This is a genomic window from Rhodocyclus tenuis (genome assembly GCF_014197755.1).
GTDB classification, from domain to species: Bacteria; Pseudomonadota; Gammaproteobacteria; order Burkholderiales; family Rhodocyclaceae; genus Rhodocyclus; species Rhodocyclus tenuis.
In genome coordinates, this window is record NZ_JACIGE010000001.1 from 1 (window position 1) to 230686 (window position 230686).

At 64.3% G+C, this 230686-nt stretch carries 211 protein-coding genes, 2 tRNA genes and 1 other RNA gene (1 of these 214 cut by a window edge); 88 read left to right on the top strand and 126 right to left on the bottom strand.

Going from position 1 to position 230686, the window contains the following annotated elements:
• Positions 1 to 569: 569 nt before the first annotated feature.
• Positions 570 to 1757, top strand: a complete 1188-nt coding sequence (locus GGD90_RS00005) for a hypothetical protein (protein ID WP_153117173.1) — start codon at positions 570 to 572, stop codon at positions 1755 to 1757.
• Between the two features lie 325 nt (positions 1758 to 2082).
• Here GGD90_RS00005 and GGD90_RS00010 read toward each other — a convergent pair whose 3' ends face one another.
• Positions 2083 to 2910: a restriction endonuclease gene (locus GGD90_RS00010; RefSeq protein ID WP_153117172.1), complete on the bottom strand. Its 828-nt coding sequence runs from the start codon at positions 2908 to 2910 to the stop codon at positions 2083 to 2085.
• Positions 2911 to 3381: 471 nt separating this feature from the next.
• Between GGD90_RS00010 and GGD90_RS00015 the strand changes: the two genes are divergently transcribed.
• From GGD90_RS00015 to GGD90_RS00030, 4 genes are read left to right on the top strand one after another with little or no spacing between them, the layout of a single operon-like run.
• Positions 3382 to 4983, top strand: a complete 1602-nt coding sequence (locus GGD90_RS00015; protein ID WP_228273760.1) for an SAVED domain-containing protein — start codon at positions 3382 to 3384, stop codon at positions 4981 to 4983.
• A 10-nt stretch (positions 4984 to 4993) separates the two neighbouring features.
• Positions 4994 to 6286, top strand: coding sequence for a nucleotidyltransferase domain-containing protein (locus tag GGD90_RS00020; RefSeq protein WP_153117171.1), 1293 nt, complete (start codon positions 4994 to 4996; stop codon positions 6284 to 6286).
• Between the two features lie 12 nt (positions 6287 to 6298).
• A complete protein-coding gene (locus GGD90_RS00025) occupies positions 6299 to 7975 on the top strand; it encodes a HesA/MoeB/ThiF family protein (RefSeq protein ID WP_228273759.1) in 1677 nt (558 codons plus the stop codon).
• Entirely contained in the window at positions 7972 to 8487 is a 516-nt protein-coding gene (locus tag GGD90_RS00030) for a Mov34/MPN/PAD-1 family protein (RefSeq protein ID WP_228273758.1), read from the top strand. Before GGD90_RS00025 ends, GGD90_RS00030 begins: the two co-directional genes overlap by 4 nt.
• A gap of 42 nt (positions 8488 to 8529) precedes the next feature.
• Here GGD90_RS00030 and GGD90_RS00035 read toward each other — a convergent pair whose 3' ends face one another.
• A complete protein-coding gene (locus GGD90_RS00035; protein WP_153117170.1) occupies positions 8530 to 8769 on the bottom strand; it encodes a helix-turn-helix domain-containing protein in 240 nt (79 codons plus the stop codon).
• 158 nt (positions 8770 to 8927) lie between these two features.
• Between GGD90_RS00035 and GGD90_RS00040 the strand changes: the two genes are divergently transcribed.
• Entirely contained in the window at positions 8928 to 10034 is a 1107-nt protein-coding gene (locus tag GGD90_RS00040) for a hypothetical protein (protein WP_153117169.1), read from the top strand.
• A gap of 1 nt (position 10035) precedes the next feature.
• A complete protein-coding gene (locus GGD90_RS00045) occupies positions 10036 to 10965 on the top strand; it encodes a hypothetical protein (protein WP_153117168.1) in 930 nt (309 codons plus the stop codon).
• A gap of 253 nt (positions 10966 to 11218) precedes the next feature.
• Here GGD90_RS00045 and GGD90_RS00050 read toward each other — a convergent pair whose 3' ends face one another.
• The gene (locus GGD90_RS00050; protein WP_153117167.1) at positions 11219 to 12019 is read right to left on the bottom strand and encodes a hypothetical protein; all 801 of its coding nucleotides are present in this window, start codon (positions 12017 to 12019) and stop codon (positions 11219 to 11221) included.
• Between the two features lie 319 nt (positions 12020 to 12338).
• Here GGD90_RS00050 and GGD90_RS00055 point away from each other — a divergent pair, with 319 nt between their 5' ends.
• The gene (locus tag GGD90_RS00055; protein ID WP_153117166.1) at positions 12339 to 13394 is read left to right on the top strand and encodes a hypothetical protein; all 1056 of its coding nucleotides are present in this window, start codon (positions 12339 to 12341) and stop codon (positions 13392 to 13394) included.
• 170 nt (positions 13395 to 13564) lie between these two features.
• Entirely contained in the window at positions 13565 to 16084 is a 2520-nt protein-coding gene (locus tag GGD90_RS00060; RefSeq protein WP_153117165.1) for a UvrD-helicase domain-containing protein, read from the top strand.
• On the opposite strand, the gene GGD90_RS00065 is transcribed toward GGD90_RS00060, so the two are convergent.
• The gene (locus GGD90_RS00065) at positions 16052 to 16357 is read right to left on the bottom strand and encodes a hypothetical protein (RefSeq protein WP_153117164.1); all 306 of its coding nucleotides are present in this window, start codon (positions 16355 to 16357) and stop codon (positions 16052 to 16054) included. The genes GGD90_RS00060 and GGD90_RS00065 overlap by 33 nt on opposite strands.
• A 1397-nt stretch (positions 16358 to 17754) precedes the next feature.
• Here GGD90_RS00065 and GGD90_RS00070 point away from each other — a divergent pair.
• Entirely contained in the window at positions 17755 to 18495 is a 741-nt protein-coding gene (locus GGD90_RS00070; protein WP_153117163.1) for a hypothetical protein, read from the top strand.
• A gap of 147 nt (positions 18496 to 18642) precedes the next feature.
• On the opposite strand, the gene GGD90_RS00075 is transcribed toward GGD90_RS00070, so the two are convergent.
• Positions 18643 to 19830, bottom strand: a complete 1188-nt coding sequence (locus tag GGD90_RS00075) for an MFS transporter (protein WP_153117162.1) — start codon at positions 19828 to 19830, stop codon at positions 18643 to 18645.
• 228 nt (positions 19831 to 20058) lie between these two features.
• Between GGD90_RS00075 and uvrA the strand changes: the two genes are divergently transcribed.
• The gene (uvrA, locus tag GGD90_RS00080) at positions 20059 to 22914 is read left to right on the top strand and encodes an excinuclease ABC subunit UvrA (RefSeq protein WP_153117161.1); all 2856 of its coding nucleotides are present in this window, start codon (positions 20059 to 20061) and stop codon (positions 22912 to 22914) included.
• Here uvrA and GGD90_RS00085 read toward each other — a convergent pair.
• Complete coding sequence (locus GGD90_RS00085) at positions 22897 to 25191, bottom strand: two-component system response regulator (RefSeq protein WP_153117160.1); 2295 nt, start codon at positions 25189 to 25191, stop codon at positions 22897 to 22899. The two genes, uvrA and GGD90_RS00085, sit on opposite strands and share 18 nt — an antisense overlap.
• 222 nt (positions 25192 to 25413) lie before the next feature.
• Here GGD90_RS00085 and GGD90_RS00090 point away from each other — a divergent pair, with 222 nt between their 5' ends.
• On the top strand, positions 25414 to 25692 hold the full coding sequence (locus GGD90_RS00090; RefSeq protein WP_153117159.1) for an HU family DNA-binding protein: 279 nt from the start codon (positions 25414 to 25416) through the stop codon (positions 25690 to 25692).
• Between the two features lie 188 nt (positions 25693 to 25880).
• Here the strand turns inward: GGD90_RS00090 and GGD90_RS00095 are convergent, their stop codons facing one another.
• The 8 genes from GGD90_RS00095 to pedF all read right to left on the bottom strand — a co-directional run bounded on the left by GGD90_RS00095 (position 25881) and on the right by pedF (position 32569).
• Positions 25881 to 26549: a response regulator transcription factor gene (locus tag GGD90_RS00095; protein ID WP_153117158.1), complete on the bottom strand. Its 669-nt coding sequence runs from the start codon at positions 26547 to 26549 to the stop codon at positions 25881 to 25883.
• Positions 26546 to 28555, bottom strand: coding sequence for a sensor histidine kinase (locus tag GGD90_RS00100; RefSeq protein WP_184414869.1), 2010 nt, complete (start codon positions 28553 to 28555; stop codon positions 26546 to 26548). The genes GGD90_RS00095 and GGD90_RS00100 overlap by 4 nt, the downstream gene beginning before the upstream one ends.
• A 142-nt stretch (positions 28556 to 28697) precedes the next feature.
• Entirely contained in the window at positions 28698 to 30377 is a 1680-nt protein-coding gene (locus GGD90_RS00105) for an ABC-F family ATP-binding cassette domain-containing protein (RefSeq protein WP_153117156.1), read from the bottom strand.
• A gap of 65 nt (positions 30378 to 30442) precedes the next feature.
• Positions 30443 to 30643 carry a hypothetical protein gene (locus tag GGD90_RS00110; RefSeq protein ID WP_153117155.1) on the bottom strand — a complete coding sequence of 67 codons (201 nt, stop codon included), beginning with the start codon at positions 30641 to 30643 and terminating at the stop codon, positions 30443 to 30445.
• A 238-nt stretch (positions 30644 to 30881) separates the two neighbouring features.
• Complete coding sequence (locus GGD90_RS00115) at positions 30882 to 31181, bottom strand: YkgJ family cysteine cluster protein (RefSeq protein ID WP_228273757.1); 300 nt, start codon at positions 31179 to 31181, stop codon at positions 30882 to 30884.
• Positions 31182 to 31458: 277 nt separating this feature from the next.
• A complete protein-coding gene (locus GGD90_RS00120) occupies positions 31459 to 31989 on the bottom strand; it encodes a cytochrome b (protein ID WP_184414870.1) in 531 nt (176 codons plus the stop codon).
• A complete protein-coding gene (locus GGD90_RS18275) occupies positions 31986 to 32144 on the bottom strand; it encodes a hypothetical protein (RefSeq protein ID WP_184414871.1) in 159 nt (52 codons plus the stop codon). Before GGD90_RS18275 ends, GGD90_RS00120 begins: the two co-directional genes overlap by 4 nt.
• Positions 32141 to 32569, bottom strand: a complete 429-nt coding sequence (gene pedF, locus GGD90_RS00130; protein WP_228273756.1) for a cytochrome c-550 PedF — start codon at positions 32567 to 32569, stop codon at positions 32141 to 32143. Before pedF ends, GGD90_RS18275 begins: the two co-directional genes overlap by 4 nt.
• 231 nt (positions 32570 to 32800) lie before the next feature.
• Between pedF and GGD90_RS00135 the strand changes: the two genes are divergently transcribed.
• Positions 32801 to 34783: a sigma-54-dependent Fis family transcriptional regulator gene (locus GGD90_RS00135; RefSeq protein ID WP_153117152.1), complete on the top strand. Its 1983-nt coding sequence runs from the start codon at positions 32801 to 32803 to the stop codon at positions 34781 to 34783.
• A gap of 15 nt (positions 34784 to 34798) precedes the next feature.
• Here the strand turns inward: GGD90_RS00135 and GGD90_RS00140 are convergent, their stop codons facing one another.
• From GGD90_RS00140 to GGD90_RS00170, 7 genes are all read right to left on the bottom strand, one after another.
• On the bottom strand, positions 34799 to 35302 hold the full coding sequence (locus tag GGD90_RS00140; protein ID WP_153117151.1) for a DUF302 domain-containing protein: 504 nt from the start codon (positions 35300 to 35302) through the stop codon (positions 34799 to 34801).
• On the bottom strand, positions 35292 to 37454 hold the full coding sequence (locus tag GGD90_RS00145) for a TonB-dependent receptor family protein (protein WP_153117150.1): 2163 nt from the start codon (positions 37452 to 37454) through the stop codon (positions 35292 to 35294). Before GGD90_RS00145 ends, GGD90_RS00140 begins: the two co-directional genes overlap by 11 nt.
• Before the next feature lie 109 nt (positions 37455 to 37563).
• Positions 37564 to 38514, bottom strand: a complete 951-nt coding sequence (locus GGD90_RS00150; protein ID WP_228273755.1) for a quinoprotein relay system zinc metallohydrolase 1 — start codon at positions 38512 to 38514, stop codon at positions 37564 to 37566.
• Positions 38511 to 39287, bottom strand: a complete 777-nt coding sequence (locus GGD90_RS00155; RefSeq protein WP_228273754.1) for a quinoprotein dehydrogenase-associated SoxYZ-like carrier — start codon at positions 39285 to 39287, stop codon at positions 38511 to 38513. Before GGD90_RS00155 ends, GGD90_RS00150 begins: the two co-directional genes overlap by 4 nt.
• 94 nt (positions 39288 to 39381) lie before the next feature.
• The gene (locus GGD90_RS00160; protein WP_153117149.1) at positions 39382 to 39843 is read right to left on the bottom strand and encodes a c-type cytochrome; all 462 of its coding nucleotides are present in this window, start codon (positions 39841 to 39843) and stop codon (positions 39382 to 39384) included.
• A gap of 5 nt (positions 39844 to 39848) precedes the next feature.
• The gene (locus GGD90_RS00165; RefSeq protein WP_153117148.1) at positions 39849 to 40412 is read right to left on the bottom strand and encodes a pentapeptide repeat-containing protein; all 564 of its coding nucleotides are present in this window, start codon (positions 40410 to 40412) and stop codon (positions 39849 to 39851) included.
• Between the two features lie 84 nt (positions 40413 to 40496).
• The gene (locus GGD90_RS00170) at positions 40497 to 42365 is read right to left on the bottom strand and encodes a methanol/ethanol family PQQ-dependent dehydrogenase (protein ID WP_153117147.1); all 1869 of its coding nucleotides are present in this window, start codon (positions 42363 to 42365) and stop codon (positions 40497 to 40499) included.
• 201 nt (positions 42366 to 42566) lie between these two features.
• Here GGD90_RS00170 and GGD90_RS00175 point away from each other — a divergent pair, with 201 nt between their 5' ends.
• From GGD90_RS00175 to GGD90_RS00210, 8 genes are all read left to right on the top strand, one after another.
• A complete protein-coding gene (locus GGD90_RS00175; protein ID WP_221227607.1) occupies positions 42567 to 43661 on the top strand; it encodes a sensor histidine kinase in 1095 nt (364 codons plus the stop codon).
• Positions 43658 to 44305, top strand: coding sequence for a response regulator (locus tag GGD90_RS00180; protein ID WP_153117145.1), 648 nt, complete (start codon positions 43658 to 43660; stop codon positions 44303 to 44305). Before GGD90_RS00175 ends, GGD90_RS00180 begins: the two co-directional genes overlap by 4 nt.
• Before the next feature lie 33 nt (positions 44306 to 44338).
• The gene (locus GGD90_RS00185) at positions 44339 to 45190 is read left to right on the top strand and encodes a cache domain-containing protein (RefSeq protein ID WP_153117144.1); all 852 of its coding nucleotides are present in this window, start codon (positions 44339 to 44341) and stop codon (positions 45188 to 45190) included.
• Positions 45191 to 45458: 268 nt separating this feature from the next.
• Positions 45459 to 46979: an acetaldehyde dehydrogenase ExaC gene (exaC, locus tag GGD90_RS00190; RefSeq protein WP_153117143.1), complete on the top strand. Its 1521-nt coding sequence runs from the start codon at positions 45459 to 45461 to the stop codon at positions 46977 to 46979.
• A 68-nt stretch (positions 46980 to 47047) separates the two neighbouring features.
• A complete protein-coding gene (locus GGD90_RS00195) occupies positions 47048 to 47428 on the top strand; it encodes a DUF779 domain-containing protein (RefSeq protein WP_153117142.1) in 381 nt (126 codons plus the stop codon).
• Positions 47429 to 47512: 84 nt separating this feature from the next.
• Positions 47513 to 47926 (top strand): hypothetical protein, encoded by a 414-nt coding sequence (locus GGD90_RS00200; RefSeq protein ID WP_153117141.1) that lies wholly within the window; start codon positions 47513 to 47515, stop codon positions 47924 to 47926.
• Positions 47927 to 47948: 22 nt separating this feature from the next.
• Positions 47949 to 48164, top strand: a complete 216-nt coding sequence (locus GGD90_RS00205; RefSeq protein ID WP_153117140.1) for a hypothetical protein — start codon at positions 47949 to 47951, stop codon at positions 48162 to 48164.
• 261 nt (positions 48165 to 48425) lie between these two features.
• Positions 48426 to 49007, top strand: coding sequence for a DJ-1/PfpI family protein (locus tag GGD90_RS00210; protein ID WP_153117139.1), 582 nt, complete (start codon positions 48426 to 48428; stop codon positions 49005 to 49007).
• Positions 49008 to 49188: 181 nt separating this feature from the next.
• Here GGD90_RS00210 and GGD90_RS00215 read toward each other — a convergent pair whose 3' ends face one another.
• The 6 genes from GGD90_RS00215 to GGD90_RS00240 form a co-directional block, all read right to left on the bottom strand.
• Positions 49189 to 49659: a Spy/CpxP family protein refolding chaperone gene (locus GGD90_RS00215; protein ID WP_153117138.1), complete on the bottom strand. Its 471-nt coding sequence runs from the start codon at positions 49657 to 49659 to the stop codon at positions 49189 to 49191.
• 126 nt (positions 49660 to 49785) lie between these two features.
• Positions 49786 to 50400, bottom strand: a complete 615-nt coding sequence (locus GGD90_RS00220; protein ID WP_184414872.1) for a DUF2076 domain-containing protein — start codon at positions 50398 to 50400, stop codon at positions 49786 to 49788.
• A gap of 169 nt (positions 50401 to 50569) precedes the next feature.
• Positions 50570 to 53086, bottom strand: a complete 2517-nt coding sequence (locus GGD90_RS00225) for a glycogen/starch/alpha-glucan phosphorylase (RefSeq protein ID WP_153117136.1) — start codon at positions 53084 to 53086, stop codon at positions 50570 to 50572.
• 221 nt (positions 53087 to 53307) lie between these two features.
• A complete protein-coding gene (locus tag GGD90_RS00230; protein WP_153117135.1) occupies positions 53308 to 53460 on the bottom strand; it encodes a hypothetical protein in 153 nt (50 codons plus the stop codon).
• Between the two features lie 166 nt (positions 53461 to 53626).
• Entirely contained in the window at positions 53627 to 53809 is a 183-nt protein-coding gene (locus GGD90_RS00235; RefSeq protein WP_153117134.1) for a 4Fe-4S dicluster domain-containing protein, read from the bottom strand.
• Positions 53810 to 54090: 281 nt separating this feature from the next.
• Positions 54091 to 55644, bottom strand: coding sequence for a sigma 54-interacting transcriptional regulator (locus tag GGD90_RS00240; RefSeq protein WP_221227608.1), 1554 nt, complete (start codon positions 55642 to 55644; stop codon positions 54091 to 54093).
• A gap of 586 nt (positions 55645 to 56230) precedes the next feature.
• On the opposite strand from GGD90_RS00240, the gene GGD90_RS00245 reads away from it, so the two are divergent.
• The 9 genes from GGD90_RS00245 to GGD90_RS00285 all read left to right on the top strand — a co-directional run bounded on the left by GGD90_RS00245 (position 56231) and on the right by GGD90_RS00285 (position 63910).
• Positions 56231 to 56659 carry a TOBE domain-containing protein gene (locus tag GGD90_RS00245; protein ID WP_153117132.1) on the top strand — a complete coding sequence of 143 codons (429 nt, stop codon included), beginning with the start codon at positions 56231 to 56233 and terminating at the stop codon, positions 56657 to 56659.
• 604 nt (positions 56660 to 57263) lie between these two features.
• Positions 57264 to 58091: a nitrogenase iron protein gene (nifH, locus tag GGD90_RS00250; RefSeq protein WP_153117131.1), complete on the top strand. Its 828-nt coding sequence runs from the start codon at positions 57264 to 57266 to the stop codon at positions 58089 to 58091.
• Positions 58092 to 58186: 95 nt separating this feature from the next.
• Complete coding sequence (anfD, locus tag GGD90_RS00255; protein ID WP_153117130.1) at positions 58187 to 59779, top strand: nitrogenase iron-iron protein, alpha chain; 1593 nt, start codon at positions 58187 to 58189, stop codon at positions 59777 to 59779.
• Positions 59780 to 59790: 11 nt separating this feature from the next.
• Positions 59791 to 60219 (top strand): Fe-only nitrogenase subunit delta, encoded by a 429-nt coding sequence (gene anfG, locus GGD90_RS00260; RefSeq protein ID WP_153117129.1) that lies wholly within the window; start codon positions 59791 to 59793, stop codon positions 60217 to 60219.
• Positions 60220 to 60229: 10 nt separating this feature from the next.
• Positions 60230 to 61618, top strand: a complete 1389-nt coding sequence (gene anfK, locus GGD90_RS00265; RefSeq protein ID WP_153117128.1) for a Fe-only nitrogenase subunit beta — start codon at positions 60230 to 60232, stop codon at positions 61616 to 61618.
• A gap of 92 nt (positions 61619 to 61710) precedes the next feature.
• Complete coding sequence (gene anfO, locus GGD90_RS00270; protein ID WP_153117127.1) at positions 61711 to 62469, top strand: Fe-only nitrogenase accessory protein AnfO; 759 nt, start codon at positions 61711 to 61713, stop codon at positions 62467 to 62469.
• Positions 62470 to 62494: 25 nt separating this feature from the next.
• Positions 62495 to 63043 carry a gamma-glutamylcyclotransferase gene (locus GGD90_RS00275; RefSeq protein ID WP_184414873.1) on the top strand — a complete coding sequence of 183 codons (549 nt, stop codon included), beginning with the start codon at positions 62495 to 62497 and terminating at the stop codon, positions 63041 to 63043.
• A 31-nt stretch (positions 63044 to 63074) separates the two neighbouring features.
• Entirely contained in the window at positions 63075 to 63566 is a 492-nt protein-coding gene (locus GGD90_RS00280) for a pyridoxamine 5'-phosphate oxidase family protein (protein WP_221227609.1), read from the top strand.
• 74 nt (positions 63567 to 63640) lie between these two features.
• Entirely contained in the window at positions 63641 to 63910 is a 270-nt protein-coding gene (locus tag GGD90_RS00285; RefSeq protein WP_153117125.1) for a NifU family protein, read from the top strand.
• Between the two features lie 88 nt (positions 63911 to 63998).
• On the opposite strand, the gene GGD90_RS00290 is transcribed toward GGD90_RS00285, so the two are convergent.
• Entirely contained in the window at positions 63999 to 64844 is an 846-nt protein-coding gene (locus GGD90_RS00290) for an NAD(+)--dinitrogen-reductase ADP-D-ribosyltransferase (protein WP_153117124.1), read from the bottom strand.
• Between GGD90_RS00290 and GGD90_RS00295 the strand changes: the two genes are divergently transcribed.
• The gene (locus tag GGD90_RS00295; protein WP_153117123.1) at positions 64836 to 64985 is read left to right on the top strand and encodes a hypothetical protein; all 150 of its coding nucleotides are present in this window, start codon (positions 64836 to 64838) and stop codon (positions 64983 to 64985) included. The two genes, GGD90_RS00290 and GGD90_RS00295, sit on opposite strands and share 9 nt — an antisense overlap.
• A 77-nt stretch (positions 64986 to 65062) precedes the next feature.
• Here GGD90_RS00295 and GGD90_RS00300 read toward each other — a convergent pair.
• The 6 genes from GGD90_RS00300 to GGD90_RS00325 all read right to left on the bottom strand — a co-directional run bounded on the left by GGD90_RS00300 (position 65063) and on the right by GGD90_RS00325 (position 70298).
• Positions 65063 to 65138, bottom strand: a tRNA-Ala gene (locus GGD90_RS00300).
• Between the two features lie 79 nt (positions 65139 to 65217).
• On the bottom strand, positions 65218 to 66267 hold the full coding sequence (locus tag GGD90_RS00305) for an L-threonylcarbamoyladenylate synthase (RefSeq protein ID WP_153117122.1): 1050 nt from the start codon (positions 66265 to 66267) through the stop codon (positions 65218 to 65220).
• Positions 66268 to 66272: 5 nt separating this feature from the next.
• The gene (gene purE / locus GGD90_RS00310) at positions 66273 to 66770 is read right to left on the bottom strand and encodes a 5-(carboxyamino)imidazole ribonucleotide mutase (protein WP_153117121.1); all 498 of its coding nucleotides are present in this window, start codon (positions 66768 to 66770) and stop codon (positions 66273 to 66275) included.
• A gap of 15 nt (positions 66771 to 66785) precedes the next feature.
• Complete coding sequence (gene folD / locus GGD90_RS00315) at positions 66786 to 67664, bottom strand: bifunctional methylenetetrahydrofolate dehydrogenase/methenyltetrahydrofolate cyclohydrolase FolD (protein ID WP_153117120.1); 879 nt, start codon at positions 67662 to 67664, stop codon at positions 66786 to 66788.
• Between the two features lie 106 nt (positions 67665 to 67770).
• Positions 67771 to 68400, bottom strand: a complete 630-nt coding sequence (locus GGD90_RS00320; protein WP_153117119.1) for an indolepyruvate oxidoreductase subunit beta — start codon at positions 68398 to 68400, stop codon at positions 67771 to 67773.
• Positions 68401 to 68474: 74 nt separating this feature from the next.
• Positions 68475 to 70298: a thiamine pyrophosphate-dependent enzyme gene (locus tag GGD90_RS00325; protein ID WP_228273753.1), complete on the bottom strand. Its 1824-nt coding sequence runs from the start codon at positions 70296 to 70298 to the stop codon at positions 68475 to 68477.
• Between the two features lie 354 nt (positions 70299 to 70652).
• Between GGD90_RS00325 and aceE the strand changes: the two genes are divergently transcribed.
• The 4 genes from aceE to GGD90_RS00345 all read left to right on the top strand — a co-directional run bounded on the left by aceE (position 70653) and on the right by GGD90_RS00345 (position 77317).
• The gene (aceE, locus tag GGD90_RS00330) at positions 70653 to 73358 is read left to right on the top strand and encodes a pyruvate dehydrogenase (acetyl-transferring), homodimeric type (protein WP_153117118.1); all 2706 of its coding nucleotides are present in this window, start codon (positions 70653 to 70655) and stop codon (positions 73356 to 73358) included.
• A 10-nt stretch (positions 73359 to 73368) separates the two neighbouring features.
• Positions 73369 to 74772, top strand: coding sequence for a 2-oxo acid dehydrogenase subunit E2 (locus GGD90_RS00335; protein WP_153117117.1), 1404 nt, complete (start codon positions 73369 to 73371; stop codon positions 74770 to 74772).
• Between the two features lie 22 nt (positions 74773 to 74794).
• Positions 74795 to 76666, top strand: coding sequence for a dihydrolipoyl dehydrogenase (gene lpdA / locus GGD90_RS00340; RefSeq protein WP_228273752.1), 1872 nt, complete (start codon positions 74795 to 74797; stop codon positions 76664 to 76666).
• A 72-nt stretch (positions 76667 to 76738) separates the two neighbouring features.
• Positions 76739 to 77317 (top strand): NnrU family protein, encoded by a 579-nt coding sequence (locus GGD90_RS00345; protein ID WP_153117116.1) that lies wholly within the window; start codon positions 76739 to 76741, stop codon positions 77315 to 77317.
• Between the two features lie 35 nt (positions 77318 to 77352).
• Here GGD90_RS00345 and GGD90_RS17920 read toward each other — a convergent pair whose 3' ends face one another.
• Genes GGD90_RS17920 through GGD90_RS00365 form a run of 4 tightly spaced genes read right to left on the bottom strand, consistent with a single transcriptional unit; the run spans position 77353 to position 81079 of the window.
• The gene (locus GGD90_RS17920; RefSeq protein WP_228273751.1) at positions 77353 to 78627 is read right to left on the bottom strand and encodes a glycosyltransferase family 4 protein; all 1275 of its coding nucleotides are present in this window, start codon (positions 78625 to 78627) and stop codon (positions 77353 to 77355) included.
• Positions 78628 to 78639: 12 nt separating this feature from the next.
• On the bottom strand, positions 78640 to 79011 hold the full coding sequence (locus tag GGD90_RS00355) for a diacylglycerol kinase (RefSeq protein ID WP_153117115.1): 372 nt from the start codon (positions 79009 to 79011) through the stop codon (positions 78640 to 78642).
• On the bottom strand, positions 79008 to 80225 hold the full coding sequence (locus GGD90_RS00360) for a glycosyltransferase (RefSeq protein ID WP_153117114.1): 1218 nt from the start codon (positions 80223 to 80225) through the stop codon (positions 79008 to 79010). The genes GGD90_RS00355 and GGD90_RS00360 overlap by 4 nt, the downstream gene beginning before the upstream one ends.
• Entirely contained in the window at positions 80213 to 81079 is an 867-nt protein-coding gene (locus tag GGD90_RS00365; RefSeq protein ID WP_153117113.1) for a UDP-2,3-diacylglucosamine diphosphatase, read from the bottom strand. The genes GGD90_RS00360 and GGD90_RS00365 overlap by 13 nt, the downstream gene beginning before the upstream one ends.
• Positions 81080 to 81317: 238 nt before the next feature.
• Here GGD90_RS00365 and rpiA point away from each other — a divergent pair, with 238 nt between their 5' ends.
• Together rpiA and phoU are read left to right on the top strand one after the other, a co-directional pair.
• A complete protein-coding gene (rpiA, locus tag GGD90_RS00370) occupies positions 81318 to 81977 on the top strand; it encodes a ribose-5-phosphate isomerase RpiA (RefSeq protein WP_153117112.1) in 660 nt (219 codons plus the stop codon).
• Between the two features lie 69 nt (positions 81978 to 82046).
• Entirely contained in the window at positions 82047 to 82751 is a 705-nt protein-coding gene (gene phoU / locus GGD90_RS00375; RefSeq protein ID WP_153117111.1) for a phosphate signaling complex protein PhoU, read from the top strand.
• A gap of 82 nt (positions 82752 to 82833) precedes the next feature.
• Here phoU and GGD90_RS00380 read toward each other — a convergent pair whose 3' ends face one another.
• The 4 genes from GGD90_RS00380 to GGD90_RS00395 all read right to left on the bottom strand — a co-directional run bounded on the left by GGD90_RS00380 (position 82834) and on the right by GGD90_RS00395 (position 86854).
• The gene (locus GGD90_RS00380; protein WP_153117110.1) at positions 82834 to 83106 is read right to left on the bottom strand and encodes an oxidative damage protection protein; all 273 of its coding nucleotides are present in this window, start codon (positions 83104 to 83106) and stop codon (positions 82834 to 82836) included.
• A 68-nt stretch (positions 83107 to 83174) separates the two neighbouring features.
• Complete coding sequence (argA, locus tag GGD90_RS00385) at positions 83175 to 84494, bottom strand: amino-acid N-acetyltransferase (protein ID WP_153117109.1); 1320 nt, start codon at positions 84492 to 84494, stop codon at positions 83175 to 83177.
• A gap of 7 nt (positions 84495 to 84501) precedes the next feature.
• Entirely contained in the window at positions 84502 to 86100 is a 1599-nt protein-coding gene (gene pap, locus GGD90_RS00390) for a polyphosphate:AMP phosphotransferase (RefSeq protein WP_153117108.1), read from the bottom strand.
• Positions 86093 to 86854: a 16S rRNA (uracil(1498)-N(3))-methyltransferase gene (locus GGD90_RS00395; protein ID WP_153117107.1), complete on the bottom strand. Its 762-nt coding sequence runs from the start codon at positions 86852 to 86854 to the stop codon at positions 86093 to 86095. Before GGD90_RS00395 ends, pap begins: the two co-directional genes overlap by 8 nt.
• Before the next feature lie 167 nt (positions 86855 to 87021).
• Between GGD90_RS00395 and GGD90_RS00400 the strand changes: the two genes are divergently transcribed.
• From GGD90_RS00400 to GGD90_RS00485, 18 genes are all read left to right on the top strand, one after another.
• Positions 87022 to 87573, top strand: coding sequence for a thioredoxin family protein (locus GGD90_RS00400; protein WP_153117106.1), 552 nt, complete (start codon positions 87022 to 87024; stop codon positions 87571 to 87573).
• A gap of 69 nt (positions 87574 to 87642) precedes the next feature.
• Positions 87643 to 91491 carry an EAL domain-containing protein gene (locus tag GGD90_RS00405; protein WP_184414875.1) on the top strand — a complete coding sequence of 1283 codons (3849 nt, stop codon included), beginning with the start codon at positions 87643 to 87645 and terminating at the stop codon, positions 91489 to 91491.
• Between the two features lie 84 nt (positions 91492 to 91575).
• Positions 91576 to 92577, top strand: coding sequence for a class 1 fructose-bisphosphatase (locus GGD90_RS00410; RefSeq protein WP_153117105.1), 1002 nt, complete (start codon positions 91576 to 91578; stop codon positions 92575 to 92577).
• 130 nt (positions 92578 to 92707) lie between these two features.
• Positions 92708 to 94693: a transketolase gene (gene tkt / locus GGD90_RS00415; protein WP_153117104.1), complete on the top strand. Its 1986-nt coding sequence runs from the start codon at positions 92708 to 92710 to the stop codon at positions 94691 to 94693.
• 50 nt (positions 94694 to 94743) lie between these two features.
• A complete protein-coding gene (gap, locus tag GGD90_RS00420; RefSeq protein ID WP_153117103.1) occupies positions 94744 to 95739 on the top strand; it encodes a type I glyceraldehyde-3-phosphate dehydrogenase in 996 nt (331 codons plus the stop codon).
• A 93-nt stretch (positions 95740 to 95832) separates the two neighbouring features.
• A complete protein-coding gene (locus GGD90_RS00425; protein ID WP_153117102.1) occupies positions 95833 to 97017 on the top strand; it encodes a phosphoglycerate kinase in 1185 nt (394 codons plus the stop codon).
• Between the two features lie 116 nt (positions 97018 to 97133).
• Positions 97134 to 97298 carry a hypothetical protein gene (locus tag GGD90_RS00430; RefSeq protein WP_153117101.1) on the top strand — a complete coding sequence of 55 codons (165 nt, stop codon included), beginning with the start codon at positions 97134 to 97136 and terminating at the stop codon, positions 97296 to 97298.
• 15 nt (positions 97299 to 97313) lie between these two features.
• A complete protein-coding gene (gene pyk, locus GGD90_RS00435) occupies positions 97314 to 98756 on the top strand; it encodes a pyruvate kinase (RefSeq protein ID WP_153117100.1) in 1443 nt (480 codons plus the stop codon).
• 142 nt (positions 98757 to 98898) lie between these two features.
• A complete protein-coding gene (gene fba / locus GGD90_RS00440) occupies positions 98899 to 99963 on the top strand; it encodes a class II fructose-bisphosphate aldolase (RefSeq protein WP_153117099.1) in 1065 nt (354 codons plus the stop codon).
• A gap of 62 nt (positions 99964 to 100025) precedes the next feature.
• Positions 100026 to 101333 carry a DUF3422 family protein gene (locus tag GGD90_RS00445; protein ID WP_153117098.1) on the top strand — a complete coding sequence of 436 codons (1308 nt, stop codon included), beginning with the start codon at positions 100026 to 100028 and terminating at the stop codon, positions 101331 to 101333.
• 158 nt (positions 101334 to 101491) lie between these two features.
• Complete coding sequence (locus GGD90_RS00450; protein ID WP_153117097.1) at positions 101492 to 102430, top strand: phosphoribosylaminoimidazolesuccinocarboxamide synthase; 939 nt, start codon at positions 101492 to 101494, stop codon at positions 102428 to 102430.
• Positions 102431 to 102573: 143 nt separating this feature from the next.
• Positions 102574 to 104670, top strand: a complete 2097-nt coding sequence (locus GGD90_RS00455) for a M3 family metallopeptidase (RefSeq protein ID WP_153117096.1) — start codon at positions 102574 to 102576, stop codon at positions 104668 to 104670.
• Positions 104671 to 104689: 19 nt separating this feature from the next.
• Entirely contained in the window at positions 104690 to 105238 is a 549-nt protein-coding gene (locus GGD90_RS00460) for a glutaredoxin family protein (protein ID WP_184414876.1), read from the top strand.
• A gap of 406 nt (positions 105239 to 105644) precedes the next feature.
• Positions 105645 to 105854, top strand: coding sequence for a hypothetical protein (locus GGD90_RS00465; protein ID WP_153117094.1), 210 nt, complete (start codon positions 105645 to 105647; stop codon positions 105852 to 105854).
• A 138-nt stretch (positions 105855 to 105992) separates the two neighbouring features.
• Positions 105993 to 106826: an exodeoxyribonuclease III gene (xth, locus tag GGD90_RS00470; RefSeq protein ID WP_153117093.1), complete on the top strand. Its 834-nt coding sequence runs from the start codon at positions 105993 to 105995 to the stop codon at positions 106824 to 106826.
• Positions 106823 to 107503, top strand: a complete 681-nt coding sequence (locus tag GGD90_RS00475; RefSeq protein ID WP_153117092.1) for a Crp/Fnr family transcriptional regulator — start codon at positions 106823 to 106825, stop codon at positions 107501 to 107503. The genes xth and GGD90_RS00475 overlap by 4 nt, the downstream gene beginning before the upstream one ends.
• A 125-nt stretch (positions 107504 to 107628) precedes the next feature.
• The gene (locus tag GGD90_RS00480; protein ID WP_153117091.1) at positions 107629 to 107817 is read left to right on the top strand and encodes a YgaP family membrane protein; all 189 of its coding nucleotides are present in this window, start codon (positions 107629 to 107631) and stop codon (positions 107815 to 107817) included.
• Between the two features lie 51 nt (positions 107818 to 107868).
• Positions 107869 to 108897: an RNA methyltransferase gene (locus tag GGD90_RS00485; protein ID WP_153117090.1), complete on the top strand. Its 1029-nt coding sequence runs from the start codon at positions 107869 to 107871 to the stop codon at positions 108895 to 108897.
• Positions 108898 to 108949: 52 nt separating this feature from the next.
• On the opposite strand, the gene GGD90_RS00490 is transcribed toward GGD90_RS00485, so the two are convergent.
• The 4 genes from GGD90_RS00490 to GGD90_RS00505 form a co-directional block, all read right to left on the bottom strand.
• Positions 108950 to 109318: a hypothetical protein gene (locus GGD90_RS00490; protein WP_153117089.1), complete on the bottom strand. Its 369-nt coding sequence runs from the start codon at positions 109316 to 109318 to the stop codon at positions 108950 to 108952.
• 191 nt (positions 109319 to 109509) lie between these two features.
• Positions 109510 to 110430 carry a diguanylate cyclase gene (locus GGD90_RS00495; protein WP_153117088.1) on the bottom strand — a complete coding sequence of 307 codons (921 nt, stop codon included), beginning with the start codon at positions 110428 to 110430 and terminating at the stop codon, positions 109510 to 109512.
• A 2-nt stretch (positions 110431 to 110432) separates the two neighbouring features.
• Positions 110433 to 111944, bottom strand: coding sequence for an ATPase domain-containing protein (locus GGD90_RS00500; RefSeq protein ID WP_153117087.1), 1512 nt, complete (start codon positions 111942 to 111944; stop codon positions 110433 to 110435).
• The gene (locus GGD90_RS00505; RefSeq protein ID WP_153117086.1) at positions 111941 to 112363 is read right to left on the bottom strand and encodes a hypothetical protein; all 423 of its coding nucleotides are present in this window, start codon (positions 112361 to 112363) and stop codon (positions 111941 to 111943) included. Before GGD90_RS00505 ends, GGD90_RS00500 begins: the two co-directional genes overlap by 4 nt.
• 268 nt (positions 112364 to 112631) lie before the next feature.
• On the opposite strand from GGD90_RS00505, the gene GGD90_RS00510 reads away from it, so the two are divergent.
• Positions 112632 to 114161 (top strand): HD domain-containing phosphohydrolase, encoded by a 1530-nt coding sequence (locus GGD90_RS00510; RefSeq protein WP_153117085.1) that lies wholly within the window; start codon positions 112632 to 112634, stop codon positions 114159 to 114161.
• 95 nt (positions 114162 to 114256) lie between these two features.
• Here the strand turns inward: GGD90_RS00510 and GGD90_RS00515 are convergent, their stop codons facing one another.
• The 4 genes from GGD90_RS00515 to mnmH all read right to left on the bottom strand — a co-directional run bounded on the left by GGD90_RS00515 (position 114257) and on the right by mnmH (position 116710).
• Positions 114257 to 114676 (bottom strand): PaaI family thioesterase, encoded by a 420-nt coding sequence (locus tag GGD90_RS00515; RefSeq protein ID WP_153117084.1) that lies wholly within the window; start codon positions 114674 to 114676, stop codon positions 114257 to 114259.
• Positions 114677 to 114737: 61 nt separating this feature from the next.
• Complete coding sequence (locus GGD90_RS18280; RefSeq protein WP_228273750.1) at positions 114738 to 114956, bottom strand: RNA-binding S4 domain-containing protein; 219 nt, start codon at positions 114954 to 114956, stop codon at positions 114738 to 114740.
• An 82-nt stretch (positions 114957 to 115038) separates the two neighbouring features.
• A complete protein-coding gene (locus GGD90_RS00525; protein ID WP_153117082.1) occupies positions 115039 to 115554 on the bottom strand; it encodes a hypothetical protein in 516 nt (171 codons plus the stop codon).
• A gap of 97 nt (positions 115555 to 115651) precedes the next feature.
• Positions 115652 to 116710, bottom strand: a complete 1059-nt coding sequence (mnmH, locus tag GGD90_RS00530) for a tRNA 2-selenouridine(34) synthase MnmH (protein ID WP_228273749.1) — start codon at positions 116708 to 116710, stop codon at positions 115652 to 115654.
• Positions 116711 to 116780: 70 nt separating this feature from the next.
• On the opposite strand from mnmH, the gene selD reads away from it, so the two are divergent.
• Positions 116781 to 117917, top strand: coding sequence for a selenide, water dikinase SelD (selD, locus tag GGD90_RS00535; RefSeq protein WP_153117080.1), 1137 nt, complete (start codon positions 116781 to 116783; stop codon positions 117915 to 117917).
• Between the two features lie 43 nt (positions 117918 to 117960).
• On the opposite strand, the gene GGD90_RS00540 is transcribed toward selD, so the two are convergent.
• Genes GGD90_RS00540 through pagP form a run of 8 tightly spaced genes read right to left on the bottom strand, consistent with a single transcriptional unit; the run spans position 117961 to position 130155 of the window.
• On the bottom strand, positions 117961 to 119196 hold the full coding sequence (locus GGD90_RS00540) for an exo-beta-N-acetylmuramidase NamZ family protein (protein WP_153117079.1): 1236 nt from the start codon (positions 119194 to 119196) through the stop codon (positions 117961 to 117963).
• A gap of 39 nt (positions 119197 to 119235) precedes the next feature.
• Positions 119236 to 119904, bottom strand: coding sequence for a DOMON domain-containing protein (locus GGD90_RS00545; RefSeq protein ID WP_153117078.1), 669 nt, complete (start codon positions 119902 to 119904; stop codon positions 119236 to 119238).
• Between the two features lie 14 nt (positions 119905 to 119918).
• Positions 119919 to 120983 (bottom strand): 2-oxoacid:ferredoxin oxidoreductase subunit beta, encoded by a 1065-nt coding sequence (locus GGD90_RS00550; RefSeq protein ID WP_153117077.1) that lies wholly within the window; start codon positions 120981 to 120983, stop codon positions 119919 to 119921.
• Positions 120976 to 122868, bottom strand: a complete 1893-nt coding sequence (locus tag GGD90_RS00555) for a 2-oxoacid:acceptor oxidoreductase subunit alpha (protein WP_153117076.1) — start codon at positions 122866 to 122868, stop codon at positions 120976 to 120978. The genes GGD90_RS00550 and GGD90_RS00555 overlap by 8 nt, the downstream gene beginning before the upstream one ends.
• A 39-nt stretch (positions 122869 to 122907) precedes the next feature.
• Positions 122908 to 123723 (bottom strand): 16S rRNA (adenine(1518)-N(6)/adenine(1519)-N(6))-dimethyltransferase RsmA, encoded by an 816-nt coding sequence (gene rsmA, locus GGD90_RS00560; protein ID WP_153117075.1) that lies wholly within the window; start codon positions 123721 to 123723, stop codon positions 122908 to 122910.
• The gene (gene pdxA, locus GGD90_RS00565; protein WP_184414877.1) at positions 123720 to 124832 is read right to left on the bottom strand and encodes a 4-hydroxythreonine-4-phosphate dehydrogenase PdxA; all 1113 of its coding nucleotides are present in this window, start codon (positions 124830 to 124832) and stop codon (positions 123720 to 123722) included. Before pdxA ends, rsmA begins: the two co-directional genes overlap by 4 nt.
• 3 nt (positions 124833 to 124835) lie before the next feature.
• A complete protein-coding gene (locus GGD90_RS00570) occupies positions 124836 to 126167 on the bottom strand; it encodes a peptidylprolyl isomerase (protein WP_153117074.1) in 1332 nt (443 codons plus the stop codon).
• Positions 126168 to 126177: 10 nt separating this feature from the next.
• Positions 126178 to 130155: a lipid IV(A) palmitoyltransferase PagP gene (pagP, locus tag GGD90_RS00575; protein ID WP_184414878.1), complete on the bottom strand. Its 3978-nt coding sequence runs from the start codon at positions 130153 to 130155 to the stop codon at positions 126178 to 126180.
• 238 nt (positions 130156 to 130393) lie between these two features.
• Here pagP and GGD90_RS00580 point away from each other — a divergent pair, with 238 nt between their 5' ends.
• The 9 genes from GGD90_RS00580 (at position 130394) to hemF (ending at position 140354) form a co-directional block, all read left to right on the top strand.
• Positions 130394 to 131461 (top strand): aminoglycoside phosphotransferase family protein, encoded by a 1068-nt coding sequence (locus GGD90_RS00580; RefSeq protein ID WP_407690638.1) that lies wholly within the window; start codon positions 130394 to 130396, stop codon positions 131459 to 131461.
• Positions 131461 to 132234 carry an N-acetylmuramate alpha-1-phosphate uridylyltransferase MurU gene (murU, locus tag GGD90_RS00585; protein ID WP_153117072.1) on the top strand — a complete coding sequence of 258 codons (774 nt, stop codon included), beginning with the start codon at positions 131461 to 131463 and terminating at the stop codon, positions 132232 to 132234. Before GGD90_RS00580 ends, murU begins: the two co-directional genes overlap by 1 nt.
• Before the next feature lie 53 nt (positions 132235 to 132287).
• Positions 132288 to 133622 (top strand): aminopeptidase P N-terminal domain-containing protein, encoded by a 1335-nt coding sequence (locus GGD90_RS00590; RefSeq protein WP_153117071.1) that lies wholly within the window; start codon positions 132288 to 132290, stop codon positions 133620 to 133622.
• Positions 133615 to 134970, top strand: a complete 1356-nt coding sequence (locus GGD90_RS00595; protein WP_228273748.1) for an FAD-dependent monooxygenase — start codon at positions 133615 to 133617, stop codon at positions 134968 to 134970. Before GGD90_RS00590 ends, GGD90_RS00595 begins: the two co-directional genes overlap by 8 nt.
• Before the next feature lie 145 nt (positions 134971 to 135115).
• On the top strand, positions 135116 to 136180 hold the full coding sequence (gene dusB, locus GGD90_RS00600; RefSeq protein ID WP_153117070.1) for a tRNA dihydrouridine synthase DusB: 1065 nt from the start codon (positions 135116 to 135118) through the stop codon (positions 136178 to 136180).
• Complete coding sequence (locus GGD90_RS00605) at positions 136177 to 136416, top strand: helix-turn-helix domain-containing protein (protein ID WP_153117069.1); 240 nt, start codon at positions 136177 to 136179, stop codon at positions 136414 to 136416. Before dusB ends, GGD90_RS00605 begins: the two co-directional genes overlap by 4 nt.
• 63 nt (positions 136417 to 136479) lie before the next feature.
• Positions 136480 to 138045 carry a bifunctional phosphoribosylaminoimidazolecarboxamide formyltransferase/IMP cyclohydrolase gene (gene purH / locus GGD90_RS00610; RefSeq protein ID WP_153117068.1) on the top strand — a complete coding sequence of 522 codons (1566 nt, stop codon included), beginning with the start codon at positions 136480 to 136482 and terminating at the stop codon, positions 138043 to 138045.
• 36 nt (positions 138046 to 138081) lie between these two features.
• A complete protein-coding gene (gene purD / locus GGD90_RS00615) occupies positions 138082 to 139359 on the top strand; it encodes a phosphoribosylamine--glycine ligase (protein WP_153117067.1) in 1278 nt (425 codons plus the stop codon).
• A 14-nt stretch (positions 139360 to 139373) separates the two neighbouring features.
• On the top strand, positions 139374 to 140354 hold the full coding sequence (gene hemF, locus GGD90_RS00620; RefSeq protein WP_153117184.1) for an oxygen-dependent coproporphyrinogen oxidase: 981 nt from the start codon (positions 139374 to 139376) through the stop codon (positions 140352 to 140354).
• Between the two features lie 198 nt (positions 140355 to 140552).
• On the opposite strand, the gene GGD90_RS18365 is transcribed toward hemF, so the two are convergent.
• The 9 genes from GGD90_RS18365 to hemC form a co-directional block, all read right to left on the bottom strand.
• Entirely contained in the window at positions 140553 to 140936 is a 384-nt protein-coding gene (locus GGD90_RS18365) for an AbiU2 domain-containing protein (protein WP_407690637.1), read from the bottom strand.
• Between the two features lie 49 nt (positions 140937 to 140985).
• A complete protein-coding gene (locus GGD90_RS18370; RefSeq protein ID WP_184414880.1) occupies positions 140986 to 141243 on the bottom strand; it encodes an AbiU2 domain-containing protein in 258 nt (85 codons plus the stop codon).
• 140 nt (positions 141244 to 141383) lie between these two features.
• Positions 141384 to 141641, bottom strand: a complete 258-nt coding sequence (locus tag GGD90_RS00635) for a hypothetical protein (protein WP_153117066.1) — start codon at positions 141639 to 141641, stop codon at positions 141384 to 141386.
• 32 nt (positions 141642 to 141673) lie between these two features.
• An RNA gene (locus GGD90_RS00640) (hammerhead ribozyme type II) lies at positions 141674 to 141735 on the bottom strand.
• 154 nt (positions 141736 to 141889) lie between these two features.
• Positions 141890 to 143092 carry a DUF1615 domain-containing protein gene (locus GGD90_RS00645; RefSeq protein ID WP_221227610.1) on the bottom strand — a complete coding sequence of 401 codons (1203 nt, stop codon included), beginning with the start codon at positions 143090 to 143092 and terminating at the stop codon, positions 141890 to 141892.
• Between the two features lie 80 nt (positions 143093 to 143172).
• The gene (locus GGD90_RS00650; RefSeq protein WP_153117065.1) at positions 143173 to 144396 is read right to left on the bottom strand and encodes a heme biosynthesis HemY N-terminal domain-containing protein; all 1224 of its coding nucleotides are present in this window, start codon (positions 144394 to 144396) and stop codon (positions 143173 to 143175) included.
• A gap of 60 nt (positions 144397 to 144456) precedes the next feature.
• Entirely contained in the window at positions 144457 to 145692 is a 1236-nt protein-coding gene (locus tag GGD90_RS00655) for a uroporphyrinogen-III C-methyltransferase (RefSeq protein WP_153117064.1), read from the bottom strand.
• Positions 145689 to 146537 (bottom strand): uroporphyrinogen-III synthase, encoded by an 849-nt coding sequence (locus GGD90_RS00660; protein WP_228273747.1) that lies wholly within the window; start codon positions 146535 to 146537, stop codon positions 145689 to 145691. The genes GGD90_RS00655 and GGD90_RS00660 overlap by 4 nt, the downstream gene beginning before the upstream one ends.
• Positions 146534 to 147661 carry a hydroxymethylbilane synthase gene (gene hemC, locus GGD90_RS00665; RefSeq protein ID WP_221227611.1) on the bottom strand — a complete coding sequence of 376 codons (1128 nt, stop codon included), beginning with the start codon at positions 147659 to 147661 and terminating at the stop codon, positions 146534 to 146536. Before hemC ends, GGD90_RS00660 begins: the two co-directional genes overlap by 4 nt.
• Between hemC and GGD90_RS00670 the strand changes: the two genes are divergently transcribed.
• Entirely contained in the window at positions 147645 to 148277 is a 633-nt protein-coding gene (locus tag GGD90_RS00670; protein WP_153117063.1) for a methyltransferase domain-containing protein, read from the top strand. The genes hemC and GGD90_RS00670 overlap by 17 nt on opposite strands.
• Positions 148278 to 148320: 43 nt before the next feature.
• Here the strand turns inward: GGD90_RS00670 and GGD90_RS00675 are convergent, their stop codons facing one another.
• The 3 genes from GGD90_RS00675 to GGD90_RS00685 are packed head-to-tail and all read right to left on the bottom strand — an operon-like array spanning position 148321 to position 151733.
• Positions 148321 to 149844 carry a mechanosensitive ion channel family protein gene (locus GGD90_RS00675; protein WP_184414881.1) on the bottom strand — a complete coding sequence of 508 codons (1524 nt, stop codon included), beginning with the start codon at positions 149842 to 149844 and terminating at the stop codon, positions 148321 to 148323.
• A 2-nt stretch (positions 149845 to 149846) separates the two neighbouring features.
• Positions 149847 to 150671: a LytR/AlgR family response regulator transcription factor gene (locus tag GGD90_RS00680; protein WP_153117061.1), complete on the bottom strand. Its 825-nt coding sequence runs from the start codon at positions 150669 to 150671 to the stop codon at positions 149847 to 149849.
• A gap of 24 nt (positions 150672 to 150695) precedes the next feature.
• A complete protein-coding gene (locus tag GGD90_RS00685; RefSeq protein ID WP_228273746.1) occupies positions 150696 to 151733 on the bottom strand; it encodes a sensor histidine kinase in 1038 nt (345 codons plus the stop codon).
• 63 nt (positions 151734 to 151796) lie between these two features.
• Here GGD90_RS00685 and argH point away from each other — a divergent pair, with 63 nt between their 5' ends.
• The 5 genes from argH (at position 151797) to GGD90_RS00710 (ending at position 158231) form a co-directional block, all read left to right on the top strand.
• On the top strand, positions 151797 to 153239 hold the full coding sequence (gene argH / locus GGD90_RS00690; protein WP_153117060.1) for an argininosuccinate lyase: 1443 nt from the start codon (positions 151797 to 151799) through the stop codon (positions 153237 to 153239).
• A 37-nt stretch (positions 153240 to 153276) separates the two neighbouring features.
• Positions 153277 to 154563 (top strand): protein kinase domain-containing protein, encoded by a 1287-nt coding sequence (locus GGD90_RS00695; protein WP_153117059.1) that lies wholly within the window; start codon positions 153277 to 153279, stop codon positions 154561 to 154563.
• Positions 154564 to 154662: 99 nt separating this feature from the next.
• Complete coding sequence (locus GGD90_RS00700) at positions 154663 to 156669, top strand: methyl-accepting chemotaxis protein (RefSeq protein WP_153117058.1); 2007 nt, start codon at positions 154663 to 154665, stop codon at positions 156667 to 156669.
• Positions 156670 to 156841: 172 nt separating this feature from the next.
• A complete protein-coding gene (locus GGD90_RS00705; RefSeq protein ID WP_184414882.1) occupies positions 156842 to 157207 on the top strand; it encodes a carboxymuconolactone decarboxylase family protein in 366 nt (121 codons plus the stop codon).
• Between the two features lie 43 nt (positions 157208 to 157250).
• Positions 157251 to 158231, top strand: coding sequence for an alpha/beta hydrolase (locus GGD90_RS00710; RefSeq protein WP_153117056.1), 981 nt, complete (start codon positions 157251 to 157253; stop codon positions 158229 to 158231).
• Here GGD90_RS00710 and grxD read toward each other — a convergent pair.
• The 10 genes from grxD to GGD90_RS00760 form a co-directional block, all read right to left on the bottom strand.
• Positions 158222 to 158542, bottom strand: a complete 321-nt coding sequence (gene grxD / locus GGD90_RS00715) for a Grx4 family monothiol glutaredoxin (RefSeq protein ID WP_153117055.1) — start codon at positions 158540 to 158542, stop codon at positions 158222 to 158224. The genes GGD90_RS00710 and grxD overlap by 10 nt on opposite strands.
• Positions 158543 to 158750: 208 nt before the next feature.
• Complete coding sequence (gene prmC / locus GGD90_RS00720) at positions 158751 to 159614, bottom strand: peptide chain release factor N(5)-glutamine methyltransferase (RefSeq protein ID WP_153117054.1); 864 nt, start codon at positions 159612 to 159614, stop codon at positions 158751 to 158753.
• Positions 159615 to 159629: 15 nt separating this feature from the next.
• Positions 159630 to 160715, bottom strand: coding sequence for a peptide chain release factor 1 (gene prfA / locus GGD90_RS00725; protein WP_153117053.1), 1086 nt, complete (start codon positions 160713 to 160715; stop codon positions 159630 to 159632).
• Positions 160716 to 160831: 116 nt separating this feature from the next.
• On the bottom strand, positions 160832 to 162088 hold the full coding sequence (hemA, locus tag GGD90_RS00730; protein ID WP_153117052.1) for a glutamyl-tRNA reductase: 1257 nt from the start codon (positions 162086 to 162088) through the stop codon (positions 160832 to 160834).
• A gap of 167 nt (positions 162089 to 162255) precedes the next feature.
• Positions 162256 to 163332 (bottom strand): sulfate/molybdate ABC transporter ATP-binding protein, encoded by a 1077-nt coding sequence (locus tag GGD90_RS00735; protein WP_153117051.1) that lies wholly within the window; start codon positions 163330 to 163332, stop codon positions 162256 to 162258.
• Positions 163333 to 163362: 30 nt separating this feature from the next.
• Entirely contained in the window at positions 163363 to 164259 is an 897-nt protein-coding gene (gene cysW, locus GGD90_RS00740; RefSeq protein WP_153117050.1) for a sulfate ABC transporter permease subunit CysW, read from the bottom strand.
• On the bottom strand, positions 164256 to 165101 hold the full coding sequence (gene cysT / locus GGD90_RS00745) for a sulfate ABC transporter permease subunit CysT (RefSeq protein ID WP_153117049.1): 846 nt from the start codon (positions 165099 to 165101) through the stop codon (positions 164256 to 164258). Before cysT ends, cysW begins: the two co-directional genes overlap by 4 nt.
• 12 nt (positions 165102 to 165113) lie before the next feature.
• Complete coding sequence (locus GGD90_RS00750) at positions 165114 to 166124, bottom strand: sulfate ABC transporter substrate-binding protein (RefSeq protein ID WP_153117048.1); 1011 nt, start codon at positions 166122 to 166124, stop codon at positions 165114 to 165116.
• 195 nt (positions 166125 to 166319) lie between these two features.
• A complete protein-coding gene (locus GGD90_RS00755; RefSeq protein ID WP_153117047.1) occupies positions 166320 to 166688 on the bottom strand; it encodes an RNA-binding S4 domain-containing protein in 369 nt (122 codons plus the stop codon).
• Positions 166689 to 166789: 101 nt separating this feature from the next.
• A complete protein-coding gene (locus GGD90_RS00760; RefSeq protein ID WP_153117046.1) occupies positions 166790 to 168028 on the bottom strand; it encodes a right-handed parallel beta-helix repeat-containing protein in 1239 nt (412 codons plus the stop codon).
• Between the two features lie 285 nt (positions 168029 to 168313).
• Between GGD90_RS00760 and GGD90_RS00765 the strand changes: the two genes are divergently transcribed.
• Positions 168314 to 169309 carry an MBL fold metallo-hydrolase gene (locus GGD90_RS00765; RefSeq protein WP_228273745.1) on the top strand — a complete coding sequence of 332 codons (996 nt, stop codon included), beginning with the start codon at positions 168314 to 168316 and terminating at the stop codon, positions 169307 to 169309.
• Here the strand turns inward: GGD90_RS00765 and GGD90_RS00770 are convergent.
• The gene (locus GGD90_RS00770) at positions 169270 to 169815 is read right to left on the bottom strand and encodes an alpha/beta hydrolase (protein WP_153117045.1); all 546 of its coding nucleotides are present in this window, start codon (positions 169813 to 169815) and stop codon (positions 169270 to 169272) included. The two genes, GGD90_RS00765 and GGD90_RS00770, sit on opposite strands and share 40 nt — an antisense overlap.
• A gap of 203 nt (positions 169816 to 170018) precedes the next feature.
• On the opposite strand from GGD90_RS00770, the gene GGD90_RS17930 reads away from it, so the two are divergent.
• Both GGD90_RS17930 and GGD90_RS00780 read left to right on the top strand, forming a co-directional pair.
• On the top strand, positions 170019 to 170675 hold the full coding sequence (locus GGD90_RS17930; RefSeq protein WP_228273744.1) for a hypothetical protein: 657 nt from the start codon (positions 170019 to 170021) through the stop codon (positions 170673 to 170675).
• A gap of 190 nt (positions 170676 to 170865) precedes the next feature.
• The gene (locus tag GGD90_RS00780; RefSeq protein WP_153117044.1) at positions 170866 to 171900 is read left to right on the top strand and encodes a chorismate transformation enzyme, FkbO/Hyg5 family; all 1035 of its coding nucleotides are present in this window, start codon (positions 170866 to 170868) and stop codon (positions 171898 to 171900) included.
• Positions 171901 to 171934: 34 nt separating this feature from the next.
• Here the strand turns inward: GGD90_RS00780 and GGD90_RS00785 are convergent, their stop codons facing one another.
• From GGD90_RS00785 to GGD90_RS00795, 3 genes are read right to left on the bottom strand one after another with little or no spacing between them, the layout of a single operon-like run.
• Positions 171935 to 172432 carry a hotdog family protein gene (locus GGD90_RS00785; RefSeq protein WP_153117043.1) on the bottom strand — a complete coding sequence of 166 codons (498 nt, stop codon included), beginning with the start codon at positions 172430 to 172432 and terminating at the stop codon, positions 171935 to 171937.
• Positions 172429 to 173688 (bottom strand): beta-ketoacyl-[acyl-carrier-protein] synthase family protein, encoded by a 1260-nt coding sequence (locus GGD90_RS00790; protein ID WP_153117042.1) that lies wholly within the window; start codon positions 173686 to 173688, stop codon positions 172429 to 172431. The genes GGD90_RS00785 and GGD90_RS00790 overlap by 4 nt, the downstream gene beginning before the upstream one ends.
• Before the next feature lies 1 nt (position 173689).
• Positions 173690 to 174004: an acyl carrier protein gene (locus GGD90_RS00795; protein ID WP_228273761.1), complete on the bottom strand. Its 315-nt coding sequence runs from the start codon at positions 174002 to 174004 to the stop codon at positions 173690 to 173692.
• Positions 174005 to 174240: 236 nt separating this feature from the next.
• On the opposite strand from GGD90_RS00795, the gene GGD90_RS00800 reads away from it, so the two are divergent.
• Genes GGD90_RS00800 through GGD90_RS00815 form a run of 4 tightly spaced genes read left to right on the top strand, consistent with a single transcriptional unit; the run spans position 174241 to position 177502 of the window.
• Complete coding sequence (locus GGD90_RS00800) at positions 174241 to 175005, top strand: lysophospholipid acyltransferase family protein (protein WP_153117041.1); 765 nt, start codon at positions 174241 to 174243, stop codon at positions 175003 to 175005.
• Between the two features lie 4 nt (positions 175006 to 175009).
• Positions 175010 to 175786, top strand: coding sequence for a glycosyltransferase family 2 protein (locus GGD90_RS00805; RefSeq protein WP_153117040.1), 777 nt, complete (start codon positions 175010 to 175012; stop codon positions 175784 to 175786).
• On the top strand, positions 175783 to 176607 hold the full coding sequence (locus tag GGD90_RS00810; RefSeq protein ID WP_153117039.1) for a class I SAM-dependent methyltransferase: 825 nt from the start codon (positions 175783 to 175785) through the stop codon (positions 176605 to 176607). Before GGD90_RS00805 ends, GGD90_RS00810 begins: the two co-directional genes overlap by 4 nt.
• A 16-nt stretch (positions 176608 to 176623) precedes the next feature.
• Positions 176624 to 177502 (top strand): class I SAM-dependent methyltransferase, encoded by an 879-nt coding sequence (locus GGD90_RS00815; protein WP_153117038.1) that lies wholly within the window; start codon positions 176624 to 176626, stop codon positions 177500 to 177502.
• Positions 177503 to 177516: 14 nt separating this feature from the next.
• Here the strand turns inward: GGD90_RS00815 and fabG are convergent, their stop codons facing one another.
• The 13 genes from fabG to GGD90_RS00880 are packed head-to-tail and all read right to left on the bottom strand — an operon-like array spanning position 177517 to position 189305.
• On the bottom strand, positions 177517 to 178236 hold the full coding sequence (fabG, locus tag GGD90_RS00820) for a 3-oxoacyl-ACP reductase FabG (protein ID WP_153117037.1): 720 nt from the start codon (positions 178234 to 178236) through the stop codon (positions 177517 to 177519).
• A complete protein-coding gene (locus GGD90_RS00825) occupies positions 178233 to 178667 on the bottom strand; it encodes a 3-hydroxylacyl-ACP dehydratase (RefSeq protein ID WP_153117036.1) in 435 nt (144 codons plus the stop codon). The genes fabG and GGD90_RS00825 overlap by 4 nt, the downstream gene beginning before the upstream one ends.
• Positions 178664 to 179458: a beta-ketoacyl synthase chain length factor gene (locus GGD90_RS00830; RefSeq protein ID WP_153117035.1), complete on the bottom strand. Its 795-nt coding sequence runs from the start codon at positions 179456 to 179458 to the stop codon at positions 178664 to 178666. Before GGD90_RS00830 ends, GGD90_RS00825 begins: the two co-directional genes overlap by 4 nt.
• The gene (locus GGD90_RS00835; RefSeq protein WP_153117034.1) at positions 179455 to 180648 is read right to left on the bottom strand and encodes a beta-ketoacyl-[acyl-carrier-protein] synthase family protein; all 1194 of its coding nucleotides are present in this window, start codon (positions 180646 to 180648) and stop codon (positions 179455 to 179457) included. The genes GGD90_RS00830 and GGD90_RS00835 overlap by 4 nt, the downstream gene beginning before the upstream one ends.
• Positions 180645 to 181367 carry a methyltransferase domain-containing protein gene (locus GGD90_RS00840; protein WP_153117033.1) on the bottom strand — a complete coding sequence of 241 codons (723 nt, stop codon included), beginning with the start codon at positions 181365 to 181367 and terminating at the stop codon, positions 180645 to 180647. Before GGD90_RS00840 ends, GGD90_RS00835 begins: the two co-directional genes overlap by 4 nt.
• Complete coding sequence (locus GGD90_RS00845; RefSeq protein WP_153117032.1) at positions 181352 to 182155, bottom strand: polysaccharide deacetylase family protein; 804 nt, start codon at positions 182153 to 182155, stop codon at positions 181352 to 181354. Before GGD90_RS00845 ends, GGD90_RS00840 begins: the two co-directional genes overlap by 16 nt.
• Positions 182152 to 182859 carry an alpha/beta fold hydrolase gene (locus GGD90_RS00850; RefSeq protein WP_221227613.1) on the bottom strand — a complete coding sequence of 236 codons (708 nt, stop codon included), beginning with the start codon at positions 182857 to 182859 and terminating at the stop codon, positions 182152 to 182154. The genes GGD90_RS00845 and GGD90_RS00850 overlap by 4 nt, the downstream gene beginning before the upstream one ends.
• Positions 182837 to 185185, bottom strand: a complete 2349-nt coding sequence (locus GGD90_RS00855) for an MMPL family transporter (protein WP_153117031.1) — start codon at positions 185183 to 185185, stop codon at positions 182837 to 182839. Before GGD90_RS00855 ends, GGD90_RS00850 begins: the two co-directional genes overlap by 23 nt.
• Positions 185182 to 185766, bottom strand: a complete 585-nt coding sequence (locus tag GGD90_RS00860; RefSeq protein WP_153117030.1) for an outer membrane lipoprotein carrier protein LolA — start codon at positions 185764 to 185766, stop codon at positions 185182 to 185184. The genes GGD90_RS00855 and GGD90_RS00860 overlap by 4 nt, the downstream gene beginning before the upstream one ends.
• A complete protein-coding gene (locus GGD90_RS00865) occupies positions 185759 to 186688 on the bottom strand; it encodes an LpxL/LpxP family acyltransferase (protein ID WP_228273743.1) in 930 nt (309 codons plus the stop codon). Before GGD90_RS00865 ends, GGD90_RS00860 begins: the two co-directional genes overlap by 8 nt.
• The gene (locus tag GGD90_RS00870) at positions 186685 to 188346 is read right to left on the bottom strand and encodes an AMP-binding protein (RefSeq protein WP_153117029.1); all 1662 of its coding nucleotides are present in this window, start codon (positions 188344 to 188346) and stop codon (positions 186685 to 186687) included. The genes GGD90_RS00865 and GGD90_RS00870 overlap by 4 nt, the downstream gene beginning before the upstream one ends.
• A 30-nt stretch (positions 188347 to 188376) precedes the next feature.
• Positions 188377 to 189018 carry a COG4648 family protein gene (locus tag GGD90_RS00875; RefSeq protein ID WP_153117028.1) on the bottom strand — a complete coding sequence of 214 codons (642 nt, stop codon included), beginning with the start codon at positions 189016 to 189018 and terminating at the stop codon, positions 188377 to 188379.
• A complete protein-coding gene (locus tag GGD90_RS00880) occupies positions 189015 to 189305 on the bottom strand; it encodes a phosphopantetheine-binding protein (protein WP_153117176.1) in 291 nt (96 codons plus the stop codon). The genes GGD90_RS00875 and GGD90_RS00880 overlap by 4 nt, the downstream gene beginning before the upstream one ends.
• A 341-nt stretch (positions 189306 to 189646) precedes the next feature.
• Between GGD90_RS00880 and GGD90_RS00885 the strand changes: the two genes are divergently transcribed.
• Positions 189647 to 190225, top strand: a complete 579-nt coding sequence (locus tag GGD90_RS00885) for a phosphatase PAP2 family protein (RefSeq protein WP_221227614.1) — start codon at positions 189647 to 189649, stop codon at positions 190223 to 190225.
• A gap of 102 nt (positions 190226 to 190327) precedes the next feature.
• Here the strand turns inward: GGD90_RS00885 and yghU are convergent, their stop codons facing one another.
• From yghU to GGD90_RS00965, 17 genes are all read right to left on the bottom strand, one after another.
• Positions 190328 to 191206 (bottom strand): glutathione-dependent disulfide-bond oxidoreductase, encoded by an 879-nt coding sequence (gene yghU / locus GGD90_RS00890; RefSeq protein WP_184414883.1) that lies wholly within the window; start codon positions 191204 to 191206, stop codon positions 190328 to 190330.
• A gap of 187 nt (positions 191207 to 191393) precedes the next feature.
• Complete coding sequence (locus tag GGD90_RS00895) at positions 191394 to 192065, bottom strand: PEP-CTERM sorting domain-containing protein (RefSeq protein ID WP_228273741.1); 672 nt, start codon at positions 192063 to 192065, stop codon at positions 191394 to 191396.
• A 394-nt stretch (positions 192066 to 192459) separates the two neighbouring features.
• A tRNA-Phe gene (locus GGD90_RS00900) sits at positions 192460 to 192535 on the bottom strand.
• Positions 192536 to 192643: 108 nt separating this feature from the next.
• Positions 192644 to 194137 carry a sensor histidine kinase gene (locus GGD90_RS00905; protein ID WP_228273740.1) on the bottom strand — a complete coding sequence of 498 codons (1494 nt, stop codon included), beginning with the start codon at positions 194135 to 194137 and terminating at the stop codon, positions 192644 to 192646.
• The gene (locus GGD90_RS00910; protein WP_153117025.1) at positions 194106 to 194786 is read right to left on the bottom strand and encodes a response regulator transcription factor; all 681 of its coding nucleotides are present in this window, start codon (positions 194784 to 194786) and stop codon (positions 194106 to 194108) included. Before GGD90_RS00910 ends, GGD90_RS00905 begins: the two co-directional genes overlap by 32 nt.
• A gap of 233 nt (positions 194787 to 195019) precedes the next feature.
• Entirely contained in the window at positions 195020 to 196672 is a 1653-nt protein-coding gene (gene groL, locus GGD90_RS00915) for a chaperonin GroEL (protein ID WP_153117024.1), read from the bottom strand.
• Positions 196673 to 196710: 38 nt separating this feature from the next.
• A complete protein-coding gene (gene groES, locus GGD90_RS00920; RefSeq protein WP_153117023.1) occupies positions 196711 to 197001 on the bottom strand; it encodes a co-chaperone GroES in 291 nt (96 codons plus the stop codon).
• A gap of 430 nt (positions 197002 to 197431) precedes the next feature.
• On the bottom strand, positions 197432 to 197638 hold the full coding sequence (locus GGD90_RS17935) for a M48 metallopeptidase family protein (protein ID WP_233448458.1): 207 nt from the start codon (positions 197636 to 197638) through the stop codon (positions 197432 to 197434).
• A 22-nt stretch (positions 197639 to 197660) separates the two neighbouring features.
• Entirely contained in the window at positions 197661 to 198164 is a 504-nt protein-coding gene (locus GGD90_RS17940; RefSeq protein WP_265589158.1) for a M48 family metallopeptidase, read from the bottom strand.
• Complete coding sequence (locus tag GGD90_RS00930) at positions 198161 to 201271, bottom strand: type I restriction endonuclease subunit R (protein WP_153117022.1); 3111 nt, start codon at positions 201269 to 201271, stop codon at positions 198161 to 198163. Before GGD90_RS00930 ends, GGD90_RS17940 begins: the two co-directional genes overlap by 4 nt.
• Positions 201272 to 201278: 7 nt before the next feature.
• A complete protein-coding gene (locus tag GGD90_RS00935) occupies positions 201279 to 202502 on the bottom strand; it encodes a restriction endonuclease subunit S (RefSeq protein ID WP_153117021.1) in 1224 nt (407 codons plus the stop codon).
• A complete protein-coding gene (locus GGD90_RS00940) occupies positions 202493 to 204913 on the bottom strand; it encodes a type I restriction-modification system subunit M (RefSeq protein WP_153117020.1) in 2421 nt (806 codons plus the stop codon). Before GGD90_RS00940 ends, GGD90_RS00935 begins: the two co-directional genes overlap by 10 nt.
• A gap of 218 nt (positions 204914 to 205131) precedes the next feature.
• Entirely contained in the window at positions 205132 to 206079 is a 948-nt protein-coding gene (locus tag GGD90_RS00945; RefSeq protein ID WP_153117019.1) for a reverse transcriptase family protein, read from the bottom strand.
• A complete protein-coding gene (locus tag GGD90_RS00950; RefSeq protein ID WP_153117018.1) occupies positions 206045 to 206350 on the bottom strand; it encodes a helix-turn-helix domain-containing protein in 306 nt (101 codons plus the stop codon). Before GGD90_RS00950 ends, GGD90_RS00945 begins: the two co-directional genes overlap by 35 nt.
• Positions 206351 to 206405: 55 nt before the next feature.
• Positions 206406 to 206642 (bottom strand): hypothetical protein, encoded by a 237-nt coding sequence (locus GGD90_RS00955; protein WP_153117017.1) that lies wholly within the window; start codon positions 206640 to 206642, stop codon positions 206406 to 206408.
• 557 nt (positions 206643 to 207199) lie between these two features.
• Complete coding sequence (locus tag GGD90_RS00960; RefSeq protein ID WP_153117016.1) at positions 207200 to 208000, bottom strand: hypothetical protein; 801 nt, start codon at positions 207998 to 208000, stop codon at positions 207200 to 207202.
• On the bottom strand, positions 207997 to 208446 hold the full coding sequence (locus GGD90_RS00965) for a helix-turn-helix domain-containing protein (RefSeq protein ID WP_153117015.1): 450 nt from the start codon (positions 208444 to 208446) through the stop codon (positions 207997 to 207999). The genes GGD90_RS00960 and GGD90_RS00965 overlap by 4 nt, the downstream gene beginning before the upstream one ends.
• A gap of 50 nt (positions 208447 to 208496) precedes the next feature.
• Between GGD90_RS00965 and GGD90_RS00970 the strand changes: the two genes are divergently transcribed.
• From GGD90_RS00970 to GGD90_RS01000, 7 genes are all read left to right on the top strand, one after another.
• Entirely contained in the window at positions 208497 to 208769 is a 273-nt protein-coding gene (locus tag GGD90_RS00970) for a DNA-binding protein (RefSeq protein ID WP_153117014.1), read from the top strand.
• A gap of 150 nt (positions 208770 to 208919) precedes the next feature.
• Positions 208920 to 209606, top strand: a complete 687-nt coding sequence (locus tag GGD90_RS00975; RefSeq protein ID WP_153117013.1) for a hypothetical protein — start codon at positions 208920 to 208922, stop codon at positions 209604 to 209606.
• A complete protein-coding gene (locus GGD90_RS00980) occupies positions 209551 to 211512 on the top strand; it encodes a Mu transposase C-terminal domain-containing protein (protein ID WP_184414884.1) in 1962 nt (653 codons plus the stop codon). The genes GGD90_RS00975 and GGD90_RS00980 overlap by 56 nt, the downstream gene beginning before the upstream one ends.
• Positions 211505 to 212455, top strand: a complete 951-nt coding sequence (locus tag GGD90_RS00985; protein ID WP_153117011.1) for an AAA family ATPase — start codon at positions 211505 to 211507, stop codon at positions 212453 to 212455. Before GGD90_RS00980 ends, GGD90_RS00985 begins: the two co-directional genes overlap by 8 nt.
• The gene (locus tag GGD90_RS00990; RefSeq protein ID WP_184414885.1) at positions 212445 to 213401 is read left to right on the top strand and encodes a TniQ family protein; all 957 of its coding nucleotides are present in this window, start codon (positions 212445 to 212447) and stop codon (positions 213399 to 213401) included. The genes GGD90_RS00985 and GGD90_RS00990 overlap by 11 nt, the downstream gene beginning before the upstream one ends.
• 12 nt (positions 213402 to 213413) lie before the next feature.
• The gene (locus tag GGD90_RS00995) at positions 213414 to 214280 is read left to right on the top strand and encodes a TniQ family protein (RefSeq protein ID WP_153117009.1); all 867 of its coding nucleotides are present in this window, start codon (positions 213414 to 213416) and stop codon (positions 214278 to 214280) included.
• A gap of 392 nt (positions 214281 to 214672) precedes the next feature.
• Positions 214673 to 215814, top strand: a protein-coding gene (locus GGD90_RS01000) for an IS3 family transposase (protein ID WP_184414886.1) whose coding sequence is annotated in 2 segments (ribosomal slippage) — positions 214673 to 214931 and positions 214931 to 215814 — 1143 coding nt in all. Because the reading frame shifts where the segments join, the coding sequence is not laid out codon by codon here.
• 511 nt (positions 215815 to 216325) lie between these two features.
• Here the strand turns inward: GGD90_RS01000 and GGD90_RS01005 are convergent.
• From GGD90_RS01005 to GGD90_RS01035, 7 genes are all read right to left on the bottom strand, one after another.
• Entirely contained in the window at positions 216326 to 216844 is a 519-nt protein-coding gene (locus GGD90_RS01005; RefSeq protein ID WP_153115142.1) for a hypothetical protein, read from the bottom strand.
• A 5-nt stretch (positions 216845 to 216849) separates the two neighbouring features.
• Entirely contained in the window at positions 216850 to 217416 is a 567-nt protein-coding gene (locus tag GGD90_RS01010) for a hypothetical protein (RefSeq protein ID WP_153115141.1), read from the bottom strand.
• 369 nt (positions 217417 to 217785) lie between these two features.
• Positions 217786 to 218628: a DUF4238 domain-containing protein gene (locus GGD90_RS01015; protein ID WP_153115140.1), complete on the bottom strand. Its 843-nt coding sequence runs from the start codon at positions 218626 to 218628 to the stop codon at positions 217786 to 217788.
• An 868-nt stretch (positions 218629 to 219496) separates the two neighbouring features.
• On the bottom strand, positions 219497 to 221185 hold the full coding sequence (locus GGD90_RS01020; protein WP_153115139.1) for a cation acetate symporter: 1689 nt from the start codon (positions 221183 to 221185) through the stop codon (positions 219497 to 219499).
• Entirely contained in the window at positions 221182 to 221496 is a 315-nt protein-coding gene (locus GGD90_RS01025) for a DUF485 domain-containing protein (protein ID WP_153115138.1), read from the bottom strand. Before GGD90_RS01025 ends, GGD90_RS01020 begins: the two co-directional genes overlap by 4 nt.
• 262 nt (positions 221497 to 221758) lie before the next feature.
• On the bottom strand, positions 221759 to 223399 hold the full coding sequence (locus tag GGD90_RS01030) for a methyl-accepting chemotaxis protein (RefSeq protein WP_153115137.1): 1641 nt from the start codon (positions 223397 to 223399) through the stop codon (positions 221759 to 221761).
• A 22-nt stretch (positions 223400 to 223421) separates the two neighbouring features.
• On the bottom strand, positions 223422 to 224009 hold the full coding sequence (locus tag GGD90_RS01035) for a PilZ domain-containing protein (RefSeq protein ID WP_153115136.1): 588 nt from the start codon (positions 224007 to 224009) through the stop codon (positions 223422 to 223424).
• A 187-nt stretch (positions 224010 to 224196) separates the two neighbouring features.
• Between GGD90_RS01035 and dacB the strand changes: the two genes are divergently transcribed.
• Positions 224197 to 225552, top strand: a complete 1356-nt coding sequence (dacB, locus tag GGD90_RS01040; RefSeq protein WP_228273619.1) for a D-alanyl-D-alanine carboxypeptidase/D-alanyl-D-alanine endopeptidase — start codon at positions 224197 to 224199, stop codon at positions 225550 to 225552.
• A gap of 12 nt (positions 225553 to 225564) precedes the next feature.
• Here dacB and GGD90_RS01045 read toward each other — a convergent pair whose 3' ends face one another.
• The 5 genes from GGD90_RS01045 to recG all read right to left on the bottom strand — a co-directional run.
• Positions 225565 to 225975, bottom strand: a complete 411-nt coding sequence (locus GGD90_RS01045) for a DUF4870 family protein (protein ID WP_153115135.1) — start codon at positions 225973 to 225975, stop codon at positions 225565 to 225567.
• Positions 225976 to 226033: 58 nt separating this feature from the next.
• Positions 226034 to 227509: a 4-hydroxy-3-polyprenylbenzoate decarboxylase gene (gene ubiD / locus GGD90_RS01050; protein ID WP_153115134.1), complete on the bottom strand. Its 1476-nt coding sequence runs from the start codon at positions 227507 to 227509 to the stop codon at positions 226034 to 226036.
• A 55-nt stretch (positions 227510 to 227564) separates the two neighbouring features.
• Positions 227565 to 228500: a 4-hydroxybenzoate octaprenyltransferase gene (gene ubiA, locus GGD90_RS01055; RefSeq protein WP_407690624.1), complete on the bottom strand. Its 936-nt coding sequence runs from the start codon at positions 228498 to 228500 to the stop codon at positions 227565 to 227567.
• A 320-nt stretch (positions 228501 to 228820) separates the two neighbouring features.
• Positions 228821 to 230128 (bottom strand): MFS transporter, encoded by a 1308-nt coding sequence (locus tag GGD90_RS01060; RefSeq protein ID WP_153115133.1) that lies wholly within the window; start codon positions 230126 to 230128, stop codon positions 228821 to 228823.
• Positions 230129 to 230146: 18 nt separating this feature from the next.
• Positions 230147 to 230686, bottom strand: partial view of an ATP-dependent DNA helicase RecG gene (gene recG, locus GGD90_RS01065; protein ID WP_228273618.1) — the 3' end only. It continues 1611 nt past the right edge of the window; only the last 540 of its 2151 coding nucleotides appear in the window; the start codon falls outside the window, past its right edge; its stop codon occupies positions 230147 to 230149.

Sequence of the window (230686 nt, forward strand, 5' to 3'; positions counted from 1 at the left end):
GCGCTTCGCTGAATCGACTCTTCCTCATGACTTCCTCTCTTCAAGGAAGCCATCCTCTCAAGTTTCGGATGGTCCGAAAATCCCCGGGCAGGTCAGAGTCTCTCCACAGAATGCATGGGCAAGTCTGTGGATAAGCTCTGGATAAGGCCGTCATCTACCTGCCGGCATTGGCTTTTTCTGAATTGCCCAATTTTCAGGCGAGTCGCGGACCGGCGACGCTAATATCCCGGTCTCCCCCAACCATCAGCCGTCTTCTCCGCCTCTTTCTCCACTACCGATCATGCTCCTGCGCATTCGGCCTCCGCTGTTCCTGGTCGTTTGTCTCTGGTGCCCGCGCCATGAGCCTCGGCTTGTGGACTGACTCCGACCTGATGCAGCCCTGGGAATTCAGAAAGCCTGCCTGCAGTCGCTCAGGCAGCTATCGGTTGCTCCGGGATGAAGCGATGCGGCCTCGATGCAAGGCTGAGAGCTCGCTTGAGTAGCAGATTCGCATAGACACTTACCCACCAGCGCGGCGGGTCAGATATGCTATTCGTGTTTCTTCGCTAACGATTTCCCGGAGACGCATCATGACGATTCATCTGCCCGCGCACCTTCTTGGGCGACTGGCCCCGGCACTCCTCGTACTGTGTCTTCTTCTGCCATTTGAGTCTTACGGCTTCCAGATTGCTCCGCTTGGCAGCAATTTTGAGGCGAAGCTGACCAACGAACCGGAGTCGACCTTATCTAGGGTTGCAGGAAAGCTCGGCAAGCTGGTGAAACGACCGGTCCATGAGGAAATCACGCAACTGGCGTTCTACTGCCCTGCAGACATACCTGCGCTGGCCAACGACGAACTGTGCGCAGAGCGAGACGTCCCCTTCGCCTCGGCATTCGTCATCTACGGAGTGCGCTGGAACGACCTCCCTCCGTTTCAGTTGAAGGAAAACGAGGGCCGCAAGTGCAAGAAATTCCTGACCCGAGGGCCTGCATGCAACACCTCGCAGACGATCCGCTTCTCGACACAGCCCGAGTGCTGGTACTGCATTTTCTCGGCCGCGGAAGACTTCACCGGTAAGGGGGGCACGATTGGCGGCTGCCCGGCGGATAAGAGCAAGGGAAGGCATGTCGCGCTGGGTAATCTGCTGACGCGCTCGCACTACGGTGATCTGCAGTTTTTGCACTCTATGGCCACTCGTAACGAGATGCCCGCTGCGGAAACACGCGACCAGATACTCGGCTGGATAGAGTTCGCGTGGCGAGTGTCGACTGGCGACATCAAGGCAAATCAGCGGCTCGCCGAACTGAACATCCCCCTGATGAAAGATCGCTTCTCGTGCTCGGAATGGACGGTTGCTGACCTCTACATCTTGGGTCGTCAAGACAAGCTGCTCCCGCGCCTCCGTGATATTGCCTTCGGTTCGGTACTGCATACGGTGCAGGATTCCTTCTCAAGCAGCCATTCGCAACGCTCGACGTCAGCAGAAGGATTCTGTGCGAGTGATGAACAGTATCCGCGCCCGGGACGCATCATCGAGTTCCACAGCTATGGTTCCCAGGACGGTCATCTGCACGACGCAGAAGATGAGCGTAAGGCGATGGTCACGCATGCAGTGGAGCAGCGCGCCGAGGCAATCGCAGCATCCAGGATGCTGGCCGATCTCGGGGGGAAACCGTGGGGAGAGGTCAGGCCGTATGTCGAATGCCTGTTTGAACTTGATGACGCTGCGCGCGAGTCGTCGCCGGGCGAAGCGTATCACCGTGGAAACAAGAACTGATCTTGGTTGGGCTGCAAGCCACGCGCCGCAAGTCGTGGGCGATCTGTGCAAGCGAGAAGCAGCTTGTGCTTAGCTGCCTTCCCCTAGCAAAACGGTGATGTTCCTTTGGCCTGCGCAGCAACACCGCCCCGACTGCTTGGTAATGGGTGTCGCTCTCGCTCCCCAATCCGGACCTGGATGCTCATGTCGAGGATGTGACGCCAATTTACGTCCGCAGGCGCGAGTTCGCCCAACGTCACCTTGGATGCGAGCTCGCTGACGTGCCGGACCAATTCATCTTTGGTTGTCATGGTTTCCGCACCGAAGAAGAGTCGTCATTGAACGATCAACTGCGTATGCCATGACACGCCGGGAATCGGGTGCAGCCCCAAAAACTGCTGCCAGCTCGGCTTCCTTGTTTGGCCACGCGTTGCACCATCGGGCTGCCGCACTTCGGGCAGGAAGGAACGGCAGGAGAGGGCGATGTGCGCCCCTCATTCCTCCGGATCATGTTCAACAGCGAATGCGCCGGGACGAGAGTGATCGAACGCCCTTCGGCAAATGCTATCGCTTCGTCAGTAAAGCGTCCGGAGGCAACGACAAAGCCACCCACAGCTTGCTCCGCGGTCATGACGCCATACAGTTCTCGGACGGTGGCGACGCCAACCTTCTGAGCCTTCCATTGCTTGCACTGAACGAGGTACGTGTCCTTGCCCATGTGCAGCTCAATATCGACACCGCCATCGGGGCCGTCTCCTCCCCGCTCACGAACTCGGTAGCCCTGCTGCCTGAAGGTCTCGGCAGCAAGGCTCTCGAATTCACGCCACGTCATTCCATCCAGCGCGTCCTGCGATGGATTACGGGCAACCGAACCATGAAGTTCCTGCTGACGACGCGTCCTGAAGAATGAAAGCGCAGATCCGAACAATAGAGCCAAGGGCACGGCGTACTGCAACACTGAGGCGAACGTAACAATCAACTGTCGTCCGATGCCGGCTCCGAGAGACTCGCCATAACTCTTCATGTCCGCGGTCGCTACCGGCAACAAAGGCAGGGAGGCGGCGTAGTGAAATCCGAAATATGCGATCAGTGCGAGAACGACACCGATCTTCCACGGTAGGCGGGCAGCGATATCAATCAGGTCTTCAATTGTGGATTGCTTGGCCCTGCCCATGACATGCCATATGCGTTTCTGGAGATGGTTCGATTGTGACCAGAACAAATCGCCGGGTCAATGCGTATGTCAATTCTGGCTCCACCGAAGGACCTGGATTCTTGAAACTTTGACGCAATCTGGAATCGGTCAACACATGGTTGACGAAACTGATTGCCGACTCACTGCTTGATACTCAAGGCAAGAAGTGGCCTTGCGGAAAGGGGTAGAAGCACCGTCATACCTAAATGTGGCGCGCCACATAATGAACAACGGGTCAAGCAAACACCGGGCGCTCCACACCATCAGGATAGGCATCAATGGGGCCCGAAGCGCCAAATTGACGCGTCTAACGTCGAGCCCCGCTCAGAAAATTGACACCGCATTGAACAGCGCATGACTTCAACATTAAAATCATGTATCCCACCCTCAGATACATAGCCCACACCAATCGGCAGTCATTCTTGATCGCCACCAGAACCAAGAATTAGCATGCGTCGAAACAGCCCTTGCGCAACGCCACAAATTCCCGATACCGCGCCCAACACCAAGAACCTGGACGACAAGGCCCTGGCCGACTGGCTAAACGACTGCATTAAGCGCAAGCGGACGGTCGGATATCTCCATGCCGGTTTCGTATGCAAAGTCGTCGACTGCAGCGATCCGTCGCTCATCCTGTTTCCGGCTGATCCGGAAAGCAAATCGAAGACGGCCCTGAAGAAACTTGCCCGCGGCAATCGCTTGCAGCGTCTGGAGTTGCCGCGAACCGCGCTGACGCCGGCAGGCGTCGCCGATCCGTCCTGGACGTTTACTCCGGTGGTATCCGAGGACGAGATTGCAAACATCATTGACGCGCGCCAGGAAATGCTGGGCCGCGTCAGCGGTCGAGGCCAGGCGATCACGGCCAGGACTGCGCAAAAGGTCTGGGCAGATGCGGGCGGCCGCTGCATGTTTACAGGATGCGCGGAGGACCTTTCGAACATCCCGCTGTATAGCCAGCCGGCTCGGGTCGGCTACCTTGCCCATATCGTTGCTTCGGACCCGCAGGGGCCTCGAGGCTGCCAACAGAGGTCGCATCTGCTTTCCGACACCCCGGACAACATCATGCTGATGTGCGATGCGCATCATCGGCTCATCGACTCTTTCGCTCCCGATGTCTACGACGAGCCGGCACTGGTTGAAATGCGCCAGACCCATCGGGATATGGTCAGGGGCTATATGGAATCGATGCGGTTTCCGCGTGCAAAGGCGTTGACCCTTCACGCCAACCTGGCAAACGTCCCCACGTGTTTCCACGAAACTGAATTCATCGAGGCCATCTTGGCAATGGACCGGGCCATGCTGCCCGGTGTCGCGCACTATGTCCGGCGCACTTCCCAGCGCGACGACCGTAATACGCCCGGATTCTGGCCAAACTATCTGCGGGAGCATGAGAACCAAATCCGGGAGCTGGTCACTCGGTTCAACAGCCCCAGCGAGGCCGATACGGACGAGCTGGCGGTATTCCCGCTCCATCACAACGCCACGATGGTATTGGCCGGCCGCCTCATGGGAGAAGCGCGAGCCATCCAGGTTTTCCAATACCAGCGAGATCGCCGTATCTGGGCCTGGGGCAAGAGCGCCATCCCCAAGCCGACCGGCACCTTCACTGTGGAGGGACTTCGCAACGACCGGACTGATGAGGTCCTAATAACGCTCGAACTCACGGCCAGTCTGGATGAGCAGGCGATGCCGACGGAACTGGCGCCCAAGGTCGCCGACGGGCAAATGCCATGGATCCGCATCAGCACCCCCAGTCCGAGCTTCGACTGCATAGTGCACCCGAAAGACCTCGATCAGTTCACCCAAGCGGCCAGACGGGTAATCAACCACGTCCAGGACGTGATGCGGGTGTGCAAGGTCCATTTGATCGCGATCAGTCCGGCCAGTACCGTTTTCCGGTTCGGCCAGATGCTGCAGGCCGGTCACCATCCCCTGTACACGATTTACGACCGTGCCAGTCGCGAGGACAAATTCGTGCCGGCATTTTCCATCAGTGGCCACGAGGTAAGCGCCTCGGACGGATCCCAGTCCTATTGCATCGCCATCCGCTAAGGAACTTGTCATGCCTACCTCGAAAAATGCCAATCTCGTCTTGAACGCCGAACGGAGCCGTCGTGTGCGGCTGGTGGAAGCCGTGGCTTCTCTCAGTAAAGGTATCGCTCTAGACAGCTATCACGACCAGTTACTGGCACTGGGGCCATGGGCTCGGGAACTGAACTACGTCAACCAGCACATTACGGTGCCGCAGGAGCAAATTGACGACGCCGCAAAGGCTTACCACTCGGTAGCGCGTCGCCTGGTAAGTGAGCTGAAATGGCCGAACGATGCGATCAAGGTTCTGCCGCAAGGCTCCGCAAGCACCCAGACCCTGATCCGATCGCCCGACTGCTCAAAATTCGACGTCGATGCAGTCTGTCAGGTCGATTTGAACCGCATCGCAGCCCGCGATCCCGTTGCATTCTTCGACGAGGTTGGCAAAGCGTTGGAGCCCCTTGAGCCAACTCGCAAGAACCGCTGCTGGAACGTCGACTTCATCGGCGAACCGTTCTACCTTGAGTTCACTCCTTCCGTTCCCCTAGATACGGTGCCCACGGTAGTACGCGAAGCTGTGGCCCGCCGATACATTCCTGTTAAGCAATATCGAAGCACGGCCTTGGCAGTAGTCGACAATAAGACCCGTCAATGGAAGACGTCCAACCCGGAGGGAATGACGAAGTGGGTGAACGACATCGCCCAGCTTCAGCTAATTCGCTTCGTTGCTCTCGATTCGGCCACTGCCCTCAATAAGTCCCTCAGCATCAAGCCCGTTCCGGACCAGGACGTCGAAATCACCGATACGCTCAAGGTCGCGATCCGGCTGTTCAAACGGCACCGAGACATGTGTGTTTATCGCCAGCAGATCGGCAAGGATTTCAAGCCGATTTCCATCATCATCGTTACGCTGCTGACGGCTTGCTATGCCGGCCTTGCGGATCTTGGGCGGACGTACAGCCACCCCGTTGAGCTGTTGGCCGACCTCGCCGACCTGTTGCCGGGCATGGTCCTAAAACTCAACGGCCAATACCGCGTCGACAACCCCACGGTGGAGGGTGAAAACTTTGCCGAGCGCTGGAATCAAGATGATGGAGAACGATACGAGGCGTTTGATACCTGGTGCGATATTCTTGCCGCCGACATGCGCACCATCCTTGCGGCCACTGATCCACAGGAAATTCGCGAGCGGGTACGCTCCGTATTTGGATGCGGTGGCAATACCTCGGGGTCTGGCGGCTCAAATGGATCAGGTGGAACCGGCAATCAACAGCCGACGCGCCGTCCTCCACCGCCACCGCCCAAAACAACGGGCCTCGCGTGACACATCTACCTGATGAGTTTGGACGTAACCAGCCTTCGGAACGATTGTCCCGATCTGCTTCCTGAACCGCTCAGTCGAGCCCGTGGGGCAACGGCCTATCGGCTGAAGCCGCCGTCATTTCCGTGGGGCCGCGATTTTGCGTGGGCGGAACTGGTCTTGCCCCACGGTTTTCCTGATCATGCAGTAGCGAAGATCATGTTGTCGCCCGATGCCGTGCTTCGAATTCCCCACGTGGAGGACTCAGGGGCCCTGTGCATCGAAGGCGATCCGGGACCGGGGTTTGGCTACTCAGCCAATGATCGTGCCCTGCTATTATTGCTTGCCTACCAAGAGAAGTTTCTGGGGCCTTGGTTGGCCGGTGCCCTGGACGGCGACTTTTCTACGGAACCGCTGAATTACTGGTACATCAAGGTCGCGCAAGCTCGGTCTCACGCTGATCCGGTTCGTGCGGTATGGGCCATCGACGAATGCCCGACTCGCCCGCAAGTCCGGGAGGGCTTGCTGGTGCTTCCCAGCCGGATAGTCATTGCCGGGGATCGGGATATGCCGATCACTGGGCGAGTCATCAACTCGCTCGGCGCAGCCAGGGCATCCCAGCAAATCCGGGTGCTGATTGCCGACATTCCTCTCTCTCATCCCCTTACGCCAGCGACGTGGCCGCGAACGGCCGCCGATTTGGATCAACTGTTGAATGGGCGTCTTCGACCCGCACAGCGAGCTTCGTTTCGCCACCCTCTACGCCGACGAGGTGGCAGCGTTCATCGGATCGTCTTGCTGCGCCATAGCACTTGCGCGTTTGCTTATCTGCTTCCAGGCGGGCCAGCGACCGTAATTGAGCTGGAACGAGGCAAGAAGACTTATCCGCCTCTTTCCGCGCCGCTCCCATTGCGTGTCCACCGCCTGGACCCCGCATGGACGGTAGGGCGCGACCAGCATCCGGAGGTGGCTCATCGTCAAACTCAACATGTCCTGGTGCTGGGCGCCGGCGCATTGGGTAGCCCGGTCGTTGAGTACTTGGCCAAAGCCGGCGTTGGCTACATCACTTTGGTTGACGGAGACAATCTTGCCCCGGCCAATATTGGCCGTCATTTGCTCGGTGCTGACACTATCGGGCAAGACAAGGCCGAGGCTGTTGCCCGACAAGTCAATGCTGCTCAGCCGGCAAGTCACGTCACCCCAATGGTGATGAGTGCGGGCAAGTGGCTCGATAACAATACACTGGCGGGCGTTGATCTGGTACTAGACTTGACCGGGGAGCCCGACGTTCGCTGGCAGGTGGAACAGGCTCGGCGGCTTCACCCCTGTCCGTTGTTGATTGGTTGGATGGAGCCCTATGTTGCCGCCGCCCACGTATGCAGCCTGCCGTTCGATACGTTATGGCTACAAGGTAATGAAGATTTGATGGGCAAACTCGGCGCAGTGGATTGGCCCGACGACGTAATCAGGCAGGAACCGGGCTGTAGCAGCCGTTTCCAGAGCTACACTGCAGCTGCCGCCGCTTACGCGGTAGCCTTAGTGGCGGAAAACGCTTTGAAAATGGTGGATGGAGCTCTCCCTGAACCTCGCCTCATCAGTTGGGTGCGTGGTCAACATTATCTGAACGCCCAGCGATCTGACTTGACCCTGCGGGATTGGGCCATTCCTGCGGCACCGCATGATGGATTAATGATTGAGCGCTCATTCCCGTGAACAATCGACTGTTCTTTTTCCCCGGCCATGGCCGATACGTTCTCTTCACTGCCGCTGCACTCGAGCATATGTACCGACACGCTCAGCGACGAATATGGCACAAGGAAGCCGGCGGGGAAATCTATGCAATCGATCCAGACGCCAATGGTCTTTTCGTTACTGCAGCCGTGGGGCCGAACAAAGGTGACCGTCGCACCCGGTGTTCCTTCAACCCGGACATCGAAGCAGCAAAGCGTGATCGGGAACGACAGTTCGCCGTGGGCTTGCACGCTGTCGGATTGTGGCACACCCATCCGGAAGCTCACCCTTGTCCATCTGGCCGAGATCGACAAACGACTGAGGAGTATCTGTCTGCCTTTCAGGGTGATCGGGCTCACTACCTAATGGCAATCGTCGGCAATTGCGATTCCCCCCCACGCATCAAGGTATGGGCTACCAGCCAGGGCATTCGCACAACTTGGGTTGAGCTGATTGAGGAGTCGCCAGGCTCGGTGCCCAAAATGGGGCTATGACCGCCATTAGGCTATTGGCGGAGAACGACCATCACTTGATACCTACGCTTCTATGCGCGCCAAGAGATCAAGTACGTCTACGTTCAGGGCTTTGGCCAATCGTTCCAGCCCATCCAGCGAAATGTTCGTGACGCAACGCTCCAACTGCGACACGTAAGTCCGGTGAAATTCTGCTAATTCGGCCATGGCCTCTTGGCTTAGGCCGCGTTCTTTGCGTAAGCGTCGCAGATTTTCCGCAACGCGACGACGTGCTTCTCCTGCGGGTTGATCAGTTTTGTCCATAGTGGGCCGAAGAGTGGCCGTCTACGGGGTACGTATCTACAGTGCATCGATCTACTGTTTTTATATCTCATTCGGTAGAATTGCCTTGTCATTTACTTAACCCCTTTCGCTCCCCCATTCCCTACCGGGAAAGGTTGGAGCGAGCTTCAGGAACGACCATGAATCTGCTTCGCCTTCTGGCGGCATTGGCTATTGCCGTCACCGGTTTTCCGGTCCAGGCCCAGAACATCTTGAGCGAGCTTAGCGGCTCCACCTATCGGGAAAAGACGGTGTACGCCGTCTATGACCTGCCGGGCAAGGACCTCAAGATCGATGTCATCGAAACCGCCGTACTCGATGCCATTCATCTCTACGCTCGCGATGCCCAGGTACGTCAGGGCATCCCACCGTCGATCTTTCCCGACTATCCTGGTCAGATGACCTTAGGCCGACGGTTGAGCGGCGGCCCCAAGCCTGACTGCGCCGGTGAGATGTTCTCCATCGAAGGCATTGACTCTTCAATGGCGAAGTACGGCGAGAAGACCTATCACCGGGTCTGCCTCTTCCCCCACGCCGCGGGATACCGTATCAACTACTTCGCTATCTACGGTCAGCAGTCTGGAGCCGGCAATTCCAATCCTAATGTGCTGGCAGCAATGCTTGGTCGGGCGATGGGCAGCGCCGTCGGCCTCGGTGACAGCAGCAGCGCCATCAACAAGCTACTGGTCCGCCTGGAAGGCAATCTGCAGGGGGCCGGCGTGGCCTTCAAACTGGTGCAGCTACACCCGAAGGATCTGGCCGGCAGAGTGGTCGTAGAGGATGACCTGCCTCGACCGAATGCCCAGACCGGAGTGGTAGCCCAGGCTCCCGCTGCACCGACGCCAATTCAGCCAACGACTGTGCAGCCTGCCCCGTCAGTGCCGGGACATCAGATCGACCCGAGAACCCTTCCCCCGGAGTTGGCTCAACTGCGGACGGCGCTGATGCAGCAGCGCGAAACTCGTCAGCAGTTGGCGGCGCAGCAAGCTGCTGCAGGTTCTAGCAGCAAGAAACTCACCACCGCAGACGCACGCAAGGAGCTGACGGCCACGGGACTGCAATACTTCAACCAGGAGCAGTTCGTGGCGGCGATCCGCCGCGGCGATGCGCTTGCGGTAGAGCTCTTCATCATCGGTGCCGGCGTCGACCTGAATAGCGGGTCTCCGGGATCGACACCTTTGGCCGTTGCTGAGAGCAGCGGGCGGCAAGATATCGTCGCTTTGCTGAAAAACAACGGGGCTCACTGATATGCGATACCTGGCCCAGTGGATCTTGTTCTGCGGGCTGGTGACCGGCTTACCAGCCTTGGCTCAGCAGGCAGCGCCGGTCTCAGGTTACCGTCCTGGTTCATCACTGAGAGCAGTTCCCGTCTATCTGCACAACGACGACGGGCGGTGGTCAGCCAGCTTGACAGGCGATCTCAAAGACGCGGCCACGGAGCTGGTTGAAATTGCATTGCCAAGTGGTTCCGTTCGAGCGCTGACCAAGCCACCACCTAGTGGTCGACGCCAATGCCTGACCAAAATGAAAGACCGGAGCGAGTTCGGTTACCTGGAATGTAATTCCGCTTTCTACTCGGTCAACAAAGGTTCGGCAGCGGCGTCCACCCTGATCCGGGGTGTCTTGACCCTTGGCATTTTGACTGCGGCGGATGCGGCGTCGGGCAATACGTCGTTCACCGTTTCCATTGATCAGCCCACGCTGGATAGCGCTGTCGCCGAATCCCGAGCAGTTGCCTTGGCAAAAGAATCGGCACCACTGCTCGAATATCGAAATCTGTACGCCAATGCCAGTACCCCGCTGCATCTACGCGCCTTCATCGCGACGTTCGAGGGGAGTTATGATCCAGAGTCGTTGGTAGCGCAGGCCAAGGAGAAACTGCCCGCCGCCATAGCCAGGGAAGAGACGCAGGTCCGACAGCAGGCGATGGAAGCGGCGACGCGAGCCGAAGTTCAGCGCCAGCAGGAAATCCGGCGCCAGGCAGAGGAGGATGCCTTGATAGCCTTTCGAGGCCGCCTACGGCCCGGTGATCGGGTTGCCGCCATGTGGCGAGATGGCCGCAACTTGCTCGTCGGAATGGTCGTCGAAATGAAGCCGCCCCTAGCCTATGTTCAGTGGGAAAACGCTACTCCAGCCATACAATGGATTCGTTTGGATAATCTACTGCCACCCAGGTAGTAAGGAAGCATGGATGAACATTGTCACCGAGATAAAACGATATTTCCGACCGCTGACCATTCATCCATGGAGCGCCGCCTGGCGGCTTCGGGACCACGGCTTTCGGGTCGCGCTCTCTGCTTGGATTATCGACATCATTGAGATAGGCCACCACGGACGAGGGGGGGGGACGGGCTAAATTTCGTCGACGTCCGACACACCACCGTACTTCCCAAAGAGGTGCCATCGCCGATGGACTGGCAATGACCGAAACTCAATCGTTGCCGTAAGGATCCGCAATGATGAAGCGGAAGCCGATATTGTCGTTTGGCCAGAGGTCCAACATCCGCTTGGCTAGCGAAACTCCCTTCTCCGTTTCGTGCTCAGCCAGATAAGCCAACACCAGGCCATGTGCCAGGCGATGAAATGGTCGATTTGAAAGATGCGCGTAGGGCATCAGCAACGCCTTGGTCTTGTGCTCGGCAGCACACTTGGCAATCATGTCAAAGATCAGCGCGACAAGCGGTTCTGCGAGACTGATGGCCTTTTTGTTCTGAGCGGTATGAACATAGGCACCAACTTGGAAGGCATATCCGTCGACGAAAGCCGGTTCCTGCTTAGTCAATTTCGCGGCAAGACGTAGAAGCTTGTTGATCGATTGCGGTGAGTAGTCGTCAAAGTCCCCCGTGAGCCCGCCTTCCATTTCGCAGGCCTCGTCAAATTCCTCGGCCACCTTGTACAGCGTGTCTTCCTCGGAGTATTCGGGAACAGGGAGGAGCAATTCGCCATAGGCCATCCTCTTGGGCTTCTTCGGGTTTCCATTCTGGTCGTACATCGTCCAGGACTCGACACCCTGATACGAAACTTGCAATGCCCCCAGACCAATGGGGTCCTGGTGTACCTGATCAGCCCCCTTGTGAGCTTCCGACATTGCGTGAAAACTGGGATAGCCGTGGGTTCTGGCTACCAACTCCTGAAAATCAGCGAGCTTGCCCCCATCGGGGTGCTCTGCAATGAAGGCAGGGAGAAGACGGCGAAGGTTCTTCGCCTGCTTTTTTGCTTGTTCAATCGACATGATCCATTCCATAAACTATGGCGGTGACAAGGTAGTAAGCCCGCTTTCTACGCCACGTATAACGCCAAGGTTATGAACATGGAGAGAGGGAAATCATCGTTCCGGAACCCATCAGGTTTCGCCGTTGCGGGCGGCGGGCAGTCCGTATTGCCTTCATCCATTATGCGTACCCGGACTTGAGTGTCAAGTCAGGCGTGCTGGAGTCGTCGCATGAGATGTATCCGTTAAACACCGAGCTATAGCTGCCTCATTGATCCGTAGTAACTACGGGCAATATTCCTGCTATACTCACCGTCGTTACTACACGGCGAGAATACCTATGAGCACTCCGCAAAGCAGCACTCCCTATTCTCTGCGCTTGCCAACCAAGTTGTCACAGCTCATTGACCAGTTCGCCAAAAAGATCGGCAAACCTGCTCCTGATGCCGTTCGTGCCGGCATTGAGGCGGCATTTTCTAACGAGTATCGGATACTGGCACTCGATGCTGCTAACGCTGACCGAGCCGGCACACTACGTGCCCTGCGTGGTGCTGTAGCGGAGGCCAACCAACAGATCATGCTGCCGCTGCCAGTCTATTCTGGCCTCATGTACTTCCTGCATTGGGCGTATCTACGCGCAGGTGTCGGCGGCTACGCAAATCCGCGCTACGCCATTGCAATGCTGGACATCATTCGCGATCTGGTTGCGCTGGGAAAGAATTTTCGTTTCACGGACGGCCATCACCACACCTACAGCTGCTTAGGCATTAAAGAGGATGAAGGAATTGATGCCGGCATTCGACGTATCAAGAAAGAGATTAAGCATGGTCTCGGCATGGGGTATGCAGAGATGCTGACGCGCCCCCTTGAGGCCATGGCTGATGATCTTCAATATCTTAATTCAGCCATGGTTGCTAGGGTATTTGCACCACATCTCAAAACCCTGCTCCCTGTTGCTGTACAGGGGGCAAATTTGGGAGTCGACGAGGATATCGTTCGGCGCGATATGGAAGGGCTCTTTCCAGAAACGGAGCAATTCAAGATCAACGATATGAATTGGAGGCTATACGGCAAAGAAATGGCACTGGTTGTGAGCGAAGGGCACCACACATACGCTTTCGGATCTGATGCACTTCTGAGTATCTATATGGCGATTGAGTGTGAAGCGCTCAATGACGTGCTGGCAATCAATGACGAAGCTCATTTCTTTTCCCGCAGCAAGTTTGAGTTGGCCAGGATGGGCGATCACGTAGTTATGCACACTAACGGAGGCTACCGGCTCGGTCTCTCTGTACAGGAAGTACGCGATCTGGTGGGCAACCTCGCAACCGCCTTCAAGAAACCCGCCTGGCGAACATTGGTTACACGCCACCGAGAGTTGAAAGGCGACATCTGAGCCTGCATTGATGAATGACGGCCATTTCGACAGCAATTCGACTTTCCATATGGGCGGCAACTAGGCCTCCGCAGCGGCAGAAACGCTGATTCCGAATATTGACGACGACCGATCCCGTCTCAGGCAATACGGCCTTCACAATCTCTCTTTGATTGGATTCCACTAAATAAATGACATCACCCACCCACTTTTCAGAGAAAAATCCGTCATCTCTACGAGACCCGAAAAAGGCGAAATTTTTTCCCAGAATATTAGCGGCCCAGCTTGGACGGGTGCTAGGTAAGTTACGACTACTTCATCCCGAATCTTGGGAACAAGGCTATCGTTCGGGGGAGACACAGGGCGATGCGGCTGGATATATGCGGGGCCACCAAGAGGGGCACTCCAGCGGCTACAAAGAAGGGTTTGATGCAGGGCAGGTAGTCTTGGAAATCCGTGATCATCGGGCGGTCGATCGACCGGTGCCCGGCCTGGATGATGATCTGTTCGAGGACTGGCGATTGCCCATCACGCCGCACCTTGAGGCCCGGATGCGGGCGGATGTGCTGAAAATCCTTCCTGCCCACAAACAGCCAACGCCCAGTCAGTGGGAAATGATTCTGAGTAAAACGCCTACCACTGTCGTCGTTGCGGGTGCTGGGTCGGGTAAGTCTACAACGCTGATTTTGCGAATCCTACTCTTGCATCATTACCTCGGGTTCGAACTGGATTCGCTAACAGTCGTAACCTTCACCAACATGTCTCGCTGGGATTTCATCGGGAAATTTCGGGACACGTTCCTCTTGTGGGGGCTCACCATTACGTCAGAGGAGGCGCGGACGCTAGTGCGCACCTTCCACTCCATGATCCTGAATTTTGCCCGTGCGGTGACCGGGAGTCAGGACATGAAGGCATTCGAATTTCTCGATGGCAAGCAACTGTCGGCGGAACCAGATGACGTCGATATCAATCCGTTTGATTTCAGGATTGGCATGACCCAGAGAAGCCTGCTAAATAAATGCTACGACGACCTTTGCTCCAACAATCCACGGTTCCGTGATCTGATGTTGGACTTACTAACCTCGACGCTCGAATTGAAGCACCTATCGGCAGATGACGACAAGGCAAAACGTCGGCATGCGATGATTGAGAACATTTCCGCGCGTGACGCCGAATGTACGGACATCACTGAAAAGGCATGGCTAACTGCTGGGCTATTGCCGCAGGCAGGTCTGATACTCAAACAGGAGACAATTCAAATAGAAGGACACCCATTCAGAATCAATGGGCGAATTCCGGAAAAGAAAGCTGTGCTCGTACTTGGAGCACAGCAATATCCAGGGAGCGATTTCCGGCGAGCGGGATCCAAATTTCAACTGGCGCGGGAACTAAAAGCCAAGCAGAAACTATTTCAAACTTATTGCTACGAGCGCGTCTTCTGGATCGAAAACGAAGATGAGCTGAAGAAGCTAATTGCATGCATCCGCCCAACCCCCGGTGCATCCCCGGGTTTTGATTACCAGATCGATGGCGAACTCTCGGCGGAGCCCATTCTTGATTGTTTCGTCGGAGCAGCCGGATTCATCGAGAACTTGGCACTAGATGTCTCGAGGGCGGTCAATGCCATGAAATTTCCAAAAGGTAGCCGAGATGCTCTGTTCTTTGAAGCACTGGGGTTGTTTTGGCCGCAATTCATGAGCCACCTCGAACAACAGCGGCCAAGGGTCATGATGTTCAACCGCATGTTTGCCCTTTTCAACGAGTGCAATACCTCCACTTTCGAGCGGCTGCCTGCTTCCTTGTTAAGACCAATGTCGCACTTGATGATCGATGAATTCCAGGATATCTCTCCCCAGATCGTATCCTGGGTCCGCGGGGCCCAACGCGAGATTAGACGCAGAGGGCGCGACTTACATGCAGGACGGGTAGCACAGTGGAGTTCGATGATCTGCGTCGGGGACGATTGGCAGTCCATCTATGGCTGGCGGGGGAGCGCCCCTAAATACTTTCTTGAATTTAAATCCGAGTTCAAGTCGCCAGCCACTTCAAATCTGATGCTTAGGGAAAACTACCGTAGTCATCAATACATCATTGATGCCGCCGAGCAAATCGTCAAAGGTATCCCAACAGCACCAAACAAAGCCGCGACGTCTGCAGGGCCTGCCGCTAAAAACCCCATTCCGGTCAGTATTAGCTACCGTAATGATAAGTATCTAGCCGAGCGCGCCGAGGAGCATTATCGGGCAGGAGAATCAATCATGATTCTCTTCCGGCGAGGCGCCGAACGGGCGGTGGTCGAAAAGCTATTGAGGAATCTTCTCGCGGAGGATGAGAAGCAACCGAAAAAGCAGAGGCGAATTCAGCTTATGACGTTCCATAAATCTAAAGGACTAGAGGCCGATACGGTGTTTTTGCTGGGCGACTGCCTTTTTTTGACCAGCTCACCGTACAAAAATCAGGCCTACCGCGTGGCACAACTGGGCGCATCCGGCGACCCGCAGCCTTACGATACGTCCCAACGCGAAGAGATTCGGCGTCTAGCCTATGTGGCTATTACCCGTGCGGCTAAGCATTGTTATTGGTTTATCGATGAGCCCCCGCCAGAAAGCGGACCATCGAAACCCAAAGCATCCGACGGTATCCCTTCGAATGTTCCATTCTTTCACGATGCCCGTCGCTCAATGGAGAGGAGCCAAAGAAAAGCGAGATAGAGTTTCCCTTGCCACCTCGGAGGCTTCGAGGAAGTTATCGAAAACACCAAGACAAAGATAGGCAGTACCGTAGCCGTAACCGACAACCCATTGGGTTGATGTTACGCCATCAATATAGAGATCGTTGTCTTGTTGATCGACGTCTAGGCACAAGATAGAAGTGCCGTTATGGCTAATTTCCCCTAGCCAAGAGACGTCAGTCTCTACTGGTATTTTGGCTGAATTTTTTGCGGGATCGACCTTGTAATCGTCGGCGAAACCGGTCAGTTTCATATACCTATCTCCGAAAAGTAGTTTTGGAACAAAAGAAAAGGGGTGTTGGCCAGATTGACCAACGCCCCTTCAGCGCTGCCCTAATTGAAAAATCAACAGGAATACCGGAAATTTGAATTTTTGGTAGTCAATGCCTCCCAGATTGACATCAACTTATCGTCATTGCGACCAATTCCCCTGCAACCAGGTGCCATCGGAACCTGTTGGGGAGTTAGAGGCCAACATGCCTGCTCGCCACTTGAATAGGATGAGAAGAGTTTTCTCGATATCCGCTTTCACAGGCATTGAGAGAAGTCCAGTCGGAGACTGGCTAGCCCCCTGAACATACAACAGAGCCAGTCATAACCACCTGACTAGATGAGTTTTATGCATCAGATACATAATTGCGGCTAACGCCACCGAGCTTCAGGATATCTTGAACCTGACTGCGGGCTGGTCTGGCCAGTTGTGGCCCAATGGTCATGGGCAGCGGTACTGTGTGAAAGCGTTGTCGGACCTCTCCGCATATGGGAGGACCGTCGATCAGCAGGCCTTCGTCCGCCAACTCACGAACACCGTCAAGAACAGGGGGGCCGCCTCAGTGCCTTGTTGGCACTGACGGCGAGGTCATTGCTTATCGAAGGTACTGATCAAGTCACGAATCTTATCTGGGGCGTCTATCCGTCCTCGAGCAGCGCGAACGACGATATCGATGTGCTGTGTGACTTTACCCATAGGCTACGAACGACCGTCTCTCGCGTGGCGTATGCGAAATGCAACGCTCCTCTATTTATCTGACACACGCCATCTACCAAGCGATCACGTGCTGGTGGCTCTGTCGACCGCACCGATCCGAGCGGGCAGATCGTCAGCCTTCACTTGAATCCCGAGTATAGGAACAACATTTCGGGAAGGCATGTCATCGCGGTAGATGACTGCGCTACGTACAGCGTGTCGTTCGGAGTGGCAGCAGCCTCTTTTAACGACGCCGGTGCCGCCTCGGTCAAGGGTGTCGCTCTTGGTAAGTTCGGAAATGCGCTGCGATACTACGACATCAACATCCTCACGCCCCCTTTGCGCCGGTTGCTGAAAATGGTTTCGAGGTCGCGACTAATGCTGTGAGGCAGGAGCAGACGAACTCCGTGAGCCAGGCGGCACTCAGCTCGTTGCTTCCGTAATATCTGGTTTGAGCCAACTGCCTTCGTTTTGGTTGTACGGCTAACCATTGGAGTAGCAATTCGATAGAGCCGGGCGACGCCTTTGTTCCCTGATATGTCCAATCTCCGCCGTGGATCGCCACATGTGATTTGTCGCTAGACGGGGATAACAGCGGTCAATCCTTATCGGATCCCGACGGAACGGGAAAGAAGCGCGCATTACCGTGAGATCGACCCGCACTCGGACAAAACTGCTACTGGATGGAGCTCGAACTCGCGCTCCAAGAAGAAGAGGAGGCTCCAGCCCCTGTTGACGAGATTGAGAAGGCGCGTCGACGCGCTACTCGTAAAGTGACGCGCCTGGTGACAAAACTCACCATACCCGTCGCTGAAACCGACGTGTCAGGCGGTTCGCAAATCACATCCGAGATTGACCGAATCCGGAAATATCCCGATCCACGCCAGCGGCGACGAGCCCTTCGGCAGTACGTGCGTGGACTCGGTGCCACCGCAACCAGTCTTGAAGCGCTGGTCAGCTGCTTCGAGGAGCTAAAGGATCTCGATGAATTGGGGCAAACCTTCAAAGTTTCTGGGCAGGGAGTATTCACGTTCCGCCAGGCTTTTCGACATACCAAGCTAGGCCCTACCTCGGGTTTTGCCGTCTATTACGGCGGAGCGAAACCTCTAACCAAACGATACGGGAATGGCTTCGTGCTGAAGTTCATCGACCCATGGAAGGAAAAGCCGATCACGATCTATGTCTCACCGGATAGCCTCCGGGAGTATCCTCCAGGCGCGCGAATGATCAAGATGATCGACGAAATCGAAGCGACCCCGGAGCCAAAGCCATATGTACGCGCCTATTGGATCGGAGGCCTTACGAGCGGCGAGGAGGGATGGAACGCCACCTTCACGACGTTAGCGCATGTCGTACTTCGGGTTGTCCCGCCCAAGGCAAGAGCTCCAAGCAGCAAGGCCGCGCAGAGCCAGCGGACAAAATAAATTACCCCCTGGCAATTACGAACAAAAAAAATTAGCCTTTACACCCAAAATCCGGACATTTTTAATTGTCTCTGGCCATGATATGTATGGTTTTTACGAAAATGGTGAAGCGAACCGGCTGCCGCGTCCTGCCGACGCCGCCCTGGTTCAAGCCGCAACGGCTTCGGGCCTGGCGCGCAGCGGCGGCGCAATCATCGACGCGGTGAGCAGCAACCAGCCGAGACAGACGACGGCGCCGCCCCAGAACACCGCATCGGCGCCAAAGTGCCGCGCCAGCCAGCCACCGGCAGCGCCGCCGAGGAAGAGGCCGATCGCTTGCGCCGTATTGTAGACGCCCAGCGCGATGCCGCGCGATTCCGGACCCGCAAAACGCGTAACCAGCGACGGCAGCAGCGCTTCGAGCACGTTGAACGCGGCGAAGAAGACGAACACCAGCGCGGCCATGGCGACAAAACTGCCACGACCGAAGGCGAAACCGATTTCGGTAAGCAGCAGCAGGGCGACCGACGCGGCGAAAACGGCGCGGAACTTGCCGTACTTTTCGGCGACGATGATCGCCGGAATCATCACCGCGAACGAGGCGACCACCGCCGGCAGGTAGACCTTCCAGTGCTCGGCCAGCGGCAGGTCGCCGGCCGACACCAGCGCCGCCGGGATGACCATGAACATGCCGACCTGCAGCACGTGCAACGCAAAGATGCCGAAGTTGAGCCGTGCCAGCTGCGGATGAAAGATCACGTCGGCCAGCCGTGCCTGATGTTTCACCGCGAAACCCGTCGGCGCCGGCGGCACGCCGACGAAGAGCAACACGATCGCCGCCAGCGAGAGCACGCCGGTAAGCATGAACAGCGCGTAAAGGCCGCCGGCGTCGTAGAGCGGCGGTGCGATCACCAGCGACAGCGCGAACACCAGCCCGATCGACGAGCCGATCATCGCCATGATCTTGGTGCGGTGCTCCTCGCGCGTCAGGTCGGCGGCGAGCGCGGTCACCGCCGGCGAAATGGCGCCGGCGCCCTGCAGCACGCGGCCGACGATGATCCAGTAGATGTTGTCAGCAAAAGCGGCGACGAAACTGCCCAGCGCAAAGAGCAGCAGGCCGAAGACGATCACCGGCTTGCGGCCGAAACGGTCGGCCGCAAAGCCGAAGGGGATGTGGAACAGCGCCTGCGTGATGCCGTAGGCGCCGAGCGCGAAGCCGACCAGCGCGACGTTGTCGCCACCGGGCAGGCCATTCGCCGCGACGGCAAACACCGGCAGGATCAAAAACAGCCCGAGGATGCGCAGGGCAAAGATGGTCGAGAGACTGACGCCGGAGCGGATTTCGACGGAATTCATCCGGCTGGCGTTAGGTGCGGTCATCAGGGAGTCAACAGTAGCGAAGAGGGCAGATGCGGGCAGATGCGGCGGCAGACGACGACGCATGGCACCGCCAGGAGGGAAACGGTTCGCTGCATCCGACCCGCGCCCGGCCGCTTTGGTTCGCGGAGTTGTTCGCGGAGTTGGTTCGAATTCGGGGAGTGCGTATATTAGCAGGTTTACTTTAGCCCCCAAGCCGACCCCTCGATGGACGAAATCCGAATCCGCGGCGCGCGGACACACAATCTGAAGAACATCAATCTCGACCTGCCGCGCAACCGGCTGATCGTGATTACCGGCCTTTCCGGCTCGGGCAAATCTTCACTCGCCTTCGATACGCTGTACGCCGAAGGGCAGCGCCGCTACGTCGAATCGCTGTCAGCCTACGCACGGCAGTTCCTGCAGCTGATGGAAAAACCCGACGTCGACCTGATCGAAGGGCTGTCGCCGGCGATCTCGATCGAGCAGAAAGCGACCAGCCACAATCCGCGCTCGACGGTCGGCACGGTCACCGAAATCCACGACTACCTGCGCCTGCTCTTCGCCCGCGCCGGTACGCCCTTCTGCCCCGAACACCAGCTGCCGCTGGCGGCACAGACGGTGTCGCAGATGGTCGATCACGTGCTGGCGCTGCCGGCCGAAACCAAGCTGATGATCCTCGCGCCGGTGGTTGCCAACCGCAAGGGCGAGCAGCAGGATCTTTTCGCCGAGCTGCGCGCGCAGGGCTTCGCGCGACTGCGCGTCGATGGCGAAATCCACGAGATCGACGCGCTGCCCAAGCTCGCCAAGTCGCAGAAACACGACATCGACGTCGTCGTCGACCGGCTGAAGGTGCGCGACGACATGCGCCAGCGCCTCGCCGAGTCCTTCGAGACGGCGCTGCGCCACGCCGACGGCCGCGCCATCGCGCTGGAAATGGATTCCGGCAAGGAACACCTGTTCTCGGCCAAGTTCGCCTGCCCGACCTGCTCGTACTCGCTGGCCGAACTCGAACCGCGCATCTTCTCGTTCAACAACCCGATGGGCGCCTGTCCGAAGTGCGATGGCCTTGGCGTCATCCAGTTCTTCGATCCGAAGCGCATCGTCGCGCACCCCGACCTGTCGCTCGCCGCCGGCGCCATCCGCGGCTGGGACCGGCGCAACCAGTTCTACTTCCAGATGCTGCAGTCGCTGGCCAAACACTACGAGTTCGACATCGACACCGCCTGGAACGCACTGCCGGAGCACGTGCAACAGGTGGTGCTGTTCGGCTCCGGCCGCGTCGCGCTGCCTTTCCACTACCTCAACGAGCGCGGCAAGGTGACGGTGCGCGAGCACAGCTTTGAGGGTGTCGTGCACAGCCTCGAACGGCGCTACAAGGAAACCGATTCGGTCGCCGTGCGCGAGGAACTGTCGAAGCTGATCAGCAACAAGACCTGCCCGAGCTGCAACGGCACGCGCCTGCGCGAAGAAGCGCGCAATGTGCGCATCGGCTCGAATGCCGGCGACAAGGCGCTGTCCGACGCGCTGACGCTGCACGAGATCAGCCACCTGCCGCTGGCCGCGGCGCGCGACTTCTTCCTGTCGCTTGAGCTCGTCGGCCAGAAGGCGCAGGTCGCCGAGAAGATTCTCAAGGAAATCGTCAGCCGCCTGCAGTTCCTGATCAACGTCGGCCTCGATTACCTGTCGCTGGACCGTTCGGCGGAAACGCTCTCCGGCGGCGAGGCGCAGCGCATCCGCCTGGCCAGCCAGATCGGCTCCGGGCTGACCGGCGTCATGTACGTGCTCGACGAGCCGTCGATCGGCCTGCACCAGCGCGACAACGACCGCCTGCTGCAGACGCTCAGGCAGCTGCGCGACATCGGCAACACGGTGATCGTCGTCGAGCACGACGAGGACGCGATCCGCAGCGCCGATTACGTCGTCGACGTCGGCCCCGGTGCCGGCGTGCATGGCGGCGCCGTCGTCGCCGAGGGAACGCCGGCCGAAGTCACTGCCAATGCGGCTTCGCTGACCGGCGATTACCTCTCGGGAAGACGCCGGATCGAAGTCCCCGGCCAGCCGCGCCAGCCCGACCCGGCGCGCCAGCTGCGTGTCATCGGTGCACGCGGCAACAACCTCAAGGACGTGACGCTGGAGATTCCGGTCGGCCTGTTCACCTGCATCACCGGCGTTTCCGGCTCGGGCAAGAGCACGCTGATCAACGACACGCTCTACGCCGCCGCCGCCCGGCACCTTTATGGCTCGACCGCCGAACCCGCCGCGCACGAGGCGATCATCGGCCTCGACGAGTTCGACAAGGTGATCAACGTCGACCAGAGCCCGATCGGGCGCACGCCACGCTCCAACCCGGCGACCTACACCGGCCTGCTGACGCCGATCCGCGAGCTGTTCGCCGGCGTTCCGGAATCGCGCACGCGCGGCTACGGCCCCGGTCGCTTTTCGTTCAACGTCAAGGGCGGCCGCTGCGAAGCCTGCCAGGGCGACGGCGTGCTCAAGGTCGAGATGCACTTCCTGCCCGACGTCTACGTGCCTTGCGACGTCTGCCACGGCAAGCGCTACAACCGCGAGACGCTGGAAATCCTCTACAAGGGCAAGAACATCCACGACGTCCTGCAGATGACGGTCGAACAGGCGCGCGAGTTTTTCGATGCCGTGCCGGTCGTCGCCAGGAAGCTGCAGACGCTGGTCGATGTCGGCCTGTCGTACATCACGCTCGGCCAGTCGGCGACGACGCTCTCGGGCGGCGAGGCACAGCGCGTCAAGCTGTCGCTCGAACTGTCCAAGCGCGACACCGGCCGCACGCTCTACATCCTCGACGAGCCGACCACCGGCCTGCACTTCCAGGACATCGAACTCCTGCTGCGCGTGCTGCACCGGCTGTCAGAGAACGGCAACACCGTCGTCGTCATCGAGCACAACCTCGACGTGATCAAGACCGCTGACTGGATCGTCGATCTCGGTCCGGAAGGCGGCGGCGGCGGCGGCCGCATCCTGGCGACGGGAACACCACAGCAGATCGCCGCGCGCGCCGCCGACAGCCACACCGGACGCTTCCTGGCGCCGCTACTGGCGCGCCGCTGAGGCTGCTGCCGCTGGCAGGCTGCGCGCTGCCAGCCAGCGCTCGAACTCGGCCGCTGGTAGCGGCCGCGCGTAGAGATAGCCCTGCGCCTCGGCGCACTGCATCGTGATCAGCTGCGCTTCCTGCTCGGCGGTTTCGACGCCTTCGGCGATGACCACCAGTCCAAGCGCGCGGCCGAGGTCGACGATCATGCGCGCGATCGGCTGACCACTGGTCGGCTGCGACAAGGCGGTCACGAAGGCGCGGTCGATCTTCAGCCGGTCGACCGGCAACTGCTGCAGATAGGCCAGCGACGAAAAGCCGGCGCCGAAGTCGTCAATGGCGATCGACAGGCCGAGCGCTTTCAGACGACCGAGCGTCTCGATCAGGCTGTCGGCACCGAGCATCGCCATCGACTCGGTGATTTCCAGTTCGACGCAACCGGCGGGCAAGGCCAGGCGACGGATGCGTTCCTCGACCAGCGGCAGGAAGCTGGCCGAGCGAAACTGTGCCAGCGAGACGTTGATCGACATGCGCAGGCCGCTGATGCCGCGCGCCTCCCACTCGTAAATCTGTGCCAGCGCCGCATCGAGAACCCACGCGCCAAGATCGACGATCAAACCCGAGCGCTCGGCCAGCGGGATGAAGTGATCGGGGCGGACAAAGTCGCCGCCATGGCGACGCCAGCGCAACAGCGCTTCGACGCCGATGACCCGCCCCGAACAGAGCTCGATCTGCGGCTGGTAGAACAACTGCAGGTCATGCTCGCCGCGAATCGCCGCGCGCAGATCGTTGAGCAGTGCCAGGCTCTCTTCGCGTTCGGCGGCCATGGCGCGACTGTAATCCGCAAAGCCGCCACGGTTGCGCCGCTTGGCGATGTTCAGCGCGATCGTCGCCGCGCGCAGGGCGCCGCGCCCGCCGTCGTCGGTGAGCCGCAGGTCCGCGCAACCGAGTGTAGCGCGCAGACTCAGCGCAAAGCCTTCGATGACGAAAGGCACGGCCAGTACCGCCAGCAGCGTGTCGGGCGCCAGCGCCGCGGCGTCGCCAAGCAGACCGAACACATCTGGGCCGACGCGCGCCAGCAAGGCCGTCGGCGCTGCGCTACCGAGACGACGCGCCACTTCGCCAAGCAACAGATCGCCAAGGCGATGCCCCAGCGCATCGTTGATCTCGGAAAAACGGTCGAGATCGAACAGCGCTACGTGCTGTCCGGTCAGCGGCGCCCGCGCGGCAAGCTCCTGATCGATGGCCGCAATGAAACAGGCACGGTTGGGCAGGCGCGTCAGCGGATCGGCAAACGCCTGCCGGTCGAGAGCTTCGACCAGCCTGGCGTTTTCCACGCTGGCGGCGGCATTGATGGCGAAAACATCGAGCAGGCGGCGTTCGATCTCGCTCAACGAGCGCGAGGTCTGCAGATGAACGACTCCCGTGACTCCGCCAGGGCCACCGAGACAGAGTTGGGTCGAGCAATCGCCATGGATGTTGCGCGCCTGCGCCAGGCAGGCGTGCAGGCGCGCGAGCAGCGTGGGCGAAAGCTGTGCATCGACGTCAAAATCACCCAGCGCCGCGAGCACACGCAGTCCGCTCGCCGTCGGCGCGGGCTCGGCGCCGTCGGGCGCCCTCATCGCACGCGCGGAGGAATCCTGATCAACGCGGCAGGCGTCGGCGAGAACGAGCAGACCCGAGACGCTGCCACCCAGCAAAGCCGCCGCCTGTTGCAGAACGGTACGGCCAAGACCACGCAGGTCGCGCTGCCCGAACAACTCGGCAAAGGAGAGCGCCATCGTCTCCAGCCCGCGCCGTCCGGCGGCAAGGTCGTGCAACTGCCGGTAAGAGCGGATCGCCGTCGCCAGCGTCGTCGTCAGCCGCGTCAGCGTCAGCTCGGACTTGGTCTTGTAATCGTTGATGTCGTAGTCGCGGATGACCTGCAACTCGGGCGCATACCCGGGCTGCCCGGTACGCAGCACGATGCGCACATCGCTGCGCGCCAGCTCGTCACGCACGCGGCGGACCAGTTCCAGCCCGCTGTCCTCGCGCTCCATGACCACATCGAGCATGATCACCGCGATGTCGTCCTCCTGGCGCAGGATCGCCAGCGCTTCGGCCGCCGAAGCGGCGTGCAGGAACTCCAGCCGGCGCCCCTCGATCACCGTTTTGCCGAGCGAAAACACCGTTGCCTCGTGCACCTCATGATCGTCGTCGACGATGAGCACGCGCCAGCGGGCCTGTTCCGGCGCAGAGCTGTCACCTGCCGGATCATCGTCGATCGAGATGAAATCGTCTGCGGCAAGTTCCGGCATGCACTCTCCTCGCGCGTCGGAAGCGCCGCAGCTGTGAACGGCGGCACTTGCATTTGACCATCATCAAACAGTACACCAAAAACGCGGGCGCGCGGAGAGGCAAAATAAGCGAATGACAAGGCCAAAGCCCAAGCCGGCAGTCATTACCCCCTTCCCTCCTTGCCGATGAAATGCAAGAATTGCGGCGGAGCTGCTCTCCCACCACCAATCTCAGGAGATAACATGAACAAGTCCGAACTCATCGACGCGATTGCCGCCCGTACCGATCTTTCCAAAGCTGCCGCCGGCAAGGCACTTGACGCTGTCGTCGATACCATCGTCGAATCCGTCGCCAAAGGCGAAACCGTGAGCCTGGTCGGCTTCGGCGCCTTCAAGGCGACTGCCCGCGCCGCCCGCGAAGGCAAGAACCCGAAGACCGGCGAAAAGATCAAGATCGCCGCGACCACCGTGCCGAAGTTCGCCGCCGGCGCCACCTTCAAGGCCACGGTTGCTGCGAAGTAGGCGTTCTGCGCGTCAGCACCGAGCACCGCACCGGGGTGTGAGACCCTGAGGACTCGAGAGGTTGATGGGAAAAGGGCTTGCCATTGGGCGAGCCCTTTTTTTATTCACCGCCCGGCTTCTCCGGTGTCTTCAGCCCGGCTGCGCCGCCCGCTGGCTCAGTCGGCAAGGCAGCGGCGATCCTCTGCCGGTCATTGCGCGTCGCCGGCATCCGTGCGGCGCTGCTGCTGAATGGCGTAGCGGCGCAAATCCTTCATCCCCGCCAGACTCAGTTTTTCGATGGCCCGTGCGCAATAGGACTCGACCGTGCGCACGCTGAGTGCAAGCTGCTCGGCAATTTCCTGGTTGCCGCAGCCCTGGCCGAGCAACTCGATGATCTGCCCTTCGCGCTCACTGAGCGCCCCGTCTGCGGGCGGTGTCCGCACAGCAGTGGCGGCGGCGGGGCTGCCGCCAGCCATTTTTTCCGAGACGAAAGGGCTCAGGTAGCAACGCCCGCCAAGTACCTCGCGCACGGCGTCGAGCAGAACCCGCGAAGCCTCGCGTTTGCAGACGTAACCAAGGGCGCCGCGGGCAAAAGCCTGACGGATGGTGCCGGTATCCTCGTGCATGGAATAGATCAGCACCGGGATACCCTGCCGGCAAAAATCGTCGAGCAGCGAGAGACCGCTTTCCTCGCCCAGCGACAGGTCGAGCAGAACCATGTCGGCGGCAGCGAAGCTACTCAGCCGCAAGGCCTCGGCCCGACTGCCGGCTTCGCCGCACACCTGGTGATGATCGCGCGCAAGTAGCAAAGCCAAGCCCTGACGCACCGCCGGGTGGTCGTCAACGAGGATGATGCGGGCGCCGCTGTTCTTGGTCATTGCGTCGGGAGGCGCTGTTGCGCGCAGTGTTGGCAAGGCATTTTACATCTGACCTCGGTGCCGCCGCCGGCGACGTCGACAACCTGCAGTTCGCCGCCGATCGCGCGGGCGCGGTGCGCCATGATGCGCATGCCCAGACCACCGGGCGACGCCACTGCCGATGCGGCCTCGCGACCGATGCCGTCGTCGCGCACGCGCAGCGAAACGGTGCCGAACGACGAAGCACAATCGAGACTGACCTCGATGCGCGTCGCCCGGGAATGCTTGACGGCATTGCTGACTGCCTCCTGTGCGATACGGCACAACTGGATGAGATCGTCGTTGCCGCAGATCTGGCAGGCGCGTGTCTCACGGACCACGATGGCCACACCATGGCTAGCCGCCATACGCTGGCAATACTCCTGCAGCAAGGCGCTCGTTCCCTGTCCTTCGTGCTCGACCGGCCAGAGGCCGCGCGCCAGATCGTAGGCGACGTTCACCGACTCTTCGAGCAGGCCGGACAAGGCGGCCAGATCGGTTTTCGCCTGCTCACTGCCGGCGGGCGTGCCTTCCATGGCAAAGCAGCGCAGACGCGCCGCTGTCAGCTGTTGACAAAGCCCGTCATGCAGATCGTGTCCGAGGCAACGCCGTTCGTTCTCGGCGACGTTGACGATCTCGCGCTCAAGACGGACGCGCTCGGCGATTTCCTCCTCCAGCGCCCGGTTCCGGCTCTCCAGTTCGTCGGAAAGACGCTCGATCGCCGAGAAGTTGCGCGAAAAGCTGAGTGACAGCGCAAACCCCTGGGCGACGATGAAGAAGAACATGCCGACAGGAATGAGGTAGACCGAGCGGATCAGCTGCAGGTCGTAGAGCATGTCGTTGGTGGCGATCAGACCAAGAACGGCAAAACCGGCAAGGATGAAGCTGGCGCCTTCGCGTGCGCGCTGCCTCGCCACGGCAAGACGCTGCACGCAATAGCCGATCAGCGCCAGCGAAATGAAGTAGTAGAGCGGAATGGCGCTGTGCAGCGTCGGCAGCGGCGCGAACAGCGCCAGCACGGTGAAGACCGCGCCGAGAGCGGAACTCAGCTGTTGCGCGCGCGGCGAAAACTCGCCGGGAAAAAGTGCGCGGAAAAAGCAGTAACCGACCGGAACCGAGAGGAAGAAACACGCCGAGTCAAAGCGATTGAGCCAGTCGATCGGCAATCCCGGAACGAGCAGGCGGAGCACCCAGTCACTGGCATTCGAGGCGGCGAAGTTGCCCGCCCAGAGCAGGCAGTAGAGGCCGAAACAGAGTGGCGCAACGCTTCTGCGGCCGAAGAAGTAGAAGAACAGGTGATAGCAGCCCATCATCAGCAGGCTGCCGACAAAGAACAGCGCGACGCCCCAGTTGCGCGACTGCAAGAGGCGGATGTCCGCGTCGCTGCCGAGCAGCAGCGAACTGGTGACACCGCCATCGCGGTAGACGTGATTGGAGATTTCCAGCACCAGTTCGAAGGGCGCGCCGCTGCTGTGAATGAGCGGTAGATCGATCGCCGGGTCGGCGACTTCGTTTTCAGGACGCTCGCCCGGGGTGCCGCGTGCGGCGATGAGCCTGCCATCCAGCCACAGGCGATACGCCGCATGCACGTCGAACACGCGCAGCCTCAGATCCTGCGCTTGAGCGGGCGGCAAGACCTGCAGGCGCAGGGTGGCGACGCCGCGTCCGTCGATGCGTTGCTGCGCAAAGGTGTTCCAGGCCGTCGGCAGATCGAGATAGCCGGCAGGCTTTGGCGGCTCGCTTGCGTGCAAGCACTCGGGAGACAGCAACTGTCCCGGGTAGAACTCCCACTCGCCGTCAAGCGCCAGCACGCCGCGGCGGGCAAGATCGGCGGCGCGCAGATCGAGCGTGCCTTGCTGCGCAGCGCGCGATGTCGCGGCGAAAGCCCCGGTAGCGGTGACGCCGCCACACAGCAGCATCACCAGCGCCAGCAGGATGAAAGCGGCACGCCGCAGCGTGCCGCTGAGCGCCCCCGCCGATCGTATCAAGCGCAGCGGCGCCAAGGCGGGTCGCGACGGAGTGTCGACAACGCCGACAGGGCGGCCCTCATGGCAGCAGGCAGCGGGCTGTAATCCGGTATTCGCTGGCCGCATGCGAGCCGATCCTCGTGCCGGGGCAGCCCTGCTCTCGTCAGCGCGCCTGGCGGACGCCGGCAGCGTCGCTGTCGCGCGAACGCTTGGCTTCGTCGAGCAGGTAACGCTGGTAATCGTCGAGGTCGCCGTCGAATGGCTCGATGCCACCGCGCGACACCAGCCAGAACTCGTCGCACACCGCACGCAGCAGCGCGCGATCGTGACTGACCAGCATCACCGTTCCCTCGAACTCGTTGAGTGCGACGCCGAGCGCCTCGCGCGTGGCGAGGTCGAGGTGGTTGGTCGGCTCGTCGAGCAACAGCAGGTTGGGGCGCTGCCAGACGATCATGCACAGCACCAGCCGCGCCTTTTCGCCGCCACTCATCGTGCCGACCGGCTGCTTGACCATCTCGCCGCTGAAATTGAAGGTGCCGAGGAAGTTGCGCAGATCCTGCTCGCGGCCGGCGACGTAGCCGCTTTTTCCCGCGGCGATCACTTCCTTGGCCAGCCGGATCATGTGCTCGAGCGGCGTGTCGTGCGGGCGCAACACATCAAGCTCCTGCTGCGCAAAGTAACCGATGTTGAGGCCGCGGCCCTCGCTCAGTTCGCCGGCCAGCGGCGCCAGATCGCGGGCGATCGTCTTCACCAGCGTCGACTTGCCCTGGCCGTTGGCGCCGAGAATGCCGATGCGCTGGCCGGCGTGCACCGAGCGGTTGATGTGGCGGACGATCACGCTCGGCGGCGTACCAGCCGGCGATTCCTCGGGCGGCGGATAGCCGATGCTGATATCGGAGAGCGACAGCATCGGATTGGGCAGATTCTGCGGCTCCTGGAACTCGAAAGTGAATTCGGCGTCGGCCAGCACTGGCGCAATCTTCTCCATTCGCTCCAGCGCCTTGACCCGGCTTTGCGCCTGCTTGGCCTTGCTCGCCTTGGCCTTGAAGCGGTTGATGAAGGCCTGCAGGTGCGCGATCTTGTCGGCCTGTTTGGCCATCGCCGACTGCTGCAGCGCCATCTGCTCGGCGCGCATGTCCTCGAAGGCGCTGTAATTGCCGCCGTAGCGCACCAGCCGGGCGTTGTCGATGTGCAGCGTCACCTGCGTGATCGCGTCGAGAAACTCGCGGTCGTGGCTGATCACGATCAGCGTTCCGGCGTAGCGCTTGAGCCAGGCTTCCAGCCAGACCAGTGCGTCGAGGTCGAGGTGGTTGGTCGGTTCGTCGAGCAGCAGCAGGTCGGACGGGCACATCAGCGCGCGCGCCAGCTGCAGGCGCATGCGCCAGCCGCCGGAGAAGCTGTTCACCGGATTGGTGAGTTCGGACGACTTGAAGCCGAGACCGAGGATCAGTGCCTGCGCGCGCGCTTCGGCGTCGTGCGCGCCGGCGTCGTGCAGTTCCATATAGGCGTGTGCCATGCGCATGCCGTCGTCGCTGGCTTCGGCGGCGTGCACCTCGGCCTGCGCCGCGAGCAGCGCCGTATCGCCTTCGATGACGAAATCGGTCGCGCTCTGCGCGGTTTCCGGCATGTCCTGCGCCACCTGCGCCATCCGCCACTGCGCCGGCAGCGAGTAATCGCCGGCGTCTTCATGCAGCGTGCCGTTGAGCAGGCCGAACAGCGTCGACTTGCCGGCGCCGTTGCGCCCGACCAGACCGACTTTCTCGCCGGGATTGAGGGTGACGGACGCGCTGTCCAGCAGCACCTTGGCGCCGCGGCGCAGGGTGACGTTCTTGAGGGTAATCATTGACGAGGCTTTCCGGCCGGCGACGATGCGCCGCCACCGAGGTACTGCAGATACGGAAACGCGGATTACGCGTTGGACGGGGTCTCGTCCGCGCCGGCTGCAGCGGAATCGCCCGGGCTGGCGTCTGCGTCAGCGTCGTCGCCCGTCTCGGCACCGCTCTCGCCAGCCGCCTTGGCGGCGAGTTTCTGCCGGCGCTTCTCTTCCTGCTTGCTCTTCTTCGCCAGATCCCTCTGGCGTTTTTCGAACTGGTAATTGGGTTTGGCCAAGAGAGTTTCCTTCTGTAGCTGAGCGTTCCATGGGGAACGGTTTAACGGGAGAAAAGCATGGGGCGAAGCGGGCGAAAGCGACAATTTCGCCGGCCGCGGGCGAAGTATGCCACCACCGCCCTGGCTGCGCTCGACTGCATGGGAGATGGGCGCCTCCGCCGTCGCCACGTCCGTCGCCGTGCGCTCGCCACCAGCCCGATGCGGCGAATAGCGACAACGGCGAGCGATGACGGAAAATTCAGTCTGCTGGCGGCAGCGGCAGGTATTGCGCGCGCTCGCCGAGACAGTCATCGGCACCCGTTGCATAGTCGCGACAGATCTGCGGACGCCGGGAATAGATGGTGCAGCGCATGCTCTGCCGGTCGAGCGCCGCACACCAGCCGTCGTCCCGCCGGTGCATCACCCAGCCGCCCCAGCGATCCTGGCGAGTGAACGCTGGCGGCACCTCATCGCCGCCCATCAGCATCACTTCCAGGCGGCAACAGCAGGCTTCGCAGCTGGCGCAACTGACCGGAGAGGTAGCGGCGTCGCCGCTCACCGGAGTTCACCTCTGGCACGGCAGCCGCCGCCGGGCAGCGGCAAGGCTGGCGACGCAGCAAGGCGGTAGCGACGGGGGACAGGATTCATGCGGGCGACACTCCAACGGTATTTCGCAACGCGGGACTTCATGCGGCGAGCCTGCAACTGGGAAAAAGACTCGCCAGCTTACTCCGGACTCGACGCGTCGCGCCGGCAAGCGCTGCCTTGCGCCCGCAGCACGACGGCGCGACGCCGACAGGCGAGGCCGATACACTGCTGCGGCGCGCAGCAATTGCTCATTTACTGAACAAGCGCGCTGGCAACATTCCCTTCCAGGCACCGTCACGCCGACTGGCAATCTTGAGCGCGCCGAGCAGGTGCAGGCCGATCAGCGCGGCGCAAGCCCAGACGAGAGCGACGTGCAATTGCTTGCCGACGGCGTTGCTTGCTGCGTCAGGCGCGCTGATGCGCGGCAGCTCGACGCCGAAGAAGCTGATCGCATACGGCGTGAAGGCAGATGCCAAGTAGCCGGCCAGCGGCGCGGCAAGCAGCAGGAAATAGAGCGCATGCTGGCTGGCACGGGCCAGCCAGCCTTCCCAGCCTGCGGCACCGGCAGGTGGGCGGTGCGTGCTGCGCCAGGCGAGGCGGACCACTACCAGCAACAAGCTCAGGAGGCCAAGCGACTTGTGCAGCGCATAGGCCGCGCTGCGCTCGGCGCCCTTGGGCAGATCGGTCATCGTCCAGCCGAGCCAGAACAGCCAGACGACGATGATCGCCTGCAGCCAGTGCAGCAGGACCGCGGGGCGTGTGTAAGTGCTGCCACTCACTGGATGGGGCCCTCCCCAGGCAATTCGTCGACCATGATCACGGCGTAGCGCTTCAGCCCGAGCGCATGCAACAGCCCGGCGCAGCCCGAACGCCCGCAGGCGTGGCCGCGAGAGCGCGCGCCGATGACGGCAATGCGCCCGGGGTCGGCGATCACTCCTGATGCACGCTCTCAAGCCAGCTGCGGATCGACCACATCGCCTCCTGGCTGAGCGTGCCTTCGAACGGCGGCATGTAGACGCGGCCATCGCGCACCGAGCCCTTGCGAATTCGCTGCAGGAAGATTTCATCGCCCTCGTCGCCAAGCGGCAGGTAGCGCAGATCGGGCGCGATGCCGCCGGAGACGGCGCCAAGACCGTGGCAGCGCGCGCAATTCTGGTTGAATGCCGAGTCGCCGATGCGCAGCGCCGTCTTGTTCTGGCGATACGGATTACTCGTCTGCCAGGTGGTGCCGAGGGTTTTCAGACCTGTCGTGACGACGGGCTGCGGCACGACGTCGCCGTGGGCAAAAGCCTCGATTGCGCCGCAACAGAGAATGAACGATGCGGCGAACGATGCCAGGTGTCGGGCGGATTGCTTCACAGTGTCTCCTTGGTTGAATGCCTGTGCCGGCATCTGTGCGCCTGCTTTCTGCAAAGCCTGTGCCAGTACCGCATCAACCTGCGCTCAGGCTGACATGCCGGCGAAAGTTCGAGTCATGGCACGCTGCTTGCTGAAACCGGCACCGCCATGCCCGGCGCATTGCTAAGAAAAAGGGCAGGTGTTAGTTTCTGGAACAACAACAACAAAAACGCCAAGCCCCGGAGGAGAAGCATGGAGACAGCCCACCTGCTGACCGACAACCACGGTCATCGACTGCAACAGGCAAGAGAGCTATTTTTTGCGCACGACGCGCTGCCCGAGGGCCTGCTGCCGCCCCTGATCGCACACTCCTGGCAGCGCTGCCGACGCTTCGGCCTGAGCGAGATCGAGCAGCGCGTTCCCGGCGAGTCGCTCGACCGCATCGCGCTGAAAACCGAGCTCGAACGCAATCGCACGCTGCTGCTGCAGAGCCGGCCGATCATGGAGCACGTCTACGAGCAGATTCGCGACTCGGGCAGCATGGTCATCCTGGCCGACGCCAACGGCCTGCTGCTCGAGACGATCGGCGATGCCGATTTTGTCAGTCGAGCCGACCGCGTTTCGCTGGTCGCCGGCGCATCGTGGGACGAAAACCTGCGCGGCACCAACGCCATCGGCACGGCGCTCTACGAAGAAAGTGCCGTTGCCGTTCTCGGCGCCGAGCACTTCCTCCAGCACAACGGCCTGCTCACCTGCTGTGCCAGCCCGATCTTCGGGCCTGACGGCCGGCCGATCGGCGTCCTCGACATCTCCGGCGACAGTCGCAGCCGGCAGCGGCACACGCTCGGTCTGGCGCGACTGTCGGCGTCGATCGTCGAAAAACGCCTGTTCGAGGCGGTACACACCAACGACATCCTGGTCTGCTTCCATCACCATGCGGATTATCTGGGCAGTCCGAAGGAAGGCATTGCCGCCGTTTCTGCCGATGGCCAGGTCATCGCAATCAATCGCAACGGGACCGAACTGCTCGGCATCCGCCAGGTTGACGCGGTGCGCCGTGATTTTTCGATCGTCTTCGAAAACAGCCTCGCGCCGCTCGTCGATCGCCTGCGCCACAAGCCGCGCAGCAGTTGCCAGGTCCGCGTCAATGGCCGCAACCTGCACCTGCAGTTGCGCGGCGAGTTGCCGGCGCTGGCGATTGCCGGCCGGGTCTATGACGAGTTGCCGGCGCAGCGCACGCAGCGCCGAACGGAAGCAATTGCGACAACGCCGACCAAGGCAAACTTGACGCTCGACACGCTGAACACCGGCGACATGCGCCTGCAGGCGGCGATCGACCGCGCCCGGCGCATCCTGGGCCGCGACATCCCGATCCTGATCCAGGGCGAATCGGGCGCCGGCAAGGAAATGTTCGCCAGCGCCTTCCACGCCAGCGGCCCGCGTCGCGACGCACCTTTCGTCGCGCTCAACTGTGCATCGATCCCGGAAACGCTGATCGAGTCCGAGTTGTTCGGCTATCAGGGCGGCGCCTTCACCGGCGCACGCAAGGAAGGGGCACCAGGCAAGATCCTGCAGGCGCATGGCGGCACGCTGTTCCTCGATGAAATCGGCGACATGCCGCTCAACCTGCAGGCGCGGCTGCTGCGCGTGCTGCAGGAACGCTGCGTGACGCCGCTCGGCAGCACGCGCGCACTTCAGGTCGACATCTCGCTGGTCTGTGCCACCCACCGCAAACTGCGCGAGGAAGTCGCACGCGGCGCTTTCCGCGAAGATCTCTACTATCGTCTGAACGGTCTGGCCGTCACCCTGCCGCCGCTGCGCGAGCGGACCGACATCCGCATCCTTGTCGACAAGATCGCCACCGCGGAAGCCGGGACGGCGATGGACGCGCCGCGCTTTTCCGAAGCGGCGCTGCAAACGATCGAGGCCTATCATTGGCCGGGCAACATCCGCCAGCTGTTCAACGCCATCCGCGTCGCCATCGCGCTGCTTGACGAAGGCGAGACGCTGATCGAAGAAAGACACCTGCCCGAGGAACTGTTCGAGAGCAAGGCCGACTCGCCTGCCTCGCGCGACGAGTCCGGTGCGCCGGCCATGCCCGACGGCAGCCTCGAGGAAATCGGCCGCCACGTTGCCCAGCGCACGCTCGCCACCGTCGGTGGCAACATTTCGGCAGCGGCGCGGCAGCTTGGCATCAGCCGCAATACGCTCTATCGCAAACTTGGCCGCCTGTAAGCGCAGTGCGGCGGCTTACTGCGCCGGCGGCCCACCGCGCTGACGCAGCGCCTCGCCAACCTGATCGAGCAAGCGGCGCAGCAGGCGCCCGGCCGCCAGCCGGCCGGCGCTCGCCTGCCCCGGCGAGCGATAGACCAGCGTCACCACGGCAGCCTCGCCACGGGGTACGAAAACAGCAATCGACATCGGGCAGAGCGCAATCTGTTCGGGATCTTCGCCGAGCATCTGCCAGGCGAGCGCGCTGCTGCAGAACTGCACGATCTCGGCCTCGGCAAAAGGGCTGCCGACGCGACCGAAAGCCGGTGCGGTGCGTTCGAGCATGGCGTTGAAGGGGATCACCTCCCTGACGCGCAGCCCTTCGGCCTCGATGCTCTCGACCAGCAACTCGTGCACCGTCCGGAAATCGGTACCCGCCAGTCGCTCGGCGACGACGTCTTCGGCCGCCGCGGCGACACCGCTCAGGCAGCAGGCGAGCGCCAGCAGTCGACGGCGCCAGCGCTTGCCGCGATCAGAAGGCATAGACCGCACTGACGCCGGCGAGCCAGTTGCGCCCCGGTGCGGCTTCGTAATAGCGGCCGTTGCTGTCGCCGACGATGACCGAGCCGACGTATTGCCGATCGAAGATATTGTTCAGACGGACGAAAGTCGCGAGCTTGAGCGGACCGAAGCGGCGGTCGATGCCGGCACGCAGGTTGGCGATGGCGTAGCCCGGCGCCGCCTGATCGGTATTGGTGTCCTCGACGTACACCTTGCCGCGCGCGATCGCCTCGATGCCGGCGTGGAAACCGCCTGCTCCATCCTTCCACACCAGCTCGCCAAACAGGTTCTGCGCCGCGACGCCGGGCAGACGATTGCCGGCGTTGACCGTCCGGGTGACGGCCGGCGTTCCGCTCTGGAAGCTGAACGAATCGTCGTAGCGCGCATCGAGCCAGGTATAGGCGACGCGACTGTTCAGATCGTCGGCCCAGTGACTGTCGAGTGCCAGTTCGATCCCCTGGCGCGTCGTCGGGCCGGCGTTCTGGTAGGCCGTGCGCCCACCGGTGCTGGAAAGAACAACCAGTTCGTTGTCGGTGCTGATCCGGAAAAGCGCCAGGTCGAGGCGGCTATGGTTGCCTAGCATCGCCTTGATACCGGTCTCGAAGTGCGTGCTGGTCGAAGGCGTGAGTGCCAGGTTCAACGCGCCGCCACCGCCCGAATAGAACATCTCGTTGAAGGTCGGCGCCTCGAAGCCGCGCGCCGCGCTGGCATAGAGATTGACGGCCTCATCCAGACGGTAGAGTGCTGCCAGCGTCGGCGTCGTCTTGTCGTAGCTGACGCGGCCGCTGTCGTCACCGTTGGCGAGGTAGTTGTCGTCGACCTTGAAGGCGAGATGGCTATGGCGCAGACCACCGCTCAAGGTCCACCGTTCGCCCTGCCATTCGCTCTGCAGATACTGGTCGAAGCTCGCCACCCGGTCCCGCTCCTGGCGACGCAGCGCGCCCTTGACACCGCAGACGTTGGCGACACAGTTGGCCGGCGCGCCGCTGCCGATGAAGTTTTCGTAGCCGCGCCGGTCGTCGCTTGACTGCTCGTAGTCGAAGCCAAGCGTCGTCGTCAGCCGGCCACCAGCGAGCGCCTGACGACCGATCCAGCGCGCCGACAGTCCGCTGAAATCGCGGTCGAAATCGATGATGCCGCCGGCGTGTGCGGGGTTGGACTGGGCACCGACCGGAATCGACTGGTACTGAATGGTCGAGCGTTGTCCGGCATAGGCCGACAGCTGCAGGGTGTTGTCGCCGAAGCGGTGTTCGTAGTTCAGTCCACCCTGTGTGTGCTCGATCGTCTTGCGCGTGTTGTAGGCGAGCGCCGGATAATTGTTGAGTGTTGCATCCCAGGCGACACTCCTCGGGTTGGTCTGGAATTCGCGCCACTGCACACCCTGCGGATCATCAGCCTGCTGCCGGAAACTGTTGGCGACGAAGCTCAGCTTGCCGTCGCTGCTCGGCCGGAAAGTCAGCTTGAGCAGGCTCTGGTCGCGGCTGGCCGCACTGTGCTCGCGGTAGCCGTCGCTGGCAAAGTGCGAGGTGTCGATGACGTAGCCGACGCCGCCAGTTTCGCCCTGCGCGGAGAGGTCGCTCTTCTGCGTTCCGTAGCTGCCGGCGACGAAGCTGCTGCTGATGCTCGGCGCCCCCTTGCCGTCAGGCGTGAACAGCTGGATGACACCACCGGCGTGGTTGCCATAGATCGCCGACAGCGGCCCGCGCATGACCTCGATGCGCTCGGCACGGTCGAGGTTGAAGGTTGCCGCCTGCCCCTGACCGTCGGGCATCGACGCCGGAATGCCGTCGGCAATCAGGCGAACGCCACGCACGCCGAAAGCGGAACGCGCGCCGAAACCGCGCGACGATATCTGCAGATCCTGTGCGTAATTCTGGCGGTTCTGCACGCTGATCCCCGGCACGCTGGCAAGTGCTTCCGAAGCATTGACGCGCGGCTGATCGGCGCTGATCGCATCGGCAGCGACAACGGTCAGCGCCGCCGGCAGGTCGAAGCTGCTGTGCTCGACACGGCTGCCGGTGACGACCACCGGATCCAGATCCAGGTCGAGGTCGGCGGCCAAGGCAGCACCGCCGGGAAAGGAAACTGCCAGGACCAGCGACAGGCAGCAGCGGGGGCGCAGGGCAAGGAACATGGCACTCCTCTGGATGACGGGCGGGCAAAGCTCGGCAGCTGCGCCGGGAGCTGATGGACGGGCGGCGGGCGGCACTGGTGCAGTGGCGGCCGCTGCCGCCCGCCGCCAATCAATGGGCATGATCCAGCGCCTGCTTTTCAGCCGCCGGAAAGAGGTGACCGACCGAACGCCGGTATTCGCTGGCGGCCACCGGCAGCGCGACAAAGGCGGCGGGCAGCGCTCGCGTCAACACCTCGTTCATGTCGAGACCGGCCTCGGCTGCCTCGCGCAAGCTCGCCTGCAGCCAGGAAAGCCAGGCGCGCGTCTGCCGGATCGGCGAAGCATCGCGGCTGATCGCGCCGTGTCCCGGGACCAGCGCGACGAAACCCGGGCTGTCGCTGAGCGCCTCAAGTTCGTCAAGGGCCTTGAACCAGACGTCGATATCGGCGTGCGGCGTCGTCGGCGCGCGGCCGTTGAAGACGAGGTCGCCGGCGAAGAGCACGCCGCTCGTCTCGTCGTAGACCGCGAGGTCGGCGCCGGTATGGCCGGCGAGCGCGATCAGGCGCAAGGAACGGCCGGCGACATCAAGCCTGCCGGCACGCAGCGTCGTCGTCGGCAGCAGTGGCTCGGTGCCCTTCATCCAGTCGCCGCACAGGCGATAGAGGTTTTCGGCGAAGGCATCGCCGTCGCTGGCAATCGCCTGCACGGTACCGGGCAGTGCGCCGATCGGCCGATCGGCGAAAGCCTGGTTGCCGAGAAAGTGGTCGGGATGGTGGTGCGTATTGATCAGCAGGACGACCGGCAGCGCCGACACGCTGGCGATCACCTCGCGCATCTGCCGGCCATAGCGCAGCGACGGGCCGGAGTCGATGACGACGATGCCGTCGCGACCGACGATGAAGCCGGTATTGACGATGTTGCCGCCGTTGAGCGTATCGAAGTCCTCGTCGCGGCCGATAAAGGCGTAAGCGTCGGGAGCAACGTTACGCGCCTGCAGCGCATAGTCGAAGTCGCCCGCCGGCGCCGCCCCCGGGAGGGCCAGCGCACAGCAGACGAGACCGGCGCAAAGCCAGCGGATCACGGTGCGATCCTCGCGCTGAAGCGATTGCCGTTGTTGTCGCCACCCGTGCACACGAGCGTCTGGCCGGGCGCGCGATACTCGATGGTGAATACCGGATTCTCGGCCACCGGTTCGAACAGGCGCAGACGCATCAGGCGCTCGCCGCTGGCGCCGCGCAGCTCGACGTCATCGAGATGGAAGGACGGTGTTCCGGCGACCAGGCCGGTATCCATCGGATGCACGACGCGCAGGCGCAGGCGGACGCGCTCTGCGCCAAGCTGCCATTGCCGCCCGCTCACCTCGTTGAGCCGGGACTGCCAGGCAGTCGACGCGGCAGCCGCCGACGGCGCAGTGCAGCCGCCGCCGACGGTGTTCACCCAGCTGCCGCCGACGTGCCAGACGCCGTCGGCGCCGCGTGCCGCTGCGCGCAGCGGCGTCGATTGCTGCAGCTTGACGCGAAAACCGAGCAGCGCGGCGGCGCTTTCGGGATAGAAGCGCAGCACCTCGACGATCGGGTTGAAGTCGGCGAAAACGACGACCTCGGCAACGTCAGCAAGCGCCGTCGCATCGACCGTGACCGGCACCTGTGTCGGGTTCTCCGCGTTCGCCGGCGCCAGCACCTTGACCTGCGCGTCGAATACCGCGGCCGTGCCGCCGAGAACGCCTCGCCGCATTTCTTCCCAGCGCGCCGAAGCGAGCGGATCGGCGGCCGCGGCAAAGGCGCTGGCTGGCAGCGTGCCACTGGCACCCAGCGCCACCAGAAGACTCATCGCCAGGCGTGCAGGAACGCTCATCGACCTACCTCCTCTCGCCCCTCGGAGGGTACTTTGCGAGGAGTGCATCGGCAAACTGCATGCCAATGTGCGGAGCGATGGAAGCGACGGAGCTTCATTCACGCCCGGTCGCCGCCTGCGTTTCGATGAATACCTGGATCGCCCAGGCCAGCTCCTGCTTGAGCACCCCCTGCCAGGCTGGCATGTGGCTGACGCCGACGATCACCTTGCCATTGCGCACTGACTTGGCGAACCAGGCATCGTTGTCGCGCATGCACGCCGCGTTGAGTTCGCGATCAGCGATGCGCCGGCAATAGCGGTTGATCTGGCGCAGATCGGGTGCCGGTGCCGTGTTGGTCGCCGCGTCGACGCCATGACAGCGCGCGCAGGCCTGGTTGTAGGCGGCGCGTCCGATGGCGACGGCGGCCGCTTGACCGCGGTAGGGATTGGCCTCGAGCCAGGTTTCGCCGAGCGGCGTCAGGCCATCCGGCGAAACGCTCGGGGCGACGGCGATTTCGTTGGCGTGCACGGCGAGGCTGAAGAGCAGTGCACAGAACAGGGAAAAACGCTTGCGCATGGGCTTCACCAGTCGCTCGGGCAGCCGCGGCAACCCTCGAAATCGGAATCCTGGAACACGGTGAAGCGGCGGAAGCTGCCGGACAGATCGGCCCGCCGGAAATTGACCGTGAAGAATTTGCTCTCCTGCAGGTTGGCATCGACCAGCCGGGCGCCGATGAACCAGGCGAAACTGGCTTTGGCCGCTTCCAGGTTGGCAGCACTCAGGTCGGCATCGGAAAAATCGGCACGGAACAGGCGGGCGAATTCGAGATCGGCACCGACCAGTCGGGCACCGCGGAAAGTCGCGGTCGGCGCGCTAACCCGGTTGAGGCGGGCGGCGGTCAGATCGGCGCCATCGAGGTTGGCGCCGGCCAGATTGGCGCCGCGCAGATCGGCCCGCACCAGTTGCGCTCCGCGCAGATCGGCACCGGCGAGGTTCTTGCCGGCCAGATTGGCATGGCGCAGGTCAGCACCGGGACAACGGGCATGCGGCCAGATGCCGCAGCCATTGATCACCAGCGGCTCGACCGGCTCGGCGAGCGCAACGCGGCCGGCCAGCAGCAGGAGCATTACTGACAGTCGTTTCATCGGTGATCACTCAGTAGCGCAAGCGCGCGGGTCGGCTGTTGCCGGCTCAGTCCGCCAACAGCCGACCCGCGTGCCCGCAGACGCCTACTTGCGCGCCGACCTGGCGAGCTTGAACACCCACATCGAGCCCCCCTGCGTCACCTGCTTGGTCAGGTCGGCCATATCGCCGCCCCACAGCGGCACGGCGCCGCCGTAGCCGGACTGGATACCGATGTACTGTTCTCCATCCATCTCCCAGGTGATCGGCACAGAAACGACGCCGGAGCCGGTCTGGAACTTCCACAGCTCCTTGCCGTTCTTCGCGTCGAAGGCCTTGACGAAACCGTCCGACGTGCCGGTGAACAAGAGCCCGCCGGCGGTGGTCATGGTGCCGGCCCAGAGCGGGAATTTCTCCTTGTGCTGCCAGACGATCTTGCCCGTCTTCGGATCGATCGCGCGCAGCGTACCGACGTGATCGTCGAACAGGCGCTTGATGCGGAAGCCCTGTCCCAGATAGGCAGAACCGGCCTTGTAGGTCAGCTTCTCGGTCCAGTAGTCCATCGCCCAGTGGTTCGCCGGGATGTAGAACAGGCCGGTCTGCTGGCTGTAGCTCATCGGCATCCAGTTGGTGCCGCCGAGGAAGGGCGGCGAAACGAAGATCGAATCGCCCTTCTCGGCGCCATCCTGCGGCAACTGCGGCCGGTTGTTCTTCTCGATCGGCCGGCCGGTCTTGAGATCGAAACCCGACGCCCAGGTGATGCCTTCAACGAAGGGCCAGGCGCCGATCAGCGCAGTCGGCTTGTTCGGGTAGCCGGCACCGGAAGACAGTTTGTCGCGGTCGGTGACGAAGAAGAAACCGTTACGGTCGGCGTGCGCCGACGCCTTGACCTGCTTGCCGGTCTGCGCGTCCTTGTACTCGAAGAGCACGATCGAATTGTTGCCCGAAAAGTCCCAGGCATCGTTCGGCGTGTGCTGGAAAAAGCCCTTGAGTTCGCCGGTACTGGCGTCGACATAGGCCTGCCCCGAGGTGAACAGGCTGTCCCAGTTGCGCGGATCATCGCCTTCCTTGGTGCGGTGCCAGGTGTTCCACGGCGCCGGATTGCCGGCTCCGATGACGATCGTGTTCTTCTCGCTGTCGAAGCTGGCCGTCTGCCAGGGCGCGCCGCCGCCGTGATTCCAGGCATCGACCAGATTGCCATCCTTGTCGCGCGGCCACGACGGCGCGTCTTTGTCGCCGGTCGGCGTCGATTCCTTGCCGTTGAGGCGGCCGACATGGCCTTCGACCATCGGCCGCGCCCACACTTCCTCACCGGTATCGGGATCGCGGGCGAACAGCCAGCCGACGACGCCGAACTCGTCGCCCGATGAGCCATGCACCAGCAGCACGCGACCGCTTTGCTGATCCTTGATGATGAAGGGCGCACCGGTCATCGTGTAGCCGACCTTGTGGTCGCCGAACTTCTTGCGCCAGACGACCTTGCCGGTGTCCTTGTTGAGCGCGACGATGGCCGCGTCGAGCGTGCCGAAGTAGAGCTTGTCACCGTAGATCGCGGCACCACGGTTGACCACGTCACAGCACGGACGGATATCGTCGGGCAGGCGTGCCTCGTATTCCCAGAGCCGTTTGCCGCTGCGCGCGTCGATCGCGAAGATGCGCGAGTAGGACGCGGTAACGTAGATGACACCGTCGTGCACCAGCGCCTGCGCTTCCTGACCGCGCTGTTTCTCGCCGCCGAAGGAAAAGCTCCACGCCGGCACCAGCGCGTCGACGTTCCTGGTATTCACCTTGGACAGTGGGCTGTAGCGCTGCGCTTTCAGGCCCAGGCCATAGGACAGGACATCGCCGGTCGTCTTGTCGTCGTTGAGGATGTCGTCCCAGCTGACCGGCTTGCTTGCCATCGCCGGCATGCAGAAAGTGGTCGCGAGCAGGGCGGCGAGAAGGCTTGGGCGCAGAGTGAGGCGAATCGATTGCATCGTGTGTCTCCCGAATTGTTTTTCTGTCGGCCGGCGCGAGTGGTCGGCCTGAACTGGGCAGCAGGCGGTCGCATATTCAATCGCCGGCCGGCGCCCGTCCCGGGAAAAGCTCACCGCTGATCCGGGAAAAAATCCCGGCCTCCGGCGGCACCGGGTATGAAACCTGCGGAGATGCTGGCGACCACTCCTGGGGAAATAGCGATGGAACTGCAAAAAAGACTGTTGCAAGCACTCGGCGGGCTGCTCGGCGGACTGCTGCTGGTGACCATGGTGATCAACCTGAACCCGCTGCGCGCCGATGTCGCCGCGGAAACGAGTGCCTCGGCAGGCCTGGCGCAAACGCTGCGCGAAGTGGCGCGCAGTGACCCGGCGCAAGCCGATGCAGTGGCTGACAGTGTTCGACTATTCATCACCCTGCTGCTCCTTTCTGGAGCAACGTTGCTGGCCGCATGGTGGTCGGTACAGCGCCGGCTGCGCCCGCTACGGGAGCTCGAAGCCGGTCTCGAACGCCTTGCGCGGGGCCAGCCGGAAGCCGGCCTGCCCACCTTCCGGCAGCCGGAATTGCGCCGCGTCGCCGGCGCGATCGACACACTCGCCACGACGCTCGCCAGTTCGCGCGCCGCCCGGCACCAACTCGCCAGACAGCTCGTTCATGTTCAGGAAGAGGAGCGCCGGGCTTTGGCAAGGGAATTGCATGACGAGATGGGACAGACGCTGACCGCGATGAACGCGACTGCCGCGCACCTTGAAAGGCACGCCGTGACCTTGCCGGCGAGCGAGATCGCCACCTGTGCCGGCGAGTTGCGCCGCGACCTGCGACAGGCTGCGCTGCAGCTGCGCCAGATGCTGCAGGCGCTGCGCCCGCAAGGGCTTGCTGCCGGCGAGCTGCCCGGCGCCCTGCGCGAACTGGTCGACGGCTGGCAGGCACGCCATACCGGCATCGGCTTTCACCTGCAGTTGCCGGCGTCCTTGCCGCCGATGGGCGACGACGCCGCGCTGACGCTCTACCGGGTGGTCCAGGAAGCACTGACCAATGTCGTCCGGCACAGTGGAGCGCGGCATTGCGCGGTGGCAGTGACGACGGCTGCCAACGAAATCCGCATCGACATCGTCGACGATGGCTGCGGCATGGCGAGGGGCAATCCGGACAGCGGTGGCGGTCTGCGCGGCATGGCCGAGCGCTTGTCCATGGCCGGAGGACACGTGCAGGCGAACGAGGAAAGAGACGGTGGCCTGCGCCTGAGCGTGGTCCTGCCGCTGACAGCAGGCGCGAACAATGACGGGAAGAGGCAATGACCAGAATCGTCCTGATTGACGACCACGCCGTCGTGCGTACCGGCTATCGCCGGCTGCTCGATGGCGAACCCGGCCTGCAGGTGGTCGGTGAAGCGGCCAGCGCCGACGCCGCCAACGCGCTCGTACTGCGCTGTCGGCCCGACGTGGCAGTTGTCGATCTGAGCCTGAAGGGCAGCAGCGGCATCGAGGCGATCCGCGGCATGCTGGCGCGACTGCCGACGCTGCGCATCATCGTTCTGTCGATGCACGAAAGCGCCGGCCACGTCACGCAGGCACTGAAGAGCGGCGCACATGGCTATCTGACCAAGTATTGCGAGCCCGAAGAGGTGATCGCCGGTATCCGCCGCGTCGCCGCCGGCAAACGCGTTTTCTCGCCGGAAATCGCCGAGGTGCTGGCGCGCGAAGCGATCGACGGCGACAGCGTGATCAGCCAGCTGACGCCGCGCGAGTTCGAAGTGCTGCGCCTGCTCGCGCACGGCGAACCCGCCAGCGTCATTGCCAATGCGATGCACCTGAGCCCGAAAACCGTCCTCAACTACCTCTCACTGATCCGCCAGAAACTCGACACCGACAGCGACTTCAAGCTGCTGCACCTGGCCGCCCGTCACGGTCTGGTCGACATTCGCCAGGGCATCGGCGCCTGAAACACCTCAACCCGCCTTACCGGAGAAAAAGCAATGCACAAGAAATTCACGCTCGGCCTGGCCGGGATCCTCCTGCTCGCGACAAGCATGCTGGCTGGCGCCGCCGAGCACGCCACGCCGCGCGAGGCGCACGCGCTGTTCAGCCAGGCGGTCAGGTACCTCCAGGCGAACGGCCCGGAAAAAGCCTGGGCGGCGTTCAACGACCGGAAAGGGGCTTTCGTGAAAAAGGACCTCTACGTCTACGTCATTGACCGAGAAGGCGTTTATGTCGCCAACGGCGCCGCCCCTGACAGCCTGATCGGACTGAAGGTGCTCGACACCGTCGACGCTGCCGGCGCCCCGCTCTTCCGGCAGATGATCGCCGTTACCGAAAACCAGCAGGAAGCACGCATCCGCTACGTCTGGCTCAATCGCCAGAGCAACCGCGTCGAACCCAAGGTCAGCTGGCTGCACCGCGAGGGCAACTACATCGTCGGCGTCGGCTACTACGCGCCACGGTCGACCGCAGACGATGCGCGCAAGCTCCTCGACACCGCCGTCGCCGAAGTACGTCGCCTCGGCATCGCGCGTGCCGCCAACAGTTTCAACGACGCACACGGCCGCTTCATCCGCGACGACCTCTACGTTTTCGCGGTCAACCTCGCCAACGGCAAGTTCGAGGCACACGGCATGAACCCGCGCTGGGTTGGCACCGACGCCAGCGATCTGCGCGATGTCGAGGGCCATCCGCTGATCAGGGAAATGATCGATCTGGCGAAGACGCGCGGCGAAGGCGTCGTCGATTACGTCTGGCGCAACCCGGTGACCAACAGCGTCGAGAAAAAGCGCAGCTTCATCCGGCGTGAAAACGGCAGCCTGATTGCTGTCGGCTTCTATAGCGAATGAGATCGACAGGGCTGCTCCTTTTTTGAACAACTGCTGCATCGTAGAGTAGCCAGCGCCGCAAGGGCTATCGGCCCGCCCCCGGAATTAACTCGCAATTAATTGATTAATAAAGCTATTTCTGAACAAGCCCGCAGCAACCGAGACTGGCATGGCGTATGCAGCTCAACAGCCACGAGCCTGGACCCGAGCAGTTCATCTGCGTCGTGCAGCAGTTGCCGGGCTTGCCGCAGCGTTCGCCACCACTCATCGAAAAATACTGGAGACAAGAATGATCTATGCAGCCCCCGGCACCGCCGGCGCCAAGTTCAGCTACAAGGCCAGCTACGACAACTACATCGGCGGCAAGTGGGTCGCGCCGGTGAAGGGCCAGTACTTCGACGTCGTCAGCCCGGTCAATGGCAAGGTCTACACCAAGGCCGCGCGCTCGACCGCCGAAGACATCGAACTCGCGCTCGATGCGGCGCACGCCGCCTTCCCCAAGTGGGGCAAGACTGCCGCCGCCGACCGCTCGAACGTGCTGCTGAAGATCGCCGACCGCCTCGAAGCCAACCTCGAACTGCTCGCCTACGTCGAGACCGTCGACAACGGCAAGCCGATCCGCGAAACGCTCGCCGCCGACATCCCGCTCGCCATCGACCATTTCCGCTACTTCGCCGGTTGCCTGCGCTCGCAGGAAGGCGGCATCTCGGAAATCGACGAAACGACGATGGCCTATCACATCCACGAGCCGCTCGGCGTCGTCGGCCAGATCATCCCGTGGAACTTCCCGATCCTGATGGCGGCGTGGAAGCTCGCGCCGGCGCTCGGTGCCGGCAACTGCGTCGTCTTGAAACCGGCCGAATCGACGCCGATCTCGATGCTGGTACTGGTCGAACTGATCGCCGACCTGCTGCCGCCGGGCGTGCTCAACATCGTCAATGGCTACGGCCGCGAAGCCGGCATGCCGCTGGCGAGCAGCAAGCGCATCGCCAAGATCGCCTTCACCGGCTCGACCGTCACCGGTCGCGTCATCGCGCAGGCCGCCGCCAACAACCTGATCCCGGCGACGCTCGAACTTGGCGGCAAGTCGCCGAACATCTTCTTCGCCGACGTCATGGACCGCGACGACGGCTTCCTCGACAAGGCGATCGAAGGTCTGGTGCTGTTCGCCTTCAACCAGGGTGAAGTGTGTACCTGCCCGTCGCGCGCGCTGATCCAGGAATCGATCTACGACCAGTTCATCGAACGCGCCCTGAAGCGCGTTGCCGCGATCAAGCAGGGCTCGCCGCTCGACACCGAGACGATGATGGGCGCGCAAGCCTCGCAGATCCAGCTCGACAAGATCGAGTCATACCTCAAGCTGGGCAAGGAAGAAGGCGCCGAAGTGCTGATCGGCGGCGAGCGCGCCCACCTCGGCGGCGACATCGAGGGCGGCTATTACGTGCAGCCGACGCTGTTCAAGGGGCACAACAAGATGCGCATCTTCCAGGAGGAAATCTTCGGGCCGGTGCTCGCGGTGACCACCTTCAAGGACGAAGCCGACGCACTGGCGATCGCCAACGACACACTCTACGGCCTCGGCGCCGGCGTCTGGTCACGCAACGGCAACGTCGCCTACCGCATGGGCCGCGCCATCCAGGCCGGCCGCGTGTGGACCAACTGCTACCACGCCTATCCGGCGCACGCCGCCTTCGGCGGCTACAAGGAATCGGGCATCGGCCGCGAGACGCACAAGGTGATGCTCGACCACTACCAGCAGACGAAGAACCTGCTCGTCAGCTACAGCGAAAGCAAGCTCGGCTTCTTCTGAGCGGCAGCCGATCGGCAAGGCAGCACGCGGGGCGGTCGTCGACCGCCCCGTTTTTTTTGGAGACCGACATGCCTGAAAAAGTCCTGGCCACACCAGCGGCGCTCGACCTGATCGCCCTGCTCAAGGATAGATACGGCCCGTCGCTGGAGTTCCACCAGTCCGGGGGCTGTTGCGACAACAGCTCGGCCAACTGCTTCCTGCCCGGCGAAATCACCGTCGGCGCCGGCGATGTGCAGCTCGGCGAGATCGGCGGCTGCCCCTTCTACATCAGCCGTGCGCAGTACGCGTACTGGAAGCACACGCAGCTGATCATCGACGTGGTCGACGGCAACAGCGGCAGCTTCTCGCTCGAAGCTTCCGAAGGCAAGACCTTCCACACGCGATCGCGCCTGTTCAGTGCGGCCGAACTGAAAGAATTGCAGGCGGAGACGGGGCCGGCAGCGGACTGAGCCGGGGATGCCGGGCCGATCGCCCGCCTTGAAGATCGCATGACCGGCACCTATACTTCGCTGAGCAGTTATCGAGGATGATCAATGGCTTCCGTTTCCTCCATCTCCGGCGCGAGTCAGTACGGCCTGCAGCAGCTTCAACTGCAACAGGCGCAACGCAATGCCGAGCAGGCGGAACAGGCCGCGCGCGCGCTCAAGGCGCAGGCGAGCAACGCCCAGCGTGTCGCCGAGCGGGCAAAAGAAGATGCGCGCAGCCTCGCCGTGCAATCCGATCAGGCCGACAGCCGCGCCGGTCAGGCCAGACAGGGTCTGGCCGCGTTGCGCTCAGCTGACAATTCGGCGACACAGGTGTCACGTACCGTCGCGCAGGCGCAGGTCGCTCAGCCGGCAGCTGCGCAAAGCGTGGCAGCCCCGACGACAGCGGCAAGCAGCCCGCCAGCGCCGACGATCAATTCCCGTGGACAGGTGACGGGCACGACGATTAACACGACGGCCTGAACGGCCGGAAAGGAGAGAAGTCATGGCTATTGGTGCAGTTGGCTCATCGACCAGCGCGGTCGATCTGCTCCGGCAAACGCAGCAGACTCCGCAAACGCAGAAGAGCGCAGACGAAAAGGCCGCCGAGGAGGCAAGGAAGGCCGAGGCCGCCAAAGCGCAGCAGCAGACGCCAGAAACCAAGCCGGTCGTCAATGCGCAGGGCCAACAGACCGGGCAGATCGTCAACACCACGGCCTAGCCCACCGCCGGCCCTCGCCACTCTCCACCACTCCACGCCGACTGCCGCTCGCGGCGCGGGCATTATTCGTGGCTGGCGCCTTGCCGAAGGACCCAAGCGGCGCCGATCGATCGCGACCAGTTCATCGGACCAGCGCATCGAGCCAGCTCCCGGCCATCGTGCGCCACTGGCCGCCCCAGCGGCCAACATAGAAACTCCGTGCAGGGTATGACTGCCCTGCGTGGAGTCGGTGCGTTCTCGATCAAAACGAAGGAGACATTCATGGCGGGTAAAAAGATACTGATGCTGGTCGGCGATTACGTCGAGGATTACGAGGCGATGGTCCCCTTCCAGACGCTGATGGCGGTCGGGCATACGGTGCATGCGGTCTGCCCCGACAAGAAAGCCGGTGAGAGTGTCGCCACGGCAATCCACGATTTCGAGGGGCAACAGACCTATTCGGAAAAGCGCGGCCACAACTTCGTGCTCAACGCCAGCTTCGCCGAGATTGACGCCAAAGACTACGACGCGCTGCTCATTCCCGGCGGCCGCGCCCCCGAATACCTGCGCCTCAATCCGCAGGTCATCTCGGTGGTGCAGTATTTCTTCATCGAGGACAAGCCGGTGGCAGCGATCTGCCACGGCGCGCAACTGCTGGCCGGTGCCAAGGTGCTGAAGGGCCGCCACTGTTCGGCGTATCCCGCCTGTCAGACCGACGTCGAACAGGCGAACGGCACTTACGCCAGGATTGCCATCGACGCTGCCGTGACCGACGGCAATCTCGTCACCGCGCCGGCATGGCCGGCGCATCCGGCGTGGATGGCGCAGTTCCTGCAACTGCTCGGCACGCGCATCAGCCTCTGAGGCAGCAGCGACGGCAGGTGCTGCTGGCGACAGGCAAACGGGGATGCAGAGGGCATCCCCGTTTTCTTTTGCTGAAGCGGAATTGATGCGGCGCGAACAGCAGGAGCGAAGCCCACGTCGCGCCGCGGAGTCTCTATACGCCGCTGTTTATCCGGACTCTTCCGGCAAACAGCGCGCTGACTCAGGGATTGCGCGGCGCCGGGCGGGGCCGCATGTCCTTGCGCTGGACGGCATGCATCTCCTCGAAGGTCTTTTTCTGCTCCGCGCTCAGCGTCGCGTAAAAGTCCTTCAGCGCCGTGACGTAGTCGCTCATATGCTCCTGACGCGCCTTGCCAAGCGCCAGCATCTTCTCGGCGCGCTCGGGCGTCGTCAGCCTCGCCCAGTCTTCGCGCGATTCGCCGCCCGCAGTCGCGGGTCTGGGCCGCTCGGAATCGATCAGCTTCTTCCAGCCGGCCTCCTGTTCGCCACTCAGCTTCAGCGCATCGTGCAACTGCTGGTGATGTCGCTCGACATCCTTGCCGTGGCCCTCGTAATGCGCCTGATGCCCGTCGGGCAGCGCACAGCCCGGATCGGCAAGCGCGGGAGATGCCAAAAAAACTCCCAGCGCGCTGGCGAGCAGGGCGGGAGCGACGAATTTGCGGTAGTGCTGCATGATTTTCACCTCGTTGATGGGTTCATCGATAAACGGCTTGCGCCAGGAAAGACGGCGCGATTGACGCCCCGCGCGCTCTTCGGTCGGCTGGCGTGCAAGGCAATGCAGGTTCTGCCGGCTTTTTCCCTACACCCAGTCCACATCGCCGTCGCCCGAAAAGCTGTCGGCGTCGTCGATACTGCTGCCTGGCGAGTCGTGGTCGTTGTTCACGACGACGTTCTCGGTCAGGGCCTCGGGCGCCAGCGCATTTGCGCCGGGCAGGAAGCCGGAGTTGCTACCGTGGTTGCCCATCAGGTGTTCGATCCCCTGGAAGAGAAAGGAACCAGCGACGACGCCGGCGGCGGTCGTCGCCACGTTGCCGAGCAATCCGGAACTGAAGAATGAAGACTGTGCCGGCGCGGTCGCTGCCGGCGGCGATGAAGCCGGCGCCGCGGCATAAGCGGGTGTCCGGGTAAAAGCGGGCGCCGGCGCCGGCCGGCCCCCCCAGGCATTGCTGTCGAGAAAACCGCCGCCGGCGGGTGCTGCCGACTGTTCGCTGCGCAAGCGGGCGATTTCCGCCTGTGCGTTCTCGACTGCCTGCTCGAGCAGCAGATTGCGCTGGACCAGCAGGTAGTACGCATCAGGCTGGCTGCGGCAGGCGTCCGCGATCAGCCGCTCGGCCTCAAGGTCTTTCGGGCCGGTCTGCGCCTGCGCCAGTTGCTGAAGAAAACGGGCGAGCTTTTCACGTTCCTGAGCATTCACGGAATGACTCCATCCGGTTATGAGACAGAGCCTATCTTGTACCGGATGAAGCGATGCTCAAGTGTCGTGACTGCAACCGTTTGTAAGCTGGTGTTGCTGTCGGCGACGGGCGGGCGCGCGATCATGGCCCGCCCGCCGCCGGCAGTGCCGCCGCAACTGCCTGGCGCGGTCAGGCCTCGACCTTGACAACCGGCAGGTGCCAGATTTCGGCGTTGTACTCGCGCATCGTGCGGTCGGTCGAGAACTTGCCGCTGGCCGCGGTGTTGAGGATGCTCATGCGCATCCAGCCGTCACGATCGCGGTAGGCCGCGGCGGCGCGTTCCTGCGCGTCGACGTAGCTGCGGAAGTCGGCGGCGGTCAGCCAGGGGTCGTGCGGGCTGCGGATGGCCTTGATGACCGGATCGAACAGGCCGGGTTCGAGCTGGTTGAAGTGGCCAGACTCGATCAGCGCCATGACGCGCGCCAGATCCGGGTCGGTGTCGATGATCGCTTCCGGGTTGTAATGGTCGCGAGTGACTTCGACCTGCTCGGCGGTCAGGCCGAAGAGGAAGAAATTGTCGTCACCGACCTCGTCGCGGATCTCGATGTTGGCGCCGTCGAGCGTGCCGATGGTGACGCCGCCGTTCATCATGAACTTCATGTTGCCGGTGCCCGAGGCTTCCTTGCCGGCGGTGGAAATCTGCTCGGAAAGGTCGCTGCCCGGGGCGATGATTTCCATCGCCGAAACGCGGTAGTTGGGCAGGAAGGCGAGTTTCAGCAAGCCACCGACCTCGGCATCGTCGTTGACCATGTCGGCCACCTTGCAGATCAGCGTGATGATGCGTTTGGCCATGAAATAGCCCGGCGCCGCCTTGCCGCCGATGAGCACGCAGCGCGGCGTGAAATCAGTCAGCTCGCCATTCTTGATGCGCGCGTAGAGGTGGATCACGTGCAGCACATTGAGCAGCTGGCGCTTGTATTCGTGGATGCGCTTGACCTGCACGTCGAACAGCGCTTGCGGATCGAAGTCGACATGGCAATCGCGCTTGACCAGGTCGGCCAGACGCTGCTTGTTGGCGTAGCGCACTTCGGCCCAGCGCGTGCGGAAGGCGGCATCGTCGGCCGACGGTGCAAGGCCGTGCAGATCGTCAAGACGGGTGACCCAGCCGTCGCCGATACGCTCGGAGATCAGCGCCGCCAGACGCGGATTGGCCGAGGCCAGCCAGCGCCGCTGCGTGACGCCGTTGGTCTTGTTGTTGAACTTGGTCGGCCACAGCTCGTGAAAATCGCGGAACAGGCCCTGCTGCAGCAGCGCCGAATGCAGTTCGGCAACGCCGTTGACCGAGAAACTGCCGACGATGGCAAGGTAAGCCATGCGGATCGCCGGATCGCGGCCTTCTTCGACCAGCGACATGCGCGCCAGCCGCGCATTGTCGCCGGGCCAGCGCCGCGCGACCTCCTTGAGGAAGCGGGCGTTGATCTCGTAGATGATCTCGAGCAGACGCGGCAGCAGCTGACCGAACAGGCGCACCGACCATTTCTCGAGCGCCTCGGGCAGCAGCGTGTGATTGGTGTAGGCCATGGTGCGGCTGACGATGGCCCAGGCCGCATCCCACGACAGGCCGTGCTCATCGAGCAGCAGGCGCATCAATTCGGGTACGGCGCAGCTCGGGTGCGTATCGTTGAGCTGGAAACAATTGAGCTCGGCGAAGCGCGAAAACTCCTTGCCATGCTGCAGCACCCAGCGCTGCAGGATGTCCTGCAGGCTGGCCGAAGCGAGGAAGTACTGCTGGCGCAGGCGCAGTTCCTTGCCGTTCTCGCTGGCGTCGTTCGGGTAGAGCACCATGGTGATGTTCTCGGCGGCGTTTTTCGCCGCCACCGACTCGGTGTAGGAGCCGGCGTTGAATTCGCCAAGATCGAACTCGTCGGTCGCCGCCGCCTTCCACAGGCGCAGCACATTTACGGTGCCGTTGCGGTAACCGGGAACCGGCGTATCGAAGGGAACGGCCAGCACATCCTTGCTATCGACCCAGCGCACGTGCAACTGACCATTGGCGTCGCGGTGGTATTCGGTGTGACCGCCGAACTGGATGCGCCGCGAGTGTTCGGGGCGCTCGATTTCCCACGGGTTGCCGTTGCGCAGCCAGTGATCGGGCTCCTCGATCTGCCGGCCGTTCTCGATGCGCTGACGGAACATGCCGTACTCGTAGCGGATGCCGTAGCCGGTTACCGGCAGTTGCAGCGTCGCGCAACTGTCGAGGAAGCACGCGGCCAGACGACCGAGGCCACCGTTGCCGAGGCCGGCGTCGCTTTCGTTGTCGATCAGTTCCTCGATGTCGAGACCAAGCTGACGCAGGACGTTTTCGGTGTTTTCAACCAGGCCGAGATTGAGCAGTGCATTGTTCAGCGTGCGCCCCATGAGGAATTCGAGCGACAGGTAGTAAGCGTGCTTGGCGCCGGCCTCCTCGTAGGCATAGCGGGTCTGTTTCAGTCGCTCGAGGAGACGATCGCGCAGGGCAAGCGCCAATGCCCGATAGGGGTAATAGGCCAGACGGCAATGCTTGTCCTGACCGAGAAAGGTACCGAAGTAACGGCGGATGTCCTGGTCGAGCGATTCGGCATCCATGCCGAGCGCCGGTACTTCGAACATGCCGGGGGCCGGACGGCTGACGGCAAAAGGCTTGAAAGGATTGGGATCGCGTTTCATGGATGAACAGGGCTTTCGTTGCGGAAATTTGCGCGCCATCAAGGCGAACTGGCCGAAAACAATACACCAAGTCGGCCACAACTGACGCGCGACATCGGCAAACGGCGGTGATTTGCGAAGCACTTGCCGGCGCAATGCGCGGCGAGGACGCGCGACGCGCCGCCCCAATGCCGTGGAAACAGCGCATTACAGCGCGAGCGGCAAGGCGCTGCGCACCCGATCTACTTGGCGGAGGCGTCGGGCAAGCGTCGATCGATCAGGCGAATCGCGCTTGCCGATACCTGATAGATGAGGAAAGCGCGGCAGTTGCCGAAGCTGCGGGACAGGGATTCGTCGGCATCCGTGGCGACGGCAACGCGCACCGATCCGGGCATGTCGCCTTCCTCGTAGCCGACCAGCAGTGGCTCGGCATCCTCGATGATGCTTGCCTGGAGAGTGCCGCGCAGATAGCCGAAGACCCGGCTCGGTCTGGCTGCGCGCAGCCAGACCGATGCGCAAGGCCACGTCGCGCGGCAGTCCGCCTGAGCGCATGGTGCTCTCCTAGACGGGGTGGATGCAGTCCGCGGAGCACGCCGAAACGCATTCCGGAACGCCATCGCATTCGTCGCAGGTTGCGGCGTTGATCGAATAAATGCCCTTCTTGCTCACGATCGAGCCGGTCGGGCAGGCGGCTTTGCAGTCGCCGCAGGTGGAACAGGTTTCAGTGTCGATTGCCATGGCCATGCGGGTATCTCCTGAAGTGATCGAATCCGGGCAGACATCACGGCGAGCCCTGCGCCGCCGACGCGCGGCAGCTGCGGCAAGGCCTTGCGCGCCTGACGGGTTAGGCGCTGCGCTCGCCCACGAGACGTTCTGCAAGTCTCGTGCCTTCGCCCGCCGGGACTGGCTGCCGGTGCCGTATCCGCGCCGTCGCGGTGGTTCAGGCACCGGGATGCCCGGAGACAGGTTGCGCCATTGTGTTCGCGAACGTACGAACGGCATGTCGACGTACCGTCGCGAACGCTTCAGCGATACTCGCGATAGCTCAAGCCGTACTTGCCCATGCGCAGGCCGAGGATGCGCCGGGTCAGGCCGAGATGGTTGGCGGCCAGTGTCATGTTGCCCTGATTGACCTTGAGCGCATCGACGATCATCTCGTATTCGACGGCGGCGAGTTTCGTGTCGAGCGTGCCGCCGTCGGCCGATTTGGCGAGCACCGGCAACTGCAGCGACGCCGGCAGGTTGTAGCCATGGATGACCCCGTCCTCGGCGAGCAGCATCGCGCGTTCGATGACGTTTTCGAGTTCGCGCACATTGCCCGGCCAGTGGTAGCAGAGCAGCATGTTGATCGCCGGCGTCGAGATGCGCTCGACCGCGATTCCCATTTCGCGCGCGAACCTGGCGACGAAATAATCGGCCAGCGCGATGATGTCGTTGCCGCGCTCGCGCAAGGGTGGAATGGTGATCGGGAAGACGTTGAGCCGGTAATAGAGGTCTTCGCGGAAAGTGTTGTTGGCGACCATCTCGACCAGATTGCGGTTGGTCGCCGCCAGGATGCGCAGCTTGACCTTGATCGTCGTGTTGCCGCCGACGCGCTCGAAGCTCCGCTCCTGCAGCACGCGCAGCAGCTTCGCCTGCATCGGCAGCGACAACTCGCCGACCTCGTCGAGGAAGATGGTGCCGCCATCGGCTTCCTCGAAGCGGCCGCGACGCATCGTCGTCGCGCCGGTGAACGATCCCTTTTCGTGACCGAACAGTTCGCTCTCGATGATGCTCTCGGGCAGCGAGGCGCAATTGAACTTGACGAAGGGCCCGGACGCACACGGACTGTTGTAATGCACGGCGCTGGCGACCAGCTCCTTGCCGACGCCGCTTTCGCCGAGGATCAGCACGGTGGTCATCGACTTCGACACCTTCTCGATCAGCCTGTAGGCGTCGAGCATCGGTTTTGAATTGCCGATGATGTTGCTCGGCCGGAAGCGTTCCTTGAGCGCACTGCGCAGGCGCGAGTTCTCGTCCTCGAGACGCGAGGCGTAGAAGTTCTCGACCATGTACAGCTCGACCGCCTGCGCCGTCACCGCGGCGAGCACGCCGAGGATTTCGACATCGAGGCCAAGCAGCCGCCGGTTGTCGTAAAGGCGCTCGGCGCTGATCGTTCCCATCACCTTGCGCCCGCGCAGGATCGGCACGCAGATGAACGACAGCTTGGCATCCGGACGATTGTCATGACTGCCGGTACGGTTGAGAAAGTCGGGTTCGTCACCGATGCGCGGCACGACGATGCTCTGCCCGCTTTCGACCACCTTGCCGGTAATCCCCTCGCCGAGGTGATAGACGCCCTTGGCCGCCTCGTCTTCGGTCAGGCCGATGCTCTCGTGCACGAAGATCTTGCCGGTGCCCGGGTCGTACAGGCTGACCATGCCGCGAATGACCTTCATGTGCCGCTGCATCAGGCCAAGCAGCACATGCAGGATGTTCGACAGATCGCCGCAATCGCTGGTGATGCGGCTCATCTCGTAAAGCAGCGGCAGCAGGTTGGTGCGGCACTCGCCGAGATTGGTCTCGCAAAGTTTGGGCACGGCTCTGCTGGCAGGCTTACCGGTGGCGAGCATGAAAGCCCCTTTGCGGAACGCGACTGCGCTCTGCTTGCGGCAGCGAGCGGCAAGGCAGCCGGGCGCGCCGGGCGGAGTGCCGGCGTCGCCGGGAAAGACAAGGCCACGGCAAGCGGCAGGCGGCAAGCGGCCAAGCCGTTCCGGCGTCGGCAGCGACCGGCGAATATCCGTGCGGTCGATGAAAATCAGGAGAAACAGGCATTTTCTTTCGCCCAAAGAGAGGTTCTTGTCGCCGTAATATAGCGCCATACATAGCGCAGACCAAAACAGGCGCGGCCCACCGTCGCTGCAAGCACCCGTCATCCGCCGACGGCGGCCGACAGCAAACCCGCGCGCCCGGCGGGGCGAGGCAAAATCGGTGCCATCGCAAGTGCCCCGGGTGAAACCGGCGGGGAGCGCTATGGTTGCACGCACTTACCGCCTGCCGGATCATCAGGCTGTCCCTCACGGATGTACTCACGGCGGCAGAACGATTCAGGCATATGCCGGCGGGAGTGGCTTGGCAGGGCTGCAATCAGCGCACCCTGCGTTATCGACATAAGGAGTCTGGAAAATGGCAATCAGCGCAAGAAACGTATTCAAGGGCAAGGTCACCAGCATCAAGGAAGGACCGATCAACGCCGAAGTCGAAATCACCACCGCCGGTGGCGACACCATCGTCGCCACGCTCACCGACGCCAGCGTCAAGTCGCTCGCGCTGGCCGTCGGCAAGGACGCCGTCGGCGTCGTCAAGGCGTCCTGGGTGACGCTGCTCGCCGGCACGCCGGAATACCGCTTCAGCGCCCGCAATCAGTTGCCGGGCACGGTCACCGGTCTGGGCAAGGGCGCGATCAACGACCTGGTGACGATCAAGCTCGCCGGCGGCTCGACGGTCAGCGCCGTCGTCACGCACGAGGCGATCACCGAACTGGGCTTGAAGGAAGGCTCTTCCGTCGTCGCCCTGTTCAAAGCCAGCCACGTTCTCGTCGGCGTTCCGGCCTGAAACTGACGGCAGTGGCAGATCGACGCGCTGCGCGATCGGCGTAGCGCGTCCGAGGAAATCGACGGGGACCCTGGGTCCCCGTCGTCGTTTCAGCGGCGGCTCATCGCCCGGGCCGGGAAACGCCCCGCAGCGCCAGCGCACAAGCCCGATCACCCAAGCTGCCGCAGTGGCGCCCGCCGCAGCGCGCGTGCAGCTGCGGCCGGCCTCCCCGCATTATCGCCAGCGGCGCCCACTGAGCGATTTACGAGCTGAAGAAAAACGTTCGCAAACGTGCGAATCGCAGCCGATCCTTCGCAAACGTAAAAATGCCGCGGCGCCGAAAGTACCGGCGAAAGCAGCGAAAGCCGCACACCCCTGCGCAATTTCACTGGCAAATCAAGGCCGGACCTCCTGAATATCCCCGCTCCCGCTGCGCCTGGCACAGTCCATGCAATTACCAGCTGCGTACGGCTCGCACAGTTGGCAGCGAAGGAGTGATAACCGCCGATTCCAAAATCGGCAATCAATATCTCCGCTGGAATATATCGACGAGTCCGTCGACCGGTGTGCGTACGCACGGCATGCGGATTATCTGATTTTCACGATTAACTGAGGAGGTATTACCATGACACGCAAGGTTGCTATTTACGGCAAGGGTGGTATTGGCAAGTCCACCACCACGCAAAACACGGCGGCGGCACTCGCCCACTTCCATAACAAGAAGGTCTTCATCCACGGCTGCGACCCCAAGGCCGACTCGACCCGCCTGATTCTCGGCGGCATGCCGCAACAGACGCTGATGGACGTTCTGCGTGACCATGGCGCCGAGAAAGTCACCAACGAAATGGTCATCCGCAAGGGCTTCGGCGACATTCAGTGCGTTGAGTCCGGCGGCCCGGAACCCGGCGTCGGTTGTGCCGGCCGTGGCGTCATCACCGCCATCGACCTGATGGAAGAGCGCGGCGCCTACACCGACGACCTCGATTTCGTCTTCTTCGACGTTCTCGGCGACGTCGTGTGTGGTGGTTTCGCCATGCCGATCCGCGACGGCAAGGCGCAGGAAGTCTATATCGTCGCCTCCGGTGAAATGATGGCGATCTACGCCGCCAACAATATCTGCAAGGGCCTGGTTAAATATGCCAAGCAAAGCGGCGTGCGTCTCGGCGGCATTATCTGCAACAGCCGCAAGGTTGACGGCGAAAGGGAATTCCTCGAAGAGTTCACCGCCGCCATCGGCACCAAGATGATTCACTTCGTGCCGCGCGATAACGTCGTGCAGAAGGCCGAATTCAACAAGAAGACGGTGACGGAATTCAATCCGGAAGAAAACCAGGCATTCGAATATCGCGAGCTTGGCCGGAAAATCATCGAAAACGAAGATTTCGTGATTCCGCGTCCGCTGACGATGGACCAGCTGGAAAGCATGGTCGTCAAGTACGGCCTGGCGGATTGAGAAAAGTCCGGACATTCAGGACTTCAATCATTGAGCAAGCAATTCCTTCACGGGAATTGCTGCCCAACTCTCATACAGGCAAAGGAGATTGAATCATGCCTCATCATGAATTCGAATGCAGCAAGGTAATTCCCGAGCGCAAGCAACATGCGGTAATCAAGGGCAAGGGAGAGGATTTGACCTCCTGCCTGCCTAAAGGTTATCTGAACACGATTCCGGGATCGATTTCCGAGCGCGGCTGCGCCTACTGCGGCGCCAAGCACGTGATCGGCACGCCGATGAAGGACGTGATCCACATCAGTCACGGCCCGGTCGGCTGCACCTACGACACCTGGCAGACCAAGCGCTACATCAGCGACAACGACAACTACCAGCTGAAGTACACCTTCGCCACCGACGTCAAGGAAAAGCACATCGTCTTCGGCGCCGAGAAGCTCCTGAAGCAGAACATTCTCGAAGCCTTCAAGGCTTTCCCGAAGATCAAGCGCATGACGATCTACCAGACCTGCGCGACCGCACTGATCGGTGACGACATCGACGCCATCGCGCAGGAAGTGATGGACGAACTGCCCGGCGTCGACATCTTCGTCTGCAACTCGCCGGGCTTCGCCGGCCCCAGCCAGTCGGGCGGCCACCACAAGATCAACATCGCCTGGATCAACCAGAAGGTCGGCACGCTCGAACCGGAGATCACCAGCGACTACGTCATCAACTACGTCGGCGAATACAACATCCAGGGCGACCAGGAGGTGATGACCGACTTCTTCAAGCGCATGGGCATCCAGGTGCTGTCGACCTTCACCGGCAACGGCTCCTACGACGACCTGCGCGGCATGCACCGCGCGCACCTCAACGTGCTCGAGTGCGCGCGTTCGGCCGAATACATCTGCGACGAGCTGCGCGAGCGCTACGGCATCCCGCGCCTGGACATCGACGGTTTCGGCTTCAAGGCGCTGGGCGACTCGCTGCGCAAGATCGGCCTGTTCTTCGGCATCGAGGAGCGCGCCGAAGCCATCATCGCCGAGGAGACCGCACGCTGGCAGCCCGAGCTCGACTGGTACAAGGCACGCCTGCAGGGCAAGAAGGTCTGCCTGTGGCCGGGTGGCTCCAAGCTGTGGCACTGGGCCAACGCCATCCAGGAAGAAATGGGCGTCAAGGTCGTTTCGGTCTACACCAAGTTCGGCCACCAGGGCGACATGGAAAAAGGCATTTCGCGCTGCGGCGAAGGCGCGCTGGCAATCGACGATCCGAACGAGCTCGAAGGTCTCGAAGCACTCGAGATGCTCAAGCCCGATGTCATCTTCACCGGCAAGCGCCCGGGCGAAATGGCGAAGAAGGTCGGTGTTCCGTATCTGAACGCACACGCCTATCACAACGGTCCGTACAAGGGTTACGAAGGCTGGGTACGTTTCGCGCGCGACATCTACAACGCGATCTACTCGCCGATCCACCAGCTGGCGATGGTCGACATCAGCAAGGACGCGATCCCGACCGACCGTGGCTTCGTCACGCGCCGCATGCTCTCCGACAAGGGCCTGCCGGAAGAGATCACCTCATCGACGGTGCTGTCGCCCTACACCGGCAAGTTCGACTCGGTCAGCCATCTGCGCACGAAGACCTATCCGGACTTCCCGCGCGCAGCCGACACCGCTGGCGACGCCGAAGAAATCATCGCAGTCGTCGAGTAAGGAGTTCAACCATGAGTGTTACTGCAAAACAGGCCAAGGCTGCCGAGCGGAAGTACCAGCCGATCTACACCAGCAATCCGCTGGCCGACTGCGACCCCCTCACCCAGGAGCGCGTCGGTCAGCTGGAAAACTACATCATGAAGCACTGCCTGTGGCAGTTCAATTCACGCGGCTGGGACCGGCGCAAGCAGAACGCCGGCATCCTCGGCAAGACCGCCCAGCTGCTCTGCGGCGAGCCGGTCGACAACCCGACGCCGCTGGAGAAGTGCTACTGGGTAGATGCCGTCTGCCTCGACCGCGCGTACCGGGAGCTCTTTCCGTGGATCACCACCCTGCCCGCGGACGAGATCAAGGCCCTGATCAAGGCGCTGCACGCGCGTCTGGACTGGCTGACCATCGACGGTTCCCTGAACACCGAACTGATCGTCCAGAACTACTAAGGAAATCGCCATGACCTGCGAAATCAAGGAAAAAACACGCGTCGGCACCGTCAACCCGATCTTCACCTGCCAGCCGGCGGGCGCCCAGTTTGTCAGCATCGGCGTCAAGGACTGCATCGGCATCGTGCACGGCGGCCAGGGCTGCGTGATGTTCGTGCGCCTGATCTTCTCGCAGCACTTCAAGGAGAGCTTCGAACTCGCATCCTCGTCGGTGCATGAAGACGGCGCGGTGTTCGGTGCCTGTGGCCGCGTCGAGGAAGGCGTCGACGTGCTGCTGTCGCGCTATCCGAACGTCAAGATCATCCCGATCATCACCACCTGCTCGACCGAAATCATCGGTGACGACGTCGATGGCGTGGTGCGCAAGCTCAACGAAGGCCTGCTCAAGGAGAAATACCCGGACCGCGAAGTGCATCTGATCCCGATCCACACGCCGAGCTTTGTCGGCAGCATGGTTTCGGGCTACGACGTCGCGGTGCACGACTTCGTCAAATACTTCTCCAAGAAGGACAAGCCGAGCCTGAAGATCAACCTGATCACCGGCTGGGTCAATCCGGGCGACGTCACCGAACTGAAGCACCTGCTGGCCGAGATGGACGTCGAAGCCAACGTGCTGTTCGAGATCGAAAGCTTCGATTCGCCGCTGATGCCTGACGGCAGCGAAATCTCGCACGGCGGCACGACCATCGAGGATCTCACCGCCACCGCCGACGCACAGGGCACCATCGCACTGAACCGTTACGAAGGCAGCAAGGCGGCCAAGTTCCTCGAAAAGCGCTGGGACGTGCCGGCGATCATCGGCCCGACACCGATCGGCATCCGCAACACCGACACCTTCCTGCAGAACCTGAAGTCGATGACCGGCAAGCAGATTCCGCAATCGCTGGTGCGCGAACGCGGCATCGCGATGGATGCGCTGACCGACCTGACGCACATGTTCCTCGCCGACAAGAAGGTCGCCATCTACGGCAACCCGGATCTGGTGATCGGCCTGGCCGAGTTCTGTCTCGATCTGGAAATGAAGCCGGTACTGCTGCTGCTCGGCGATGACAACCCGAACTACAAGACCGACCCGCGCCTGCTCGCACTGCAGGAAAACGTCGATTTCGAGATGGAAGTCATCACCAACGCCGACTTCTGGGAGCTGGAAGACCGGATCAAGAACAAGGGCCTCGAGCTCGACCTGATCCTCGGCCACTCCAAGGGCCGCTTCGTCGCCATCGACTACGCCATTCCGATGGTCCGCGTCGGCTTCCCGGTCTACGACCGTGCCGGCCACTACCGCTACCCGGTGGTCGGCTACAAGGGCGCGACGTGGCTGGCGGAACAGATGGCCAATGCCTTGTTCACCGACATGGAATACAAGAAGAACAAGGAGTGGATCCTCAACGTCTGGTAAGGCTGCCTCAGGGACGGGTGCCGGCAGGTGCCCGTCCCGCCCGGCCGGCGCAACGCTGCCCCGGCACCCTGTTCGGCCCATCAGGAATCACCATGAAAATCGCCGCCTACCTCAATCCGCAGGGAGAAGTCGCCAGCCTTTACGAGCCCGGATGCTTTCGCCTCTACCAGGCGAGCGCAGCGGGCAAAGGCTGGCTGTCGGCGCAGGAAATCCCGTTCGTCACCGACTACGCCAGGCCCTTGCCGGAAATCAAGGCGGCGCTGCACGCCGCCATCGCCGGGCTCGACGACTGCAGGACGCTGCTCTCAGCCGAAGTGCGCGGCGTGCTCTACTCGGTGCTGCAGGAGGAACTCGGCTTCCGCATCTGGAAATCCGCAGGCCCGCTGCTGCTGCAGCTCGACAGCGTGCGGCAGAAGGAAGCCGAGCACGAGGCGCAGAAGCGCTTCGAGATCGTCGCCTTCGCCGGCAAGATGCTGCCGACGCCGATGCTGGTCGGCGACCCGCGCGACGGCTGCTTCTGGATCGACCTCAAGGAAGCGCTGAACCACGAATCCGGACAGACCTCGCGCCAGATCCTCATCCCCTTTCTCGAGCGCGGCCAGTTCCGCCGCCTAGAAGTCCTCTGCGACCACCTGCCGAAGTGGATGACCTGGGAAATGGAGCGGCTCGACATGAGCGCCGACAGCGAGGAGATCGACGCCACCGGCAGCGGCCTGCGCGTCACCGTCTATCCGCGCAACACCCCCGAAGGACGCGCGCGCAAGGTCGGCCTGCTCGGCGCCGGCCCGGCCCTGCTGCTGCCGTGTCCGCGCGAACGCCAGAACAACGGCGGGCGCGTCATCGATGCCTGACGCCAGCCGATTGCAAGGACTATCCATGAACCCACGCACCACCGCTCGCCGCCTGCACTTTTTCTACGGTGCGCATCTCGACCCGCGGCAATTCGCCAGCTGCAGCCAGCAGCCGCGACTGCTCGGCAGCGCGCGCCTCGCCGACTACACGCTGGCCTTCTTCGGCTACGCGATGAAATGGGATGGCGCCGAGGAATCGCTGCTACCCAGCGCCGGTGCCGAGACCTGGGGCGTGCTCTACGAGCTTGCCCCGGATGACGCCGAACGCCTCGACGCCGAGCAGTGCGTCCGCCTCGACGGCAGCGGCGCGTACTTTCATATCCCGGTCGAGGTCGTCACCGCTGACGGCAGCGTGCACGAGGCACTCACCTACCTGCGCAGCACGCACGGCGAAGCGCAACTGCCGAGCCGCGAGTTCCTCGCTAACATTGTCGCCGGCGCGCGCGCACACGGGCTGCCCGCCGACTATCTGAAGCGCCTGCAGGCACTCCAGAGCAAGCCGGCAAGCTATCGCGTACCGCGCGAAAACACCCTGCGCCAGTTCTTCAGCATCGAAAGCGCCTGCAACTGCTGAATCACCCACCCTTCAGAGGAATCAGTTCTTCATGGAAACAGCCAGCCACCCGCACGGCGAAATGCGCCGCAGCGACCGCGAAATCACCGACCGGGCCGAAATCGACGCCATTCTCAATGCCGGCAAGGTCATGCGCATTGCCCTGGTCGATGGCGACACGCCGTTTCTGGTCCCCATTTTCTACTGCTACGACGGCAAGTCGATCTACTTCCACTCGGCCAAGTCGGGAAGCAAGATCGACATCATCAAGCGCAACAACAAGGTCTGCTTCGAGATCGGCATCAAGCACGGCTTCATCGAGGACGCGATGGCCTGTGATTTCGAGGCCAAGCACAAGACGGTGATCGGCCTCGGCCGGGCGGTGTTCGTCAAGGACGAGGCGGAAAAGATCGCGGCGCTCGACCGCATCGTCGCGCTGTTCACCGACAAGCACTTCGAGTATCCGCAGACAAATCTCGACCGCACCGCGGTCCTCCGCATCGACATCGAGTCAATCAAGGGCAAGAAGCACGGATACGCCTGAACTGCCGCTGCCGCGCCAGCGACATTCCCGGCAACAACCACCGCCGCAGCGACTTGCGACAGAATGAGATAGCCATGTCAGCACACGCAGAAATCTCGTCCGAACCGATCGCGCCGGCGGACCTGCCGCTGATCGAGCAAGTGCTCGCCGAGCTGCGACCGATGATCCACGCCGACGGCGGCGAACTGCAGCTGGTCGAGGCGCACGGCGACACCGTCGTCGTTCGCCTCGGCGGCAAATGCATGGGCTGCATCCAGTCGGGCGAAACGCTCGGCGGCATCCGGCGCCGGCTGATGCACACGCTGGGCAAGGCGGTCCGCGTCATCCCGGCACGCGAGGAGTGAGCGCAGCTAGGCTGCCAGGCGCCACAGCGACGTCTGCTCGCTGCGCCGCGCTGCGGCCGCAGGCATTGCGGGGGAAAACCGTCGCGCCCTAGAGATAGCCGTGCATGGCGCGCACGGAGTAGTTGCCGCCGATCACCAGATACTCGCTCTCGCTCTTGAGCACCGGGTCGGACAGCAGGCCGGGAAACAACAGGAGCTTCGAGGTCGGCACGGTGGTTTCGAGCACCCAGTCGCCGAACTCCTCGGCGCGTTCGCACGACGCGCTGAACGACACCAGATTGTTGAAGCGCATCACGCAGCGACGCTTGCGCAGATCGCCGCGCACCACCTGCTCCTCGACATTGTTGGTGCCCCGCCACAGGCGGACGTGCGTCGGGCCGGGACTGCCGAAGCGACGCAGACTCCACTGGCAGTACTCATAGAGCGCATCGAGCTGGAAGTTGATGGCGTTGTTGTGGAAGCGGCTGCAGGCTTTCTCTTCCAGATAGCCAACCCACGGCGGCGACGGGAAACGCCCGAGCGGCTCCTTGTGGAAGGTGGGGATCAGGCCGAAACGGCTTTCCACCCAGCCCTTGAGCACCGCCCCCTGCGGACTGTTGGAATCGAAGCCCCAGCCGCGCAGCAGCTCGAGATAGCTGGTCGAATAACGCCGCGGATTGAGGGAATCTTCGTCCTCGGGCAGGTTGCGGCCGAACTGCATCGACATCACATGCTCGAAGACATCGGCAGCCTCTCGCTGCGTGCTGCATTCCGCCAGGCGGCGAAACAGACAGCCCTGCGACTCACGCGTGCCGTGGATGCGCAGCCTGACCGGATGCAGGTTGAAATCCGACGAAGCGAGAATCGGTGTCGGCACACCGACCATGTTGCCGCCGTACCACTCGACCGGACATTCGTCGGCACGTAACGGAGCAGGCGCCGCCTCTTGATCCATCGTTCCAACCGCGCCACCGAACTGATTCACGCTGCTGCCCCCTCGCTGCTGCAAGCCAACCACCGTAAGGCAAAACAGCCAAAAAAAAGCCCGAGCAAGCTCGGGCTTTTTCAGGCAGATCTGACGGCTGGAAAACTATGACGCCCCGGCGTTTTGCCCATGCTTTTAACGATCAGCGAGAATGGCTTGCGAAATCCGGAGCTGTTTCAGTGAATTGGTGGTGGAGAGGATGAGGATCGAACTCACGACCTCCGCATTGCGAACGCGGCGCTCTCCCAGCTGAGCTACCCCCCCACGCGAGTTGCGGATTATAGGCGTGCGGGAAACGAAAGAAAAGCCTGTACCGGGTGCTTTTGCGGGCTTGCGGCCGGCTTCAGGCGCCGGCGCCACAGGCAGCGCGGCGCAGACGGTCGGCGACGGCCGACCAGTCAGCCGACTCGGGTACCGCTTCGCAGACGATCTGCTCGGCACCGAGCGCGTCGGCCTCGCGCAGCGCGGCGTAGAGCGCGCGCGCAAAGCCTTCTGCGTCGGCGGGCAGCCAGCGCGTCTGCACGCGTGCCGCAGTTGCCGGAAAAGCGAGGACGGACCTTGCCGGCTGACGGCGCAGGACGACCAGCGAGCGTCCTGCGGCAGAGGCCGCGGCGGCGGCGGCATCAAGATCGGCCGTCGCCAGCAGGCGTAGCGGCGTGCGCGGCGCGTAGTGCGCGTCGAGCGATCCGGAAACGCGCGGCGCGTCGGCCGCCTGTGCCGACGAAGCGGAGGAATCAGGCGAACCGGGCAGTTCGACCTTGACGCCGGTGGCGCGCGTGATCATTTCCGGCGTGATCCGGCCCGGGCGCAGCAATCGCGGCAGCGCGCCGGCGCCGCGCGACAGGTCGAGGATCGTCGATTCGATTCCCACCGGGCAGGCGCCGCCGTCGAGGATGAGGTCGACAGCGTCGCCGAGTTCGTCGCGCACGTGCTCGGCGCTGGTCGGGCTGATGCGGCCGAAGCGGTTGGCCGAAGGCGCGGCGAGTCCGCCGGCCGGACCGGCCTTGTTGTCGGCGGCGGCGAAGGCGCGCAGCAGTTCAAGCGTCAGCGGATGCGCCGGCACGCGCACGCCGACCGTGTCCTGGCCGCCGGTGACGGCATCGGGAACACCCGGGGCGCGCTTGAGGATCAGCGTCAGCGGGCCAGGCCAGAAGGCTTCGGCGAGTTCCCAGGCGAGCGGTGGAATCTCGCGCGCCCAGCGCTCGAGCCAGCCGGCGCCGGGCAGATGCACGATCAGCGGGTGATCGGCCGGGCGTCCCTTGGCGGCGAAGATGCGCGCCACCGCCGCCGGGTTTGCCGCGTCGGCGGCGAGACCATAGACGGTCTCGGTCGGCAGGGCGACGAGCTTGCCGGCCTGCAGCAGGCGGACAGCTTCGGCAAGCTCGGCAGACATGTCGATCAGGGCAGATCGGGCAGAGTCTTGGCGAGCACCTTCTCGGTCTGGCGCTTGCGGAAATCGCTGAGCTTGGCCGCCATCTCGGCATCGGAGAGCGCCAGCATCGAGACGGCAAAGAGCGCGGCGTTGGTCGCGCCGGCTTCGCCGATGGCAAAGGTGGCGACCGGGATGCCGCCGGGCATCTGCACCATCGCCAGCAGCGAGTCGAGCCCCTGCAGGTGCTTCGACGGCATCGGCACGGCGAGCACCGGCAGCTGCGTCTTGGCGGCGAGGACGCCGGCCAGATGCGCGGCGCCGCCGGCAGCGCCGATCAGCACCTTCATGCCGCGGGCTTCGGCGCCAGCGGCGTAATCGAGCGCGGCGTCAGGCGTGCGGTGCGCCGAGAGAACCTTGGCCTCATAGGGGACGCCGAAGCTCTTCAGCGTTTCGGCACAGGCGCGCAGCACCGGCCAGTCGCTGTCCGAGCCCATGACGATGCCGACAAGTGCTTGATTCGACATTTCGATCTCCTTGGTTTAGCAGTGTTGTCCGTTGAGCACGCGCTCGGCGGCGAGCAGCGTGTTGGCGAGCAGCATGGCGATGGTCATCGGGCCGACGCCGCCGGGCACCGGCGTGATCGCCGAAGCCACTTCCTTGGCGCTGGCAAAATCGACGTCACCGCACAGCTTGCCGGCGTCGGGCTGGCCCTCGGGTACGCGATTGATGCCGACGTCGATGACCACCGCACCCGGCTTGATCATGTCGCCGGTGACGAAGCGCGGACGGCCTATGGCGGCGACGAGGATGTCGGCGCGGCGCGTGTGGAAAGCGAGGTCGCGCGTCTGCGAGTGGCAGATCGTCACCGTCGCGCCGGCGGCGAGCAGCAACAGTGCCATCGGTTTGCCGACGATGTTCGAGCGGCCGATCACCACCGCTTCCTGGCCCTTGAGCGAGATGCAGCCCTTTTCCAGCAGTTCCATCACGCCCTGCGGCGTACACGGCACGAAGCGCGGATTGCCCTGCGTCAGCGCGCCGATGTTTTCGGCGTGAAAGCCGTCGACGTCCTTTTCCGGCAGGATCGCTTCGAGCACGGCGTCGGCGTCGATGTGCTTGGGCAGCGGCAGCTGCACGAGGATGCCGTGGATCGCCGGGTCGGCGTTGAGCGCGGCAATGCGTTCGAGCAGCGCTGCGGCCGTGGTATCGGGCGGCAGCACGATCTTTTCGGAATGGAAACCGGCCTGCGCGCAGGCATTGACCTTGTTGCGCACATAGACCTGCGAGGCCGGGTCTTCGCCGACCAGCACCACCGCCAGACCGGGGCGCACGCCCTGTGCTGCCAGCGCTTCGGCGCGCAGCTTGAATTCGCTGCGCAGTTCCTGCGCGAGTGCCGCGCCGTCGAGAATTTTTGCCGTCATGTCACACCGCCGCTTTGAAAGTTGAAAGCAGAAAAAGCAAAACCCTCCCGCGCCAGGGCGCCGGGAGGGAAGTGCGGGATCGCTAAGGCGCGGATTTTAACGCAAATCAGCCGGCGACGGCCGCGGCGAGTTCTTCCGCGGAGGCGTTCGCCGCGGCGTCGCGGCCGGCGGCGAAAGCGCGCCGGTTGAGTTCGAGCAGCGCCGGCTTGCGCGTCGCAAAACGCTTGAGCACGGCAGCTTCGAGCACCTCGGCCGGGAAGGGCAGATAGCTCGAAATGGCGCCGAGCATGACCGTGTTGCCGAGGCGGATTTCGCCAAGGCCGAGCGCGATCGAGGTGGCGTCGAAGGCGACGACGCGCGTGCCGGCGGCACGCACCGAGGCCACCGGGTCGGCCGGGTATTCGTAGAGGCCGAGGTCGACCACCGGCGGCGTCAGCCGGCCGACGTTCATCAGCGCCTGCCCGTCGGGGCGCAGCATGTGCCGCCAGCGCATGCCTTCGGCGGCCTCGAAGCCGAGCAGGATGTCGGCCGTTCCCGGCGTGATCTGCGGCGACAGCACGCGCTTGCCGAAACGCAGGTGCGAGGAGACGACGCCGCCGCGCTGCGCCATGCCGGCGACTTCGGTCTTCTTGGCGTCGTGGCCGAGCGCGATCGCCGCTTCGGCGAGGATTTCGGTGGCGGTCATGACGCCCTGGCCGCCGATGCCGACGACGAGGATGTTGGTGGTTTCAGACATGGCGAAGAGCTTTCGGATCAGAGGTCAGTGCAAAGACGGGCGCGTCGATGGCGAGAAAGGGTGACGGAGACGGCTCAGTGCTGTTGCAGCACATGCACCTTGGCCGCCACGGCCGCCGGCACGATCGCCTTCGGCGCACAGGGCTGCAGACAGAGGCCGCAGCCGGTACAGGCCGCCGTCTCGATGCGCACGAAGGAACGCGCGACTTCCTTGCCGTTCGGCTTCTGCACGGTATCGCGGCGGGTGACGTGGATCGCCGGGCAACCGATGTCCACGCAGCTGCCGCAGCCGGTACAGCGGTCTTCCTCGACCATGAACGGCGACTTGGGCTGGTAGTCCTGGACGAGCACGCAGGGCTGGTTGGTGATGATCACCGACGGTTCGGGGATCTTCGTTTCCTCGCGCAGGCGCTTGAACAGCGTCGGCAGCTCGTAGGGATTGACCACATGCACGCGCTCCTCGCGCACGCCGAGCGCCTTGACCAGGCTTTCGAAATCGATCTGCGGCGCCGGGTTATTGTGAATGTCGCGGCCGTTGCCCGGATTGTTCTGGCCGCCGGTCATGCCGACCGCGCGGTTGTCGAGCAGCAGCACGGTGACGTTGCCGCGGTTGTAGACGATGTCGAGCAGGCCCTGCATGCCCATGTGCATGAAGGTCGAATCGCCGATGACGGCGACGATGCGCCGGTCGGCGTCGGCTTCGCCGCGGCCCTTGTCGAGGCCGAGCGCCATGCCCATCGAAGCGCCCATCGAGATGCAGGCATCGAGCGCGTTCCATGGATGGCCGGCGCCGAGCGTGTAACAGCCGATGTCGCCGGCGACGGTGACATTCTTCACCTGCGACAGCGTGTAATAGACACCAAGGTGCGGACAGGCGACGCACATCGTCGGCGGCCGCGGGAACACCGGCAGCGGCGCCGCCACCTGGCTCGCCGGCAGCGTTTCGCCAAGCAGGCCGGCAACGGCAGGTTTCAGCACGTTCGGCGCCAGTTCGCCGATGCGCGGCAGGATGTCCTTGCCGCTGACGGCGATGCCGGCGGCCTTCAGTTCGTTTTCGAGCAGCGGTTCGATTTCCTCGACGACAACCAGCTTGTCGACGCTGGCGGCGAACTCGCGCAGGCGTTCGATCGGTGCCGGATAGGCGAAGCCGAGCTTGAACAGCGGCGCGTCGGGGAATGCCTCGCGCACGTGCATCGCCGCCGGACCGGTGGCGATGAAGCCGACGCGGCGGTCGCTACCGTCGTCGATGAAGTTGAGCGCCGACTCGGCCGAGGCGACGGCAAGCGCCTTCTCGCGCTCGAACAGCAGCGGCAGCCGGCGCGCGGCGTGGCCGGGAACCATCACCCAGCGCGTCGATTCCTTGGTGAAGCCGGCCGCCGGATACGTCTTCCTTTCGCCGACGGTGACCAGCGCCTTGACGTGGCAGATGCGCGTCGTCAGACGCAGCAGCACCGGCGTCTGGAAGCGTTCGGAAAGGTCGAAAGCGGCGAGCGTGAAATCGTAGGCTTCCTGCGAGTCGGCTGGTTCGAGCACCGGGATGTGCGCAAAGCGGCCCCAGGTGCGCGAATCCTGCTCGTTCTGCGACGACGACAGGCCGACGTCGTCGGCGACGGCAAGCACCAGCCCACCCTTGACGCCGGTCAGCGTCAGCGTCATCAGCGCGTCGGAGGCGACGTTCACGCCGACATGCTTCATCGCACAGAAGGCGCGCGATCCGGCCATCGAGGCACCGAAGGCAACTTCCAGCGAAACCTTCTCGTTGACCGACCACTCGGTGTAGATGTCCGGGTAGGTGGACAGCACCTCGAGCATTTCCGTGGACGGCGTTCCCGGGTAAGCGGCGGCAACGCGCACACCGGCGTCCCAGACGGCGCGGGAGACCGCGTCGTTACCGGACATGAACAAACGGCTTTGCGCCGGAGCGGGGATCATTGACGAGGCGGTCGCCATTACATTTCCTTGAAATGCCATCAGGCAGGGTCAGGCCCGCGTCGCGGGCGGGAAGCGCGGAACTTAGCGCCTCGTTGGCCGCTCCACATTGACGCAGATCAAGCCGCCTTTTAACGAGCGGCCGGAACTGCACTTGCGCACGGCGAGGAGCTTTGTTGGCTCCATACTGTTGCGCATCGTAAAAAACTTTTCTACATTACGAAACCGATACACAGCGACGCCATCCGCGCTGCTGAAGTATCAACTTTCGCCCTGTCGCCTATCCGGCGACAGCGCGACTGTTCCAACAATAAGGAGACAGGCATGGCAATCGCCCCCGATGCCCTGAGCACGCTCGCCCCCGGCGACACCGATGCGCAGGAAACGCAGGAGTGGCTGGAAGCCTTGCGCGGCGTGGTCGAGCGTGAAGGCGCCGAACGCGCCTACTACCTGATCGATCGCCTGATCGACGAGGCACGCGAAGACGGGATCGACATCCCCTACAGCGCGAACACCGCCTACATCAACACCATTCCGGTCGCGCAGCAGCCGAACTACCCCGGCGACGCCGACCTCGAACTGCGCATCCACGCCTACATCCGCTGGAACGCGATGGCGATGGTGGTGCGCGCCAACAAGCACAGCAACGTCGGCGGCCACATCGCCTCCTTCGCCTCGGCGGCGGCGCTCTACGACGTCGGTTTCTCGCACTTCTGGCACGTCGCCTCGGCCGATCACGGTGGCGACCTGATCTTCTTCCAGGGGCATTCGGTTCCCGGCGTCTATGCGCGCGCCTTCCTGCTCGGCCGCCTTTCCGAAGACCAGCTCGACCACTTCCGTCGCGAGGTCGACGGCCGCGGCATCGCCTCCTACCCGCACCCCTGGCTGATGCCGGATTTCTGGCAGTTCCCGACGGTGTCGATGGGTCTCGGCCCGCTGCAGGCGATCTACCAGGCGCGCTTCATGAAGTACCTGCACTCGCGCGGTTTCATCGATGCCGGCGAAGGGCGCAACGGGCGCAAGGTTTGGGCCTTCCTCGGCGACGGCGAAACCGACGAAGTCGAATCGCTCGGCGCCATCGGCATGGCCGCACGCGAAAAGCTCGACAACCTGATCTTCGTCATCAACTGCAACCTGCAGCGCCTCGACGGCCCGGTGCGCGGCAACGGCAAGATCATCCAGGACCTCGAAGGCGAGTTCCGCGGCGCCGGCTGGAACGTCATCAAGCTGATCTGGGGAACGCACTGGGACGCGCTGTTCGCGCGCGACAAGAAGGGCCTGCTGAAGAAGCGCATGCTCGAACTGGTCGACGGTGACTACCAGACCTTCAAGGCCAAGAACGGCGCCTACGTGCGCGAACGCTTCTTCAACACGCCCGAGCTGCGCGCGCTGGTCGCCGACTGGACCGACGACGACATCTGGCAGCTCAACCGTGGCGGCCACGACCTGTTCAAGATCTTCGCCGCCTACGACGCGGCGGTGAATCACCGCGGCAAGCCGACGGTGATCCTCGCCAAGACGATCAAGGGCTACGGCATGGGCCAGGCCGGCGAGGCGATGAACATCAGCCACCAGCAGAAAAAGATGGACGCCGAAGCGATCCGCCGCTTCCGCGACCGCTTCGACCTGCCGGTCAGTGACGAGCAGATCGAGCACGTGCCCTACCTCAGGTTTGCCGAAGACTCGCCCGAAGCGAAATACCTGCACGCCCGCCGCCAGGCGCTCGGCGGCTATCTGCCGCAACGCCGGCGCAGCGCGGCGCCGCTCGAGATTCCGCCGCTGTCGGCCTTCGACGGCCTGCTCAAGGCGAGCGGCGAAGGCCGCGAAATCTCGACGACGATGGCCGTCGTGCGCATCTTCAACATCCTGCTCAAGGACCGCCAGATCGGCCGGCGCGTGGTGCCGATCGTCCCCGACGAGTCGCGCACCTTCGGCATGGAAGGCATGTTCCGCCAGGTCGGCATCTGGAGCCAGGAAGGCCAGAAGTATCTGCCGCAGGACCACGACCAGCTGATGTTCTACAAGGAGTCGAAGGACGGCCAGATCCTGCAGGAAGGCATCAACGAAGCCGGCGCCATGGCCGACTGGATCGCCGCCGCCACCGCCTACTCGGTGCACGGCGAGGCGATGATCCCCTTCTACATCTGCTACTCGATGTTCGGCCCGCAACGCACCTTCGACCTCTACTGGGCGTCGGGCGACCAGCGCGCGCGCGGCTTCCTGATCGGCGGCACCGCCGGCCGCACCACGCTCAACGGCGAAGGACTGCAGCATCAGGACGGGCACTCGCCGGTGCTCACCGGGCTGATTCCCAACTGCATCAGCTACGATCCGAGCTTCGCCTACGAAGTCGCCGTGATCATTCACGACGGCCTCAGACGCATGTTCGTCGAGCAGGAAGACGTCTTCTACTACCTGACGGCGATGAACGAGAACTACGAGCACCCGGAAATGCCGGCCGGTGCCGAGGCCGACATCCTCAAGGGCATGTACCTCTTCCGCAAGGGGCTCGCCGCCGACGGCAAGAAGGCGGCGCCGCGCGTGCAGCTGCTCGGCTCGGGAACGATCTTCCGCGAAGTGATCGCCGCTGCCGCGCTGCTCAAGCAGGACTGGGGCGTCGACGCCGACCTGTGGGGCTGTCCGGGGCTGGCGCAACTGGCGCGCGACGGCAACGAGGCACAACGCTGGAACCTGCTGCACCCGCTGGAAAAGCCGCGCCGCTCGCATGTCGAACTGTGCCTCGACGACACGCGCGGCCCGGTGATCGCCGCCACCGATCACGTGCGCCTCTTCGCCGAGCAGATCCGCCCGTTCATCCACCGCCGCTACGTCACGCTCGGTACCGACGGTTTCGGCCGCTCCGACACACGCGAGCGCCTGCGCCACTTCTTCGAAGTCGACCGGCACTGGGTGACGATCGCCGCACTCAAGGCACTCGCCGACGAAGGCTGCATCGAACACTCCGTCGTCGCCGAGGCCATCACGCGCTACGGCATCGACGTCGACAAGCCCAACCCGCTGAGCGTCTGAGGAGCGCACGATGAGTGAACTGATCGAAGTGCGCGTCCCCGATATCGGCGACTACGCCGACGTGCCGGTGATCGACGTCTATGTCGCCGTCGGCGACGCCATCGCCGCCGACGGCGCGCTGGCGACGCTGGAGTCGGACAAGGCAACGATGGACATTCCGGCGCCGGTCGCCGGCATCGTGCGCGAGGTGCTGCTCAAGGTTGGCGACCGCGTGGCGCAAGGCGCGCGCGTGGCGCTGATCGAAGCTGCCGCGCCAGCGCAGGCAGCACCAGCCGCCAGCGCTGACGCAGCAATCACTGCCGCTCCCGTCGCAACATCGATGGCAGCCACGGCGCCCGCCCCGGCCACCGCCGCCTCATCGTCGGCCGTCTCCACAAGCTCCTCCCCGGCTGCCGTTACCGCGCAAGTCAGCGGCAGCGGCCCGCAGGCTTTCGTCTCTTCGGCGGCAACGGCGATCGCGCCGCCGCCGGTCGAGGCCGCCGCGGCGCCCGTCGCCACGCACGCCAGCCCGTCGGTGCGCAAGCTGGCGCGCGAACTCGGCGTCGATCTGACACGCGTTCCGGCCAGCGGGCCAAAGGGCCGCATCCTCGCCGACGACGTCACCGCCTGGGTAAAGTCTGCCCTGCAGGCACCCGCAGCCGCCGAAACCGGCTCGCCCGCCCCGGCAGCCGGTGGCGCCGGTCTGACGCTGGCGCCATGGCCGCAGGTCGACTTCGCCAAATACGGGCCGGTCGACAGCGTCCCGCTGTCGCGCATCAAGAAGATGTCGGGCGCCAACCTGGCGCGCAACTGGGTGATGATTCCCGCCGTCACCTACCACGAGGACGCCGACATCACGGCGCTCGAGGAATTCCGCCAGCAGATCAACCGCGAAAACGCCAAGGGCAATATCAAGCTGACCTTGCTCGCCTTCCTGATCAAATCCTCGGTCGCCGCACTGCAGCGCTTCCCGGAACTGAACAGCTCGCTCGACGGCGACGCGCTGATCCTGAAAAAGTACTACCACATCGGTTTTGCCGCCGACACGCCACACGGGCTGGTGGTGCCGGTGATCCGCGACGCCGGCGGCAAGAGCCTCGCCGAACTGGCGAGCGAAGCCGGCGCCCTCGCCGACCGCGCGCGCGCCGGCAAGCTCGCTCCGGCAGAGATGAGCGGCGCCAGCTTCACCATTTCCAGCCTCGGCGGCATCGGCGGCACGGCTTTCTCGCCGATCGTCAATGCGCCGGAAGTCGCCATCCTCGGCGTGAACAAGGCGGCAATGAAGCCGGTGTGGAACGGCGAGACCTTCGAGCCGCGGCTGACGCTGCCGCTGTCGCTGTCGGCCGACCACCGCGTCGTCGACGGTGCGCTGGCGACGCGCTTCCTCGCCCATCTGGCGGGTTTGCTCGCCGACCTGCGCCGCCTGCTGCTGTAAACCCGTTTTGCCGGAGATTCAGATGGCCCAGAACACGATGGCCCAGAGCACTGCCGATTCGATCCTGACCCCCGTACTTGTTCCCGATATCGGCGACTACAAGGACGTGCCGGTGATCGACGTCTACGTCAAGGCGGGCGATACGGTCGCCGCCGAAGACGCGCTGCTGACGCTCGAATCGGACAAGGCGACGATGGACGTTCCCAGCCCGATTGCCGGCATCGTGCGCGAAGTGCGCGTCGCCGTCGGCGGGCGCGTCTCCGAGGGCGCGACGGTGGTCCTGATCGAGGCGCTATCCGGCGCGACTGCCGCTGCGCCAGCGATTTCCCCCATAGTGGCGCAAGCCGCCGCGCCGGCAGGTGCGACGGCAAGCTCGGGCGGCGCTGCCGCAAGCGCCCCGAAAAACTCACAATCCGAAGCAGAACCCGACGCCCAGACCGTGCCGGGGACACCAACACCGGCCACCCCGCCCGCCGACCTCGATTGCGACGTCCTCGTGCTCGGCGGTGGCCCCGGCGGTTACTCGGCGGCCTTCCGCAGCGCCGACCTCGGCCGGCGGACGATCATCGTCGAACGCCATGCCACGCTCGGCGGCGTCTGCCTCAACGTCGGCTGCATCCCGTCGAAAGCGCTGCTGCACGTCACCGCTGCGATGCAGGAAGCGCAAACGCTGGCGCACGCCGGCATCGCTTTCGCCGCACCGACGATCGATCTCGACCGTCTGCGCGCGCACAAGGCCGCCGTCGTCGGCAAGCTGACCGATGGTCTGGCCGGAATGGCCAAGGGACGCAAGGTCGAGGTGGTGCGTGGCGTCGGCCGCTTCATCGACGCGCACGCGCTCGAAGTCGCGCTGCACGGCGGCGGCAGGCGCGTCATCCGCTTCGCGCAGGCGATCATCGCTGCCGGTTCGCAGGCCGCGCGACTGCCCTTCCTGCCCGACGACCCGCGCATCGTAGATTCGACCGGCGCACTGGCGCTGCCGCAGATTCCCGGGCGCATGCTGGTCATCGGCGGCGGCATCATCGGTCTGGAAATGGCGACCGTCTATTCGGCGCTCGGCGCGCGCATCACCGTCGTCGAACTCGGCGGCGAGCTGATGCCCGGCGCCGACCGCGATCTGGTCAAGGTCTGGGAAAAGAAGAACGGCAAGCGCTTCGAGCGCATCCTGCTCAACACCGGCGTCAGCGCGGCGAACGCGCAGGCCAGCGGCATCGAGGTCACATTCAGCAGCGGCGAGAAAGGTGAGAAGGTCGAGAAGGCCGAGTTCGACCTCGTTCTCGTCGCCGTCGGGCGCACGCCGAACGGCAAGCTGATCGGCGCCGAGAGCGCCGGCGTGAACGTCGATGCGCGCGGCTTCATTGCGGTCGACGCCGCGCTACGCACCAACATCCCGCACATCTTCGCCATCGGCGACGTTGTCGGCCAGCCGATGCTGGCGCACAAGGCGGTACATGAAGCGCACGTCGCCGCGGCGGTCGCCGCCGGCGGCAAGGACGCCTTCGATCCGCTGCAGATTCCCGGCGTCGCCTACACCGACCCGGAAATCGCGTGGACCGGCAAGACCGAAACGCAGTGCCGCGCCGAGGGCATCGCCTACGGCAAGGCGGTCTTCCCTTGGGCGGCGTCGGGCCGCGCCATCGCCAACGGCCGCGACGAGGGTTTCACCAAGCTGCTCTTCGACGAGAAGACGCATCGCCTGATCGGCGGCGGCATCGTCGGCACGCACGCCGGCGACATCATCGGCGAAATCTGCCTAGCCATCGAAATGGGCGCCGACGCCAGCGATATCGGTCGCACCATCCACCCGCACCCGACGCTCGGCGAGTCGATCGGCCTCGCCGCCGAAGTCTTCGAGGGCGTGTGCACCGACCTGCCGGCGCAGAGAAAGCGCTGAGGGGCCGACGATGAGCGCAGCGGACACCTTGCGGGCGCCACTCGCCCAGGACTCGACCGGGAAGCTGGTAGCATGACTGCGCTCGTCATCGGCCTCGTTCTCTTCATCGGCTCGCACTCCGTGCGCCTGCTCGCCAGCGACTGGCGCAGCGCAACGATGGCGAGGCTCGGCGAAAAGCGCTGGAAGGCGATCCAGGCGGTGGTTTCGCTGCTCGGCTTCGGACTGATCCTGTGGGGGTTTTCGGCGGCGCGCCTCGACTCGCCGCTGCTCTGGCAGCCGCCGCTGTGGGGTCGCCATCTGGCCGGACTGCTGATGCTGCCGGCGTTCATCCTGCTCGTCGCCGCGCATGTGCCGAAGAATGCGCTGCGCGACCGCGTCGGCCACGGACTGGTCGCCAGTGTCGCCCTGTGGGCGCTGGCGCACCTGCTCGCCAACGGGCGCGTCGTCGATGTCGTGCTCTTCGGCGCCTTCTTCGTCTGGGCGCTGCTCGACTTCTTTTCGCTGCGCCGCCGCGACCGCCTCGCCGGCAACGTGCGGCACGACGGCAGCGTGCGCAACGCCCTGATTGCCGTACTCGCCGGCGGCATCGTCTGGGCCTTCTTCGCCGGTTTTGCGCACGCCTGGCTGTTCGGCGTGCGGCCTTTCGGCTAGCCAAGCGCGCCGCGCAGAAACGCGCGCCCGCGCGCTCAGTCGCCGCCGATCGCTTCGCGCAGGGTGTTGGCGAACTGTTCGGCGACGCCACTCCAGTCGCGCCCGATGACGCTGTGCCGCGCGCGTTCGCCAAGACGCCGCCGGACCGCCGGCTCTCCCGCCAGTTGCAGCGCGGCGCGGATGAAGGCCGCGTCGTCGCCGACCGCGACGGTTCGCCCGTTCTCGCCATCAACGATCAGTTCGGCCGCCGCCGCACTGCGGAAGGCGAGCACGGCAAGGCCGCTGGCCAGCGCCTCCTGCGTCACGTTGCCGAAGGTTTCGGTCAGGCTGGGAAAGAGGAAGAGGTCGCCCGAGGCATAGTGCGCAGCGAGATCCTCGCCACAACGCTGGCCGGCAAAGACCACCGGTGAGGCTGGTGTGGAAAACCGGCGCGTCAGCTTGCCGCGCCAGGGCCCGTCGCCGACGAGAACGAGACGGGCGTCAGCGCGTCGTTCATGGATGGCGACGAAGGCACGCAGCACGAGGTCGAGGTTCTTCTCCGCCGCCAGCCGGCCGACGTAGATCACGGCCAGCCCGTCAGCAGACGCGGACTTATCCGCGCAGTCGCTGCCCGTAGCCGCTGGCTCCTCGCTACGCGCAAGTGCAACCGCTTCACCGGGCGAGGGGGACGCGGCGTTCGCCGAACCATCGGCCGGCGCCAGCCCCCACGCCCGGCGCAGTTCGGCGCTGCGCCGCGCCGGGTCGAACAGCTGGCAATCGACGCCACGACCGACGACGCGCACGCCGGCCAGCCCTTCGCCGGCGAGGCGCTCGGCCAGCGCCGCGGTCGGCGTCAGCGTCAGCCGGGTGCGCCGGTGAAAGCGGCGCAGGTAGGCGGCGACCGCCGGCTGCAGGAAGCCGAAGCCGTAGTGCCGGCTGTAGCGGTCAAAATTGGTATGAAAGCCCGAGGTGACCGGAATGCCGAGCGCGTGCGCCGCGCTAACCGCCGAAGCGCCGAGCGGCCCCTCGGTGACGACATGCACCACGTCCGGCCGCGCCGCGCGCCAGGCAGCGCACAGCCGCCCGCGCGCCGGCAGGCCGAGGCGCAGACCGGCGTAGCCGGGCAGCGGCAAGCCGGGCAGCAACAGATCGTGTGCCGCGGCGGCGTCGCCAAGATCCGCCGCCTGCCGCGGCCGCACCACGCGCACGCGATGGCCGGCAGCGCGCAGGCTTGCCACCAGCCGGCCGATGGTCATGGCGACACCGTTGACCTCCGGCGGATAGGTTTCGGTGACGATCACCAGATCAAGCGGGCTGATGCGGGCAGACATCGCGACGCCGGCTCAGTCGAGGAGCACGCAGGCCCAGACGAGGACCACGTTGCCGAGTGCGATGAACACGGCAGCGCTGCCGATGTCCTTGGCACGCTTGGCCAGACGGTGATTTTCCAGCGAGACGCGGTCGACCGCCGCCTCGATCGCCGAGTTGAGCAGTTCGACGATCAGCACCAGCAGCACGCTGCCGACCATCAGCGCGTGGCCGACGCCCGAAGCCGGCAGCCAGAACGCGAGCGGGATGAGCACGACCGCCAGCCATACCTCCTGGCGGAAAGCGTCTTCGCAGGTATAGGCGGCGCGCAGACCGGCCAGTGAATAGCCAAAAGCGTTGAGGATTCGGCGCAGGCCGGTCTTGCCCTTGTAGGGACTTTCGGTCATCGCGAGCTCCGCTGGCCGGCGGCGATGCGCCGGTAAAGATCGGCAAGACGCGGCGCCAGCGCCGTGTCCGACCATTCGGCGGCATACGCCTGCCCCTCTGCGCCGAGGCGGCGGCGCAGAGGGGCGTCGCGCAGCAGCTGGCTCAGTTCGAGGGCAAAAGCGGCCGGATTGTCATCGGGCACCAGCGCGCCGCGGCGCGCGCCAAGGATGTCGATCGTTCCCATCACCGCCAGCGCCACCACCGGCAGCCCGGCGGCCATTGCTTCGAGCAGCACCAGCCCCTGTGTTTCGGTGCGCGAAGCGAAGACGAAGGCATCGGCGGCGGCATAGCACGCGGGCAGTTCGTGGCGCCGGTCGAGGTAGCCGAGGAACTGCACGTGCTGCGCCAGGCCGCGGGCCTCGGTCGCCGCCCGCAGCGCCGGCAGCGCCGGGCCTTCGCCGGCGATGAGCAGGAGCAGATCGGGCGTCGACTCGCGCGCCAGCGCAGCAACGTCGAGCAGGAAATCGATGTTCTTCTCGCCGGCGACGCGGCCGACGTACAGCGCTACCGGACGTTCGTCGGCGATGCCGTGCGCCGCCCGGAAGTCGCTGCGCAGACTGGCGGAGGGAGTACCGACGCTGGCGGTCAGGGGGGCAAAGCGGGCGAGCGGAATGCCGGTCGGCAGGATGTGCATCGGTCTGGTGACGCCGTACTCGCCGAGACGGCGGTGGATCGCCTGCGAGGGGACGATCACCGCGTCGAGCTCGTTGCACTGCGCACGCGAGAAACGCCGCGCCAGCACGCGCAGCCACGAGACCGGCGCGAAGGGCGCGTAGTGCTGCAGGTACTCCTCGAACAGCGTGTGGTAAGTGGCGATCACCGGCAGGCGGTGGCGCCGCGCCGCGCGGTGGCCGGCGTAGTGCGCGAAGAACGGCGTCTGCACATGCACCAGATCGACGCCGCGGGCGAGTGCTTGATCGACGGCGCGGCGCAGCGCGCGCCAGGCGAGCACGCGGTCTTCCGGATCGCGCGGCGCTGGCCGGCCGCGTACGCGGCTGATCCAGGATTCGGCGGTATCACCATCGCTGCCTGGATTCGTGCCAGTGCCGTAGTCGGGCGCCACCAGCTGCACATCGATGCCCTCGCCAGCGAGGGTTTCGCGACAGGTCTGGATGGCAGTCGATACACCGTTGATGCGCGGAAAATAGACATCCGAAACCATCAGGATGCGCATGTATTCTCCTGCCGCACGCTTGCCGCAGCGGCATAGACGGACGGTGCCACCAGCGCCGGCAGCTCGCTGAACGGCGGCTCGACCGACTCTTCGGGCAATTCGGCCGGCACGCTGCTGGTCAGCGTGCCCCAGGCGACGAGTTCGAGGCGGCCGTCGGCATGCTCGACGATGGCCGTACAGCTGTCGACCCAGTCGCCGCAATTGACGTAGGTCAGCCCGCCAATCTCGCGCAGCGCGGCGCTGTGGATGTGGCCGCAGATGATGCCGTCGAGCCCGCGCTGGCGCGCGCTGTGGATCGCCGCGTCCTCGAAGTCGAAGATGAACTGCAGCGCCTTCTTGACCCGCCGCTTGGCGTAGCCGGCGAGCGACCAGTAACCGGGCCGGCCGAGCCGGCGACGGATGCGCGACAGGGTGCCGTTGGCCAGCACCAGCGTGTTGTAGGCCATGTCGCCAAGGACGGCGACCCAGCGGTGGTGGCGCGTGATCTGGTCGAACTCGTCGCCGTGCAGCAGCAGGAAGCGGCGGCCGTCGGCGAGTTCATGCACATGCTCGGGAACGACGACGATGTCGCCGAAGGCGACGCCGGCGTATTCGCGCAGCGCCTCGTCGTGGTTGCCGGGGATGAAGACGACGCGTTCGCCGCGGCGCGCGCGGCGCAGGATCTTCTGCACGAAGGTGTTCTGCGCCGGCGTCCAGTGGATGCCGCGGCTCATCGACCAGAAATCGACGATGTCGCCGATGAGGAAAACGTTTTCTGCCGAGTAGTTGCGCAGGAAGTCGAGCAACCGGTCGGCCTGGCAGGCACGCGTGCCGAGATGGATGTCGGAGAGGAAGATCGAGCGCACGCTTGGCATGGCGTCGATGCTGAGGGCGCGAGGTTACATGGGCGTTACCCGGCAGTTGCCGTTCGGTTACGCCGGCAGAGAGTCGGCGGCGCGCAGCGCGTCGCCAGCGCAGTCGCCAGCGGGCAGGGAGCGTGGCCTTGGCCGCCTGCCGCCGCGGGTGGCCAGCCGCGGCCCCGGCGAAGCGGCGCCGTAATGGCGCTTGCGGTTAGAATGGGCGCTTCCACTTTTGACGCAGCCAGCCCTTGCCATGACCCAAGATGAACTCAAACAGGCCGTTGCCCGCGCCGCGCTCGCCCACGTTGTCGAAGGCCGCATCGTCGGCGTCGGCACCGGCTCGACCGCCAACTTCTTCATCGATGCGCTGGCCGGAATCAAGGACCGCATTGCCGGCGCCGTCGCCAGTTCGGAATCAACGCGGCAGCGCCTCGAAAGCCACGGCATCCGCGTCTTCGACCTGAACGAGGTCGACGACCTGCCGGTGTATATCGACGGCGCCGACGAAATCACCGTCGAGATGCATATGACCAAGGGCGGTGGCGGCGCGCTGACGCGCGAGAAGATCGTCGCCGCGGTGGCGCAGAAGTTCGTCTGCATCGTCGACGAAAGCAAGCTGGTGCCGGTGCTCGGCCGCTTTCCGCTGCCGGTCGAAGTGATTCCGCTGGCGCGCGCCTACGTTGCGCGCGAACTCGTGCGTCTCGGCGGCGAGCCGCGCCTGCGCGAGGGCTTCGTCACCGACAACGGCAACCTGATCCTCGACGTGCACGGCCTGTCGATCGTCGATCCGGAGGCACTGGAGGCCCGCATCACGCAGATCGCCGGCGTCGTCGCCTGCGGACTTTTCGCGCGCCGGCCGGCCGACATCTGCCTGCTCGGCGGCAGCGCCGGCGTGCGTACGCTCAGCGCCTGAAATATTGCTGTCATCCGGAAACGGCACACTGGGCGATTAGGCACGCCATCAACCGCGGGAGCAAACAGCATGAATGAACATACCTCGAAGAATTTCGACCTCGAACTCGAAAACCTGCGCACCCGCGTCCTGCAGATGGGCGGACTGGTCGAGCAGCAGGTGCGGCGCGCGATGGAAGGCCTGCACGAGGGCGACACGGCGCTGCTCGAAGCGGTCATCCGCGACGACAATCGCGTGAACCAGATGGAAAACGAGCTCGACCTCGCCTGCAACCAGGTCATCGCCAAGCGCCAGCCGACGGCGATCGACCTGCGCATGATCATCACAGTGCTGAAGAGCATCTCCGATCTCGAACGCATCGGCGACAAGGCGCGCAAGATCGCGCGCCTCGGCGTCGTCCTGCACGACCAGCACACCGCCGGCGCGCCGCAGGTCGAACTGAACCACATCGCCGACCTGGCGCTGTCGATGCTGCGCAGCGCGCTCGACGCCTTTGCCCGGCTCGACGTCAGCGCCGCCGCCGAAACCCTGCACCTCGACGAGACGGTCAACACCGAATACCAGGCGGTCGTGCGCCAGCTGATCACCTACATGATGGAAGACCCGCGCACGATCTCCAGCGCGCTCGACATCATGGCCATCGCCAAGGCGATCGAACGCGTCGGCGACCACGCCAAGAACATCTCCGAATACGTGATCTACATGGTCAAGGGCTTCAGCGTGCGCCATGTCTCGCCGCGCGAGATCGACGAGAAGATCGCTGCCGCCAGCTAGGCGAGGTACGCAACAAGTACGCGCAAGCCACAAAAGCAAAAAGCCCCTTTCGGGGCTTTTTGCTGTGCGGGACACCTCAGGCTCAGGGGCGCGGCGGCACGTAACCCTGCACATTGTCGGCGCCGTCGCCGAAGAAGTGCTTTTCGACCTGCTCGGCGAGGTACTTGCGGTGCGCCGGATCGGCCAGATGCAGACGGTTTTCGTTGATGATCATCGTCTGCTGGCGGATCCATTGCTGCCATGCTTCGTTCGACACGCTTTCGTAGATACGCCGGCCGAGTTCGCCCGGATAGGGCGGCAGGGCGAGGCCTTCTGCCTCGCGTCCGAGTTTGACGCAGTTGACCATTCTTGCCATGGGTTTCGCTCCGAACTCCGCTAGGGAAAATTTGATCGGCGATTATAACGCGAGCGTCCGGCGCGCCGTCACAGCGGCTTGATGAACACCTTGGAGCGCCGCTGCAGGTTGTAGACCAGCCGCTTCTCCGAGGGCAGATCCTCGACCTTGCCCTCGACAAAACCGCGTTCCTTGAACCAGTGCGAGGTGACGGTGGTAAGCACGAACAGGCTGCTGACGCCGCCGGCGCGGGCGCGCACCTCGATGCGTTTCATCAGCTGCTCGCCATAGCCCCAGCGCCGGTACTTCGGATGCACCGCCAGACAGGCCAGTTCGGCCTGCGATTCGCCGTAGGGATAGAGCGCGGCACAACCGACGATCATGCCGTCGTGCTCGATCACCGAGAACTGCGTGATTTCGCGCTCGAGCAGTTCGCGCGAACGGCGTACCAGCGTGCCCTCTTCTTCCAGCGGCTCGATCAGTGCGACGAGGCCGCCGATATCGTCGGCGCGCGCGTCGCGCAATTGTTCGAGCGATTCGCGCGTGATGATGGTGCCGACGCCACCGCGCGAGAACAGTTCGCGCAGCAGGGTACCGTCCTCGTCGTAGCCGATCAGGTGCACGCGGCCGACGCCGGAACGCGAGGCGCGCACCGCACAGGGCAGATAGCGCTTGAGATCGGGCGACAGCCAGTCGCCGAGGCGGATCAGGCGATCGGCGGCGTCAACGGTCAGTTCGTCGAGCAGGCTGCCGTCGATGTCGGTGGCGCCGCAGCTGTCGGTGAGGAAGAGCAGCTTGTCGGCACCGAGCGCGATCGCCGCCGACTCGGCGACTTCTTCCATCGCCAGATTGAAGATTTCGCCGGTCGGGCTGACGCCGAGCGAGGAGAGCAGCACGATGTTGCCGAGCGAGAGCTGCGCGCGGATGCCGTCGGCGTCGATCTTGCGCACATTGCCGGCGTACTGCATGTCGATGCCGTCGAGAACGCCGACCGGCTTGGCGGTGATGAAGTTGCCGCCGACGACGCGGATCGTGCTGTTGGCCATCGGTGTATCGGGCAGCCCCTGCGACAGCAGCCCCTCGATTTCCAGCGCGACGCTGCCGACGGCGTCGATGACGCAGTCGAGCGCGGCGGCATCGGTGACGCGATAGCGGCCGTGATAGAGCGAGGGCAGATCCTTTTCGCGCAGCTCTTCCTCGATCTGCGGTCGCGCGCCATGCACCAGCACCAGACGGATGCCGAGCGCCGCCAGCAGATTGACGTCGTAGGCGAGCGTGCGCGCCAGCGGTCCGGAAATCGCCTTGCCGCCGAAGGCAATGAGGAAGGTCTTGCCGCGGAACAGATTGACGTACGGGGCAACCGAACGAAACCAGGCGACGAAGTTGGCGGAGCTCAATTCTTGGGACATTTCCTGATTATTCCTTCTCTTTGGCCGGACCTTTGCCCGCAACCTTCGCCGCCACCTTACCCGAATTCTTAGCCGCATCCCTCGCCGAAGACTTGCCCGCTTCCCTCTCCGAATCCCCGCCTTTGCCGGCCTTGAGCGCGCTTTCCAGCCGCTCGCAAACGGTGCGCAGGATTTTCACGCGGGCGAAACTCTTGTCCTCGGCTTCGACCAGCGTCCACGGCGACAGCCCGGTGCTGGTGCGGTCGATCATGTCGCAGACGGCGGTGTGATAGGCGCCGCTCTTTTCGCGGTTGCGCCAGTCTTCGTCGGTGATCTTGAAGCGCTTGAAACTGATCTTCTCGCGCTCCTTGAAGCGGCGCAGCTGTTCCTTGTCGCTGATCTGCAGCCAGAACTTGATGACGATGGCGCCGGCTTCCTTGAGCTCATGCTCGAAATCGTTGATCTCGGTGTAGGCGCGCAGCCAGTCGGCCTCGCCGCAAAAACCTTCGACGCGCTCGACCAGCACGCGGCCGTACCAGGTGCGGTCGAAGATCGCCACCCGCCCGACGCGCGGCATGTGCCGCCAGAAACGCCACAGGTAGGGTTGCGCGCGCTCTTCCTCGGTCGGCGCCGCCACCGGGATGATCTGGTACTGGCGCGCGTCCATCGCCGCGGTGATGCGGCGGATGGCGCCGCCCTTGCCGGCCGCGTCGGACCCCTCGAAGGCGATGATCAGCGAGCGTTTGCCGAACTCCGGCTCGCGCACCAGTTCGGCAAGCCGCCCCTGCCACTTGGCGAGTTCGGCTTCGTACTCCTTGTGCTCGAGCTTCTGCGTCAGATCGAGTGCGGTGAGTACGTCAAGCGTATCGATCTTCGGTGCCAGCGGCGGTGCCACCGGGTAGTTCTGGTCGCGCGGATCGGCCAGACGCTTCTGCAGCGCGTCGAGAACGACCTTGCCGACGGTGAGCGAACGATAGCGGTCGTCGGTGCCTTCGACAACGATCCACGGTGCCCACGGCGTGTTGGTCATGCGCAGCACATGGGCGGCGGCTTCCTGCAGCTTGTCGTAGGTTTTCAGCCGCGCCCAGCTGTCCTTGGTAACGCGCCAGGCGGTGCGCGGATCCTTCTCCATCGCCTTCAGGCGCGTGCGCTGGCCTTCCTTGGACAGATGGAACCAGAACTTGAGGACCAGCGCGCCTTCATTGACCAGCATTGCTTCGAAGCGGTTGATCTGGTCCATGCGCTGGTCGAGGTCGCCCTTGCCGAGATGGCCGAGGATGTGGTCGCGGATCGGGTCGGAATACCACGACCCGGCAAACACACCGGCCCGCCCCTTGGCCGGCAGCGCACGCCAGTAGCGCCACATGTAGGGCCGCTCGCGTTCCTCGTCGCTCGGCGCCGAGAAGGCGAGCGTGGACAGGTAGCGCGCGTCCATCCACTCGTAGAGCACGTTGATCGTTTCGCCCTTGCCGGCGCCGTCGACGCCGCTGATCAGGATGATCACCGGAAACTTGCCGTTCTCGCGCAGGTCGAACTGCGCGTCGAGCAGCGCCGCGCGCAGTTTCGGCACCTCCTCGCGAAAAGTAGCCTTGTCGATCTTGTGCCCGAGTTCCGCCGATTCAAACATGCCCCGCCCCTTCGCTGAAGTCGCCCCACAGACACTGCATCGCGGCCAATGCCGCCAGACTCGCTGTTTCCGTTCGCAGTACGCGCGGACCGAGACGGACCGCAACGAAGCCAGCCAGCGCCGCAGCGCGCATTTCTTCGGGTGCCAGACCGCCCTCGGCGCCGATCAGCAGCTCGATGCGCTCACCCGCTGCCGGGCGCGGCAGCGAAGCCAGCGTCGCTGGCGCCCCCGGCGCCAGCATCAGCCGCAGGGCACCCGCAGCCGGCGGCTGGGCCAGCCAGCGCTCGAGCGCCGCAAGTTCGGCGACTTCCGGCACGCGGTTGCGACCGCATTGTTCGCAGGCCGACGCGGCAACGCCGCGCCAGTGTTCGACCCGGCGCACGGCGCGCTCGCCGTCGAGACGAACGACGCTGCGCCGCGAGAGCACGGGAACGATGCGCGAAACACCCAGCTCGACCGCCTTCTGCACCGTCAGGTCCATCTTGTCGCCGGACTGCAGCGCCTGCACCAGCGTCACCAGCAACGGCGATTCACGCTCGCGCGCCGAATGCGCCAGCACCTCGACGACAACCTCGCTACGCCCGAGCGCACTGATGCGCGCATCATGTTCGCCGCCAGCACCGTCGAACAGCGTGATCATGTCGCCGACGCGCAGGCGCAACACGCGTCCGGCATGCCGCGCCGCCGCCTCGGGCAAGACCAGCGAAGCGCCGGCGGCCAGCGGCAAGGGGCAATGAAAGCGTGGATAATTCATCGTACTATTATCAACGATCGACACCGTGGATCATAGGCCGCAAGGCACTTTGCCGCGAAATCGGAGGCACCACGGGCGGACGCTTCCTCGCAGCATCCAGTCGCCCGGCCTCGCCAGTACAAGAGCGCAAATCCTGCAAAGAAAATTCACAACGGAGACCCTGCATCATGGCGGTTAATACCCCGATCTGCGACTTCGGTTGGCCGGCAGTGGATTTCTGCCTGCCCGACAGCGCCGGCCGCGTGCATGCGCTCGCCGACCTGCGCGGGCCGAACGGTCTGCTGCTGATGTTCATCTGCAACCACTGCCCCTACGTCAAGGCAGTGCTCGACCGCATCCTGCGCGACGCGCGCCAACTGATCCCGCTGGGTATCGGCGTCGCCGCGATCTGCAGCAACGACGCCAACGACTACCCGGAAGACTCGCTGGAGAACATGCAGCGCCTGGCGCGCGAACTCGATTTCCCCTTCCCCTACCTGCACGACGCCGATCAGTCGGTAGCGCGCGCCTACGACGCCGTGTGTACGCCCGACTTCTTCGGCTTCAACGGCGCGCTGCAGCTGCAATACCGCGGCCGCCTCGATGCCTCGGGCCGCGCGCCGGCGCCGCCCGAGGCCCGACGCGAGCTGTTCGAGGCGATGCGCGGGATCGCCGCCAGCGGCCGCGGTCCGCGCGAACAGGTCGCGAGCATGGGCTGCTCGATCAAGTGGCGGCAATGAGCCGATGAGCGCCCTTGCCCGCCGGCGCGTGCCGGCAACGCCGGCCTCGCCGTCCTGAGCCGGTCGGCGATGATGCGTCGCCCCCTCGCCGGCCTGGCGCCACTGCTCGGCATCTTTGCCCTGCTCGCGCTCGGCATCGGCCTGGTCGACTATGACGCCTTCCGTTCGCAGCAGCGCGAAATAGAGTTCCAGGCCGAAAAGCAGCTGGCGACGATCGCCGACCTCAAGGTGCGGCAGATCAGCCAGTGGCGTGATGAACGGCTCGCCGACGCGCAGCTGATCCGCGACAACCCGCTGGTCGGCGAAGCGATTGCCCGCTGGATCGCGGGACGACAGAGCGACGAAAAGCACGCGGAAATCAAGGGCTGGCTGAACAGCTATGTACGCCACTTCGACTTCCGCGAAGCGCTGCTGCTGGCGCCCGACGGACGCATTCTCGCGGCGACCGCCGATGCCTTGCCGGTGTTCACCGACACCATCGCGCACCTGCAGGAAGCGGAGCGACGCGGCGCACCGCTGATGGGCGACCTGCAACCGTCGATGGGGATGGAGAGCTATCTCGATCTGGTGATACCGCTGAACGGCCGCGCCAGCACAAAGACGATCGCCTGCCTGGTCTTCCGCATCGACCCGCAGCGCTTCCTGTTCCCGCTGATGCGGACCTGGCCGACACCGAGCGAATCGGCAGAAACCCTGCTTGTCGAGCGCCGCGACCGCGATTTCATCTATCTCAACGAACTGCGGGGCAAGCCCGGCATGACGCTGCGCGCGGTCGGCAACGACGACCTCGCGGCACGCCCTTCGCTCGCCGACGAAGACGGCGCTGCCAAAGCCAGCATCGACTATCGCGGCGCCAGCGTATTCGCCGCGACGCGGCCGGTGCCCGGCAGCCGCTGGCTGCTGATCGCCAAGATCGATCAGGCCGAGGTGCTGTCGCCGCTCGACCGGCAGATCTCTTTCATCGGCAGCCTGTCGGCGCTGTTGCTGCTCGGCGCTGGCGCCATGGCCATCTGGTTGTGGCACATCCAGCGCCGCTCGCTGCACAAACAGCGCAGCGCCGAACAGAACGCCGCACGTGAAATCGGCAAGAGCAACGAGCACCTGCTCGCCGCCCAGCGCATCGCCGGCATCGGCAGCTGGGAGCGGCCGCTGCCGGGCGAGGCCATGTGGTGGTCAGCCGAAACGGCGCGCCTGCTCGGCTATCCGCCGGATACCGAAGCCTCGCTCGACATTTACTGCGCGCGCGTCCATCCCGACGACCGCGAAGTGCTACGGTCCAGCCTCAACGCCACCAAGGCCTGCGGCGAACAGCCAAGACTGGCTTTCCGCCTGCTGCTGCCCTCGGGCGAGGTTCGCCACTGCGAGAACGTCTGCCGCGTCATTGCCGACGAAAACGGCCTGCCGACCGCGCTCATCGGCGCCACGCAGGACATCAGCGAACGCCGGCGCACCGCCGGACAGCTGGCGGCCGTGCTGCAACAACTGCCACAGGGAATCAGCGTCTTCGACGAACACTTGCAGCTGCAGCACTGGAACGCCGGGCTGGCCGAAATCCTCGATCTGCCGCCGGATCAGCTCTTCGTCGGCGCCCGTTTCGCCGACCTGATCCGCGCCCCCGCCGAACGCGGCGAATATGGTCCGGGCGACCCCGACGTGCACGTGCAACAACGCCTTGCGCTCGCCCTGCGCTTCGAAGCGCACCGCTTCGAACGTACGCGCCCGAACGGCCGCACCTACCTGATCGAAGGCGCGCCCTATCAGGTCGAAGGGCAACTCGCCGGCTTCATCACCACGTACACCGAAATCAGCGAGCGCAAGAACGCCGAGCTGCAACTGGAGCGGCAGCACGCCATCCTGCGCACGATCATCGACAACATTCCCGGCGGCGTTTCGCTGATGGACGCCGGCCTGAACATCGTCGCCTGCAACCGCGAGTTCCGCCGCCTGCTCGACTTCCCCGACACGCTGTTCGACGGGCGCGGCATCGTCTCGCTCGCCGAACTGGCGCGCTTCAACGCCCTCCGCGGCGAATACGGCCCGGGCGACCCCGAGCAGCTGGCAGCGGCGGTGGTCGAACGCGCGCGTTCGGCCGAGGCTCACCGTTTTGAACGCCGGCGCCCGCAGGGAACAACCATCGAGGTGCGCGGCACACCGCTACCCGACGGTGGCTTCGTCACCATCTATACCGACGTCAGCGAGCGCAAGCTCGCCGAAGAACGCCTGCTGCTCGCGGAAAAGGTGTTCGACAACAGCCCCGACGCCATCGTCATCTGCAATGCCGAAGGCGCCATCCTGTCGACCAACCAGGCTTTCACCCAGATCACCGGCTACTCCGGCGCCGAGGTGATCGGGCGCTCGCCGCGCTCGCTCGGTGCCGGCGCCGCTGACGAGGACTTTCATCGGCGACTTGAAGAGTCGCTGAACGAGCGCGGACGCTGGGCCGGCGAGGTATGGGACCGGCGCAAGGACGGCGAAGCGTATCCGGCGTGGATGACGGTCAACGCGGTGATCGACCGCGACAGCGGCCGGCGCACGCATCTGGTCGGCATCTTCTCGGACATCAGCGAACGCAAGCAGGCGGAAGAGCGCATCCACTATCTCGCGCACCACGACGCGCTCACCGGACTGCCCAACCGCCTGTCGCTGGAAGCTCGCCTCGAACAGTCGTGCAGCGAATCGCGCCGGCGGCACAGCCACGTCGGCGTGCTGTTCATCGATCTCGACCGTTTCAAGGTGATCAACGACACGCTCGGTCACCACATCGGCGACCTGCTGCTGATCGAAGTCTCGCGCCGCCTGTCCGGCGCGGTGCGCGAGTCGGACATCGTCGCCCGCCTCGGCGGTGACGAGTTCATCATCGTGCTGCCCGGACTGAACAGTCCCGACGACGCCGCCAGTGTCGCGCTGAAGATCGTCGCCGCGCTCAACGAACCGGTGCTGGCGGGTAGCCATGAACTGCACACCAGTCCGAGCATCGGCATCAGCGTCTGCCCCGACGACGGCGAGGAGCCCGAGCAGATCCTGCGCAACGCCGATACCGCGATGTATCACGCCAAGGCACTGGGACGGAACAACTTCCAGTTCTACGCCGAGGAGATGAACCGCAATGCCCACGAGACGCTGGAACTGGAACGCCGCCTGCGTCAGGCGCTGACGCGTGCCGAGTTCTCGCTCGACTATCAGCCGGTGCTGAATACGAGCAGCCGTCAGGTCGTCGGCGTCGAAGCGCTGCTGCGCTGGCGACCCGACGGCGGTGAAGCCGTACCGCCGGCGCGTTTCATCCCGATCGCCGAGGAAACCGGGCTGATCGTGGCGCTCGGCAACTGGGTGCTGCGTACCGCGACGCGGCAGCTGCGCGAATGGATCGACGCCGGACTGCCACCCGTGCGCGTCGCGGTGAACGTCTCGGCACACCAGCTGCGCCGTAGCGACTTCAGCGAGCAGGTCGCCGCGGCACTGGCCGATTCCGGCCTGCCGGCGACGCTGCTCGAACTTGAAATCACTGAAAGCGCGGTGATGAAGGAACCGGAGGCGGCGCGCGTCATCCTCGAACGCCTGCGCAGCATGGGCGTGCGCCTGGCCATCGACGACTTCGGCACCGGCTATTCCTCGCTCGCCTACCTCAAGCGTTTCCCGATCGACCACCTGAAGATCGACCGCTCCTTCGTCACCGACATCGAGCATGACGCCAACGACGCGGCAATTGCCGTATCGACCATCGCGCTGGCGCACAGCCTCGGTATCGGCGTCGTCGCCGAAGGCGTCGAAAGCGAAGCACAGTTCGCCCTGCTCGCCGTGCACGACTGCGACGAGGTGCAGGGCTATCTGTTCAGCCGGCCCCTGCCGGCAGAGGCAGCACTGGCTTTCCTGCGCGCCGCTGCGCGTGGAAGCACAACCGGGGAGACGACGGCGGGGTAAAATGCGTGCCAACGACGCCAACTTCGCCAGCACTTGCCCGCCCGGCGTTCCACCACTGACCCGTTCGCTCCCGGAGACCCGCCCATGCGCCGCATCTCGCTTTCCCGCTACCTGATCGAAGAACAGCGAGACAAGGGAAGGATCGACGCCGACCTGCGCCTCTTGATCGAGGTGGTAGCGCGCGCCTGCAAGCGGATTTCGCTGGCCATCGGCAAGGGCGAACTCGGCGGCGTGCTCGGTTCGGCCGGCAGCGAGAACGTGCAGGGCGAAGTGCAGAAGAAGCTCGACGTGCTCTCCAACGAGATCCTGCTCGAAGCCAACGAGTGGGGCGGCCATCTGGCAGCGATGGCGTCCGAGGAAATGGAAGAGCCGCACCCGATCCCGAACCGCTTCCCGAAGGGCGAGTACCTGCTCGTCTTCGATCCGCTCGACGGCTCGTCGAATATCGACGTCAATGTTTCGGTCGGCACCATTTTCTCGGTCTTGCGCTGCCCGGAAGGCTGCGAGCCGGGCGAGGCCGCCTTCCTGCAACCCGGCTGCGAACAGGTCGCCGCCGGCTACGCACTCTATGGCCCAACGACGCTGCTGGCGCTGACGCTCGGCGCCGGCGTTGCCTTGTTCACGCTCGACCGCGAACTCGGCTCCTTCATCCTCACCGGCGACAAGCTGCAGATTCCCGCCGAGACGCAGGAATTCGCGATCAACATGTCGAACCAGCGGCACTGGGAAGAACCGATGCAGCGCTACGTCGGCGACCTGCTCGCCGGCGTCGACGGGCCGCGCGCCAAGGATTTCAACATGCGCTGGGTAGCGTCGATGGTCGCCGACGTGCATCGCATCCTGACGCGCGGCGGCGTTTTCATGTATCCGCTCGACGCGCGCATCGCCGGGCAGGGCGGCAAGCTGCGCCTGCTCTACGAAGCCAATCCGATGGCCTTCATCGTCGAACAGGCCGGCGGTGCCGCCAGCGACGGCCACCAGCGCATCCTCGACATCCAGCCGCAACGCCTGCACCAGCGCATCCCGGTCGTTCTCGGTGCAAAGAACGAAGTTGCAACAGTGGTCGCCTACCATCGCGGCAACTGAGCAAGACGGAGCGCCGGCCTCGCAGCCCTGCTGGCTATCCACGGTTGATAAATACCCGCGGGTGCAAGATAATTTTTGCCCCTGCGCTACGCAGCACCCCTCCTCTCTTTTTTAGGATCGGCCAACCATCGTGAACGTCGCCTTCACCCCCCTGACCGGCGCCTTGCGCGCCCTCGCCATGGACGCCGTCCAGAAAGCCAACTCCGGCCACCCGGGCATGCCGATGGGCATGGCCGAAATTGCCGAGGTGCTGTGGCGACGCCACCTGCGTCACAACCCGGCCAACCCGCACTGGGCCGACCGTGACCGTTTCGTCCTCTCCAACGGTCACGGCTCGATGCTGCTCTACGCGCTGCTGCATCTGACCGGTTACGACGTTTCGATCGACGACCTGAAGAACTTCCGCCAGTACGGTTCGAAGACGCCGGGACACCCGGAAGTCGACTACACGCCGGGCGTCGAGACGACCACCGGCCCGCTCGGCCAGGGCATCGCCAACGCCGTCGGCATGGCCATCGCCGAAAAGGTGCTGGCCGCCGAGTTCAACCGCCCCGGACACGAAATCGTCGACCACTCGACCTACGTCTTCCTCGGCGACGGCTGTCTGATGGAAGGCATCAGCCACGAAGTCTGTTCGCTTGCCGGCACGCTTGGCCTGGGCAAGCTGATCGCCTTCTACGACGACAACGGCATCTCCATCGACGGCCACGTCGAGGGCTGGTTCACCGACGACACGCCGGGGCGCTTTGCCGCTTACGGCTGGCAGGTGATCCCGGCAGTGCCCGGCCACGACCCGGAAGCGATCGAACGCGCGCTGCTTGAGGCACGTGCCGACAAGACGCGGCCGACGCTGATCTGCTGCAAGACGGTGATCGGCATGGGCTCGCCGAACAAGGCCGGCACGCACGATGTGCATGGCGCAGCGCTCGGCGACGCCGAAATCGCTGCCGCACGCGCCTTCATCGGCTGGCCCTACGCACCCTTCGAGGTCCCCGACGACGTTTATGCGGCATGGAACGGCCGCCCGCGCGGCGAAACCTTCGAGAGCAACTGGAACGCGCGGTTTGCTGCCTACACCGCCGCCTTCCCTGAACTCGCTGCCGAATACCGCCGGCGCATGGCCGGCGAACTGCCCGCCAGTTGGAACGAGGCTTCGGCGCAGGCACTCGCCGCCGTCGTCGCCAAGGCCGAGAACATCGCCACGCGCAAGGCCTCGCAGAACGCCATCCAGGCGCTCGCACCGCTGCTGCCCGAGATCATCGGCGGCTCGGCCGACCTCGCCGGTTCCAACCTGACCTTGTGGAAGCAGGCCCGCGGCGTCACGCACGACGCCGGCGGCAACTACCTCTACTACGGCGTGCGCGAATTCGGCATGACCGCCATCGCCAACGGCATCGCGCTGCACGGCGGCCTGATTCCCTTCACCGCCACCTTCCTCGTCTTCTCCGACTACGCGCGCAACGCGATCCGCATGGCGGCGCTGATGAAGAAGCGGCAGGTGATGGTGTACACGCACGACTCGATTGGCCTCGGCGAAGACGGCCCGACGCACCAGCCGATCGAACACGTTGCCTCGATGCGCCTGATCCCGAACCTCGACGTCTGGCGCCCGGCCGACGCGACCGAAACGCTGGTCGCCTGGATCGCCGGGATCGAACGCGTGCATGGCCCGAGCGTCCTCGCGCTGTCGCGGCAGAACCTGCCGACGGTCACCGCCGGCATCGACGCAGCCACCATCGCGCGCGGCGGCTACGTTCTTGCCGACGTGGCCGCTCCGCAGGCGGTGCTCATCGCCACCGGTTCGGAAGTGAAGCTCGCGCTCGACGCGCAGCAGGCGCTGGCTGCGGAAGGCATCGCAGTGCGCGTGGTGTCGATGCCCTGCACCAGCATCTTCGACCGTCAGGATGCGGCATGGCGCGAAGCCGTACTGCCCAAGGGCCTGCCGCGCGTCGCCGTCGAAGCCGGTATCGCCGACTTCTGGTGGAAGTACGTCGGCCTCGATGGCGCCGTCGTCGGCATGACGACTTTCGGCGAATCGGCGCCGGCCAACCGCCTGTTTGAACACTTCGGTTTCACCGTCGCCAACGTCGTCGCACGCGTCAAATCCGTGCTCTGAGCCGGCGCCCTTTCAATCAAATCTGTTTCAATTCAATCGGAGAAAGAACAATGAGCATCAAAGTCGGCATCAACGGTTTTGGCCGCATCGGACGCATGGTCTTCCGCGCTGCGATCAAGGACTTCGCTGACATCGAGATTGTCGGCATCAACGACCTGCTGGAACCCGACTACCTCGCCTACATGCTCAAGTACGACTCGGTGCATGGCCGCTTCAAGGGCGAAGTCTCGGTCGAAGGCAACACGCTGATCGTCAACGGCAAGAAGATCCGCCTGACCGCGGTCAAGGATCCGGCGCAGCTGAAGTGGGACGAAGTCGGCGCCGACATCGTCATCGAATCGACCGGCCTCTTCCTCACCGAAGAAACCGCCGCCAAGCACATCGCCGCCGGCGCCAAGAAGGTCATCATGTCGGCGCCGTCGAAGGACGACACGCCGATGTTCGTCTATGGCGTCAATCACCAGAGCTACGCCGGCCAGACGATCATCTCCAACGCCAGCTGCACGACCAACTGCCTGGCGCCGGTGGCCAAGGTGCTGAACGACAACTGGGGAATCAAGCGCGGCCTGATGACGACGGTGCACGCTGCCACCGCCACGCAGAAGACCGTCGATGGCCCGTCGAACAAGGACTGGCGCGGTGGCCGCGGCATCCTCGAAAACATCATCCCGTCCTCGACTGGCGCCGCCAAGGCCGTCGGCAAGGTCATCCCCGAGCTGAACAAGAAGCTCACCGGCATGTCCTTCCGCGTGCCGACCTCCGACGTCTCGGTCGTCGACCTCACCGTCGAACTCTCCAAGGAAGCCAGCTACGCCGACATCTGCGCGGCGATGAAGGCCGCCGCCGAAGGTCCGATGAAGGGCGTTCTCGGCTACACCGAAGAGAAGGTCGTCGCCACCGACTTCCGTGGCGAGTCGAACACCTCGACCTTTGATGCCGACGCCGGCATCGCGCTCGATTCGACCTTCGTCAAGGTCGTCGCCTGGTACGACAACGAGTGGGGCTACTCGTGCAAGGTTCTCGAAATGGCCCGGGTCATCGCCTAAGCCAGCGAGCGAAGGGGGCGCCGCTGGCGCCCCTTTTTCTTTGCCCCCGCAATAGCGCTGCAAGTCCGCCACCCATACGGGAAAGTCACTGCCATGAACTTCAAACGTCTCTCCGAACTCGACCTCGCCGGCAAGCGTGTCTTCATCCGCGCCGACCTCAACGTGCCGCAGGACGACAGCGGCGCCATCACCGATGACACGCGCATCCGCGCCTCGCTCGCCGGCATCCGTCTGGCCGTTGCCGCGGGCGCCGCGGTGATGGTCACCTCGCACCTCGGCCGGCCGACGGAGGGCGCACTCACCGCTGAAGACTCGCTGGCACCGGTCGCCGCGCGCATCGGCGAACTGCTCGGACAACCCGTCCGCCTGATCGCCGACTGGGTCGATGGCGGCTTCAGCGTCGCGCCGGGCGAAGTCGTCGTTCTCGAAAACTGCCGCGGCAACAAGGGCGAGAAGAAGAACAACGAAGAACTCGCGCAGAAGATGGCGAAACTCTGCGACGTTTACTGCAACGACGCTTTCGGCACCGCACACCGCGCCGAAGCGACGACGCACGCGCTGGCGCTGGCCGCGCCGGTCGCCTGCGCCGGCCCGCTGCTCTCGGCCGAACTCGAAGCGTTGGGCAAGGCGCTGCTCAACCCGGCCCGACCGCTGGTGGCGATCGTCGCCGGCTCGAAGGTGTCGACCAAGCTGACCATCCTCGACAGTCTCGCCGACAAGGTCGACCAGCTGATCGTCGGCGGCGGCATCGCCAACACCTTCCTGCTCGTCGCCGGCCACAAGATCGGCAAGTCGCTGGCCGAGGCTGATCTGGTCGAAGACGCGCGTCGTCTGCAGGAACGCATGAGCGCCCGCGGCGCGTCGATCCCGATCCCGGTCGATGTCGTCACCGCCAAGGAATTCTCGGCGACCGCCGCCGCGACGGTGAAGAACGTCGAAGACGTCGCCGACGACGACCTGATCCTCGACATCGGCCCGAAGACCGCCGCGGCACTCGCCGAACAGCTGAAGAACGCCGGCACCATCGTCTGGAACGGCCCGGTAGGCGTCTTCGAATTCGACCAGTTCGGCGAAGGCACCAAGACTTTGGCACACGCCATCGCCGATTCGCAGGGCTTCTCTATCGCCGGTGGCGGCGACACGCTGGCGGCGATCGCCAAGTACGGCATCGCCGAGCGCATCGGCTACATCTCGACCGGCGGCGGCGCCTTCCTCGAATTCCTCGAAGGCAAGACGCTACCGGCCGTTGCCGCACTGGAACAGCGCTGCAACGGCTGATCCGGACGGCAGAGCGAGCGCAGTCTCGCCACTTGTGCAAGCACAGAGGCACGCCGCAATGCGTGCCTCTGTGCATTTCTGCCCCTTGCTGCCAGCCCGTAGCAGGCGCTGCGTTCATGCGCGACCGGGTAGCGGCCGTCATCGGCATCACCGGCGCAGCGAAACGCAAATTGCGGACCGGCCTGGCCAGCCAGCGCATCGGCCGGGCCGCGCGCGTCACACGGCTGTCAGGCGAACGCGTTAGAATCAACCTCGAACTGCCGGCTACCGCCGGCTTCTGATACTGCGGAGATGCCATGCCCCGTCACACCAAGATCGTAGCCACGCTTGGCCCGGCCTCAAGCGACGAAGCAGTCCTCGAAGGAATGATCCGCGCCGGCGTCGACGTCGTGCGCCTCAACTTCTCGCACGGCAAGGCCGCCGACCACGTCGCCCGCGCCGAAACCGTGCGCGCCGTCGCCGCGCGCGTCGGCCGGCCGATCGGCATCCTCGCCGACCTGCAGGGACCGAAGATCCGCGTCGGCAAGTTTGCCGAGGGCAGCGTCACGCTCGAAGCCGGGCAGGCTTTCATCCTCGACGCACAGTGCGAGCTCGGCAACAGCGAACGCGCAGGACTCGACTACAAGGATCTGCCGCGCGACGTATCGCCGGGCAGCGTGCTGCTGCTCGACGATGGGCGCATCACCCTCGACGTGGTACGCGTCGTCGGCACCGAGATTCACACGCTGGTGCGGCACGGCGGCGATCTCTCCAACAACAAGGGGATCAATCGCCAGGGCGGCGGCCTGTCGGCGCCGGCGCTGACCGCCAAGGACATGGACGACATCCGTACCGCCGCCGCGCTCGGCGCCGATTTTCTCGCCGTCTCCTTCCCCAAGAGTGCCGCCGACATGTACATGGCGCGCCAGCTGATGGCCGCCGCCGGTGGCCGCGCGCTGCTCATCGCCAAGATCGAGCGCGTCGAAGCCGTCGCGGCACTTGAAGAAATCCTCGATGCCTCAGACGGCGTCATGGTCGCGCGCGGCGACCTCGCGGTCGAAGTCGGCGACGCGGCAGTTCCGGCGCTGCAGAAGCGCATGATTCGCCTCGCCCGCGAGAAGAACAAGCTGGCGATCACGGCGACGCAGATGATGGAGTCGATGATCGTCTCGCCGACGCCGACGCGCGCCGAAGTCTCCGACGTCGCCAACGCCGTTCTCGACGGCACCGACGCAGTGATGCTCTCGGCCGAAACGGCGGCCGGCAAGTACCCGGTGCAGGTCGTCGAATCGATGGCGCGCATCTGTCTGGAGGCCGAGAAATCGGCCGAGGTGGTGCTTGACCGCGAATTCCTCAACCGCGTGTTCACGCGTATCGACCAGTCGATCGCCATGGCCGCGCTGTTCACCGCCGACCACCTGAAGGTCAAGGCGGTGGCGGCGCTGACGCAGTCGGGATCGACGGCGTTGTGGATGAGCCGCTTGAACTGCGGCGTGCCGATTTTCGCGCTGACACCGGAAACCGCCTCGCTGACCAAGATGGTGCTCTATCGCGCCGTCTTCCCGCTGCTCATGGCGCAGCAGCACACCGATCGCGACCTGCTGCTGCAGGAAGCGGAAGAACGGCTGATCGAGGCCGGCGTCGTCGAGGCCGGCGACCTGATCGTGATCACCATCGGCGAGCCTATCGGCACGGCCGGCGGTACCAATACGCTGAAGATCGTTCGCGTCGGCGAACAGCGCGCGCCGCTGCAGAACTGAGCGGCATCGCCACGCGGCGACCGGTTGGCCGCCGCGCTTCGCGCTAGAATGGCAGGACTGTGCGGCACCGCCGCCTGCCTTGCCAGCGACATCCCGGTTTCATTCGACTCTCGACAATAACGATCTTCCCGAGGAGGAAATCATGCCGATCGTATCCATGCGCCAACTGCTCGACCATGCCGCCGAAAACGGCTATGGCCTGCCCGCTTTCAACGTCAACAACATGGAGCAGGTGTGGGCCATCTGCGAAGCCGCCGCGCAGATCGACGCGCCGGTGATCATGCAGGCCTCGGCCGGTGCGCGCAAATACGCCGGCGAGCCTTTCCTGCGCCACCAGATCCTCGCCGCACTCGAAGCCTATCCGCATCTGCCGATCGTCATGCACCAGGATCATGGTCAGTCGCCGGCGGTGTGCATGGGCGCGATCAAGTCGGGCTTTTCCTCGGTGATGATGGACGGCTCGCTCGAAGCCGACGGCAAGACGACCTCGTCGTACGAATACAACGTCGCCGTCTCGAGCGAAGTGGTCAAGTTCTCGCATTCGATCGGCGTTTCGGTCGAAGCCGAACTCGGCGTTCTCGGCTCGCTCGAAACGATGAAGGGCGACAAGGAAGACGGCCACGGCGCCGAAGGCCACATGACGCGCGAACAGCTGTTGACCGACCCCGATCAGGCTGCCGACTTCGTCAAGCAGACCAACTGCGACGCGCTGGCGATCGCCATCGGCACCAGCCACGGCGCCTACAAGTTCACCAAGAAGCCCACCGGCGACATCCTCGCCATCGACCGCATCAAGGAAATCCACGCGCGCATTCCGAATACGCACCTGGTCATGCACGGCTCGTCGTCGGTGCCGCAGGAACTGCTCGCCGAAATCCGCGAGTTCGGCGGCGACATGAAGGAAACCTACGGCGTTCCCGTCGAAGAGATCGTCAAGGGCATCGCCCACGGCGTGCGCAAGGTAAACATCGACACCGACATCCGTCTGGCGATGACCGGCGCGGTGCGGCGCTATCTGGTCGAGAATCCCGGCAAGTTCGACCCGCGCGACTACCTGAAGCCGGCGCGCGAAGCCGCCAAGAAGATCTGTCTGGCGCGCTTTGAAGCCTTCGGTTGCGCCGGTCGCGCCAGCCAGATCAAGGTCATCGCACTCGACAAGATGGCCGAGCGCTATGCCAAGGGCGAACTGAACCAGATCGTCCGCTAGCAGTCTAGCTTTGCCATCGCGCCGCCGCTCCCGGCGGCGCGATTTTCATTTATGGGGTGTGCATGCTCGCCAGTTTCGATTTCGAGGAACATCCGCTACGCCAGCGGCTGAATCAGGAATTCCACGCGCGACCACCGATTCCGCTCGTCGTGCCGTCGCTCGTCTCGCACCTGGCCTTCATGCACGAAGGCAACTCCTCGGCCAACGAACGCGAACATCTGTCGCAACTGTGCAGCGGCGGCGTCTGCCGCTTCATCGAAAACTCCGACACGCATCTGGTCCTCGAAGCCGAAAAGTTCACGCTGCGCTGGGAGCTGCATACCGAATTCTCCAGCTACAGTTTCTCGCGACCGCTGCAACCCGGCGAGCCGACGCAGTCGGCCGAAACGGCGCTCGACGATTCGCTGCACGACTGGCTGGAAGCCATCCCCGGCCAGCTGATGGTGGCGACGCATGTCGAATTGCGTTCAGCGAAGGACCTCACGCCGGAAGCAGCGATGGCCTGCTATTCGGCGAGTCCGCGACAGGTCGGCGGCGCGCTGGTGTCCGGCGGCGCCGCCTGGGTCTTTTCCGATTTCATGTTCGACCGCGGCTTTTCGCGCTTTCTCGTCCTCGACGTTTCGCTCACCGAACGGCAGGCCGGACGGACGGTACAACGGCTGGTCGAGATCGAGACTTACCGCATCATGGCGCTGCTCGGCCTGCCGGTGGCGAAGCAGGTCGGCCGCTGGCTGTCCACGGCCGAGAAGCGACTGGCCGAGATGATGGCGCGCATCGTCAAGACGCAGAATTCCGACGACGAGCGCGAAGTGCTCGGCGAACTGTCGGGCCTGGCCGCCGAAGTCGAGGATTCGGTGGCACGCACCACCTACCGTTTCGGCGCGTCGCGCGCCTATCACGACTTCGTCGAGCAACGCATCGAGGAACTGCGCGAGGTGCGCATCCCCGGCTTTCCGATCTTCGGCGAATTCATGCAGCGCCGCCTGCTGCCGGCGATGAACACCTGCGAAGCGATGGCGCGGCGGCAGGAAGACCTCTCCGGCCGCGTCGTGCGCAGCAGCCAGCTCCTGCGTACGCGTGTCGACATCGAACTCGAACGGCAGAACCAGGACCTGCTGGCGCAGATGAACAACCGCGCGCGCCTGCAACTGCGCCTGCAGGAAACCGTCGAAGGCCTGTCGGTGGTGGCGATCACCTACTACGGCTCGCAGCTGGTGAAAGCCGTGACCAGCGGTTTCGCCACGCAGCTGCCGGCACTGTCGCCCGAGCTGATCGCCGCCGCTTCGGTACCGGTCATCGCCATCTTCTCGCTGATCGGCATCCGCAGCATGCGCCGGCAGCTGGCGCGCGAAGAGCACGGCAGCAGCTGATTCCGGCGGCAGCTATAATTTCGGCCTGACGCGCCTGACGCGCGCTCCTGGCCGGCGAAGAGCCGCCACCGCACAAGAAACCGCAGTATTTCACCACTCCGCTTGCAGCCCGCGCCGCAAATACCCCCAACTCCCTCACTGCCTACAGGAACGATACCGTGAGCCAATCCCTTTTCGAATCGACCATCACCAGCCTGCCGCTGCTCGGCCGCGGCAAGGTGCGCGACATTTACGCGGTCGGTGACGACAAGTTGCTGATCGTCACCAGCGACCGCCTCTCGGCTTTCGACGTCATCCTGCCGGACCCGATTCCGGGCAAGGGCAAGGTGCTGACGCAGCTCGCCGGTTTCTGGTTCGACCGCCTCGCGCACATCGTTCCCGGCCAGCTCACCGGCATCGCGCCGGAAGACGTCGTGGCGCCTGACGAGCGCGAACAGGTGCGCGGCCGTGCGCTGGTGGTCAAGCGTCTGCGGCCGCTGCCGATCGAGGCGGTGGTACGTGGCTACCTGATCGGCTCCGGCTGGAAGGACTATCAGGAAACCGGCGCCGTCTGCGGCGTGGCGCTACCGGCCGGACTGCAACAGGCGGCAAAGCTGCCGCAACCGATCTTCACGCCGGCAACGAAGGCTGAACTTGGCGAACACGACGAGAACATCTCCTTCGCGCAATCGCAGACGCACTGCTCTGCCGTGCTCGGCGACGCATTGGCCGGCACCGGCAAGAACGGCGCGCAACTGGCGACCGAAGCGCGCGACGTCTCGCTGGCGCTGTACAGCGAAGCCGCCGCCTACGCGCTGTCGCGCGGCATCATCATCGCCGACACCAAGTTCGAATTCGGCATCGACGCCGCCGGCACGCTGCACCTGATCGACGAGGCGCTGACGCCCGACTCCTCACGCTTCTGGCCGGCCGACAGCTACCGCGAAGGCATCAGCCCGCCCTCGTACGACAAGCAGTACGTGCGCGACTACCTCGAAACGCTCGACTGGAACAAGCAGGCTCCCGGCCCGCGCCTGCCGGCGGAAGTGATCGAACGCACGCGCGGCAAGTACGTCGAAGCCTGCGAAACGCTGACCGGCGCGCGCTTCGTCGACTGAGTCTCGCAAGCACGGCTGGCTGCGCCCACAAGGCCGCGGCCAGCCGGTGTTTTCCGCCGTTCTGGCGTGAACTACCCCGTCGCTGGATCACGGCCCGCCGCGCCATGATGCCGGCGACGGAATTTACTTTCAGGCTGCGCTCCATGACCGACACGAATTCCCCGCTCGCCAACCCTCTCCTCGATTTCTCGGGCCTGCCGCGCTTCGACACGGTGACGCCGGGCGACGTACAGCCGGCCATCGGCGAACTGCTGACGCGCGCACGCACGCTGGTCGAACGCCTGACCGACCCGGCGACGGAGGCGCGCTGGGCGACTTTCGCGGCACCGCTCGCCGACGGCATCGAGGAATTCTCGCGCGCCTGGGGAGTCGTCGGCCACCTGCATTCGGTCAATGACGTTCCCGAATGGCGCGAGGCGTACAACGCCATGCTGCCCGAGGTGTCGCGCTTCTTCGCCGAACTCGGGCAGAACCTTGCGCTGTTCGCCAAGTACAAGGCGATCCGCGACAGCGCCGAATTCGCCGGCCTGAGCGAAGCGCAGCAGCGCATCGTCGACAACGAAATTCGCGACTTCCGCCTCTCCGGCGCCGAACTGCCCGAAGCCGACAAACCGCGCTTCCAGGCGATCCAGGAAGAGCTTGCCAGCCTCGCCGCCAAGTTCTCGGAAAACGTTCTCGACGCGACCAATGCCTTCGCCGAGATCATCACCGACCCGGCCGAAATCGCCGGCCTGCCTGCCGACGTGGTCGAAGCGGCACGCGCCGCCGCCGAAAAAGCTGGTGTCGAGGGCTGGAAATTCACGCTGCACATGCCGTCCTACCTGCCGGTGCTGCAGTACGCCGACAGCCGCCGCCTGCGTGCCGCGCTCTATCGCGGCCACGCCACGCGCGCCTCGGAATTCGGCCCGGCCGAACTCGACAACACGCCGCTCATCCGGCGCATCCTCGAACTGCGCCGCGAAGCCGCGCGCATGCTCGGCTTTGGCGACTACGCCGAAGTCTCGCTCGCCGCCAAGATGGCCGAGTCGACGGCACAGGTCGAGACTTTCCTGCGCGACCTCGCCGGCAAGGCGAAACCCTTCGCCGAGCGCGACCTCGTCGCGCTGAAGGAATTCGCTGCGCAGGAACTCGGCCTGACCGACATCGAACCCTGGGACCTCGCCTACGCCTCGGAAAAGCTGCGCGAGCAGCGCTATTCCTTCTCCGAGCAGGAGGTGAAGGAATACTTCACCGAACCGAAAGTGCTGGCCGGGCTGTTCGGCGTCATCGAGAACCTGTTCTCGGTGCGCGTACTGCCCGACAGCGCGCCGGTGTGGCACGAAGACGTGCGCTTCTACCGCATCGAAACGCCGGCCGGCGCACTCGTCGGCCAGTTCTACCTCGACCTCTACGCACGCGAAACCAAGCGCGGCGGCGCCTGGATGGACGAGGCAATCACCCGGCGGCGCGTCGGTGATTACCTGCAGACGCCGGTCGCCTACCTCAACTGCAACTTCCCGCGCCCCGTGGGCACAGTGGACGGAAAAGCGGACGGCCAACCGCGGCCGGCGACCTTCTCGCACGACGACGTGATCACGCTGTTCCACGAAACCGGACACGGCCTGCATCACCTGCTGACGCGCGTCGAGGAACTCGGCGTTTCCGGCATCCACGGCGTCGAGTGGGACGCCGTCGAGCTGCCCTCGCAGTTCATGGAAAACTACTGCTGGGAATGGCACGTGGTGCGCGGCATGAGCGCGCACATCGATACGGGCGAAGCGCTGCCGCGCGCGCTGTTCGAGCGCATGCTGGCGGCGAAGAACTTCCAGAGCGGGCTGCAGGCGGTGCGTCAGCTCGAGTTCTCGCTGTTCGACCTGCTGCTGCACAGCGCCTACGATCCGGTGGCCGACGCCGCCGCCGGGCGCACACCGCTCGACGTTCTCGCCGACATCCGGCGCGAAGTCGCGGTACTGCTGCCGCCGCCCTGGCAGCGCTTCCCGAACAGCTTCTCGCACATCTTCGCCGGTGGCTACGCGGCGGGCTATTACAGCTACAAGTGGGCAGAGGTGCTTTCCGCCGACTGCTACGCGGCTTTCGAGGAAGCCGGCGATCCCTTCGACGCCGCCACCGGCAGCCGCTTCCTCGACGAAATCCTCTCGGTCGGCGGCTCGCGGCCGGCGCTCGATTCGTTCCGCGCCTTCCGCGGCCGCGATCCGGCGGTCGAGGCGCTGCTGCGGCATAGCGGCATGGTCGAAAACTGAGTCTGCAAAGGAGAACGCCGTGCGTACTGCCCGCCTTGCTCCCCGCCTCTTCACCCTACTCGCCTCGCTGCTGCTGACGCTCGCAGCCGGCAACGCGAGCGCACAGGCCGACTACCGCTGGATCGACCCGGTCAGCGGGCGCACGGTTTTCTCCGACCAGCCACCGCCGCCCGGCGCGCGCCGCGTACAGAGCCGCGGCAGCAGCGATGCAGCGTTGGCCGGCGAGGGCGGCGAAACGCCGCTGCCCTTCGCCACGAAGCAGGCGGCGAGCAAGTACCCGGTGAAGCTCTACACCGCCGCCAGCTGCGTCGAGCCCTGCGCACAGGCACGCGCGCTGCTCAACGCACGCGGCGTTCCGTTCAGCGAGAAGATGCTACAGAACGACGCCGAAGCCGCCGAACTGCGCGAACGCGGTGGCGGCGGCGAGATCATGGTGCCGAGCATCACCGTCGGCTCGCAGTTCTATCGCGGCTTCGAGGCCGGCTCGTGGAACAACCTGCTCGATCTCGCCGGTTATCCGGGCAGCGCTGCCCCCGGCAGCAAGGCAGCCGGCGCCTTCGCGCGCTGATTGCGCCGGGTCTGGCGCGCTTATCTTCCGCGATGCCAAGACCCCGGAGCGCAGTGGGAGGGGCCTGACTGCGACGAGTGGAAGCGGTTTGCGCGCGCTGAGCGCTGCCCGGCGTCGTGCGCTGCGTTTGCGTTGCGCAAAAAAATCCCGCCGTAGCGGGAAAATACTGCCAGGGAGAATGTGCCAAGCACGGACGCAAGCTTACGCGCCACATCGCGCGCGCGCCTTTGCGGCGCGTGTCGGATTGCAAGCGGATGTTTCGGTGCCGGCAGTGCACGGGTGACGATTCGCTGTTTTCGCTGCCGCGGGGCTCACCAAAAACGCCGCGCCCCGGTAGAATCTCTCCCGGTAATAAACGATCTGCCCACTCCCCGGCAAGCATCCAACAAACAGCAAGGTGCGCCTCGTGACTGAATTGCAGCGGCGGTGCGGTGACTGCGGTTTTGCAACGCAGCTGAAAGGCTCGACGACATTGGTCGTTTGCATCGCGCATCTCGATTACCGCTCGCCGGAATCGACGGCGATATGCGATGCGTTCACCGCGCAGCAGTTTTTCCGGGTCGGCAATTTCAGCGGCGCGCACGCGAAGGACGCGAGCACCGACAAGGTGGATTGAGCGGACACCGGGTCGCGGTGCGCTTGCGGGCCGCCGGTGCAGGCCCCGACGATCAGTAGCGCAGCGCCTGCTGCCGCCACCACGCCGCCCGCCAGATTTCCAAATAAATCGCAATCCATTCAGTAATTTGGAAAACCATTGAAAATCGCCGCCTGGAACGTCAATTCGCTGAAAGTGCGCCTGCCGCAACTGCTCGAGTGGCTGCCGCTGGCGCAGCCCGACGTCGTCTGCCTGCAGGAAACCAAGCTCGAAGACCACAACTTCCCGCGCGCCGAAATCGAGGCCGCCGGTTACCACGTGGTTTTCTCCGGGCAGAAAACCTACAACGGCGTCGCGCTGCTGTCGCGCACCCCGGCCGAGGATGTCGTCTGTGGCAACCCGCGCTATGAGGACGTGCAGAAGCGACTGATCGCCGCCACCATCGACGGCGTGCGCGTGATTTCGGCCTATGTACCGAACGGCCAGTCGGTCGGCAGCGACAAGTACGCGTACAAGCTGGCCTGGCTCGACGGGCTCGCCGGCTGGCTCGGCGACGAACTGCAGGCGCATCCGCAACTGGCCATCGCCGGCGATTTCAACATCGCGCCGGAAGACCGCGACGTGCACGATCCGGCCGCTTGGGCCGGCCAGGTGCTCTGCTCCGACGCCGAACGCGCGGCCTTTCGCCGCCTGCTCGAACTCGGCCTGCACGACAGCTTCCGCCGCCACGAACAGCCGGAAAAAAGCTGGTCGTGGTGGGATTACCGCATGGCGGCCTTCCGCCGCAACATCGGTCTGCGCATCGACCACGTGCTGCTGTCGACGCCGCTGGCCGAACGCTGCACCGCCGCCGGCATCGACCGCGAGATGCGTGCGCTTGAGCGGCCCTCGGACCATGCGCCGGTTTTCGCCGAAATCGCTGACGCGCCGCTGGGCAGTCCACCCGGCGTCGCCGCCGGCTCCGGCCAGACCGCGCAAACCGCTGTCCAATGAGCATCACGGAAGTTTCCGCTGCTGCGGATGAACTGTTCGCGCGCTACCCGGCGCTGCGCACGCTGCCGGCAGCCGATCTCGCCAGCCTGCTGCGCCCGCAGGGCCGACTGCAGGTGCCGGGCGGCGGCGAACTGTTCGCCGAACATTCGCCGTGCCTCGGTTTTCCCTTGCTCCTTGAAGGCACGATCAAGGTGGTGAAAAGCGCGCCGAACGGGCGCGAAATGCTGCTCTATCGCGTCGAGCCCGGCGGCTCGTGCATCATCACCTCGAGCTGCCTGCTCGGCAGCAGCCCGTATTCGGCACGCGGCGTCGCCGAAACGCCGGTGACGCTGCGCATGCTGCCGACGCCGGCATTCGACCGCCTGCTCGGCGAGTGCCCGCCCTTTCGCGGCTTCGTTTTCCAGCTGTTCGCCGAGCGCATCGCCGCGCTGATGCAGCGTATCGAGGAAATCGCCTTCCAGCGCCTCGACCAGCGGCTGGCGCGTCTGCTGCTCGGCCGCTCCACGCCGATCCGCAGCACGCATCAAGCGCTTGCCGAAGAGCTCGGCAGTGTGCGCGAGATCGTCAGCCGCCTGCTGAAGAGCTTTGCCGACCAGGGGCTGGTCGCGCTCGGCCGCGAGCAGATCACGTTGCTCGACCGCGAGCGCCTGCAAGGCCTCGCCGACGCTGAACGCTGATCCGGCGCTCAGCCTTCCCCGCGCGAGGGGATGCACGAGGGACTCCGGCTATGTGACCCAGGTTACATACGCGCCACCGACGGCGCCGTAATCTGAAGCGGTCACTCACCCACATGGAGACTCACATGACCTCGAACGTTGGCGGCATCGACCGCATCCTGCGCATCGCCCTCGGTGCCGGCCTCGCCGGCGCAGCAGCCACCGGCTACGTCGGTGTCTGGGGCTGGCTTGGCGTCATCCCGCTCGCCACCGGACTGATCGGCTGGTGCCCGGCCTACCCGCTGCTGGGCTTCAACACCTGCGGCAAAAAGTAAGCGGCGGCGGACTGCCGGCACCGGCGCGCCGGTGCTAGCATTCGCCTCCTGATGCGCATCGACCAACTCCGACAACGCCTGCGCGCGCACGGCGCCAAACCCGAGCACGAAGAACGGCTGCTGCGCATCTGGTCGCAGGCGCTGGCGCTCGACAGCGGCAAGCGACGCGCCGAGGATTTCCTGCCGCTGGCGCTGCGCAACGCGCTGCCGACAATCGTCGCCGATCTGGCGGCGCTGGCGCAGGTGCGCTCGGAGCACGCCGGCGGCGACAGCGCGCTGCGCCTGCTGGTCGAACTCGCCGACGCACACACGGTGGAAAGCGTGCTGCTGCCGCGCGACGGCCTGTGCGTGTCGACGCAGGTCGGCTGCGCGGTCGGCTGCACCTTCTGCATGACCGGCCGCAGTGGCCTGCTGCGCCAGCTCTCAAGCGGCGAGATCGTTGCGCAGGTGGTACTGGCACGCACCCGCCGGCCGGTGAAGAAAGTGGTTTTCATGGGCATGGGCGAGCCGGCGCACAACATCGACAACGTGCTCGAAGCGATTCACCTGCTCGGAACTGCCGGCGCTATCGGCCACAAGAACCTTGTTTTCTCGACCGTCGGCGACCGCCGCGTCTTCGAACGCCTGCCGCAGCAGAGCGTCAAACCGGCGCTGGCGCTCTCCTTGCACACCACCGACGCGGCGCTGCGCCAGCGCCTGCTGCCCAACGCGCCACGCATCGATCCGGCGGAGTTGGTCGAACTCGGCGAAGAATACGCGCGGCGCACCGGCTATCCGATCCAGTATCAATGGACGCTGCTCGACGGCGTGAACGACAGCGAGGCGGAAATGGACGGCATCGTCCGCCTGCTCGCCGGCAAGTACGCGATGATGAACCTGATCCCGTACAACAGCGTCGATGCGCTCGACTTTCGCCGTCCCGAGCACGAACGCGCGCGCGCAATGGCGCGCAGCCTGCACCGGCGCGGCATCCTGACCAAGCTGCGCAATTCGGCCGGGCAGGACATCGACGGCGGCTGCGGGCAGTTGCGCGCGCGTTCGGCAGAAGTATCGGCCACAGCCATCGCACCAACGCCGTAGCGGCCGGCCGCCGCCGGTGCTGCGTTGACGAAGTGCGCGGACACCTGCCGCGCTACAGCCGCAGCGCCCATATCAGCAGCAGGACAAAGCCGAGCATACCAACCAGCGCATGCACGGCCAGCGCCGTGCTGCCGGCGATCCGCGGCCGCCCCTTGGCGATCATCGGGATCGCGAGCCCGGTGAGCACGGCCAGCACCAGCAGCAGCCCGGCAGCGTTCGCCAGGGCTGCGACCTGCGCGAAAACCTGCGCCGGGAGCTCGCCACGCAGCATGACCATCGCTTCCAGCCCGGCAGCGGCAAAGATCAGGTGGAATCCGGTCAGCGCCGGGCTGCTGCGCACGCGGCGCAAATACTGCCAGCCGAGATAGGCGCCGAGCAGCGCCGAAATACCGAGCAGAGCGATCGCCGCAATGCCTTGCATTTTTTACGGTCCTTTATTCGCGCGGCGGACAGGCGGCAAGTCTGGCGAGCGCCACGGGCAGACTGTCGCCGGATCATTCCCCTGCTGTCCGGCCTAGGCCGGTTGCTGCGGGCGCAGCAATCGCCGGGCTTTGGCCCCGGCATTCTAGTGCGCGAGCGTTTGCGTTGTCTCGATCCGCCGCAGCGGCCCCGTCAGGAGCGAGTGCCTTCGGGATGGCGCCGCCGCTCGGCGACGCGGCCCTGCCGGCGCTCGCCGCGCCGTCGCTCAGCGCAAACCGCAACAAGGCCGCCGACACGTCGCTGCTCGTGCGGCGGCGGCGCGAGCAACGCACAGGTGCCGGACAGCGGCGCATGGCCGCTGGCGAAATGCGCCGGCTGGTGGAACTCAAAACGCCCGCCACCCTGTTTCTTGGCACGATACATGGCGGCGTCGGCATGGCCGATCAGGGTTTCCGCGTCATCACCGTCCTCGGGATAGACGGCAATGCCCATGCTCACCGAGACGCCGCACAGCTGATCGCCCTGCGGGTGGGGAACAGCAAGCCCGGCGAGCATCTTGCCGGCGATCAGCGCCGCATCCGAGGCCTGTCTCACTTCCGAGAGCAAGGCGAGAAACTCGTCGCCACCATGCCGGCTCACCGTATCCGAATCGCGCAGAACGAGCTTCAGCTGCCGCGCCACCCGCTGCAGCACGGCGTCGCCGACGGCATGCCCCTGCGTGTCGTTGATTTCCTTGAACCGATCCCCATCAACAAAGATCACGGCCAGATGCGCGCTGCGGCGTCGCGCCATGACGATGGCGCTGTCGAGCCGGTCACGCATCAGCCTGCGGTTGGGCGTTTCGGTCAGGGCATCGTACTGGCTGCTACGCGCCAGCGCGTCAAGATCGCTGACCGCCGTTTCGGCGATGCTCTCCGCCTGCATCGCGGCGACCACCAGTTTCTCATTTGCCGCGACAAGCCGGCTTGACTGCTGCGTGCCGAGTTGGTGCTGCGCCCGCGCCAGCTCTCCGTGCAAGTCGCGCAATTCGGCACGCAGCTTCACCGCCTGTTCGTTGAGTACGACCAAGGCGGCAGCCGACAGCAGGGGCAATTCGCCGGGCTCGCTTGCCATCGTCAGTCAACCGCGGCGCAAGCGGCAGCATCCACCGCTCCGACCTCGTAGGCACACGCTTCCGGAACCCGCGAAGGTTGCCCGCCGAGCAGGCCTTCGTGGCCGGGCAGCATGGCACCGACCTGGATTCCCTGGTCGTCGATGTGAAACAGGTGCAACTGGTTCGAGTGTGCGCTAGCACGCACCTTGACCACCGCCATGACACGCAGCAGGCGACTGTCGACCTCGACATAGCGCTGCACCACGATCGCGTCGGTGAGAAAAGCCGTTCCGTAGGGGCTGAAACGCAGGTCGCTGTAGCGATCTTCCAGCTCGGAGGTCATCAGCACGCTGACCCCGGTGCTGACCAGCGCCGACACCATGCGCGCCATCGATTCGCGAAAGTCGTCGCGAAAAGTCGGCGCCAGAACCAGCTCAAAGCCGGAGAGCGAATCAATGACGACGCGACTGGCCTTCAGCCGCACGATTTCCGCGATCAGCAGCACCGAAACCTCATCGACGGACAGGCCGGCAGCACGCGTATTAACCACGCCGATACGCCCGCTTTCGATGAGTGCGGCCAGGGCCGGGCCGCGCGATTGCGTCGGGCGCTGCTCAAAGGCCGCGATCACCCCGGTTTCGCCGCAACGCGCCCCTTCGGTGAGAAAAGCCGCGGCCAGGATGCTCTTGCCCGAGCCGGACGGACCGGCGACGAGCAGCGAATAACCGCGTGGCAAACCGCCACCCATCATCGCGTCAAGCGCCGCAACCCCCAGCGACAGACGGCTGGCGGCGGCTGACGCGGGGAGCTCAACCGACGCCAGCTGCGCAAACTGTGGCGCCGCAAAGACGGTGATTCCCGCCGCGCTGATGCGAAAGCTGTGCAAGCCGGACCGGGTCGCCTGCCCGCGCATCTTCATCACCTCCATTTTCCGCACGACCGAGTTGCGCTGCACGCTCTGGCGCAGCCAGATCAGCCCGTCGGCAACGGTAAAAACCGGGTCCGGCGCGCCCTCGCTGTCGTATTCGCCGAGCAGGAAAGTCGTCGCCTGCCAGCTGGTCATCAGCATGCCCAGCCGTTGCACGAAATGCTGCGCGCCGATCGCCGCCGCCGGCTCCTGCTGGCTGGCCAGAAGCACCGAGCGAAAGGAGTCGACGAAGACAAGGCCGGGGCTGCGCGCCTCGACTTCGGCGGCGATGCAGCCGAGTACGGCATCAAGATCACCCGTTGCGATCTGCTCGGCCAGGTTGATGAAATGCACCGCCTGGTTCACCTTGCGCGGATCGAAGAAATCGAACTGCTGCTGATAGCGCAGCATCTTCAGCGGCGGTTCGCCGAGCACCGTGAAATAGAGCGCCGGATGCTCCGGCGTCGCCAGTGTGAACATGATCTGGTGCGCCAGACTGGTCTTGCCGCTGCCCGGCGCGCCAGCAATGAGGTTGAAGGAAAACTCAGGCAAACCGCCGCCGAGCACCTCGTCGAGGCCGGGCACGCCGGTTTGCAGGCGCTTGATCGTCACCTTGCCGCTGCTCATGGCAACTCCCTTGCGTCCTTGCCGTCTGCATGGCCGGGAGGCGGCGGTAGCAGTTGCGCGGTCAGCGATTCGCCGATCAACTTGCCGAGGACTGCCGAGAAAGTGCGCAGCAAGGCGCCGTTGGCAGCCGCTGCGACCGCGCTGCTCTGCAACGCCAGCGCGGTACGCAAGGCGGCGAAGTTGGCCGCATCAAGATCACCGGCCGCGAGTGTCGGCAGGAATGAATAAGCGGCACGATTGAGCGACAGGCTGCGCTGGTAGAGCGCGGCAACACCACGCGCACCGACGATCGGTGCGAGGGCTGCCTCCAGCTCGCGCCACGCGACGAAGGCCGAATGGGCAAACTCGCCCGCGCCATCGCCGCCGCTTCGCGAGCGGGCAAGCCGCGTCTGAAAATCGCCTCCAGCTTCAGCCTGCATGATTCAAGTGTTCCACGGCCGCTTCCTCAGTCGTGATCGTCTGCTATCGGGCGATCCCCTTCGCCGCGAAGCCCCGAAAGAGCCAAGTGAGCGGACCCGCAGCAGATATTCATTCTGGGCAAGCACGGCACCGTGATCTGTACGCTGCTGCACATACGCACCTTCGGCCGGTCGTTAAGCTCGCTGAAATGTGCCGCTCGCAGCTGCCGCTGCTTTCCGGGCGGGCCGACACTTCCAGGCCGAAAACCAGCGCCGCGCAGAGAACGTCATGATCGAATCACAATTGCAGGCTGCACTGCGCGTGTCCGAATCGCGCTACCGGCGCCTGTTCGAAACCGCACAGGACGGTATCCTTTTGCTCAACGCCGAGACGGCGCAGATCGAGGACGTCAATCCCTTTCTCATCGAACTGCTCGGCTACTCGCACGCCGAATTCCTCGGCAAGAAGGTCTGGGAAATCGGCGCCTTCAAGGATACGGCGCTGAACATCGACGCATTCGTCGAGTTGCGCAGCAAGCGCTACATCCGCTACGACGACCTGCCGCTGGAAACCCGTAACGGCAGACGGATTTCGGTCGAATTCGTCAGCAATCTCTACGACTGCGCGGGCGTCAATGTCATCCAGTGCAATATCCGCGACAACACCAAACGGCATCTGGCGGAAATCGCCCTGCGCGCGACCGCGCGCGCCCTGCAGATGCTCAGCGAGAGCAACGTCGCCCTGCTCAGGGCCACGTCCGAGCCGACGCTTTTCGCCGAATACTGCCGGATCGCCGTCGAAACCGGCTTCTACCGGATGGCCTGGATCGGCTTTGCCGAAGAAGGCGGGCAGAAGCTGGTGCGACCGGTGGCGTACTTTGGCGAAGAAGACGGCTACCTGACGCTGGCCGGAATCACCTGGGACGACAGCGCCAGCGGCAGCGGTCCGGTCGGCACGGCCCTGCGCACGGGACTGGTTCAGCTGGTCGAAGACATTGCCGTCGCCGCCGGAATGGCGCCCTGGCGCAGCGCGGCACTGGCACACGGCTACCACTCGATGATCGCCTTGCCATTCCGCTTCGCCGACGGAACGATGGCCTGCCTTAGCCTTTACGGCGCGACGCGCGATGTCTGGTCGGCGCCGGAGAAAAAGCTGTTGCAGGAGATCTCGGCCGATCTTGCCTTCGGCATCAACGCGCTGCGCACGGCGATCGCCAAGACGCATTACCAGGAGGGGTTGCGCGTCAGCCTGGAGCAGACCATCCAGGTGATTGCCGACACTGTTGAAGAGCGCGATGCCTATACCGCCGGCCATCAGCGGCGGGTGGCGCAGCTGAGCTCGCGCATCGCCGGCGAACTCGGGCTATCGACCGAACGCATTCGCGGCCTGCATCTGGCAGCGACGATTCACGACCTGGGCAAGATCGGCATTCCTGCCGAAATACTGACCAAGCCGCGACGCCTGAGCGCGATGGAGTTCGGCCTGATGAAGGAGCACCCGCAGATCGGCTACGAAATACTCAAGAACGTCGATTTCCCCTGGCCGATTGCGCGAATCATCCAGCAACATCACGAACGCATCGACGGCTCAGGCTACCCGGATGGATTGGCGGGCGACGCCCTGCTGCTGGAATCGCAGATTCTCGCTGTCGCCGACGTGGTGGAAGCGATGGCCTCGCACCGACCCTACCGGGCAGCACTGGGCCTTGACGCCGCACTCAAGGAAGTTTCGGTGCATCGCGGCATCACCTTCGACAGCGCCGTGGTCGATGCCTGCCTGCGCATTTTCCGCGAGCAGGGCTTCACCATCGACGCTTGATGCATGCGGCACGGGGAATGTGCCCGCAAAACAGCCTGAGAAGCGGACTGCGAAGCTGCCTGAAAAGCAGCCGCAAGAACAGGCAGCCGGGCCGGTTATTCGGCCATCAACGCCGCCAGCGCCAGCGATTTCCGGTAAACCATTCCCTGGAAAGTCGCCAGCAGATCGCCAGCCTCGTTGCGGATGCTCACCTCGTAGCTCGCCAGCTTCGGCGTGCAGCTCACCTCGCGCGCTTCGGCGATCAGGCGGCCTTCGCGCGCACCCTTGAAGATCGAGATCGACGAGTTGATCGACAAGGCCAGCTGTCCGCTCGAATTGCTGGCGCCGGCGAAAGCGAAATCGGCCAGCGTGAACAGCGCGCCGCCATGTACCGTACCGGCGCCGTTCAGGTGCCAGGGCTGCAACTGCATCTCGGCGCGCGCGAAGCCGGCGCGCAGTTCGCTGATGGTCATGCCGTTGTGCACGGCAAAGGCATCGGCCTTGTTGAAGAAAGCCTGGATGGCTTGCATCTCCATGCTGCTGGTCCTTTCGCAATTTGCTCGAAAAGCAAGCGCACGCCGTCGCTGCGTCGCTGGCTCAGGCAGTAAGGACGCGGATTTCCTCGTCGCCGACGCGCACGGTCTCGTTGCCACGCAGCTTGCGTGTCTTGCGCGATTCGACGACGCCGTCGACGCTGACCAGCCCGGCGGCGACCATCGCCTTGGCGGCGCCACCGGAAGAGGCGATGCCGAGCAGCTTGAGCAGAATGTTGAGTTCGATGAACTCGCGGTCGAGCGGAAATGTGTGCTGTGTCACCGGACTACTCCTTGGTTTGAGCCATGCATGATAGCCGTTCACGCCCGGCGGGCGCCGCCGATGCACGGCACGGCAGGACGCTTCAGGCCGGTTTGCGGAACTCGTCGTCGATCCACGCCGCAGCACTCGCCGGGCTGAGCTTGAAGCTCGCCGCAACGCGCACGCGCGCGATTTCATCGCCGGCGGCGTCGCTGGCAGCGAGGATCGCGTGCGGGTCGTATTCGTCGGCGACGATGTCGAGCGTGACGCAGACGCGCCCGGACGGCGTGTTCACGCTGAACTGCTTGTGCAATTGCGCGTGCAGTTGCTGCTCGTGCCGGCGCAGCACCTCGGCCGCGGTTTTCACCAGCGTGTTGAAGGCGGCGGCGTCGAGCGGCTTCGGGTTCTTCTTGTCGCGGCCCATCGTCCACGGCCCGACCAGCGCCGGCTCGCTTTCGCCGTCCTTGATCATCGCCACCGCCCAGCCTTCGTCTTCCTCGTTCTTGATGACGCGCGCCGTCCAGCCCTTGCCGGTCCACAGGCGTGGCTCGTTGATGGCGCTGTCGCATGCGGCTTCACTGGCTGATTCGGGGAATTCGTTGGCGATGGCTTCGGTCATGGCTCGTTTCTTTTGCGGTGTGGCGCCGCCAGTCGTGGCGGCACGCGTGAATGCGCGTGGCGGGCTGACGGCGGAGGGAAAAGCTGCGGGGAGCGCATTATGCGGCTTGTAGCGCCGCGGCGAGAATGCGGCCCGCCAGCTGCTGCAGGCTGCCGGGGCTTAAATCCTCGACCGGCCAGTGCGGCGCCTGCGCGAAACTGACGAAATTGCGCTGCTGCGAGCGCGCGTACTGCGGGTCGTAATGCTCGGCGAGCAGTTCGCTGACCAGCGTAGGGAAGTCGCCGTCGGCCGCCAGCCGTTGCCAGCGTTCGACGCGCTCGCGCCCCTGCCATTCCTTGAGGCGCTGCAGGGGCTCGCGCAGCGTATCGGCGGCGCACAGATAGGCGTAGTCGCGCAGCAGGAAATCGACGCGCGCCGGCAGGCTGGCGTCGATCGTCAGACAGGGTGCGGCGCGCATCGCGGCGTTGAGCGATTCGGGCAGGCGCAAGGCGCCGATGCGCCGGCTTTCGGCCTCGACATAAACGCTGCGCGCTGGATCGAACGCCGCCAGCGCCGAATGGAGCCGGGTTTCGAACATCTTCTGCGTCGGCTGCACGGCGTCGGGCAGATCGCCAAGGACCGAGCCCTTGTGCGCCGCCAGCGTTTCCAGCGGCAGCACCTGCGCGCCCTGCGCCGCCAGCGCTGCGAGCAGGCGGCTCTTGCCGCTGCCGGTGGGGCCGGCGACGACCCGGAACGACAGCCTCGCCGCCAGCGCGTCGATGCCGGTCAGCACATGCTGGCGCCAGGATTTGTAGCCACCCTCGAGGCGCCGTGCCGGCCAGCCGATTTCGCGCAGGATGTGCGTGAAGGCGGCGCTGCGCTGTCCGCCGCGCCAGCAGTAGATCAGCGGCCGCCAGGATTTCGGCTGCTCGCTGAAGCGCTCTTCGAGATGCCGGGCGATGTTGCGCGCGACCAGCACGGCGCCGAGTTTGCGCGCGGCAAACGGCGATACCTGCTTGTACAGGGTACCGACGCGGATGCGCTCGTCGTTGTCGAGCACCGGGCAGTTGATCGCGCCGGGAACGTGATCCTCGGCAAACTCGGCGGGCGAGCGCACGTCGATCACGGTATCGAATTCGGCGACTTGTGCTACGGTGGCAAGGGTGTAATCAGACACTGCCAGTACTCGATCGAGGGGGCGGCGTACGCCGCCGACAGCCTCGCATCTTAACGACATCAGACAGATCATGAACGACAATACCGCACCGACGGTCGGCGCTGCCGCTGTTTCCGGCGCAGCCCCGAGCGCCACGCTGCCGCCGCATGTACCCACCAGCGCAACCGCCAGCGAGATCCGCCTGACGCAGTTCAGCCACGGCGGCGGTTGCGGCTGCAAGATTTCGCCGGCGGTGCTGTCGCGCCTGCTCGCCGAATCGCCCTGGCGCAGCTTTCCCGCCGATCTGCTGGTCGGCACAGAAAGCAGCGACGACGCGGCGGTCTATCGGCTCAACGACAGCCAGGCGATCGTCGCCACCACCGATTTTTTCACGCCGATCGTGGATGACCCTTACGATTTCGGCCGCATCGCCGCGACCAACGCCTTGTCGGATGTTTATGCCATGGGCGGCAAGCCGCTGTTCGCGCTCGCGCTGGTCGGCATGCCGCTCGACAAACTGCCGGAAGACGCGATCCGGCGCATTCTCGCCGGTGGCGAAGCGATCTGCGCTGCAGCCGGCATCCCGATCGCCGGCGGCCACAGCATCGACGTGCTCGAACCGATCTACGGGTTGGTCGGCATCGGGCTGGTGCATCCCGAACGGATCAAGCGCAACAGTTCGGCACAGGCCGGCGACTGCCTGATCCTCTCCAAGCCGCTCGGTATCGGCATGCTCTCGGCGGCGCTGAAGAAGGGCCTGCTCTCGGCCGAGGGCTATCAGCAGATGCTGCAGTGGACGACGCGGCTGAACACGCCGGGAACGGCGCTCGCCGAACTGGACGCGGTGCACGCGCTGACCGACGTCACCGGCTTTGGCCTCGCCGGCCACCTGCTGGAAATCTGCCGCGGCTCGCAACTCACTGCGCGTCTCGACTTCGCCGCGCTGCCGCTGATCGGTGAAGCCGTGGCGCACAGCCAGAACGGCATCGCCACCGGAGCTTCAGGCCGCAACTGGGCTGCCTACGGCGGCGAAGTGGAACTGCCCGATGGCTTTGAAGACTGGCAGCGCAACCTGCTCACCGACCCGCAGACCAGCGGCGGCCTGCTCATCGCCTGCGCCGCCAGCGCTGCGGCGCAAGTGCTGCAGCTGCTGCGTGATGCCGGTTTTGGCGAAGCGGCGTGCATCGGCCGGCTGGAAAACGCTGCGCCGCAGCTGATCGTCGACTGATCACCGAACGGATCAGCCAATCACGGAGACGTGTTGAGGCGAATCAGTAGCGCAGGAGCTCGCGCCGGCGCTCGACCCACGCCGCCTCGTCGGCGCGCGCCAGCGCATCGAGATCGGCCGGCGTCGCTGCGGCGTCATCAACCCACTCGCGCAAGAGCGGGCTGCCGTTGATCAGGTCGATCGCCAGGCGGTCGTGCTCGTACTCGTAGGGGAAATCGCGCCACAGCGGGTAATCCGGGCACAACCGGCGCAGCGCCTTGAACGCCAGCGCCTGCAACCGCCACGGGCGGAAGGCGGCATGCGCGTAGTGCGCCGGATCCTCGACGTGGATCTGCACCCCGTGACACAGCTGCCCGGCGTGCTTGTGGAAGGTCGGCTCGAAGCAGCATTCGCGCAGCACACAGCCGGCGAGCCAGGAGTCCGTGGCGCCGCCGTTGCCGGCATTGGCGGCATCGAGACGGCGCATTTCGGCGAGCAGCGCGCCAGCGTCAAGGTCGGGCGCGCCGAAGAGTTCGAGCGGCCGCGTCGTGCCGCGCCCTTCCGAGAGGGTCGTGCCTTCGAGCATCACCGTTCCCGGATAGGCGCGCGCCATCGACAGGTTCGGTGCATTCGGGCTCGGGTTGAGCCAGCTGCGCTCGCCGAGCGGCCAGCCGTAGCCCGGCGCTGCGTCGGGCTGCCAGCCGGCCATGTCGATCACCGTCAGCTCGACGTCGAGCGCGAATTCGGCAACGAACCAGCGCGCCAGCTCGCCGAGCGTCAGGCCGTGGCGCATCGGCAAAGGTCCTGCGCCGACAAAGCTCTCCCAGCCGGCGCGCAGCGTCAGCCCTTCGACCGGCCGGCCGACCGGGTTCGGCCGGTCGAGCACCCACACCGCCTTGCCGTGATGCGCCGCGGCTTCGAGCACGTAGCGCAGCGTGGTGATGAAGGTGTAGATGCGCGTGCCGAGGTCCTGCAGGTCGACCAGCAGCACGTCGAAAGTATCGAGCATCGCCTCGCTCGGCCGGCGCAGCTCGCCGTAGAGGCTGAACACCGGAATGCCGTGGCGCGGGTCGAGGTAGTCGGGCGACTCGACCATATTGTCCTGCTTGTCGCCGCGCAGGCCGTGCTGCGGGCCGAAGGCGGCCGTCAGGTTCAACTCAGGCTGCGCGGCGAGCGCGTCGAGTGCGTGCGTCAGGTGGCGCGTCACCGACGCCGGATGGGCGAGCAGTGCCAGCCGCCGGCCGGCAAGCGGGCGGCGCAGTTCGGGTTCGGCGAGCAGTCGGTCAAGTCCGGTGAGCATGGTCAGAAAGCAAAGATATGCGGCAAGCGCCGGCAGTGCTCAGCCCGGCAGACTGAGGACAAAACCGGCACGATCGTGAAAGTCGGGGCGCTCCAGCGGATGCTGCAGCGCGAAATAGGCGGCATCGCCATCGCCGCGCACGACAACGGCGCTCAGACCGAGTTGCAGCGCGCCTGCGCCGGTGGGCAGCGCCGCGGCGGGCAGCACGGCACGCAGGACGAGCAAGGGCAGGCATTTCCCGCCAAGCGCCAGCGGCGACGCGTTGTCTGGCAACGCAACGGGCTCGGCAATGCGCGGCGGCAAGGCGGCGGTGGCGGCGTCTCCCGCACGCCACCAAGCAAGCTGCGGCGCCGGCAAGGGTGGTGCGCCGGCGTCCTCATCGCGCTGGCGATAGTCGCGGAATGTCCAGCCGGCCCATTGCCCGCTCGGCGAGAAGTTGAATTCGCGGTAGCCGGGCTGGCCGACCCGGCCGACGAACAGCTCGAAACAGGTGAACGCCCACAGGCGGTCGGCCGGCAGCGGCGTGCCGGCGGCGGGAATCTGCAGCAGCGGCGCGAAGCTGCCCGTCTCGCCGACCGCGCCGGCACGCGCGGCGGGGTAGTCAAGCCGGTAATCGATGAGCAGCGCGCCATCGCCGCGCCGCGCTGCCGCGACGGCGACTGCGGCGCGCGTCGCGGCGCCGGCGGGGTGCGCACTGAGCTGCAGCACCGTGCTCCGGCCGCTCAGGCGACCGTCCAGGTGTCGCCGCCGGCAAGCAGGCTGGCGAGATCTCCGGCACCACGCTGCTGGCGCGCGGTGTCCTCGATGGCGGCGTTCATGTCTTCGAAAGCCGGCGCCGCGACCGCACGGAAAATACCCAGCGGCAGCGGAAACTCGGGCGCCGCGAACTGCGCGAGCAGGAAGGCAAGGCTGCCGTGTGGATCGGACTCGTCGTGCACCGCCAGTTCGCTGAGCGCAACACCTTCGCCTTCCGGAACGCCCGGCGCACCGGCGACGCTGACAATCTCCGGGCGCAGGCCGGCGAGACGGATGCCGCGTTCGCCGTTGCTGCCGAAGCGCAAGGGCTGGCCGTGCTCGAGCACGAGGCGCAGTTCGTCGCGCTGCTTCTTGTCGGTCAGTGCGGCGTAGGCGCCGTCGTTGAAGACGATGCAGTTCTGCAGCACCTCGACGAAAGCCGTTCCCGGATGCGCGGCGGCGCGCGCGAGGATCGGTCCCAGCTGCGCCAGATCGGTATCGACGACGCGGGCGACGAAGGTTGCCCCGGCGCCGAGCGCCAGCGCCGCCGCCGAGAACGGCCGGTCAATGTTGCCGTAGGGCGAGGTCTTGGTTTTTTCGCCGAGTTCGGTGGTCGGCGAGAACTGGCCCTTGGTCAGCCCGTAGATGCGGTTGTTGAGCAGGACGATCTTCAGCCCGATGTTGCGGCGGATGGCGTGGATGAAGTGGTTGCCGCCGATCGCCAGTGCGTCGCCGTCGCCGGTGACGACCCACACCGACAGCTCCGGCCGCGCCAGCTTGAGGCCGCTGGCGACCGCCGGCGCACGCCCGTGGATGGCGTGCATGCCGTAGGTGTCCATGTAGTACGGGAAACGGCTGGAGCAGCCGATGCCGGAGACGAAGGCGAAGTTTTCGCGCGCGATGCCGAGTTGCGGCAACAGTTTCTGGATCTGCGCGAGCAGCGAATAGTCGCCGCAGCCCGGGCACCAGCGCACGTCCTGTTCGGACTCGAAGTCCTTGCGCGTCAGCGACACGGCGACGCTTTCCTTGCTGCAGTCGAGGCGGTCATTCATGTTCGGCTCCTGCGCTGATGGCCTTGATGCGCGCGAGAATCTCGCTCACCCGGAACGGTCGGCCCTGCACCTTGTGCAGCGTCTGCACCTCGCGCAGGCAGCGTTCGCGCAGCAGCCGCGACAGCTGGCCGAGATTGAGTTCGGGAACGAGGATGGTCCGGTAGCGCGCGAGAATTTCGTCGAGATCGGCCGGCAGCGGGTTGAGGTGGCGCAGGTGCAGATGCGCGACGGCGATCCCCGCCGCCTCGGCCTGCCGCCGCGCCTCGGCGATGGCACCCCAGGTGCTGCCCCAGCCGACGACCAGCAGCTCGCCTGCGTCCGGGCCGTCGACGACCAGCGGCGGCAGCTCGGCAGCGATGCCGGCAACCTTGGCTGCACGCACCTCGACCATGCGCTGGTGGTTCTGCGCGTCGTGCGACAGATTGCCGGAGAGGAAGTCCTTTTCCAGCCCGCCGATACGGTGCTCCATTCCCGGCGTTCCCGGCGTCACCCAGGGGCGCGCCAGGAACTCGTCGCGCGCGTAGGGCGCAAAACCGTCAGCCTCAGTGCGGTACTTCACCTCGATGCGCGGCAGGCTGGCGACGTCGGGAACACGCCACGGCTCGGCGGCGTTGGCGATGCCGCCGTCGGTGAGCAGAATCACCGGCGTCATGTACTTGACGGCGATGCGGCAGGCTTCGAGCGCCGCGTCGAAGCAGTCGGCCGGCGAGCGCGCGGCGATCACCGGGATCGGGCATTCGCCGTGGCGGCCGTACAGCGCCTGAAGCAGGTCGGCCTGCTCGGTCTTGGTCGGTAGCCCGGTCGACGGGCCGGCGCGCTGCACATTGACGATCACCAGCGGCAGTTCGAGCATCGTCACCAGACCGAGCGCTTCGGTCTTCAGCGCCATGCCGGGGCCGGAGGTGGTGGTCAGCGCCAGATGGCCACCCCAGGCGGCGCCGATTGCCGAGCAGATGCCGGCGATCTCGTCCTCGGCCTGGAAGGTGGTGATGTTGAAGTTCCGCAGAGTGGTGAGCTCGTGCAGGATGTCGGTCGCCGGCGTGATCGGGTAGGAGCCGAGAAACAAGGGCGTTGCCGACAGTTCGGAAGCGGCGACAAAACCGAGCGCGGTGGCCTGGTTGCCGGTAATCGAACGGTAGGTGCCGGGCTGCGGCGGCGCCGCGCGCACTTCGAAAGTCGAGGCGAACAGCTCGCTCGCTTCGGCGAAACCGTAACCGGCGCGCAGGGCGGTGACGTTGGCCTCGGCAAAGCGCGGGATATGCGCGAAACGTTCGGCAACATCGGCGATTTCGCCCTCGATCGGGCGCCCGAACAGGCACAGCATCAGGCCGAGCGCGAAGTAGTTCTTGCAGCGGTCGGCTTCCTTCTTCGACAGCCCGCTACCGGCGAGCGCGCGCGCCGTGAGCAGCGAGATGTCGACGGCGATCAGGCGGTAGCTGTCGAGACTGCCGTCCTCGAGCGGATTGCTCGCATAGCCGGCACGCGCCAGATTAGCCGCAGTAAAGGCGCCGCTATTGACCAGCAGCACGCTGCCGCGCGCCAGCTCGCCGAGATTGGTTTTCAACGCCGCCGGGTTCATCGCCACCAGCACATCGGGCGCGTCGCCCGAGGTGAACACGCGATTGGCAGCGAACTGGATCTGGAAGCCGGAAACGCCGAACAGCGTACCGGTCGGCGCGCGGATTTCCGAAGGGTAATCGGGGTGCGTGGCGAAGGCGTTGCCGGCACGCGCGATCACGCGCGAGAACTCGCTGCCGGTAAGCTGCATGCCGTCGCCGGAATCGCCGACGAAGCGGATGACGACGCGCTCCAGTTCCTCGACGTGACGTTCGGGCGGCGCCAGCGCCCCGGGTGGCTCGGTCGCTACCTGTTCGTTACCGCTCATTTTCTTACTCCCCGTTTTGCTGTGAATTCTGTTGCGCGCTCAGGCGGCGGCTGGCGCCGGGGGCTGCGCGGCGAGCCAGTTGGCCAGCCGCACGTAGTCGGCGAGCGGCAATTCCTCGGCGCGGCGCGTCGGATCGATGCCCAGCGCGGCAAAGCCGGCGTCGCTGACGATTCCCTTGAGCGTATTGCGCAGCATCTTGCGTCGCTGGCCGAAAGCGGCGGCAACGACGCGCGCGAACAGCGCTTCGTCGACCGCCTGCCGGTCAGCCACCGGACGCGGAATCAGACGCACCACCGCCGAGTGTACTTTCGGCGGCGGGTCGAAAGCTTCCGGCGGCGCGTCGAGCAGCCAGTCGATGACGAAGCGGTAGCCGAGCATCACCGTCAGCCGGCCGTAATCGCTGCTGCCAGGTTCGGCGACCATGCGTTCGACGACTTCGCGTTGCAGCATGAAGTGCATGTCGCGCACGCTGTCGGCAAAGTCGGCAAGATGAAAGAGCAGCGGCGTCGAGATGTTGTACGGCAGGTTGCCGACGATTTTCAGATGACTGCCGGCAGCACGCGGCAAGGAAGCAAAGTCGAAGCTGAGCGCGTCGCCCTCGTTGACCGTCAGGCGTTCCGCCGGGAAGCGGCGGCGCAGGCGTGCGACCAGATCGCGGTCGATCTCGACGACGTGCAGGTGATCAACACGCGCTAGCAGCGGTTCGGTCAGGGCGCCGAGGCCGGGGCCGATCTCGACGACGCAGTCCTCACGGCGCGGCGCGACGGCGTTGACGATATCGCCGATCAGGCCGCGGTCGACCAGGAAGTTCTGGCCGAAGCGCTTGCGCGCGCGGTGTCCGGTGCCGGCGCTCATGGCGCCACCGTCGCACGCTGACCATGCCGCGCGGCGGCGCGGCGTGCCATCTCGATCGCCTGCTCGACGGCGACGAACAGGCTGCCCGGATCGGCGGTTCCCTTGCCGGCGAGGTCGAGCGCGGTGCCGTGATCGACCGAGGTGCGGATCACCGGCAGGCCGAGCGTGACGTTGATGCCGTGGCCGAAGCTCGCGTACTTGAGCGCGGTCAGCCCCTGGTCGTGGTACATGGCGAGAACGCAGTCGCCGCGCTTGAGTTGCGGCGGCGTGAACATGGTGTCGGCGGGCAAGGGGCCGATCAGGTCGAGGCCTTCGGCACGCAAGGCAGCGAGCGTCGGCGTGATCACCTCGATCTCCTCGCGGCCGAGGCAGCCGTCCTCGCCTGCGTGCGGGTTGAGTCCGGCGACGAGGATGCGCGGGTGCTCGATGCCGTACTTGGCGACCATGTCGGCGGCGATGATGCGCAGCGTCGTCGCCAGCGATTCGCGCGTGATCGCTGCCGGAACGTCCTTGAGCGGCAGGTGCGTCGTCGCCAGCGCGACGCGCAGGCCGCCGCCGGCGAGCATCATCACCACGCGCGGCACGCCGCAGGCGTCGGCGAGGTACTCAGTATGGCCGGTGAAGGGAACGCCGGCGGCGTTGATCACCGCCTTGTGCACCGGCGCGGTGACCATCGCGGCGAACTCGGGCGACTGACGGTCACTGCCGCGACAGCCGGCGAGCGCGCGGTCGAGCAGCGCCAGCACGTAGCGCGCATTGGCCGGATCGAGCCGGCCGGCGGTCGCCGGCGCCGCCAGCGGTAGCGACAGCACATCGAGCACGCCAGGCAGTGGTGGTGGCAGATGGCCGCTAGCCGCAGGCCACTCGCGCAGCAGGCCGGCAAAGCCGGTCTGCGCCGCGCGTCCGGCGAGCAGCGCCCGATCACATAGGACGACCACGCGCGCGCCACAATCGCGCGCCCAGTCGCGCTCGGCCAGGCGCAGGCACAGCTCGGGGCCGACGCCGGCCGGCTCGCCCGAAGTGACGGCAATCAGAGGCAGCGCGTCAGGCAGCAACACACGCGGCGACCCGGCTTCGCGCGCGGCGGCACTGGCAGCGGAGTCGGGCATCGCCTAGCGCTCTTCCAGACGCAGTTCGACGTAGGCGCGATCGCGCGCCTGACGCAGCCAGTCCTGATAGGCCTCGTCGAACTTGCGTTCGCGCAATGCCTGCCGCGCCGCCATGCGCTGGCGGTCGCTGGAAACGTCCTGCACGCGCCGCTCCTGCACCTCGATCAGGTGGAATCCGAAAGGCGACTGCACCGGCTGGCTGAGCTGGCCTGGCGCCAGTTCGTTCATCGCGCGCTCGAATTCGGGAACGGTATCGCCGGGATAGATCCAGCCGAGGTCGCCGCCCTTCGGCGCCGAGCCGTCCTGCGAATAGAGCCGCGCCAGTTCGGCAAAATTGCCACCGTTGAGCAGCCGCTCGCGCAAGCCTTCGAGCTTGTGCCGCGCCTCGGATTCGGAAACGACCTCATTGACCTTGATCAGGATGTGGCGAACGCGCGTCTGCTGCACCGCCGGCACCTCGGCACCGCCGCGTCGGGCGACGAGCTTGACGAGGTGGAAGCCGTTCGAGCTGCGCAGCAGCGCCGAAGTCTCGCCGGCTTTCAACTGCGTCGCCGACTCGGCAAAAATCGCCGGCATTCGGTCGAGTGCGCGCCAGCCAAGATCGCCGCCGGTGAGACCATCGGGCGCGTCGGAATAGGCGGCGGCAAGCTGGGCGAAATCCTCGCCCTTCTTCAGTCGCTCGAGCACCTGTTCGGCGCGTGCCTTGAGCCTCTGGATCTGCTCCGGACTCGCCGCTTCCGGTGAGCGGAAGAGGATGTGCGCCAGACGGAATTCCTCGGTCTGCCCACGCTGCGAAGCATCGCCGGCGAGGTAGTTGTCGATTTCGCCTTCGGAAACGGCGATCTTGTTCTCGACTTCGCGCTCGCGCACGCGGGCGATGGTGATTTCCTCGCGGATTTCCTCACGGAAACGCGCGAAAGCGATGCCGTCGCGCGCCAGTGTCTCGCGGAACTGCGCCAGTGACATGCGGTTGTTGGCGGCGATGCGCTGCAAGGCCTGATCGAGCTGCGCATCGTCGATGCGCAAGCCGGTGTCGCGCGCGTACTGCAACTGGATGCGGTCCATCACCATGCGTTCGAGCATTTGCCGCAGCAGCACCTCCTGCGGCGGCAACGGCGTCCCTTGTCGCCTGAGCTGGCCCTGCGCCGAATCGAGGCGCGCGCGCAACTCGTTGAGCGTGATCACCTCGTCGTTGACCACGGCAACGATGCGGTCGGCCATCGCCGGTTCGGCTCGCGGCGCGGCAAAGGCGGTCGGCGCCTGGCAGAGGACGGCCGCGCCAAGAACGGCAGCGAGAAATGCCCGCAGGGGACGGAAATGGCGGGGAGCGTTCATGCAGTCTTCCTCATTGACCGAAAACGGGGTCGGCGGTCGGCTGATTGATCAGGCCATAGCCCTGGATGTTGCGCTTGAGAACGTCGAGCGGATTGGAACCGATGCGTGAGAAATCGTTGAGTTCGAGCTGCACGAAGAAGGAAGACGACGCCGTCCCCGACGTCGTCGCCAGGCGCTGGCCAACAACGCGCAGCACCCAGCAGCCGCCGTTATACTCGAAACCGGCAATGTTCTGGATCGGCTGCTGGTCCTTCAGCGAGTAGTTCATGCGGCCGACGGCATACCAGCCGCCGCCGATCGGCCACTGCCCGGAGAAATCGACCTGCTTGATCTGGTCGCGGTTGAAGCGGTAGGCGGCGTTGAAAACCTTGCCCGGCTCGGGCAGGTAGCGCCCGCCGAGCGTCATCCGCTCGCTGCGCGCCTGCTCGACGTTGTACTGCATCGCCGCGTCGGCATAAATCTTCGGCCCGACCTCACCCGAGACGGCGGCAAGCAGGTCGGACTTGGTCCAGATGCGTTTTTCACCGTCGGTGTTATTGAGCGTCACCTGCTGGCTGCTGAAGTAGTAGCGCTGGCCAAGCATCGCGCGTATCACTTCGCGTCCGCTGTCCGGCGCGATCAGGCGCGAAGTAAGAGCCGCGGTCAGCTGGTTGGCGTCGTTGAAGCGATCCTGCCCGGTAAACTGGTTTTCGGCGAAGATCTGCGCGAAATTGAAGTCGGCGAGCGCGCTGTCGAACAGCGGAATCTTGCTCTGGTCCTGATAGGGAACATTCAGGTAGAAGAGTCGCGGCTCGAGCGTCTGCGTAAAGTTCTTGCCCAGCCAGTCGAGCGGACGCTCGAAAGTCATGCCGGCATCGACCGAGAAGACCGGCAGCGTGCGGTTGATCGAATCGGGCACGTCGGCGCCCTGCCGCGTCAGCGACCAACTGGTTGCGTGCACGCCGATCTTCGGCGTCACGTACCAGCCGGGCTGGATGAAAGGCAGCGCGACCTGCGGGTAGACGACCAGACGTTTTGCCTCGGGCTTCGTCGGATCGGCATTCGAGAACGCGGTGTACTGGCCGAACAGCGAACTGTCGGTGTTGTACCAGTCGGGCTTGCGTGCGTTGAAAGTGACTTGCGGAACAAGGTTGTACGGCCGCGTCACGCTAACCGTCGGATCAGGCTGCAGTGTCTGGTAAGACTGCACGTTGAGCGTCGTCGTCCACCAGCCGCTCGGCGCCCAGGTGAGCATGCCCTGACGCAGCAGTTGCGTTTGCGAGGTGCTGCCAATGCGGCTGGAAAGATCCGTGTAGTAGTTGTCGTCGGAAACACGGTTGTAATTGATCATGCCCGAGAGGCCCGGCGCCAGCGCTTGCGTGTGCATCAATGACAGACCGTAGCGGTTCTCGTTGCGCATCATGTCGTTCGGCAGCAGCTCCAGCCGAGCCTGACCCAAATAGCTCGTATCGAGGTAGCGGAACTCGCTGTTCACCTGCAGACCGCGCTTGCTCAGCACGCGCGGCGAGATCGTCGCGTCCATGTTCGGCGCGATGTTCCAGTAATACGGGACGGTGAAATCAAAACCACCTTGGCTCGTGGAACCGAAGGTCGGCGCGAGAAAGCCTGACTTGCGCTGGTTGTTGAGCGAGAAGGTCAGCCAGGGCGAATAGAGGATCGGCACGTCCTTGAAATACACCCTGCCGTGGCGACCTTCTCCCACCTCGCGGTCGTAGTCGAGCTTCATCTCGCTGGCTTGCGCGTACCAGGAGTCGTTGCCCGCCTTGCAGGTGGTGTAGGTGCCGTCGGTGATGCGGATCTGGTTCTCGCCTTCGAAGTCGATGCGCTCCGCTTCGCCACGCCCCTCAACGGCAGCGCGGGGCCCAAGCGAACCAAGTGATGGCGTGAACGCATCGAAGTTCTCGGATGTCGCGTAAGCCGAAGGAACGAGCGGACCCGAGCTCCCGTAGGATCTCTTGTAAGACCCTGTTTCGGTGCCTCCTGTCGTCGCCGTAAAGAAAGCATTGCCACCACCGAGAGTACTTCCTCCGTTTGCCAAAGGAGAGGAGGCCGACGCTCCAAGCGTGGGCGTGCCAAGAAGTTTCGGCTGCCGCTTCAAGGTGTAGGCCGGCTGTTCGAAAAAGCCGACCTGATCCTGCAGACGCAGGCGCATGTGCGGACCGCTGATGACGTCGTCGCCCTGCAGCAGCAGAACATCGCCACTGGCGTCAATCTCGTCGTTGATCGGCCAGTAGGTCAGCTGATCGGCGTTGACCACGGTGCCAACCTTGCGCAACTCGGCGTCGCCCTCGGCGACCATCTCGGTCTCGGCCTGGCCATACATGCGCTCGGCAGTCAGGAATACCGGACGCGGCTCGTCGCTCTTTGCCAGTGGCGTCAGGCGCTTGGCCGGGCGCAATGCCAGCGGCGGCAGATCGTCGGGCACTTCCTCCTCGTCGCGCGGCCCGGTTGCCGGCACCAGGGGCGGCAGGAGTTCTTGCGTCGGCGCCAGCGACGGCCGTTCGCTGCCGGTACCGGTAATCGCCGGCAGCGGCGTCGGTGACGGCATGCCGCCCGTGCTCGCCGACGGATAGCGCAGCGACGAAGCGCTGATCGACTGCGGCGAGCGATACGGACCGGCGACCATTTCAGCGCGTGGCTCGGGCTGCGCCGGTGCCGGTGCCGGGGTGCCGATCGCCTCTCCCGGCTTGCCCAGCTCCCACTTGAACCAGAAGAAGAAGATGTTGCCGGCGCCCTTTTTGCCAGGCATGAAGGCGGTTTCGACGCTGAGGTTCTTGTAGCCAAGCGACGCGATCGGCAGCACGCCAGGAAAAGGCACGTAGCCAAACACGTCGGAACGCGACATCAGGAAAGCCGTATAGCCGAGCCCGAGGCGTACATCGTCGACCGGTCGCCAGAAGGTCTTCCAGCCGTAACCGGCCATGTACTGCGGTTTGAAGTGCGAGTCCTGGAAAGCCATCGTGTAAATGCCTTCCCAGTTGCCCTTCTCGTTGTACAGGCCGCGACCGATACCGAAACCGAGAGGTTTTTCCTGATAGCCGGCGATCTGCTCCTGCGTATAGGAACTGCGCAGGTGATAGGTGTGGAAAGGCAGGTAGAACTCGAGCGTGCCGACGTCCCAGACGTTCTTCAGCGGCTTCCACACCGGGTCGTACCAGGATCCGGAGGCGGGCGCACCGGCCTCGCTGGCAGCAGCCCGTGCCGTCGCGCCGGTAGCGCGCGCACGGCGCGAGCTTGTTGCAGGCCGGGAACTCGCACGCGCGTCGCCGGCTACCGCAGTTGCCACAGGCGGAGCACCGCCGCCATCGCTGACGTACGCGACCGACGCAGGAAGTCCGAGCAGCGCAGGATCGACGCGCAAGGGCGCCATCGAAGACGGCGCAGCGCCGGCAACACGCGGCGTTCCCGTGCTGGCAACACTGGCCGAACGCGGCACCGAATACTCGCGGCTGCGTTCGGCCGGGCGAACTGCCGCAGCTGCGCTCGCAACCGGCGCAGCCAGCGCCGGCGCGACGACCACTGGCGCCACTGGCAGCGGCCTGTCCTGGCTTGACCGGTCGGCGCTGGCTGCATCCTCCGCGCGCGGCGGACGCACAGGCAGCACGACAGGTCCCGGCTCGCCCGCAGGTACGGCGGCAGCTGACGGAATGGCGCCCGGTGAGGCACGGCGCGCGACGGCCTTGGTCGCCGAACGTCCCGTATCCGCTGACACGTCGCCGGTGCCGGCAGCCGATCCGGCGCTGCTCCCGGCAACGTTCGCCGCCGCACCGCTACGCTCTTCGACCGCCGGCGCCTGCACCGGCTTGACTTCGGCGCGCGGCGCTGGCTTGACCGGCTCGGGTGCCGGCAGACCGAGCAAGGTCGGATCGACGCGTAACGGCGTCAGCCCCTGCGCCGCGAGCGGCGTGGCAAAACCACCGACCACCGCGCCGGAGAAGGCACAGCAGACGAAGATCGCCATCGGTCTGGCGCGAAAGGGAAGAGTCATCCGGAAATTCCGCCGTTCTGGGTGGGCAGGAAGCGTGTCGGCAGTAGGGGACAGGGAACTGTAGCCTCGAAAGCACCTGCCGGCGGCGGCCAGCCAAGCAGGTGTAAAATCGGCGCATTTTAGCATCATCAAAGCGCTTGATCCGGCCGCGCCAGCTGGCATTCCGTGACATTTTGCGACGCTGCGCCAACGCCCGCCCGAAGCAAGCACGATGCGCCCGCCTTTCCGGAGAAACCCGATGAGCCAGCCAACGCAGGACAAGGCCGAGATTTTGTCCGCAAACCCCGCCACCGATGTGCGCAGCCAGACCATGCACGCCTGGCTTGCAGCGCAGCTTGCTGGCGAGGACTGGCAGATCGCGCCGGCTTCGGCCGACGCCAGCTTCCGCCGCTACTTCCGCGTCAACCTGCCCGACGGGACGACGCGCATCGTCATGGACGCGCCGCCGCCGCAGGAAGACTGCCGGCCCTTCCTCGACATCGGCGCGCTGTTCCGCGCCGCCGGCGCCAACACGCCCGAGGTTTTCGCCGCCGATGTCGAACAAGGTTTCCTGCTGCTCGCCGACCTGGGTCAATGCACCTATCTCGACGCGCTCAGCGTCGAGCCGGCGGCGGCGCCGGTGCTTTACGGCGAGGCGCGCGCGGCGCTGATCGCCATCCAGCGCGCCAGCCGCCCCGGCGTGCTGCCGGCCTACGACCGCGAACTGCTGGCACGCGAACTGGCGCTGTTCCCCGACTGGTATCTGGCCCGCCACCTCGGCATCACGCTCGACGCCACGCAGCAGCAAGCGCTCGCCGGCGCTTTCGCCACGCTGCTCGACTGCGCGCTGGCGCAGCCGCAGGTGTTCGTGCATCGCGACTATCACTCGCGCAACCTGATGGTCTCCGGCGACGCCTTCCCGGCCTCGCCCGGCGTGCTCGACTTCCAGGACGCCGTTTTCGGCCCGGCCAGCTACGACGTCGTTTCGCTGTTCCGCGACGCCTACATCGACTGGGACGAAGAGCAGGAGCTCGACTTCGTCATCCGCTACTGGGAGGAAGCGCGCCGCGCCGGCCTGCCGCTGCCCGCCGAATTCCACGAGTTCTACCGCGACTACGAGTGGATGGGCGCGCAGCGCCAGCTCAAGGTGCTCGGCATCTTCGCCCGCCTCAATTACCGCGACGGCAAGGACGGCTACCTGAAGGACATGCCGCGCGTTGCCGCCTACCTGCGCCGCGCCTGCGAGCGTTACCGCGAACTGCTGCCGCTGGCGCGCCTGCTCGACGTGATCGAGAACCGGCAGACGGTGCTCGGCTTCCACGTCTGATGAAGACGCTGATCTTCGCCGCCGGCCGCGGCGAGCGCATGCGCCCGCTCACCGACACGACGCCGAAGCCGCTGCTCGTCGCCGGTGGCAAGCCGCTGATCGTCTGGCATCTAGAACGGCTGGCCGCTGCCGGCCTGACCGAAGTGGTGATCAACTGCGCGCATCTCGCCGACAAGCTTGAGGCGGCGCTCGGCGATGGCAGCGCCTTCGGCGTCGCCATCCGCTGGTCGCGCGAACCGGCAGGCGCGCTCGAAACCGCAGGCGGCATCGCCTGGGCGCTGCCGCTGCTCGGTGCAGAACCCTTTCTCGTGATCAACGGCGACGTCTGGTGCGACTGGGACGTCGCCCGGGCGCCGGCGATCGGCAACGCGCTCGCCACGCGTGGCCACGACGCACATCTGCTCATGGTCGACAACCCGCAGCAGCATCCGGGCGGCGATTTCTTGCTTGCTGACAAGGCGCTGCGTTTTGCGAGGGATGCCGCGCCGACGCTGCGCGCGAGCGACCGGGGAACAACTGCGGAGACACTTCTGCCAGCAGCGCCCGGAACGCTCACCTACGCCGGCATCGGCGTCTTCTCGCCGGCACTGGTCAGCGGTGTCGAACGCGGCGCGGTGATGAAGTTGCGGCCGCTGCTCGACGCCGCCATCGCTGCCGGCCGGCTCGGCGGGGAACGCCACACCGGCCGCTGGGTCGACGTGGGGACACCCGAACGCCTGGCCGAACTCGACCGCGCGCTGCGCACTTCACTGGCCTCCGCAGCCGGCGCTTGAGCCGCACCCAGCCAGCACTTCTCCCGCCCTGCCCCGCCGGAAAACACGCGCCAATGACCAACACTGCCAACCCGCAAGCCAGCACTCACACGCCGTTCCTGAACCGCCGCCAGCGCCTGCTGGCGCAACTCGGCGACGGCGTTGCCATCGTGCCGACGGCGCCGGAGCGCGTGCGCAACCGCGACACGCACCACCCCTACCGTTTCGACAGCTACTTCTGGTACCTCAGCGGTTTCCCCGAACCCGAAGCCGTTCTCGTCCTGCTCGGCGCCAGCGGCGCTGCGCCGGCGCGCTCAGTGCTCTTCTGCCGCAGCAAGAACGTCGAGCGCGAAACCTGGGACGGCTTCCGCTACGGCCCGGAAGCAGCGAAAGACGCCTTTGCCTTCGACGAAGCCTGGCCGATCGAGGAACTCGACAACCGCCTGCCCGAGCTGATCGCCGACCGCGAAACGCTGTGGCACTCCTTCGGCGACGACAGCGCCTGGGATGCACGCATCTTTTCGGCGATGGCGACGGTACGCGGCATGGCGCGCGCCGGCCGTCGGCCACCGCGCACGCTGCAGGACCTGCGTGCGCCGCTCGACGCCATGCGTCTGCTCAAGGACCGGCACGAAATCGAAGTCATGCGCCGCGCCGCCGACATCGCCTCGGCCGGCCACGCGCGTGCCATGCACGCCTGCCGGCCGGGAATGGCCGAATACGAGCTGGAAGCAGAACTGACGCACGAATTCCGCCGCCGCGGCGCCGACGGTCACGCCTACTCGCCGATCGTCGCCGGCGGCGCCAACGCCTGCATCCTGCACTACGTCGACAATCGCCGCCTGCTCGCCGACGGCGCGCTGGTGCTGATCGACGCCGGCTGCGAAGTCGAGGGCTACGCCGCCGACATCACGCGGACGTTTCCGGTGAATGGCCGCTTCACACCGGCACAGCGCGACGTCTATGAGATCGTGCTTGCCGCACAGGCCGCCGCCGTCGCCGCCATTCGCCCCGGCGTGCCGTTCGCCGCTTACCACGACGCCGCGCTGCGCGTGCTGACGCAGGGACTGATCGACCTGAAGATTCTCGCCGGCAGCGTCGATGGTGTGATCGAGTCCGAGGCCTACAAACCCTGGTACATGCACCGCACCGGCCACTGGCTCGGCCTTGACGTGCACGATGCCGGCGACTACAAGCAGGGCGAGGCGTGGACGACGCTGGCGCCGGGGATGACGCTGACCGTCGAGCCCGGCCTCTACCTGCGCCCCGGCGAGGGCGTGCCGGCGGAACTGACCGGCATCGGCATCCGCATCGAGGACGATGTGCTGGTCACCGCCGACGGCGCGCATGTCTACACGACGGCGCCGAAGAGCATCGCCGACATTGAGGAAGTGATGCGCCGTGACTGAGGCAGCGCCTTCGCCACACACCGGCTGCGCGCAGGCGCCCGGCGCGACGAATCCACCCGCCGCGGCGGTGGCCAATGTGCCGGAACGCTACGACGTTGCCATCCTCGGCGCCGGCCCGGTCGGTCTGGCCTTGGCGACGGCACTGCTCGCCAGCGGGCAGCCGCTGCGCATCGCGCTGCTCGACCGGCGCGGTGAAGGCGCCGGTCGCGATGATCCGCGCGCGCTGGCGCTCGCCGCCGGTTCGCGGCAGATCCTGCAGCGCCTCGGCGCCTGGCCGGCCGCTGAAGCGACGCCGATCCGCGAAATCCACGTCTCGCAGCGCGGCGGCTTCGGCCGTACGCTGATCGACGCCAGCGACGCCGCACGGCAAAGCACGGCATCGGCCGGGCAGGCGCTCGGACATGTGTTGCGCTACGGCGCGCTCGTTTCGTCGCTGGAACAGGCGCTGACTGCGGCGAGCACAAACGCCAGCGGTGGCGCGTGCCTCAGTCGTCACGCGCAGACCTGCGTCACCGCGATCAAGCACGGCGCTGCAGTGTTGACGCTGAGCCTGCGCGATGCGCAGCGCAACTGGCCGATCGAAGCGGCGCTCGTGGTGCACGCCGAGGGAGTCGCCGACGCAGAAGGCATCGAATACTGGGGCCGCGATTACCGGCAGGTCGCCATCGTCGCCGAAGTGACGCCTAGCCGTGCGCACGGCGGCCGCGCCTGGGAACGCTTCACCGGCGACGGCCCGCTCGCGCTGCTGCCGCTGGGGCGCGAACTCTCGCTCGTCTACACGACGAGCAGCGAACGCGCGCCGGCGCTGCTGGCGCTCGACGACACGGCTTTTCTCGCGACACTGCGCGCCGATTTCGGCGGCCGCCTCGACTTTGCCGCGATCAGCCCGCGCACTGCCTTCCCGCTCGCCCTGCGTGCGCGCCGGCAGACGGTCGGCGAACGCCAGGTATGGATCGGCGCCGCCGCGCAGAACCTGCACCCGGTTGCCGGCCAGGGTTTCAACCTTGGCCTGCGCGATGCCTGGGTGCTGGCTGACGAGATTGCCACCGCCTTCGCCAGCACATTCGCTGCTGACGAGCCTTCACGCCCAGCCAGCAGCGCAACTGGCGCCCCGCCCGACGTCGCTACCTGCCTCGCCCGCTACCAGCGCCGGCGACGCAGCGACCGTCTCGGCACCATCGCCTTCACCGACGGCCTGCTGCGCGTCTTCAGCCTCAGGCTGCCGGCTGCCGCCGCCGTACGTGGCGCCGCCCTGCTGGCGCTCGACCTGCTGCCCGCGCTGCGCCGTCCGCTCGCCCGTCGCCTCGCGCGGGGCGCCATCGACGCGCCGGCGCGGCACGGTAATTGACTATTTTTTAAGCGGCGAAAAGAGTAGAATCCGCGCCTTCCCGGCAGTTCCCGACGCGTGCGCAGACGCTGCGCACGCGCTTTGCGTACCCGCCTGGCACCGCCCATATTTCGCCGTTTTGCCGCCTCCGACACAGCCGCCCGCGATGAATTACCTCGGATTTTCCCTGCGCAACAATCTCTTCGTCGCACCGATGGCGGGGGTGACCGATCGCCCGTTCCGCCAGCTGTGCAAGACGATGGGCGCTGGCCTCGCGGTCTCCGAGATGGTTACGTCCAACTCGCTGCTCTACGGCAGCGCCAAGACGCAGCGCCGCGCCAATCATGAAGGCGAAGTGGCGCCGATCGCCGTGCAGATCGCCGGCGCCGACCCGCGCATGATGGCTGACGCCGCCCGCCACAACGTCGACCGTGGTGCGCAGATCGTCGACATCAACATGGGCTGTCCGGCGAAGAAGATCTGCCACGTGATGGCCGGCTCGGCGCTCTTGAAGGACGAGCCGCTGGTCGGTCGCATCCTCGAAGCCGTCGTCAATGCCGTTCCGGGAACGCCGGTGACGCTGAAAATCCGCACCGGCTGGGACAAGACCAACCGCAACGCGCTCAACATCCTGCGCATCGCCGAAGCGAGCGGCATCCGTGCGCTCGCCGTTCACGGCCGTACGCGCGCCTGCGGCTACAGCGGCCACGCCGAATACGACACCATCGCCGCGGTGAAGGCCGCCGCGTCGATTCCGGTCGTCGCCAACGGCGACATCACGACGCCGGAAAAAGCGCGCGCGGTACTTGATGCCACTGGCGCCGACGCGCTGATGATCGGCCGCGCCGCACAGGGCCGGCCGTGGATCTTCCGCGAGATCGAACACTACCTCGCCACCGGCGAGAAGCTGCCGCCGCCGCGCGTCGCCGAGATTCACGCCATCCTGCGCGCGCACCTCGAAGACCTGTACTCGTTCTACGGGGTCGATACCGGCGTGCGCGTCGCGCGCAAACACATCTCCTGGTACACCAAGGGACTGGTCGGCTCGGCGGCTTTCCGCCACGCCATGAACCAGCTGCCGACGATAGACCTGCAACAGCAGGCAGTCGACGATTTCTTCCTGGCGCTCGGCACGCACGGCGAGCATCTCAGCTACATCGACGAGCCGGCTGCTGCCGGCTTTATTGACACCGACAACAGCAATCCAGCCTGGGGAGGGCTGGCCGCATGAAAAAGAGTACTGACATTTCGGCGTGCGTTTCCGGCGCGCTGGAAAACTACTTCGTCGACCTCGACGGCGAAAAACCGGCCGGCATCTACGACATGGTGCTGAAGAGCGTCGAACGTCCGATGCTCGAAATCGTTTTACGTCAGGCCGGTGGTAACCAGACACTGGCCGCCGAGATGCTCGGCATCAACCGCAACACGCTGCGCAAGAAACTGGTCGACTACAACCTGCTCGCCTGAACGCCGGCTTCACGACCCGACTCTCCCGACTGACCACTCCCGACTTCCGAGTCCCGACACCCCATGAAAATCCGTCAAGCCCTGATCAGCCTTTCCGACAAACGCGGCGCGCTCGACTTCGCGCGCGGCCTCGCCGCGCAGGGCGTCGCCCTGCTATCGACCGGCGGCACCGCCAAGCTGCTGCGCGACGCCGGCCTCGCCGTCACCGAGATCGGCGACTACACCGGTTTCCCGGAAATGCTCGACGGCCGCGTCAAGACGCTGCACCCGAAGGTGCACGGCGGCATCCTCGCCCGCCGCGACCTGCCCGAACATCTGGCGACGATCGCCGCGCACGACATTCCGCAGATCGACCTCGTCTGCGTGAACCTCTACCCCTTCCGCGAAACGATTGCCAAGCCCGGCGTGACGCTCGATGAAGCCATCGAGAACATCGACATCGGCGGCCCGGCGATGGTGCGCTCGGCAGCGAAGAACCATGCAGCGGTCGCCATCGTCACCGACCCGGAAGACTACGCCAGCCTGCTCGCCGAAATGGCGGCCAACGACGGCGCCCTCTCCGACGCGACGCGCTTCAATCTTGCCAAGAAGGCGTTCACGCACACCGCGCGCTACGACAGCGCCATCGCCAACTGGCTGACCTCGCTCGACGACGCCAACGTGCCGCAAACCTTCCCGAAAGCGCTGCAGTTCGCCTTCGACCGCGTCGAGACGCTGCGTTACGGCGAAAACCCGCACCAGCAGGCGGCGTTCTACCGTGACCCGCAGCCGGTCGAGGGCGGCATCGCCAGCTACGTGCAGCTGCAGGGCAAGGAACTCTCGTACAACAACATCGCCGACGCCGACGCCGCCTGGGAATGCGTCAAGACCTTCGGCGCGCCGGCCTGCGTCATCGTCAAGCACGCCAACCCCTGCGGCGCCGCCATCGACGGCAAGCTGCTTGGCGCCTATGAAAAGGCGTTCAAGACCGACTCGACCTCGGCCTTCGGCGGCATCATCGCCTTCAACGGCACAGTCGACGTCGACGTCGTCGCCGCCATGAGCGAGCGCAAGCACTTCGTCGAAGTACTGATCGCCCCGGCGTTCACACCGGCGGCGAAGGAACTGCTCGCCGCCAAGCAGAACCTGCGCGTGCTCGAAGTGCCGCTCGCCCGCGCGCTGCAGGCCTTCGAGCTGAAGCGCGTCGGCGGCGGCCTGCTGGTGCAGACGCCGGACGCCTTCAACGTGCAGGCGTCCGACCTGCGCGTGGTGACCAAGAAGGCGCCGACCGACGCGCAGATCGAGGACCTGCTCTTCGCCTACCGCGTCGCCAAGTTCGTCAAGTCGAACGCCATCGTCTTCTGCGGCGGCGGCATGACGCTCGGCGTCGGCGCCGGCCAGATGAGCCGCGTCGATTCGACCAAGATCGCCAGCATCAAGGCGCAGCACGCCTGCCTTGAACTGCAGGGTTCGGTAGTCGCCTCCGACGCCTTCTTCCCCTTCCGCGACGGCGTCGATGTGCTCGCCGCCGCCGGTGCCGCAGCGGTGATCCAGCCGGGCGGTTCGATGCGCGACGAGGAAGTCATCGCCGCCGCCGACGAACACGGCCTGGCCATGGTACTCACCGGCGCCCGCCATTTCCGTCACTGATCGCTCACCGATTCGCCTCTGATTTCCGGGAAAACCATGAAAATCCTCGTCATCGGCTCCGGTGGCCGCGAACACGCACTGGCCTGGCGGCTGGCCCGCTCGAACGGCGTGCAGAAGGTCTATGTCGCACCGGGCAACGCCGGCACCGCGCATGAGCGCTACGTCGAGAACCTGCCGATCACCGACCTCACGGCGCTCGCCGACTTTGCCGAACGCGAGAAGATCGCGCTCACCGTCGTCGGTCCGGAAGCGCCGCTCGCCGGTGGCGTGGTCGATATCTTCCGCGCGCGCGGACTGAAAATCTTCGGCCCGACCAAGGCCGCCGCCCAGCTCGAAAGCTCGAAGGACTTCGCCAAGCGCTTCATGGCGCGGCACAAGATTCCGACCGCCGCCTTCGAAACCTTCACCGATGCCGCTGCCGCGCACGCCTACCTCGACCGCCACGGCGCACCGATCGTCATCAAGGCCGACGGTCTCGCCGCCGGCAAGGGCGTCGTCGTCGCGCAGACGCTTGAAGAAGCGCACGCCGCCGTCGACGACATGCTCGCCGATAACAAGCTCGGCGCAGCCGGCGCGCGCGTCGTCATCGAGGACTTCCTCGACGGCGAGGAAGCCAGCTTCATCGTCATGGTCGACGGCCGCAACGTGCTCACACTCGCCTCGAGCCAGGACCACAAGCGCATCGGCGACGGCGACACCGGCCCCAACACCGGCGGCATGGGCGCCTACTCGCCGGCACCGGTGGTCACGCCGGCGGTGCACGCGCGCGTCATGCGCGAGATCATCCTGCCGACGGTACGTGGCATGGCGGCCGACGGCATTGCCTTCACCGGCTTCCTCTACGCCGGGCTGATGATCGGCAAGGACGGCACGGTGAAGACGCTCGAATTCAACTGCCGCATGGGCGACCCGGAAACGCAGCCGATCATGATGCGTTTGAAGTCCGACCTGGTGCGTCTGTTCGAACACGGCATCAACGGCACGCTCGACCAGGTCGAAGCCGAATGGGACACGCGCGTCGCGCTCGGCGTCGTGCTCGCCTCGGCCAACTACCCGGACACGCCGCGTCTCGGCGACCCGATCAGCGGCCTGCCCGGCGCCGACGGCATCGGCGAGGACGCGCATGTCTTCCACGCCGGCACGCGCGAGGTCGACGGCCGCATCGTCACCAGCGGCGGCCGCGTGCTCTGCGTCACCGCGCTTGGCGTCAATGTGCGTCAGGCACAGAAGCGCGCCTACGAAGCGGTTGCGCGCATCCACTTCGACGGCATGCAGATCCGTTCGGACATCGGCCACCGGGCGCTCAGCCGATGAGCGAAGCCGCCGGAATGCCGCATGTTCCGGACGGCGAAAACGCCTGCGCGGCTGCCGCTCGCCGGGCCAGCCCCGTCGAAGCCTGGTTCCGCGAACTGCAGCTGCGTCTGGTTGCCGCCTGCGAAGCGCTCGAAGACGCCGACGGCAGCCGCGGCGGACGTTTCGTCCGCGACGCCTGGCAGAAACCGGCCGGCGCTGGCGTCCTCAGCGGCGGCGGGCTGACCTGCGTCATCGAAGGCGGCCGCGTTTTCGAACGCGGCGGCGTTGCCTTCTCCAAAGTCAGCGGCGCGGCGCTGCCGGCCGCAGCCACCGCCGCCCGCCCGCATCTGGCCGGTTCGCCGTTTTCGGCGATGGGCGTCTCGCTGGTGCTGCACCCGGAAAACCCCTACTGCCCGACCGCGCACCTCAACGTGCGCGCGCTTGCCGTCACCCCGGCCGACGGCGAGCCGTTGTGGTGGTTCGGCGGCGGTTGCGACCTGACGCCCTACTACCCGTTCGAAGACGACATCCGCCAGTTCCACGGCACACTGAAGAGCGCGCTGGCGCCCTTCGGCGACGACGTCTATCCGCGCCTGAAGCAGGACTGCGACGCCTACTTCACGCTGCCGCACCGCAAGGAGCCGCGCGGCGTCGGCGGCGTCTTCTTCGACGATTTAGACGATCGCGATGCCGGCGGCTTCGAGCGCTGCTTCGCGCTCACGCGCGCCGTCGGCGACGCCTTCATTCCCGCCTACCTGCCGCTGCTCGAACGCCGCCAAGCCACGCCCTACGGCGAACGCGAACGCGACTTCCAGGCCTACCGCCGCGGCCGCTACGTCGAGTTCAACCTGATCTGGGACCGCGGCACCCTGTTCGGCCTGCACGGCGACGGCCGCACCGAATCGATCCTGATGTCGATGCCGCCGCTCGTGCGCTGGCGTTACGACTGGCAGCCCGAACCCGGATCGGCGGAAGCGAAGATTTACGAGCTGCTGCCGCCGCGCGACTGGGTTTGAGCTGGTTGATTCGCGCAACTCACCTGAGCCCCCCTGCAGGATCGAGTAACTCCGAACGGCCCAATGTGGCCATGTTCGCCAGAGCAAAGGGGGGCTAACGCTCCAGAAAAGCCGGATCCAGCACCTGTAAGCACGCAATGTATCGCCTGCCTGCAGCTGGGTCCTAGAGGCGCACCTTTGAGGTAGGGGTAGGCCGCACTACAGCGGATCAGGCTTAAGTGCGCTTGATGGCAGTTCCCCACTCTTGACGCGGGCGAAGCGGTCCTCTTCATAGCGTAGGCCGTCACGGATTACGTACAAGAGATTAGCTGCATCTGTATCTCCCTGCCGAAAATCAAACATGGTTGTCGAGTCAAAATAATGTCGCGAAACCAAGTTGAGCAGTTGACCGAGACTAGCTATCGCCACCTTAACGGACGCACGGGACACAGGCGCGAGCGGCTCAGGATTGATACCTACGGCCAAGTCAAGATCGCGATGTGCCAAGCGCCTGTTTCGCCAGTCTCTGGCGAACTCGCAGGAGGAGAGAGCCTCGCTTGCGAGAGCATCAGCGTTTGCGGCGATCGGCGCCGACGCCAACACCAACGCCTGCGACAGACGACGAAGGCTTAGGTTTGCCCTTCCCGAGGACTTAGGGGGGGTCGGTCAGTCTGGCCAAGTGAAGAAGTACATCGTCGAGGAGCGAGTCTTGGAAAGTTCGGAAAAATGACGGCGCGGCGCGATTTAGCAGCTCAATGCGCTCTGGACTCGTTCCAAAGAGTTCGACGTACTGGTTCCACTTCTTGTTGATCCACGCAACCTCCTGCCAAAGAGCACTGTAGACCTTCCCGATCTCGCCTCCCATAACAGCGATGTTGTCAGCTTCAGCTTGGGCTGCAGTTCGTTCCATGTGAGGAAGGGTGTGCCTAGCGTCCAACGTTGGCGCCGCCTGAAGAGGCGCGGTGGCGACAGTGCACCACACAGGACATTAAACCGCCAAAGGCGTGGCCAATATTTGCGTCCGCTTGACCTAGCAGTTAAGCAGCGGCGCTAACCTGTAGCTGTCTTGGCGCCCATGCTGCTGCTGATAAAGTACGAACTCCCACGATTCTTTTCGCCCGACTTGCACGGGCTCATCAGCAGGGTAACCCTGGAAGGGAGGTGGGCCTCCCAAGACGCGATGACGCGCCCCTTAATGCGTTTTGCCAATGTGATTACCTCACGAATAGCCTTCTTCACCATAAGCAAACCCTCCTTTCCGCTGAACTCAGACAGCCAAGCAATGCACTCCGAAACGACGAATTCCACGAAAAAGCTCATGGAGTCAAAACAAAGATAAACATAGCCTGCCATCATCAGTCTCAGGAGGCCACCTCTGAGAGACACCAATCGTGTTTCGGCGCGTTCATTTTAGCGCTCTACGGCGCTCGTTATAGTGCTCTGGCTAACATTGGACGTGAAGGGCAGCCCGAACCGGGATCGCCAGAAACGAATATCTACGAGTTGCTGCCGCCTCGCGACTGGGCCTAGCGGCGCATCAGAGCGGCGGCGCCGCATCAGCGCGGTAGCGCCGTTTCCGGCGCCAGCGCCAGGCAGCGGTGCATGCGCGCATCGACGCGCTCGGCGAACCACGCGGTGGTCAGCCGACGCTGGATTTTCGGACTCTTGAGCACGATCCCCGGCAGCAGCGCGCGCGGCAAGGGTGTACCGCGGGCGGCGTCGGCCAGTGCGAAGACGCGGCGATAGAGCCTGCTGCCGTCGAATTCGGCGGTCTTTTCCAGAAGCAGATCGGCGTCGATCGCCTCGCGACCGAGTTGCAGGCGCGGCGCCAGCGAACGCAGCGCGAGCTGCGTCGCGCTCGGCGGATCGGTGCGCGGCGTCGCCCCCTCGTAGCGCAGCAGATCGCCGTCGGCGGCGAGCCGGGTGCCGGAAAGCAGCGCGACGGCCTGCTGAAAAGCCGCGTTGCGGCTCGAGTAGCGGCCGCTGTTGAAATCGGCGAAGCGATAGATCGGCTGGTCGTACGCCGCCGGGTAATCGAGCAGGAAGGCGATGCCGAAATAAAGACCGCCGCGGCGCGAGAACATCTCTGCGCGCCAGTCGCCGTTGTGCAGATACGGGTAGCGGCGCGCGCGTACCTGCTGTTCGGCGAAGTCGATCGCCACCTGCATGGCGCCGGCGGTGTGCACCGGATTGTGGTTGCCGAGCAGCTGCCTGCCGAGCGGAACGCGGCCAATGAAATCCTCGAAGGTCTCGCTCAGGTCGCGCTCGCTGCGCGCCTGCGCGATGCGCTGGCGGTAGCTGCGGCCGTCGGATGAAGGGAGCTTCAACACGGCGTCGAGCGCCCACTGCGGAACCGCCGCCGCGCGCCGGCGCGTTTCGATCTCGCGGAATGCCGCCGCGCCGAGGCCGGCCACCGGCGGGTCGGCGTGAAATCCCGATTCCTGCTCGATAACCGCGACGACGGCGCAGATGTTCTCAGCAGACGGCGCAATGTGCAGGCTGGCGAAAGCGGTGTAGATGTCGGTCGCCCAGCCGTCGCGGTCGGCCAGCCCCGCGGGGAGACGGCGAGCGACCAGCGCGCGGCCTTCGCTGACGCCGACGCTGACCGGCGGCGCGGCGACGCGCGCTTTCACCGGCGGCGGCGAGGCTGCGGCCGGTAGCGCTGCTGGCGACACTGACGGAGACGCGGACGGTGCTGGCGTCGGCGGCTGTTCGCGTACCGGTGCCGGTGTGTTCGTCGCGCATGCGGCGAGGCCCAAGCAGAGCGCCAGCGCGCAGACCGAACGAGGGTGCGGGGAAAACGTCATCGACAGCGGGAAAGGAAGGACAGAACCGGCGATCACCCGACCAGCTGCGCCGCGGCGCGATAGTGCGGCATCGCCTCTTCGGTGCGCCCGGTATCCTCGAACAGGCGCGCCAGCGCCAGCCGGGCGCGGCGATGGTCACCGGGCGAGAGCGCTGCCGAGCGCGCCAGCGCCGCTTCGAGATAGCTCTGCGCCTTGCCCCACAGCCGCTGCGTCAGGCACAGGCGGCCGAGCACCAGCAGCAGCGCCGCGTCGTCGGGACGCGCCGCCAGCCAGCCTTCGGCGCGGGCGATGCGCGCCGTTGCCTCGCCGCCGGCGAACTCGCCGTAAATCTGCAGCAGCGCGGCACCGGCGCGGTCGTCGGGCGCGTCGCTGCCGGGCTGCGGCCAGGCGGCGTCGAGTTGCGCGGCGATCAGCCGCTCGGCCTCGTCGCTGGCGCCGAGATCGACGAAGGCTTCGGCGAAAGCCTGCGCCAGCCGCGGCGTCATTTCCTCGCGCGGCAGACGGCGGCGGTAGTCGAACAACTGCGGCAGGTCCTTGCGATAGACGCGGACGTTCTCGCGGTGCGCGTGCAGGCGGATTTCGGCGGCGGCGGTTGCCGACAGCGCTTCGCGCTTTTCGAGCAGGCGCACCAGCCGCAGCGTTTCGTCCCACTGCGCCATCGCCTGCTGCGCGCGCAGTTCGAGGCGCAGCGCTGCCAGATGGCGGCCGGCGATCTGTTGCAGGCGCTGCAAAACAGCGATCGCCTCGGCCGGACGGCGCTGGTCGAGGTGCATCTCGGCTTCGAGCATCAGCCGCGCCGCCTGCAGATGCTTGTCGCCGTCGTCGATGCGCGCCAGCCATTCCTGCTGGCGCAGCGGGTCACGCATGCGCTGCGCCGCGCGCGCGGCAACAAGCGCGGCCAGCTGCGGCGACTCGCCGGCGGCGTGCGCCGCCGACGCGTTCTTCAGCGCCTGACCGAAACGCCCTTCGAAAAGCAGGCGGACGGCGTCCTGAAACGACTGCACACCGCGCAGTTCGCGCTGCCGCTGACGGAATTCGCGCGCGCGTTGCGGCAGCGACAAGGCCAGCGCGCCGGCCCGCAGGGCGGCGTAGAGCGCGGCAAAACCGACGATGATCAGGACGATGGCAAGGTTGAGCGAAACCTCGGCGCGATAGGGCGGAAAAACCAGCAGCACGTAGCCGTCGTTGAAGCGCGCGGCCAGCGACGCGCCGACGGCCAGCGCGAAGAGCCCGAGCAGCCAGAACAGGCCTCTCACCGTGCGCCTTTCACCGCGCCGCCGATGCCGATGCCGACGCCGCGAGCGTGCGCTGCGCGCTCACTTGCGCTCCCGCGCCAGCTGCAGGTTGCGGATCGCCGACAGCGACTCGTTCAGCGTCGGCAGCTGGATGTCGATCTCGGCGCCGGCGAGCTGCTTCATCTGCCCCTGCGCCGCCTGCACCGCGGGATCGCGGCCGTCGAAGTAGCGCTCGAGCCAGTCCTGCGTGCGCTTGAGTTCGTTGCGAAAGCTCGTCTGGTCGCGCGACAGCAGCGCCAGACGCGCATTGAGCAGGTGCAGGCGCAGGTTTTCGCGCAGGAAGAAAGACTGCCCCGGTGCCAGCAGCACCGCCTCGTCGCGATCAAAGCGCTGGATGCGCACCAGACTGCGGAATTCGCGCCACAGCTCGCTGGCGAAACGATGGACGATGGCCAGAGCGGCATTGCCGTCGGCGGCGCCTTCTTCCGTTGGCACCGGCGTCTGCGTTTCGGCGCGCGGCCGCGCGTCGATCGCCAGCGGCAGCGAGTCGACGGCGATCAGCACCGATTCCAGACGCAGGTTCATCCCCGGCAGATCGGCCAGCGGCAGCGTGCGCAGCTGCTCGAGGTCGTGATTGATCGCCTTGCGCAGCGCCAGCAGCTGCGGCCGGCCGCCGGCGGCGAGGCGGCTGTCGGCGGTCTGCAGTGCAGCGACGGCGCCGCGCACGTTGCCCGACAGCTGCAACTGCTGCGCGGCGAGGGTGACGTTCTGTTCGACTTCGGCGAGCGCCCATTCGTCGCGGCTGCGCGCCAGATCCTGGAAGAGCTTTTCCAGCGTTGCCTGCTGGCTCTGCGATTCGGCGATCTTCGCTTCGAGCGCGCCGAAGCGTTCCTGCAGCGCCGCCGTGCGTTCCTCGGCCTGCCGCGCCAGTGCGCGCGTTTCGGCGGCGCCGGCGTCGTTTTCGGCAAGACGGCGGGCGAGCTCCTGCTGCGTGCCGGAGATTTTCAGCCGCGTTTCGACCCACTGCCAGCCGGCCAGCGCCAGCGCGATCAGCGCGACGATAAGCCAGGGATTGCGCCAGGCCGAGGCAGCGGCGGCGCGGCGCGGCGGCGGCAGGGCGAACGCGGAAGGACCAGCGGCAGGAGCAGCGGGCGACGACGGTAGCGGCGAAGACCTGGCGCCGGCGGCAGCGCCTGCGCTTGCAGCTTGGCCGGCAGCGGCAGCCGCCGCGGAATCAGCGGCAGTGTTGACCTCGGATTCGGCGGCGGGCGCTGCCGTCAGGGCAGCCTTGGGAGAAGAAGTGTCATCCTGGCTCATTGCCGCCAATTATAGGCACAGAGTCCGGCAATGATGCCGGCATCGGCCGGTGCGGTCAGGATGGTTTGCGTCAGGCCGAGAGCATGTGCCGCCTCGGCGATGCGCTGGTGCGGCACGAAGAGCAGCGTTTCCGCCAGCCGCTGCCGGTCTTCGGCGTCGAGCAGCTCGTGGAGGTTGCGCAGGCCCTCGCTCGACGAGACGGTGATCGCGTCGAAGCAGCCCGAATCCCACAGGTCTTTCAGCGGTGCCGAGCCACCCGCAGGCACCGAACGGTGATAGCAGGTGATGCAGTCGACGCGGGCGCCGCGCGCGCGCAGCGTGTCGGCGAGCAGCTCGCGGCCGCCGTTGCCGCGAAAGATGGCAACGCGCTTGCCAGCGACGGCGTCGGCCTGCATTTCGGGCAGTTCGAGCAGCGCTTCCGAATCGAATCGCGTCGTCGGCGCCAGTGTTGGTGCGACGCCCAGGTTGGCCAGCGCGGCAACGGTACCGCCACCGACGGCAACCGCATTCAAGCCTGCGGGCCATGGGCCGCGGGAGAGGATCGCCGGCGCGCTGTAGGCGACGGCGTTGGGGCTGATGAACACCGCCAGCGCGTAATCGTCGAGCGCGGCAAGCGCTGCCGCCAGCGGCGCCGGATCGTCGGCGGCGCTGATTTCGAGCACCGGGAAGATCACCGCTTCGCCGCCCGCCGCCTCGATCATCGCCGCCAGACCGGCAGCCTGCGCGCGCGGCCGGGTGACGACGACGGTGACGCCTTGCAGCGGCATCCTCATCGGGCGGCCGTGCGTGTCGCCGGGTGCGCCGGAAAATCCTTCCTCACTGGCAAAGTACCAGCGCGAAGTCATTGCGTTGCGGTGTGCGTCGCCAGTTGCGCGAGAATCGCGTCGGCGCCCTGTTCGCGCAGCATTGCCGCGAGCTTGAGGCCGATCGCTTCGTCGTCCGCGCGCGCGCCGCGCAGTTCGGCGCAGACCATCTGCTTGCCGTCGGGCGTGGCGACAAAGCCGCGCAGCCAGAGCTGGCCGTTGTCGATGATCGCGTAGCCGCCGAGCGGCACCTGGCAGCTGCCGCCGAGGGCGCGCGAGAAGGCGCGTTCGGCACGCACACAGTGCGCCGTGTCCGGGTCGTTGAGCGTGGCGACGATGGCTGCCGCGTCCGGGCGATCGGCCGGAATCTCGATGCCGAGCGCGCCCTGGCCGGGAGCCGGCAGCGACTGCTCGGGCGTCAGCACCGAACGGACACGGTCCTTGAGACCCAGACGGATGAGGCCGGCGGCGGCGAGGATGATCGCGTCGTATTCGCCGGCGTCGAGCTTCTTCAGACGTGTGTCGAGGTTGCCGCGCAGGCTCTTGATCACCAGTTGCGGGTAACGCGCACGCAGCACCGACTCGCGGCGCAGGCTCGAGGTACCGACGATGGCGCCAGCCGGCAGGTCGTCAAGCGCGGCGTACTTGTTGGAGACAAAGGCGTCGAACGGCGTTTCGCGTTCCGAGATGGCGGCCAGTACGAAGCCTTCGGGCATGACCATCGGCACATCCTTGAGCGAATGCACGGCGAGGTCGGCGCGGCCTTCCTGCATGGCGACTTCGAGTTCCTTGATGAACAGGCCCTTGCCGCCGATGGTGGCCAGCGGCTTGTCGAGGATCTGGTCGCCCTGCGTCGTCATGCCGAGAATCTCGACTTGTGACTGCGGATACAATGCGGCGAGACGTCCTTGCACATGAACGGCCTGCCACATGGCGAGACGCGATTCGCGCGATGCGATGACGATGCGGGAAGGAGTGGAAGTTGAGGAGTCCAAGGCGAGTTCTCTGTAGGTTCGTCGAAAGCGCGGCAGCAGGCCGCAATGCGCGCGAGATTCTACCACGCCAGCCGGCAGCGTCTCGCCGGCAGGTAGCGGTGACGCCTTGCCGGCAGAAGGCGCCGCTGTCTTGCCGGACTGAAAGCGCAGCACGATGAGCGAACCTGCCATTTCCACCAAGCCGGCGCACCAGCGGCCCGAGTTGCCGGACTTCTGGGACAAGCGCTTCCGCGAGGGAACGACGCCGTGGGAAGGCAGCGCGGTGGCGCAAGCGCTGCGCGACTTCGCACAGACCTATATGGCACGGCACGCCGGCGGCCAGCGGCGCGTGCTCGTTCCCGGCTGCGGCAGCGCGCGCGACGCCGGCTGGCTTGACGCCGAGGGCTGGCAAGTGACCGCGCTCGACTTCTCGGCGGCGGCGGTCGACGCCGCACGCGCGACGCTCGGCGACGGTTTTCGCGGCCAGCTCGTCTGCGCCGACTTCTTCCGCTTCCAGCCCCCGGCGCCTTTCGCGGTGGTACTCGAACGCGCCTTCCTCTGCGCGCTACCGCGCGCCTGGTGGCCGGACTACGCGCGGCGCATGGCCGAACTGCTGCCGGGCGGCGGCGTTCTTGCCGGGCACTTCTTCATCGCCGAGCAGCCGAAAGGCCCGCCCTTCGGCATCCGGCAGGCGGAGCTCGACGCGCTGCTCGGCGAAGCTTTCGCGCTGCGCGACGACCAGCCGGTGACGGATTCGCTGCCGGTCTTTGCCGGCCGCGAGCGCTGGCAGGTGTGGGAACGCCGCTGAACGCGGCAGGCACGCCGGAACTTGCCGGCGCCACCCAGCCGGCTCAGGGCAGGCCGAAGAACTCGCGGATGCGCTCGAGAATCGCCGCGTAGCCGCCGGCCGGCACGTTCTCACTGCCTTCGCGGCGCAGCTGCGCCTGCATCGCCTCGATCTGTCGCACGCGCTCGGCGAGCGTATGCGACATCGCCTCGGCGATTTCGGGACGCGCGCGGATGATGTCCTCGAAGCCCGACTTGTCGAGCCGGTAGCACTCGACGTCGGCGCGCGCGACCACTGTCGTCGAGCGCGGCGCGCCGGTCATCAGCCCCATCTCGCCGAAGACGGCGCCGGCGGGAATGACGCCAATCTGCCGCTGCTGGCCGTCGGGCGCCTGCCACATCACCGCCGCTTCGCCGCTGGCGACGATGTACAGCCAGTGCGCGACGGCGCCCTGATGCGTCATCACGTCGCCGGCGGCGAACGGCGCGGCGACCAGGCGTTCGGCCAGCGTGCGCCGTTCACCATCGGAGAGCGGCGCGAACAGCTCGATGCCGGACAAGGCGCGCAGGCGCTTCTCCAGCTCGCGTTCATGCACGCGCTCGCGGTGCGCGTCGCTCTCCTTGACCAGATGCAGCGTCTGATCGGGCAGCGCGATGCGCCAGCCGGCGCGCGCCAGCGCGGCGAAGACATGCACGCGCACCGCCGAGTCGGTCGGATCGTCGTCCTGCGGGTCGATCAGCCAGTAACGCAAGGCGTAGCGTATTGATCCATCGGAGAATTCCATCGCCACGCACGAGGGCGGCGGCGTCTTCGCGACGTTGCCGATCTCGGCTTCGGCGATGGCGCGTTCGACGGTGGCGATGACCTGCGCCGGCGCCACCGCGTAATCGATGTTGAACCAGATCCAGCGCCGCCAGCCCTGCACGCCGAGATCGCCGTCGGCGATGACCGTGAACTTGCTCTTCATCAGCTGGCTGTTGGGAACAACGACCTTCTCGCCGTTGCGCGTGAGGATCGCCGTGTAGCGCCACTGGATTTCGACGACGCGGCCGGAGACATCGTCGAAACGCACCCAGTCGCCGATCTCCAGCGAGTTGTCGAGTTGCAGCGCCAGCCCGCCGAGGACGTTGCCGAGCGTGTCCTGCATGGCGAAGGCGACCACCGCGGTGATCACCGCCGAGGTGGCGACCAGCCCGGACAGGTCGACGCCGGCGTAGCCCATGCGCACCATCGCCCAGATGATGTAGCCGACGATGACCAGGATGTCCTCGAGGATGCGTGGCGGCCGCACGTGCAGCAAAGGCAGCAGTGCCCGGAACAACGTCAGCCCGGACAGGCGGATCAGCACCAGCCCGAAACCGAGCAGCGCCAGCTGATGCACGCCGGCGGCAATGGTCAGTTCGCCGCGCACCGCAAACACGCCGGCGGCGACGTCGACGAACAACCAGAAGGCAAGGAACAGCAGCGTGTGCTTGAGCGTCGCGCGGCTGCCGGCGAGGGCACGGAAGAGCAGCGCCGAGAGCAGCAGCGCGGCGCCGAAGATGTACGGCGTCTCGTCGCGCCAGAGGTGACTGAGCAGGCTGTCCATGCTCAGGACGCCAGCTGGCGCGCGAAGGCCTTGAGCTGCGGCCACTGGCGACGGCTGACCGGCAGGCGTTCGCCAAGGCCGGTGAGGATCACCTGCCATTGCGCGTCGCCCTCGCCGATCGTAGCGTTGTCGGCGGCCTCGGCACGGACGAAACCGGCGATCGCCGCGCGCGCCACCAGCGCGCTGCGGTGCACACGGACGAAGCGCTCGGCGAACTCGGCCTCGAGCGCGGCCAGCGGCTCGTCGATCAGGTAGTCGCGCGCCGCGGTGCGCGCCGTCACGTACTTCAGTTCGGCCTTGAGGTAGACGATCTCGGCCAGCGGCAGCAGCAGCAGGCGGCCACGCTCGCGGCAGGAAAGGTGCGTGCGTGCGCGCTGCCCAAGCGCCGACAAGGCGGCCGACGGCACGGGTCGCTGCCCGCGCGCGCGTTGCAAGGCCGCCGCCAGACGCGTCGCGCGCACCGGCTTGAGCAGGTAGTCGATCGCGTTCAGCTCGAAAGCCTGCACCGCGTAGTTGTCGAAGGCGGTGACGAAGATCACCGCCGGCGGCTGCGCGCAGTTGCGCACATGGCGCGCGAACTCGATGCCGTCCATCAGCGGCATGCGGATGTCGACCAAGGCCACGTCGACGCCACCGGCATCGATCGCGGCGAGTGCGGCCACACCGTCGGCGGCCTCGCCGACCACCGTATTCGGCACTTCGTCGGCCACGTCGGCGAGCAGTTCGCGCAGCCGCGCCCGCGCCGGCGCCTCGTCGTCGACGAGCAGCAGGCGCAGGGCACCGACCGGGGCATCGGCGGCAACGGCTGGTGTGGCGGGAGGATTCATGATGGCGACGGCGGCTCCGGCTGACTACTGGCGGCAGGGCAGGACGATGCGCACGCGATACTCGCGCGTGCCGTCGGCGGCGACATGCTCGCCGGCATCGAGCCGCGCCTCGAGATCGTAATGCAGCGCCAGCCGCTCGCGGATATTGGCCAGCGCCATGCGGCTGCCGCTGTGGTGCTCACCACCGCCAGTGCTGCCGCCGAGCAGCGGGTTGAACAGTTCGATCGCCAGCTCGTCGCCGTGGCGCGAAAAGCGGATGCGCAGCGTGCCGGGAACCGCCAGCGGCTCGATGCCATGATAGACGGCGTTTTCGACCAGCGGTTGCAGCATCAGCGGCGGCACGCGCAGGTCAGCCGGCACCGCGGCGACGTCCCACTCGACGCGTAACCGCTCGCCGAGTCGCAGCTTTTCGAGGTCGAGATACTGCCGGCACAGCGCGATCTCGTCGGCCAGCGGCCTCAGTTCGCGCGCATCGCGCAGCAGTGCGCGCATCAGTTCGGCGAGTTCCTCGAGCGCCGTCTCGGCGCGTCGCGGCTCGCTGCGGATCAGCGAGAGCACGGCATTGAGGCTGTTGAAGAGGAAGTGCGGACGGATGCGCGCGGTCAGCGCCTGCAGACGCGCCTCGGCGAGTGCCGGCGGAAAGGCGCGCGCACGCAGAACAAAGTAGAAGAGCAGTGCGCCGGCGAGCGCGGCAGCGAGCAGCGCACTGCGCGCGACATGCCCGGCATCGCCGTCGGCGTAGGCCATGAACCGCCAGAAATCCTGCCACAGCGCCGCCGATCCGGCGGCCAGCGCCAGCATGACGACGGTAGCGACCGCGAAAGACAGGCGACGCAGCAGCGGCGCAACAGCGGCCAGCACGGCGAGATTGAAAAAAAGCAGCGGCTGCACCCACATTGCCCAGGCGAAATACCGCGGCAGCCAGTCGACGAGTTCTTCGCTCGCCACCAGCGCCGCCGCCAGCGCCAGCAGGTTGGCGCCGAGCAGTACGCGCAGCATGACGCCGAGATTGCGGAAGTCCGGCCAGGGCCGGGCCGCCGGGTTTTGCCTTATACTCGCCATTCTCTCGAAACCGCGGGAAATGGCCGATTTGCGCCCGTTCTCGTGCAAATGCGTGCAATCATCATGACTTCCTCTTCGCCCAAGCCGCTCGCGGCCACCCCTGCCGTCGACGCATCCACCAGCACTGCACCGGCCACCGCCTACACCTGGGCCGGCCGCTTTTCCGAGCCGATGTCGGAGCTCGTCAAACGCTACACCTCATCGGTCGATTTCGACAAGCGCATGTGGCGGCAGGATATCCGCGGTTCGCTGGCGCACGCGCGCATGCTGGCGAAGCAATCGATCATCGCCGCCGGCGATCTCGCCGACATCGAACGCGGCATGGCGCAGATCGTCGCCGAAATCGAGGCCGGCGAATTCGTCTGGTCGCTCGACCTTGAGGACGTGCACCTCAACATCGAAAAGCGCCTGACGACGCTGGTCGGCGACGCCGGCAAGCGCCTGCACACCGGCCGCTCGCGCAACGACCAGGTCGCCACCGACATCCGCCTGTGGCTGCGCGACGCCATCGACGAAATCCTCGGCCTGCTGCGCGAGTTCCGCGGCAACCTGCTCGACCTCGCCGAACGCGAAGCCGAAACGCCGATGCCCGGCTTCACCCACCTGCAGGTGGCGCAGCCGGTGACCTTCGGCCACCACCTGCTCGCCTACGTGGAAATGAGCGAACGCGACGCCGGCCGCTTCGCCGACTGCCGTCGCCGCCTCAACCGCCTGCCGCTCGGCGCCGCCGCGCTCGCCGGCACCACCTACCCGATCGACCGCGAGTTCGTCGCCGCACAGCTCGGCTTTGACGGCGTCTGCGAGAACTCGCTTGACGCCGTTTCCGACCGCGACTTCGCCATCGAATTCTGCGCCGCGGCCTCACTATTGATGACGCACATCTCGCGTTTCTCCGAAGAGCTGGTGCTGTGGATGAACCCGCGCGTCGGCTTCGTGCGCATCGCCGACCGCTTCTGTACCGGCAGCTCGATCATGCCGCAGAAGAAGAATCCCGACGTTCCCGAACTGGCGCGCGGCAAGACCGGCCGCGTGAACGGCAGCCTGATCTCGCTGCTGACGCTGATGAAGGGCCAGCCGCTGGCGTACAACAAGGACAATCAGGAAGACAAGGAACCGCTGTTCGATGCCGCCGACACGGTGCGCGACACGCTGGCCATCTTTGCCGCGATGATTGCCGGCATCAGCGCCCGCCCCGAGAACATGCGCGCCGCGCTGCAGCAGGGCTTCGCGACGGCGACCGACCTTGCCGACTACCTGACCAAGAAGGGTCTGCCCTTCCGCGATGCGCACGAAGCCGTCGGTCTCGCCGTGCGCCGCGCCGAGGAACTCGGCGTCGATCTGCCGCAGTTGTCGCTGGCCGAGTTGCAGACCTTCTCACCGCTGATCAGCGAAGACGTCTTTGCCGTACTCACCGTCGAAGGCTCGCTGGCGGCACGCGACCATATCGGCGGCACTGCGCCAGCGCAGGTCCGAGCGGCGATCGCCCGCGCCCGCGCGCGTTCCTGACGCGCAGCGCCCACGTTCCGGCAAGGATGGCGCCGGCATGGACAGGATCGGCAAGTACGAGATTGTCCGCGAACTCGGCCGCGGCGCCAGCGCCACCGTCTATCTCGGCCGCGACCCCTTCGCCGGACGCGATGTAGCGATCAAGCTCGCTTCGCCCGAAGCCTTGCGCAATCCGCAACAGGGGCGCCGCTATGCGCAGCTGTTCCTCACCGAAGCCTCGCTCGTCGGCAAGCTGGCGCATCCGCACATCGCGCAAATCTACGACGCGGTTGTCGCCGAGCGCGTCACCTACATCGTCATGGAGTACGTCGCCGGCGGCACACTCGAGCGCTTCTGCGGCGGCGGACGCCTGCTGCCGGTCGCGCGCATCGTCGACATCATCTTCAAATGCACGCGCGCGCTCGACTTTGCCAGCCGTCTCGGCATTACGCACCGCGACATCAAGCCGGCCAACATCCTGCTCGTCGACGCCTCGCCTGAGTGCACCGACATCCGCATTTCCGACTTCGGCGCCGCCATCGTCGGCCACCCGCAACGCACGCAGGTCGCCGGCATCGGCTCGCCGGCCTTCATGTCGCCGGAACAGGTACGCGAACAGCCGCTTGACCAGCGCACCGACATCTATTCGCTCGGTGTCGTCATGTACCAGCTGCTCGCCGGGCAACTGCCCTTCCCGGCGGGCAGCCACTACCACGTCGTTCATCAGATCCTCAACGCAAAGCCGCCGCCACCGTCGGCCCTGCGCGCCGAAGTACCGGCGCGGCTCGACGCCATCGTTGCGCGTGCCATGGCGCGCGAGCTGGCTGAGCGCTACCCCGACTGGGAGTCATTCGCCGACGATCTGGCGCTGCTTGCCGGCGACGGTACACAGCCTTTGCCGGCACGCGAATTCGCCGAGTCGGCGCAGTTCAATACCCTGCGCGCGCTCGACTTCTTTGCCGACTTTCCCGATGTCGAGCTCTGGGAGGTGCTGCGTTTTTCGCACTGGCACACCGTGCTGCCTGGCGAGAAGATCATGCGCGACGGCGAGACCGGCGATTCCTTCTGCTTTCTCGCCGCTGGCGAACTCAAGGTGATCAAGAACGGCCGCCTGCTCAACCTGCTCACCGCCGGCGACTGCTTTGGCGAAATGGCGCTGATCGGACGCCAGCCGGCGCGCCGCGGCGCCGACGTCATCGCGTTGACTGACGCGCGCATCCTGACGGTTCGCGGCGACGCGCTGCAGCAGGCGTCGGACGCCTGTCGCATGCATTTCTACCAGTCGTTCATGGGCGTTCTCGGCGAACGGCTGCGGCTTGCCAACGACCGCCTGTGCGCGCTGTAAAAGCTGGCGCCGCTCCTGTGATATAAACCGTTCCAGCCACTTTTCGCTGGTGTCGCGGACTGGCAGCAAACACCCCAGAGGGGAAAGCAGGAGACAAGCATGCGTCAGATTTTTTCCCCCGCCATCGCGCTGTTGCAGCGCCTGCGTTTCGCAACGCGTTTCATCATCATCGGCTGCGCCGCGGCCTTGCTGATCGGCGCGCTGCTGCTGCAGTTCCTGCTGCAGGTCGGCGACAAGCTGCGGGTGACGGATGAAGAAATTGTCGGCACGGCGCAGGTCCAGCCGCTGAACCAGATCGAGCAGGCGCTCGATCAGCACCTGATTGCCAGCAGCCTCGTCTCGCTCGGCAATGATGCGGCAAAGACGGCGGCCGACGCCGCGGCCAGCAAGATCGACGCCCTGCTCGCCGGCAATGCGCCGGGCGAAGGCCCGCTCGGCGAAGGCTGGCAGCGGCTCGCCGCTGAGTGGAAGCAGCTCAAGGCGCAGCTGGCGAACGCGTCGACACCGGAAATCCGCAAGCTCCACGAGCGCGTCGCCGCGCAGCTGGCAACGCAACTGCGCCTCACCGCCGACATCAGCGGCCTCATCCTCGACCCCGAAATCGACTCGTACTACCTCGTCGATGCGACGGTGAACCGCCTGCCGCAGCTGGCTGATTCGATTGCGCAGCTGCGCCTCAAAATCGCCGGCATCGCCGAACTGCAGATGATCGACGTCGCCGACGCCGCCCGCCTCGATCGACTGGCCAACGACGCCATCGCGCAGACCCAGCAGACGCGCGAGGGACTGGCGAAAGTCACCGCCGCCGCGCCGCAACATGGCGAAGCGCTGGAAGGCGGCCTGCGCGTACTCGACAAGTCGCTCGCTGATACGCGCCAACTGATCGACAGTCGTCTGGTCAGCAGCGGGCAGATCTCGCTCGCTACCGACGAAGCACTGAAAGAAACCGAAGCCACCACGCTGGCCTTGCTGGAACTCAACCAGCGCGTCAGCGCCGCGCTTGCCGAACGCCTGGGCAGCCGCAGCGAGCATCTGCAGCGGCAGCAGCTGTTCAATATCGCACTGGTCGCCTGCGGCGTCCTTCTCGTCGCCTACCTGATCGGCGGCTTCTATTTCTCGCTGCAGCATGGCGCCTCGCGCCTGATCGAAGGCGGCCGGCAACTCGCCGACGGTGACCTGCGCCACGTCATCGACGTCGGCTCGCGCGACGAACACGCCGACATCGCCGCCAGCTTCAACCGCATGGCCAGCTCGATCCGCGAAGTGGTCGGCGCATTGCGGCAGAGTGCCGACTCGGTGCTGAACACGGCGCAAACGGTGTCGGAAGCGACGCGCTCGGTCGCCGCCCTGTCGGCGCAGCAGAGCGAACTGACACAGAACACCGAAGAAACCACCGAGCAGATGGCGCAAGGTGTCGAACTGGTGCAGGCCAGCGCCGGCGAGCTTGGCGGCATGGCGCGCGACAGCCTGCGCCAGGCCGAAGACGGCAACAAGGGACTGCAACGGATGCTCGGCGAGATCAAGGTCGTCGGCAGCGCCGTCGGGCAGATCGGCACGACCGTAGACGAATTCGTGCACACCACGCTGGCGATCACCAACATGACCGGCCAGGTACGCGAAATCGCCGATCAGACCAACTTGCTGGCGCTCAACGCGGCAATCGAGGCGGCCCGCGCCGGCGAGTCCGGACGCGGCTTTGCCGTCGTCGCCGACGAGGTGCGCAAGCTCGCCGAGAAGTCGGCGCAATCGGCGAATGAAATCGACCGCCTGACGCAAGCACTGAACGCCCGCTCCGGCGGCGTCAGCGAAGCGATTCAGCGCGGCCATGAAGCGCTCGCCGCCAGCGAGGGCTATCTGGAAACCGTTGCCGGGCAACTCGCCGCAGCGCATGGCTCGGCGGGACGTACCTGCGCCGGCGTCGAGCAGATTGCCGAAACCGTCAATGCACAGACCGAAGCCATCCGCCGCATCCACGAGTTCATCGGCCGCATCGCCGACATGGCGCAGCAGAACGAGCTCTCGATCGCCGAGGCCAACGCCGAAGCGGCGCAACTGGAACAGCTCTCCGGCGAGCTGCGCGGCGCCATCGGCCGTTTTCGTCTCTGAGCGTCAACAGACCGGCGGCACTGGCAAGTCAAGGCGACGGCGGCCGGGTCGCCTGTCGCGCGCCAGCCTTTCCTCTCTGATCGCTTCCTGACGCGGGTGCGCGCCCGCTGATCTGGCGCCGCTATTTTCGCCGTGATATATTAGCATCTCGTTATATTCTGGACAGTTCATCATGAGCAAATCATTCACCGAGATCACCCGCGACGTTTCGCAAGCGCTCGGCTCGCTGCACAAGGAAGCCAGCGGCACCATGCAGGGCTTTGGCGCAATGGCTAAATCGGCACTGGCGCCCGGCGTGCTGTCGGCACTCGACAAGGAACTGATCGCACTGGCCATCGGTGTCTCCAGCCGCTGTGACGCCTGTGTCGGCTTCCACGTCAAGGCACTGATCCGCCTCGGCGTCTCGCGCGAACAGCTGATGGAGATGCTTGCCGTCTGCGTGTACATGGGCGGCGGACCGTCGCTGATGTACGCCGCCGAAGCCGTGCGCGCCTACGACGAATTCACTGCTGCTGCGGCGCCAGCGGCTGCCGCCTGATGGCGAAGGCGGCGTACGCACCGGTGCCGGCGGCGAGCGCTCGATGACGGAATGGCCGGCGACTGCGCTGCCCACGCTCGCCCTGCTCTGCGGCATTGCCGGACTGGCGCTGCTCGCCATCAACCTCGCCATCCGGCTCAGCCTGCGCGCACCGCGCCTCATTGATCCGGCGACGCCCAGCGACTACGGGCTGGGGTTCAGCGAAGTGCGCATTCCCACCGTCCGCCGCCGGCAGTTGCGCGGCTGGTGGATTCCGCCGGCCGGCGAGGCAAAGTCGCCGTGCCCGGCGCTGCTCGTCATGCACGGCTGGGGCGGCAACGCGGCAACGATGATGCCGCTGGCACCGCCCTTCCACGCCGCCGGCTACGGCCTGTTGCTGGTCGAAGCGCGCAACCACGGTGCCAGCGACAGCGACAGCTTTTCCTCGCTGCCGCGTTTCGCCGAAGACATGGAAAGCGCCACGACCTGGCTGCAGGCGCGTGCCGATGTCGATTCCCGGCGCATCGGTCTGATCGGTCACTCGGTCGGCGCCGCAGCGGCCCTGTTGGTCGCTGCGCGGCGCAAGGACATCGCGGCGGTGGTCAGCATCGCCGCCTTTGCGCACCCGGAAACGCTGATGCGCCGCTATCTCGCCGCAAAGAGCGTGCCTTTTGTTCCCTTTGGCTGGTACGTCCTGCAATACGTGCAGCATGTGATCGGTCACCGCTTTGCCGACATCGCGCCGCTACGCAGCATCACCCGGCTGCGCTGCCCGGTGTTGCTGGTGCATGGACTGGACGACGAGACGGTTCCGGCCGAGGAAGCGCGCCTGCTGCACGCCCGGCAGAACTGCAGCGAACTGCTGCTGATCGCCGGCAGCCACGACGATTACGCCGAAATGGACAAGGGGCTTGATGCGGCGATCGCCTTCGTCAACGCCGCGATGCAGAGGGCAGAAACGGGCGCCGCAACAGTCAGCGCCCTGCCGGCGGCCACCGGCAAGCCGGCAGGAACGGCCGACTGCCCGGAACCCGCCTACTCCTGAGCGGAGCCGGCGAGCAGTTGCTGCAGTTCGCCGCTGGCGTACATCTCGCGCATGATGTCGCTGCCGCCGACGAATTCGCCTTTGACGTAGAGCTGCGGGATCGTCGGCCAGTTGGCGAAAGTCTTGATGCCGTCGCGGATCGCCGGCGATTCGAGTACGTTGACGCTGAAAAAATCGTGCACGCCGCAATTGCGCAGCAGTTGCACGGCTGCCGCCGAAAATCCGCACTGCGGCTGCAGTGGTGTGCCCTTCATGTACAAAGCCACCGGATTGCTGCTGACCTGCTCCTGAATCAGTTGCTGAACGTCCATGAAACCCTCGTCGAGTGTGAGATAAGGCGTGCGATGAAGCGCCAGTGACTGACCGCGGCGACGATAGCGAAGTTCCGGCGAGGCAAGCGAGTCGTAAAATTGCCCATGCCTCAGGGGCCATGCGCTCGCGGGTGACTTCAATCCACGGCAGCGGCAGGTCACGAAAAGGCGGCGAAGGCAGCGACAGCGCCGGCCGCCCGCGCGGCGTTTAGCGCAGGCTCTTGCCCGGCCAGTGACCGCCGCTGACGCGCTCGATTCCCGCCAGATCGCGATGGCTGGCAACCTCGACAAAACCCGCCTCCTTGAGCAAGACGCGTACCGCCGCCGCCTGATCGTAACCGTGCTCGAGCAGCAGGCTGCCACCGGCGACCAGATGCTGCGGCGCCGCGGCGACGATCGCGCGCAGGCAGGCGAGTCCGTCGCCGCCGTCGCTGAGTGCTTCCTGCGGCTCGAAAGGCAGGCCGTTCTGCAATAGATGCGGATCGCCGGCGGCGACGTAGGGCGGGTTGGCGACGACGATGTCGAAGCGCTCACCGGCGAGCGGAGCGAACCAGTCGCCTTGATGGAAGCTGACGCTGACGCCGTTGCGCATCGCGTTGCCGCGGGAGATGGCGAGCGCCGCCGGCGAGCGCTCGACGGCCGAAACCTCGGCTTGCGGCAAGTGAGCGGCGAGACTGACGGCGATCGCGCCGGAACCGGTACCGAGGTCGAGCAGGCGCGGCGCGGCGACATTGGCTGGCAATTCGGCCACCTGCTTGAGTGCCAGCTCGACGAGCAGTTCGGTTTCCGGACGCGGGATCAGCACCGCTGGCGATACCTGAAAAACGAGCCCGTAAAACCCGGCACTGCCCACGAGATAAGCCAGCGGCTCGCCGCCGGCGCGGCGCTCGACCAGCGCAGCAAGCTGCGCCGCTGCTGCAGCGGCAAGCGGCCGCTCGGGCGAAGCGATCAGCGTCGCGTGCGTGCAGCCAGCGACGTGTTCAAGGAGCAGGCGTGCGTCGAGGCGATCGATGCGCGTCGCAGCAAGACGCCAGGCTTCGCCGATGCTCGCCGGCAGCGCGTCCGTCGCCATCGGGCGTGCGCAGGCTTACTCGCCGCCCTCGGCGAGCTGCGCCAGCTGATCGGCCTGGTGTTCGGCGGACAGCGCACCGACCAGTTCGTCGATATCACCGTCCATCAGCGCGTCAATCTTGTACAGCGTCAGGTTGATGCGGTGATCGGTGACGCGCCCTTGCGGGAAGTTGTAGGTGCGGATGCGCTCGGAACGGTCGCCGCTGCCGATCAGGCTCTTGCGCGTCGACGCAATCTGTTCGTGCTGCGCACGCTCCTGCACGTCCTTGATGCGCGCTGCCAGCACCGACATGGCCTGCGCCTTGTTCTTGTGCTGCGAGCGGTCGTCCTGGCACTCGACGACGATACCGGTCGGCAAGTGCACGATGCGCACCGCCGAATCGGTCTTGTTGATGTGCTGACCGCCGGCGCCGGAAGCACGGAAGGTGTCGATGCGCAGGTCGGCCGGATTGAGCACGACGTCAGCGATGTCGTCAGCCTCGGGCATCACCGCGACGGTGCACGCCGAAGTGTGGATGCGCCCCTGCGTTTCGGTCGCCGGAACGCGCTGCACGCGGTGGCCGCCCGACTCGAACTTGAGCTTGGCGTAGGCACCGTTGCCGATGACGCGCGCGATGATTTCCTTGTAGCCGCCGAGTTCGGACGCGTTCGCCGAAACGACTTCGACCTGCCAGCGACGGCGCTCGGCGTAGCGCGAATACATGCGGAAGAGATCACCGGCAAACAAGGCCGACTCGTCGCCGCCGGTACCGGCGCGGATTTCGAGGAACAGGTTGCGGTCGTCGTCGGGGTCCTTCGGCAGCAGCAGCGTCTGCAGCTCGGTCTCGAGTCCCGGCAGGCGCGCGCGCGCCTCGTCCACCTCAGCCTGCGCCAGATCCTTCATCTCGGGATCGGCGAGCATTTCCAGCGCGCCCTCGATGTCGTCCTGGCACTGCCGCCACTCCTGATAGCGGGCGACGACCGGTCCGAGCTCGGCGTGCTCGCGCGTCAGCTTGCGGTACTGGTCCATGTCGCGCGTCGCTTCGCCGCTGGCCAGCACGCGATCGAGTTCTTCCAGACGGCCGCAGAGGCGCTCGAGTTTGTCGAGGATGCTTTGTTTCATCGATGTAGGCGAACGCTTCGGTCGGCAGTCGGAAAAAGAAAACGGCAGCCGCTGGAAGGGGCTGCCGCGAACGGCCACGCCGGCGGCGCCAACAGGCGCCATCAGCGCAGTATCAGCTAATCGTGCGCGCTGTGCAGGTGGAACAGACGCGCGGCGAACGCGTTCATCTCGGCGCGCTCTTCTTCGGCTGACTGGTTGAGCGTTTGCGTCGGCGCGTGCAGGAACTTGTTCATCAGCCGCTGCGACAACTGGTCGAGAACACGCGCCGGATCTTCGCCCTTGGCCAGCATCTTGGTGGCGTGCTCGATTTCGTGCCGGCGTGTGCGCTCGGCAGCATCGCGCAACGAACGGATCAGCGGCACCGTGTCGCGCGTCGACAACCATTGCACGAAGGTTTCGACACGCGCGGTGATGATTTCCTCGGCCTCGACGACGGCAGCACGGCGCGATTCGATGCCGGACTGGACGACCTGCGCCAGATCGTCGACGGTGTACAGGAAGACGTCGTCGAGTTCGCCGACCTCGATTTCGATGTCGCGCGGCACCGCCAGATCGATCATGAAGATCGGCTTGTGACGGCGCAGCTTGATGGCGCGCTCGACCATGCCCAGACCGATGATCGGCAGCGGGCTGCCGGTGCAGGAAACGACGATGTCGAACTGCGCCAGACGATCGCCGATTTCGTCGAGGCGGATGGCGCTGCCGCCGAAGCGCTCGGCGAGTGCCAGCCCGCGTTCGAGCGTGCGGTTGGCAACAACGATCTGCTTCGGCTTCTCCGCGCCGAAGTAGGTGGTGCACAGCTCGATCATCTCGCCGGCACCGATGAACAGGATGCGCTGCTCGTCGATGCGTTCGTAAATGCGTTCGGCCAGATGCACCGCGGCAGCGGCCATGGAAACGATGTTGGCGCCGATGGCGGTGGTCGAGCGCACTTCCTTGGCGACGGCGAAGGAGCGCTGGAACAGCTTGTGCAGCGTCGTGCCGAGCGTACCGGCCTCTTCGGCGGCGCGCACCGCGTCCTTCATCTGGCCGAGGATCTGCGGCTCGCCGATGACCATCGAGTCGAGGCCGCTGGCAACGCGGAAAGCGTGACGGACGGCGTCGCGCTCGGGATACGTGAACAGGTAGGGGTTGATCTCGTGGCGACCGATGCGGTGGTACTCGGCGAGCCAGTCGGCAGCGGCTTCCGGCGCGTCGGTGGCGCAATACAGCTCGGTGCGGTTGCAGGTCGACAGGATCGCAGCTTCGCGCACCGGCTTGGCATGCGTCAGGTCGGCCAGAGCCTGTTGCAGCTTCTCGGCGTTGAACGCCACCTGCTCGCGCACTGACAGCGGCGCGGTATGGTGGTTGATGCCGAAAGTAAATAGCGCCATGCGGGAGACCATGGGAGCAAACAGGACGCGGATTATATCACCGCGATGGCGAAGGGGTTGAACGCGATCTGCAGCCACCATGACGGCCGCGACACACCACATCGCCGGCGCGAATGCCACCCGGCAAGCGCACGACCGTCGGACAGGAGGACGGTCGCGCCTGCATCTCAGATACCGGAACCGCCCTCTTCGCCGGCCGACTCGGCGGCGAAAACGCGCACCTGACGCGGCCGCAGCCAGACCTGGTCGCCACGGATCAGCGCCAGTCCGTTGGCGCGCTCACGCGTCAGCTCGACTTCGATCAGTTCGCTGCCGTGCGCCAGTTCGACGCGCACCGCCGGGCCGATCGCGTGCACGTCCTGTACGCGCGCCGCCAGCGAACCGTGCTGCTCGACGCGCTCGATATCGATGTCGTGCGGACGGATGAAAGCCAGCGCATCGCCGTCGCCGCCGTTCGCCGCCAATCCGGCCGGTGAGCGGTCGATCTCGGCCCAGGCGCCGTGCAGACGGCTGTGAAAGACATTGACGTCACCGAGGAAGCGATAGACGAAGGGGCTCGCCGGCGTCGAGTAAACCTCGTCGGGCGTGCCGATCTGCTCGATACGGCCCTGATTCATCACCACCACGCGGTCGGCGACTTCAAGCGCTTCTTCCTGGTCGTGCGTGACGAAGACGCTGGAGATATGCACCTCGTCGTGCAGGCGCCTGAGCCAGCGGCGCAACTCCTTGCGCACACGCGTGTCGAGTGCGCCGAAGGGCTCGTCGAGCAGCAGCACCTTCGGCTCGACGGCGAGTGCGCGCGCCAGCGCGATACGCTGCCGCTGACCGCCCGAAAGCTGTGAGGGATAACGCTCGGCCAGCCAGTCGAGCTGCACCAGCTTGAGCAGGTCGGTGACGCGGCGGCGGATATCGGCGTCGCCTGGACGCTCGTGGCGCGGCTTGACGCGCAGGCCGAAAGCGACGTTCTCGAACACCGTCATGTGGCGAAAGAGCGCGTAATGCTGGAAGACGAAGCCGACATGCCGGTCGCGCACATGCAGGTGCGTCGCTTCTTCGCCACTGAAGAGCACATGCCCGCTGTCGGCCGACTCCATGCCGGCGATGATGCGCAACAGCGTCGTCTTGCCGCAGCCCGAGGGACCGAGCAGGGCGACGAGTTCTCCGGTCGGGATGGTCAGGTCGATGTTGTCGAGGGCGACGAAGTTGCCGAAGCGTTTGCCGATACCGCGGATTTCTATGCTCATGATCGTTCAGTCGGTAGGGGTTCGAGGCGGCTAGCGCGCTGCGCTGGCAGCTGCGGGGGGTGCGCCGGCAGCTTCGGGCGACAGGCTCGCCGAGAGCATCTCGGTCTCGTGGCGCATGCGCCATTCGACGACGGTCTTGGCAATCAGCGTCACCAGCGCCAGCAGCGCCAGCACCGACGCGGCGGCAAAGGCGCCGACCTGGTTGTATTCGTTGTAGAGAATCTCGACGTGCAGCGGCAGCGTGTTCGTCTCGCCGCGGATATGGCCGGAGACGACCGAGACGGCGCCGAACTCGCCCATCGCCCGCGCGTTGGCGAGGATCACGCCGTAAAGCAGACCCCACTTGATGTTCGGCAGCGTCACCCGCCAGAACATCTGCCAGCCCGAGGCACCGAGCGACACCGCGGCTTCTTCCTCGTCGCGGCCCTGCGCCTGCATCAGCGGAATCAGCTCGCGCGCAACGAAGGGGAAGGTGACGAACAAGGTCGCCAGCGCGATTCCGGGAACGGCGAAGATGATCTTGATGTCGTGCGCCGACAGCCACTGCCCGAACAGTCCCTGCGAACCGAAGAGCAGCACGAAGACCAGACCGGCAACCACCGGCGAAACGGCGAAGGGCAGGTCGATCAGCGTGATCAGCGCCGCCTTGCCGCGGAACTCGAAGCGCGCGATCGACCAGGCCGCGGCGACGCCGAAGAGCACGTTGCATGGCAGCGCGATCGCTGCGACCAGCAGCGTCAGCCAGATCGCCGACATCGCCTCGGGCTCGCTCAGCGCCTTCAGGTACGCCGGCACACCGGCGGCGAAGGCTTCGACGAAAACTGCCGCCAGCGGCAGCGCGAGGAAGCAGCCGAGAAAGAGCAAGGCGACCGTGGTCAGCAGCAGACGGACCCAGCGCGGTTCGGTGATGGCGCGACGCGTGCTCATTCGCGACCTCCCGTAGCGCTGTGCCGGTTGGCCAGCCGCCATTGCAGCGCATTGACGGCGAGCAGCAGCACGAAGGAGATGAGCAGCATCACCACGGCGAGCGCCGTCGCGCCGACGATGTCGTACTGCTCGAGCTTGGCGACGATCAGCAAGGGCGTGATTTCGGAAATGAAGGGCATGTTGCCGGCGATGAAAATGACCGACCCGTATTCGCCGATGGCGCGCGAGAAGGCGAGCGTGAAACCGGTGAGCAGCGCCGGAACGATCGCCGGCAGCAACACGCGCTGGAAGGTCTGCCAGCGTGTCGCGCCGAGCGTTGCTGCCGCCTCCTCGATTTCCGGTTCGATATCCTCGATCACCGGCTGCAGCGTGCGCACGACGAAGGGCAGGCTGATGAAGGTGAGCGCGACGACGATGCCGACCGGCGTGTATGCCACCTTGAAACCGAGCGGTTCGAGGTACTGGCCGATCCAGCCATTGCCGGCGTAGAGCGTCGCCAGCGTGATGCCGGCCACTGCCGTCGGCAGGGCGAAAGGCAGATCGACCAGCGCATCGACGAAGCGCTTGCCGGGGAAGCTGTAGCGCACCAGCACCCAGGCGGTGAGCAGTCCGAAGAAGGCGTTGATCAGCGCGGCGATCAGCGACGCGCCGAAGGTGACGCGCAGCGAAGCGAGCGCCCGCTCGCCGGTGGCGATCGCCCAGAACTGCTCGGCCGACAGCTGCGCCGACTTGAACACCAGCGCCGACAGCGGCAGCAGGACGATCAGCGACAGGTAGAAGAGCGTGTAGCCGAGCCCGATGCGGAAACCGGGCAGGACACTACGCGAAGCGGCAGCGGGCATCGGCGACGGCGCTTATTTCTGCTGGTAGATCTGGTCGAAACTGCCACCATCGCGGAAGTGCGCCGGGAACGCCTTGCTCCAGCCGCCGAACACCTCGTCAACCGTAAAGGTCTTGATCGCCGGGAACTGCGCCGAATACTTCTTCAGCACCTCGGCATCGCGCGGCCGCAGATAGTTCTGCGCGGCGTTCTCCTGGCCTTCCTTCGACCACAGATAGTCGAGATAGGCCTGTGCCTCGCGCCGCGTTCCCTTCTTGTCGACGACGCGTTCAACGACGGCAACCGGGAATTCGGCGAGGATCGATTGTGCCGGATAGACGACCTCGAACTCGCCGCGACCGAATTCGCGCGCGATCAGTTCGGCCTCGCACTCGAAAGAAACGAGCACGTCGCCAATCCGGCGCTGCATGAAGGTCGTTGTCGCGTCGCGGCCACCGGTAGCGAACAACGGCGCATTCTTCAGCACACGGCTGACGAACTCCTGCGCGGTCTTGTCGTTGCCGCCGGGCTGGCGTAGCGCGTAGCCCCACGCGGCGAGGTAGCTGTAGCGACCGTTGCCGCTGGTCTTCGGGTGCGGGAGGATCACCTGCACGCCGTCGCGGCCGAGGTCGCTCCAGTCGCGGATCGCGCGCGGATTGCCCTTGCGCACGATGAACACCATCGTCGACGTGTAGGGCGAAGCGTTGTTCGGGAATTTCTTCGTGTAGTCGCGGGCGACGAGGCCCTTCTCGGCGAGGAAATCGACATCGGGCGACTGGTTCATCGTCACCACATCGGCCTCGAGTCCGTCGGCAACGGCGCGCACCTGCTTGCTCGAACCGCCGTGCGACTGGCGGATCTCGATCGTTTCGCTACTCTTCGCCTTCCAGTATTTCTGGAACAGCGGGTTGTAGTCCTTGTAGAAATCGCGCGCGACGTCATACGAAGCGTTGAGCAGGTTCAACTCGGCTGCAGCAGGCAAGGCGAAAGCTGAAGACAGCCCGAAAACGGCGGCGAATGCCAGGGGACGAAGCGAGCGGAACATGAAAGACTCCTCGGGAGCGGAACAGGCGCCCACTATACGGAGCCCCCCTAGACCGACAAAGTCTTTCGGCTTCTTTTCTTATTGCCAATGCGAATAAGGCATCCGAGGCGGTGAGCGGACCACGTTGCGCAGGCCGCCCTCGCGGCAACTCGTGCTGTCGCGCCAAGCAAAGGCCAGCGCCGCTGCCGGGGCGACTCAGCTTTCGTGCAGGCGATTCAGCTGCCGCCGGTCGCGCTTGGTCGGGCGCCCCTTCTGATCCGCAGTTGGCGTCGGTGCCAGCTTGCGCAGTTCGGCGGCTCGCGTGCGCCGACACAGGCTTTCGGCCGTTTCCTCGTAAAGCAGCTGCGCCTCCGGCGCCGGGCGGCGCTGCTCATTGAGCCCCTTGACGATCAGTTCACGCTCCTCGTCGCCGGCGCGGATACGCAGGCAGTCGCCGATCTTCACTTCCTTGGCCGGTTTGACGCTGCTGCCATTGAGCTTCACCTTACCACCATCGACCGCGTCGCTGGCGAGGCTGCGCGTCTTGTAGCAGCGGGCGGCCCACAGCCATTTGTCGACACGCACGTTTTTTCTCCGGAGTGGGTTGTTTCTGCCTCGGTGGCAGGCAGCCGCGAAGCATAGCCGCCTCGCCGCGTTTGGGGAACGCCGCGCGCCATCGCTGCGGCTTACTGGAAAGCGCCCGGCGAGGGCGAACTGCCCGGATGCGCCGGCTGGCTACCTACCGGGAACCTGAACTCCTCCGGCGGGAAGAGATCGACGCCGCGCGCCTGGCCGGGCAGGCGCACCGATCCGCGCAGCGGCGAGAAGCTGTTCAGGCGCAAGGGCAGGCCACCGTAATCGAGCAGATCGCGCCGTGCGACCGACTGATTGCCTTCGAAGCGGCCCTGCGCCGGTGCTGACAGCTCACCATGACCGCTGTACAGATTGTTGATCGCCCAGACATCGACGCCGTCTGCGAACTTGTCGGACCACACCTTGAGATAGTTGCCGGAATGCGCGTCGTTGAGCAGGGTGTTGTGCGCGAAATAGAGCGCGTTGTCGCTCCAGCGCTGACCCTCGGCGCCGTAGGAAACGAGTACCGGGTTGTCGGTCGTCGCGCTCTGCCCGATGACATTGCCGAGCACGTAGGCGACGCCGCCGTTGGGGAACTCAAGTTCGTACGCGGCACGCCCACCCGCGCCGTCGACCAGCAGGTTGTTGCGCACGACGCTCTCACGGGCGCGCGATTTCACGAGATGGCCACGATAGCCCTGTGCGAAGCGATTGCCCGTGAGCACGAAGCGGCCAATGGCACCGACGTAGAGCAGATGGTGCAAGCTGCCATCGTCGCGCGGCGCGGCAGAAAACTCGCTGTCGCTCACCGCCAGCGTCATTTCCGGCCGGTTAGCGGTGAGGATGCCGTTCTCGTTGTCGACGAAAGCGCAGCGCTGCACGACCAGGTCGCCGCGCTCGAAACGGATGCCGGCGCCGTTGCCGTCGGCCACGCGCGCACCGCGGAACTCGATATTCTCGATGCGCACACGGCCGCCGCGCACCACCCAGATCGCCTTGCCTTCAGCGCTCCTGCCGTCGGCCAGCATCACCGGCCGCGCACCGCCGCCGCGAATGAGCAGATTGTCCTGCGTCCATACCGCCGGCTGCCCGCGATAGTCACCGGGACGGATCTCGATCACCTCGCCGTCGCGCGCGAGCCTGGCCGCCTCGCTGATCGTCGTGATCTTCTCGCCACTGCCGACGATCATCGTCGCCGGCCGGCTCGAACCGCTGGCAACCAGCACCTCGGGACTTTTCGCGGGCACGGCAATCAGGCGGCCGTCGGCGCCGCGGCGGATTTCACCCTTGTAAACCGGTGGCGGCGCCAGCCCGTCCTCGCTCTGCGCGAACGCGCCGGACGACGCTGCCATGAGCAGCAGGCAAAGCAGGCAGGAACGAATGATGGCCTTCTCCGGGTGCGGGCGCAGGACTCGGACGATGAAACTGCGGCAAGCAGCGAAGCATTCTGGCACCGGCAAGCCAGGTTTCGAAATACCGCAAGCTGATGACTGGACGCAACTCAGCTCAATGGCATACGCTATTGCCGTAGCGATGACTCATCGGCGCGGCATCTGGCTAGTCGGAAAGGGCACAGGGAAAGTGTCAGCATCACGCCGCACCGCCCGACCTTGCATCATCTTTCTGGAGGCTCCAGCATGCTCATGAATTTCGCCCGCAACATCACCCGCGCTTCTCTCGCCGTCGCGCTGACTCTCGGCCTTGCCGGTGGTGTAGCGCTGCTACCCTTGACGGCGCAGGCCGAAGCCGTCCAGATCAAGACGCAGGTGCCCGGCTACTACCGGCAGATGCTCGGCAAAGCCGAAGTGACGGCGCTCTTCGACGGTGTCGTCGAACTCGACCGCAACCTGCTCAAGAACAGCTCACCCGGCGAAGTGCAACGCCTGCTGGCGCGCATGTTCGTCGCGTCTCCGAAACTGCAGACCGGCGTCAATGCCTTCCTGATCAACACCAGCGACAAGCTGGTACTCGTCGATACCGGCGCTGCCGGGCTGTTCGGGCCATCGCTTGGCCGCGTGCTCGACAACCTGCAAGCCGCGGGCTACTCGCCCGAACAGGTCGACGTCGTACTGATCACGCACCTGCACGGCGACCACATGGGCGGCCTGATCGGCAGCGACGGCAAGCCGGCCTTCCGCAACGCCGTCGTTCGCGTGCCGAAGGTCGACGCCGATTTCTGGCTGTCGGAAGACGTCGCGCGGCAGGCGCCGCCGGACAAGCAGGCGTTTTTCGCCATGGCCCGCAATGTCGCTGCACCGCTGATCGCCAGCGGGCAATGGCAGACCTTCGTGCTCGGCGACGATCTGGCGCCCGGGTTCACGGCAGTCAGCACGCCCGGCCACACACCGGGCCACACCGCCTACCTGCTGCAGTCGGACGGCCAGCAACTGCTGTTCTGGGGCGATCTGGTGCATAGCGCCGCCGTGCAGTTCGCCAAACCCGACGTCACCATGGAGTTCGATACCGACCAGAAGCAGGCTGCGGAAACGCGGCGCAGGATTTTCGCGCAAACGGCCGCCGACAAAGCGCTCGTCGCTGGCGCGCACCTGCCCTTCCCGGGGCTCGGCCACGTTCGCGCCGAAGCTCAGAAGAGCTACACCTGGGTACCGGTGGAGTTCGGCCCGGTGAAATGAACGGGGGCGAGCACCTTGAGGAAAAAGCGCTCGAACAGCTCGCCAACCTCGACCAGGACCTCGTTGAGACGGTGGTCGGCGTCGAGGACGTGCAGTTCGGCGGCGGAAGCCTGCGCGAAACGGATGCTGTGTTCGACCGGAATCACCTCGTCCTGCCAGCCACTGACGATGCAGGTGTGCAAGGCAGCGCTGGTCGGCGACTGCACTGCACAACCGGGCATGTAGAACGCCGGCGCCATCAGGAACAAGCCGTCGGGCTTGAGCGCTGGCGATGCGACCGTCGACACGTAGCCGCCCATGCTCGAGCCGACCAGCAGCAACTGCGCGTGCGGCGGCAGGTCAAGCGCGAGCAGGCGCCGCACGCGGGCATCGGCGTCGGGCAGGTCGCTGTAGTCAGGGCTGAGAACGGCGCCGCCGTGCCGCTCGGCAATGGCGGCCAGGTGGCGGATCTTGGAGCCCCACGGTCCGGACTCCTTGCCGTGGGCGAAGACGACGAGAGCATTCATGCGCGAATGATAGCCGAAGCCAGCCCGAAGACAGGCTACCGGGGCACGGAATAAGCGTTCGTTTACGCCCGCGGAGAGACGAAAGCGCATCGCGAAAATCCGCGCGAGCGCGCGGTAGAATGCCATCTGATTCGCATGGGGCGCCTTGGTGCGGGTTGGTGTATCCAGCGCAAGTTTCCGTAAGCAGCCAACAGGAGCAAGTCATGAATCGATCCGCTGCCAGCAAATGGCTTTCCCTTCCCCTCTTCTGCGGCGTGCTGGCAATCAGCGGTTGCGTCAGCAACGAAGCGAAGAAAACCGACGTTCCGGAAAAAACGGAAACAAGCACGGCGACCAAGCCAGCGCCGACGCCAGTCGCGGGCAGCGCGTGTAAGGACAGCAGCGCAGCCAAGAAATCCACCGGCAAGAAGCCGGCGAAAGGCAGCGCGCCCCAGGCCCCGGCATGTGCACCAGAAGAAGCACCGGCAAAGACAACGAGCAGCGGTGCGTATGACCTGTCGAAGAACAAGCCGGTGGCCGATTCGAGCAAGGTGGAAGCCGGCCAGGGAACGCGGGTCAAGGGAATCAACGACTGGGAAGGTGAGATCACCGGTATTCCGGCAGCGAACAGCAAGTTCACCCGGTTGAAGATCGGCATGCCGCTGCAGCAGGTCTTCGACCTCATCGGCCAACCGACCGACCAGGGCGCCTACATCACCGGCAAGGCATTCATTCCCTTCTACTTCGGCAGCGACAAATCCCGCTGGGAAGCCGTCTACAAAGGACAGGGCCGCCTCATCTTTGCCGACCAGGCTGGATTCGGCACCGCGCAATACCTGATCTGGATCATCCACAACAGCAACGAATACGGTTATCGCTGAGACTCCGGCCTGGCTGCGCCCCTGGGCGCAGCGGTGCTGAAAGTCGCGCTTCGCGCCCCGCTCGGCCGGCCTTGCCGCGGGCGTTTCCCGCGACGTGCCGCGTTGCGGAATTCTTGATTTGCCGGACAGTGCGCTAAGCTAGCGCGCTTCGACAAAGAGGATTGCCGAACGCGGCATCGATTCGCAAGACATGAGCAAGCCCGACGTACTCTGCTGCACTCCGTTTTCTCCCGCCGACATTGGCCGATTGTCTGCACAGCAAACCGAGCGTTTGCTCGGGATCGCCCTCTTCGGCAACGACCGGATCGAAGCGCGCGTCGCTTGTCCCGTCCAGCATGTCGGCGCCCCCTTGCTCGGCGGCACGCTTGCCGGAGAACTCTGGCTTGGCACCGGCGCCTGCCGCTCAGGCGTGCACGCCGACATCCGCTACTGCGTTGATGAACTGGCGCTTTACGGCGTCATCGAAATCGATGAACCGGCTTCCAGCGCGCAAGGCAGCACCCCGCTGCAGGCCGCAGTGGCTGACGCCTACCGCGAAATCTTCGCACTGCTCGATCGCGAAGGCTTTCCGCATCTGTGGCGCATGTGGAACTATGTGCCGGCGATCAACGCCAACAGCCACGGCATTGAACGCTACCGGCAGTTCAACATCGGCCGCCACCAGGCCTTTGTCGACTGCGCAAGACCACCCGCTCACAGCCCCGCAGCGTGCGCACTCGGCGTCGCCGCCGGGCCTGTTTCGATCGCATTCGTCGCCGGCCGGGTCGCCCCCATCACCATCGAGAATCCGCGGCAGCTGAGCGCCTACGCCTACCCCCCCGAATACGGGCCGCGCAGTCCGACCTTCTCGCGTGCCGTCCTCGTGCAACTGCCGGCGCAGGAACTGCTGTTCATTTCCGGAACGGCGAGCATCGTCGGCCATCGCACACTGCATGTCGGCGACGTCGTCGCGCAAACGCTGGAAAGCCTTGCCAATATCGCGGCGGTCATCGAGGAAAGCCGCCGTTTCTCGCTGGCGCCTGTGCGCGCCGAAGAATTCAGCTACCGCAGCTACATCCGCCACGGTGAAGATTTCGCGCGCGTGCGGGCGGCGGTCGAACGTGAACTCGGAGAAACAGCGGCGATGAGCTACGTGCAGGCGGACATCTGCCGCAGCGACCTGCTGGTAGAAATCGAAGCGTCCGCCTCGCTTGCCGGCGCGAACGTTCGGAAAACGCTGGCTTAAGGCGATAGCCAGGCCGGCGAAACCGGCAAGCGCGCTAGGCGCCGATCGCCGCCAACAGTTGTTGGCGCGGCGTATAGGCCATCAGCAGGTCGAGTTCGGCGACCTCGACCCCGCCGGTCGTGGCACGGGCATTGACCTGTACCGCCAGGGCAGCCATCTGGCGGCAATGGATGACAAAATCGACGTCGCGGTCGACCTCAACGGGACGCCTGAACGATGTCTTGCGTACCCCCGCGAGCACGCCGATCAGGTCGTCATCGAGCGTCCTGAGGTAGGGGTCGCCCGCGAGCAGGCCGGCCCCGGCAAGCTGTGCCGCGGCTTCAATCAAAAAAACGCCGGGCACCACGGGAAGCCCGGGGAAATGCCCCTGGATGATCGAATTGCTCAGCGGCCAGCGCGCGGCGCCGCGAAAATCGTGCGGCCCCTCGATCGTGAGTTGCTGGCAGACGAAGATGTCGCCGCGGTGCGGCAGCAGGCCTTCAATTCCTGCGCGATCGAGAACGAAAGGGTAAGCGAGCGGCGCTTCGCTCATGCCGCATACCGTCTGGCCAGCAAGGATACGTTGCTGCCGCCGAAGGCAAACGAGTTCGACATCACCGCATCAATCGGGCAGGCATGACGCGCCACCCGCGGTACGAAATCGAGATCGCAGCGCGGGTCCGGATCGTCAAGATACGCTGTCGGCGGCACCGATCCGCTTTGCAAGGCCATCAGGCTGATCATGAACTCGAGAATGCCGCTGGCGCCGATCAGGTGGCCGTGCATCGACTTCGTCGAACTGACCATGAGCCGGTCGGCGGCGTCGCCGAACACCTTGCGGATCGACTGCGTTTCGACGACATCACCGGCATCGGTCGCCGTGCCATGGGCGTTCAGGTACTGAACCTGCGCCGGACTCAACCCGGCCATGTCGAGCGCCTGCTGCATCGCGTTGACCTGTTCGGCAACCGATGGCGCCGTCAGATGTTCAGCATCGCTGCTGCAACCATAAGCACTCAGCTCGGCAACGACCTTCGCCTGACGACGGCTGGCGCGCGCCTCGCTCTCGAGCACCAGCGCGGCGGCGCCTTCGCCGAGAACGAAGCCGGTGCGACTGCGCGAAAAAGGCCGGCAGCTGCTGGCGGGATCGAGCGGATCGGGCTTGGCCATGACGCGCAAGGCGTTCCAGGCGATCATCGTGCCCGGCGTCAGCATCGCTTCGGTGCCAAGGACGATCGCCGCGTCAAGATAGCCGTGGCGGATGGCACGAAATGCTTCGCCGATCGCCACTGCAGAGGACGCGCACGCAACCGAATAGGTATTGCTCGGACCGTGCAGACCGTAGCCCATCGACACCAGCGCCGCGGCCGCGTTGCTCATCATGCGCGGCACGGTCAGCGGGTGCATGATCGTCGGATTCTTGTGCGCCAGCGCCGGGTCAAGGAGCGTCTGATAGAAGCGCGAATACAGCGCGTCAATCGAATGCGCACCGCCGAAACCGATACCGGCGAAGACGCCGAAGCGACGGGAATCTTCCGGAGCAGCAGCGATGCCGGCGGCCGACATCGCCTCGCGCGTCGCCACCAGCGCGAACTGGGTGGCGCGGTCGATACCCGCATATTTGCGATCGAGCAGGGGCTCAGGCTCCGCAGCGGCGGGCGCCACCAATACCTGCGGCAGCCATTTGCCGATTTCCGCGGGTGCAGCGCAAATCGCGCTGCGGCCGGAAAGAGCACCGGCAAACGTGCTCCGGCTATCGGCCCCGAGCGGACTGATCGCGCCCAGGCCGGTAATCAGTACCTTGTTCAAGTCAGGCTTCTGCTTTGGCGAACGCCAGCTCCGGCAGTTCGCCGTTGAAGTGCTCGCGGATCGCGCTCTCGATGTTCGCGACCATGTCGGCGAAACTCATCTGCATGTAGCGCATCGGGTCGGGCAGCTGGAAGCCACACTGATCCTCGATCTCGAACAGCATCTCGACCATATCTAGCGAATCGAGCCCCAGATCGGCGACTTGCAAACTAGGAAGGTCGAACTTCGCAGGATCGACCTGCTTGTTGGTAACGAGGTAATTTTTGATCAGGTCTTCTAGCATATGCGTGACGCTGCTGCGGCCGATATCGAGCACCAATCACGACACCAATCCGGCACGTCCGCAATGCGGGCCCCCGCTTGATTTGTCATGGGCAAAATGACGCGTGCTGAAACCGCTCTTACTTGATGCCCACGAGAAGCCACACAGCGTCGGCGGCGATTATACATTAGAATCCGTGACCATAAAAAAGGCGCAACCCTCACTTTTCGAGGCGCAGCGTGGCCATCCGCAATCGTGAAAATGGCCGTAATCGATCAAGAGAAAATTCCATGAGGGTTGGTTCGGGCCTGTTGTTTCGCATTGGCCAGATATTTCTGTTCTATCTCCTGCTGCTCTGGCTGGCGGTCATGCTCCTCGCCGGCAACATCGCCGCCTTGCCCTTGCTGCTGACGCCGCGCGCGTTTCGTGAACCGCTGATGCAACGCGCGATCAGCGCCACCTTTCGCCTGTTTCTCGATGTCAGCGAGCGCAGCGGCCTGATGGTGCTCGACCTGGGCGCGCTCGACGTCCTCAATCGGCAACGCAAGATGCTGCTCGTAGCCAACCACCCGAGCATGATCGACGTCTTCCTGATCATTTCGCGGGTACGGTCGGCAATCTGCCTGATGAAGGCGAGTATCAGCAGCAACATCTTTCTCGGCGTCGGCGCCTACATGGCCGGCTATGTCTCCAACCGTCACGTCAGCTTCATGTTGCGCAACGCCGCCACGGCGGTCGAGAAAGGCAGCCTGCTGCTGGCTTTCCCGGAAGGAACGCGGACGACGCGGCAGCCGGTCAACGACATGAAACCCGGTGTCGCACTGATCGCCAAACGCGCCAACGCCCCCTTGCAGACGATCCTGATTTCGACCAACTCGCCCTATCTGAGCAAGGGCTGGAAGATCTGGCGAGCGCCGCAATTCCCGCTGATCTACAGGGCAAGACTGGGCCAGCAGTTGCGGGCGTGCGACTGCCCGGCGAAGACCGCCAATACGGTGCAGTCGTACTTCGAGCAGGAACTCGCTTACTCGATCGATCCGCGCATGCGCGCCTGACGTGATGACCGCATCCAGAACACACCTGGTCCTGATTCCCAGCTTCAATACCGGTCAGCGCGTATTCGACACGGTGCGCGCAGCGCGCGCGCAATGGAACCCGGTCTGGGTAGTCATCGACGGCAGCAGCGACGGAACCGACGCCGGTCTGGCCGAAATGGCGGCGAACGATGCCGGACTGACGGTGATCGCCCTGCCGGAAAACCGGGGCAAGGGCGCTGCCGTTCTGCACGGTCTTGACGTCGCCGCGCAGCAGGGTTTCACCCATGTGCTGTGCATGGACGCCGACGGCCAGCATCCGGCGGATCTAATCCCCGAGTTCATGGCCTGCTCGCAAGCCCGGCCGGGCGCCATGGTGCTCGGCGTGCCGGTATTCGACAGCAGCGCCCCGGCCCTGCGCGTTAAGGGGCGCAAGATCTCCAACTGGTGGGCGAATCTGGAAACCCTGTGGGCCGGCATCGGCGACTCGCTCTATGGCTTCCGCATCTATCCGGTGGAGCCGCTACGGCGCGTCATGCACGCTCAGCGCTGGATGCGGCGCTTCGATTTCGACCCGGAGGCGGTCGTTCGCCTCTGCTGGCGCGGCGTCATCCCGGTGAATCTGCCGGCGCCGGTCAGATACCTCAGCGCTGCCGAAGGCGGCGTTTCGCATTTCAACTACTGGCGTGACAATCGCCTGCTGACCTGGATGCACATCCGCCTGATGTTCGGTTTCGCATTGCGTCTGCCGATCCTCATGTTCCGGCGGCTTGCCTCGTCACCCACCCGGAAATCTTTATGACCGACAGCGTCAACACCACCCCTGCCACGCTCGCGCCGCACGTTCCGCTCACCGACTACTACCCGCATGCGACGGCGCGGGCGGGCTTTGTCCGCGAGATGTTCGACAGCACTGCCGAGGACTACGACCGCATGGAAAGCGTCCTCGGCTTCGGTACCGGCATGTGGTATCGCGGCCAGGCGCTCGAACGTGCCGGACTGAAAGCCGGAATGAAGACGATCGACGTCGGTATCGGCACCGGCCTCGTCGCCCGCGAGGCGGTGCGCATCGTCGGTGACGCCAGCCTCGTCACCGGCGTCGACCCGAGCGTCGGCATGATGGCCAACGCCAAGCTGCCGGAAGGGGTCAATCTGGTCGAAGGCTTCGCCGAAGCGATTCCTTTTCCCGACGCGCATTTCGACTTCCTCAGCATGGGCTACGCGCTGCGCCACATCAGCGACCTGTCGCTCGCCTTCGATGAATTCCATCGCGTGCTCAAGCCCGGCGGCCGCCTCTGCCTGCTCGAGATCACCTGCCCGGAAACGGCCATCGGGCGATTCCTGCTCAAGATCTACATGAAGGGTCTGGTGCCGCTGCTGGCGCTGGTCGTCGGCCGCAAGGCCAACACGCGGCGACTCTGGCGCTACTACTGGGACACCATTGAAGCCTGCGTGCCGCCGGCGCAGATTCTGGCGGCGCTGCGTGCTGCCGGCTTCACCGATGTGCAACGTCACATTGAAGTCAAAGGCATGAGCATCCTCGCCGAATACCAGGCGACCAAGTCCGCGCCGGTGGCGTCAGCATTGCCCGGCAGCGACGGAGCAGCAGCGCAAGGCAACTGAGCACAAGGGTTTCGCCGTGTCCGTCCCGCGCATGCTGGCGCATCTGTTCCTCGAGCGCCTGTCCCGCCAGGAACTGCCGCGGGTGCCGGAAGCGGACGCGGTGATGGAGGTTCCCGAGCAGATCGCCGCGTTCGCCGACAGCGGCGCCGAAAACGGCATTCTCGCCTGGCTCTACCTGTTTCACAGTCTGCAGTCGGCGCCGCTGATCCGTCCGGGTGATACCGTACTCGATCTCGCTTGCGGGCCCGCCAATCAACTGCTGCGCATCGCGCAGCTGAACCCGCAGGCGCAGTTCATCGGCGTCGACGCGTCGGCGCGGATGCTCGAACAGGCGCGGGCGACCCTTGAGCGCAATCAGGTCGGCAATGTCAGCTTGCTGCAGGACGACATCACCTGCCTGCGCACGGTCAAGGATTCGTCGGTCGACTGCGCGCTATGCACGATGTCGCTGCATCACCTGCCCGATGTGCACGCGCTGCAGCAGACGATGCACACGACGCGACGCGTTCTCAGACGCAGGGGCGGAGTCTATCTGGCCGACTTCGGTCGCCTGAAGCATCGCGCTACGCAGAATTATTTCGCCTACGACCGTGCCGACTGCCAGTCGGCACAATTTACCCGCGACTTTCTGAATTCGCTGCAGGCCGCCTTCAGCGTCGAGGAACTCGCGCAGGCGACGGCCGTCTTCGATGACGAAGTGCGGCAAAGTCAGACGGCGCTGGCACCGTTCATGGTCGTCCTCAAGACGCCTCCCCGCCGTCAGATTGACGATGCGACGCGAGGTCTGGCGCATGCGCTGCACGCACAACTGAGCGCCGGGCAACGACGCGACTTCAACAATTTCGACCGCTGGTTCCGCGCCGCAGGAAATCCCTCGGCGCTGGCGCTGAAGTAAGCCGCTTCAGGACTTCAGATCATTCCGCCATTGACCGAGATGATCTGCCCGGTGATGTAAGACGCCTCGTCCGAAGCCAGGAAACCGACCAGCGCGGCGACTTCGCCAGGAGTTCCGGCGCGCTTCATCGGCACCAGCCGTTTGATCGCTTCGCCGTCGAAGCTGCCCTCGATCATCTCCGACTCGATGATTCCCGGCGCGACGGCATTGACCGTAATGCCGCGGCTCGCCAGTTCGAGCGCCAGTGACTTGGTCGCCGCATTGACCGCGCCCTTGGCCGCCGCGTAATTGGTCTGCCCGCGGTTTCCGGTCAGTGCGGCGATCGACGAGATGTTGACGATGCGCCCCCAGCGCGTGCGGATCATCGGCATCGTCAGCGGCTGCGTCACGTTGAAAAAACCGTTGAGCGAGACGTCGATGACGCCCAGCCACTGCTCGCGGCGCATTCCCGGGAAGGGCGCGTCGTCGTGGATTCCGGCACAGTTGACCAGCACCTGGACCGGAGCGCTTTCGAGCAGCGTCGCCAGCGCAGTCGCCGTCGCGGCGGCGTCAGCGACGTCGAAACAGACACTCTCGGCAGCCCCGCCTGCGGCGAGCAGTTCATCGCGCAACTGGTTTGCTGCCGCCAGATTGCGGTTGGCGTGAATGATGACGTGCAGTCCGTCGCTGGCAAGACGCCGGCAGATCGCCGCGCCGATGGCGCCGCTGCCGCCGGTGACGAGTGCGCGCTTCATGACTGGCTCGCATCGAGAATGACGCCGGCGCGACCGCTGAGCAGCACCTCGTCGTCAGCACACAGACTGAAACGGTAGAGCACGTTCGTACCGTTGCCCGACAGCCGCTCGGCGCTCACTTCGAGGTCGCCGGCCCGATCGTCGAGACGCGGATGCTGCCAATGCACGTCGCGCACGCTGACCAGATAACCGGCGGCCGGCGCCGTGTCGCTGCCGGCAAGCAGCGCGCCATGAACGGCCATCGCCTGCGCGGCATACTCGATGCCGGCGGTGATGCCGAGTTGCCCGCCAGCACGCAGCGGATTGTTTGGCAGGCGGTGGCTGCTGGCGCGACAGACGATCGCGTCGGCGCTCCACTGATCGACGGCATCGAGCAGACACATGTCGCCGGCGTGCGGAATACGTGCAGCAATCCAGGCGCGATCGATCACGGCGCCACCTCGACTGCGAGTTCGAGCGCGTCGATATACTCGATGACGACACGGCCGCTGCTGCGCCGCGCCAGCAGCTCCAGCAATGGCAGACTGCGCGCCGCCGGCACGCTGTGCCGCAGCGACTCGAGCTGCGCATCGGCCATCGTCGTCGGTGCCGCCCGACAGAGCTGCAACGCAATCTTCGCCTGCGCCGCGGCGGTTTCCCGCGGATTCAGGAGCAGCGCGACGCCAAGCGCGTGCGGAATCGGGCGCAAGGCATTCAGCGGCTCGGGATAAGCGGTATCAAAGGCCAGCAGCAGACAGGGCTTGCCGCTCGTCACCGCCTGCATCGAGGCTTCGAGCAGGCCAGCGGCGAAGGTGGCGTCGTAGGCGCACAGGCTGGTTGACGGCGCCATGCACCCGGTGGCGATGCTCCAGTAGCCGGCAGGAGCGTTGTGCACCGAGTTGTGGAAGCGCGTCGGCGATACCGAGCGATCGTTGGAGGCGAGCGTCTCGAGCAGATTGTGGCAGTTTTCGCAGTCGCCGCCGGTCGAGGAGAAGACGGTCGGCAGCAGCGCCGGATCGGCATCCGCAGCACGTACCGCCTCGAAGCCGATGGCCATCGACAGCTTGATCGCCAGCCCGGCGCGACGACGTTCGGCGGGCGGCAATGCTTCGGCAGCCGGCAACCTGATCGCCTCGATCGCGAACGCGCTGCTGCCGTCGAGAACCGTGCGCGCCTGCGCCCAACCCGGCAGACCCGGGCCGAACAGGCCGATGCCATCAACGTAGAGGGAAAGAGCGCTCATGCCGACACCCTGGACAAGGCAAGACTGCAGTTGCTGCCGCCAAAACCGAAAGAATTGCTGAGCACATGGCGCAGCGGCCGCTCAAGATTGGCCAGCAGATAGTGACAGCCGAGTCGCGGGTCGAGCTGCTGCGTACCGACGCCACCGGGCGCGAAATCGTGGGTGAGCGCCAAGGCACAGATGACCGCTTCGACGCCGCCGGCGGCACCGAGCGTATGTCCGGTATGGCCCTTGGTCGAACTGCATGGGGTCTGTGACCCGAACAGCGAGACGACGCCCTTGTCCTCGGCGGCGTCGTTGCTCGGCGTCGAAGTCCCGTGCAGGTTGATGTAGTCGATGTCGGCGGTCGTCAGGCCGGCCATGTCGAGCGCAGCCTGCATCGCGATACGCGCGCCAAGCCCTTCCGGATGGGGCGAGGACATGTGATGCGCATCGCTCGATTCACCGACCCCGGCGACGATGACTTCGCCGGGAAGTGCGTTGGCCGCGTCGCTGACCAGCGCGAACGCCGCACCCTCGCCGATGGAGATGCCGTCACGACCGGCATCGAAGGGGCGGCACGGATCGGCCGAAACGAGTTGCAGCGAATTGAAACCGTACAGGGTGGTCAGGCACAGCGAATCGACACCGCCGACAACGGCCGCGTCGATCAGGCCACAGGCGATCATCCGCCAGGCGCTAGCGAAGACCTTGGCACTCGACGAACACGCCGTCGACACGACGTAGGCCGGCCCGGTCAGCGCGAAGTAGCTGCGCACGAAATCGGCGACCGAATAGCTGTTGTGGGTATGCCGGTAATCGTAGTCGGCCGGTAGCGCACCGCTGTGCGGGTCGAGGTGGCGATAGGCGATTTCCGAACTGAGGATGCCCGACGTGCTGGTGCCGAGAAAGACGCCGACGCGATCGTGGCCATGGCGCGCGATCGCCTCGCGCACGCGCTCGGCAAAACCGTCCTGTTCGAGCGCCAGCTGGGCGAGCCGGTTGTTGCGACAGTCGAAAGCCGCCAGATCTGCGCGCACCGGCCGTTCGTCGAGTCCGTCGACCTCGCCGAGACAGGTGTCCAGATCGACCGTTTCCCAGTGCTTGCGCACGACGCCGCTGCGCATTTCGCGCAATGCCACCAGGGTCGGTGCCAGACCCGCGCCAAGGGCGGTGGTCAGCGTATAAGCCTCAAGACGAAGTCCCTTCATTTTCCCACCCGTGCGACAACCATGACGTTTGCGAAAGGTGTGCCGGCACTCATGGCGCGTGTCTGCACGGAAAAACCGCGACTCTCGAGTACGGACACCCAGTCCGCCAGCGGGCGGCACCAGGTCGGCGCAATGCGATGGCCCTGCGCGAACGAGATGCAGCGATCGACGAACTGACTGAAGGCAAACCGCCACCCGCTGCCGGCATCACCGACTCGCGTGACGAAGACACCGCCACCGCCGAGCGCGGCCCTGATCCGGTCGAGCAGGCGTTCCTGTTCGACATGCGGGATGTAATGCAGCACGTCGAGGATGGCCACCGCGTCGACGTCGCCCATTTCGGCGGCACGCATGTCGCCGCCCTGCAACTGGACGCGGTCGCCGTGCAAGGGCTGCAGCGCGCGGTTACCGCAATCGGCTTCGCGCGCCATCAGTTCGACGCCGCGAAAGCGCAAGCCCTTTGGCGGAACCGTACTCGCCGACCATAGCCCACGCGCGGCCAGGCGTTCGGCCGCCAGCAGCCACGCCGCCAGCAGGCCGCGACCGCAACCCAGATCAAGAACACGCGCGTTGTCGGGAAACACCGCCTCGTCGATCAGTGCGGCAAAAATCGGATCGCCGGCAAGCTTGCCGCGAGCCCAGCGATAGTTGAAGGCGCCACTGTCCCGATAGGGGTCGCTGGCGGCGTCGAGAAGTCGTTTTTTTAATTGATCTTGCATGCGGAGCGAAGTGTAACGGGTTTGAGTCGGCGCACGGCAAGTTCGCCAAGCAGGCGCGGTAGAACCTCGACGATGACTGGCTTGCCCTCGGGCGTGCGGGCGCTGTGACCATCGTGCAGGAGCAGGATGTCGCCGGCGGCAAGATCGCGCGTCAAGCGACGAAGAATGCGCTCGGCATCGGCGCAGCGCGTATCGTAGCCGCGGCGCGTCCACGTCGCCAGACGCAGGCCGAAGCGGTGCAGCACCGGATCGAGAAACGGATTGCGCAAGCCGGCAACGGCGCGGAAGAACTCGGGCTGGCGTCCGGTTAGGCTAGCCAGCGTCGCCTGATTGCTGCCGATCTCGACCGACCAGGCACGCGGGCCGAACAGTGAAGATGAATTGCGATGGCGCTGACCGTGATTCTCGATGTCGTGCCCGCCGCTGACGATGTCGCGGCAGAGTTGCGGGTGCGCCAGCGCCCGTTCGCCGATGCAGAAAAAGGTCGCGCGCGCGCCGTGCGCGGCAAGAATGGCGAGTACCTGCGGCGTCACTTCCGGGTCAGGACCGTCGTCGATGGTGATGGCAACCTCGCCGCGCTGTGCCGCAGCCGCCGGCAGGCGGAGCAGATTGTCGCCGAGCAGCGTACTGCGCGGCCACAGCCCGGCGGCCATGAGCAGCGAATGATTGACGAAGATGATGGCCAGCGCCCACGGCCACAGCTCGAAGCGCCAGACCAGCAGCACGGGCACACCCAGATGCAGCAGCACACTCGCGACGATGGCCGGTGTCGGACGCCATGCGCTCATGCCCTCTCCTCCGCCGGTGCGGCAGAAGCGGCAGTAAGGGCAGACGCGAGACTGCCGCGGTCGAGCCAGTCCCGCCATAACTCGCGCCAGGTCGGCCACGCGTGTGTTCCGGCAACGAAGTGCACGCGCTCTTCAGGGAGCAGGCTGGCCAATTGGCGCTGCCCGGCCAGAAATCGGTCTTCGCTGCCGCAACCGAAAGATACCGGCGTGCGCCACTGCCCGGCGCCAGCCTCGGCGCACAGCCAGCGCCACCAGACGCGCTCGTCGCCGAGCCCGCTTTGTGGCGTTGTCGCCCACTCAGCCGGACCGCCGGCGGCGGCGATTTCGGCAAGGATGTCGCCGGTGCCCGGATACGGAGCGAGCAGATGAACGCCAGCGAGGTCGCCGGGATGCGCGGCCGCGTAGTACAGCGCATTGAAGGCGCCAAGCGAAATGCCGGCGAACCAGATCGACCGGTAGCCCGCCGCCTGCGCCGGCTGGATGACGTGTTCGCGCAAGGCGGCAACGACGGTTCCCGCCATCACCTGCGCGTAGCCGACTTCGGCCATCAGGATGTCGGTGGCGATACCGCGGGTCCGCACTTCCCCGACGAAGCCCTGCTCGATGAAGTCCTCGAGCTGCGCCTGCGCCGGCGGCAGGAGCACCAGCAGCGTCTCCTGCCGACGCGCAGCGTCGAAGCGGTCAACGAGCGTGCGCATGGTCATGGGCACGCGCAAGGATGGCGGAGAAAGCCAGCGCCAGCAGGGCCCCGGGGCCAACGGTGGTGCCGATCGCCGCGAGGATCGGTACCTTGGAGAAACCGAGAACACCGAAGCTGGCGACGGTCGCGAGGTTGGCGACGAGCAGCGAGACCAGCATCTGGCGCACGTCACCCCGGGTTTCCGGCTGCGCGCCACTGTCGAAGAACAGTGCGTAGTTGGTGCCCAGGGCAACGACCAGGAGCAAGCCGATCAGATGCAGGATGGTCAGCTGCGTGCCGCTGGCAACGAGCACCGCCGTCACGCAGAGAACGGCACCGGCCAGCGGCAGCGTGATGCGCAGCGCCCGCGACAGCGAGCGCAGTGCCAGCAGCAGCATGACGAGGATCGCCAAGCAACCAAGTCCGGAGAGGATCAGTGCCTCGCGCAGATAGCTGTCGAAAATGCTCGTCGTCTCTTCCAGCAGGTCGATCGCCGCCACCGCGTCGAGGCCCGCGGCGGCAAGTGCGGCGTCGACGCGGCGCAGATCGATCTCCTCATCATGTGCGCCGTCCGGCGCGCGCAGCGGCATCAGCACGAGATAGTCGTGTTCGCGCTTGATCAGCAGCGAATCGAGCAGCGCTTCTGCCGAGCTGCCTTTGACATCGGCGCGACCGAGCAGCGGCCGAGTACGTGCCGCCTCTAGATCGCCGATAAAGCCGTCGAGACGCTCGGCCTTGATCGGCATGCCGGCGACGGCGCCGGCGAGGCGGGCGCGTGCTTCCGGCCCGGCGGGCAAGGCCGCCTGACGCGCGCGCTGCGCGGCGCTGCTCGGCAGGACGAAGGCCGGCGAATTGAAGCCGCCGATGATCTGCTGTGTGCTCAGTTCGCGCAAGACGCTGCCAACACGCTCGGCATAGACCAGCGCCGACTGCTCGTCGCTGGCCGTGAAACTCGCCATGTAGCGCAGATTGGTGCCACCGAGGTCGCTGCGCAACTCCGTGTCGAGTTGCTGTTCCGCAGCCGACACCGGGCTGAGCGCCGACAACTGGCGATTCCAGATATCGCCGGCACGCAACAGGACGATCGCGGCAGCGGCGATCAGCAGGTAGATCAACCAGCGCAATCCGGTCGCGCGGTCGATCAGCGAATCGAGAATGCGCGCCGGGCGCGTCAGATCACGCACCGCCATGTCCGCCGACATCAGTTGCGGCAATACATAGCGGGTGACCAGCGCAGCGGCAACGAGGCCACTGATCGAGTACAGGCCCAGTTGCGCGAGACCGGGGAAACTCGACCAGAGCAGCGCGGCAAAGCCGGCGATCGAGGTGAGGACGCCAAGGCGGATCGTCCGCCAGAAGCCATCGGGATTATTGCCGCCGGCACGCTGCACGAAGAGGTAGATCGAATAATCCACCGCCTCGCCGATCAGCGTCGTGCCAAAACCGAGGGTCAGACCATGCACGTGACCGAAGACCAGGCTGACCGCGGCAATACCGGCGGCGGCGCCGGAGGCCACCGGCAACAGGCCGAGGCCGAGCAGGCGGAACGAGCGATAGACCAGCAGCAGCAGGCAGACCACCAGGATGATGCTGGCCACCGCCAACCGGCTGACCTCGGTTTCGATAGTGTTGCGCGAAGACACCGAGAGGACGCTGGTGCCGCTCATCACCAGCCGGGTCGCGGCGTCGCGCTCGGGAATGCGCTCGAAAGCGGCGCGGATCGCTTCGATCGCGGCGGCCTGCGCGTCGGTGTTCAATCCGGAATCGCGAATCTGCGCCAGGATCAGCGCCCGCTTGCCGTCGCTCGACGCCCAGGCTCCCGCCTGACTGCGTGGCTGGCTCTCGCCGGAAAACTGTTCGAGGATGCGCAGCGTCTCGCCGGTGGGGTCGCGCGGCAGGATGGCTTTCAGGATCAGGCCGGCGTCGCCCGAGAGGGCGGCGATCGAATTCCCGATCGACTGGCGCAGGCCGCTGTCGGAAAAGTGCTCGGCATCAACAACCGGACTGAGCAGATAGCGATTGTCGAAGAAGTACTTGCGGTCCTTGTCCTGCGTTTCGGCGGCGCCATTCTGCACCGCCGAGAAGGCCGGATTGGCGCGGAGCTCTTCGGCCAGCGCCAGCGACAGACGGGCGCGTTCGGCGGCGTTGCCGCCTTCGATGCCGATGATGACCAGACGCGCAATGGCGCCGTCGCGCAACTGATCGACCAGCATCTGCTGGCGCGCAGTCGGCGCCTTGGGCAGGAAGGCCGACAGATCGGCGACAAAATGCGTCTGCGCGATCACCCAGACGCAGGCCAGCATCAGGCCGGCCCAGACCGACAAGGCGAGAGCGCGCCCCGGAAGCTTCATTTTGCGACGCTGGTGATGGTCATTTCCGAGCGGTCGCCATCAGCCTGCTCGAACTCGATGGTACGGACCGTCGCCTGCGCACCGGCGATGCGGATGCGGCTGATCACCGCGAGCATGCGCGACTGCGAGGGCACCAGAACGAGTTGCCACTTGTCGGCGGAACCGCTCAGCTCGACGGTATAGAACTTCTCCAGCGCGGCACGATCGCCGGCGAGCGTGGCGCGGATGCTGTCCACAAATGCCGACACTTCCGGATGGTCCTGAAGCGACAGGCTGATCCGCCGCTTTTCCGCCTGATCGATCGTCAGCCGGTCACCTTCGAGCAGCAAGGTCTCGGGCTTCGGCTTCAGCGTCCGCTTTTCAAGCCGGTCGGGAGCGGTGAAAGCGAGCTCTCCCGACGACTCGAGCGGACGGTCGAGAATGCTCAGGGTCTTCTTCTCGGTGAAGGTCGCGCGACCGGATTTCTGCTGCGCGAGAAGCTGCATGAGGTCGTTCACTCCCCAACTGCCGGCGCTCGCCAGCGGCGAGAGCAGAACGAGAACGAGAACGACGAGGGTACGCGACAACAATCGGTCAGGCATGTTCGGCAGTTTCCCAGAAATCATAGAAATTGAACCAGTTGAAAGGCGCGGCGCGGCAATGTCGCTCAAGCGCGGCGACATACTTTTCAAGCAGCGCGCGCACGTCGGCGTCCCTGCCGGCGCTGGCGCCGGAAGCAAAGTCTTCGAGCAGCTCGAAGTGAATGTCATAACGATTGCCACCCAGATGCAGGCCGGCCATGAAGTAAACCGGATGGCGCAGCATCGCCGCCATGCGGAACGGGCCGGTAGGAAAACGGGCTGGTGCGCCGAGGAAGGGCAGGCAGATGTACTGGTCCGAACCGGCCGCGCGATCGGCGAGTACACCGACGAGCACGCCCTCCTTCAGCTTGTGATGGATCGAGAGGATCGCGTCGAGTTTGCCGAGCGCGATGATGTCCTGCATCGCCCGCGGATTGATCGCCGACAGCGTTTCGTTGATCTGCCGGGCGTTCTCCGGATACATCGCCATGCACACCTTGAGGCGCTCGTTGTTCCGCGCCAGCGAACGCAGGACCTCGAAACTGCCGAGGTGCGCGCCGAAGAGCAGAAAACCGCGGCCGGCATGCGGCTGATCGAGAGCCTCGCTGCCCGAAGCGTGCAGGTCGAACAGTTCGTGCCGGTCGTTGAGCAGATAGACGCGATCGTGAATGGTCGAGGCGAAAATCAGGAAATGGTAATAGAGATCGGCCCATGTCACCGGCCGCCCCAGGCAACGGGTGAGGTAGTTGCGTGACGCAGCGCGGGCGCGCGGCACGGCCAGCAGGAAATAGAGCGCGATGAAGTAGAGAACGATGCGCGACGCTTGCCGACCGAACAACAAGGACAGCCAGCGCATCACGAACAGCCAGAAACGGTTGCCGCGCTCGCGACGCCGCATCCATTCGGGCGTTTCACCGCCCTGACCGGCTTCCTGCCCGCTCACGCCGACGCCTTCGCGGCGAGCAGGAAGCGGCCGTCGGCGACTTTCTGTTCGCCGCTGCGAATCAGGAAACGCACCCCGGCAGGCTCAAGGCTCCACTCGATGCGCATCGCTTCGGCAGGAAGCGCCGGACGATGAAACTTCGCCGTCGCCAGACCGGCTAGCGTCAGGCCGGTCGCCGACTCGACCGCGCGCTGCGCCGCATCGAGCAGGGCGACGCCCGGAACGATCGGCCGTCCCGGAAAGTGCCCCGGAAACATCGGATGTTCGACGGGAAACAGCAGCGGCACCGCAGCTGGCGCCTGATCGCCGCCGAGATGCGCTTTGATCAGTGCCTGCAGCGTCGCCGCCTGGACTTTGCCATTGCCGTCACGTGGAATGAGGTCCACGAAAATGATCGGGCGCGGCAGGAAAACCGGATCCAGCTGCGGGCGCAAGGCCGAGAGGATTTCGTTTGCGCTGACGCCGGGAGCGACGACGAAAGCCGCCAGCCGCCGCGCCTCATCGTCGCGGCCAGCGGGCGGCAGGCAGAAGACGCCATCGCGTACACCGGGCACCCTGGCGAGCAGGTGATTGAGCATGGCCAGCGAGGTGCGCTTGCCGACTACATTGATCATGTCCGCCTTGCGGTCGAGCAAGCTGAACTCGCCCGGACCGAGCATTTCGACGTGGTCATTGAGCGCTTGCGGCGCTTCGAGATGACCGCCGCTGACGAAGGTTTCCCCGTTTTCCTGGCGCATGGTGATTCCGGGCAAAACCTGCCAGTCCAGCTGCCGGGCAGGACGCCGCGTCGCCAGCTGCCCGGTTTCGGTCGAGCCGTAGATTTCCAGCAGCGGCGCGCCAAAGCGCTCCTCCGCACGCGCCGCCAGCGCCGGCGACAGGGGCGCGGTCGCCGACAGCAACGCCGCGACCGCCGGCATCTCCACATCGGCATCGAGCAACTTGGTCAGATGGAACGGAGTCGTCACCAGCAGGCGCGGCGCCGGCAACTCGGCCAGCGCCGCAGCGACGTCGGCCGGAAAAAACGGCGTTCGCGCCGACATCCGTCCGCCAGCCCAAAGAGGGAGCAGGACGCTCGATTCAAGGCCGTACATGTGGCGTAGCGGGACCGTGCCGATCACCGAGCAGCGGCCACCTGCGGCGTCCCAAAGGCGTTCGGCACCGGCGGCGATGGCCAGCCACATGCGGCCGAAGGTCTTGAAATGCGGCTGCGGCGTTCCTGTCGAACCGGAGGTGAACACACAGGCAATGCGTTGCTCGCAGGCGATGCGCGGCATTTCCGGGCGCGGCCCGGTGGCCGGTACCGCCTCGCCGACGCGCAGGTAGTTCACGCCGGCCAGGGGCGATACATCCTGATCGCCGAGACAGACCAGATGTGGAACGCCGGCACAAACTGCGGCCAGATGCTCGACCGCCGGGGAATTCGGCAGCAGGCTCAAGGCACCACGGGAAATGGCCGCGAACAGACCGACCGCAAACCAGTAGCGGTCGTGACTGAGGTTCAGGACATGCGCCCCCTCGGGCAGGCGTTCGGCCAGCCAGAGGATGTCGCACAGGAAATCATCGCGACAAAGCGCCTGCCCGTCACGATAGGTGAGCACTTGCTCCGGAGGGAAATCCGGCAACAGCGGCAGCGTTTCAATCGAGGGTGTGACACTCATCAGGGGCAACGCGACGTGAATCCCGCCGCCCTAACGGCGAGAAAAGTTGTTATAGGCCTGGATGGTTTCGGCGATGCCGAAGTGCGGCCGATCCGGGATCGCACGGCAGCGAATGAGGTATTCGCCGACAAACATGATGCCGAGCAGGATCGGCGTCAGCAGGATGGCGAATGTCGACCAGGCAACGAGCGGCGCGAAAAAGAAAAGCAGCACCGACAGCAGTGCGCTGACGAAGAAGAAGATCGTCCACGCCAGCGTGACCTTCCACGTGTAGTGGAGATACTTTTCGTCCGGGCGCGAGTTCAGCGCAAAGCAGGCAATGCGCGAACACAAGGCGCTTTCGTCCGACCCCAGCGTTGCCCCGAACATGATGCCGAGCGAAAGCATCGTTCCGGCGTGCTGCACGAAGTACAGCCAGGCGACGTGCGTGCGCATGAACTCGAGATTGAGGACAAAGGCCACACCAAGCGCCAGACAGAGCAGGACCAAAGGCACGCGCGCGCGCGAATTCCAGGCCGTGGCCAGCGCGATCGCGAACATCGGAACAACACCGACGATCAGCGCGATCAGCGGCGGATCATCCGAAATCGCCGCTACGAAACCGAGCACGACATAGGCGGCACTGGCCGCGGCGATCAGGACCTTGCGCAGCGTTCGCCAGGAAAGGATCACTTGGTCCGGTGCTCGCCGATATAAGCCGTCAGAGCACGCAAGGAACGAAAGATGTGATAATTCTCTTCGCTATCGGCTTTCATCTGCATGCCGAACTGCTTCGACACCACCAGCGCCAGTTCCAGGATGTCGATTGAGTCGAGCCCCAGTCCGTCGCCGTAGAGGGGAGCCTCGGGTGCGATTTCTTCGGGACCGATGTCCAGATTGAGTGCGGAAACGATCAACGCGGCGACGTCGCGTTCAAGCAGCGAATCGGGTTCGCAAAGGGCTGTCGTGGGTTGACCCATGGTGTTCATGTTCTGGATGAAATAGCTGTTCTAGGGTGTTCACGGAGGCTGAACGAGGCGCTGAGGGCGGCCCGGCCAAACCGCGCAGTGGCTGAATCTCGCCGCCGCATTGTAGTGCAGACACCGATGCTTGTCAGTAATGTCCCGAGTGACCATGATGCTCGACGAATAAAGGAATTTGCTTGGTTTACGGCAGTCGCAAAACGCAACCGACCGGCGGCTTTTGGCCCCTTGTCCGCACATGCTTCTGGTTCAAGTGCTTCGGCACCATGGGGTTTACAGCGGTATTTTTCGGCGCCTACATCTACCTGCTCAGGAACCCCGCCGGCGAGGTTTTCACCATGCCGGTGACGGCGATCGACCGTCTCGTCACATTCGAGCCCGGCGCGTTGCTGATCTATCTGTCGCTGTGGGTCTATGTCTCGCTGCCGCCGGTACTGATGCCGACCCGGCGCGAGATCATCGAGTACGGTGTCTGGATCGGCGGCCTCTGCCTGATTGCGCTGACGATCTTCTACTTCTGGCCCAATGCGGTTCCCCCCGCCAACATCGACTGGGCAGTCTATCCGGGAATGGCTTTCCTGAAAGGTGTTGATGCCGCCGGCAACGCCTGCCCTTCCTTGCATGTAGCGACGGCGGTATTTTCAGCTTACTGGCTGCATTGGCTGCTGCCGGCCGCCGGCATCGGACGGACAGGCAATCTGATCAGCACCGTCTGGTGCGTGGCGATTGCCTATTCGACGCTCGCCACCAAACAGCACGTCGCCGTTGACGTGTTCGCCGGCACTGCACTCGGTTTGCTGCTCGCGTGGGCATCGCGGCCGCAGCGGATTATTGCGCGCCGAGCACGGAGCGAAGCGGACGTTTCTTACCCCCTGGACGCCCGCCCGGTGCCTGAGAGTTCGTCCAGCATTCGCTGAACACTGTTCGACCCGCGGCCAATCGCCCGGCAAGCTCGCATACTGTTTTTCGGCCGGCAAGCGGCGCGGAGCACGCGCGTTCCGGGAAATCCGCAAGCGCGATCAGGCGGGCGCTTGCAGTTTGTCCTGCGTGCGCTCGACAAAATCGCTCGCATCGTGGCGCTCGTGCAGCTGCGTTGCCAAAGGTCCGACGATGCGATTGACCATGCGACCGCGCTTTGCCGCCGGGCGCTGGGCGATCGCGTCGGCCCAGCGGGTCACGTGGCGATACTCCTGAACCTGCAGGAATTCGCCGGCCTCGTAGAGCTGTCCCTTGGACAGGGCTCCGTACCAGGGCCAGATGGCCATGTCGGCAATCGTGTACTCGTCGCCGCCGACGTAAGGGCTTTCCGCCAGCCGCCGATTGAGCACATCCATCTGGCGCTTGACCTCCATTGCGAAGCGGTCGATCGCGTATTCGATCTTTTCCGGCGCATAGGCATAAAAGTGGCCAAAACCACCGCCGAGGAAGGGCGTGCTGCCCATCTGCCAGAACAGCCACGACAGGCATTCGGCACGCGCCGCCGCCCCGGTCGGCAGAAAGGCGCCAAACTTCTCGGCCAGATAGAGCAGGATCGATCCCGATTCGAATACGCGGATGGGTTCGCCGCCGCTGCAGTCGAGCAATGCCGGAATCTTGGAATTGGGATTCACCTCGACGAAGCCGCTGCCGAACTGATCGCCGTCGCTGATGCGGATTAGCCAGGCGTCGTATTCAGCACCGGCATGACCGAGCGCCAGCAACTCCTCAAGCATCACCGTGACCTTGACGCCGTTGGGCGTTGCCAGCGAGTACAACTGCAGGGGGTGCCTGCCGCGCGGCAGCGCCTGTTCATGCGTCGCACCGGCGACCGGCCTGTTGGTGTTGGCAAAGCGGCCACCATTGGCCTTGTTCCAGGTCCAGACGCGGGGTGGTGTGTAAGGAGTCGTCGAGTCAGACATGCGGAGGCCTCGCGTCAATTCGGGTGGAGCGCGCATGATAGAGCAAGCCGCCCGAAGGTGGCGGGAGCCGTCGGCTTACGGCAACGACCTCAGTATCTCCGTTGGACTTTTCGTTCGCAAGCAAGCTACGGGGAATGAAAAAGCCCCGATAAACGGGGCTTTCCGTGCCTTCTAAAGGAGATCCGGATTACGCGCGACGCTTTCTGCGCGAGAAGCCGATTCCCGCCAGACCGAAGCCCAGCAAAGCCAGCGTAGCGGGCTCGGGAACCGACGCCACCGGCGATGTCGGCAGTGAGTAGGACTGGACGTTGCTCAGAGCCAAATCGACGTAACCGTTGACCTTGCTGGAAAAGGTTGGCACCCCGTCGACAACGGGAACGATGCTGAGCGAACCGCCCTGAATCTGCAACTCGTACGGGTTACCCTGGTAGTTGAAGTCCGCGATATAGAACAGCCCGTTAAACTTGCCGTCCTTGTACTGGATAGCTGCTTGCTGCATGCCGTACTGCGTTACAGCCGAATCCAGAGTGAAGGCCGGCAGCGAACCCAATTGCAAGGAAAAGGCCGTTGCACCTGGAATCTTGGCAATGTCCGGCAGGCTGGAGAAAAAGACCGTCCCGTACCCCGAATTCGCTGCGGGGATCAGGCTCTCGTCGAACACCAGCGTACCGGTGAACGTCCCGCCCGCCGGATAAGGTGCAACTGCCCCAATGAACGGGTCCTGCTGGTTGGCATTGCCGCCAAAAACCCCGACAGTGAAGTTGGCCGTCTTGTAGACATCGGCGAGGGCAGGCAGTGAAGTGGCAGCCAGCAGCACGGCCAGCAGCGCTTTTTTGGTCAATGAACTTGCTGTATTCATGAATACGCTCCCTTTTTTGATTTTGGGCGCAACTCCGACCGGCGCCATTCGCGGTCAAACAGTACGCCTCTTGCCGTACATGCAAGCACGCTTCGTGCGCACTTCCAGCAAAACCTAATGAAAGAGCGGCTTAGCGAAGCTTGAAATGCAGGAGAAATATTCAGGAGTGCAGCGATGTAAAGAAGTCCGACACAGCGCTGGCGTAGCGCAGCGCTCTGCGACTGGAGAAGCCGCTTGCTGCGGGATCATTTCGCCAGATTCGCCCGTGGTATCCGGCAAGCGCGGCGACAGGCATCGACACGCGACGGCAGAAAACGTGATTGATCTGTCACGTTTTTTGGCACAGCCCCCAAACGACAAGGGCCTGACCTTACGGTCAAGCCCTTGGGAATACTGGTGGCCAGTCGCGGAATCGAACCACGGACACGCGGATTTTCAATCCGCTGCTCTACCAACTGAGCTAACTGGCCAATCGAAGAGCCGCGATTATAGCGAGCGAAGTGGCGAGCGTCAAAACTTTGCGCGAAATGTGCCCACCGCATCTCCCCTGGGACGAGAACGACGCAAGAGCGCGATCCTTATGCCAGTGGCGGCGGGATGCTCCTCGCCGGCGGCGGCAACTCGGGAGGCGGCGGTACGCGGTAGGTCGGGAACACCACGCGGGCGATGGCGCCGCGCGACGCGCCGGCAGAAGCGGCGTTCGGTCGCAGGCTGGCGGCAGCGCGGTGCAGTTCGGCGATTTCGCGAACGATCGCTAGGCCTAGACCGCTGCCGTCGATGCCGGTGCCTTCAACGCGATAGAAGCGGTCAAATACATGCGCCGCATCTTCCTCGCTGATGCCGATACCGCTGTCCTCCACTTCCAGCACGGCGAAGTCGCCTTGCTCGACGACGCGACAGGTGACATGGCCGCCAGCCGGCGTGTAACGCAGTGCGTTGTCGATCAGGTTGTTGATAAGTTCGCGCAGGAGCAGCGCGTTACCGAGAACGCCGATGTTGCTGCCTGTGCTCTCGAAACCGAGGTCGATGTTTCGTTCCATCGCCAGCATCACCCAGTCGCTGACCACTTCGCGCAGATGCTGCTCGAGATCGAGGGGCTGCAGGGTCTGCTGAGTGTGTTCGCTGGCTTCGGCGCGCGCCAGTGCGAGCAACTGGTCGACGAGATGCGAGGCGCGGTCGACGCTGGTGGCGATCTGTTCGAGGGCGTGGCGCAAGGCCTCCGGATCGCGCTCGCGCATCGCCAGCTGCGCCTGCGTTTTCAGGCCGGTGAGCGGCGTGCGCATCTGGTGCGCGGCGTCGGCGACGAAACGCCGCTGCACCTCCATGTTCTGTTGCAGGCGCGCGATCATTGCATTGAAGGCGTCGGTCAGCGGCTGCAGTTCCTCGGGAACGCGCCGCGCCGAGATCGGCGCCAGATCGCCCTCGGCGCGCGCCTCGATGCGCTCGCGCAGGCGCGTCAGCGGGCGCAGCCCGCGCGACAGACCGAACCAGACGAGGATCACTGCCAGCGGGATGATGACGAACTGCGGCAGGATGACGCTGGCGATGATCTTGTTGGCGAGCTGCGAGCGCTTGTCCATGGTCTCGCCGACTTCGACAAGCAGCCACTGCTGGCGGGGCATCCCCGGTTCGGCAACGTAAAGATAGGCGACGCGCAGATCGCGGCCGTCGGCTTCGGTGTCGCGGTAGAAGACTTCGCCCGGCTCGTCGGGTGTCAATAGCGAGTCGTCGGGCGGTGGCAGTTCGCGGTCGCCGGCGAGCAAATTGCGCCCGGGGCCGAGCACGTGAAAGTACACGCTGTCGATCTCGTCGGCGCGCAACATGGCGCGGGCCGGGCCGGGAAAGACGATCTGCGCTTTGCCTTTGACGAAGCTGACCTGGCGCGCGACGGCATTGGCCTGCTCGCGTAGCGCCTGATCGTAGGGAAAATTGGCGACGGAGTAGGCGAAGTAGTGGGTAACGGCAATGCTGATCGGCCAGACGAAGAGCAACGGCGCCAGCATCCAGTCGAGTATCTCGCCGAACAGCGAGCGCTGACTGTCAGGGTTTGCGCTCTTCTGCGGGCTTTTCAAGGCAATATCCGAGTCCGCGTACGGTGGCGATACGCACGCCGCCCGGTTCCAGCTTCTTGCGCAGGCGATGCACGTAAACCTCGATCGCGTTGTGGCTGACTTCCTCGCCCCAACCGCACAGCTGATCGACCAGCTGATCCTTGCTCACCAGCCGACCGGCGCGCGCGATCAGCACTTCCAGCAGGCCGATTTCGCGCGCCGACAGATCGAGCGGAACGCCGGCGAGTTGTGCGCTGCGCCCGGTCTGGTCAAAGCTCAAAGCACCGCAGTTGACGACCGGCGTCGTTCCCGACGAACGCCGCGTCAGCGCACGCACGCGCGCTTCCAGTTCGGCGAGTTCGAATGGCTTGGCCATGTAATCATCGGCACCGAGGTCGAGGCCGCGCACGCGGTCGCTGGTGCCGTCGAGAGCGGTGAGGATCAACACCGGCGTGTTCGACCCACGCGCGCGCAGGCGACGCAGCACTTCCAGCCCGGACATGCGGCCCAGGCCGAGGTCGAGGATCACCAGATCGTAAGTGTGGGTGAGCAGCGCGGTATCGGCGTCCTGCCCGTTACGGGCGCAATCGACAGCGTAACCGGTCTGCCGCAGCGAACGGCCGAGCCCGTCGGAGATGATCGGGTCGTCTTCAGCGAGGAGAATCCGCATGACATCCAGGGGAAACAAAGGAAAAGCAGCTGACGCCGGGGCGCCAAGGACTCGCGGAGTGATGCCTGAGCGGCTCACACCGCCACGCCGATGGCGCGGAGTTTAACAAACTCGGGCAAGGACGGCTGTTGCGTCGCAGCATGGCAGCATCGCCCTCACGATGATACAAAAAGAAAGGCCCCGCCGAAGCGGGGCCCATCAACGCGAGTGCAGCTGCGTTGGAACGCGGGCGATTACATACCCATGTCCATACCGCCCATGCCACCCATACCGCCCATGCCGCCGCCCATGCCACCGGCCGGCTTGTCTTCGGCCAGTTCGGCAACCATGGCGTCGGTGGTCAGGATCAGGCCGGCAACCGAAGCAGCGTTCTGCAGCGCCGAACGGGTCACCTTGGCCGGATCGAGAACGCCGAGTTCGACGAGGTCGCCGTAGGTGCCGTTGGCGGCGTTGTAACCGTAGTTACCCTTGCCTTCGAGCACCTTGTTGATGACGACGGACGGCTCGTCACCGGCGTTGGCAACGATCTGGCGCAGCGGCTCTTCGATCGCGCGCAGCACGATCTTGATACCGGCGTCCTGGTCGTGGTTTTCGCCCTTGAGTTCGGTGATGGCCGAACGCGCACGCAGCAGCGCAACACCGCCGCCGGGGACGATGCCTTCTTCAACGGCAGCCCGCGTGGCATGCAGCGCATCTTCGACGCGCGCCTTCTTTTCCTTCATTTCGACTTCGGTCGCTGCGCCAACCTTGATCACGGCAACGCCGCCGGCCAGCTTGGCCACACGTTCCTGCAGCTTTTCCTTGTCGTAATCGGAAGTCGCTTCTTCGATCTGCGCGCGGATCTGCTTGACGCGGGCTTCAATGGTGGCGTGTTGACCGGCACCGTCGATGATCGTCGTGTTTTCCTTGCCGACTTCGATACGTGCGGCTTGACCCAGTTCTTGCAGGGTCGCTTTTTCCAGCGTCAGGCCGACTTCCTCGGCGATCACCTGGCCGCCCGTGAGGACAGCGATGTCTTCGAGCATGGCCTTGCGACGGTCACCAAAGCCCGGCGCCTTGACGGCAACGGTCTTCAGGATGCCGCGGATGTTGTTCACCACCAGGGTCGCCAGCGCTTCGCCTTCGACGTCTTCGGCGATGATCAGCAGCGGACGGCCAGCCTTGGCGACTTGTTCCAGCACCGGCAGCAGATCGCGGATGTTGGAGATCTTCTTGTCGAAGAGCAGGACGAAGGGATTGTCGAGGATGGCAATCTGCTTGTCCGGGTTGTTGATGAAGTAGGGCGACAGGTAGCCGCGGTCGAACTGCATGCCTTCGACGACTTCGAGTTCGTTGTTCAGCGACTTGCCGTCTTCGACGGTGATGACGCCTTCCTTGCCAACCTTTTCCATGGCGCTGGCGATGATGTCGCCAATGTTGGAATCGGAGTTGGCCGAGATCGAACCGACCTGGGCGATTTCCTTCGAGGTCGTCGTCGGACGGGCGATGTTCTTCACTTCGTCGACGATGGCGATGACCGCCTTGTCGATGCCGCGCTTGAGGTCGGTCGGGTTGAAGCCGGCGGCGACGTACTTGAAGCCTTCACGGACGATGGCTTGCGCGAGAACGGTGGCGGTGGTGGTGCCGTCGCCAGCGTTGTCGGAGGTGCGCGAAGCGACTTCCTTGACCAGTTGCGCGCCCATGTTCTCGAACTTGTCCTTCAGTTCGATTTCCTTGGCGACGGAAACGCCGTCCTTGGTCACGGTCGGGGCGCCGAAGGAGCGCTCGAGCACGACGTTGCGGCCCTTCGGACCGAGGGTGACCTTGACCGCATTGGCCAGGACGTTGACACCATTGACGATCTTCGCACGCGCGTCGTCAGCGAAAAGTACTTGTTTGGCAGCCATTCAATATCTCCTGAAACGTTCTTCGGATGGACGGAGGCTCAGGCCTCGACGACGCCCATGATGTCTTCTTCGCGCATGACCAGCAGTTCCTGGCCGTCAACCTTGACGGTCTGACCGGAATACTTGCCGAACAGAACACGGTCGCCGACCTTGACGGCCATTTCGCGAACCTTGCCGTCGTCGAGGATCTTGCCGTTGCCGACGGCGATCACTTCGCCCTGGTCAGGCTTTTCGGCAGCGGCGTCCGGAATGACGATGCCGGAAGCGGTCTTGCGCTCTTCTTCGACGCGCTTGACGATCACGCGATCATGCAAAGGACGGATTTTCATGCAGTTTCTCCTTGGTTTAGCTCAAGTGACTACGACTAGATGATCGGTGCCTGCCGGATCATGGCTTGCTTGATCGCTGCGCAGGACTGTTAGCACTCACGTCTAACGAGTGCTAATTATAGGGGCGATCCGCGGGGTTTCAAGGGCAGCGATACGAAAAAAACGGCCCGGGAATGTCGAGAGTCACTTAGTTCTGAACTGTGAGTCACTTAGTTTTGAACTGCGTGGCCATCACGCTGCTGCACCACTGCCGTCACCGACCAGTTTCTTGACGGCGAAGGTGACGAGGCGGCGAACGGGGCCTTAGCAGCCGGGGCAAAGATTGCCAGCAGCGCAGGGCTATCTACTTGTTCCAGGGGTTCCCCTGGGCACCTTTCGTGCGACCGGGGTCAGGAGAATGAGTTGCAGCGGAGAAGGTTGGCTCTTACGCCTACAGGGTCCTCAGCGGAGAAGCCCACGACTCAGCGGCCAGGGGTAACTCATTGAGCTCCGCCCTTGCCTCCCGCCAGTTCGGGTAATGTTTGTCCAGCAGGTCAATGAAGCGCGGGCTGTGAGTAGGCTCGATCAGGTGCAACATTTCATGCACCACCACGTATTCAAGCAGGTCCTTAGGCTTCTTCACCAGTTCGGTATTCAAGCGGATCGTGCCTGCCCGGTGATTACAGCCCCCCCCACTTGGTCTTCATCCGCTGCAGGAAGTAGGCGCTGACCGTGACGCCTAGTACAGGCTGCCACTTCTGAATCAGCGCAGGTATCGTCTGGTGCAGCAGCGCACGATGCCAGTCGAGCATGACTTCCTCGCGTTTTTCCGGACTGCTGCCGGGGCGGACCATCAGCGTGATGCGCCGGTGATCCAGCTTCACACCCGGCTTGGCGTCCTGCTCCACAACCGATAGCAGATAGCGCCGTCCCCATAGGTAATGGCTCTCCCGCTCGACGAACTGGCGCGGCGTTTCCCGGGCCTGGGCCTGTAGTTTTTCCTGCTGGTCGCGTATCCAGCCCAGTTTGGAGATGGCGTAGGCGCGGGCCACTTCCAGGCGGGTGCTGGTCGGTGCCACCAAGGTGACGTGCCCGGCAGGCGGATGAACCGAAAGGTGCACGTTCTTGACCGCCTTGCGGGTGACCTCGATGGTCAGATCACCCAGCTGGATGCTTTCCGTCACAGATAACCCTGCTGGCTCTTGGCGATCTCGAACATGGCCTTGGTTGCGGCGCGGTCCCGGTTGAACAGCGGGAAGAGCGCGTTCAGTACCTGGACGCCACGGGGCCCGTCGGCATCATCCTGCCAGCCGGCCGGCGCCTGCTCGCGAATGGCACGGTCGATCTGCAAGGCCAGTTCCGCCTTGTCGTCATCCTCAGTCGGACATTGGAACTGCACACAAGGAATGGAGGCCAGATTGTTGAACAGCACCGTGGCCTCCCGGTTGCCATGCAGCACGGCAGGCACACCAGCCTGGGGCTGTTTCGATGCCAGCTTGCGCACCAGTTCCTCGGCCTTCTTCAGGAATTCTTCATAGGCCGCCGCATCGTCCCGGCTCTGCTTGATCAGATCGTCCAGCAGCTTTGACATCTGATCGTAAAACTTCGGGTCGGTCAGCTGGTCGCGGATGATGGTCTTGCGGACGTTGTTGATGATGCCTTCGGCAATGGCGTTCTTGGTCAGCTTGCCCTTCTCGTTGAGCTTTCGGGCGATGGCGTCATGGATGCCGGTTTCGATGATCAACTCGGTCAGCGACAACTCGCCCAACTCACCCAGTTCCTCGGCCGTATCAGCCTGAATGTAGGTGTTGATGAGGTGGCGCATGTCCGCCTCGTAGGGCTTGATGTCCAGTTCCTCGCCGGAATGCTTTTTGATGGCGGCGCGGATTTCGGCGTAGAACTCCACTTCACTTTGCAGCTTCTCCGCCTCGGCGTCTGTATAACCGGCTTCGCTCAGGTTCTGGGCCAGATCGGCATAGGCCCGGGTGAAAAGCGCCACGGCCTTGTAGAACGATACGCGCAGCGGCTCGGTTTCGTTCAGTGCATTGGGGTTGGCCGCATTGCCGCAGAAGTAGTGCAGGTACTGCTCCACCTCCCGGGGTTGCGGCACCGGCTCGCACAGGTAATGCAGTGCCTGCCGGGCATCGTCCAGCTGTTTCTTACCTTCCACCAGCCAGTTCTTGAGCGGGACGTTATTCTCGCCACCGTTGCCGGCGTCGATGTCCAGCTCATCGGAGCTATAGACGGCGATGGCCTGCTGCACGTCCCCGAAAAGCTCCTTGTAATCGACGATGTGGCCGTAATCCTTGTCGTCGCCATCGAGCCGGTTGGTGCGGCAGATGGCCTGGAACAGGTTGTGGTCGCGCAGCTCGTTGTCCAGGTAGATGTAGGTGCAGCTGGGCGCATCGAAGCCGGTCAGTAACTTGCTGACCACGATCAGCAGCTTCAGGTTGGCCGGCTCGTCCTTGAAGCGGCGCTTGACCTCGTCCTCGTACTGCTTGGTGGTCTGGCCCTGGGCTAGCACATGCTGGGTGTAGGTGTCGAACTTGTAGCGCTCGTCACTGTTGGCCGGCTCGCGGGAAATCGCGTTGTGGTTGGGCTCGAAGGAGGTGACGAGGCCGCAATACTGGCCGAAGGTTTTGGTTTGAAAGATGCGGTAGTAATGGCAAGCATCGTAGATGCTGGCCGCCACCAGAATGGCCGTGCCACGGTCGTTGTTGAGCCGGGGCTTCAGGGCAAAGTCCTGGATGATGTCGGCGACGATGCGCGCCTTGCGCTCTTCCGCGCTCATCAGTTCTTCCATCGTCGCCCAGCGCTTGCGCAGGATCGACTTCTGGAAGTTGTTGAGGTTCTTCGTCTTATGCTCGAACCACTGGTCGATGGCCTTGCGTGAGCCGAGGCGCTGGGGCACGTCCCGGGCCTCGTACTTCAGGTCCAGCACTACCTTGTCGGCCACCGCCTGATGGAACTTGTAGGTGTGGATGTAGGTGCCGAACACGTCCCGCGTCATCTGCTTGTCTTTGCGTAGCAGTGGCGTGCCGGTGAAGCCGATGAAGATCGCCCCTTCCAGCCAGCGCTTCATCTGCTTATTCATGTCGCCGCCCTGTGTGCGGTGGCATTCATCAACGAAGACGTAGAAACGGCCATGAACCCGGGGCGGCTCGCCCTTCAGGTCGGTGGTGTCGAACTTGTGGATCAGCGCGCAGAGCAGGCGCGGCGTGGTGGCGCCCAGCTTCTCGATCAGCTCGGCGCGGGAGGTGATGCGCGGCGAAGCGGCATCCTCGCCGATCACCTCGGCGTTGCGCATGACGCCGACGATCTGCTTGTCCAGCTCATCCCGGTCGGTGATGACCAGGATGCGAGCCTCTGGATCGTGTTCCAGCAGCCACTTGGAGATCAACACCATCAGGATGCTCTTTCCACTGCCCTGGGTGTGCCAGATCACCCCGCCTTCCTGCTTGGCGACGCGCTCCTGAGCCGCCTTGACGCCCTGGAACTGGTGCTGGCGCGGCACCTTCTTCTGGCCGGCATCGAAGATGATGAAGTTGCGGATCAGGTCGAGCAGCCGGGTCTTGTCAAAGAGCTGCGCTAGCGGCCGGTCGAGCAGGCTGCCGGCTTCTGGCGTAACCCCGGCAGCGGGCGGCGCTTCGTCCTTCCATTCGACAAAGAACTGCTCCGGCGTGCCGGTGGTGCCATAACGCAAGCCTTGCGAGTCGCTACCCGCCAGCACCAGCTGCACCGTGCTGAAGAAACCCTTGTTGAAGATTTCTTCCTGATTGGTGATCAGCTGGCGCACCCCGTCGGCCACTTCCACCGAGCTGCGCTTGAGTTCCAGCACCGCGATGGCGATGCCGTTGATGTAGAGCACGATGTCTGGCCGACGCTGGTAGCCGCCCTTGAGCGTCACCTCCTCGGCCAGGGCGAAGTGGTTGTTGGCCGGGGTGGTCCAGTCGATCAGGTGCACTTTGTCGTGGGGCTGGCCGGCGGCCACCTGCACATCGACGCCATAGCGCAGCAACTGGTAGGTGCGCAGGTTGGCCTGGTAGAGGGTGATGCCGGTGCTGTCGGCCGCCGTCAGCAGTTTCTGCAGGGCGGCGGCGATGTGGGCATCGGAATAGCTGCGCTGTTGTAGATTGGCGCGCAGTAGTTCGGTTTCGATGGGTCGGTTGTTTTCCCGCTTGTTCCAGTCCCTCAGGTATTCGTAGCCGAGGCAGTCCGAGCGCGAAGTATCCGTAAAGAGCGCGATGACGCGATTCTGGGTTTTACGTTCGGAGCGCGGCTGTTCAAGCATGGGCGGCCTATGCGGTGGGGAGTCGGGCTTCACCAGTCAGCAGTTCCGACATCATAGCTTGCTTCAAGGCGCGAGTTTTTTCGAGGCGGGCTTCGAGGGCTGCCAGTTCGGCATCCATGTCGGAGAGGACGGTCGCGATGGCGGATTGTTCGGTGACAGGGGGAAATGGCAAAGAAATCGACTTGATTATCCTCAGATTCAAGCCGCCTCGCCCGCCATCACCCGTGGATAGTTCGCGTAGTTCATCGTACCTATTGTCAAGGTTGTAGTAGAGGTACTCAGGAATGAAAGATTCGTTTGGGAAAATTGCAGCAATCGATTGATTCGTACAAAGCTCAAAGTGGTTCATTGCAACCGTGCCGCGTGTCTTGCCTTGCCCCGCTAGGCCAATCAAAACACACTTAGCGGGAATCATCTTGGTGCTCGAATTCGCAAGACCGGCTTCTGTGATCCTGCCCTCAACCGCATAAACCTGCTTGAGGTTCAACTCGCCAGAATTCATCCACGGAATGGCACCGTTCCAATACTCTGCAATCTTTGTGCTTGGCGTGCCCCCGGCAGTGCAGTCCGTAAATTCTCCAATTCGCTTCACTTCCCACTCCCCGCCAAACCCCGGCAGGCGGGTTTGGCCGGTGAGGAGTTGCTGCATGGTGGCCTGTTTGAGGTCGCGCTTCTTGGCGATCAGCTGGGTCAGTCCGTCGAGCAGCGCATCCATATCCGACAGGGCGGTGGCGATGGCGCGCTGTTCGGTATGTGGCGGGAGCGGAAGTCCAAATGCTTTGAGGGCAGGCATCTCGACCCCCGTCTGGCCGGAAGACCTACGCGAAAGCGAATCAATAAGCTGGAAGAGCTTTTCTTGCGTCAGAACGTGAAATAAAAATTCCCGTGAGATTACGTCCTTCGGCGTGGTCTTTATCAGTGCGACGTTGTATGCGCCCTCAATGCCACGGAGGATTTGGAAGATGGGCGGCCCATATCTCCCAATCATGATGTCCCCAGCAGTGCATCTTTTTCGCGCCATAGCCTCAGGAATGAAAGATGCGTATTCGTCCGTCTTGTAATCCCGGATTTGGATCAGTCGCACATAGCCGGGTGTTGGCGAAAACTTGAATGTGGACCTCGGTGGTTGTGAGCCACCTGCAAACGTAGCAACGCCGCCAATGGTCGAAGCAACCCAGTCTTCCGGAATGATCCCGACCTCTGTCTGCTTATATCCCGGTCTCAATTCCACGCTGCCCCCATGCTCTTGAGGTGTTCTTCCACCCTAGCCGACAGCGCCCCGACCTCGTCCACCAGCTGCGGCAGCGGCGTCGCATACCGTTCAGCCAGTTCGCGGATGCGGGCAGTCAGGGTCTGGCCGACGCGGTCGAGCTCACCTTGTAGGTCGACAGCCAGTCGGGCCAGCCATTTGTCGTCCACCACCAGGGTCTTGATCTCCGCCACGCTGAGCTTGGCGTAATGGTCATGGGCCAGTTGATCGAGCTGGGCATCCAGTTCCTTGACGGCTTTCTTGAGCTTGCTTTCCTTTTCGCTCAACTTGAGCCATTGCTTCAACACCGCCAGTTCGTCCTTGGCCTCGGGATCGTTGCCAATCTCCTTGACGCGCTCCTTCACGTGGGCAGCGTTGATCTTGTCGAAGCCGGCGAAGACGGCATCCTCGCCGCGGTGCTCCTCTTCCAGTTCGGCGATCTGGCCGGCGATGGCTTCCAGTTCGGCCTGCCTAGCATCCAGCGTCGCCTGTTCCGATGCGAAGTAGCGGGCGACGAGGTAGGGCTTGGGGATCAGGTCGCAGGCCCAGCCCTTGTCCTTCTGCTTGCCCTTCTTGTCGGTTTCGACGATGCGCGCCGGCTTGGCGACCCAGCCATCGGCGGCGATCAGGTAGGCGTCGTCCTGCATGGTTTCGGCCCAGTAGTCCATCAGGTGCTGATAAACGTCGTAGGGGTCGAGCAGGGGCGAAGCCTGGAAAGCGGCGAGCAGGGTTTCGGAGACGGTGCCGATCAGAGCCTTGGGGTGGTCGTTCTGACCGAAGCCGGTCAGGCGCGGCGTGATGGCTTCGCACCATTTGCCGAACAGAGCGTTCACCTTGTCGGTGAAGGCGATGAATTCGCCGTGGCCGAGGATGGCGGCCTTGATTTCGCCCACCGGCAGCTTGAGGCGGGCGTAGCCAGGGCGGCCGGCCGACTCAAACAGCGCGGCGCGTAGGCCGGGCATCTGCTGCCAGTCGGCGGCAAAGGCGTCGATGTCCCGCTCCGGGATGCCGCCGTTAAGGTGAGCATCGATGTCCTGCAGGTCTTCCGGCTCGCTGCTGTCGATGTAGCGCGGCAGGTTAAGGTTGAAATCGTTCTTGGCGTCGGCGATCTCGGTGAAGGGCACCATGCGGGCGTAACGCGGGCTGTCGATCTGCCGGGTGAAGGTATCGACGATCTTGTGGATGTCCTGCTCGCGCAGGCGGTTCTTGTTGCCGTCCTTGATGTAGCCCTTGGCGGCGTCGATCATGAACACGCCTTTGCGAGCGGCGGCGTTTTCCTTGTCCAGCACCAGGATGCAGGCGGGGATGCCGGTGCCGTAGAAGAGGTTGGCCGGCAGGCCGATGATCCCCTTGAGGATGCCGGAACGGACCAGCTGCTGGCGGATGACCGCCTCGGCATTGCCGCGGAACAGCACGCCGTGGGGCAGGATGCAAGCGGCTTTGCCGTTGGCCTTCATGCTACGGACGATGTGCAGCAGATAGGCGTAATCACCCTGCTTGGCCGGCGGTACGCCCCAGCCGAAGCGCTGGTAGAGGTCGTCTTCCGGGGTGAGGCCGGTACTCCAGGTCTTGTCGGAGAACGGTGGATTGGCGACCACGTAGTCGTAGGTGCGCAGACCTTCGCCATCCTTGAACTTGGGCGCCGCCAGCGTGTTGCCGGAGAGGATGTTGGCGGTGGGGAAGTCGTGCAGGATCATGTTCATCCGTGCCAGACCGGCGGTAGTGACGTCCTTTTCCTGTCCTTCCAGGGTGATCTTGTTGCCGGCTTCGGCAGCGACCTTGAGCAGCAGCGAACCCGAGCCGCAGGTCGGGTCGTAGGCAGTGGTGGCGGCCTTGGTGTTTTCGGGTGAGATGCCGATCACCTTGGCGATCACCCGGCTGACTTCGGACGGGGTGTAGAACTGGCCCTTGCTCTTGCCGGAATCCTGGGCGAAGTGGCGCATGAGGAATTCATAGGCATCGCCGAGGATGTCGTCGTGCTCGGCGCGGTTCTCCGAGAAGTCCAGTTCCGGCTTCTGGAAGATGCTGACCAGGTTGGACAGCCGTTCCACCATGGCCGAACCTTCGCCCAGCTTGTTGGGGTCGTTGAAGTCCGGGAAGTCGCTGCGGGCCAGGCGGGCGTTGGCGTCAATCAGCGGCTGGATGATCTGGGTGTTGATCTTGTCGCCGATGTCACTCTTGCCCTTGAGGGCGACCATGTCCGCGAAGCTGGCGCCCTTGGGAATGACCACGGGTGGCGCGAAGTCGTCGCTGTCGGCGTACTTGTCGCTGATGTACTTGATAAACAGCATGAACAGGACGTAGTCCTTGTACTGGCTGGCATCCATGCCGCCACGCAGTTCATCACAAGAGGCCCAAAGGGAGGAGTAAAGATCAGATTTCTTGATAGGCACGGGATATTTCGGTTGTCATTCGACGAAACCGACAACTCTAACCCATAGGACGCGTGAGCCGAAGGTCGGCGCGTGCGCTGCCGCCCCTCCTGGCAGCCTGTCGGACTATCGCCTGGCAGCTCAGATGATAGAAGCGCGCCCATCGAAGCCAATCTGAGACATGAGCCGTTTTCATCCAGTTAATCGCCAGACCGGCTACCTTGCCACGCTGGCAACGCCTAAGGATGCAGCATCTTCAGCCGTGCCTTGAGCCCTGCAGCCTCGCCGGGGTGAAATCTCGCAAGATGGGTCACTCGACCTGAAACAGATGCGTGTTCTCGCCATTGCTCCGCAGAAAGAGGGCCTCGGCTTGCGAGGCGCTCCAGATGGTCTACAGCCGCCCGGATTCGCCCCCTCTCGGCCTTCGGAAGTCCTGGCAATTGATTGACCGTGAGCTTCGTGACAGTCATTTGTTGGCCGGCAGTTTTTAGGTCATGCTTCTCGCGCTTGGGTTTGTACCCTCTCCGTAACATGAGGCCGAAGATCAGACGAACGATCTCGTTCTTATGCTCAGGTGGAATTGGCGTTTTCGATGATGCGGCAATATCGTCGACAAAGCGTGAATAGACGATCCCGTCTGCTGCAAAACGGTCATGCAGCGCCGGCTCGTCCCGCCAGAAAACTAGGTTGGCAAGATGCGGGCTGGTGATTGCCCCCTGCGGCAACTCGCCATTCCGTGTGGTCAGTGCAGTCAGCAACCGTGCAACTTCGTCCGAGAACCTGAAAAAATTTCGCCACACATCGAACACGTGGGCCGTGGTTGTCGACGGAAAGAAGCTCCCAATGTCTTCCGTGATGACGAGTGCTGCGCCCACGTGCAGTTCGGCATTGGTCTTGTAGTCCCGGCCTTTGATGCTGCCGGTGAGGTAAAGGGGGAAGGTGACTCGATCAAGAATCTCACTCTTGATGCGTCGGTGGACTTCTTTCAGGGCGGGTTTCGCGTCAAATGTGACTCGCTTGCTGCCATCACTTTTCTCGATCTCGTGAGCGATGCGATACAGCCGATCTGCGTTGTTGCCCAGATAGCCCAGCCGCTGCGGCGAAAAGCGTAGAGCCTTGCCCAGCGATTCGATACGGCGTATCGCTTGCCCGCTATACAAGGGGGAACTGGTCGGCAACCGGTTCACTAAGCAGTTCCAGCGCGGTGCGAGCGAGCTCGCCAGCAAGTTCTTTGTCCATGCCAGTCAGTTCGCCATGTTCCGCAGCCAGGAAAAACAGTATCCCGACCGGTACGTTAAGCGCCTGAGCAACCTTCGTCAGGGTTGACAGCGTGGGATCCCTCTTGTTGTTTTCCAACAAGCACAGATAAGAAACGGAGCACTCGGCACGACGAGCCAGATCCGACTGCGAAACACCTCGGCGGGTACGGCACATCTTGATCGCTTGTCCTACGTTCATTTCTTTCGTCCGCAAAAAGCAAATATTGGGCTTGCTGCGTCTTGGCTCATTCCATTTACCGCAGCAGGTCGGTGAGATTAGTCACCAACGTCATTACGGTATCGATGATTTGGAGTACCCGAAGGGCAAGTTCGCCCAGCGGGATTTCCGGCCTTTCTTCCTCCGCAAGCCTTTTGAGCTTTTGGAGTACGTCATCGAGTTCTGCCAGAGCGCCAGCATCGAGTTGGCTGTGATGCACATCGCGCAGCTTTTGGAGCGTTGCGATGTTGTTCTTCAAGACATCATGTTTCATTGGATTTCTCCGTCATCTCGGCAAGTCGCCGAAGCCCCGTAGAAAAGCGAGCGGCCGAAAGGAGCCAACCCGATGCGCAAGCCCAACACCAGTCTTTTCGGAACCAAGGAAGCCCCGTCATCGCTCGTTGCGCGTGGCACTGCGCACTGCGACCGGCTCCCGCCGCTGGACCGAACTACCGGCTCAGCGGCACCGAATAATCTCTAACACTGGACGTCAGAGCGGCCTGGACAAGCCAAGCATTGCAACACTGACCTTTCGTTTTCGCGGGAAACGAAGAAATTCTTAAAGAACGAGCCTAGGCGGTACGCCTAGCCTAGAAGCATTAAAACAGACCGCCCCAACAAAGTCAATTTATTTTGACTGACGGTCAATTAAATTATCTTCTGCATAAAGTATCGGCACAGTCGGCGTCAGCCAAGCGGGGCGCCACCCCAGAGCCGAATTACCGGCAGCACCCGGGCGCATTGCTGACGTATCTCAGGATGTTTCCCTGCGTAAGCAAAGGCCAAGGAGCGGCATTCGACCATCGTGAGCAATCGACTAGCTACGGACAGCTACGCCGCCGACTGCCCTGCGGACCGGAGGTACCTCGACAACTCCCGCGCCGCCCGATCAGCACAAGGTCCCAACCAAAGCAGCCCTGCGGCCAAAAGTGCCACCTGCGCACCAAAGTACGAAAATACAGCGGCTTCGTGCGTCGGCCCTGATCGGATGAGAGTGAGGATCACCGCAAAGAACACGTACGCCAGCAAGGCGAGCGCGGCAACGGAAGCCAGATTCAACACGCCCCGCGTGAAAGGCGAAAACCTGGCGATGACCAGTTCCCCTTCCGCGGGCCGCCCAAGTCGCCAAAGCCGCTTAAGGCTCCGAACGACGACACCATCCTCCGGAGTAAGCTGAACCCCCGTACCCCACCAGATTGTCGGATAGCGAAGCAACTGGGCAAGACGAGAATCGTTCAAAGCGCCGTCCACCACGAGACCGCGCAAGATTCGATACCGGCGATGATTGACGGCGACCCCATAACGAACCAATGTTGCGGCCCGAAACGCCTTGGCCAGTTCCCCGGGGCGAACATCCACAGGGGCGTCACTCGCCCGCAGCGCCGACTGGAGTTGCACCACCCGCCGGGCGTTCCAGGGCTGTGTTAACCAAGCGCCGGCCGAGACGCGTGTCGACCTGATGACCGCCAATTGCAACAGTGGATTGCCATCAATAGCCTTCCCAAGGGCTTCGCCGGGATGCGTTTCGATCCTTGCTCGCACCCCAGCACGACCGGATGACAACCCTGTTATCACGGCAGTCGAGAGCATCGCGGCATCTTCGCGCTGTCTATCCTCGTTAGCTTCGCTCACAGGCCAACCTCGGCGGCTTCAAGGGCTTCCTCAAACACTGCTGGGGACAGGCCACCAACGTCTGACTGCGGGGACAACCGTCGAAAAACGAACCATGCCAGGTCGACTTCCTGCTCTGGGGAAACCTGAAGCTCGTGGATAGCCGCCTCCCTGCGCACCCACGTCAGAACCTCTGAAAACACCCCACGGGATTCCTTCCGCTCAAGTGAAGGAATGCCGGTTGCCACCCATGCACTATCGATCCCTAGCAAATCCAAGCGAGGCAACAGGTCGGTAGGGAATGTCGTTCGACCCGCCTCGTACTGGAGCACGGACAGCTTAGTAAGGCCTAAGACCTCCGCGACTTGTCGCTGAGAAAAACCGTTGGTCTCGCGGGCGGACCGGAGACGTTCTCCGGTGAGGGCGCGCGCACGTTGTCGCTCATCGTCCACTTGAGACTTCGCCATGTCCTCAACTCGTTCTTGATTTTGCGATGGTATAGCGTAGCATACCCGTCATGAACAGCGCAGACCCGACCCAATTTGATCAAATTCGCGAGGCCGATCTTGCTGCGGTTCGGCAACGCTTTTGGGCGCGTGGCGAGACGATCGCCGAGTGGGCAGCCAGCAACGGCTTTAGCCCGGCGACGACCTATTCACTTTTGGCGGGCCGACTGCGTGCCCGACGAGGCGAAGCGCACAGAATCGCTGTAGCACTGGGACTCAAACCCGCGCCGACGTTAGCCGGCCAGGATGCCGAAACCACGCGTGATGAAGGAGCCAAGCCATGAAATAAAAACGCCGACCTCCCTCGCAGAAGACCGGCGTCCCGACAGGGAATACCTATCGGCTGGCACCTAAAGTATTTCCCCTTTGTGTCGTCCGGTCAAGCCCTTTTGAGGGTAACGGGGCTGCTTTGCCCTTGATCCGGAGAACACGGAATGGAGAAATCCGACCGTAAGGTCATCACGCGCTCGCCATCGCATGGTGTTGCAGCGGTTATTGCCGGCGGCATCCTCAATAATTACGTTGAGGCCGAGTCGACGCTCGAGTCAGACTTCATCCGGCGCGCGGCGTTGATGCCGTCGCATCCAAAAGTCTTCCACCAGCCGTTTCGGTTGCCGATCTCGCCCAAAGGTTACACACCAGACTTCTTGCTTTTTTTCGACTCCAGTGGCTTCAAGGCGGTCGTCGAAACCAAGATGTCCATGCGGATCGACGCCAAATACACCGAGCTGTTCGATGACGCCGCCTGCTTCCTCCGGGAGCGTGGCTACATCTATTTCGTGGTGACCGAGGCTGAACTGCGACACCACGGCATCCACACGCGGGCAAAACTCCTCACCCGCTACGCGAAGCAGCAAGTCGCAACATCACACGCGGACAAAATCATCTCCATCGCCGCGTCCTACCCTCACGGCATCCCCGTCGGCTCGCTCGCGCGTAAGGCACAAGTGCCTATCCATCTAATCCTGGCGCTCGTTGCCACAGGCAAGCTGACCACCGGCCCCCTGCTGCAAACGGATGCGTCAGCAATCGTCAACACTTTGAATGACTCAAAGGAGACCGCAGATGAGATTCTCGTTCGTCGCTGGCTTGGCGCTACGCCATGGGACCAGGACTATTGAGCTCGTCAGGGAGTTATCTGACGACGAGTACCAATTTGAAGATGTTGAAACACGCCGGCCCCAAACCCTGCGCAAGTACCAACTACTGAAGGATATCGAAGCAGGAAAGTACTCCGTGGTCTTTCCCGCGCTCGCAAAAGGGGCGTCTGGCACGGTCATAGACGCGTACGAAAGCTCCTCGCTCCCGGAACACGTGCAAACAGAGATCGACCGGCGCTACGCCTACGTCATGGGCATGGCGAAGCTGGGGATCACTCGCGGCAACCGTAAACTGGTCCCCAAGGCGATCGAACGGGTCGCTGCGTTCATCAAGGATAAGAAACCGCCGGCGCCGAGCACTGTGCTGGCGTGGGCTCGCCGCTACGAAAACAGCAACAAAAGCGCACGTGCGCTGGCGAGCCGGAACTACGGCCGCAGGAGCCCGAAACGCATGCACAGCGTCATGCATGCACTTATCCTGGAAAAAATCCGTGCAGAGTACCTGACAGAGGATCGCAAGTCCCTCGAACACACAAGCATCGTGATCAACGCCGAAGCTCGAAAGCTCGCCGCCCAGGGCAAACTCGATATAGATCAGGCCAAAGTCAGCAAATCAACCGTCGCGCGCTACGTGCAAGACCTTGATCGATACGAGGTCATTGCGCGGCGCTACGGACTCGCTCGAGCGCGGATGCTCTGCCGCACACCCATGAGAGATGACTATCCCCAGTACCCGTTCGAGCGCGTCGAGGTGGATCACACACCATTTGATTGGGTGGTCATTTGCGACCGCACAGGCATCCCGCTGGGGAGACCCCTGCTGACGGCTGCAATTTGCGCGACAACAGGCTATCCCGCCGGAATGTATCTGAGCTTCTATGGCCCGGGCGTAACTAGTATTTCCGGCGTCTTGCGAGCAACGATCCAGTTAAAGGACGAGGTTTGCCGCATAGCCGGCACGAAGCAACGATGGCTCGCAGCCGGCATCCCCGATGGACTGCAGCTGGACAACGGACTCGAATTCCACGCCATGGCATTCCGGCGAATGGCGCGTGACATCGGAATGGATCTGTATTACTCGCGAGTTCGCACCCCGTGGTCCAAGCCTCACATTGAACGATTCATGGCCGACCTGGGCTTTCTGACCCTTTCTGGCGGGCGTATTCGCAAGCGGCTGGCGAACGTCATTGATGCAGATCCCCGGACGACTGCGACGATCACATTTTCCAATCTCGTGATCGGACTTATTCGCTACATGGTCGACGTGTACCCGATGCGGATCAACGACCGCAAACTCGCTCGCCCCTACGATCTGATGCTTGAGGGGATTGAGCGATGCCCGCCGGCGAACTATCTGGCGGACAGCAACTTACTCCGGCTGACAACCGCTCTATCCAAGAAGCTCACGGTCAATCAGGGCGGTGTCGAGCTACATGGGACCCCCTATGGTGGCGCGGAACTCCTGCCGATGCGCAAAGCGATCGGAAAGAGCTTCAAAACGGAAGTCCGATGGGACCCTGACGACATCAACCAGATTTGGGTCCAGCATCCGATCACATCGGACTGGGTCGTCTGCGCCTCTCGCTGGCCACAATACACCGCCGGCCTGTCCTGGAACCAACACCTGCTGATCCGCAAGTTCATGCGCCAGGAGTTGAAACTCAAAGGAGCTGAAGAGGATTATCGCAGGGCATACATTGCTCTCCATGAGTTCTGGATGGACGTGAGCCAGAAATCTTCCGCCGACGCGAAGCTGGCGGCCAGGTTTTCCGGCGTGACCTCGGCGCGCGTGTTCAATCAAGCGCAGCCCCCCACTCCAGTCCCTCTTCCAATCCCGATCCCCAGTGACGACGGCAATGCGGCAACTGTAGTCCCCCGCACGCCCCCGGAATTTGATGCCTTTATTTTTGAGCTGACGAATGGATGACTTTGATTTTGGCGACTTTGACCCCGTCGAAGCCGAGGAACGCACGACACGTTCACGCCAATTGCAGCAGTACTGTGCGGGAGCGCTGCAGATCGCTGCTGCCGTCGAACGTGTCTTCGTCCTTTTCCCGCAGTTCGGCGCCTGTCTGGCTGCCTGTGACCGTGCTTTCCAGCTCTCGCGTACGCTCAACACGCCCCAGGGAATCCTTATCAAGGGCGAACCCGGCAGCGGGAAAACCACGGTCGCGAAATATTTCATCCGCTCGTTGCCGCAATCCGACCTCTTTGACCACGGATTTGGCGCCCTGTTGATCCGACTGAGAACAGCGCCGACGACCGCGCAGGCCGTCGGCGCAATGCTGCGCGCCGTGAAATACCCGTTCACCAGCGTCAAGCGTACCAACGTCCACACGATGCGCGATATCGCGTTCGAATCCATTCAACATCATGGCACACGGATCATCTTCATCGACCAGGCCCATTCCCTAAGCTATCAAGCTGGACAGAAACGAAAGGATGTAAACGAAACCACCGTCTCCGACCTGTTGGTCGAACTGATGGATCAAACCGGCGTCAGCCTGTGCCTCCTCGCTGACGCTAACTTTACGCGACTAGAGGATGTCGCCCCTGCGCTAGCAAGCCGTGTCACAGTCCGCGAGGCGCTCTCCGAATTCAGGAACGACGAATACTGGGCAGGTTTCCTGTGCGCATTCGCAAGGCAGGCAAAAGCTATCGCGCTCGATTGCCTGACACTGCCAGACATCCAGCAGAGAACCTACACGGCTACGATGGGTAACCGTCGCCGCTTCCGCCGTCTGATCGTCGAGGCAGTCTTGATTGCGTCGGATGGAGGTGCGGCAGCCGTTGCCAAGGAGCATCTGGCGCGAGCGTTCGCCCTCGTCACCGGGACGGCGAGCGAAGCGCCAAATCCTTATGTGGCGTGACATCAGGGCACTCCCGATCCGTGTTCCATTCGTTGACTCCGAGTCTGGGCTTGGCTTCCTGCTGCGCGCCTTTTCCGCGAACGGTGTCTCGCTTCTCAAGGCTCGCGAGCTGTTTTCCATCAAGGACTGGCGGCTCCTCACCCCTGAGCAAGCGGCTGCGTTGTCCCGGGCAACCAACGCCGAGCCACACTGGTTGGCCGAGCGACTGCTGATGCGGGACGCTCAGACGCCCGAACGCTTTAAGTACTTTGGCCAGCTGTTTGGAGGCCACGCGGCCTACGCCAACATTAGTGCGAAAGTCTGCCCAGACTGTCTTCGCAAAAAGCGGTGGTGTCATCGAGTCTGGATTCTTCCCGGCGCCGCCTACTGCTACGTGCACGGACGCCCTTTGATCGATAGTTGCCGCCGATGCACGAAGACCATCAGTTGGCTGCGGCCCAGTATTGACCTTTGCAAGTGTGGCCGATATCTCGAGGGAGATTTATCGATCGGCGCCTGGCAGGCAATGCCCCTCGCCTCTGCGTGGACGCAATGGCTTGATCTGCGTCTCGACACAACCCGCACGAGTGAGAGCAACAACATTGCCGGCATACCGCCGTTCCTGAACAACCTGAGCATCGACGGGAGCACGTCGCTCGTCCTCGCATTTGGTGAGCACGAGCGGCCGGACGACAGCGTCAGTTCGCCACGAAAGGTAACGCCTAGCAAACTGAGCGCAAAGATTCAAAGAGGCATCGAGCGTCTCGCCTCAATTGATGGAGCCCCCCACGAAGCCAGGCGTTGGTCGCCCTACGTTCACACACCCACCCTGGAGAAAATGAAAAGGAGCGGTATCACCTCTGCTGATCGTCGATGTGCCGCGCTCTTGCTCTCCTATGTCGGCCGGCGGTCTCCTCGCTGCCACGGCGGGAAGCAGCAACGCGGGCAGTTGGAACTGTTTTTCTGAAGAGCAGCAGATATGAGACTTTTCAATGTTCCGGCGCCTCAGCCATTCGAAGCAGCGAGCTCGTGGATATCCCGCTTCGCCCTCTCGCAGGGAATATCGACCGGAGAAGCGCTCGAGCATTTCGGCGCTGATCCAGCACTGAAGGGAAAAATCGATGGGATGGTCATCGGCGAAGTGCTACGCGATATACGGCGACAGTGTGGGCTCCCCCCGACTGCGCTACTCGTCCATGAACGGGTCATGACGTCCTTCAGGAAGATCGAGCCAACGGGCGACTCGTTGTTGCTGCATAAGGCAGGATCGAAGGCACTGTTCAATTTCTGCCCCGCTTGCGTAAAGAGCATGCGCACGCCACATATCCCAATTCATTGGCGCTTTATCGCGTGGCGCTGGTGCCCCGAGCACGATTCGATTCTTGAATCACGATGCAGAATGTGCGGCGAACGTCAGTCCAGTCTGGTCGACCTTGCAATGACGAGCCCCGGCAAAAACGGACGCCCTTGGTTCAACGCATGTCAATACTGCGGAGTCCCATTCAAAAGTTTCGCTCCGTGCCAACTCATAAAAGATGAGGAACGTATTGACTGGCCGATCCAGCGCAAGGTCCTCGTACAGGGGCGCGCATTTCTCGCGTCGCTATTCGACGGGTACTACTCCGCGAACGGAATAGTCAAGAACGACATAGCGGGAATTCGAGAGGACATCAGCCTTAAAGCATTCGAGGTGCCCATCGATCTTCTGAGCGCCGAGTGGTTCCGAGGTGATGCCGATGAATCTCAGTTCACCCGCATGAAAAGAAGGTGGAGATTTCGGTGGATAGCCAATCGATATCTAACGCCGAAGTCCAAACTTATAGATGCGGCGCGCGAAAATAGATGATCTTCGTGACCTGGCCGGTGATTTTCGTTCCAACTTATGATTGAAATCGTGATCGTCAGCTGCCATACGCGTTACGGACGCAGCTAGGTAAGCCCACCAACTGCAGCAAAGGCCGAGGACCGGTAATCGGCCAAAGCGGACGGTGAAGCTGCATTTCATGAACGACTACTGTGCAGCGAATGCGGAACTGGCAAAGCGTTCACGCTTTTCGCGTGTTGCTGCTGATTATCGAAAGTGCGTGTTGTCGCTACTTGGCGGAGCGTGACGGGCCAGTGAAAACCGGCATGCTGTCATTATCGGCGCTTGGATGTGTGAGGCTACACCGAAATTTCGTACCAATTTGAGCTGGAATTTTCGGCACAATTTTCGTGATGTTGAAAGGAGATTGTGCGGTGAAGAAATCGAAGTTTACGGAAGAACAGATCGCCTTCGCCCTGAAGCAGGCGGACGTCGGCACGCCGGTGGCTGAGGTCTGCAGGAAGATGGGCATCTCGGATGCGACCTTCTACAACTGGCGCAAGAAGTACGGGGGGCTGGGCCCCTCGGAGTTGCGGCGCCTGAAGCAACTGGAAGAAGAGAACAGCAAGCTCAAGCGCTTGGTCGCCGATCTTTCGCTCGACAAAGCCATGCTGCAGGACGTCCTCGCAAAATAGCTCTGAAGCCTTCTCGCCGCAGAGATCTCGTCGATCATCTGATCAGCCGGTTCGGGGCGAGCCAGCGCCAAGCGTGCGGCGTGATGAAGATTTCACGCTCGGTCTATGGCTATCGCTCCCAGGCTCGGGATGCCACACCGCTGATCATGCGCATCAAGGAAATCACCTCGACGCGCGTGCATTACGGCTACCGACGGGTACATGTGCTGCTCAGGCGAGAAGGCTGGAAGGACAACCACAAGCGGGTCTATCGACTGTATCGTGAGATGGGCCTGTCGTTACGCCATCATCGGCCGCGGCGAAACAAGGCGGCTCGTCTGCGGCAGCCGAAGAGGCACGCCTCGGCCATCAACGAGATTTGGAGCATGGACTTTGTGGCTGACGCACTGTTCGATGGCCGTCGGCTTCGCACCTTGCCGATTGTCGATAACTACACCAGCGAGTGCTTGGCGATCGATGTCGGCCAGAGCTTGAAGGGAGAGGATGTTGTGCGTGTTCTTGAGCAACTGCGCCACAGCCGTGGGCTGCCGAAGAGCATCAAGGTCGACAATGGCAGCGAATTCATCTCGAAAGCGATGGACCGGTGGGCCTACGAGAATCGGGTGGAACTGGACTTCTCCCGGCCGGGGAAGCCGACCGATAACGCCAAGGTCGAGTCGTTCAACGGTCGCTTCCGGGAGGAATGTCTGAACGAACATTGGTTCTTGTCCCTGGACGATGCGAAAGGCAAAATCGAGGCGTGGCGGCGGTACTACAACGAGGAGCGTCCCCATTCGGCGCTGAACTGGATGACACCCGCCGAATTCGCCCGCCAGTGCAGGAACAAGCCCTCACCGGAGGGCTTCCAGGTGCCGGAAATTTCCACCTTAGACCGGTACTAAATCCGGTGCAGCCTCAGATTCGGACTTTACTAAATTCCCGTTGGCTCTGTTTACGGGGGGCACCTCACCAAACACAACAAATGCAAAGCTAATCAAGCGTTTCAGGGACGCCGGCTTCAGTGACTGGTCCTAGTTGTCCGCGCTGACCTAACTTTGCCCTCTTCCCCTTGTCGCACCGATGCGAATTTGATGCGAACCTGCTTCCTCGAAAGACAGGTATTCGCCTCAAGCAGCCACTCGATCCTCCTGTTCTGGGTGACTGCAATCGGGCTTTAGCGGACGTATTCGGTTACTGTCGTGACCGGCCGCTTAGGCCGACCACCCGCCTGTAGCTTATGGCATGAGGCCGGATCTCAGCCGGAGCGGCTATTCAACCGCTTCTCGCTCATCACCTGATCGTGGGCCACGAAGAAGAGGCTCAATACTGACTACAGAAACAGGGGCGATTCATTAATTAGCACTTGGCATGGCCAAAAGCTATCTCTCACAAAGATTAGCTGCCGCAGTCGCTCTAAGATGCTGAATGAATAAATGATCGAAGTTCCGATATTTTCGGATGAGCACGAAGTTCCTCAAGATTGGCTTGGCTGAGGCAACTGAATAACTTAGCCCGGTCCCTTATATTCAAAAGGGTGGAAAGAACCTTTCTTGGGGCAGCTTTGCCCGCTGCTTGCATCTCCGCTGAAATTTCACGCCCAGTGAGCAGAGCCAATGTCTTTGGAGCTTCAAAAAACAATACTTCAATTTCTGGAATGAACTGTATAACCTTGTACTCGGAATGATTGCTTCCCCAAGCGAGATAGTCATCTAGTTCTCTTTGTTGCATGGCTGCTTGATGTTCATCCGTAGTATCTGCGTCAACTATTAGCGCTACGGGAACACGCTTCATAAGTAACGCTTTCCGTGCCCGCGGCCGAATTGCATTACGGCCGTTTGCTACGATGATTTGATAGCTAACGGTTCGCAAATCATCAAGCAGCAGCTGGACTAGCCTAGAATCCGTTTCCCCGTCAACGTAAATATGTACCATTTGATTTACTCATCGGTTTCGAAAGGGAAAAGTGGAAGTCCGTACGCAGTAGCATACTCAAGCTTCTGGCGTAGCCCTTCTGTCATGGTCGCATGAGGCAATGCAATATCGAGATCCGACTTACCCCAGAGAAGGATGTTTAATGGAGATGCAAATTGGGTGAAAACCTCGGTAGCCAGTGTGAAATCTGATACGCTAAATAAAACTGCCATTGTCCCGGGAGGCCTACTTTCTAGACGGAAGCGCAGTTTAGCGACAGCTTCAATTGCAGCCGGCTCGCTCAAATCTTTACTCTCAACGAGAAAAGACCTCCCATCAAGGAAAACCATCCCGTCGATTTGCTCCATCGTGCCGAATTTTTGCGGATACGTTACTTCGTAGGGCCATCGGACAGAGGTCCCCTCGGCATCAAAAGCTCTAATCACCAAATACTCAAACAGTTTACCTGGCGTCCAACTAGGAACAGGGATTTTATCCTTTACCTTCTGCCATAAGTCGTGAAGGTCGGTTTGCTTCCATGCCTGAGCCTCTTCCATCATGGATCGTGAGGTGCGTGAGGTAGAAGTGCTCATCAGGACGTCGTTAGCGGTTCAAAGGGCATGGTGGAAACGAGCATTGGATGAAGAGTCTTTCAATTATGACATCGTATTGAGTGCCCGCCAAGAAATTCAGCTACAGTGCGCTGAGCACGTGCGGTAAAGCTATCAGCGGATACTTGACCGTTGCCAGTGCGAGCTTCAGCAGAATGGATGCGTGCTACGGCACTCGGGGTCATCGGGGTACGAGAGGTGGATGCGGACTTCTTAGACATGATTCGAATCTCCAGTTGAGTTGCCACGTAGACAACGGAGCGAATCGTAGATGTCAGGTGTTTGCAGGTATTCCGCGTAGCGCGTCAAAGTTTTTGGAAAAATACCCAAGGCCAGTAAAGCCGGGGCGATTCAGAGTGCTGCCAACTCATCTTTGCTTGAGGCAAAGATGAACTCCAATGAGTTCTTCGCTATAAAGGTATTAAGCTCTTCAGCCCTTTCCTTGGCGTCAATCCTCTCGTTGTTTATTCCCTTCTTTGCCCACAATGCAAGATGCGGGCTTATAGGGAAATAGATCGAGGATTCTTTGGAGATATCGCCCGGAATGGCTAAAAGATTGTAGATAGGTTGATCAGAAGTGACGAGCTTGATTTCGGAATGGTTTTCTACCACTCTCAAATCCAGATGGTCACAGAGTGATCCTCCAATGCTGTTTGCCAAGATGAAGCCCATGGCGTTCTGCACCTTGTGTAAATTGCAATCCTTGTACTCTTCTGGAATGCTCAGGCCTTGATGATTCATGAATGAGGTTCTAGCTTTCTTAGTTCGAGTGTATTGATGGCCGAGATAGATGCAAAGATGAATCTTGCTTTGCCTATCATTCAAAACGTCAAAATCTTTGTCTCTTAAAGCACTAAGAACGGGGAAGGCATTCTTTTCAATCATCCCATGGTACTGTTCAAGACCGAATCTTGCCCACTCGTTGCCAGAATTGGCAATGCTTAGGTAAGTAGCAAGGCTACCTCGGTTCACGAACTGGTTGATCGCGGGACCTTTCATAACCATCCCGATCAGCAGTTTAATTTCAGCATCCGATAGCGGGTCAATTTCATAAAAGTAGCGTTCCTGTGCGACATTCTCTGTTGATGTACGAAAGATCTTATCTTCTCGTTTGCTCCAGATTTGATCGTCCGTTGCCCAGCCCTTGAGGTAATACTCCCAAATATAGTGCTGCTTCTTTACCTCAATGCTCATGCTCTCCTCTTAAGTTATCGTGTTGCTACGAATAGATGTCAGCAATGTTCTGTATTTCAATTCATACCCTACAACGCCGAACGACTGCTCCTTCTATTAGCAGATTATCCTCTGAATGGCCGCTTTCAGAAACCGCGACTGCCCGGAAAGGGGCGGATGCCATCCTAAGCTGCTGACGAAAGCAGCCATTGGCCACCATTCGCGGCTGAGCGGCAGTTAAGCAGCCCATAGCCGTCCGATGCAGGTCGAAGACCCAAGGTCCGTTTTGGCCGAGGAGCGGAACTCGATATTGTGAGCAATCGGCTTGCTACGGACACCTACGCAGCTGACAGCCCCGCTGACCGGAGATAGCTCAACAACTCCTGTGGAGCCCGATCAGCACAAGGCACCAACCAAAGGAGCCCTGCAGCCAAGAGCGCCACCCGCGAACTGAAAGAAACCGCAGCCTCGTTAGTCAGCGCTGATCGGATGTCGGCGAAAACGGCACAGTTGTGCGCTAGCAAAGTGCGAGATTAGTCGGCACGCCGAGGCCGGGATAGCCCCCCCGGGCTGCCCCTACTGGCCTTTGAAACCATCAACGATCGGCCAGCCCTACGGCGGCGAACGGTCGTCTCGCGCGTATCTTTGCGCCAGCGAGCGGTGCACGGTCGCCTTTCCAGACGCAAAGGGGCGCTTCAGATATTCTGCCGCTAGGCTTAATTCAAAACTAAGTGACTCGGATTTCCCAAAATTCAAAACTAAGTGACTCGCGGGTTCAAAACCAAAAAAATCAGGCGCTCGCAAGCGCCTGATTTTTGGTAGTTGGCGGTTCAACACTCACCGCCGCTCGACAGTGGCGCCTGCGACGGCGCCGAACAGGGTTTGACGCTTAGTGGCCGCCTGCGGTCGAAGCGCCGATACCGGTTTCCGAACGCACCTGCTGCGCCGGGAAGCCCGCACGATCCTTGGCCGCCTGCTGGCTGCGGTCGAGCACCGATACCAGCCAGATGGTGAAGAACGCAGCCGACATCGAGAACAGTGCCGGTGACGAATACGGGAACAGCGCGCTGCCCTTCTCGTGGTGCAGCACCGCCTCCCACACCGACGGCGAGACGATGGTCAGACCGACCGAGAGCAGCAGGCCGACCGTGCCGCCAGCAACTGCGCCGCGCGTCGTGCAATCCTTCCACAGCACCGACATGAACAGCACCGGGAAGTTGGCCGAGCAGGCGATGGCGAAGGCCAGCATCACCATGTAGGCGACGTTTTCCTTTTCGAAGGCGATACCGAGGAAGACGGCGAGAATGCCGAGGCAGATCGTCGTGATCTTCGAGACACGCAGCTCCGAAGCGGAATCGGCGTTGCCCTTCTTGAACACCGTGGCGTAGAGGTCGTGCGACACCGCCGAGGCGCCCGACAAGGTCAGACCCGCCACCACCGCGAGGATGGTCGCGAAGGCCACCGCCGAGATGAAGCCGAGGAAGACGTTGCCGCCAACGGCGTTGGCCAGGTGCACCGCGGCCATGTTGCCGCCGCCCTTCAGACCCTTGCTGATGTCGCCATCGACGTAGTAGGAACCCGGATCCTGCGTCAGCAGAACGATGGCGCCAAAGCCGATGATGAAGGTGAGGATGTAGAAGTAGCCGATCCAGGTGGTCGCCCAGCCAACCGACTTGCGCGCTTCGGCAGCACTCGGCACGGTGAAGAAGCGCATCAGGATGTGCGGCAGACCGGCGGTACCGAACATCAGCGCCAGACCGACCGAGATGGCCGAGATCGGGTCCTTGATCAAGCCGCCCGGCGCCATGATCAGGTCGTGCTTGGCATGCACCTCGACCGCCTTGGCGAACAGCTTTTCGGGATTGAAGCTGAACTGGTAGAGCACCGCCAGCGCCATGAAGGTGGCACCGGTGAGCAGCATGCACGCTTTGATGATCTGCACCCAGGTCGTCGCCGTCATGCCGCCGAAGAGCACGTAGAGCATCATCAGCACACCGACGATGACCACCGCGTACTGGTACTCGAGACCGAACAGCACCTTGATCAGCTGACCGGCACCAACCATCTGCGCGATCATGTAGAACGCCACCACGACCAGCGAGCCGGTCGCCGCGAAAGTGCGGATCGGCGTCTGCGAGAAGCGGTAGGCGGCGACGTCGGCGAAGGTGTACTTGCCGAGATTGCGCAGGCGTTCGGCCATCAGGAAGGTGATCACCGGCCAGCCGACCAGCCAGCCGATCGAGAAGATCAGGCCGTCAAAGCCGTTGGCGAAGACCAGACCGGAAATACCGAGGAACGAGGCCGCCGACATGTAGTCGCCGGCGATCGCCAGGCCGTTCTGGAAACCGGTGATGCTGCCGCCGGCGGTGTAGAAGTCAGACGCCGAACGCGTCTTGGCAGCCGCCCATTTGGTGATCCACAGGGTCAGGCCGACAAAGCCGGCAAACATCGCGATGGCGACCCAGTTGGTCGCCTGCTTGCTGGTCTGGCCGAGGTCGGCGCCAGCGGCGACGGCAGCGCCGGCAGCCAGCACGCCAGCCGTCAGCGCCAGCATCTGGCGCGTGAATTGACTGATCATTTGCGCGTCTCCTCTTGCACGATTTCCGCGGTCAGCGCATCGAATTCCCTGTTGGCGCGACGCACATAGATATTGGTCAGAATGACCGTAAACAGGATCACGCCGAGCCCCATCGGAATACCGACCGAGGTGACCATGCCTTCGCCGATCTTGGTCCCCAGCCATTCCTTGTTGAAGGCGATGAGCAGGATGTAGCCGTAATAGACGACCATCATCAGCACAGTCATGATGATGCTGAACGAGGCTCGCGTGCCTTTCAGCTTCTGATACTTGGGATTGGCGGCGATGCGCGCCGCGACGTCGTCTTTCATGTTTTCCTCCGCGCAAATGGGCCGCAAAATTGTCGACCCGGCTGAACGCCAAGGTGGACAGTAGGCGTGGATGCTTACTCGCCGCTTACGCAAGACACCATGCGTAAGCGATTGCGCAATAAATAACGCAAGCAGCGAAGGATGGTCCGGGGACAGGTCTGCTGCCGCCATGCGCGATGACGGCAGCAAAACCCGGGGTTTCGTCGCCGCGCAGGCGGAGCGACGAAACTGACGGGCGGCGGCAAGGCCGCCGCCCGCAAGCTCAACAGCGGAAGCGGCTGACCAGCGTATGCAACTCGGTCGCGATGCGCTCGAGTTCGGTCGCCGACTCGGCAGTCGAGCGCGTGGCGGCGCTCGTTTCCTCGACCATCTGCGCGATCTCTTCGACGCGCTGGGCGATGCTGGTGCTGACGATGCTCTGTTCGCGCGTGGCACCGGCAACATCGCGGATGTGCCCAAGCGTCGTTTCGGCACCGCGACGGATCTGCCGCAGCGATTCGGCGGCGCCCTCGGCCGAGCGTACGCCCTCGGCCACTTCCGGCAAGGCCGCATCCATGACATGCGCCGCCGCGCCGGTTTCCGACTGCACCGCGGTAATCATTTTCTCGATCTCGATGGTCGCCGCCGAGGTGCGCTCGGCGAGTTGCCTGACCTCATCGGCAACGACGGCGAAACCACGGCCCTGCTCACCGGCACGCGCCGCCTCGATTGCAGCGTTGAGCGCCAGCAGATTGGTCTGCGCGGCGATACCCTTGATCACACCGGCAATCGACGAAATCTCGGCGGCACGCGCCTCGAGACTGCGGATGCGTTCCGAGGCATCGCTCACCGTTGTCGAAATCCGGTTGATCTCACGGCTTGCCGCCAACGCCCGACTTGAACCTTCATCGGCCAGGCGAACCGACTCGGTCGCATCGCGCTCAGTATCGGCTGCGCTGTCCGAGATATGCGTCACGCTGACCGTCATCTCCTCGATCGCCGCGGCCATCGAAGACGTGGCGTCGGTCTGGTGCTGCGAAGCGATCGCCACCTCGCTCGACGCCGTGACGATGCGCTCGGCATTCTTGGTCACTTGCGCCGCGCCGTCGGTGATCTCGATCAACATGGCGCGCAAGGCCGAAACCATTTCACCGAACGAGCCAAGCATGCTGCCCTTCGCTGCCGAACCGGTGGCAATCGTCAGATCGCCGGCCGCCGCGCGTGACATCAGCGCGATCGCCTCGCGCGGCTCGCCGCCAACCTGGCGCAACACGCCGCGCGTGACGATGAAGCCGATAACGGCGACGCCGAAGATCAGGGCACCGCTCACCGCCAGAGCCAGCAGCAACTTGTGCCGGAACTCGGCTGCGATGTCATCCATATAGACGCCGGAACCGATCACCCAGCGCCAGGGTTCGAAAGCCTTGGCGAACTGCAGCTTGTCCACGCCGACAGTCTGCCCCGGCCGCGGGAAGGAGCTATCGACATAAGCGCCCTGCGGATCGGCCTGGGCGCCGGCGATGATGTCGCGGATGGTAAAGCGGCCCTTGCCATCCTTGACGTCGTTGATGCTCCTGTTGCCGACGAACTTGGAATTGACGTGCACGACACCATCGCCCTCATAGCTGAAAACATAGACATAGTCACTCTTGCTGTCGGTGCCACCGTAGTGCGCGCCGAAGATCGCCTCGCTGGCTGCCTTCTGCGCCTGCTCGCGACTCATCCGCCCGGCAGCCTCTTCCTGCTGATAGCGGATGGCGATGTTGTGAGCGACCTCGACCACCGAGCGTACCTGCTGCCGACGCCCGTCCTCAAGATTGGTGCGCATCTCCCATGCGGCCAGAGAAACCAGGGCCAGCATGCCGAGCAATGCAGCCACCACCAGTAATACGATCTTCGCCTTGAGGGTCATGCGATCAATCATCAAAGTCACTCCACTGTTGAAATCATTGTGATCCGGAGAATCCAGGCAGCACAGCATGCAAAATGGCCTGGACCTGCGGCGACATCGCCGCGAAACTCACCTGATACTGCTCGGCGGCGATCATGCACAAGGCGACGCCATTGGTATCGATGGTGGTGACTTCAGAAAGATCAATCTCGGCAACGCCGACACGGGTAAGACCGTGCATGAAATCGCTGGCCAGCAGGTTGTTCAGCCCGCCGGAAATGCGCATGACTTTGCGCCCATTGACGTCGTGTATGCTGAGTATCGAGGCTTCGCCCTCGGCCAGCGCCTTGTCGATGGCTTCCTGGATGAGCACTTCGCTCAGCGGCCCCGCCTGGAAGCGGACACCGTAGAGATCGCCGATACAATTGACCACCTGCGCCGGCATGTCGATGCGCGGCGAGCCGAACACCGAGAATTCGCAACCGAAGGACTCGCCGGTCCGCAGCGGCAAAGCCGTACGCAGCATCAGGCCACCAAGAGACAGGTTGTGCAACTCGCCTTCGCCGAGACGACCGCGCTGGCCAATCGTCACCGTTGGCGGGTGCGCGAAGCGGATTCGGCGGTGGCGGCGCTGTTCATTCATGGTCGGAAAAATACGGGCAGGCGGAAAGCCAGCGGTTTGACATCGAACGACACGCAAAACATCGCGCAAGACAAGCAATAAACGCCAATAAGCGTATCAGGTTTCCACATAGATCAAGTTGATATAAAATTCTTATTTACTTTCAATGACTTATATCCGTCACTTTCTCATGCTGGCGATGTCGGCCATGTTCGCTGGAACTGTGCTTGCCGACGAGCTGCCCACGACCGTCAGCGCGGCGCTGCGTGAGGCCGGCATTGCGCCGCGCAATGTCGCCATCGTCGTCCAGGCTGTCGATGCGCCACAGCCGCTGCTGACGCATAACGCGCGCCTGCCGATGAATCCGGCGTCGACGATGAAGCTCGTCACCACTTACGCCGGCCTTGAACTGCTCGGCCCCGCCTTCACCTGGAAAACCGAAGCGCTCGCCGACGCACCCCCGGCCAACGGCCGCATCGCCGGCAATCTTTACCTGCGCGGCAGCGGCGATCCGCGCTTGTCGCAGGAGGCGTTCTGGTTGCTGCTGCGCCAGCTGCGCGCACGCGGCATCAGCGAAGTCGGCGGCGATCTGGTGCTCGACCGCAGCGCCTTCAAGCTGCCGGCGCACGACCCGGCGGCCTTCGACAACGAGCCGCTGCGCCCCTACAACGCCGGCCCCGACGCGCTGCTCGTCAACCTCGACGCCGTCCGCCTGTCGCTGCTCGCCGACAGCGAACGACGGGCAGTGACGGTGATCGCGGAAACGCCGGACCAGAATCTGCGCGTCGCCAACCGCCTGAAGCTGGTCGACGAAAGCTGCGGCGACTGGCGCGAAAAGCTGAAAGCAACGAGTAATGGCGACACCATCGAGCTGTCCGGCGTATTCCCGGCGAGCTGCGGCGAAAAGGCGCTGCAGCTGTCGCCGTGGCCGGCCGATGTGCAGGTCGAACGCCTGTTCCGCGCCTTGTGGAACGAACTCGGCGGCACGCTCGCCGGCCGCGTGCGCGCGGCGCCGACGCCGGCGGCTGCACGCACGCTTGCCGTGCAGGAATCGCCGCCACTCGCCGACATCGTTCGCGACATCAACAAGTACAGCAACAATGTCATGGCACGGCAGCTGTTCCTGACGCTGGCGGCCGAGCGCCCGGCGAGCACCGAAACGGCGCGGAAGCGCGTCAATAGCTGGCTTGCCGGCAAAGGGATCAACATCCCGGAACTGGTGCTCGACAACGGCTCGGGGCTGTCACGCGTCGAGCGCATTTCGGCCGACGGCCTCGCCCGCCTGCTGCTCGCCGCCTGGCAGAGCCCGGTGATGCCCGAGCTGATGTCCTCGCTGCCCGTCGCCGGCGTCGATGGCACCTTGAAGAAGCGGCTCGGCGACAGCCCGGCGAGCGGCCGCGCGCATCTGAAAACGGGCTATCTGGAAGGCGTTCGCGCCATCGCCGGCTACGTGCTCGACAACAGCGGCCGGCGCTGGGTCGCCGTCTGCCTGATCAACGATCCGCGCGCGCGGCTCGGCAAACCGGCGATCGACGCACTGCTCGGCTGGGTGGCCGAGCGCTGAAGCGCGCCGCGCTCAGGCGGCAGCGTCGCCGACCGGCCGCCGCCCGGACAAGGCCAGCCAGCCGCGCGCCACGCGGTAGATCAGCCACAGCGTCAGCACGCACCAGGCGACGATCGCCAGCGGCAGGCCAATCACGGTCAGCGCGCAAACGATGGCGATCAGCGCCCACAGCGCGGCGAACCAGAAAGTGCGGATCTGCCAGCGGAAGTGGCTTTCCAGCCAGGTACCGTTGGCGTCGGGGCGCTTCACGTAGTTGATGATGACGGCGATGATCGACGGCCAGCCGACGAGAAAGGCACCGATGACGCTGGCCGCGCCGAAGATGCCGGTCAGCGCCGAGAAGGCATGCAGCGCATAGACGAGGTGCGTGACGCGAATCAGCGATTCCTCGCCCGGCAGCGGCGTCGGCGGCAGGCCGCTCATGGCTGGCGGCACCCGACAGGCAAGCGCGCGCTACTGCCGGCACAAAGAAGGCGCCAGCTCACAACCCCAGCTCCGCCCATAGCGAATCGACGCGCGCTTTCACCGTCGCGTCCATGACGATCGGCGTTCCCCACTCGCGGTTCGTTTCGCCCGGCCACTTGTTGGTCGCGTCGATTCCCATCTTGCTGCCGAGCCCGGAAACCGGGCTGGCGAAATCGAGGTAGTCGATCGGCGTGTTGTCGGCGATCAGCGTGTCGCGCGCGGCGTCGACGCGCGTCGTCAGCGCCCAGATCACTTCCTTCCAGTCGCGCACATCCACATCGTCATCAACGACGATGATGAACTTGGTGTACATGAACTGGCGCAGGAAGCTCCAGATGCCGAACATGATGCGGCGCGCGTGGCCGGCGTACTGTTTCTTGATGCTGACCACGGCCAGCCGGTAGGAACAGCCCTCGGGTGGCAGGTAGAAGTCGACGATCTCCGCGTACTGCTTCTGCAGCAGTGGCACGAACACCTCGTTGAGCGCAACGCCGAGCATCGCCGGCTCGTCGGGCGGCTTGCCGGTGTAGGTGCTGTGATAGATCGGGTTGCGGCGCATGGTGATGCGCTCGACGGTGAATACCGGAAACTGCGCCTGCTCGTTGTAATAGCCGGTGTGGTCGCCGTAGGGACCTTCGAGCGCCGTTTCCGCCGGATCGATATGGCCTTCGAGGACGATCTCGGCCGACGCCGGCACCTGCAGATCGTTGCCGCGACATTTGACAACTTCGCTACGCGCGCCACGCAGCAAGCCGGCGAACTGGTATTCGGAGAGCGAATCGGGAACCGGCGTCACCGCGCCGAGAATCGTCGCCGGATCGGCGCCGAGCGCCACCGCCACCGGGAAAGGCTCGCCCGGATGCGCCAGACAGTGGTCGCGGAAGTCGAGCGCGCCGCCGCGATGCGCCAGCCAGCGCATGATCAGCTTGTTGCGGCCGATCACCTGCTGCCGGTAGATGCCGAGGTTCTGCCGCGACTTCTGCGGCCCGCGCGTCACCGTCAGCCCCCAGGTGATCAGCGGCGCGACGTCGCCCGGCCAGCAGTGCTGGATCGGCAGACGCGCCAGATCGACCGCGTCACCTTCGATCACCACTTCCTGACACGGCGCCGACGACACCGCTTTCGGCGCCATGTTGAGCACCTGGCGGAACACCGGCAGCTTGTCCCAAGCGTCCTTGAGCCCCTTCGGCGGCTCGGGCTCCTTGAGGAAGGCGAGCAGCTTGCCGACTTCGCGCAGCGCGTCGACCGATTCCTCGCCCATGCCGAGCGCGACGCGGCGCGGCGTACCGAACAGGTTGGCAAGCACCGGAATGTCGCAGGCGACGCCGCCGGTGGTCGGCTTTTCGAAGAGGATCGCCGGCCCGCCCGCGCGCAGCACGCGGTCGCAGATCTCGGTCATTTCCAGGCGCGTGTCGACGGGAACGCTGACGCGCTTGAGTTCGCCGATCTTTTCCAGTTGCGCGATGAAGTCGCGCAGGTCTTGATATTTCATCGCAGCAGGCCGGTTAGCGTGAGTGGGGCGGAACGGTGGCGGGCGGAAGGCGCCCTCAGAAGCCGCCGTCGGCGAAGAAGAAATCGAGCGCGATGCCAGCGAAAATCGCCGCGCCGATCCAGTTGTTGTGCAGGAAGGCCTTGAAACACGGAGGCCCTTCGCGGTGGCGGATCAGCGTCCAGTGATAGAGCGAGATGCCGACGGCGACGGCGATGCCGAGGTAGAACCATGTGCCGAGACGCAGCCCGTGGCCGACCCAGGCGATCAGCGCAAAGGTGGCGGCGTAGCAGGCCATCACCGCGGCGACGTCGAAGCGGCCGAAGGTGATCGCCGAGGTCTTGATGCCGATCTTCAGGTCATCGGGGCGGTCGACCATCGCGTACTCGGTGTCGTAGGCGACCGCCCAGAAGATGTTGGCGAGCAGCAGCCACCAGGCCTCGGCCGGCACCGCATCGAGGTGCGCGGCGTAGGCCATCGGGATGCCGAAGCCGAAGGCGATGCCGAGGTAGGCCTGCGGGATGGCGAAGAAGCGCTTGGTGAAGGGATAGCTGGCGGCAAGAAACAGCGCCACCACCGACAGGCCGATGATCAGCCAGCTTTTCAGCGGCAGGATGAGGCCGAAGGAAACGATGACGAGAACGGCAAAAAGGATCAGCGCCTCCTTGCTCGTCACCTTGCCCGCCGCCAGCGGGCGCATTCGCGTGCGCTCGACATGCGGGTCGAACTTGCGATCGGCGAAATCGTTGATGACACAGCCGGCCGAACGCATCAGCACGGTGCCGAGCGTGAAGATCCACACCACTGCCCAGTTCGGATGCCCGAGCGAGGACAGCCACAGCGCCCAGAAAGTCGGCCAGAGCAGAAGCAGGATGCCGATCGGCTTGTCGAGCCGCATCAGCTTTTCGTAGTGGTCGAGGCGTTCGCGCAGGCTCATCGGAGCCGGCGGCGTCGGACCGGACGCGGGATTGGGCACGTGTTCCATGGCCGCCATTTTAGCTGCCGGATGGGGCTTTCGGCGCGCGGGCCGTTACTGGCTGGATTCAAGCTCGCTACGGGCTGGATGCGGGCTTGCTCGGATGCCGAAAGGCGGGCGGACACGGGGGCGCGCCCAAGAGCGGCAGCGGGGAGTTGGCTGTTGAGTTCGCCGGGGTGTGTATCGCGGCGCGACGGCGGGCAGGGGCCGGGCGCCTCATGGCTGCACAAATCGTTGCCCGGCCCCTGCCCGCCTTTGCTGGCTGCCGTGCAAGCTCGGGAATCAGATCAGTTGGCTGGTCGGCGCTGGACGCTGCTGCTAGGACTTGCACCCGCCCCTCAGCGGCGCCGCAGCAAAGCCAGCGCGCGCCTTGGATAGTCGGGCGCGCGCAGGAACAGCCACAGCGCCGCCAGCGCGTTGCCGGCGGCGCCGATGGCGAACAGTCCCGGCACGCTGACGCCGGCAGCGAGCAGCGCCGCGGCGCCGAGTGCGCCGCCGACCATGAACAGCGCGTTGAAGATGTTGTTGGCGGCGATGATGCGCGCACGATGCGCCACCTCGCTGTCGACCTGCATGACGACGTACAGCGGCACGATGAACAGCCCGCCGCAGATGCCGAGTGCGAGCAGGTCGCCGAGCAGGCGCCACGTTCCGGGCTGCGCCAGCAGGGCGCCGACGGCGAGCGGCGCCGCGGTCGGCAGCGATGCCGGTGCGGCCAGCGCGAGATCGAGGCCGAACAGCGTCAGCCCGAGCGCGCCGAAAGGCACCAGCCCGATCTCCAGCCGCTTGCCGGAGAGACGTTCGCAGAGCAGCGAACCGGCGCCGATGCCGACGGTGAAGGTCGCCAGCAGCAGCGTCACCGCGCCCTCGTCGCCACCAAGGATGTTTTTCGCCAGCCCCGGGAACTGCGCGAGGAACAGCGCGCCGTAGAGCCAGAACCAAGAGATGCCGATGATGGCGAGGAAGACGCTGCGTTCGCTGCGCGCGAAGGCGATGTTGCGCCAGGTTTCCGTGAAGGGATTGGCGTTGAGGCGCAGCGCCGGAGCGGGTGCCGGCGCTGGCGGAATGGCGCGACTGCTCGCGTAGCCGATGGCGGCGACGGCGAAGCCGGCGAGCGCGATCCACGCCGGCGCGAAGCTGGCGGCGGCGAGCAGGCCACCGGCGAGCGTGCCGATGAGGATGGCGACGAAGGTACCGGCCTCGACCAGCGCGTTGCCACCGACGAGTTCGCTGCTCGCCAGATGCTGTGGCAGCAGCGCGTACTTCACCGGCCCGAACAGCGTCGAATGCAGGCCGAGCAGGAACAGCGCGCCAAACAGCAGCGGCAGGTGGTGCAGGTAGAAGCCGGCGCCGGCAACGGCCATGATCGCCATTTCGAGCAGTTTCACCGCGCGCGCGAGCATCGCCTTGTCGAACTTGTCGGCCAGTTGCCCGGCAGTTGCCGAGAAGAGGAAGAAGGGCAGGATGAAGATGCCGCCGGCGAGATTGGCAAGGATGCCGGCGTCGAGCGTCGTCCACTGCGCGGCGCGGAAGGTGAGCAGCACGATCAGCGCGTTCTTGAACAGGTTGTCGTTGAAGGCGCCGAGAAACTGCGTGGCGAAGAAGGGGCCAAAGCGGCGGCTGCCGAGCAGGGAAAAGGCGCTCATCTTTTGGCGCTCATCGTTTCAGGCTTTCAGAAGTTCTTCGCGCCAGCCGAGCCAGCGCGCCAGATGGCGCTCGACCGCGGGCTGGCCGCTGGGCGAGGCGAGCAGGCGCGCCGCGGCGTCGCGCGCCAGTTCGATCAGATCGACGTCGGTTTCGAGATCAGCGTAACGCAACAAGGGCGTTCCCGACTGCCGGCTGCCGACAAACTCGCCGGGACCACGCAATTGCAGGTCGTGGCGGGCAATCTCGAAGCCGTCGGCGGTTTCGTGGATGACGCGCAGACGCGCGCGCGCCGTCGCCGACAGCGGCCCCTGATAGAGCAGCACGCACGCCGACTCGGCGGCGCCGCGACCGACGCGGCCGCGCAGCTGGTGCAACTGCGACAGACCGAAGCGTTCGGCGTGCTCGATCACCATCAGGCTGGCGTTGGGCACGTCGACGCCGACTTCGATCACCGTCGTTGCCACCAGCACGTCGATCTCGCCGGCGGCAAAGGCGGCCATCGTCGCCGCTTTCTCGGCAGCCTTCAGGCGGCCATGAACGAGCCCGACGCGCAGGCC

Bases quoted from the DNA above. Each gene is read 5' to 3' on its own strand.
- anfD (WP_153117130.1), top strand. From the start codon at position 58,187: ATGCCTCATCATGAATTCGAATGCAGCAAGGTAATTCCCGAGCGCAAG.
- GGD90_RS00155 (WP_228273754.1), bottom strand. From the start codon at position 39,287: ATGAGCGTTCCTGCACGCCTGGCGATGAGTCTTCTGGTGGCGCTGGGT.
- GGD90_RS00840 (WP_153117033.1), bottom strand. From the start codon at position 181,367: ATGCAAGATCAATTAAAAAAACGACTTCTCGACGCCGCCAGCGACCCC.
- GGD90_RS00495 (WP_153117088.1), bottom strand. From the start codon at position 110,430: ATGGCAAGCGAGCCCGGCGAATTGCCCCTGCTGTCGGCTGCCGCCTTG.
- hemF (WP_153117184.1), top strand. From the start codon at position 139,374: ATGCCGCATGTTCCGGACGGCGAAAACGCCTGCGCGGCTGCCGCTCGC.
- GGD90_RS00395 (WP_153117107.1), bottom strand. From the start codon at position 86,854: ATGAATTATCCACGCTTTCATTGCCCCTTGCCGCTGGCCGCCGGCGCT.
- GGD90_RS00345 (WP_153117116.1), top strand. From the start codon at position 76,739: ATGACTGCGCTCGTCATCGGCCTCGTTCTCTTCATCGGCTCGCACTCC.
- GGD90_RS00760 (WP_153117046.1), bottom strand. From the start codon at position 168,028: ATGGCAGCGTCGTCCGGCGCGTTCGCGCAGAGCGAGGACGGGCTGGCG.
- GGD90_RS00885 (WP_221227614.1), top strand. From the start codon at position 189,647: ATGCCGGTGACGGCGATCGACCGTCTCGTCACATTCGAGCCCGGCGCG.
- GGD90_RS00230 (WP_153117135.1), bottom strand. From the start codon at position 53,460: ATGCCCGGATCGGTGCGCGTTGCCGTCGCCACGGATGCCGACGAATCC.
- prmC (WP_153117054.1), bottom strand. From the start codon at position 159,614: ATGGCGACGGACGCGCTGCCGGCGAGCATCGGCGAAGCCTGGCGTCTT.
- GGD90_RS00135 (WP_153117152.1), top strand. From the start codon at position 32,801: ATGGAGACAGCCCACCTGCTGACCGACAACCACGGTCATCGACTGCAA.
- cysW (WP_153117050.1), bottom strand. From the start codon at position 164,259: ATGAGCACGCGTCGCGCCATCACCGAACCGCGCTGGGTCCGTCTGCTG.
- pagP (WP_184414878.1), bottom strand. From the start codon at position 130,155: ATGACTCTTCCCTTTCGCGCCAGACCGATGGCGATCTTCGTCTGCTGT.
- GGD90_RS00485 (WP_153117090.1), top strand. From the start codon at position 107,869: ATGCGCATCGACCAACTCCGACAACGCCTGCGCGCGCACGGCGCCAAA.
- GGD90_RS01010 (WP_153115141.1), bottom strand. From the start codon at position 217,416: ATGAGCACTTCTACCTCACGCACCTCACGATCCATGATGGAAGAGGCT.
- GGD90_RS01030 (WP_153115137.1), bottom strand. From the start codon at position 223,399: ATGATTGATCGCATGACCCTCAAGGCGAAGATCGTATTACTGGTGGTG.
- GGD90_RS01015 (WP_153115140.1), bottom strand. From the start codon at position 218,628: ATGAGCATTGAGGTAAAGAAGCAGCACTATATTTGGGAGTATTACCTC.
- GGD90_RS00475 (WP_153117092.1), top strand. From the start codon at position 106,823: ATGAGCATCACGGAAGTTTCCGCTGCTGCGGATGAACTGTTCGCGCGC.
- GGD90_RS00055 (WP_153117166.1), top strand. From the start codon at position 12,339: ATGAGCACTCCGCAAAGCAGCACTCCCTATTCTCTGCGCTTGCCAACC.
- GGD90_RS00500 (WP_153117087.1), bottom strand. From the start codon at position 111,944: ATGAGCAGCGGCAAGGTGACGATCAAGCGCCTGCAAACCGGCGTGCCC.
- GGD90_RS00780 (WP_153117044.1), top strand. From the start codon at position 170,866: ATGAGCAAGCCCGACGTACTCTGCTGCACTCCGTTTTCTCCCGCCGAC.
- GGD90_RS00215 (WP_153117138.1), bottom strand. From the start codon at position 49,659: ATGCAGCACTACCGCAAATTCGTCGCTCCCGCCCTGCTCGCCAGCGCG.
- GGD90_RS00165 (WP_153117148.1), bottom strand. From the start codon at position 40,412: ATGAAACGACTGTCAGTAATGCTCCTGCTGCTGGCCGGCCGCGTTGCG.
- GGD90_RS00320 (WP_153117119.1), bottom strand. From the start codon at position 68,400: ATGTCTGAAACCACCAACATCCTCGTCGTCGGCATCGGCGGCCAGGGC.
- GGD90_RS00400 (WP_153117106.1), top strand. From the start codon at position 87,022: ATGGCGGTTAATACCCCGATCTGCGACTTCGGTTGGCCGGCAGTGGAT.
- GGD90_RS00670 (WP_153117063.1), top strand. From the start codon at position 147,645: ATGAGCGAACCTGCCATTTCCACCAAGCCGGCGCACCAGCGGCCCGAG.
- GGD90_RS00045 (WP_153117168.1), top strand. From the start codon at position 10,036: ATGCGATACCTGGCCCAGTGGATCTTGTTCTGCGGGCTGGTGACCGGC.
- GGD90_RS00970 (WP_153117014.1), top strand. From the start codon at position 208,497: ATGAACAGCGCAGACCCGACCCAATTTGATCAAATTCGCGAGGCCGAT.
- GGD90_RS00225 (WP_153117136.1), bottom strand. From the start codon at position 53,086: ATGAAACGCGATCCCAATCCTTTCAAGCCTTTTGCCGTCAGCCGTCCG.
- GGD90_RS00015 (WP_228273760.1), top strand. From the start codon at position 3,382: ATGCGTCGAAACAGCCCTTGCGCAACGCCACAAATTCCCGATACCGCG.
- folD (WP_153117120.1), bottom strand. From the start codon at position 67,664: ATGACGGCAAAAATTCTCGACGGCGCGGCACTCGCGCAGGAACTGCGC.
- GGD90_RS00985 (WP_153117011.1), top strand. From the start codon at position 211,505: ATGGATGACTTTGATTTTGGCGACTTTGACCCCGTCGAAGCCGAGGAA.
- GGD90_RS00685 (WP_228273746.1), bottom strand. From the start codon at position 151,733: ATGGCGAGTATAAGGCAAAACCCGGCGGCCCGGCCCTGGCCGGACTTC.
- GGD90_RS00695 (WP_153117059.1), top strand. From the start codon at position 153,277: ATGGACAGGATCGGCAAGTACGAGATTGTCCGCGAACTCGGCCGCGGC.
- GGD90_RS00185 (WP_153117144.1), top strand. From the start codon at position 44,339: ATGCACAAGAAATTCACGCTCGGCCTGGCCGGGATCCTCCTGCTCGCG.
- GGD90_RS00995 (WP_153117009.1), top strand. From the start codon at position 213,414: ATGAGACTTTTCAATGTTCCGGCGCCTCAGCCATTCGAAGCAGCGAGC.
- hemC (WP_221227611.1), bottom strand. From the start codon at position 147,661: ATGGCAGGTTCGCTCATCGTGCTGCGCTTTCAGTCCGGCAAGACAGCG.
- GGD90_RS01025 (WP_153115138.1), bottom strand. From the start codon at position 221,496: ATGAAAGACGACGTCGCGGCGCGCATCGCCGCCAATCCCAAGTATCAG.
- GGD90_RS00275 (WP_184414873.1), top strand. From the start codon at position 62,495: ATGAACCCACGCACCACCGCTCGCCGCCTGCACTTTTTCTACGGTGCG.
- GGD90_RS00160 (WP_153117149.1), bottom strand. From the start codon at position 39,843: ATGCGCAAGCGTTTTTCCCTGTTCTGTGCACTGCTCTTCAGCCTCGCC.
- anfK (WP_153117128.1), top strand. From the start codon at position 60,230: ATGACCTGCGAAATCAAGGAAAAAACACGCGTCGGCACCGTCAACCCG.
- GGD90_RS00855 (WP_153117031.1), bottom strand. From the start codon at position 185,185: ATGAAGCTTCCGGGGCGCGCTCTCGCCTTGTCGGTCTGGGCCGGCCTG.
- GGD90_RS00290 (WP_153117124.1), bottom strand. From the start codon at position 64,844: ATGGATCAAGAGGCGGCGCCTGCTCCGTTACGTGCCGACGAATGTCCG.
- GGD90_RS00280 (WP_221227609.1), top strand. From the start codon at position 63,075: ATGGAAACAGCCAGCCACCCGCACGGCGAAATGCGCCGCAGCGACCGC.
- GGD90_RS00505 (WP_153117086.1), bottom strand. From the start codon at position 112,363: ATGCAGGCTGAAGCTGGAGGCGATTTTCAGACGCGGCTTGCCCGCTCG.
- uvrA (WP_153117161.1), top strand. From the start codon at position 20,059: ATGGACGAAATCCGAATCCGCGGCGCGCGGACACACAATCTGAAGAAC.
- ubiA (WP_407690624.1), bottom strand. From the start codon at position 228,500: ATGGCGGCCATGGAACACGTGCCCAATCCCGCGTCCGGTCCGACGCCG.
- GGD90_RS00580 (WP_407690638.1), top strand. From the start codon at position 130,394: ATGAGCCAGCCAACGCAGGACAAGGCCGAGATTTTGTCCGCAAACCCC.
- GGD90_RS00035 (WP_153117170.1), bottom strand. From the start codon at position 8,769: ATGGACAAAACTGATCAACCCGCAGGAGAAGCACGTCGTCGCGTTGCG.
- GGD90_RS01060 (WP_153115133.1), bottom strand. From the start codon at position 230,128: ATGAGCGCCTTTTCCCTGCTCGGCAGCCGCCGCTTTGGCCCCTTCTTC.
- GGD90_RS00835 (WP_153117034.1), bottom strand. From the start codon at position 180,648: ATGAAGGGACTTCGTCTTGAGGCTTATACGCTGACCACCGCCCTTGGC.
- GGD90_RS00710 (WP_153117056.1), top strand. From the start codon at position 157,251: ATGACGGAATGGCCGGCGACTGCGCTGCCCACGCTCGCCCTGCTCTGC.
- fba (WP_153117099.1), top strand. From the start codon at position 98,899: ATGCCGATCGTATCCATGCGCCAACTGCTCGACCATGCCGCCGAAAAC.
- GGD90_RS00555 (WP_153117076.1), bottom strand. From the start codon at position 122,868: ATGAGCGGTAACGAACAGGTAGCGACCGAGCCACCCGGGGCGCTGGCG.
- GGD90_RS00965 (WP_153117015.1), bottom strand. From the start codon at position 208,446: ATGGCGAAGTCTCAAGTGGACGATGAGCGACAACGTGCGCGCGCCCTC.
- GGD90_RS01020 (WP_153115139.1), bottom strand. From the start codon at position 221,185: ATGATCAGTCAATTCACGCGCCAGATGCTGGCGCTGACGGCTGGCGTG.
- GGD90_RS00880 (WP_153117176.1), bottom strand. From the start codon at position 189,305: ATGGGTCAACCCACGACAGCCCTTTGCGAACCCGATTCGCTGCTTGAA.
- GGD90_RS00365 (WP_153117113.1), bottom strand. From the start codon at position 81,079: ATGCCAAGCGTGCGCTCGATCTTCCTCTCCGACATCCATCTCGGCACG.
- gap (WP_153117103.1), top strand. From the start codon at position 94,744: ATGAGCATCAAAGTCGGCATCAACGGTTTTGGCCGCATCGGACGCATG.
- GGD90_RS00005 (WP_153117173.1), top strand. From the start codon at position 570: ATGACGATTCATCTGCCCGCGCACCTTCTTGGGCGACTGGCCCCGGCA.
- GGD90_RS00010 (WP_153117172.1), bottom strand. From the start codon at position 2,910: ATGGGCAGGGCCAAGCAATCCACAATTGAAGACCTGATTGATATCGCT.
- GGD90_RS00540 (WP_153117079.1), bottom strand. From the start codon at position 119,196: ATGCTCACCGGACTTGACCGACTGCTCGCCGAACCCGAACTGCGCCGC.
- GGD90_RS00870 (WP_153117029.1), bottom strand. From the start codon at position 188,346: ATGAGTGTCACACCCTCGATTGAAACGCTGCCGCTGTTGCCGGATTTC.
- GGD90_RS00705 (WP_184414882.1), top strand. From the start codon at position 156,842: ATGAGCAAATCATTCACCGAGATCACCCGCGACGTTTCGCAAGCGCTC.
- yghU (WP_184414883.1), bottom strand. From the start codon at position 191,206: ATGTCTGACTCGACGACTCCTTACACACCACCCCGCGTCTGGACCTGG.
- GGD90_RS00235 (WP_153117134.1), bottom strand. From the start codon at position 53,809: ATGGCCATGGCAATCGACACTGAAACCTGTTCCACCTGCGGCGACTGC.
- GGD90_RS00405 (WP_184414875.1), top strand. From the start codon at position 87,643: ATGATGCGTCGCCCCCTCGCCGGCCTGGCGCCACTGCTCGGCATCTTT.
- dusB (WP_153117070.1), top strand. From the start codon at position 135,116: ATGAATTACCTCGGATTTTCCCTGCGCAACAATCTCTTCGTCGCACCG.
- GGD90_RS00025 (WP_228273759.1), top strand. From the start codon at position 6,299: ATGAGTTTGGACGTAACCAGCCTTCGGAACGATTGTCCCGATCTGCTT.
- GGD90_RS00910 (WP_153117025.1), bottom strand. From the start codon at position 194,786: ATGCGGATTCTCCTCGCTGAAGACGACCCGATCATCTCCGACGGGCTC.
- GGD90_RS01045 (WP_153115135.1), bottom strand. From the start codon at position 225,975: ATGAGCGGCCTGCCGCCGACGCCGCTGCCGGGCGAGGAATCGCTGATT.
- dacB (WP_228273619.1), top strand. From the start codon at position 224,197: ATGTTCGCTGGAACTGTGCTTGCCGACGAGCTGCCCACGACCGTCAGC.
- GGD90_RS00105 (WP_153117156.1), bottom strand. From the start codon at position 30,377: ATGATTACCCTCAAGAACGTCACCCTGCGCCGCGGCGCCAAGGTGCTG.
- grxD (WP_153117055.1), bottom strand. From the start codon at position 158,542: ATGGACGTTCAGCAACTGATTCAGGAGCAGGTCAGCAGCAATCCGGTG.
- GGD90_RS00570 (WP_153117074.1), bottom strand. From the start codon at position 126,167: ATGAACGCTCCCCGCCATTTCCGTCCCCTGCGGGCATTTCTCGCTGCC.
- GGD90_RS18370 (WP_184414880.1), bottom strand. From the start codon at position 141,243: ATGGAACGAACTGCAGCCCAAGCTGAAGCTGACAACATCGCTGTTATG.
- GGD90_RS00070 (WP_153117163.1), top strand. From the start codon at position 17,755: ATGGAGCTCGAACTCGCGCTCCAAGAAGAAGAGGAGGCTCCAGCCCCT.
- GGD90_RS00800 (WP_153117041.1), top strand. From the start codon at position 174,241: ATGAGGGTTGGTTCGGGCCTGTTGTTTCGCATTGGCCAGATATTTCTG.
- GGD90_RS00170 (WP_153117147.1), bottom strand. From the start codon at position 42,365: ATGCAATCGATTCGCCTCACTCTGCGCCCAAGCCTTCTCGCCGCCCTG.
- GGD90_RS00335 (WP_153117117.1), top strand. From the start codon at position 73,369: ATGAGTGAACTGATCGAAGTGCGCGTCCCCGATATCGGCGACTACGCC.
- GGD90_RS00205 (WP_153117140.1), top strand. From the start codon at position 47,949: ATGGCTATTGGTGCAGTTGGCTCATCGACCAGCGCGGTCGATCTGCTC.
- GGD90_RS00660 (WP_228273747.1), bottom strand. From the start codon at position 146,537: ATGACTTCGCGCTGGTACTTTGCCAGTGAGGAAGGATTTTCCGGCGCA.
- GGD90_RS00195 (WP_153117142.1), top strand. From the start codon at position 47,048: ATGCCTGAAAAAGTCCTGGCCACACCAGCGGCGCTCGACCTGATCGCC.
- purH (WP_153117068.1), top strand. From the start codon at position 136,480: ATGAAAATCCGTCAAGCCCTGATCAGCCTTTCCGACAAACGCGGCGCG.
- GGD90_RS00765 (WP_228273745.1), top strand. From the start codon at position 168,314: ATGCTCATGAATTTCGCCCGCAACATCACCCGCGCTTCTCTCGCCGTC.
- GGD90_RS01035 (WP_153115136.1), bottom strand. From the start codon at position 224,009: ATGAATGAACAGCGCCGCCACCGCCGAATCCGCTTCGCGCACCCGCCA.
- GGD90_RS00810 (WP_153117039.1), top strand. From the start codon at position 175,783: ATGACCGACAGCGTCAACACCACCCCTGCCACGCTCGCGCCGCACGTT.
- phoU (WP_153117111.1), top strand. From the start codon at position 82,047: ATGAATGAACATACCTCGAAGAATTTCGACCTCGAACTCGAAAACCTG.
- nifH (WP_153117131.1), top strand. From the start codon at position 57,264: ATGACACGCAAGGTTGCTATTTACGGCAAGGGTGGTATTGGCAAGTCC.
- prfA (WP_153117053.1), bottom strand. From the start codon at position 160,715: ATGAAACAAAGCATCCTCGACAAACTCGAGCGCCTCTGCGGCCGTCTG.
- anfO (WP_153117127.1), top strand. From the start codon at position 61,711: ATGAAAATCGCCGCCTACCTCAATCCGCAGGGAGAAGTCGCCAGCCTT.
- GGD90_RS00805 (WP_153117040.1), top strand. From the start codon at position 175,010: ATGACCGCATCCAGAACACACCTGGTCCTGATTCCCAGCTTCAATACC.
- GGD90_RS00075 (WP_153117162.1), bottom strand. From the start codon at position 19,830: ATGAATTCCGTCGAAATCCGCTCCGGCGTCAGTCTCTCGACCATCTTT.
- GGD90_RS00085 (WP_153117160.1), bottom strand. From the start codon at position 25,191: ATGCCGGAACTTGCCGCAGACGATTTCATCTCGATCGACGATGATCCG.
- groL (WP_153117024.1), bottom strand. From the start codon at position 196,672: ATGGCTGCCAAACAAGTACTTTTCGCTGACGACGCGCGTGCGAAGATC.
- GGD90_RS00750 (WP_153117048.1), bottom strand. From the start codon at position 166,124: ATGTTCCGCTCGCTTCGTCCCCTGGCATTCGCCGCCGTTTTCGGGCTG.
- pdxA (WP_184414877.1), bottom strand. From the start codon at position 124,832: ATGCCCGACTCCGCTGCCAGTGCCGCCGCGCGCGAAGCCGGGTCGCCG.
- GGD90_RS00675 (WP_184414881.1), bottom strand. From the start codon at position 149,844: ATGGACAGCCTGCTCAGTCACCTCTGGCGCGACGAGACGCCGTACATC.
- GGD90_RS00360 (WP_153117114.1), bottom strand. From the start codon at position 80,225: ATGCGCATCCTGATGGTTTCGGATGTCTATTTTCCGCGCATCAACGGT.
- GGD90_RS00655 (WP_153117064.1), bottom strand. From the start codon at position 145,692: ATGAGCCAGGATGACACTTCTTCTCCCAAGGCTGCCCTGACGGCAGCG.
- GGD90_RS00200 (WP_153117141.1), top strand. From the start codon at position 47,513: ATGGCTTCCGTTTCCTCCATCTCCGGCGCGAGTCAGTACGGCCTGCAG.
- GGD90_RS00955 (WP_153117017.1), bottom strand. From the start codon at position 206,642: ATGAAACATGATGTCTTGAAGAACAACATCGCAACGCTCCAAAAGCTG.
- argH (WP_153117060.1), top strand. From the start codon at position 151,797: ATGACTTCCTCTTCGCCCAAGCCGCTCGCGGCCACCCCTGCCGTCGAC.
- pyk (WP_153117100.1), top strand. From the start codon at position 97,314: ATGCCCCGTCACACCAAGATCGTAGCCACGCTTGGCCCGGCCTCAAGC.
- GGD90_RS00590 (WP_153117071.1), top strand. From the start codon at position 132,288: ATGACCAACACTGCCAACCCGCAAGCCAGCACTCACACGCCGTTCCTG.
- GGD90_RS00140 (WP_153117151.1), bottom strand. From the start codon at position 35,302: ATGCCTTCTGATCGCGGCAAGCGCTGGCGCCGTCGACTGCTGGCGCTC.
- GGD90_RS00735 (WP_153117051.1), bottom strand. From the start codon at position 163,332: ATGAGCATAGAAATCCGCGGTATCGGCAAACGCTTCGGCAACTTCGTC.
- GGD90_RS00990 (WP_184414885.1), top strand. From the start codon at position 212,445: ATGTGGCGTGACATCAGGGCACTCCCGATCCGTGTTCCATTCGTTGAC.
- GGD90_RS00845 (WP_153117032.1), bottom strand. From the start codon at position 182,155: ATGAGCGCATGGCGTCCGACACCGGCCATCGTCGCGAGTGTGCTGCTG.
- ubiD (WP_153115134.1), bottom strand. From the start codon at position 227,509: ATGAAATATCAAGACCTGCGCGACTTCATCGCGCAACTGGAAAAGATC.
- GGD90_RS00525 (WP_153117082.1), bottom strand. From the start codon at position 115,554: ATGACCGAAGCCATCGCCAACGAATTCCCCGAATCAGCCAGTGAAGCC.
- GGD90_RS00445 (WP_153117098.1), top strand. From the start codon at position 100,026: ATGCTCGCCAGTTTCGATTTCGAGGAACATCCGCTACGCCAGCGGCTG.
- GGD90_RS00355 (WP_153117115.1), bottom strand. From the start codon at position 79,011: ATGACCGAAAGTCCCTACAAGGGCAAGACCGGCCTGCGCCGAATCCTC.
- GGD90_RS00285 (WP_153117125.1), top strand. From the start codon at position 63,641: ATGTCAGCACACGCAGAAATCTCGTCCGAACCGATCGCGCCGGCGGAC.
- GGD90_RS00325 (WP_228273753.1), bottom strand. From the start codon at position 70,298: ATGTCCGGTAACGACGCGGTCTCCCGCGCCGTCTGGGACGCCGGTGTG.
- GGD90_RS00860 (WP_153117030.1), bottom strand. From the start codon at position 185,766: ATGCCTGACCGATTGTTGTCGCGTACCCTCGTCGTTCTCGTTCTCGTT.
- GGD90_RS00430 (WP_153117101.1), top strand. From the start codon at position 97,134: ATGCGCGACCGGGTAGCGGCCGTCATCGGCATCACCGGCGCAGCGAAA.
- cysT (WP_153117049.1), bottom strand. From the start codon at position 165,101: ATGCCCGCTGCCGCTTCGCGTAGTGTCCTGCCCGGTTTCCGCATCGGG.
- anfG (WP_153117129.1), top strand. From the start codon at position 59,791: ATGAGTGTTACTGCAAAACAGGCCAAGGCTGCCGAGCGGAAGTACCAG.
- GGD90_RS00550 (WP_153117077.1), bottom strand. From the start codon at position 120,983: ATGAATGACCGCCTCGACTGCAGCAAGGAAAGCGTCGCCGTGTCGCTG.
- GGD90_RS00305 (WP_153117122.1), bottom strand. From the start codon at position 66,267: ATGTCTGCCGAGCTTGCCGAAGCTGTCCGCCTGCTGCAGGCCGGCAAG.
- GGD90_RS00245 (WP_153117132.1), top strand. From the start codon at position 56,231: ATGGCAATCAGCGCAAGAAACGTATTCAAGGGCAAGGTCACCAGCATC.
- GGD90_RS00700 (WP_153117058.1), top strand. From the start codon at position 154,663: ATGCGTCAGATTTTTTCCCCCGCCATCGCGCTGTTGCAGCGCCTGCGT.
- rpiA (WP_153117112.1), top strand. From the start codon at position 81,318: ATGACCCAAGATGAACTCAAACAGGCCGTTGCCCGCGCCGCGCTCGCC.
- pap (WP_153117108.1), bottom strand. From the start codon at position 86,100: ATGTTTGAATCGGCGGAACTCGGGCACAAGATCGACAAGGCTACTTTT.
- GGD90_RS00060 (WP_153117165.1), top strand. From the start codon at position 13,565: ATGACATCACCCACCCACTTTTCAGAGAAAAATCCGTCATCTCTACGA.
- hemA (WP_153117052.1), bottom strand. From the start codon at position 162,088: ATGGCGCTATTTACTTTCGGCATCAACCACCATACCGCGCCGCTGTCA.
- GGD90_RS00895 (WP_228273741.1), bottom strand. From the start codon at position 192,065: ATGAATACAGCAAGTTCATTGACCAAAAAAGCGCTGCTGGCCGTGCTG.
- murU (WP_153117072.1), top strand. From the start codon at position 131,461: ATGAAGACGCTGATCTTCGCCGCCGGCCGCGGCGAGCGCATGCGCCCG.
- GGD90_RS00180 (WP_153117145.1), top strand. From the start codon at position 43,658: ATGACCAGAATCGTCCTGATTGACGACCACGCCGTCGTGCGTACCGGC.
- GGD90_RS00770 (WP_153117045.1), bottom strand. From the start codon at position 169,815: ATGAATGCTCTCGTCGTCTTCGCCCACGGCAAGGAGTCCGGACCGTGG.
- groES (WP_153117023.1), bottom strand. From the start codon at position 197,001: ATGAAAATCCGTCCTTTGCATGATCGCGTGATCGTCAAGCGCGTCGAA.
- GGD90_RS00515 (WP_153117084.1), bottom strand. From the start codon at position 114,676: ATGGAGATGCAAGCCATCCAGGCTTTCTTCAACAAGGCCGATGCCTTT.
- GGD90_RS00020 (WP_153117171.1), top strand. From the start codon at position 4,994: ATGCCTACCTCGAAAAATGCCAATCTCGTCTTGAACGCCGAACGGAGC.
- GGD90_RS00175 (WP_221227607.1), top strand. From the start codon at position 42,567: ATGGAACTGCAAAAAAGACTGTTGCAAGCACTCGGCGGGCTGCTCGGC.
- rsmA (WP_153117075.1), bottom strand. From the start codon at position 123,723: ATGAGCGCCGGCACCGGACACCGCGCGCGCAAGCGCTTCGGCCAGAAC.
- GGD90_RS00605 (WP_153117069.1), top strand. From the start codon at position 136,177: ATGAAAAAGAGTACTGACATTTCGGCGTGCGTTTCCGGCGCGCTGGAA.
- GGD90_RS00480 (WP_153117091.1), top strand. From the start codon at position 107,629: ATGACCTCGAACGTTGGCGGCATCGACCGCATCCTGCGCATCGCCCTC.
- GGD90_RS00980 (WP_184414884.1), top strand. From the start codon at position 209,551: ATGAGATTCTCGTTCGTCGCTGGCTTGGCGCTACGCCATGGGACCAGG.
- argA (WP_153117109.1), bottom strand. From the start codon at position 84,494: ATGTCCCAAGAATTGAGCTCCGCCAACTTCGTCGCCTGGTTTCGTTCG.
- GGD90_RS00510 (WP_153117085.1), top strand. From the start codon at position 112,632: ATGATCGAATCACAATTGCAGGCTGCACTGCGCGTGTCCGAATCGCGC.
- fabG (WP_153117037.1), bottom strand. From the start codon at position 178,236: ATGAAGCGCGCACTCGTCACCGGCGGCAGCGGCGCCATCGGCGCGGCG.
- GGD90_RS00830 (WP_153117035.1), bottom strand. From the start codon at position 179,458: ATGAGCGCTCTTTCCCTCTACGTTGATGGCATCGGCCTGTTCGGCCCG.
- GGD90_RS00785 (WP_153117043.1), bottom strand. From the start codon at position 172,432: ATGAGCGAAGCGCCGCTCGCTTACCCTTTCGTTCTCGATCGCGCAGGA.
- GGD90_RS00680 (WP_153117061.1), bottom strand. From the start codon at position 150,671: ATGAATCCTCCCGCCACACCAGCCGTTGCCGCCGATGCCCCGGTCGGT.
- purE (WP_153117121.1), bottom strand. From the start codon at position 66,770: ATGTCGAATCAAGCACTTGTCGGCATCGTCATGGGCTCGGACAGCGAC.
- lpdA (WP_228273752.1), top strand. From the start codon at position 74,795: ATGGCCCAGAACACGATGGCCCAGAGCACTGCCGATTCGATCCTGACC.
- GGD90_RS00930 (WP_153117022.1), bottom strand. From the start codon at position 201,271: ATGCTTGAACAGCCGCGCTCCGAACGTAAAACCCAGAATCGCGTCATC.
- GGD90_RS00050 (WP_153117167.1), bottom strand. From the start codon at position 12,019: ATGTCGATTGAACAAGCAAAAAAGCAGGCGAAGAACCTTCGCCGTCTT.
- GGD90_RS00410 (WP_153117105.1), top strand. From the start codon at position 91,576: ATGCGCCGCATCTCGCTTTCCCGCTACCTGATCGAAGAACAGCGAGAC.
- GGD90_RS00850 (WP_221227613.1), bottom strand. From the start codon at position 182,859: ATGACCATGCGCACGCTCGTTGACCGCTTCGACGCTGCGCGTCGGCAG.
- aceE (WP_153117118.1), top strand. From the start codon at position 70,653: ATGGCAATCGCCCCCGATGCCCTGAGCACGCTCGCCCCCGGCGACACC.
- GGD90_RS00210 (WP_153117139.1), top strand. From the start codon at position 48,426: ATGGCGGGTAAAAAGATACTGATGCTGGTCGGCGATTACGTCGAGGAT.
- GGD90_RS00490 (WP_153117089.1), bottom strand. From the start codon at position 109,318: ATGCAAGGCATTGCGGCGATCGCTCTGCTCGGTATTTCGGCGCTGCTC.
- GGD90_RS00095 (WP_153117158.1), bottom strand. From the start codon at position 26,549: ATGACCAAGAACAGCGGCGCCCGCATCATCCTCGTTGACGACCACCCG.
- GGD90_RS00380 (WP_153117110.1), bottom strand. From the start codon at position 83,106: ATGGCAAGAATGGTCAACTGCGTCAAACTCGGACGCGAGGCAGAAGGC.
- GGD90_RS00975 (WP_153117013.1), top strand. From the start codon at position 208,920: ATGGAGAAATCCGACCGTAAGGTCATCACGCGCTCGCCATCGCATGGT.
- GGD90_RS00145 (WP_153117150.1), bottom strand. From the start codon at position 37,454: ATGTTCCTTGCCCTGCGCCCCCGCTGCTGCCTGTCGCTGGTCCTGGCA.
- GGD90_RS17930 (WP_228273744.1), top strand. From the start codon at position 170,019: ATGAATCGATCCGCTGCCAGCAAATGGCTTTCCCTTCCCCTCTTCTGC.
- GGD90_RS01005 (WP_153115142.1), bottom strand. From the start codon at position 216,844: ATGGTACATATTTACGTTGACGGGGAAACGGATTCTAGGCTAGTCCAG.
- GGD90_RS00425 (WP_153117102.1), top strand. From the start codon at position 95,833: ATGAACTTCAAACGTCTCTCCGAACTCGACCTCGCCGGCAAGCGTGTC.
- GGD90_RS00455 (WP_153117096.1), top strand. From the start codon at position 102,574: ATGACCGACACGAATTCCCCGCTCGCCAACCCTCTCCTCGATTTCTCG.
- purD (WP_153117067.1), top strand. From the start codon at position 138,082: ATGAAAATCCTCGTCATCGGCTCCGGTGGCCGCGAACACGCACTGGCC.
- exaC (WP_153117143.1), top strand. From the start codon at position 45,459: ATGATCTATGCAGCCCCCGGCACCGCCGGCGCCAAGTTCAGCTACAAG.
- GGD90_RS17920 (WP_228273751.1), bottom strand. From the start codon at position 78,627: ATGTCTGCCCGCATCAGCCCGCTTGATCTGGTGATCGTCACCGAAACC.
- GGD90_RS00065 (WP_153117164.1), bottom strand. From the start codon at position 16,357: ATGAAACTGACCGGTTTCGCCGACGATTACAAGGTCGATCCCGCAAAA.
- selD (WP_153117080.1), top strand. From the start codon at position 116,781: ATGAACGACAATACCGCACCGACGGTCGGCGCTGCCGCTGTTTCCGGC.
- GGD90_RS00950 (WP_153117018.1), bottom strand. From the start codon at position 206,350: ATGAACGTAGGACAAGCGATCAAGATGTGCCGTACCCGCCGAGGTGTT.
- GGD90_RS00040 (WP_153117169.1), top strand. From the start codon at position 8,928: ATGAATCTGCTTCGCCTTCTGGCGGCATTGGCTATTGCCGTCACCGGT.
- GGD90_RS00090 (WP_153117159.1), top strand. From the start codon at position 25,414: ATGAACAAGTCCGAACTCATCGACGCGATTGCCGCCCGTACCGATCTT.